The sequence below is a fragment of the Zymomonas mobilis genome (assembly GCF_006715975.1).
GTDB classification, from domain to species: Bacteria; Pseudomonadota; Alphaproteobacteria; order Sphingomonadales; family Sphingomonadaceae; genus Zymomonas; species Zymomonas mobilis_B.
Genome location: NZ_VFOF01000001.1, coordinates 1,163,431 through 1,394,116 on the forward strand (window position 1 = coordinate 1,163,431; position 230,686 = coordinate 1,394,116).

Below are 230,686 nucleotides of genomic sequence, written 5' to 3' on the forward strand. Positions count from 1 at the left end.
TTGCCCAGAATTTTGCCCTTCGTTACCCGTTGGTGGACGGGCAGGGTAACTTCGGTAATATCGATGGCGATAATGCTGCTGCCATGCGTTACACAGAAGCTCGCTTGACCACAGCAGCCTATGATCTGATGGAAGGCATGGACGAAGGGGCAGTTGATTTTCGCCCAACCTACAACAGTGAAGAAGAAGAACCTGAATTCTTTTCCGGTCTTTTCCCTAATCTTCTGGCAAATGGTTCAAGCGGTATCGCAGTTGGTATGGCGACCTCTATTCCGCCGCATAATGTCGCCGAATTGATCGATGCCATCTGCTACATGATAGATCATCCTCAAGCGGTGACGGAAGACTTGCTGCGTTTTGTCAAAGGCCCAGATTTTCCGACCGGTGGACAGATTGTTGATCCCGTTGAAACCATCCGCCATGCCTACACAACGGGACGTGGGTCTTTTCGGGTAAGAGCGCGCTATGATGTTGAAGATATCGGCCGTGGTGCGTGGATTATTGTTATTCGTGAGATTCCTTGGCAGGTACCAAAATCTCGCTTAATTGAAGAAATCGCTGCTTTAATTAACGACAAAAAACTGCCTATTCTTAGCGATATACGCGATGAATCTGACGAAAATATTCGTATCGTTCTGGAACCCAGAAGCCGGACGGTTGATCCCCAGCTATTGATGGATGGTTTATTCCATCTGACCAGCCTCGAAACCCGTATTTCGCTTAATATGAATGTGCTGGATTGCCAGCATACGCCAGCCGTGTTGCCCCTTCATGTGGTATTGAAAGAATGGCTGACACATCAGTTTTCAATGCTTCAGCGCCGTTGCCGTCACCGTTTACAACGTATTGATGATCGGGTTGAGCTGCTGGAAGGCTATCTGACGGCGTATCTCAATCTTGATCGGGTGATCGAGATTATCAGAAATGAGGACGACGCCAAATCAGTGATGATTGCCGAGTTCAAACTGACAGATCGTCAAGCTGAAGCAATCCTTAACATGCGGCTGCGCGCTTTAAGACGGTTGGAAGAAACCGAAATCACAGCCGAACGAGATGCCTTAAAAGAGGAAAGAGAAGGCCTTCAAGCGTTAGTCGACAGCAATGCCTTGCAAAATAAAAAGCTAAAATCAGACCTATCGGCTTTACGTAAGCGTTACAGTCCGAAAAACAAATTGGGCGCACGCCAGACCTTAATCGAAGAACAAACGCCCGCAAAAGCTATTCCGTTAGATGCGATGATTGAACGCGAGCCGATGACCGTTGTTTTATCAAAACGCGGCTGGATTCGCGGATTAAAAGGGCATGTTGATCTCAAATCAACCGAAGCCATGCGCTTTAAAGAAGGCGATGAAGCAGATTTCCTTTGCCATGCCTATACGACCGACCGCCTTTTGATCGCGACAGAAGATGGCCGTTTTTATACATTACTGGCTGACCGTTTGCCCGGTGGGCGCGGCTATGGCGAGCCTGTCCGGTTAATGCTGGATATCAGCAACGAGACCAAAATAATGGCGCTTCTACCTTCTAATGCAGAAGGTAAATTGCTGGCAGTGTGTTCTGATGGGCGCGGCTTTATTACCCAAATGGCTAATTTGGTAGCAGAAACCCGTAAAGGCAAACAAATCGTTAGGGTTAGAAAAGGCGAATATTTGATGGCTTTGAAAGTCATTGAAGAAGGCCATGATTATATTGCGCTTATAGGTGAAAATCGGAAATTGTTGGTTTTCCCGCTATCTGAAATCCCCGAATTAGCCAAAGGAAGCGGTGTCCAGTTACAGCGTTATCGCGGCGGCCACCTGTCAGATGTGACGACCTTTATCTTTGAACAAGGCTTAAGCTGGCCAATGGGTGGCGAGTCTGGCCGTGTAAGAACAGAAACCGATATGAAGCCTTGGGTCGTTGCCCGTGGTGCTAGTGGACGCTTGCCACCGGTTGGTTTTCCAAAAAATAATCGGTTTTCATAACGATTAGAGGCTGTTTTTTAATTAAAAATTTATATTTGTCCGTTATGGCTCTTTTTATAAGTTTTTCACATAACAGTATAATATTTTTTTCTTTGTTTTGGGATGCTTTCACTTATAATATTAATATAGCGTAATAATAATGGCGCATAGAGTATTAAGATAAATTAACATTCTTATTTGCGGCCTTCACTTTTTATTTATTATTATTGCTTAACGGGTGGATTAGGGGCCGCTGGAAAATCAATTATGCCAGATCATATATTACAAACGACCGGTGTAATGAATGGCAGTGCCCGTCATTTTGATGAAGCTCTCGACAATTGGCAGCAGAGCTATCTTAGTGCCATGCCTTTTCCAGCGGCGCTTATTACCTTCAATAATAAAAAACCGATTGTACTTTTCTGTAATCAACTTTTTACGGATATCGCTAGCGAACCCAAGGCTGCTAATCTGTCGCCTTGGGAAGGCGATACCAGCGTCAATCTGCATCCTGAATTGGTGGCTGCGCTTAAATATGCGCCGGTCTCCCAAGACAAGCCTTATCAATTTGACTGGATGCCCCCTGGCAGCCAGAAAAGACGCTGTTACAAAATAACCGTCACCATGATGCCATGCCAAACACATGGTATGACCTGTTATTTGATGGTACCGGTCGATAATACGCAGGCGGCAGAGCTCCGTTCGACAATGCGGATGAAAATTCTGCGGGATAGTTTGACCGGCCTTCCTAATCGCATTGGTTTTTCACGTCTGTTGGATGATGTCATTGCCCTTGAAAAAGGGACCAAAGGCACAGCGGCAGTTGCTGTTATTGCAATCGATCTTATCCGTTTTAGTCGAATTAACGAAAGTATGGGGTCCGTTGTCGGCGATGAACTACTGGTTTCCGTTGCCAGACGCTTAGCTTCTGTTTTAAGGCCGGGGGATCGGCTGGGACGGATCGGCGGCGATCAATTTGGTATTTTGCTCTCGCTTAACCTCGGAACATCTGATGTTTGGCATGCGGCACGGCGTATCAAAGCGTTGATGTCGACACCTTTTAATCTTGCCAATCTGAAGGTGAAGGTTAACTGCGCCATCGGCTTTTCCCTGATGGATGAACGGATTGAGGTCTCTGAAGATTTACTCAGAGACGCTCAGATCGCGCTAAAACACGCAAAAGAAACCGATCATGTCGAAGTGTATAATGTTGGCGAAGCTAGCGTTTTACAAAAAAGATTCAGCCTTGAAACGGATCTTAGACGGGCAATCGAAAACGGCGACCTTCATCTGGTCTACCAACCGATATTGTCGCCTTATAATAAAAGAGTTGTCGGCTTCGAAGCTTTAGCACGTTGGAATCATGAGCAGCTAGGGCCTGTGTCTCCTGTCGAATTTATTCCAGTCGCCGAAGAATCTGGCCTTATTGTGCCGTTAGGTCGATGGGCATTAGAAAGTTCGGTACGCACTCAGCAACAATGGGACAAGCAAGTCGGATATACCCTGCCGATGAGGGTTGCGGTCAATGTTTCGGCATTACAGCTGATGCGTGATAATTTGATGCAGGTCATTACCGATATTAAAAATCAGACGGGAATGAATGGCGAGCGTCTGACATTGGAGCTAACAGAAAGTGCTTTGATGCGCTATCCTGAACAGAGTGTCAGCGTCATCAATACCATGCATGAATTGGGCATCAAAATTTCGATGGATGATTTTGGCACCGGTTATTCATCCTTGTCTTATCTCAAGACTTTCCCGATTGACCATCTAAAAATAGACCGCAGCTTTGTTGCCAATTTAGCCGAAGACAAAACTGCGGTCGCCATTACGCGTGCCATTATCAGCATGGCTTCAACGCTTTCGATCAAAACCATTGTCGAAGGCATTGAAACCTTGGAACAGAGAAAAATTATCATGGATTTGGGCTGTGATTATGCCCAAGGATTCTATTTTTCTCGTCCGCTACCCGCTGATGAAGCTATCGCTTTTTATCTGGCATCCAATAAAAACTAACGATTATTGGGCTTTTGCTTCGGCTATTGCGCTGTCGGCTTTTTCCTGCACCCAATCGCTGTTAGGGAATTCAGCATCGACCCATTGTTTTTGGACATTTTGAAGAACGGCCGCCACGACAGGCCCTGCGATTAAGCCTTTAGCGATCAGATCACCGCCTTTTAACGGAAAGACAGGGCGTTCCCACGCTTTCAAAGCGGCTATAGCAGTCTTGACCGTATCTTCATTTCTATCAGAGAGTAGGATACGCGCCATAGTAGCCTGTTTTCCAATAGCCCATGCCAGAACAAGCGGCTTCTCATCTTCTTGAGTGAGAAGGGCAATCAGATATTTTTTCTGTTCTTTTGAAAAGCGGAGCCTTTGCGCCAAAGAACGCGCAAGATCGGCTTCTTCAGGAAGCAATGCCGCCAATCGCATCAAGGCATCGCCGCCTGACACATCATAGGCTTTTTCTCGTTCCAGCAGGCGCTGCAAATGGTTGGCACCCTCGATCGTGATTTCTGGCAGGATTGGTTTAAAAATGCCGGATTCTATCATCAGGGTGATGACTGCCAAGGGATTAGGCAAAGCCAGAATTTTTAAAACTTCGCTGGCTATCCGTTCGCGGGATAATGCCATCAGATCATTGGCTCTTTTGATGCATGCCGCCAAGGCGGTGGCATCAGGCGTAGCCTGACCAAAGCGCGCATAAAAGCGGAAATAGCGGAGGATACGGAGATGATCTTCCGCAATACGCGTTTCAGGATTGCCAATAAAACGAACAGAATGCTTTTCCAGATCGGCTAATCCACCAAAATAGTCATGGATGCGACTGCTTTCTGCTTCGGCGTAAAGGGCATTAATCGTGAAATCGCGCCTTTTAGCGTCATCTTCCCAATTATCGCTATAGGCAATCGTTGCATGGCGACCATCGGTTGAGACATCCTGCCGTAGACTGGTAATCTCAACTGCACAGGAGGGGAGTAGCGCCGTGATGGTGCCATGCTCAATCCCCGTTGGAATCGCTTTAAAACCAGCTGATTTGATAAGATCGATTGTTTTTTCCGGATGATGACGGGTTGCGCAATCAATGTCATTGACTGGCAAGTTCAATAATGTGTCGCGCACGCAACCGCCAACAAAGCGGATCATCTCATCGCCACCCAACGATTTGATTAAATCGCTTAGACCATCCTGATGCCGCCATGCTTGATCGGGTAAAGAAACAGACATAACGATCAAACCTCTTTCGCGGTAACGGGCAGTATATCCGCTTCAACCATACCCGCCCGATCATGCAATCGCGAAGAGGTTAAGCGAGCAAGTAAACGCCGTCTTTCAACTGGGCCAGGCAGACGCCAATCAGCCGTTTCTTCATTAGAAAAGCCGAAAAAGCGATTATAATATTCAGGGTCTCCAATCAGCATAAACGCATCATGGCCTCTGATTTCGCTGTTATCGGCGACATCCAGACTATGTTGCACCAAAGTTTGACCGATACCATAGCCTTGGTAATCAGGATGCACCGCCACAGGCCCCAATAGAATCATCGGTAACTTTTTACCATTCAAGCAGGAAAGCCGGATAGGCCAGCATTGAATAACGCCTTGTAAGGCCTCCCCATCAACAGCCGCAAAAGAGAGATCAGGAATAGCGCTTACCCCTTCTCGTAAACGATAGGCGGTTCGGGTGTGGCGATTTTTACCAAAGCCGATATCCAATAAATCTTCTATCGTTTGTGAATCTATCTTGTTTAATGGGATAAGCGTTGTCACTCTTTCATATGCCTCGATTATAGGGAAAGAAAATAAATTTCTTTTTCAAAGACCTGCGCTTTTAAGATGCTTTTTTTTATTTCGGAATGATTCTCTGACTCTTTGTAAAAAAAAGATATGCAATGACGGTGTAATCAGAGATATTTATCCCCAAAGCAGAGGATCAACCTGTGGATAAAATTGGGGAAAAGCCCAAAAACATCATATTTTTAGGGCGTTTTCTTGACATGCCTAAATTTTAGGCAACTCTCTATAACTGACAATGAAATAGATAACTGCCAATCGAATGGCTCTCTTATGAAAGGGAAATATAAGATTCTTTATGGTCTGTTGGCTGCTATAACAATGCAACAATCAGTCTAGTGATAAGACAATTTCTGTATTTCGAGGTTATTATGAGTGATACTATATTCAGGCCTGAAACTGCCCGCGGGCTCATTCCCGATTATTTACAGCCCAAAAGCTATTCGCTTCATGTTGAAGATTTGTCGTTGATGGCCGCTATCGGATTTCACCATCATGAGCTGAATAAACGCCAGCGTATTTTGGTCAATCTGGATATTGAACTTGATAAAGCTGTGCTGCCTGTCAGCGATGATATCAATTCAGATTTTTGGAATTATGATTATATTCATCAGGCACTATCTGGCTTGGTTGAAGATCGGCATTTTAACCTGCAAGAAACCTTGGCGCAGGAAATCTATGACTTGATCGCAGCCCGCGCTCATGTGCGCCATATCCGGGTCTTTATCCGTAAGCCCGATGCTTATTCAGATTGCCAGTCTGTCGGGATCAGTCTTTCTAACTTCCCGAATTAAGTCATAAAAAATGCCGGCCTGTAAAACAGACCGGCATCTGGCATTTTTTGAACTGAAATTAGGCCTGTTTCAGATCCGCACGGCTGACACCTTCGCCGTCGAGATTCTTTGCCACAAATTCCCAGTTAATGATGTTGGACAGCACGTCTTTTGCATATTTCGGACGAGCGTTCCGATAATCGATGTAATAGGCATGTTCCCAAACATCGAGTGTCAGAAGGGGCTTCACATCCTTATGTGCGACGGGCGTATCGCCATCGTGATAAGAAGTAATAGCCAGCTTGCCATCTTTTAAAACAAGCCATGCCCAACCACTACCAAAATGGCCAACGGCTTCTGCTGCCAATTTTTCAAGCAACGCTTCGGTAGAACCAAAGCTTTCTTCGATCAAAGAAGCCAGCTTGCCACTTGGCTTCTGCCCTGCTTTGGCCAATCCAAGCCAAAAGAAGTTATGATTCCAAGCCTGTGCCGCATTGTTGAACAGACCTTTGTCTTTGGTCTCGACGGCTTTGTTGATCACTTCAACGAGGCTTAAGCCGGCAAGCTTCTTTTCATCAATCCAGCTATTCGTCTTATCGATATAAGATTTATGATGCTTGCCATGATGATATTCGAGCGTTTCTGCTGAGGTGAAGGGTTCCAGATCTTTTACGCCAAAGGGAAGGGCTGGTAATGCGAAAGCCATGATGTAATCTCCTAATTCCGTCAATATGGTCAAACCTATAATGAGAGAACGCAGCAACTATCAAAAAGTTACCATTTTAGCGAAATCGACCTTGGCATAGCCGATCCACCATAAAATCATTATATTTCAATATATTAAGCAACAAACAGCCTTATGATAATGAAAAGAAAAGAATGTTTTGTTTTTCAATAACAGTAATTAAATTATTTAAATTCTGAGATTTTTGCCGTTTTCTCGGTATCATCGCCACCAGAAAACAGGCCATGCCGCCGCAAAATATGCCGCAATTGATCATAGCTTAAATGTAAGGCTTTGGCGGTAGCTCGCTGATTATAGCGATGACGCTTCAAGGCCTGTTCAACACAATAACATTCATATTTCTGGCAAAGCGCCTTTAAGTCACCATCCTGTGCCGCTTTTATAGAGAAATCATCTGATAGCTTTGGCGTTTCCGCACTGACTATGTCGTTTTCAGGTTCCTTTTTCGTCATAGGACGCCATGGAGAGGCAAAGGGATTAAGAATAATTTCTTCGACCGCACGGTCGGGATCTCCCCAACGATAAAGGCTGCGTTCGATTACGTTGCGTAATTCTCTGATATTACCTGGCCATAGGTGATTTTCCAGAATATTCAGTGCGTTAGGTGCAAAACCGAGCCACTGTGTCCAGCCCAATTCTAAAGCCATATGCTGTCCAAAATATTCCGCTAATAAGCGAACATCTTCCAGCCGATAGCGTAACGGGGGCAGGGTAATCACCTCAAAGGAAAGACGATCCAATAAGTCAGACCTGAAGCGGCCATTTTTAGCGAGAGAAGGCAAATCTTCATTGGTTGCAGCGACAATACGGACATCGACTTTGATCGGGCGGGTCGCGCCGATGCGATTGACTTCTCCATATTCTACGGCGCGTAACAGCCTTTCTTGTGCTGATAAGGAAAGCGTTGCCAATTCATCAAGAAAAAGTGTGCCGCCTTCCGCCTGTTCGAAGCGGCCTGTTTTTGCCCGCGTTGCCCCAGTGAAAGCACCGACTTCATAGCCAAATAGTTCTGATTCTATAAGGTTTTCCGGTAAAGTGGCACAATTCAGTGTTACCAAAGGCGCTGACCAACGAGATGAGAGATGGTGCAATCTTTCCGCGATCAATTCTTTTCCGGTGCCGCGCTCTCCAATAACCAGCACGGGTCTATCCAAGCTAGCGGCCCGACTGGCTAATTCTACCGCATCCAAAAAAGCACTAGATTGCCCGATAACAAAAGATTTTTTATGCATTGCTAATTGTTAGGAAAATACACCACTATTTAGCAATAAATATATTGCACATTTTCCCTATAAAATTACATTATTTCTATAAGATATTGTTTTTAAATGAAAAAATAAAATTGGCACGGAGGGTGCTTAGATAAAGATCATCAAAGACACTCTATGATTAAAAGGTTATGCGAAAATGATTACTGTCCATAAAAACCGTCCTCTTCTGGTCAAAAGCGGCTGTGCAGCGGCGGCTTTATTATGGATGACCGCCGCACCGGCCTTTGCGATGACAGTTGATCATGATCTTGAAAAATGGACATCGACCGTCAACCATAATTTAAATCAGGCCATTCACGAAGATATCAATGATCAGGCCAACGACGGTGTACAGGTAAGCGTTCTTGGCCTGACTATTGATAAAGAAGGGCACCCACATGATATCCATATGGTTCATCCCACGGGTAATATGATTTTGGATCAGGAAGCCCTGCGGGTCGCAAAAGATGTTTATTATCCCCCATTGCCAAACAGCCTTCATAGCAAGGCGCAAAATATTCAAGTAAAATTACTTTTTGATTCAAATTTGCAAGAATTGGCGGATGTTAATCGGCAGGTCACTCGACAACTCAGAGAACAGAATAAGGATGTTGCAATCGAACTCGCCCAAGAACAGCTTGCCTTTAACGAAAACAAACCGGAGGTCTAAAATGGGTATATTTTCAAGAACCCGCGATATTATCGCTGCTAATGTTGTCGATATCCTCAATAAATCGGAAGATCCGGAAAAAATGATCCGGATGATTATTTTGGAGATGGAAGAAACCCTGATCGAAGTTCGGGCTTCTGCCGCCAAAACGATTGCCGATCAAAAAGAAATAGAACGCCAGATTGGACGTTTAAAAAAGATCGAAGCTAATTGGCTCGACAAGGCCGAATTAGCCTTGAGCAAAGGCCGCGAGGATTTGGCAAAAGCCGCCTTGGTCGAAAGACATAAAGCGAGCAGCCTCATCGAGGATTTGTCAGCAGAAGCTGAAAGCATGAATGAAGCCTTGAAAGCGTCAGAAGGCGACATCATCAAGCTTCAAAACAAGCTGAATGAAGCCCGCAGCCGTCAATCGATATTAGCCACCCGTTATGCAGGGGCAAAACAGCGTCTGAAAATGCGTGACCTGTATCAGGGTTCCCAGACCGAAGAGGCTTTTGCCCGTTTTGAAACCTTGGAACGTCGGGTGGATATCGCCGAAGGGCAAGCTGATGCCGCCGGCATTCGGGGCATGTCTTTGGAAGAAGAAATCGACAATCTTGGAAGTGACGACAAGATTGAACAGGAACTGGCCGAATTACGGAATCAGCTTCGTCATAAACAGGGGTAAATAATGGATTCGATTGCACCTATTGCGGTATGCTTCATTCTTTTCATCGGCGTGCCTTGGATATTTTTGCACTATATTACCCAGTGGAAAAAATCATCGGGCATCAGCGCAGCAGACGAGCATTTAATAGAAGAACTCTACGAAAGTGCTTGTAAGCTTGAAGAACGCTTGCAGACGATAGAGCGGATTATCGCGGCGGAAAAAGACTCCTCGGATAACAATATCAACCTTTCCAAATAAATTTTTTTATTCTTTCAGGAGGGTAAATTGGATTTTCGCCGCACCAAATTTTATCGTGATAAAGCCAATGGCAAGTTGCTTGGGGTTTGTTCTGGCCTTGCTGATTATCTCGGGATTGATGTCTCCCTTATAAGAGTTTTGATCATCGTCATGACCTTAATCGGGGGCTTTCCATGGACGATCATTGCCTATTTTGTGACTGTATGGCTGACCGAGGATAAGCCGCGGCAATTACAGGAAATGGATGGCGACGAAACCCGTTTTTGGCAAGGGGTTCGAACAAAGCCCAGCGTCAGTCTTCGTAATGTCAAAAGCCGCTTTCGTGACATTAATGTCCGCTTGGCAAAGGTAGAGACCTACATCACCAGCCAAGATCGACGGCTGTCGAAAGAAATAGACAATTTGCGTTAAGGCAAATTGCCCGATTGGGCATGAAGGGAGATAAAATGCACGGCATTCAATGGACAGCGGTTATCATCGTCGCTCTGGTCTTTGTAAGTGGTATTATAAAAACCATTTACCGGCATAAAGAAAAAACGGCCGTGAATAAGTTAAACGATATATCTTCTCAAAAAATGGAAGAAGAAATTCTTTCGATGAAAGACCGTATCGCCGTATTAGAACATATCGTGACCGACAATTATCAGAATTTCGCGCTTAATCAGGCTATTGAAGCTCTTGATCAGCCCGTTCCAAAATCAAAAAAGGAAAATATCAGTCCATTAGTTTAAATCAAGGCATTCCCTTTTTGATGTGTAAAATGTCACTATAGGGATAATTCTTGCTTTAAATCTGATTTATATTGCTATCCCCTCTGGCTCTTTGCCATAGATAGTGAACCGTTCCTCTGCTAATAAATGTTCTATTATGACGACACTCGCTGATATCGAAGAAGAATATGATTTCCTTGAAAGTGATGACCGCTACCGTTTGCTGATTGATCTCGGGCGGCATCTGGAAGAAATGCCGGACGCATTGAAAACAGATGCTACCAAGGTCAAAGGCTGCTCGGCTTCGGTCTGGGTCTATCCGACCACGAAAGAGGACGGTACGCTGCACTTTCTGGCCGATTCCAATGCTGCCATTACAAAAGGGATTATCTCCCTCGTTTTGCTGACAGTGCAGAATAAGAAACCAGAAGATATCATTAATACCGATATCGAAGCCTTGCTTGCGCCTTTTGATTTGAAAAACCAGCTTAGTTCCAATCGGACACAGGGAATTCCTAATATGATCGCCCTTATTCGAAGCACTGCGGAGCGCTATAAGTGATTTTATCTGCCCTTTTACTGGCATCTGCACCGGTTACCGTCACGAAAGTCGAACCGATACCGCTTGATAAAGAGACGGATAGAAGGAATGGCAAGGGGCAGGGTAAAGATAAAAACGGCTTTTTTATCGGTGATCAGCTAATTGCACCGGCAGATATTATTGATGCCCGTGCGTTACCCCAATTAAAAGGCAATCCTATCATCATGTTAACCTTGACCGGAGACGGCACAGAAAGGCTAACAGAGGCAACCGCTGGAAATGGTTTCAGCCAGATGATAGAAATCCGGTTTAAAGGGGCGGTTTTAAGCCAATTGGTATTAGGCAGCCCTATTCGGGATAATGTCCTGACTTTTTCGGTGCCGGTAACCTATCAAAAAGCACAGAGCATTGCCGCCGAGATATCGCAAAAACAGCCGTTACCAGAATCCACAGAATAGCCGTTTTTTACTGGATAGGATGAATAAGGATAATTTTGACGGGGCAGAATTAAAAACTGCCACGTTCTTCCCGATTGCGTAAAAGGTCAAAGGCCGCCTGAATGGCATGGAAATGCTTAACGGCTTTTTCATCATCCTGATTAAGGTCAGGATGCCATTTTTTGGCTAATTGCCGCCATTGAAGTTTTACCATCTCGAAATCGGCATCCGCATCCAGTTCCAGAACCCTAAGCGCCTCAAGAACTTCGTTAGAACGGCCATTTTCTGAACCTTCCCAACTATAATTAGTCGATGAATATCCGGCGGATTGTCTTTTTTCTTCAGCCTGACGTTTGGCGGCTTCTTCTTTTGATAGACCTGCAAAATAGTCCCAGCCGCGATTATATTCTACAATATGCTCTTCGCAAAAATACCAGCGATCAGGATTGTTTGGAGATTTTGGTGCGGGGAAATTACCTGGTTTATCGCAACCTTCGCGGTCACATATCCTTACTTTCTGGGCGGCGTGGTTAGCATCGCTGTAACCTCGCCAACGCGGAAAGCCCCAAGAGCTGGATTTTGTATATCGAGCCATAATTTATATATGCTGCCTAGTATGTAACATTACCCTCAACCGAAAAACCAGCCAAAGTCCAAAGGGCAAGAATATACTTTCTTTAGAAAAAAGAGGCAAATAACAAAGAAAACCAAGGTTTGTTATTTACCAGAAGGTCTATAAGCCGGGTTCTGTCCACCAGCAAAGCTGGATAGGCGACCATTCATCTAAAACCAGAATTACTTCTGGTCTTCAGCAACCAACCCGGATGACGGGGCGGAGCCAGCCCATATGCCATCCCTATTCGGTTTTGCTCCCGGTGGGGTTTACCTTGCCATCGCCGTTACCGGAAATGCGGTGCGCTCTTACCGCACCTTTTCACCCTTACTTTATTACCGAAGTAAAAAGCGGTTTGTTTTCTGTGGCACTTTCCCTGAGGTCACCCTCGCCGGATGTTATCCGGCACCGTTACTCCTTGGAGCCCGGACTTTCCTCCCGTATGTTATAAAAACATACCGGCGGCCGCCCGACCTTCTGGTGAAAAGCGTGATAACAAAAATCGCCCTAATGTCGAGGACTATTATACAATAACAGCCTTTAATTTAAAAACCGGCGTTTACTTATGAGGCAAACCAACAATCGCTCGGGCAACGGCTTCGGGATCAAAAGGACGTAAATCATCCATGCTTTCACCTACCCCGATGGCATGAATAGGCAGGCCATATTTTTCAGCCGCCGCTACCATGATACCACCTCGTGCGGTGCCATCAAGCTTGGTCATAATAATACCGGAAACGCCGGCAATTTCTTTAAAGACTTCAATCTGGGAAAGCGCATTCTGGCCATTGGTGGCATCTAGAACCAGAATAACATTATGGGGTGCTGCTGGATTAAGCCGTCCCAAAACCTTTCTGATTTTGGCTAATTCATCCATCAAGCCGCTTTTATTCTGAAGACGGCCAGCCGTATCGACAATCAAGGTATCCGTACCTTGCGCTGTGCCTTCTTTTACGCCTTGGAATACCAAGCTAGCCGCATCTGCCCCTTCGGCACCACTGATGATCGGGATTTCCAGTCTGTCTGCCCAAACTTTTAATTGTCCGATCGCGGCGGCTCTGAAAGTATCACCGGCAACCAGCATTACCTCGTAATCGAGTTCTTGGAACCAATGGGCAAGTTTGGCGATGGTGGTCGTTTTACCAGATCCATTGACACCAATGACCAAAACAACCTGCGGTCTGGGAAAAGCATCAATCTCAATGGGTTTGGCAACTGGTTCTAAAATTTTGGTTATTTCCTGTGCGACGACTTCTCGCACTTCCAATTCAGTCACGCCTTGCGGAAAACGTTCGGTAGCCAGCCGTTCTCTGATGCGTCCAGCCGTTCCGGGGCCAAGATCGCAAGCAATCAGCGTTTCTTCAATTTCGTCCAGTGTTTCGTCATCCAAGGCTGCTTTTAATGCAATGGAAGACAGATTTTCAGTTAACCGTTCAGATGTCCGTTTCAGACCAAAACCGATTTTTTTATACCAAGGTGTATCGCTCATAATTTTTTTCCGATCAGGCCATCTTTATCCGCAGCAGTAACCATCATTTCAACAATGCCGCTTTCCGCCACCGCTTCGTTTAAGCGAATAGGGGCAAATTGCGGTGTATGTCCACGGCCACCATCACCTTCCAAAAGCACAGACTGCCGACTACCGACCAGCGTTTTTAACCAAGCTTCTTGGCGGCTTTTGGCAGCTTCTCTTAACTTTTGGGCGCGTTCTTTGATTAAAGGCGTGTGCACCTGAGGCATCTTTGCCGCAGGTGTGCCTTGGCGCGGTGAGTAGGGGAAGATATGTCCAAAGACAATATCACAATCATCTATCATTCGCAGGGTATTGGCTGCCATCTCTTCATCTTCAGTCGGGAAACCCGCAATAATATCGGCACCGATGGCAATTTCTGGCCGCCGTTTCTTTAACCGTGAAACCAGCTCAACCGCTTGTTCCCGACTATGACGCCGCCGCATCCGCTTTAAAATAAGATTATCGCCCGCCTGTAAGGACAGATGGATATGCGGCATAATCCGTTCATCTTCGGTGATGAGTTCCATCAAAAGGGAATCAATCCCGTTAGGATCAAGCGAGGATAGGCGAAGCCTTTTTAGATTTCTCAGCTTTTTCAGCAGAAAAGCGACCAATTCCCCAAGATTGCTGGGTTTATCCAAATCATAACCATAAGAGGTCAGATCGACACCGGTTAAAACCAGTTCTTGATGCCCATCAGCAATAAGTTTGCGGGCGCAATCCAGAATATTATCAAAAGAGGCCGAACGATTGCGCCCCCGTCCTTGCGGGATAATGCAAAAGCTGCATTGATGATTACAGCCATTCTGAATTTCAAGGAAAGCGCGGCTATGCTCGCTGAAGGCCGCAATCAGATGAGGCGTCGTTTCTTTCAGGCTGTTGATATCGGTTACCTGTATCCGTGCATCATCGCCATTTTTAGAAAAATCAAAGGCCTCGACCTGATGTTTTTCAACATTGCCGATAACGCGCGAAACTTCGGGCATATCTGCAAAAATTTTCGGGTCAATTTGGGCGGCACATCCGGTAACAACAATACGGGCATCGGGTCTTTCACGGCTTGCCCGCCGGATAGCCTGACGCGTCTGTGCCACTGCGCGTGAGGTGACAGCACAGCTATTGATAACGATAAGATCCTGACTGCCGTCTTTATCCGTCAAGGCCTGCTTGATCGCTTCGCTTTCAGCAATGTTTAGACGACAACCTAAAGTAATAATATCCGGTGAACTCATGAGAAACTTGCCCAATCCGCTTCGCCTTTAAAAACATAGGTCGCAGGCCCCCGCATAATAACGTGACCATCGCTATTATCATCTAAAGTGAGCTGCCCTCCTGGAAGGTCGATTTTGGTTTTCCCAGAGACTAGTCGCCGTCTTTTGGCTGCAACAAAGGTCGCACAAGCACCGGTGCCACAGGCGCGCGTTAAACCTGCACCACGTTCCCATGTCCTCATCTTTAAATGGTTCTCGCCTATGACCATAACGATATTGACGTTGATCCGTTCGGGAAACAGGGGATCATGCTCAATAATATTGCCTAATCTTCCAAAATCGATTGCATCAACATCCTCGACCACAAAAACAACATGAGGGTTACCCATATTAACCGCAGAAGGTTCTTTTAAACCTTCCCATGCAACAGGCATTTTCAGCGTATCCATCGCATAGGCGAGGGGGATCTCATCCCATGCAAGTCGCGGCTTTCCCATATCAACACAAGCGCCTTCATCGGAAAGACGGGCATCGAGCAAACCGGCGGCGGTGCTGATGATAACATCTCGTTTCAAGAAAACAGGCACACAGCGCGTGGCATTACCACAGGCTTCTACTTCGGAACCGTCCGCATTCCATATTTCCATAGAAACATCGGCTTGATTTTGACCATTGCCTATAATGATAAGCTGGTCACAGCCTATGCCGGTATGACGATTGCTTAATGCTTGCGCTAACGCCGGATTCATCTGGACAGGGTTCTTACGGGCATCAAGAACAATAAAATCGTTACCAAGCCCATGCATTTTATGGAAAGAGAAAGTCATGTCGTCCCTCTAGCGGATTTTTCTTTTCGGGGGAATTCACTGACCGTTTTTTTCAATCAATTCACCCAATTTTTGTTTTAGCAAGGCGATTGTCGGCTTGTCATCGGGGCGCCTTTTTACTTTCGACCTTGCAGTGAACCATCTTTTACCAGAATTCTTTCATTATATCCTTGCCAAGAGAAGGTGTTCTGCATAGAAGGAAAAAAATTTTATATCAGGTCTTTACGCCGCACGCTGGTCAGCGAGTTTTCGCCCACCGGCGTATTTTGCGTTTTTAGATCAGAATAGATTTTGGTGTTTTGGCTTTAATATCAGGAAGGGATGGCGATGTTCGGCAGTCTTAGCGAGCGTTTAAGCGGTGTCTTTGATCGGCTGCGTGGCCGTGGCGCCCTGACCGAGGATGATGTCCGGCAAGCGATGCGCGAAGTCCGCATTGCCCTTTTGGAAGCGGATGTTGCCTTACCTGTTGTTCGGGATTTTGTGAATAAAATCACCGAAAAAGCTATCGGCCAAAATGTTTTAAAATCGGTAACGCCGGGTCAGCAAGTCGTTAAAATTGTTTATGATGCGCTGGTTGAAATGCTGGGTGCTGAAACCAGTGACCTTAATCTGGCGGTAAACCCACCAGCAGTGATCTTAATGGTCGGGTTACAGGGTTCGGGTAAAACAACCACTTCAGCCAAATTGGGTAAACAGCTTAAAGAAAAAGACCATAAAAAGGTTTTGATGGCATCTTTGGATGTCCATCGTCCGGCGGCGCAAGAGCAGCTGGCTACTTTAGGTACTCAGGCGGACGTTCCGACCTTGCCGATTATTGCGGGTCAACAGCCCGTCGAAATTGCGCAACGCGCTCTGACTTCTGCCCGTTTACAAGGCTATGATGTCGTCATTTTGGATACAGCCGGTCGTCTTCATATTGACCAGTTGTTGATGGATGAAATGAAGGCCGTTGCCGACAGCAGCAATCCAGCAGAAACACTGTTGGTTGTGGATGCGCTGGCTGGGCAAGATGCAGTCAATATCGCCAAAAGCTTTTCTGAACAGGTTGATCTGACAGGTGTCATTTTAACCCGTATGGATGGTGATGCCCGTGGTGGTGCCGCACTTTCGATGAGAGCGGTGACGGGTAAGCCGATTAAATTCGTCGGTACCAGTGAAAAGCTGGACGGGATTTCGCCTTTCCATCCTGATCGTGTTGCTAACCGCATTTTGGGCATGGGGGATATTATCTCTCTCGTCGAAAAAGCCAGCGAGACGATCGAGAAAGAAGACGCGGAAGCTTTGGCTGCCAAAATGGCCAAAGGGCGTTTCGATTTTAATGACCTGAAAAAACAATTCGGCCAAATGCGGCGTATGGGCGGTATGGGAGCTTTGGCTTCGATGCTTCCTGGGGTGAAACAAATCAAAAATGCTATGGCAAATGGTCAGGTCGATGATCGCATCCTGATCAAAATGGAAGCCATGATTGATTCCATGACCCCGAAAGAACGTATTCGGCCAGAATTGATCAATGCCAAGCGGAAAATCCGGATCGCCAAAGGTTCAGGCACAACGGTTCAGGAAATAAACCGTTTGCTGAAAATGCATCAGGAAATGTCCTCGGCAATGAAACGCCTTAAAAAGATGGGCGGTATCAAAGGTTTAATGAAGATGCTGGGCGGGGGGGCTGATGGTGGAGTACCACCGATGATGCCTCCCAGTGGTGGTATACCGGGGCTTCCCCCGGGTTTCGGCGGCTTCGGTCGTAAGTAAGTTATTTTAATTCTGTTTTGGTGAAAGGAAAATTAAATGTCAGTTTCTATTCGTCTTTCTCGTGGTGGTGCAAAACGCCGTCCGTTTTATCGTATCGTTATTGCGAACTCCCGCAGCCCGCGTGATGGTTCCTTTATCGAAAAAATCGGTAGCTATAACCCACAGCTGTCCAAAGATGACGAAAACCGCGTGATCGTTGATCTCGATCGTGCCCGTCATTGGTTGTCCGTTGGCGCACAGCCGACCGATCGCGTTGCTCGCTTCTTCGATGCTGCTGGCCTTCTGGAACGCAAAACCCGCAACAACCCGAACAAAGCTGTTCCGGGTGAAAAAGCTAAAGAACGCGCTGAAGAACGTGCTCAGAAAGCCGCTGAAGCTGCTGAAGCCGCCAAGGCTGCTACAGAAGTTGAAGCTGCTCCTGCTGCTGAAGAACCAGCGGTTGCAGACGACGCTTCCAAAACCGAAGAAGCTTAAGTCATGGTTGCCGCACCAGATCGCTTAATTACTCTCGCCGTTGTTACAGGGGCGCATGGTATAACAGGAGAGGTGCGGCTTAAGCCTTTCACCGAAGATGCGGCACAATTCAAAGCTTACGGCATTTTTAGTGCAAATGGCACATCTTTGACTCTGAAAAAACTGCGACCTGACCCAAAAGGCTGGGTCGCTCGTTTTTCAGAAATAACCGACCGAAATCAGGCGGAAGCTTTGCGCGGCACCAGCTTAACAGTGCCTCGTAAAGCTCTGCCAGATTTACCGGCCGATGAATATTATCATGTTGATTTAATCGGTCTGCCTTGCATTGACTCTTCAGGAAAGCCTGTTGGCATTTCTGTTGCAGTCGAAAATTATGGCGCAGGCGATATCATCGAAATTGAAAAAGCTGATCAAAAGCGTTTCATGGTGCCGGTTGTTCCAGCCGTAGACGTTCATGATGATCATCTTGTTATTGCGGCCGATTTCATCGAATGACCAAGCCTTTCTCTGCTTCTGTCTTAACGCTTTATCCAGAAATGTTTCCCGGGCCTTTGGGGCATAGCCTTGCAGGTCGCGCTTTGGAAAACGGTCTCTGGTCACTTGATACAGTTCCTATTCGCGATTTTGCCACTGATCGTCACCATACGGTTGATGATACGCCTGCGGGTGGTGGTGCCGGTATGGTTATGCGTCCTGACATTTTGGCGCGGGCGCTAGATCATAGCTGTGAAAAACATCCTGATCTTCCGATTTTGGCGATGACGCCGCGCGGTTATCCGCTAACACAGTCAAAAGTCAGATCGTTGTCCCAAGGGGCGGGCGCTATTATTATTTGTGGCCGTTTCGAAGGTATGGATGAACGTTTGTTTGAAGCCAGAGCTATAGAACCCGTTTCTGTGGGTGATTATATCCTTTCAGGCGGAGAAATGGCGGCTTTAACCCTGTTAGATGCTTGCATCCGGCTTATACCTGGCGTAATGGGCAAAATCACAAGTGGGGAAGACGAAAGCTTTGAAACAGGCTTGCTGGAATACCCACAATATACCCGTCCGGTTGAATGGGAAGGGTTATCGATTCCCGAAGTGTTACGATCTGGGAATCACGCGCATATCAAGGCATGGCGGCAAGCTATGTCTGAACGCGATACAAGGCTAAGGCGGCCGGACCTTTGGGAACGCTACAGGAGCGTTCAGGCTAGTCGCCCTCTGGCGCGTAACAAAAAAGACAGGAATGAAAAATGAATCTTATTCAGACTCTTGAAGCCGAACAGATCGCCAAATTACAAGAAAATAAGTCTATTCCTGATTTTCGCGCTGGTGATACTTTAAAAGTCGGTGTGCGCGTTGTTGAAGGCGAACGCATTCGTATTCAGTTCTACGAAGGTGTCTGCATCGCTCGCTCCAACAAAGCTATCGGTTCTTCTTTCACGGTGCGGAAAATTTCCTTCGGTGAAGGTGTGGAACGTGTATTCCCGATTTACTCACCGAATGTAGATTCAATCGAAGTTGTTCGTCGTGGTGTGGTTCGTCGCGCTAAACTTTACTATCTGCGTGGCCGTAGAGGTAAAGCTGCTCGTATCGCAGAACGTCGTGATACCCGCGCAAATAAAAAATAAGACCAAAAAACTTTTAAAGTTTTTTTTACAAAATAAGGGCATCGTTCTTCGGTGCCCTTATTTTTTTATTAACTTATATTTTACTTTTCTTATCTAAATATATTATAAAACATGAAGCGGTAATTTTTTAAGGAAGACTTTATGTCTAAAAAAAATATTCTACCGCAGGACGTTAACAATCTTCTAAAAGATATCAGCCAGCCTGATTTTTCTTATCGTGTATACGATAACCGCAACCCTGTAGAATGGCATAATTGGCCTCTTTTAGAAAAAGCTGCGGACTATATTGCTTGGAAGCACAAGCAAAACGTCAATATTTGAAGTAAATATTATTAAGTTGGTCTTAAAAAACCACGTTTTTTTTAAGAAAGTTTTTCTATGTTGGTGTTGTTTCATTCTTTCAAAGGGGGAGTGGGGGTCTCCACTGTTGCGGCCAATATCGCACTCTCACTTGCCCGCTTTCACCAGAAGGTGGCGATTGCAGATTTGACACGCCAACAATCCCTGAATTTTCATATCGGTATTCAAGAAGAAGATATTCCTTTCTTGTCCAGCGATAATATCGAAGAATTATATAATGCTTCGAAAGAGTTCGAAGAAGATGGTGGTATTGTGATTGCCGATATCGGAACAGAGATCGCTCATCATACCATACCGGAAGAGAATATCCTGAATATCTCTATTATCTCTCCGAATGCCGGATGTATGGCTCTTTTTCCCGAAGCTTTCGATAAAAAGCATTATTACATTATCAATAATGAGAATGAGCGCTATAATTTCTCACGGGCAGCATCACAGTTCGTGCAAGATATGGTTCAGGATAATTTGATTGGGATTATCCGTCAGGATGAAGCGGTCAATGAAGCTTTGGGCAAACTTCAGCCTTTAAATCTTTACCAACCTGAAAGCGCTGCTCTAAAAGATTTTAACCACTGCGCGCATCAACTTTTAAGAATGATCGGGATTAACACTTCGCTTCATGTGGGGGAGGTAGCCGATGCTTCGTAAAAGTCGCATAAAAATTAATAAGCTGCTTTCCGAAGCTAAATATATTTTGGAGCATGTGTGGGATTCATTCCTGCAATGGCCATTGGTTTTCCTGATTGCCGCTGCTGCAATTATGGTTATTTCGGTACCTTTGCCGTTATATTACCAGTGGGTCTATGGCGTGTTTTTCATGGGCTTGACGCTGCTTATTGATCGCAACCCAAGCCACTACGCTTCCATTGTTATCTGTCTTTCTTCTATTTTAACTTCGACCCGATACATCTTCTGGCGCATTACACAGACATTGCGTTTTGACCATATCATGGATGCAATTTTCGGTAGCATCCTGTTTATGGCTGAACTCTATGCCTGGGCGATCCTGATCTTGGGATTATTTCAAATTTTATGGCCGATGCAGCGTCCCGTTATCCCGCTGTCGGGGAAGGATGAAGATTTACCCACCATTGACGTTTTTATTCCGACTTTTAACGAAAGTATGGAAATCGTCAGGAATACCGTCTTTGCGGCAATGGGGATGGATTACCCAAAAGATCGCTTTAAAGTCTATCTTCTCGATGATGGTAATCGGGAAGAATTTCGTATTTTTGCCGAGCAAGCTGGCTGTAATTACCTAACCCGAACCGACAATTTGAATGCAAAGGCCGGTAACCTCAATGCCGCTTTGAAAAAGACATCGGGTGAGTTGGTCTGTATTTTTGACTGTGACCATGTGCCGACAAGGGCTTTTCTACAGCTAACCGTTGGATGGTTACAAAAAGAACCCAATCTGGCTTTGGTGCAGACTCCCCATTTCTTCTATTCTCCTGATCCTATCCAAAAAAATGTTCCGGGTGGTAGCGAATTGCCGGGGGATAATGAATTGTTCTACGGCACGGTGCAGCGCGGGAATGATTTATGGGATGCCACCTTCTTCTGTGGATCTTGCGCCATTCTTCGTCGCGCAGCCTTAGAAGAAAATGATGGATTTTCAGGCGAAACCGTGACCGAAGATGCTCATACCGCCTTAAGAATCCAACGACGTGGATGGGATACGGCCTATATCAATATCCGCCTTTCTGCCGGCCTCGCGACAGACACCTTACTTGCCCATATCAAGCAGCGTGCCCGCTGGGCGCGTGGTATGACCCAGATTTTGCGGGTTGATAATCCGCTATGGGGTAAAGGGCTGACGATTGCGCAACGGCTTTGCTATATGAATGCTTTGCTTCATTATCAATTTGCCTTGCCACGGGTCATCTTCCTGATCTCGCCCTTGGCGTTTATTCTATTCAATTCCAGTATTATTCACTCCTCGGCCGTCATGGTTTTTGCCTATGCCATTCCGCATCTTTTTATGTCGCTCTGGGCGCATGAAAGATTGAGTAGTGGGCGGAGACAACCTTTCTGGGGTGAAATCAACGAAACCCTGTTGGCGTTTCATCTGATCAAACCAACGCTCATCACTATTTTTAACCCGAAAAAAGGGAAGTTTAACGTCACGGATAAGGGCGAAAGAAGTGAAGATGATTATTTCGATCTTCGTTCCGTCCGTCCTCATCTGATAACGACCGCTTTCTTATTTCTGGGCTTGGTCGTCGGTACGATTAAGCTGATTTATGCCGATTATTTCCATATCCAGAGTTCAGTTCTGGTGCTCAACATCCTTTGGGCAAGCTTTAACTTCATTATTTTACTCGCATCCGTCGCTGTTGCGAATGAAAGCCGACAAGTCAGGAATACAGTCCGTTTTCCTTTCCAGATTCCTTTCTCAGCCTATTTCGATGACGGTCATGTTATTGATTCTGTAACAGATAACATCTCGTTAGGTGGGTTGGCATTTTCGTTACCCAAAAATTATGAACTGGCAGACAGGGACATTACCGAAATTTCTATGAAGGTAGATAATCGGTCTTTTGCTTTGCCTGTTAAAATCGTCAGCAGAAGCGGTGCTCTTGTCCGCCTGCAATTTGAAACGGCATCCATGTCAGAACAGAAAAAACTGGTCGCGGCATTGATGGGGCAGGCCGATGCATGGCAGCATTATGGCCCTGAGGAAAAACCCGTTTCCACCATCGCATCCATGAAACACATTCTTAAAATTATCTTTGGTCTGCTGCGTTACCGTCCCCAAAAACGGATCAACAAAAAAGCGGCGATTAAGAATGAGAAGGGGGCAGTACAGAAATGAAAAACGCAAAAAAAGCAACAGTAGCCAGCTTAATGCTTCTGACGCTATCGGGTGCTTCTTATAGCCAGATTGCTGGAGCAGCATCTGTCAAACGGACAGCGCGTGCTTCTGCCGATGTAACAGCTGCTGCTGTTGATACGCTTCCCGTACCAGCCACCGCCCATCAAGGCCGCCTGTCTTTTGAAAGTATTGGCGTAGGCCAGACTATTCATCTGGTCGGTGTAAACGGCGAAATGGGTATTCCTTTCGGTCTTAGAAATGACGAAACTGTCGCTAAGGCTAGCCTCAGACTAAGTGTCAGCTATTCTCCGGCTTTATTAAGTGACCTGAGCCATCTGATTATTCTGGTGAATAACGAAATTATCCGTTCCGTGCCGCTTTTGCGTGAGAATGCGAATGGTTTGGAAATCGTTATTCCTGTTGATCCCGCGATATTTCTGCCTGGTGAAAATCGGATCAATCTTCGTTTTATCGGCCATTATACCCGAGATTGTGAAGATCCTGTCCATAGCTCGTTATGGATGAATATCTCTAACAAGCGGTCATTCCTTGATCTCGAAATGGTTAAGACACCTCTTCAGGCTGATCTTGAACGTTTGCCTGCACCGTTTTTTGATCGTTTCGAAACGGGGCGGTTAAACTTACCCTTTATCTTCCGCGCTAATCCCAGTGAAGATATGCTGGAAGCAGCAGGCTATGTCGCTTCATGGATTGGTAGCTCTCGTGGTTTCAGAGGCGCTTCTTTCCAGCCTGTTACAGATGGTATTCCGGCTGGTAACGGCATTGTCTTTACAACAGGACGTAATCCAATCGCCGGATTAGGTGATGATCACATCACGGGCCCCACCATTGCGATTGTCAAAAACCCGAATGACGCAAGCAGCCAATTGCTTGTCGTTATGGGACGTAACGGAGAAGAGTTAAAACAAGCTGCCGCCGTATTGGCAACAAGAAGCGCGACTTTGGAAGGGCAACGGGTTGTTGTCGACGATGTTAAAATCCCTACCTACAAACCCTATGAAGCGCCTAAATGGATCAGAACCGATCGGCCGGTTAAATTATCCGAATTAATCCAGTCGCCACAGGATTTAATCGGTAACAGCATTATGCCAGGTCCCTTAGAAGTGAACTTCAAGTCGGCGCCTGACCTTTTCTTCTGGCCTTATTCAGGTCCAAGAATGGATGTCAAATATCGCTATCCTTATGGAAGCTGGCTTGATCGCAAACGATCACGATTGGATATCTCGCTTAACCAGCAATATGTTTCTACTTTGCCAATCGGTGAAAAAACATGGATCGATAGATTACTGGGACGTGACGGCGCGGTCGGCATCCGGAATCGTGGTAAACGCTCCATTCCGTCCTACACGCTTGCCCCAAGCAACTATCTCAGCTTCTTTTATGATTTACAGCTGGCTGATAAAGGGCGTTGTCAGGCTGTTTTACCGAATAATGTTCGCTCTTCAATTGACCCCGACAGTAGTATCAATCTGATGCATGCTCATCATTTGGCACGCTTGCCTGATTTGGGTCTATTTGCAGGGGCGGGTTATCCCTTCACTAGAATTGCCGATCTCGGCAACAGCACCATTCTAATGGAAGAGCATCCGACAGCAGGCGCTATTCAGGCCTATCTTGGTTTGATGGCACGCTTTAGTAGCTTTACTGGTGCGGCTGTGACGCGTGTTACGGTGCAAGAAGGCATTAACCCTGACCGCCTTAAAGGTCGGGATCTCCTGATCATTGGCGGCCCATCCTTGTCAGAAAACAACCTTCTGGAAAATGCGCCGGTGCGTTGGAATGGTCAGCATATGACCTTGAAAGAAAGGCCACTGGTCAGCCGCCTTTATAATTTCCTGCATATGACCAGCCCTGACGTTCCGACCTATCCTGATCAAGATGTCGCTGCGACGATTTCGTCTCCTGAATTTGAAGGCTTGATGGCATGGCGTTCACCTTTTGATAGAAGTCATGATGCGGTTGCTTTGCTTGCTGTAGATCAGAATAAATTACCTAATTTTGTCCAAGCTTTTGATAAAAAACAAAATGATGGGCAAATAAAAGGTGATCTCGCGCTTAATACTATAAACGGAATACGAAGCTTTCAGGTCGGATCATTATACTGGCGTGGTTCTGTTCCATTTTGGTTATGGATTGGTTACTGGATTAGTAACCATCCGTTAGTAATGATTGTGGTAACGTTATGCGTCGCGCTTCTGCTGGCTGTTCCAATCGGGACCCTTCTTAGAATTCAGCAAAAACGCCGGCTTAAGCATTCCTCCACAGCGGAGGTTTCAGAAAACGATGAGTCCGAAGAATGAAACGTATAACAGGCATTACCCTCGCTTCGTCCTTGGCTGGCGCCATGATGCTGGGTTCGCTTGCTGTTGACCCACTACCAGCAAGCGTAAGCAAGAACCCCACGACGGGTAAAAATGCAGGAGCTTCCAAAACCGGTGCAACCACCGGTAGCGGTAGCGCTATCCAGTTATTGCGTAATCAGGCTGTTTTCTGGAAAAATAGAGGCCGGAATGATCTCGCTGCCAATGCATGGCAGCGATTGCTGGAGATCGATCCTAACAATAAAATGGCTAAACAGGCCTTGCAGGAAACAACTTTTGTTCCGGCAGCACCTGAAAACGATAATTCTGCATCACTGCCGTCTTCATCGGCCAAAAGCAAAAACATTGTTACCGGTCAAGGTGGGCGTTCATTTCCAACAGGCTTAACGCCTTCTGCACGCGCAGGCAGAATACGTTTGGAAGGTTTTAATGCCTTTCAAAATAACCAGCTTGATCTTGCCGAACAGAGATTTAGACGCGCTTTAGCGCTTTATGCCCATGATAAAGACGCCTTGGGTGGTCTGGGTATTATCCGTTTAAAACAGCATCGTTATCCGGACGCGATCCGTTTTCTGGAAGAAGCCTCTTCGGATAAAGAAGGCTGGCGCTGGGCAAATGCGTTATCCTCTGCTCGTTTTTATGGTCGATTCGATGAAGCACAGGCGGCCAGTCGGTCAAACCAGCTTGACAAAGCTCAGTCCATTTTGGAGCAGTTACAAGGGCAACAAGGCGGCGACCAAACGGTTTCCAACGCTCTTTTGGCTGATATCTATGCGCGTCAGGGACAATACGACAAGGCAATGGCGCTTTATGACAAATTAGGTAGCTCCGCCGATGCTGTCACCGTAGCCCGCCTACGGAGTCAGGAAAACGGGATTAAAGCCAGAAAAGCGTTATCCCAAGGCGACTATGCCCATGCAGAGCAGTATTTCAGAACCGCTATTGTCAATGATATTGCCAATCCGTGGTTACGGCTCGATTATGCGCGTTTGTTATTAAAAGAAGGGCATCGCCCCGAAGCGGTCAGCTTGATCCGTCCGTTAGAAGATCAGGCTTCTTCGGAAGAAGCGATCTATGCGGCCAGTCTTTTTTGGCAGGAAATGGGCGATAACAGCCATGTTATCAATCTTGTCAATCGTATCCCTGATGATGCCCGCACGCCTCTGATGAATAAAATTGCAGAAGATGCGGATATCAACATTGCTTTGTCACGGGCAAAGCGGATGAGCCTGTATGGGCGGCGCGGGGATGCCATTGGCCTATTACGTTCTTTAGCCAATGATCCGAACCGTAATATTTCACAGCTTGGTTTGATTTCCGATAGCTTATTACAGCTTGGCGATGTCGAAGATGCGGCCTTTTTGGCAGAACACAGCCTGTCTTTGCCTTTGGGGGCGGCTAGTGACTATCAAGCCAGCCTGTCGGTTCTGATCCGCACGGGACATTATGACACGGCCAGCGATTTCATTAATCAGATCGCGCCTGAAATGTCTCGCCATGATCAAAATGGCTATAAAATGCTTAACCGCACTTTGGCGATTGCCCGCGCCGATATGATGCGACAGAAAAAGCTTTATATGCCTGCTTTTGATGTGCTGCATCAGGCATGGGAAGAAACCGATGGTGGGGATAATATTTTACCGGTTCTTGCCAGAATTTATCAGGATGCTGGCCTGAATGATAAGGCGCAGTCCCTTTATCATTACATGCTTTCAAACCATCCGCGGGATGCTTCTGCGCTTTTGAACAGCCTAACCATTGCCCAGCAACAGGGCAATGACGATCGGGCAGAGCAGGCTTTGCGTCGCCTGAAAAAAGTAGCCCCCGGTAACCCTTATGTTTATCTGGCATCTGCCCGTTTTGAAAAAAACAAAAGCGATGATGAACAGGCGTTAAAAGACCTCAAAAAAGCTCATCGCGTCTATCAAAGAATGTTACGTCAGGGACGGTCTGCTGATTTACCCTCTGATAATGCCGCGAGCGATGACAACACCGCGATTATTGTGGACGCACCGAACAAGCCACGTGGAGATTATAATCCTTTCGCGCTCAATGAAGAGGATTTTCGGCGGCTACAGACCCGTAGTGAAGTCGAAATGGCATCATCTGATAATGATGCCGAAATGAATCACGACGACTATCATTATAATCATGATGATTATGACGATGGTTTTGGGCAGTCTTCTTTCCGCTCATCCCGCTATAACAATAATAGCGGTAGCAATTCAGCCTATCAGAAGAAAGTAACAGCACCTGTTACGCAACAGGCCGCCGGCTTCTCCTCTCATCCTTTGTTCGCATCATCCGATGAAGATGATAACCGCAGTAACCGGATAGTAGAGAATACATCCAGCCGCCGCGTGTCTCATGCTGGGAAACAGGCTTCAGCCAATGCAGGTCGCAGCTATGGCGAGGAAACAGCACCTCGCTCCAATAGTAAGACACAGCCCGCGCAACCTTTATTGGTCAATAATTTTACCTCGACCCAAAATGCCTTACCTTTCCCGAACCAAACAACGGGCAGCCGTTCTTCTGGTAACGGGTTAGACAATCTCAATACCCGCGTATTTCCTGATCATAACCTTTCAAATGATTATGATGATGAAGATGACCGTCAGGAAAAAATCAAAAAAGATCTGGCTGAACAGAAGAAATTTGACAGCTGGAATATTTTTGCACCGGGTAGTGCGTTTGGTTCCAGCACCATGCTGGAAGCGCCTTCTTATACCAGTATAGCGGTTGCTGATCCGATCAATTATCCGGCGGCTGCGCGGTTACATGGTGGCAGCCATGATCCGTTATTGCGTGATATCAATGACGGTATTGATCATCTGTCTTTGAATACGGGCACTGTGTTAGAAGGCACGCCAGAATTTAGAGAACATTCCGGTCAGCAAGGCCTTAGCCGATTAAACGAATATGGCTTTAATGCCAAAGCATCAACCAATTTGGGCAGTCGCGTCAGAGGCTTTTTCTCTGTCACGCCTCTTTATCTGACCGCAGGCCAGCCTGATCAATATGGTGCACCTTATTTCGGTGGGAATCCGTTAAAATCAAATTCTAGCATTGCTGCTGGTGGAAAGGCTATGTTTGTTCCGATTAAAGATCAGTCAGCTTCAGGTGTAGCATTGGATGCGGGTATCAAAATCAAAGATATTCGCCTTGATATTGGTACCACGCCCATTGGCTTTAGAAAAACCAATATTCAGGGTGGTATCAGCTGGTCACCTTCTATTACCGACCATTTAAGCGGCCATATCTTCATGGAACGGCGTCCTGTTATGGACAGTCTGGTGGCTTATGCCGGAACACTCGATCCAGTAACTGGTCAGACATGGGGTTCTGTCATGAAAACCGGCGGCGGTGGCGGTTTATCCTATGATGTCAATGGCAGTGGCCTTTACGCCCAAGGAAATTATCGGGTTTATGATGGGACGAGAGTTCAGAAGAACCATGCTGTCGAAGCCAATGTGGGTGGTTATTATTCCCTCTTGAATAGCCAATCCGCCAATTTCAGCATTGGTGTTAACGTCAATTACCAACATTATTTGAATAACCAATATTTCTTTAGCTTTGGTCAAGGTGGTTATTTTAGTCCCAACCACTTTATCAGCGTAGCCTTCCCGCTTCGCTACACAGGAACCCTTGATCGTTGGAAGTTAAATGCGGAAATCGCCCCCGGTTATCAGGACTTCTATGAAAGAAGAAACTATATATTCGGGAATAGACATGACCAACAAAATCAGATGAACACATTTTATATGTTAAATAATGATCTGTCGAATATTTTTCCAGGACAGCATCATAGCGGGGCAGGGTATGAAGGCCGATTATCTGTTAGCTACAGATTAAGCCGTGCGGCCGTGTTGGGTGGCGAAATTCGGGCAACCACCTTTGGTCCTTACAGCGAATATCGCGAATTACTGTCGCTTCATTATTCACTGGATGCTGAAAAAAAGTGATCAAACCTAAATAAATCTATATTTTCTTCATTTATGAATGAATTTTTATTATAGATTATAGAATAGTTCATTTTATTCAGCTGCCTCAAAGGTAGCCGTCTTTAAAACCGGTCGGTATGAATGATCATTATTCCGGCCGGTTACATTATAAAAGGCTTCGAGAAAGAGGGGGATGCTCAGCCATGACCTATAGTCGTCGTTTTATCCTTTCTACGTTGGTAAGCGTCCCTTTGCTGGTGGCCTGTAGAAAAGGGAAGGCTCTGGAGCCAGATAACTGGACATTATTCCGTAACCGTTTTTTCCAAGATGGTCGTATTACCGATACTGGAAATGGTAATATCAGCCATAGTGAAGGACAGGGCTATGGCATGTTGCAGGCCGAAGCCGCCCATGACAAAGCCAGCTTTGATGCATTATGGAAATGGACAAAAACGCATTTGATGCGTGCCGACATGGCACTTTTTGCATGGCGTTATGATCCGTCGCAATCCAATCCAGTTTCAGACCAAAATAATGCAACGGATGGTGATATCCTGATTGCATGGGCCTTGCTGAGAGCAGAAAAACGCTGGCCGAAAAATGGTTATGGAGAGGATTCAGAAGCCATTAGAAAATCTATCGGAAAGAAACTGGTTCTTTCGGGTGGCGGTGAAACGATTCTTCTTCCTGGATTACAGGGCTTTACCGGAACAGATTTTGTTCTCCTTAATTTTTCCTATTACATATGGCCTGCGTTAAAAGCTTTTGATGAAGCCGATAAAGGCGCATGGCATAACGTTATTGAAAGCGGGAAAAAATTACTGGGACGGGCAAAGTTCGGCCTACCTCAACTGCCAACTGACTGGGTCGCTTTCAAGAATAACGGAAATCTGGAGCCCGCCGCTGACAAACAGCCTTATTTTGGCTTTGATGCCGTCAGAATACCGCTTTATCTGATATGGGGCGGCGAAGACGAACTAGCTGCGCCTTTTGCGATTTATTGGAATAGCTATCTTTCTCATAATCAACCGGTCCCGGCATGGGTCGATGTGAATACCCAATCGGTCGCCCCTTATCCTTTATCAAAAGGCGGTATGGCCATTCTTGATCTTGCGATGAATAAACCCGTTACGGCTAAAATCGCCGATCAGGATGACTATTATTCTTCGGCATTATTGGCACTTTCGGAAATTGCCTCCAAAGAAAGACCGCATAACCGCTAAATCTTTTATTGCCATCATCCCAATTCCTGAAAAATAGTATAGAATACTGTATCATTTTTTCACGAGGATTGGGCAAGGATGCGTTTATACCCCTTGATAGCGGCTATTTTTATAAGCGGGATGACGTTTCCGGCATTATCACAACTATCATCTGAACAAGCTGTGCCAACACAGGAGAAAACAGCAGCAGATTTGAATAGTCAGGAAGCCAATAGAGATTTCAAAAACTTTTTGGCTTCTATCCGTCCTCAAGCTTTGTCCAGCGGCGTCAATGCTCAGACATTTGACAGCATCGCTTCTGATTTAACGCCTAATCCACGGGTCATCCAATTAGATCGCAGCCAACCGGAATCCCCGACGGCCAATGCGACCATACCGCCTTTTGCGCCATATGCCGCCAGCCATGTGGATGCCATAAGAATTGCTAATGGTCGCAAGAAATATCAGGCATTACAAAATAGTCTTGCCTCTATCTCAAGAGAGACAGGCGTTCCGGCTGGAATAATGCTGTCTATTTATGGTCATGAAAGTGGATATGGCCAATTTTCAGGCAATTTTGATCTGTTAAGATCGCTTGCGACTTTGGCCTATGATGGCCGGCGGCGGGATCTATTTGTCCAAGAATATATTGCAGCCTTGAAAATCATTGATTCTGGCATTGATCGCAGCCTGTTAAAAGGGAGCTGGGCTGGTGCAACCGGCTCACCCCAATTTTTGCCCAGCGTTTATTTACGGGTCGCGGTCGATGGTGATCATGATGGTAAAAAAGACATCTGGTCAAATGAGGTTGATGCTTTGGCCTCAATCGGTAACTATTTAAAAACAGCGGGTTGGCAGCCCAATGTTCCATGGGGCATGGCGGTTAAAGTGCCCGATAGCCTTGATCGCGATATGATAAGATCAGTAACGCCTGCGCAAAAATGTCCGCGCGTTTATGCAAGGTTAAGTCGATGGCAGCCAATATCCGAATGGCGCAAATTAGGTCTTGTTTTCATGGGCAGCCATATGCCTGCTGAAAATGAATCCATGGCGTTGATAGAACCGGACGGGGCGGGGGCAACCGCATGGCTGGTCTCTGCCAACTACCGCGCTATTCTTGATTATAATTGTTCCAATTTTTATGCTTTATCTGTGGGATTACTGGCCGATGCGATCACAGACTAATTTTCGCTTTTCTCTTCGTTCGTGGAGTGTTCTTTTACCCCTGTTTGTGGCAGCCTGCGCGGGGCCTCAAACTCATCACTATAGCCATAACAGTCATACCGCTCGTACTCCGGCAACCAACCGGCCTTATAATGTTGGCGGCGTGACTTATTTTCCAAAGGATGATCCTTCTTATAACGAAGTCGGTTATGCCTCTTGGTATGGTGACGATTTCGCTGGACATCCGACCGCAATCGGGGAAAAATTTTCACCTAATGCTATCAGCGCCGCTCATAAGACATTGCCGCTGCCCTGTTACGTTGAAGTAACCAATCTTGAAACCGGTCGTAGACTGGTTGTCAGGGTGAATGATCGGGGGCCTTTTGTTCAAGGCCGAATTATCGATCTTTCAAGGGGCGCTGCCCGTGCTTTGGGGATTGAAAAGAAAGGCACAGCTAGGGTTCGTGTCAAGCGTCTCTAGTTTTGTATTGTTATTAACGGCTACAAGTTTATCAAGATAACTAATCTTAGTGACCATGCCTTTTTATATTGGTGATTCAATGAAGCCAGTTTTACTCTTTTCCGCATCTGTTGCCGTGTGGTTTACGACGGCTGCCGCTCATGCAGCAGCACCGCCTTTTGAAACGATTGCACCTATCGCCTATATGAAAGACCTTTCTTCGGGTGCGGTGCTTTATTCCAAAGATGCCGATCGTCGGATGCCGCCAGCCTCAATGGCTAAAATGATGACTGTCTATGTGGCCTTTGATCTCATCAAAAAAGGGCAACTTAAATTAGATCAGCCGATCACGGTGCAACCGGAAACTTGGAAAAAATGGCACGGCCCTTCCGCTGGGTCGACGATGTTTCTGTCTCCCAACGAACAGGTCAGTGCGGCCAATCTTTTGCATGGCATTGTAACGCTTTCCGGTAATGATGCCTGTGTGGTTCTGTCCGAAGGTATTGCCGGAACAGAGCAGGCCTTTGTTGCTTTGATGAATGAAAAAGCCCAGAAAATTGGTCTAAGTAATTCCCATTTCGGCACGGCTAATGGTTGGCCGGACGGCGGCGCGACCTATGTCACAGCGCATGATCTCGAAACACTGGCGGAAGCCACTATTCACGACTTTCCTGATTTCTATCGCCAATTTTATGGTCAGCGCGAATTCACATGGGGTAAGACCATGGGGGCTGGTAAAGATATTACCCAGTCCAATCGTGATCCGTTATTAGGTGTTGTTGAAGGCGCAGACGGGTTGAAAACTGGACATACTGATGAAGCAGGTTTTGGCTTCACCGGATCCGCTGAACAAAAGGGGCGGCGGCTGGTTATGGTCATGGCTGGCTTGCCTTCTAATGGTGCCCGCCGTGAACAGTCTATTGCCTTTATGAATTGGGGTTTTAGAGCTTGGAAATCGAAACCCGTTGTTAGAAAAGGTGTTCGTGTCCAAACCGCAGAAGTGCAGGGCGGTAGCTCTTCTTCTGTTGGTTTAGTTGCACCACGCGATCTGGCGGTTACTTTGCCGATTACGGCTTCTGACCAGATGAAAGTAAAAGTTATTTATCAAGGCCCCATCAAGGCCCCTATTGCCGAAGGTCAGCATATTGCCGATCTGGTTGTAATTACGTCTGATACACCACCACAGGTAACGCCTTTAGTCGCCGAGAAAACGGTAGAAAAAGCCGGATTCTTTGGTCGCATCGGTGAAGGTGTAAGGTGGCTCCTGGGGCGATTGTGATACAAAAAACGGGATATTTCATCAGTCTAGAAGGCGGAGAAGGGGTCGGAAAATCCACTCAACTGCGCCTTTTAGCAGCCGCGATCGAAGAAAAGCTTCAAAAACCTGTTATCGAAACCAGAGAACCCGGTGGCTGTCCGGGTGGGAACGCGATCCGTCATCTTTTACTGGAAGGCGACGTTCATCGTTGGACGAATGCGACCGAAGCGCTCTTATTCGCCGCAGCGCGGGCTGAACATGTTGCGCGTGTGATTAAACCGGCCTTGGAAACAGGGACATGGGTCGTTTGCGACCGTTTTATTGATAGTTCACTCGCCTATCAGGGTGATGCTGGCGGCCTTAGCCAAAAGGATATCCGTTGCCTTCACCAGATTGGCAGCCAATCTTTGTTCCCTGACCGGACATTTTTGTTAACGTTACCACGGGGTGAAGGCATTAAGCGTGCCCAAGAACGTGACAAGAATAAAGGCAACCGTTTTGAACAACGGACGGCTGACTATCATCAAAAGGTAAATGAAACCTTCTTGCAATTAGCGGCCAATGAACCGGAACGCTTTCGGGTTATTGATGCAAGCGGCAAACCAGAAGAAGTGCATCAGCGCCTTTTATCGGCTTTGGACGACCTTTTACCTTGATGTCTAAATTACTGGGTCACGATACAGCGATAAAGATTTTTCGTCATGCGGAAGAAAGCGGACGATTACATCATGCTTGGCTTCTAACGGGAGCAAAGGGCGTTGGGAAACGCTTCTTTGCAGACCAAGCGGCGGCTTGGTTGCTCGCCAATGCCGTTAATCCAGACGTCAAAAAAAATGTTGAGCCGCTCTCCCTTGATATTACAGGACATAACCCAACCCTGTCTTTGATAAAAGCAGGCAGCCATCCTGATTTATTGCGTCTGGAACGGTTATTCCGAGATTCCAAGGAGCAGGAACGCGCTCGCAATATTACGGTTGATCAAGTCAGAAGTATTCAAAAGCTGTTTTCAACGACACCGGCCTTATCCTTTCGGCGGGTTGTGATTATTGATTCCATTGATGATCTGGAACGGTCGGCGGCCAATGCGCTACTGAAAAATCTGGAAGAGCCACCGGCTGGCACGATCTTTTTTCTGATCAGCCATGCGGCCGGGCGGCTTTTACCCACCATTCGCTCCCGTTGTCACCTTTTACCTTTCCATTTATTGGAAGATAACCTTGTCGAACATATTCTAAAGCATAATCTTCCCGATATAAGCGATGAAGAATGCGCAAGTCTGGTAAAAATTAGTCAGGGTTCTCCTGGCTATGGTCTCAAATTTGCCGGTCTTGATATGGCTGAGTTAGATAATGCGATAGAAAATCTTGTCAAAACAGGCGATAGGGATTTTCTATTACGCAGCAAGCTGGCACAGAGTCTGTCTCTAAAGTCAGCACAAAGCCGTTACGAAGCTTTTCTGGAACGGGCTCCGACCCGCATCGCAGCCGAGGCTCATCACCTAAGGGGAGAAAAACTGGCACAAGCCATTCATTTATGGGAAAAAGCCCGCCAGCTTGGCAATGAAGCTGTGTCATTTTCTCTTGATCCACAGGCAACTGTTTTTACTCTGGCTGGATTTCTTGCCAGATTAGCCCCAACACACAAATAGATTTGGTAAATTTCGAGATGTCTCAACCTTTTTATATTACGACGGCTATCAGCTATCCCAACGGAAAGCCTCATATCGGCCACGCTTATGAAGCGATCGCTTCCGATGCGTTGGCGCGTTATCATCGCCTTGCCGGAGATGACGTCTATTTCCAGACTGGAACCGACGAACATGGCCTCAAAATGGCACAGGCTGCACGTAATCGTGATATAGAACCGATCACTCTAGCCGATGAAATGTCTTCACATTTCAAAGCGATGGATGATCTTTATAACATTTCCTATGATCGCTTCATCCGAACAACAGAAGCTGAACATCATAAAGCCAGCCAAGCTTTGTGGAAAACGTTGGCTGATGCCGGTCATATCTATCTGGGACGTTATGAAGGCTGGTATTCTGTCCGAGATGAAGCCTTCTATAAAGAAGAAGAGCTTATAACTGATTCAAACGGCCAGAAAGTTTCCCCTCAAGGAACGCCGGTTGAATGGAATGTCGAAGAAAGCTGGTTTTTCAAGCTTTCCGCCTTTCAAGATAAATTGCTGGCTTATTACGAAGAACATCCCGAATTTATCCAGCCAGAAGCCCGCCGTAACGAAGTCGTCAGCTTTGTTAAATCGGGTTTAGCCGATCTTTCTATCTCCAGAACTAGTTTTGATTGGGGTATTCCGGTTCCAGATTCCCCCGGTCACGTTATGTATGTCTGGATTGATGCGTTAACCAATTATCTGACTGGCGCGGGTTATCCCGATAACAAAGAACGTTTCGACCGTTATTGGCCAGCGGATATCCATATTATCGGTAAAGATATTATCCGTTTCCACGCGGTTTACTGGCCGGCTTTCTTGATGGCTGCCAATATTGCTTTACCAAAAACCGTCTTTGGACATGGTTTTCTTCTGAATAAGGGAGAAAAGATGTCTAAATCGGTTGGCAATGTCGTCGATCCCATCGACATGGCTGAGATTTATGGCGTTGATCAGCTCCGTTATTTTCTGTTGAGAGAAGTGACCTTTGGTCAGGATGGCAGCTATAGCCACGAAGCCATTGTGAACCGTGTGAATGCTGACCTTGCCAATGACTTTGGTAATTTAGCACAGCGCTCATTATCAATCATTGCCAAAAACGGTGCCAAGGTTCCCAGCCCAGAAACGACCCAAGCGGAAGATCAGGTGTTGATGGAAAAAATCGCCGGTATTCCGCATCAGGTAGCAACCGCAATGAACAACATTGCACCTAATCAGGCTTTGGAAGCTATCTGGCGCGGTGTAGCAGAAGCCAATCTTTATATTTCTGAACAAGCCCCTTGGACCGTCAGAAAAACAGATCCGGTTCGTGCCGATACCATTTTATATTGGACGATCGAAGCCGTACGCCAACTGGCTATTTTAAGCCATTGGGCAATGCCGACCAGCTGTGATGCTTTGCTTGATTTATTAGGGCAGGGGTCTGATCAACGCGACTTCCGCGCATTATCTGCACCGCTGGTACCGGGATTACCGCTTCCGAAACCGGCTGGCGTTTTTCCTCGTCTGGTTGATGAAGATAAGAACAAACCCGTAAAGGACAAAGCTTGATGCTGATTGATAGCCATTGCCATCTCAATTACCCCGGAATGCTGGAAAAACAGCCTGAAATTTTGCAGCGCGCCCGATCAGCAGGGGTAACCGGTATGGTCAATGTCGCGACCAAGGCGTCTGAATGGACTCCAATTATCGCTACAGCTGAGCGTGAAAAAGATGTCTGGGCAAGTGTCGGGATTCATCCCAATGAAGCCGCTTCCCATGAAAATATTACCAGTCAAAAGCTCATCGAAGCGGCAGCCCATCCTCGGGTTGTCGCTATCGGTGAAAGCGGGTTGGATTATTTTTATGGTGAAAATGACTTTGATCAACAGAAAGCCAGTTTTCGCGAACATATTATAGCTGCGCGTGAGACTGGATTGCCACTGATTGTTCATACCAGAGATGCCGAAGAAGATACCGCGAATATCATTGAAGAAGAAATGGCAAAAGCGCCATTTAAAGGTCTGATTCATTGTTTCACAGCCAGCCGTTCTTTGGCAGAACGGATGCTGAAGGTCGGATTTTATATTTCTATCTCTGGTATTATCACTTTCAGAAATGCCGAGGATCTGCGCGTCACTGTCAAAGATTTGCCGTTAGATCGATTGATGGTTGAAACAGATTCGCCTTTTCTGGCACCGGTGCCGCATCGTGGTAAAAAAGGTGAACCCGCTTTTGTTGCAGATACCGCGCATTTCTTAAGTGAAATGTTTGGTATGAACTACGAAGCTTTCACCGACATGACGAGCCGTAACTTCTTGAAATTATTTAATAAGGTGAAATTATGAGACTCCGTCTTCTCGGTTCTGGCACATCTTCAGGTGTGCCGATAATCGGGAATAACTGGGGAACATGCGACCCAAGCGAAGCTAAGAATAACAGAACGAGAGCTTCTTTGTATCTTGAGACAGATCAGATTAAAATTCTGATTGATACCTCTCCGGATATGAGGGCACAGCTTTTGAAAGCTGATATTTCGATGTTGAATGCGGTATTCTGGACGCATGATCATGCCGATCATTGTCACGGTATTGATGATTTACGCCCGATTTTTCACCGTCGTGGTGAACCTATTCCGGGCTTTGCTCGTTCAGAAACCTTATCTGGCCTTAAACAACGTTTTTCTTATGTTTTTGATGGATATGGTGACTACCGACCAACGGTCGATGCACATGTTTTGCCCGATCATCTGAAGCTTGGCGATATCGAAATATCCGTGGTTGATCAGCCTCATGCACGGGTATCCAGCGCAGGATTTTGTTTTAAACATAAAAATATACGCGTTGGATATGCGACTGATTTCAATGACATAACAGATGAAATGGCCAAGTTTTATCAAGGTGTTGACCTTTGGATTGTGGATACTTTGCGGGAAAGACCGCATCCATCACATCCGCATCTTGCCATGATTTTGGAATGGGCTGAAAAACTAAAGGTCAAAAGGGCGCTTACATGCCATATGGATAATTCAATGGATTATGCGACCTTATCCAAAAGTCTGCCTGACTATATGGACGTCGGATATGATGGTTGGACGATAGAGATCTAAGACAATTCAATAATCGGGCAGGGGGGTAACAACCCCTGTTCTTTTTTTGGAAAAGCCCCTTTCCAACTATCTTGTTATTTGAAGACAGCCTTCGGATAAAAGCAGCGGATAAAATTTCAGTTTTCCTTTTTTATTCACTCCATCGTTAAAAAAATTGGACGATAAAAGACAAGAAGAAATACAAGAAGAAATACAAAGGGAAGGCGTACAATTTATAGAGAAAAGGCAAAAACGGATTTTTTCCAAAAATATGATTTTTGAGCGTGTTTTTTAATAAAATCCGATCTTATTTAACATAATATATATTATCAGACTTATGGAAAGAGGCCTCCCTCATGGATAAAGACGCTTCAAAACAGAATTTCTCCTCTATTGATAAGCTGCGTCAAATCATGGCTCGCTTGCGTGATCCCGTTCACGGTTGCGAATGGGACGTTGCACAAAATTTTTCAAGCATTGCGCCTTTTGCTGTTGAAGAAGCCTATGAAGTTGTCGACGCTATCGAACAACAGGATATGGAAGAATTAAAAAACGAATTGGGTGATTTGCTGCTTCAGGTTGTTTTCCATTCTCAAATGGCTTCTGAAGAAAATTTGTTTACTTTTGATGATGTCGCTGATGCGATTTGTGAAAAGATGATCCGCCGTCATCCTCATGTCTTCAAGGATAATGATGCCGATACCACTTCGGCATATATCGCGGATAATTGGGAAAGAATTAAAGCCACAGAGCGTTCTAAGAAAAAATCGAATGATTCCGGCACTTTGGCTGGAATTGCTAAATCTTTGCCCGCATTGACGCGTGCCAGAAAAATTCAAGAGCGCGCCGCTAGAACCGGATTTGATTGGTCAGATACAGCTGGCCCAAGAGCTAAAATTGATGAAGAATTAGCCGAAGTTGATAATGCAACTGATCGCGAAAACCTGATTGAGGAAATTGGCGATGTTCTCTTTACGGTAACGACCTTTGCTAGACATCATGGGATTGATGCCGAGCAAGCCCTTAAAATATCCAATGAAAAATTCGAAAGTCGTTTCAAAACTATGGAGAATATAGCTGGTGGCGACATAAGCCCCCTATCTTTACCTGAAAAAGAAGATTTATGGATAGCTGCAAAAAAACATGAAAAATCAATGAAATCAGATAAATAAAGCTTTATTTTATTAAAAAATATCAAATATGCACATGATCTAGCTTTTTTTTTGAAAAAACTATCTGGTATTCAATATCCGTCTCAATACCCAATCTTTAATTGAGACGGATATAAACAGAAAAAATTATCTTTTGCCTAATTTTTAAGATTTCAAATAAGATGATTAGGCTTCCCTGCCCTTTATTTATCTAGGAAGGATGTCTTTGCTTTCTTTTGATTGGGGCGTTTTAGAAATGATTCCAATAAGAATTTCTATCACTTCTAAAACTGAGAAAAATGGCTGATTAATCTATTCAGCAAGATATGCTTTATCGTTTTCTTTTTACGGTCAATAAACAATATCCGCCTTCATAAACGATAAACAAAGTCATATATTGATATCCGCTCTTCTATTGGCTCTGCCAACCTCAAAATTGACAGAGCCTTTGCTGCGTTAAAAATAACAAATCATTATTTTAAAATTTTCGAAGCGACTTAACAGCTCATAATTTTTATTAAAAACAACTCATATCATATTGATAATAAATATTATTGTATCAAAGCGTAGGCATTGCCCTACCCTTGTTTCAATATGCTTCCTTATCTAACGGTGGCGAGTATTAGCAGGCCGTCCCCGCTTTTTTATCAATCGAGGATCAATGCCGCTGCGGCCTCGCCCACGACGCGACATTTTAACCGGCGGATCAGCCTCAGGCAGTTCAAACCTTAATGAACCGCCAATCGGATCGGCTTCTACCAAGCGTAAATCTATTCTTTGACCGATCTCATATCGGGTGCCACTATCCTGCCCTTCAAGGCTTTGAGTAGTCTCATCGTAACGGAAATATTCATGACCCAATGTTGAAACAGGCACCAGCCCGTCCCCACCCAATTCAGGCACAGTCGCAAAAAATCCGAATTCTCGAACGCCCGTAATTCTGGTGGGCATTATTTCCCCAATATATTGCGAAAAATAAGCCGCAATATAACGATCAACGGTTTCCCGTTCTGCTTCCATTGCCCGTCTTTCGGCATGGCTAATTTTTTCACCGATGACAGACATATTCTCGGCATCTTGCACCGGTAAAGCGCTAACCGCTGGAATATCATGGTTATCATGGGATGATTTAAGTTTGGGCTTGCCGCTTTCCAAATGATAGGCACTAACCAAAGCTCGATGCACTAATAAATCGGCATAACGTCTGATCGGGCTCGTGAAATGAGCATAGCTTCCCAAAGCTAGACCAAAATGCCCCATATTAGACGGTGAGTAATAAGCCTGCGTCTGGCTCCGTAAAATCTGTTCCATGATACGAGCGCGAGATTCTTCATCAACTTCTAAGCGCTCAATCAGATGATTGAAAACCTGCGGCTTAATCACCTGCCCTAACGCAAAAGCGATTGAAAAAGTCTTGAGATAATCTCTTAACGCAACCAGTTTTTCACGGCTAGGTGGTTCATGCACCCGATACATGACAGGCGCTTTTTTCGCCTCCAAGGCTTTTGCTGCCGCAATATTAGCTGCAATCATAAAATCTTCGATGAGCTGATGGGCATCCAATCTTTCACGCGTGGCGACAGATAGGATTTCACCTTTTCCACCCAAAATAACACGCCTTTCGGGTAAATCCAGACCTAAAGGCTGTCTGTTTTTACGGGCGTGATTCAACGATTCCCAGCAAGTCCATAGCGGCTTTAAGACTTTTTCAGTTAAAGAACTTTCTAGCTTGCCATCAATAGCAGCCTGCGCATCTTCATAGGAAATATTAGCGGCCAAGCGCACCTTTGCCCGCGTAAAGCGCCATGACTTTAATTTACCATCGGTGCCTATCACCAAATGACAAGCCAAGGCGGCCCTATCTACATTTTCTTTTAATGAGCAAACATCACCGGATAACCGTTCCGGTAACATTGGGATGACCTGATCAGGAAAATAAACACTATTGCCCCGTTTACGCGCCTCACGATCGAGAGAAGTTCCCGGACGGACGTAAAATGACACATCCGCAATAGCGACAACAGCCTGATATCCACCCTTATTATCGGGATTATCATCAGGAGCCGCCCAGACCGCATCATCGTGATCTCGGGCATCGGCAGGATCAATCGCAATAATCGGCAAATGAGTTAAATCTTCGCGATTACCTAAATCAAGATCAGCCGCAATTTCAGCGTCTTCTAAGACTTCCTGTGAGAAGTGATCCGGAATATTATATTTATGAATGGCAATCAGGCTAAAGCTTTTCGGTTGGAACGGATCGCCTAACCTTTTTGTTACCCGTGCCGTTATTCGTGGCTGGCGGCCTGCTTTTTCAGCTAGAACCAATTCACCTAATTCGGCATTACCCGCATCGGAAACAGGCCATGTTTTTTTCATTTTTTTATCAACAGGTTTCAGCCAAAGCTTGTCATCTTCGCGGCACAAAATCCCCAAAATGCCCGTTTCAGCAGGCTCAAGCGTTCTTAGAACAAAGGCGTGCCATTCGCCCTCGACCTGCTCTGTCCTGACAAGAACTCTATCACCTTCAGCAAGCGTTTTTTTCTTTTTCCGCTCGATAATTTTTACTTTGGGAACCGGTAGATGTTCAGCTTCCCATTTTTCGGGTTGGGCAAGCGTGAAACCGGTGCCATCACTATCAATGACTTTTAGGATAGTTACTTTTGGTAACCCACCCATCAAATGGAAAGCACGACCCGGTGAAGAGTCAATCAACCCTTCATCAGCCATATCCTTTAGCACAGCTTTCAAGGCAATTTTAGTTTGCCCTTTCAAGCCAAAGGCGCGCGCAATTTCCCGCTTGCCGACCGGCTGTGAAGACGATGAGATAAATTCAATAATCTGCTTCGTCGTCGGCAGGTCATTTTGGGGTTTTTGTTTTGATGAACGGGTCATAAGGGGGACTGTCAGGCCTTTTGCAAAAGAAAATTTTTAAGTTCAGACATCTTCATGGTAATCGAATGTCTATAAGGCTTCATCCCCCTTATGATAAAGGAGTTTAAAGTGAACTTTCAATCCATGATTTTAACTGGCTCTTGGGAGCGCCGCCTGTGCGGGTTGCCGCCACTTCACCATTTTTAAAAAGCAGCAAGGTCGGAATATTGCGAATGCCATAACGGCTGGCGGTTTCGATGTTGCTATCAACGTCGAGTTTGGCCAAGGTCATTTTACCGTCTAATTCGCCAGCAATTTCGGTCAAAGCCGGTGCAATCTGGCGGCAAGGTCCGCACCATTCAGCCCAGAAATCGACCACAACAGGAACATCTGATTTCAATACATCGGCTTCAAAGCTGGCATCGGTGACGTTGATAACACTCATTATAGTCGCTCCTGATGAGGATGTTAGTTTCTATATAGGTATGATCTAATAGGAATAACATTTCTTGCAATGGCGAAAATCCGATTACAATGTCAGATAATCTGATTGAATGTCAGCTTCGTCGATCTTTGAAAAATATTCATGAAGAAAGCTTTGCTCGAAAGAAACCAATTTAGGCCCGCTTGTATAAAGCAAAGATGCTTCGATGATGTAATCAGGAAAAATCTTTTCCAAGGCGACAACATAGGCCGCCATCTGTCTAAGATAGGCATCGCTGACCTGTTTTTCACTAGCTGGAACGCGTCGCCCTGTTTTAAAATCGACGATGTGAACCCGTTTTTGTTCTTTATCGATCCAGAGACGGTCAACGGTTCCCGAAATAACGTGGTCGCCGACTTGGGCTGCGATGGGCGCTTCGGCTAAAGATTTTTCGGAAAAGATATTCACAAAATCAGGATTGTTCATAACCGCGCAGGCATCTTTGGCGAGATTGTTCCGCAATAGGGGATCAGTAATGCCTGCCGTTTTAAGCCATCTTAGACCAGCGACTTCTCTTTGTTCCGGTGGTAGCATGGGTAAGCGTTCAAACAGAGCGTGTAATAAGGTTCCGCGCTTGGCTGCATTAAGAGATGCGCCATCAGGCGGTGGATTGGAAGTATTATCCCTGACTAAGTCCGAAGGCCTCAAGGGATAAACAGGTTTAGGCTCTTCCGGTATTTTGTTTTTAATCCATGCGGGCATCGCTTCTGAAGAAGCGGGCGGCTGATTGTCCGGCCTTTTTTGATCCAGCGTTTTTTGACCGGACACATGATAGACCGCTTTTTGTTGCCAAGTTGAATCTTCCTGCCACGCGATGCCTGTCATGCTCATGGCGCGGACAGCACAGGCATACCAGCTCTTTTCTGGCGGTTTGTTTTTGCTTTTGCTGCCCAGATGACCCGTGATGACAAGATATTCTTCGGCGCGGGTGGCGGCGACATAAAGCAGCCGCCAATGTTCCTGCAAATCTTTGGTCTTTTTCTTTGTGATGATGTCCGCAAAAGGAAGATAATTATCAGTGTCATTGGGCATCGGGATGGGAACAGAGGGGCTATTCTCATCCAGAGGCCATTCTATGATTTCTTTTTTGAAGCCGTTTGATTGCGTCGGATCGCGGGTGGCATCGGCAAGGATAACGACCGGCGCTTGTAGGCCTTTTGCACCATGCACAGTCATGATGCGGACGGTATTTTGTCGTACCGATGGGTCGCGTTTTATTTCGACATCGCCGCTGTCGAACCAATCCAAAAAACGCTGAAAAGACGGGGTAGTTTCGCTTTCCAACAGCAAAGCGGCGTTCAGCAATTCGTTAATGGGGTCGCGCGCCTCTTCACCGAGCCTTTCCAACAATTTTTGGCGGCCTTGTTCTTTGCCGCTGAGTAGCATTTCGAGGAAGCGATAAGGGGTAATAAAATCGGCTTTCGAGAGCCAATCGCGAATAACATCCCAAGTTTCTTTTTCGGCTTCACTTTTCCTTAAACGATCAAAAAGCGTTTCCTTAGGCGCTCTGTGGGCGGCGAGTTTATAAAGCCTGTCCTGATCCCAGCCGATCAAAGGCGAGACCAAAAGACAGGCCAAGGTTAAATCATCATCCGGCTGCAAAACAAAACGGATAGCGGATAACAGATCACAGACCGCCAAAGGGGTTGTCAATGTCAGACGGTCAAGGCCAGCTACCGGAATTTTTTGGGCATGAAGACAGCCAACGATCAGAGACGCTAAGCGCCCACGGTTCCGAACCAGAATGAGGATGTCGCGTGGTTGGACAGGCCGACCCAAAGCTTCGAGATAAAGAGGTTTTTTAGGATCGAGCCATGCTTCTATCTGGCGTGCCAGCCTGATAGCCAATTCCAATTCACCATTTTCAAGCTGATCTTCCCCCTCCCCGTTATTATCGGTCGAAGAGCTGTTATCGTCTTCCTCCTGATAATCGGAGATAGGTTGCAACAAGACGACAGCGCCGCCGAGGTGAGCCTTGGCCGATTGATGCGGTTGTAAGGCCTCTCGATCAATGCCGATGCCGCCGCAATGGGTTTCGATATCAGCGAGCATGTTATCAACCACCGTCAGAATAGGCGGTGTTGACCGGAAAGAGCGATTTAAAGACAGATCGAGGATTTCCCGCCCGCTGCCCTGTGATTTGTCCGAAAATTCGTCATGCGCCTGTATAAAGGCTTGGGGATCGGTGCCTTGGAAACCATAAATGGCCTGTTTAAAGTCACCAACCGCAAAAATACTGCGAGAGGATTCAACTGATTTTGCGCTATCACCCGAAAAGAAGTCTTCTGCCAAAGCTTTAATAATCGCCCACTGAAAACGATTCGTATCTTGAGCTTCATCAACCAGAATATGATCGGTTCTTCGGTCGAGTTTATAACGCACCCAATCCCCAATCCCTGGAATGAGGAGCAAGGTGATACTGGATTCGATCATATCGTTAAAATCGACCAAGCCTGCTTCTTTTTTAGATTCTTGCCATGCCTGACTATAGGCTTGTCCGGTGCGAAGAGCGGCTATAGCAAATTGCGCGAAATGAGAGCGTTCTTTCAAAGAAAGGATTCCATCAATGGAATCCTTAAGCGAGGTCATCCACTCTTTGTAACTAGGCGCTACTTTGAACAGACCTGCCTGTTTTTCTCTAATTTTTCCTGCTTTTGTGCAAGGCACAAGTTTAAGATTTTGAAGTAAAGAAACTCTCTCATGTGGAGAAGCGGCAACGAAAGACTGGATAATGGCCAGATTATCATCGGCTGTTTTTGTCCCCCATTTTTCATTGGCTTCTGCCATGTGGCGAAGAAGCTCAAAATCAAAATGATCGTCGTCGCAGGCCTCTTCAAGAATGTCTTGGATATTCGCAGAAGGTAAATCAAGCGCGTGTTTTACCTTGCTTTCAATGGCTTCACCCAAGCTATTCAGGGCAAGATGATGAAAGCGACATTGATAGATATAATCTTCTGCCCCCGGCTCTCCCAGCTTTTCAGCGAGCAAGATAATATCTTCTTCTTTAATCCGGCGGCTGGCGGGCGTGCTGTTATCCAATAATCCGGTTAGGGTTTTCTTGGCCTGAACCGCTTCTTCCCGTCCTTCAATTAGATGAAATCCCGGTATCAATCCGGCTTCGACAGGAAAAGCCGTTAGCAAAGATTGGCAAAAGCTATGAATAGTTTGTATCCGCAAGCCCCCCGGCGCATCCAGCACACGCGCAAAAAGGGTTCTGGCCAAGGCCAGCGTTTCGCGGTCATAGTGCGCCCCTAGCGCCTGTAATTCTTCCCTTAATTCATCATCGTTAAGTTGGATAACCCATCTTGCCAGACGTTGATTGATACGTTCCGACATTTCTGCCGCGCCTGCTTTGGTAAAAGTCAGGCAAAGAATACTTTCAGGCGCAGCCCTGTTTAAAAGAAGACGCAATACCCGTGCGGTCAGAACATGGGTTTTCCCCGTTCCGGCAGAAGCAGAGAGCCAGATATTGCCTTTGGGATCGGATGCCTGAAGCTGTTCTGCTTCTAACGGCATTAACCGCTGTGGATGAGCCATGGAACTGCCTTAATTCTGCGTCAATTTGGGTTGGGGATTACTGCGCCATTCATCGAAACGCATAAGCTGCGCATAATCGTCATACAGCTTTTTGCCCCGATGCGGGCGGGCTGTGAAAGGCGTGTTATGAAGCAAATAATGATCGGTTACAGCGATGAAGCGCTCTTCAGCCATATGGAGAATATCTTCTGGTAAAAGCGCCCTGCTGCCTTTCCCTAAGATAGAAACCGAATAACCCGCCTTTTTATTTTTGGGTTTTAGAGCCGTTGACCAATATTCGAATTCTTTCACTGCCCCTTTGATATCAGGGATACCGTTACGTTCGATCAGCAAGCCTAAGAGACCAAGCTGTAAGTTATCGCCACTTTTGACAGAAGCCGCCGTGGGGGGTGCACCCGTTTTATAGTCAACAATGGCAAAGGCACCGTCGCTAAGCTGGTCAATCCGGTCAACATAGCCATATAATTCGATACCGTTAATCAGGCAGCTTGCCTTTCGTTCGACATCGAGAATATGACGGCCTTCTTCTGCCATTTGACGGACTTCATTTTCAATCCAGTCTATGGCCTGCAATAACCGAGGGAGCCATAGAGTTTTCTGGATAAGATGAGCATTGATGCTTTCCAAAAAGGCCAATGTTCGGGGTCTTAAACGCCCGATGCGATGGTTATCGTCCTTTGCCCAGCTTTCAAGAATGCTGTGGATTAAGCTGCCCCGCCAAGCCGCCGTTGGTTCTGCATCGACGGGATCAAGTTTTCTCAATCTCAAGATATTGCTGGCATAATAGCTATAAGGGTCGGATTGCAGGCTATCAAAACGCGTAACAGCGATTTTTTGGGGTCGTTCATCAACCGGAGGATTGGGCATCGGCCTTTCTGCAGGCTTAAAGGCTTGCGGTTCGTCCAGCATTTTTGCCCAATAAGGAAGATAATCCGCCTTTTTGAGACCAGAGGCCATAGCTTCTAACCGTAACCAGAAACGGGAAGCCATAGTAGGCGCTCTGGCATCGCGTCTGGCGCGCGTAAGCAGGACTTTTTTAGCCCCTAAAACAGAAGAAAAGTCATGAGCTGCAATACCGATCCGCAATTCCAGCCCCGGCAAACCCAGTTCTGAACGGATTCGGGGCGCAAGCCAAGGATCGGCTTCTTTGATAGGAGGCCAGACCGTTTCATTAAGACCAGCCGCGATCATAAGATCAGCATGTTGCAAGCGGGCTTCGATCAAACCCCAGATAAAAATACGGGGATGGCCGTTTTTCATCGGTCTGACCGCTTGTTTATCCATTAATTGCCGCAAGACATGAGCAAAATCGGAAAAACGCATCGTTTCATTATGATCGACAGCCAGAGCTTCGATTTCAGCAACAAGATCAGCAGCGAGACGACCGGCGGCCTCTGCCCAGATTTCATCACCGGCAATAGCGTTCGCCGTTTCCCGTAAAATTCGGATAATATCGGTTAACGGCAAAACCGCCTGATATTGTTGATCCAAGGGGATAAAAGGCTGTTTGGTTTTTTCCCACCATTCGAGCAATTCGGGATTAGCCCGTCCTTTGGAAACGGCTTCGGTGATTTTTTCTGTAATGCCGGTCAGGCCATTTCTTAACAGGGGCCCTCGTAAGAGCTTATCCAGATCACGAATATGACCACGCCATAATTCACGTTCTTCACCAAAAGCCACCAAGGGATGTTTGGCGACAGCCAAAAAGCTGACTGCCGAGAAATGATCGGCGGCCAAAGAAACCAGATCGAGCAAGAGCAAACCCGGTGGAGTAAGCGATAAAGGCCGCCCTGCACTATCATCCGCATCAATACCGAAACGTTTTAATAAAGCGGAAACCCTGACGGCCAAAGCACGATCAGGCGTGACCAAGGCCGCCGTCTGACCTTTTTCTTCTACGGCTTGCCGTAAAGCCAAGGCGATGACCTGCGCTTCTTCTTCGGGATGTGCCGTTTCAATAACCGACAAATTGGGAAAAACGCGTTCTTTTTCGGGTAAGGATTGCCAGCGATTGGTATATCTGGCCGGAGCCATAAGATGATGAATGGCGAGATTGGCCGCCTGCCGAGAAGGGGCGTTCAGCGTATCAGGTTTATTGAGCGCGTCCCATTCAATCACTTCTTTCCGGTCAATGCCCATACGATCCAGCAATAATTTTAACTGGAATTGCGGATGACTTTCTAAAGAAGGTTGTTTGATACCCGTATCAGGGTTGCGTTCATGGGGCCCCAATAATTGCCATTCTTCGTCGGGCATGGTGGTATCAAGACCGGGGAAGACAATAAGCCCGTCATCCATTTCCGAAATAACCCGCAATAAGCGCGCCGAAACCGGTGATCCGGTAATAGCCCCAGCGGCAATAATCGGTTTTTCAACGGGAGGTTGTTGTTTCCATCTTTCGGTGAGGCGATCGAGCAGTTTGTTGCGACGATCCTGAATTTCGATCTGCCCCGTCTTTTTCAGTTCTTCCGGCCAATCTGTCAGAATAGATTCGAGCAGTTTTAGAGAGGCTTGCCAATGGCGTGCCAGTTCCTGTTCTGCCAAAGGATCAATTAACTGGGTTAGTCTGGCCGGATCAATTTCCGCCGCCATAAGCTGATCTAGCGTTAAGGCTAATTCTTCTGCCAGACGATGGGCTTCGGAAACGGAAATTGCCCGTCCCTGTTTTTTCATCGTTTTTTTGACAAGGCGCGTTAACCGGAAATGCCGTTCTAAAGGCGAAATAGCCGGAGGTAACGGATTTGTCAGGTCAACCGGATCAAGAAAAGCTCCCAAACGGTCATCCAACAAAGGATCACCGACCGGCACCATTCGGGGTAATAACAGGCCGGAAGATGACCGACGCACAAAGGCTTCTGTTATTGCCCGAATGGAACGGTTATTCGGAAGCAGGATCAATCCCTGTGCCAATGTCATGGGATCATAACGGCGGATGAGGCCGTCAACCAACGCATCGGCAAAAGACAGATGAAACGGAATCGTAAAGAGACGGGATTTTTCCGGCATAATAAATTAACCGCGTCTTAGAATGGTATCGGTTACCTTGACGGCTTTCGGTGTGCTGACATCGAACCAGATACCATCATGCACCAATCCGTAGAGACGGCCTTTTTTTATCGCCTGATCGCGGATGTATTTGCTGGGGAATGCCCCGTCTGGCGTGTTTTCCAAGAAGCGTTTGGAGATGATCTGGATGCCGCTAAAGACAAAAGGTGCCACCTTGCCTGGGATTTTGGGCTGGATTTGTCCGATGGCGTTCATATGGAAATCACCCTGCCCGTTATAGCAATCGGCATGGGATAATGGCACCAATAACAACAGTGCATCCATCTTTTCATCATCCCAATGACGGGTCAGAAGTTCGATAGAATTGGCAGTGCCGTCCAACCAGAAATTGTCGCTGCTGATAACCAGAAAAAGATCATCTTGAATAAGCGGTAAAGCTTTTTTAATGCCGCCGCCGGTTTCAAGAAGCGCATCTTCTTCACGGGAAATCTGAAGATCGAAGTCTTTGGCCGTATGACGCAAATGCGCTTCCAAAGGTTCGTTCATATAATGGGTGTTGACGACGATGCGGGTAATGCCGCTTTCTTTCAAATGATCAAGCGCATGATCAATCAAAGGCTTGCCACCCACTTCAACCAAAGGTTTTGGACGGGTTGCCGTCAGGGGGCGCATCCGCTTACCGAAACCGGCAGCCAGAATCATGGCGGTCTTGATCAAGCTTTGCGGCTTTTTGTTTTTGAAAGTTATCGTCTTACTCAAGCTTTTCATTCTGTTCTCCTGCCCCCTACCTATAAATGAAGATGTGCGGCTTCTAGCAAAGTAGAGACTATCGTAAAATCATTTCATCAATATTCGAGGGGTGGCCAACGATTTTCCCAATGGGAAGGTGCCTGCCATGTCAAACGGCGGCGATTATCTTCCAAAATATCAAGATGTAAGGCCAATCTGTCCGGCCATATCCTGTCTATGGATGTTCCCATCCTTTCTGGCCATTCAACCAACAAAGCACCATAGAAAACAAATTCGTCCAATCCCAATTCCTGAATGTCATCAGCATTGTCCAAACGGTATAAATCGACATGCGCAACCGGCACACTGACTTCGGGTGGTTCATAGGCAATCATCAAGGCAAAGCTGGGAGATGGGACTTCGTCTTGAAAGCCAAATTCCGTCAATAATCCCCGCGCCAGACTGGTTTTACCCGCGCCCAGATCGCCAGACAGCGTAATAATATCGCCTATTCCAAGAGATCGAGCCAGATAACGGCCTATCTCTTCCGTGGCGGCGGCATCTGCCAGAATTATTTCCTGTCTTATCATCTTTTTACTATCGGCTAAGAAGGCTACATATTTCTTACAAAGCGGGCACATGGCGCGGCAAGGTAATAATGAAATGCGTCTTCTGGTTATGGTTTGAATCAATATGGATTGATCCGCCATGCAAAGCAATGAAACGACGAATAAGGGGAATAGCGATGCTGCTACTTCCCTTTCCATCATGCACGGACTGGCCATATTCTGAAAAATGGTCGAATATCTGATTGGGCAATGCAGAATCACTCATGCCTTGCTGTGATGAAGGGATAATATCCCCATCATCAACAATCACAATCGCTATATGATCGGCCTCACCCGATGCTTTTAACAAAACGGTGCCGCCGCGTGGATTACGCGCCAAAGCAATCAACAACATATGGTTTATTGCCCGCGACAAGCGCTGCGGATCACTTTCAATGATGCCGAGATTGTCATCCAGCATCAATTCAAAATGAATGCCGAGTTCTTCTGCCCTTTTGGTCAGTGTTTTAGCCAGATTTTCAAGAAGCGGTTTAATTTCAACATTCTGTTGATCAAGCTCAAGATTACCGGATTCCAGTAAGGTCAAATCCAGAATATCATCAATCAGGGCGCTTAATCGGGAAACAGCGTCCAAAATAGCGGCGACATAGTCATTCGCCATTTGAGAAAGATCACCACAATAGCCCTGTGCCAGCATTTCGGCAAAACCGCTGATTGAGGTAAGTGGCGTCCGGAGTTCGTAGCTCATATTGGCAACGAAATCGGTTTTGAGGCGATCGGCGGCTTCTAAGGCTTCGTTCCGATCTCGAAGTGCACGCTCCATTCGCCAACTATCGGTGACATCCAACATTGTCAGAAGAATATTACCATCGGGCAATGGAATAGTTGAAAAATTGAAATGCTGCTGATCTGCAAAGGCGATGTGGCCGTGCTTGGGTTGCCGTTCAAGGGTCGTCGCACGAATGGCATCGCTAATATTGCTACTTTGTTTTTTATTTTCCAAACGGGAACGGGTTTGTTGTGCCAGTTCATCGGCACGCGGATGGGTGGATAAAAACTTTTCTTCCACCTGCCAGACATCGGTAAAACGGGTATTCCATAAATTGAGACGACCATCAGAAGCAAAAACCCCGATAGCTTCGAATAATTTGTCAAAGCTGGCTGTTCGAACGCGCAGCATAATGTCATGCGCCGAGGTTAATCGAACCTGTTCCGTTCTGTCTTCGAAGATAAGCAACAAACCACCATCAGGCGTCGGTTGCGTAATTACACGGAGATGAGAGCCATCCATCAACAGCCAATTTTCTTCGAGCGCATTGTTATGGGATAGAAACCATTGCCGCCTTTCGGCTTTCCATGCCGGAAAATCATGCGCCGCTGGTAATCGTCCGGCTTCCCGCATTCTTTCAAGAACCCGATCAAATTCGGGATGGTCAGTTAGCCATTCAGCCTTAAGTGCAAAAAGATGCTGGAAAGGCTGGTTCGCAAAGACAAGATTTTGTTCTGCGTTAAACTGTGCCACACCCGCAGAAAGCTGATCTAAGATATGGCGCTGTGCCTGCAAGAAGCGCCCCATTTCGGCTTTTGCTTCTTCTAAGGCTTCGACATCCAACGCATATCCGGCAACAGCGCCTGTCGGTAAAGCTATATCCGTCAACCGCATCATTCGCCGCATCCCTGAAAGGATTACCGGAGAAAGACGGCTTTGCATTTGGCCGGATTGTAGCGCTTTCTTTGCAAAAGAAATTGGGTTGTTTGAACCCTTCCCTTCGATCAATTCGATATTACGGGTAATGACATCACGCGCAGACGGACTTTCAACTGCGGTCACATAGGCTTGGTTCACCATCAACAGCTGTAATGCTGGATTTCGATACCATATAGGGAAAGGCATCACTTCAAAAAGCGAAGATAGCGCTTGTAAGGCTTGTCCTGATTGCGCCGCCTGATGTTCCAAAGCTGTTTTACTGTCTTCCTCTTGGGTAATGTCACTTATCCAGAGAATAATATTCCGAGCAGATTGCGGTAGAATTTGTCCGGATACATTGAAAATACGTTGGTCAGCGTTGTTGTGAACATGGCAAGAAAAAGCCCGTCCCGTACGTACCAATGTCAAAAGATTATCATCCAGAATTTTAGCCGAATCTGGAATGAGCCATGTTTTTAAAAAAGCATCCGGTGATTGCGGTATATCTTCTATGCCAAGATAAGCGGCAGTTTTGGGATTAAGAACGGCGATTTTATGCTGGCGGATGACAATGCCGTGCACCGACGCTGTATCGTAAATATTTTTTAAAGGATAATGGCGGCGGATAATCGCCTGCGCTTCTTTTGTTTTTTGTAACGCCACAATGAAAAGATAAAAAGCAATACCCCACAGAATAGCGAAAAAGAGTATCATCAACGCTATCGACATTCCGGAAAGATACAGGCTTTTTTCCATTGGTAACGATTTCTGCCATTTCAAAAAAATAATTGGAGGCAGACTATATCAGATATTCGGAAAGATTGCTTCTCGTGACAGAATACAAAAACAAGCCGCCTGTTATGGTTATCAGGATGCGGTTATAAAATTTTTGGGAATGGGCGCACGTTCAGGATAAAAATAAGCGCGATGTGATGGTGGGCCCGGCAGGAATCGAACCCGCAACCAAGCCGTTATGAGCGGCCGGCTCTACCGTTGAGCTACAGGCCCCACCTTCTAGGCAGCTCGATAGCCGAGCTTACCCCCTCCTGACAAGATAGTATCCATAATTTTTTTATTTTTTTCTAGGATACTTTTGTTTGAATAGCCTCGATCGGAAGCAAAATAACAAAGGCATCTGGCTTAATTTCAAGCTGTCCATTGATCGCCGAAGCCAGATTTCTGACCAAGCGCAGCGTAAAGCCTAGCCCTAAAACGGGGCTGTTTGGCCATTCACCCTGCAAATTGAAACCAGGATCAAGAAGTGCTTGTTCTTCATAGCCTTTTAAGGCGGATGGCCGTTTCACAATGAAACGAACGGCATTATCTTTCTGGTCAAGGCTGACTTCAATCTGTTCTTGCGATTCCATCAAGCCAACAACCGCTGCCAACAGGCGCGAGAAAATACGTTCAACTGCTACCGGATTGACGTTCAATAAGGGCAAACCCGTCGCAACTCGGAACAGAATATCACCATTATATTTATGAACGGCTTCTTGGTAATGGCTATGCAGAGCTGAAACAATCTTTGTTAAATGGGTTGCGCCTTCTGGCTCAGAAGGTTGATGAGACGCACTGTCATCGGCAGCCAGATTGAGATCATCAACCGCCTGCAATAAACGCTGTCCCTGACGAGTGATATCGGAAGCATAATAACGATACGCTTTTCCGACGGGCCCTAACATCTGATGCTCGATCATTTCCGCAAAGCCGACAATCGCATTCAGCGGGTTCCGTAATTCATGCATAAGTTGGCGCAGTGAATCGCGGTCGATTTCGAGAACGCTCGGCTGAGGCAGCGCTGCAGTAATGAAAGGCTGAGCGGTTTCTTCAATTCTTGGACGGCGAGCAATGCCCCGATAACCTGAAAAATGTCCGGTTTCGGGATCAAAATAAGCAGCTGCCGAAATGCGCCATTCCCCAGCCGCCGATCCGTTCCCCGGAATGGTCAGTCTGGCATGACGGATAGGCGCACGCCGTCCAAAGGCACCGACGGCTTGGCCATCTACTCCATAGCCATTCTGCAAAGCCGGGGTCGCAAGTGAAACACCAGCAAGAATATGGGAGGCGATACCTTTGACATAGATAACCACGCCATTTTTATCGGTTTCAAAATTGAATTGCTCTGCCCTTGCCTCCAAACTGCGGCGGAAAGCATCAATTCTGGCTAGCAGATGGCGAATCTGGGTTTCATCGCTTTCGTTGGTCTTGCCTTTTTTCTGCGACACAGCCGTTTTTGTCGGACTAGCCGCCGCTGCACGACGGGCTTTACCCATGGCAAACCATGCAAAATCTTTGTTGCGGTCGGCCGTGTCGTCATTCACCGGTGCAGAAGATCGTTCGCTTAATTTCTGCTCAAATTCAAAAATTTGCGCGGTATCCTCTTCGACTTTTGCTTCTTCAATTGGTGTTACCTGCGACTGCCAACGGTCAGAAAAAGGTGAGAAGCGCGGAATTTTGGTTTTCTTGGGTGCGTCTGATGAAATTTTCTCTTCAACGGCCACGGTGTCTGCCGTTTTCTCTGGCGAAGGAGCGATTGCATCAGTTGTCAGCGATTCAAGCGAAGTCGTAAATGGCTTGAAATAAGTCGGCGTTCTATATGCTTTATGGAGGACACCAGAACTAATGGTGTCAGCAAAAGACATATCTTTTTTCGAGACATTGTCGTTTCCAACAACGTCTTCCGAAAGCGGCTCATCGACAGTTTCGACTGATTCTTTTGATAAGGAAATAGGCGTCGATTTTTTCTCGAAAAGGCTCTTTCGATAATCCAAAGTTGTTTCTTCCTCTGGAATATCTGACTTTTCTTCCTGATTCGGGATGGCATCCGTTTTTCCGGTCAGGATAGCAGCGGCTGTGGATTTTTCTTCTTGCGTCACGGCGATCACGACCGCGTCTTTTGGCATATCCAAGACCGGACGATCATCGCCAAGGCTATCCAAAGCGCGTAAAACCAACGGATCAAGGTCATTCCGTTGGCGAAGAATATTTCTGACCGGCTGGCGCAATGCTGGTAAAATATCGATCCATTCCGAGACATTAAGCCGAACCGAACTGATAACAGGCATCGCGATAAGTGCGATATCACAAGCGAAATATTGCACCAATAAAGGCGGGATATGCCGTCCAGCCAAAGTTTCCGCCGTATCAATTCGGATATTGGTCGGCACTTCGCGCGTCAGATCCATTAAACGCTGATAGGCATTTTTTAATAGCCGAGGGTCATGTTGCCCCTTATCTTGAGCGATACAATCCACTAATTGCCGCCAGACAGCGATTTTTTCTGCTGCCGTATTGATGGGCTGATCCATGATTGTTTGGAGCATATCGTCGAAACGCACGCCTGATTCCCGATTTTTAATGAATACCTTGTTCATTATCGGTAAAGGCAAGTGGTTAACATATCGCTGACATTTGCCACATTCGGGAGATAAAACAGGAAAATATTAAAAAATATTTTTACATGGGGTAATTTGTTCTTTTTTTTCTAAGAACTGTTTTTTTTATCAGATTTTACCCCATTTAATTATCAATTCATCGAATTGAGGCTTTTTTTTACATAATCGTGCATAAGTGAAGTTGTATTTTTCGGCAATTTTATTATCTAGCCGGAAGATTAAATAGAAGGACTAAGTCCGTGACGGCTAATTACCCACTTGATTCAATCGATCGTCTTATTCTTGAGAATCTTCAAGATGATGGACGCATCACGAATGTTGACTTGGCGCGCAAAGCAGGATTGACAGCCCCCCCCTGTCTCCGTCGTGTACGCGCGCTCGAAGAAGCTGGCATTATTGAAGGTTACCATGCACAGCTTAATGCCAATGCCCTCGGCTATGGTATTATGGTTTTTGCTATGGTCAGCCTGAAAAGTCAGGCCGAAGATGACCTGCGCCAATTTGAAGAACATGTTGCTACTCTGCCGGAAGTGCGGGAATGCCACATGCTGAACGGAGAAATCGACTTCGTTCTGAAAATTGTCGCACATGATTTGCAGGCTTTCCAGCATTTGCTGACTTCTCAGCTGACATCTGCCCCCAATGTCACCAGCGTCAAAACCTCTCTGATCATTCGGACATCTAAAGATTTACCAGGTGTTCCGGTTGATACCAAAGAGTAATCCCCCACTCTTCCAGTTGGTTTGACCAAACAGAAGGGTGTATGCTCTTCTGTATACCCCCAAAGGCACTGGCGATCATGATCTATTCTGAAAATATTCAGCGGACGATCGGTTGCCGGTGTGCCTTCTTGGAAGTTACGACAGAATATCCGAACAGCGATTTCGCTGTTTTTTTTGTCACAAAAAAACGGGCTGAAAAACTTCAGCCCGTTTTTCTTTTCTCTTAATAAGGCAAAAAGCCATTAAGCCGCCGGAGTAGCAGCCGGTGCATCTGCATAGATTGCCCAGAATTGTGCAATCGGAGCACGGCTACCCTGAACTGTCGCAAGGGTGGCTTTCGCTGCATCCTTTTGTCCAGCTAAGGCCTGAGCCATACCCAAACGCAAGGTGGTCAGATCAGCATCAACGCCTGATTTTTCTTTGGCGATGTTAAAGAGGCTGATCGCCAAAGCGTAATCCCCAGCGCCCAAAGCCAAAGTGCCGTCGGTAAAGGCATCTTTACCCGTGGCAGCTTTGCTGTCACGAGCGAGCGCCTTTGCAAGATCAGCCTTTTCAGCAGCGACCTTCAAACGAGCCGTTGCCAGCCATTTGCTGACCGTTGTATCGGTTGCGCTAAGAACTTTCTTCTGGATACCTTCTTTCAGAACGCTTTCAGCCTCTGCCGGATAGCCGATATAAAGCGGCTGGGCGTAGGTCAGATATTCGCTTTCAGCACTCAAGGCACCAACAGCGCGCATTAACCGCAGAACATCAAGCGTGCCATCGCCATCCAATGTCCGGTTAAAGTCACGATAAATCTGTAAAGACGTGCGCCATGAATCATTGGAAGGATATGCCGAGACCCATTGCTGGCATAATTTGATCGTTTCAGGCTGAAGCTTGGCATTATAAGCCAAGGCAACACCGCGTTTTATCCATGTTTCAGGAATAGCCTGATTAGAGGCCTGCATTTTCTGAATGCCGGCTTCAAGGGCAGCAATAGCTTCAGCCGGTTTACCGAGCTTGACCTTGGCTTCGACCAGCATCGGATAAAGCTGAACATTGTTGGCATTTTCAATTTTGAAAGCCTGTTCAATGTCGAATTCAGTTTTCTTGAACTGATTGGCATCATAGGCCAGCTGGGACTGGTTGACGTAAAGCTGCCAAATCGTGTCCTGTGACATCCGCTGGCTGACTTTGCCACTGCCCAACATCAGATCGATGGACTGGTTTTGTAAGCTCTTGTCCTGCTTGGTGATCGACAGGTCATAACCCAAAGAACCGACAACATATTTATCATCATCGGTTGCGATGGCAGCTTTAGCAGCATCAAGCTTGGTCATCGCAGTGGCGATGTCATTGGCCTTGATTGCGACTTGGGCTTCACCTGCGGCAGTTCTGACGGCAGGCGTTAAGACATAGTCCTGACCGGGTTTTGCTGCCGGCTGAGCAGCCGCTTCGGCTTCATGTTTCTTGGCTGTAGCGGGCTGAATAGCTACAAGCGAGACTCCACCAAGGGCAAGCGTAAGCGTCATAGCTATTTTGGAAGCAAATTTCATTCGTTCAATCTCCCGGTAAATATTAACAGACCGATCGGATTTAAGGTTACCCTGTCAGAAACCAACCTGTAAATAACTATTGAGTTAGAGTATTCCGAAGAGCGTTATCCGCTCTGTCCAGATATATTTCTATTAATTGTTTTTACTAACCTATAATGACAGACATTGCAGATAGTTTATCGTTTTTTATACCCCGTTCGGCTGGTATCTTTTATACCCGTTTGCCAAGAATATTCTAACATATTGAAATTTTGTTAAAAATCATCATTTTTTTTACAATAAAAGATTCATACTGGAAAAATATGTCTATTGCCTTAAGGCATTCGCAAAACCGGCTGTGATCATAGCCGGTTGAAACGGATATCATGATGAATAAACGACCTCTTTTTTCCAAAAACGCTTTTACTATCTGGTTGATGATTGCTCTTATTGCCTTGGCTTTTAACCTTAGAAGCCCATTAACCGCCATTCCACCGATAGTGAATGAAATCAGGTCAGCTCTTCATATTAATGCGACGACAGCTGGATTATTAACAAGCATTCCCATTTTATGTTTCGGCATTCTGACGCCGCTCGCATCCTTTATTATTAATCGGACATCGTTAAAATTTTCTATTCTGATGACTCTTGGCGGATGCATTCTCGGCACGCTGATACGGGCATCAGGTAGTTTTGGTGGCTTGATAAGTGGCACGATTATTATCGGCATGGCATTGACGATCGGTAATATCGTTAGCTTGCTGATCATCGCCAAGGATTTTCCCCATAAATCCCATATTGTTACCGGACTTTATACATCGGCATTAAATATTGGCACGATGCTTAGTTCGGCTTTAACCGCACCGATGGCGCATTATTGGGGATGGCAAACGGCGCTGGCCTCTTGGGTTGATCTCGCTCTTTTGGCGTTAGTGTTATGGGTAGTCATCTTCTACGCAGAGAAGTCGATTGCCAGCCCTAGTAACGATACCCTGCCAAGCGACCAAGAAACCGCCAAAGCGACCGCCGATATTTTAAAAGGTGATAATAAAACCCATAATTTTTTCCATCGGCAACTTGTTCAAATATTGGTTATCTCTTTTGCCGCCCATTTATGCGTTTATTACGGGTTAACCGCATGGATCCCCAGCTTCCTTAGACAATCCAACCATATGACCTCCTCGCAAGCAGGTGCTGCCGCCGCCTTTTTTCAAATTTTGGCTTTATTGGGTTCATTCGGCATTCCTGTCTTAAGTCAGCGTTTTTCCTCTGCCTTTTTGCTCAGGGTGATCGGGCTTTGCTGGTTGGTAACGCCGGTCGGGTTATTATGGATGCCGTCTTTATGGCTATTTTGGCTGGTTCTGGGCGGCTTTGCCGCTGGTGGCGGATTCACAGTTATTTTTTCGACTGTTATCCAGTTTTCTCGTAATTTAGATGATAACCGCCGCATTTCCTCTGCGGTGCAGGGGGTCGGCTATATCTTTGCATCGGCTAGCCCCCTTCTCATCGGTTTTTTGCATCAATCATATGGGGACTGGCAATGGGCATTCTATTTTCTGTCGCTGGCTTCCCTGCCCTTATTCTGGACAGGGTTTCGGCTTAAAAAAGTAGAAAAATTTTATTCAAAAAAAGCCTGACGCGTTTAATCTTTGTCGATACCTGTTTTTAATCCGTTTTTGATAAGAACAGGCATATTGGCAAAACCGAAAAGCGCCGACAAAATCATAGCACCCCAAATTTTCAAAGACAGCCATGAATCAAAGCTGAAATGGGTTCTGATATATTCGTTCAGCAAGGCCATGACGAGGAAGAAGCCGCCCCAGTTAAGGGTTAAGATTAGCCATCCTTTTTCAGTTACACCCTCAAAAGCGTCTTCCATGATATATTTAAGCATAGGTTTTTTGAACAGGCGGCCACCCAACAACATGACGGCAAAAAAGCTGTAGATGATGGTCGGTTTAAGCTGAATAAAATGTGGATCATGGAACCAGATTGTCAGGCCGCCGAAAAACATAATCAGGACAAATGAAATCCATAAAGTCGGCGAAACCCGCCCCAGCTTATAGCGAGAAACCGCAATAGCCGCGACCATCGAAACCATAAAAACGATGGTTCCGATCAAGAATCCGGTCAGCTTATAAGCCAGAAAAAAGACAATAAGCGGTGCGTAATCAATCGCCATTTTCACAAAGGAAGGCGAAGCTGGACGCAGCTTTTTAGGGGAAGAAGGGTCGGTTTGTTTTTCCATATCGTTATATTGACGGGAAAAAAGGACAAAGGTCAATCGGGGAAAAGGCCGTTAAAAGAAAGCATTTTGAGATATTTTGATTCAAACTGCGAAGATAGTTTCACAGTAAGCAATAAAAACTTTCACTCTGACTTATAATTTATGTGAAACAGATTTGAATGTTCTTCGTTAGTTAAAGCAAAATGTAATTTTTGGCGGATCGCATAGCACCACGCCAAGGGGCTGCGTCGCTTGGAACATGATAGAGGTTTCTAATGTCTAATAATGGTAGACCTGATCGTATTATCGTCGTTGGTGGTGGTGCTGGTGGATTGCAGTTGGTGCGTTCTTTGGGTGAACGTTTCGGTAAAGAAGCCGAAGTCATCCTTGTTGACCGCAGCCCGACCCATGTCTGGAAGCCTTTGTTTCATGAAGTCGCAACCGGTGCGCTGGATGCCGATCTTGATGAAGTCAGCTATCGTTATCATGGAAAGCATTGGGGATATCATTATGTCCGTGGGACATTGGAAGATATCGACCGGAAAAACCATGAGATCATTCTCGAACCTTTGGTAGATGAAGAAGGCCATAAAATCAGCGATCAAGAGCGCTTGCGTTATGATTATCTGGTTTTGGCACTGGGTTCGGTTGCCAATGACTTTAATACCCCAGGTGTCAAAGAAAACTGCCTTTTCCTTGACAGCCGCGCTCAGGCTGACCGTTTCCGTGAGCATTTGTTTGATGCCTGCGCCAGTGCGTCCAGAACGATGATTGCACAGCCTGGTATGGAAAAGCCGGTCAGAGTGACCGTGATTGGTGCAGGCGCAACCGGCGTCGAATTATCAGCCGAATTATATAATACCGCCACGGAATTGGGCAATTTCGGTTTAGAAAAATTTGGTGCCAACTGCATGAAAGTGACGTTGGTTGAAGCTGCCCCCCGTATCCTGCCGCCGTTACCGGAATTCATGGCTGAAGATGCGCATACCGTTTTACAGCGGCTGGGTGTTGACATCAAAACCAACACGATGGTGGTTGAAGCTGGTGAAGGCTTTATCAAAACCAAAGATGGCCAAAAAATCGAAAGCGATATCCAGCTTTGGGCGGCTGGTGTGAAAGCACCTGACTTCTTGTCCAAGGTCGAAGGTCTTGAAGTGGCACGCAATAACCAGATTATTGTCAAACCAACCCTGCAAAGCACGACTGACGAACGTATTTTCGCCATGGGCGATTGCTGTTCTTGCAAATTGCCAGAAGCAGAACGTCCGGTGCCGCCGCGCGCACAGGCTGCGCATCAGATGGCCGATACCGTTTTGGAAAACGTTACCCGTCTCCGGAAGGGTGAGCCGCTTAAAGATTTTGTTTACCGCGATTATGGCACGCTGCTTTCTCTCAGCCGCTTTGCTGCCATTGGTGATTTAAGCCTGAGTGGTAAGAAGAATGTCGGTAAACGGGTCGTGAAAGGCCGTATCGCCCGCTTCTTCTATAACTCGCTTTATCGCTTGCACCTCTTGGCTATTCACGGATGGGTCAAAGGTTCAGCTATTCTGGCGGCGGCTATGGCGCACAGCATGTTACGTCCGAAGGTCAAACTCTACTAATCTTTGATTATTGATTTTTACTACTGCACCTTATTTCGGATGGGTTTTTTCTTTCGGAATAAGGTGTTTTTTTATTTTCTATTCCGGTAATTTGCCGCAGGCCTTTTGAAACGCCCCATCAGTTAAGGACAATCCGGCATGTCGGACAGCAGCCCCGCCCCTTCATGGGAGCAAATCACAGACTCTCTGCATCATTGCACCCGTTGTTCACTTTATAAGAATGCAACACAGGTTGTGTGCGGTGAAGGCTCTCATCATAGCCCTGTTATATTTGTCGGAGAGCAACCCGGCGATCAGGAAGATTTAGCGGGACGGCCTTTTGTAGGCCCTGCAGGGAAAGTTTTTGATGAGGTTATGGCCTCAATTGGCTGGCCAAGAGAAGAAATTTATCTCACCAATGCAGTTAAGCATTTCAAATTCTACCTACAGGGACAACGTCGTATTCATCAAACCCCAGCACCGGAAGAAGTTGAATGCTGCCGTATTTGGTTGCGGCATGAATGGCGTTTGTTAAAACCGCGTTTAACGGTCGCCTTGGGCGCGACTGCCGTTTTGGCTTTAACGGGAAAAAAACAGACTTTAGGCGCCTTGCGGGGGCGTATCCATAAATTAAAGGAAACGGCGCCTTTCGTTGCGACTTATCATCCTTCTTATATTTTGCGGCAACCTAACGAAGAAGGCCGCCAAAAAGCCTATCAGGCGATGCAGCAGGATTTAACCATGGCACGGGAATTCCTAAAGGCCGCGTCATAGAAGGCAGTTTTTGTTTTTTTAGAGGGTGTCGATATCTATCGCGCAAAAAAAAGAGCCTCAAAACGGCTCATCATACAATAGAATTATAAGGGATATTCTCTAAGAAGAGATGGTGCCCAGGAGAAGACTCGAACTTCCACGGCCTTAACGGCCACTGGCACCTGAAGCCAGCGCGTCTACCAATTCCACCACCTGGGCATTTGGGGTGTGGCGCGTCTTTAGTAGACATCTCTGGTATCTGTCAATCATTTATGTGAAAGCAGCATAAATTTTTTTATTTTTCTGGTCTCATCTTCAATATGGACAGCCTCATTTATGCATGACTCTTTGTTGACTATTATCCTGCTAGGTATTCTTGAGGGCGTAACCGAATTTATTCCGGTTTCCTCAACCGGACATCTTATTCTGGCAGAAAGGCTTTTGGGCGCGCATGGCGCAAATTCCGCCAGTTTTGATATTATTATCCAGCTAGGCGCTATTCTGGCCGTTATCGTTTTTTATTGGGAACGCTTCCTTGATATTGCCAAGGGCCTTTTTAACCAATCCGCCTCTTCATGGCATTTTGTCCGAAATATAATCTGCGGTTTTATTCCGACGGTTATTGTCGGGGCAATTGCCTATCATGCCGTTAAAGCCTTGCTTGAAAAACCCATGGTCGTCGCCGTTTCTTTATTCCTTGGCGGTATCGCGATGTTGATTATCGACCGAGAATCATCCCATCCTGAAAATACCTCGGTGCAATCTATTCCGGTTCACAAAGCGTTCTTGGTTGGTTTGGCACAATGTCTGGCCATGATTCCCGGTGTCAGCCGTTCTGGTGCGACAATCATGGGGGCTTTATGTCTTGGTATTGATCGAAAAACAGCGACTGAATACAGCTTTTTTCTTGCTATCCCTGTTATGCTGGCTGCCACCGCTAAAGAATTATGGGAACAACGCCATAACCTTCATATGGCAGATTTGGGCGAGATCAGTCTCGGTTTTGTCATATCTTTCGTGGTAGCCTTAATCGTCATTAAATTATTTTTGAAAATTGTTACTTGTCGCGGCTTTGCCCCCTTTGCATGGTATCGCATCATCATTGGTTTGGTGGCCTTCTTTTTCCTTTTGTTTAGTTAGTTCCGTTTCGGAACTAATATTCATTCTCAAAAAGCAAAAATAAAATATTCCGTCATTTTTTGAAAAAATAAGGACAGCATTGCTTTCCTATATGCATTTTTGTGCGTGACTTGCTGGGAAAAAATAATTATGTCGCTTGTCATGAAGGAAATTGATTATGGCGCAAAATAAAATGCTGTCCTTTGACCATCTGCAACAGGCTTATCCTGAGAAACGATCAGCACAGGAAAGAGACAAAGACTTTAAAGAAATTTATCAGTCTTTTTCAGACGAACAGGCTAGTTGTCAGGCCTCTCGTTGTTCTCAATGCGGTGTGCCTTATTGTTCAGCTTATTGTCCGCTACATAATAATATTCCCGACTGGCTGAAAATGACGGCAGAAGGCCGCTTGCGGGATGCCTATGCGCTTTCCAGCGCGACTTCGACCATGCCTGAAATTTGTGGCCGGATTTGTCCGCAAGATCGTCTTTGCGAAGGCAATTGCGTGATTGAAAATGCCGGACATGGTTCTGTTACCATCGGTTCGGTCGAAAAATATATTACGGATACCGCTTGGAAAGAAGGATGGGTCGAGGCGTTAAAGCCAGAAGCCGATCTTGGTCTTTCTATCGGCATCATTGGTTCAGGCCCTGCGGGTTTGACGGCTGCTGAAAAATTACGGCGGCAAGGCTATCAGGTACATGTTTATGATCGCCATGATCGCGCTGGTGGCCTTTTAACCTATGGTATCCCCGGATTTAAGCTGGAAAAAGAAATTGTCGCCCGCCGTGTCAAAAGACTGGCTGATGGTGGTGTTGTTTTCCACACTAATTTTCATGTTGGTAAAGATGCCAGCCTTGCAGAATTGCGCGAACAGCATGGTGCCATTTTAATCGCGACCGGCGTTTATAAAGCCCGTGAGCTGGCAACCCCCGGTAAAGAATTAAACGGTATTGTTGATGCGCTTGATTTCCTGATCAGCTCCAACCGCAAATCTTTTGGCGATAAAGTCGAAGCTTTCGATAATGGCACGCTTGACGCCCAGAATAAAAACGTCGTTGTGATCGGTGGTGGTGATACCGCGATGGATTGCGTCAGAACGGCTATCCGTCAGGGTGCTAAATCTGTCCGCTGTCTTTATCGGCGCGATCGGGTCAACATGCCGGGTTCTGCCCGTGAAGTGAAAAATGCAGAAGATGAAGGTGCAGAATTTGTCTGGTTATCGGCACCGGAATCCTTCATCGGGAAAGATCGTGTTGAAACCGTAAAAGTGCGCGGCATGCGCTTGGGGGCACCCGATTCATCCGGCCGCCGTTCGCCGGAACCTGACCCTGCCCGTCTGTTCGAGATGGATGCTGATCTTGTCATTTGCGCCTTGGGCTTCTCTCCAGAAGACCTGCCTACCCTATTCAACGCACCGGAATTGTCGGTCACGCCATGGGGAACGGTCGAAGCTGATCCTGAAACTTTACAGACCAGCATCGAAGGCGTCTTTGCCGCCGGTGATATCGTTCGCGGTGCCAGCCTTGTTGTCTGGGCTATTCGCGACGGTCTGGTCGCAAGCGAACAGATGCATGAATGGCTTTCAACCCGCCATCAGGAAAAACTGGCTCCTGTCGCCAAAACTAAGAAGAAAGCTGTTCCGGCCTAAGATACTGTTTTTTTGCGTCTCGATAGTCTTTTTCGGGGCGCAAATGAACTACACCGGATATAAAATGAACTTTAATAAGCGGCAGGTTAAGTCGCTTGGGAAAAGTAAGCCATGACCATAAAATCTTCTGCCGATTCTTTTGATGTCTTTGCCGAGCGCGAACGCCTCGCCAAAGAAGGTATGTATCGTCCTGAATTTGAAACGGATGCCTGTGGCGTCGGTTTGGTTGCTGCGACGGATGGTAAGGCTTCACGTCGGGTGGTCACGGCGGCGATTGATGCTTTAAAGGCAGTCTGGCATCGCGGCGCAGTCGATGCAGATGGCAAAACCGGTGATGGCGCCGGTATCCATGTCGATTTACCAGCCAGCTTCTTTGATGATGCGATTGCCCATGCGGGTCATGCACCTCTTCCAAACCGCTTGGCCGTCGGCATGGTCTTTTTGCCAAGAACCGATCTTTCAGCACAGGAAAACTGCCGCACGATCGTTGAATCAGAAATCATTGATTTCGGCTATAAGATCTATGGCTGGCGTCAAGTGCCGGTCGATATCTCGGTCATCGGCGAAAAAGCGATGCGGACGCGCCCTGAAATCGAACAGATCATGATTGCAGGCCCTCATCCAGATGAGATGAGTGCTGCTGAATTTGAAAAGAATCTCTATCTCATCCGCCGCCGGATCGAGAAAAAAGTTATCGCTGCCCAAATTAACGATTTTTACATCTGTTCGCTCTCATGTCGTTCGATCGTTTATAAAGGCCTGTTTTTGGCTGAGGCTCTGTCGATCTTCTATCCCGATCTTCAGGATGAACGCTTTGTCAGTCGCGTTGCGGTCTTCCATCAACGCTATTCAACCAATACTTTCCCGCAATGGTGGTTGGCACAGCCTTTCCGGATGTTGGCACATAACGGCGAAATCAATACCATTCGCGGTAACCGCAATTGGATGAAAAGCCATGAAATCAAAATGGCTAGCCTCGCCTTTGGTGAACATTCAGAAGACATTAAACCGCTTATCCCGGCAGGTGCATCGGATACCGCGGCATTAGATGCCGTTTTCGAAACGATTTGTCGCGCCGGTCGTAATGCACCTGCCGCAAAATTGATGCTGATCCCTGAAGCATGGCAGCAAAATCCTGATATGCCGGACACGCATCGGAATATGTATAGCTATCTGGCTTCGGTGATGGAGCCTTGGGATGGGCCTGCAGCTTTGGCCATTACCGATGGCTCATGGGCTGTCGCTGGTGTTGACCGCAATGCCCTTCGCCCGCTTCGCACCATCCGCACCAAAGACAATCTTCTGATCGTCGGCTCCGAAGCCGGTATGGTCGTTGTGCCAGAAAATAATGTCATCGCCAAAGGTCAGCTTGGCCCTGGGCAGATGATTGCGGTTAATCTGGATGAAGGACGTTTTTATGAAGATCGCCCGTTAAAAGATTTAATCGCCAACGAACGGCCTTATGGCGAATGGATTAAAGATTTCAAAAAGTTAAACGATCTTAATCTGAAAGCCTATGATCCGGTTATTCAGTATGATAGCGATGAACTGATTAAACGGCAGGTTTCTGCTGGTCTTACTTTGGAAGATATGGACCTTGTCCTCTCTCCGCAGGCTGAAACCGGTAAAGAAGCAATGGGGTCGATGGGTGATGATGCGCCTCTAGCGGTTCTGACTGAAAAGCCCCGCTTAACCAGCCATTTCTTCCGCCAGAATTTCAGTCAGGTAACGAACCCGCCAATCGATTCACTGCGTGAAACGCAGGTTATGGCGTTAACGACGCGTTTTGGTAACCTTGGCAACATCCTTGATACCGAAAGCAAACAAAAACAGATTTTAACGCTGGATACGCCTTATCTGAAAACCTCGGAATGGTGCCAGTTAAAAGACTATTTCGGCGAACATGCGGTTGAAATTGACTGCACCTTCTCCCCTGAAGATGGCGCTGATGCACTCAGGAATGCTATCAACAGCTTACGGGTGCAGGCTGAAAATGCTGTCCGCTCCGGTCACAGCGAATTATTCTTAACGGATGAACATATCAGTTCTGACCGTGTGGCTGTAGCAATGATCTTGGCAACCGCGGCTGTCCATACCCATTTGATACGAAAAGGGCTGCGTTCTTATGCGTCGATCAATGTTCGGGCTTCCGAATGTATTGATCCGCATTATGTTGCTGTTTTGGTCGGTGTCGGTGCAACGACTGTTAACGCCTATCTGGCTGAAGCTGCGATTGCCAGCCGTCATAGCCAAGGCCTGTTCGGCAAAATGACGCTTGAGCAATGCCTTGAAAATCATCATCACGCCATCTGCAATGGTCTGTTAAAGATCATGGCAAAGATGGGTATCGCTGTCGTTTCAAGTTATCGCGGCGCCTATAATTTCGAAGCCGTTGGCCTGTCACGCGCTTTAGTCAATGATCTGTTCCCCGGTATGACCGCCAAGATTTCCGGTGAAGGCTATGCCTCATTGCAGCGCTCGGCTATTTTGCGGCATCAGAATGCATTTGCGTCCAATAAGAAGACCTTGGATGTCGGTGGATTTTATCGCCAGCGCGCAAGCGGTGACAGCCATGCTTACACGGCAGAGCTGATGCGCAAATTGCAAAAAGCCGTGGCAAGCGACAGCTACACGACCTATCTCGAATTTTCGAAGGAAGTGCATCAGTTGCCGCCGGTCTATCTGCGCGATTTGCTTGGCTTTAACTGGTCGAAAAAACCGATTCCGATCGAAGAAGTCGAACCGATCACAGAAATTCGTCGTCGTTTTATCACGCCAGGGATGTCTTTAGGGGCACTTTCGCCAGAAGCCCATGAAACGCTTTCAATCGCAATGAATCGCATCGGTGCGAAATCGGTTTCCGGCGAAGGCGGGGAATCGCCAGAACGTTTCCATCCGTATGAAAATGGCGACAATGCCAATTCCCCGATTAAACAGGTGGCTTCCGGTCGATTTGGTGTGACCGCTGCTTATCTTGGCGCTTGTGAAGAAATCGAGATCAAGGTTGCCCAAGGTGCAAAACCGGGTGAAGGTGGTCAGCTTCCAGGCTTTAAAGTCACCGATATGATTGCCAAATTGCGGCATTCAACCCCGGGTGTGACCCTGATTTCGCCGCCGCCGCATCACGATATTTATTCTATCGAAGATTTGGCGCAGCTTATCTACGATTTAAAACAGATCAATCCCCGTGCCCGTGTTGGTGTTAAACTGGTCTCTTCTGCTGGTATCGGCACGATTGCAGCCGGTGTGGCGAAAGCTCATGCAGATTCTATCCTGATTTCTGGTAACGTTGGCGGAACGGGGGCATCCCCCCTCACCTCGATCAAATATGCCGGAACGCCTTGGGAAATGGGCTTGTCCGAAGCCAATCAGGTACTGACTTTGAATGGCCTCCGTCATCGGGTGAAGTTAAGAACCGATGGTGGTCTAAAAACCGGTCGTGATATTGTTATCGCTGCTATTTTAGGCGCAGAAGAATTCGGTATTGGTACCCTTTCCTTGATTGCCATGGGTTGTTTGATGGTGCGCCAGTGCCATTCGAATAAATGTCCAGTGGGTATCTGCACGCAGGATAAAGCCATGCGTCAGAAATTCATCGGAACGCCGGAAAGAGTTATCAATCTGATGACTTTCATCGCCGAAGAAGTTCGTGAAATTCTGGCAAAATTGGGGGTTCGTTCCTTAACTGAAATTATCGGTCAAACCGATCTTCTTAGTCAGGTTAACCGTGGTGCCGACCATTTGGATGATCTCGATCTTAATCCGGTTCTGGCCAAAGTTGATGCAACCAACGAAGCCCGTTTCTTCCAGATTGACACTTTCCGCAATCCGGTACCAGACAGCCTTGATGCGCAGATGTTACAGGATGCGAAAGCAGTCTTTACGCGTCGTGAAAAAACGCAGCTCACCTATTCAGTCAGAAATACCCAGCGTGCCATCGGCACCCGTTTTTCTGCCGAAATTACCCAGAATTTCGGTATGGATAGCTTAGCAGATGGTCACGTCCATGTGCGTTTACGCGGTTCTGCTGGGCAGTCTTTAGGTGCTTTCAGCGTCAAAGGGCTCACCTTGGAAGTCTTTGGTGATGCCAATGACTATGTTGGTAAGGGTCTGTCAGGGGCAACGATCATCGTTCGACCGACCGTATCTTCTCCGATCGATGGTCATACCAATACCATTATCGGAAACACCGTCCTTTACGGTGCAACCGCAGGAAAACTGTTTGCTGCCGGTAAAGCCGGCGAACGATTTGCGGTTCGGAATTCCGGTGCAGAGGCCGTTATCGAAGGCTGTGGTGCTAATGGCTGCGAATATATGACCGGTGGTGTGGCGGTTATTCTGGGGCATGTCGGACTGAATTTTGGTGCAGGTATGACAGGCGGTATGGCCTTCGTTTTGGATGAAGATAGCAGCTTCGAACGGCACGCCAATCCCGATAACATTGTCTGGCAACGGCTGGAATCTTCCCATTGGGAAAGAGTCCTGCGTTCAATGATTGCCGATCATGCCGTTAAGACCGACAGTCCTTGGGCGCATCGGATCTTGGATGAATGGGATTTATGGTCGCAGAAATTCTGGCAGATTTGTCCAAAAGAAATGCTGGAAAGACTGGACTATCCGTTAAAGGAACAAAAAATAGCGGGTGAGCGTCAGGAAAAAGAAGCCGCCGGCAATCCTGAGCTAAAAGAGCAGGAAAGCGCGCTATAATTGTTTCAATCAAAGTGAAAGATAAAGCGGCCTTATTGGCCGCTTTTCTTTCCTGAAGTATTTATCTATAGTTCCCCTAATGTGGCAGCTTTATCAGTTTCCTCTTTGCCCTTTTTCCCGAAAGGTGCGTTTTCTCCTTGGTGAAAAAGGGATCGGCTATGAGTTGATCCGTGAATCGCCATGGCTAAAAAGAGATGAATTCGTCGACATGAATCCAGCCGGTCAAACGCCGGTTATGGTAGATAGTTCTGCGCCTGTTATTCTGGTGGATTCTCAGGTTATCTGTGAATTTCTTGAAGAAACAGTCGATCGAACCCCGTTAATCAGTGGCACCGCTGTTCATCGGGCAGAGATCCGGCGTTTGGTCTCTCTCTTTGATAACAAGCTCTATTTTGAAGTAACCGCACCTTTAATGAATGAGCGGATGCTCAAAAGACTTGTCTATCGTCAGGCACCTGATGCCGGTATCCTGCGTGGGGCGATGAAAAATGCCAATAGCCATCTGGATTATATAGATTGGTTGCTTGACCATCGTCGTTGGTTGGCGGGGCCTGTTTTAAGCTTGGCCGATTTTGCCGCAGCAGCACAGATTTCTGTTTCCGATTATTTGGGTGGTGTTGACTGGCGCGGTCATGAGAATAGCCGCGAATGGTATGCAGCGATGAAATCACGGCCTTCTTTCCAGCCTATTCTGGCTGAAAGGATGGAAGTCATTTTACCACCAGAACATTACGATCAGCCCGACTTTTAATTATTGCATTATATCGTCAGAGCTTCGGACAGCATATTGCTGATTGACCGGAGTTCATTTATCCATTGCCGACATATTTCTGCATCGGCAGAGCTTCCCTGCTCTGTCGATAGGTCTGGGCTCTCTTTTTGTCCCTCAGTCGAAAGATATTTGACCGCGCCTTTGACCGTATAGCCTTCATTTTTGAGCAGATGATTAATCCGATGTGCCAAGGCAACATCATCAGGCCGGTAATAGCGGCGGTTCCCAGCGCGCTGTAATGGCCGTAAGGCTGGGAAATGGCTTTCCCAATAGCGCAGGATATGAGAACCCACGCCTAATTCCTGCGCCAGCTCACTGATAGTCAGCAAGGCCTGATCACTTTTATTGTGAATTTTGTTCCGTGAAGAAACAGACACAGTTTCATTCTGACGACGATGCAGTTTTTTTTCAGGCGTCTTTGGCCTGCTATCCTTTTTCGCAGGAAGTGCATCGCGATCAGACAAATTAGGCTCCCTTGATAATCCGCTGACGCATTAATTGGCTGGCGCGAAAGGTCAGAACCCGTCTGGGCGCAATAGGTACCTCTACCCCTGTTTTGGGATTACGGCCAATGCGTTCATTCTTATCACGAAGAATAAAGCTGCCAAAACCTGATATTTTGACGTTTTCACCTTTTCTCAGGGCTTCGGTAATGTGACCTAACATTTGTTCGATCATTTTTGCGGAGTCAGCACGCGACAAACCTACTTCATGGTAAAGCATGTCGGTAATATCGGCGCGGGTTAAAGTTGGGATATCAGCTTGCATGCTCTGTCCGTTTGTCCGGTTATCATAGCGTTATTCAGAAAGAGAATATCCTCTCTTAAGCTATCAAAGCAAGTAGGTCATTCCAATTATTTGCGTTTTGAACAACTTATGGCAAAGAATGGCCTTTCAAAAGCACATCCTTCTCTTTTTTTAAAAGGCTAAATTTCGACGGATCGATGCCTGATTTTTGTCCAATTTGGGGAAAAAAGATAAAAAAACACAAAAAATAGAGATAAATAGCGTAAAATGGTTGCAAGGCTTAAAAAGCCCTGCTAAAGGCGTGCTCCTACCAACATGGAAGAGCAAATGCTCTGAAGTGGCTTACATAGAGTGCGGTCGTGGCGGAACTGGTAGACGCGCAACGTTGAGGTCGTTGTGGCCGAAAGGCCGTGGAAGTTCGAGTCTTCTCGACCGCACCAATTTTCTAAAAAGCTTCTTATTCTTAGAAGCTTTTATGCCCCTTAAAGTTAAATTACTTTAATGCCCATCCTTGAGATAGAGGCATCTTTTGCTGTCTTCGCGCGCATTCCAAAATGCAGCCAGCCTCTTTCAATATCAAATCATCAATAAATTCAGCCATATATAGCCGCTTGATGCATGCTTTTGCGATGTCATCAAATAGGACATTAAAGTTTAGGTTGTCTGTGTCTTTTTAAGATGACCTAGCGTTTGCGGCGCAGATATGAAAAAGCCCTCGCCTTTTTTGGGCAAGGGCTGTTCAACGATAGAGCTGGGAGAAACCTAGCTCTCATTACTTTCATTATTATCGTTGGTGCTTGTCGCAGGCGTGGCATTCCGCGGTTCTGCAAGGCCAAGGCTTTTCAGCTTACGGTGCAAAGCAGAGCGTTCCATACCGATGAAAGATGCCGTTCTCGAAATATTGCCCGAGAAACGACGGATCTGCACCCGAAGATATTCACGTTCAAATGTTTCGCGGGCTTCTCTTAGGGGCGTGCCGATGATTGAACGGGTGGATTGTCCATCTGCAGTTAAACTATTTTGGTCGCCAAGGACTTCTGATGGCAGCATATCGACATCAATCCGGCTTAAACGGTCACCCGGTGCCAAAATGATTGTCCGTTCTACGACGTTACGAAGCTGTCTGACGTTACCCGGCCAATCATAGGCCTGTAGAGCAGCCAATGCCTCTTCGGACACCTGAGGCGTGGCTACACGCCGTTCTGTGGCATAATGGGCAACAAAATAATCAATTAAGACCGGAATATCTTCTCGACGATCAGCTAATGCCGGTAAATGCACCGGAACAACATTCAGGCGATAATAGAGGTCTTCGCGGAAGCGGCCTTCTGCTATTTCCCGCGCGAGATCACGCGCGGTTGCTGAAACAACCCGAACATCCACCTTGACCGTCCGTTCTCCGCCAACCCGCATAAAGCTTTGGTCGGTCAGAACCCGTAAAATCTTGGCTTGGGTCGGAATAGGCATATCGGCAATTTCATCCAGAAAAAGCGTTCCGCCATGGGCTTTTTCTAACAGTCCAGGACGAACAACGCCCTGACTGTCTTCCATTCCGAATAATTCTTCTTCGACCCGTTCCGGCTCCATCCATGCCGCCGAGACGACAATGAAGGGTGCTGAAGCTCTTGGGCTCCACATATGAAGTAATCGAGCGGCCACTTCTTTACCGACACCCGCAGGCCCCGTAATCAGAACGCGACTGCCCGTTCCGGCAACCCGTTTCAGGGTGGCGCGCACATGGTTGATCGCGCTGGAATTGCCGGTCAATTCTTCAGTATGGCCAATCTTGGCTTTTAGTGAAGCATTTTCCTGCCGCAACCGTTCGGTTTCGGTCGCTCTTTCAACCAGCAATAATAACCGTTCGGCTTCAAAGGGTTTTTCGATAAAATCTACAGCCCCCTGACGAATGGCAGTTACGGCCGTATCAATATTACCGTGACCAGAAATAACCAGGACGGGCAAAGTTGGATCACGCCGTTTAATTTCATCCAGTAGCTCAAGCCCATCGAGCTTTGAGCCTTTCAGCCAGACATCGAGAAGAACGAGTGATGGTCGCCTTTCTGCCAAAGCCTGTAAAGTCGCATCACTGTCCGCAGCCGTTCTTGTGGCATAGCCTTCATCATCAAGAACCCCCGCTACCAGTTCACGAATGTCCATTTCATCATCAACGACCAGAATTTCTAGCGCCATTATTCGCTCCTTGATCGGGTAAGTCCAGGAATAGCGGGTTCCTGATTTCGTATTCCCTTGTCTGCTACACTTTCGATTGTTACCGGCGCAAGCGCTACCAGATCAAAAGAAAGACGCACGATTGTTCCGCCACCTTCGCGGTCTGAAAAAGTTAACGTTCCGGCATGTTCCTCAACAATCTTTTTAACAATAGCCAAGCCTAATCCAGTTCCTCGGACACGGGTTGTCATATAGGGTTCTGTCAGTCTTTCCCGCTCCTTTGGCAGACCAATGCCATCATCGGCAACCTCTATAATCAGATGGCTGTCTTCGCGCTGTAAAGTCATCCAGACATGGCCTGAACCACTGCGATCATTTTCTTCGATCGCTTCGACAGCATTTTTGACTAGGTTGGTCAAAGCCCGCCCCAACTGCCGCCGGTCGCAAACCATAAAAGGTAAATCTTCCTGTGTTTCAAAAACGAACCCGATTTGCGGATGGGCAACCTCATGCAAAAACAAAGCATGACGGCCGATATCGTTTATGGATTCCTTCCTGAATACAGGCTTGGGCATTCGGGCAAAGGATGAAAATTCATCCACCATCCGCCGTAAATCGCCCACTTGTCTGACAATAGTACTGGTCAAACGGCTAAAAGTTTCTTCATCCGATGTAATCTGTTTACCATAGCGCCGTTGCAAACGCTCGGCAGCAAGCTGGATCGGGGTAAGCGGGTTCTTGATTTCATGCGCAATCCGACGCGCAACATCGGCCCATGCGGCGGAACGCTGATCGGCTAATTGCTGGGTAATATCATCAAAAGTTAAAACATGATTGTCGGCGGCTCTGACCACTCTGACCGCAAATATGCGGGGTTCATTATCCACCAGAATATGAACGATGCTGTCTCCGGCCTGTTGTTCCAGAAGGCTATCCAGTTCCGGTGCGATATTACCAAGCGCTTCGCCGATTAATGTCTTTTCATCCGCTTTTAATAGACGTTGCGCTGACAGATTAACGAGTTGAATGATATGTTGGCTATTGACCGATAACACACCCGCAGAAACGCCAGACAACACCGCTTCCGTGAAAGCACGGCGGCTATTTAAAAGGTAATTGGCGGACATCAAAGCGCTAGTTTGTTCTTCCAGCTTATTCGCCATACGGTTAAAGGCAGAGCCCAATGTTCCGATTTCATCGCGATTATGTTTAAGATGGGTACGCGCCCCTAGATCGCCGGAACCAATCCGTCGAACCGCTTCCACCATATGGGAAATCGGTCGAACAATACGGTCAGCGACCACAAAGGCGATGTAAATCGCAATAGCTACAATCAAAAGTGAAACGACCAGCAAAGCCCCGTTAAAGCGAATTTGTAAAACACGGGAGCTTTCAACCAAACGGTTATAGTCGCCCAAAGCTGTTTTTGCGCGTGATGCTTGTAGTAGCACGACAGGATCCAGTTGCCGCGAAATGTAAATATACAGTCTGGATTTGGCATCTAAAAGAATAATAGCCTCAATCCGATCCCCAGAGGCAATCGATGTGTGCGGTTGTCTATCCCGTAAAGTGGACACAAGTTTGGCTGGAAGACGATTTTCTAAAGGACGGGTATCTGTCAGGGCACCCGCCAACATAATGGGAGCACCCGTGTCGGATGGCGGCATCTGTAATAATGCGACTTCATTCAAACCCCGATTGATAAGCTGCATAAAAATAAAGCGGCTCCAACGTGGATCTTCAATCGGCGCTTGGGACAAAGCCGCCTTGAAATCGTTAGGCATGGCGTTCAAATCGCCAATAATCCGGTCTGTATTCTCTTTCACATAGGATTGCGCCACCCGATCAGCATTAGCCAAAATGGTGCGCGCGCTGTCCGAAAACCAAAAAGAAACGCCATATTGAAATAAGAGAGAGGCAAAGATAACCACCAGCAAAGTCGGCACCGCCGCGACGATAGAGAAGATAGCCACCAATCGGACATGAAGCCGCCCTCGCCCCCCTAAAGGCGATTTCGCGGCACGTCTTAACGCCAGTTTTCGGGCGAGCAACACCATCAGCATCATAGCAGGCACCAGATTGGCTACCAATAAAGACGCGATGATCAATGGGCTGAGCGGTTTTGCTGGCATGCCATGATACATGGCCAATCTGTAGCTGAAAAAAGAGATAATCAGGCAAGCCGCAAAGGTAAGTGTCTCCGCCCATGCAGGAAAGCGGCGATAGATAAAATAACAAAGCTTTCTTTTTGAAAAAGGCCATATACGGATTTTTGTCCGCTGTGCCTTCGTCGTTAAGTCGGGGCTTTCTATAGGTCTATCCTCCATCATCGTTGCAACGATACTACAAAGACGATGCAATCAAAACACAATCAGATTTAATTTGATATATTTTTTGCCTAAAATCACAATGTTAAAAAAGATGATTTACTCTTTTAGAAAGAATAACCCCGCGTTTTTCTAAAAGTTATTGGGGTCAATCTGGCGATTAAGGCATTTTTGGCGAAGCGTATTTCGGTTAATGCCGAGTAATTTTGCGGCTTTTATCCGGTTGCCGCCAACAGCGCGCAAGGCAACTTTTAACAAAGGCTTTTCGACTTCGGAAAGAATTTGCTCCCACAAACCATCTGGCGGCAAACTTTCCCCGAAAACGGCAAAGTAATAGAGCAAATGCGCTTCCATGGCATCGGCCAAGCCTTGTTCTGGGACAGCAACCTTCCCGCCACCCAAATGAAGCGGCAAGGTTATTTCGGGTGTTTTTCTGGCATTATCCATGAAAATAAATCCGTCAGGCTGCAATCTGGCTTAACCAAGGCCGATAAAATTCAGCCAGCATTTTTTTGACCATTTCAGGATTTTCTTCACGGTTAACGTTATTACGGAATTCCGCCGAAGCCGGTAATCCCTTGGTATACCAACCGATATGTTTACGAGCGAGATTAACGCCGGTAACGGAGCCATAACAGCTTAACATATGGTCGTAATGCTCGGTAATGGTGCGATATTGTTCGTCAATAGAAGGCGCATCAGCCACCTCACCTGTGGTCAGCCCTTGCATCAACTGGGATAACAGCCAAGGTTTTCCATAACTGCCACGCCCGACCATGATGCCATCCGCCTTTGATTGTTCAAGTGCAGTTTTGGCATCTTCCAGATTATTGATATCGCCATTCACGATTACGGGTATCGATACCGCCTCTTTGACTTTTTGAACAAAAGCCCAATCGGCATGCCCTTTATAAAGCTGATTACGGGTGCGACCATGCACGGTTACCATCTGAACCCCGATATCTTCGGCAATTCGAGCCAGTTCGGGTGCATTAAGGCTGTTCAAATCCCAACCCATCCGCATTTTTAAAGTGACAGGCAAAGTCACAGCCTTCACCGTGGCTTCGATAATGGTCGCCGCCAGCTTTAAATCACGCATCAAGGCTGAACCGGCATCGCCGCTAACGATTTTTCTGACCGGACAGCCCATATTGATATCAATAATAGCCGCACCACGATCCTGATTGAGTTTGGCTGATTCGGCCATATCGTCTGGCGTGCAGCCCACTAACTGAACAGAGATCGGTTCTTCTTCGGGATCCCATGTGGATTTTTGCAAGGATTGGCGCGTTTCCCGAATCATGGCCTGACTGGCGATCATTTCGGTCACATTAAGGCCAGAGCCGTAACGACGAACAATCCGACGGAAAGGCAAATCAGTAACGCCCGTCATCGGCGCCAAAATAACGGGATTATCAATCCGGACAGAACCTATTTGAATAGGCGAAATCAAATTATCTGTGGGCTGGTTTTCACGGCTGGTCATGCGGCTATGGTTAGCTTGCTTTAAAAATAGAGACAAGCTTTCCTTGCCAAAAATGGCTTTATAAAAGGCAAACTATTGCATAAAAACGGCAATTCAAAGAACCGATAACTATATTGCAAGCATCAAAAAAAAGCTTAAGGCTCGGCAGGTAATGATGAAAAAAACAGAAAATATTGCGCTTATTGTGGCCGCCGGTCAGGGCAAACGTGCCGGTGAAGGTTTACCGAAACAATATCGAAAAATCGCAGGCAAAGCGATTTTGGCACATGCTATTGATAACCTGCTAGCTCATCCTGAGATTGATACTGTGCAGGTCGTTATCGCAGACGGGCATCAAGATTTATATAAAGAAGCCATTGGTGCAAGATCCCTGCCCGCGCCCGTTATAGGCGGTGTTTTTAGGCGCGATTCCGTGATTAATGGCTTAAAAGCAGCACATGATAGCCATTACAAACAGGTGTTCATTCACGATGCTGCGCGTCCTTTCCTGCCCAAAGCAGTAATAGATCGCTTATTGGATGCTTTAAAAACTGAGAAAGCCGCTATTCCAGTTTTACCTGTTGTCGATACCTTGATCGATCAGGAAGCTAAAGCCGTTGACCGCAGTCTGTTTCATCGCGTTCAAACCCCACAGGCCTTTGACCTTGAAACCGTTATTGCGGCCCATCAAGCTTGGACAGGCAGCGAAGAGCCAACCGATGATGCACAAGTCGTTCGAGCCTTTGGCAAAAAAATTGCCTTGGTAACGGGCGACAGGATGCTAGAGAAACTGACTTACCCTGCTGATTTTGCTGTAGCCGAGGCTCAAATGACTGAAAAAATGGTTTCTGTTTGTGGTTCCGGTTTCGATGTCCATTGTTTCGAACCCGGCGATCATATCATGTTGGGCGGCATTAAAATCCCGCATGATCATGGTCTGGCTGGTCATTCCGATGCGGATGTTGCCCTTCATGCTTTAACGGATGCCTTGCTGGGCGCCATTGGTGATGGTGATATCGGCACCCATTTCCCGCCCAGTGATCCCCAATGGAAAGGCGCAAATTCGACCCAATTCCTGCAACATGCGGTAAATCTTGCCAAAAAAGCGGGTGCCATTATCGATCACGCTGATGTTACGGTTATCTGTGAAGCGCCAAAGGTAGGTCCTTATAGACCCGCAATGAGAGCACATATCGCCCAAATTTTGGGATTACACGAACAGCGGGTCAGCATAAAAGCGACCACTACCGAAAAATTGGGTTTCACAGGGCGCAAGGAAGGTATTGCGGCGCAGGCCGTAACCAGTATTCGCTTACCTGCTATTTTGTGCTAATTAGTCTTTCCATGAATCCTGTTATTCGTCACTCGATAGCGCTTGTCGCCTGCTTTGTCGGGACAGGGGCTATGTCTGCCGCAGCTCAAGCGGCAGAGAGTCAATGTATGACCCATGCCGAGGCTCAGGCCTTAATGGAAACGGCGTTACCTGGCTTGCTGCAAGGTGCAAAGCAGCAATGCGCTTCGGTATTGGGTAGTGATGCCTATTTGCTAAAACAGGAACCTGCCCTCAGCAAGCGTTTCCGTAAGGAAAGCGAAGCTGATTGGCCAACGGCTAAGGCGGCCTTTGACCGTCTTGGTGGGTCGGCAGTTTCTGATATGGGGGATGCGGGCAAAAGGACGGCGATAGAAACCATGGTTTCCGGAATCGTCAGCCAAAAAATGAAGCCGCAATCCTGTGGAATAGTGAACAGTTTTCTGCCCGCTTTGGCAGAGCAGCCTGCCAACAAAATCGGGGATGTTTCTATTTCCACATTCACCTTGATAAAAAAATTCGGCAAGGTCGGGCGAATTTTGCCTTTTGATATTTGTTCGGGAGATTAAACCGATGACTATGGACAACAACCAGACGGATGGCATGTCCTCTCAGCCTTCTGATACAGAAAATGAAGCGTTGCAGTCCCAAAAGGCAGACCAACAGGATATTTCTGCCCAAGATAGTGAAAATATAGAAAAGACTATCCAGAATATGGAAGCAAAACAGCCGCAGGAAAGCATCCATTACAATCTGCCGAATGAACTGGTTACCCGCGCTAGTCTGGTCATAGATGCCAACCGCGCCGCCGGTCAGCGAATTGCCGTTGCAGAAAGCTGCACGGGCGGTCTTGTTATGGCTGCCTTGACCGAAGTACCGGGGGCTTCCGATGTTTTTGACGCCGGTTTCGTCACCTATGCCAATCAGGCCAAAATTGATTTATTGAATATCAGTCAGGATGTCATCGAAACTTTCGGGTCGGTGTCTTTGGCGGTGGCTTGGGCCATGGCACGCAACGCCGTTGAAAAGAGCGATGCTGATATTGCGGTTGCGATTACTGGTATTGCGGGGCCGACCGGCGGCGATGAAAGAAAGCCTGTAGGCACGGTTGTTTTCGCACGAGCAAGACGGGATGCTGATCCCAACGAAGTCGTCGCCGAGCAGAAATCTTTTGGTGATATTGGCCGTTCAGGTATCCGTTTACAGGCAGCCTTAAGCGCTCTTAGCCTGTTGATGCCGGATGCGTCGATTTCTCAAGGGTAATATCGTCTATTTAATAAAGCCATAAAGCACGTTGCTCGCTTTATGGCTTTATTTTTAAAAGATACTCTGGCCTTATTTTTAAAAGATACTCTGGCCTTTATTCGGGCGAGCTTCCCAATATAAAGGCTAGATCCCTAATCTTCTAAAATTCAGGCCTTTGAAGCGCCATAAAGGCTATTGGCTCGATCTTCAAAAGCTTGAGCCATCTTCTGAACTGCCCGATCAAAAAACTGTCCGGCAAGCGCTTCAAAAATTTTCGATTTAAAAGAAAAATCGACCATAAAATCTAGTCGGGTTTTTCCCTCGCCTTCCTCGGTGAAATGCCATTCATTATGCAAATGCGATAAGGGGCCGTCGATATATTCCACGGATACCAAATGCGGTGAATCAAGCGTCACTTGAGAGGTAAAGCTTTCGCGAAAAGCTTTAAAACCAACGATTAGATCGGCCGTCATTTTATTTTCTTCACGCGAACGGATTCTGACCGCGATCACCCATGGCAAAAATTCAGGATAGCGTGTGACATCCGCGACCAGATCAAAAAGCTGTTGTGCCGTATATGGCAGTATTTTTGATTCTGTATAATGCGGCATCAGGCATCCTTTCCGCGATTTTTAGCCGCGATCTTTTCCAGTTTTTTCTGGCGGGCTTCTTTTAAACGGGCAAAATCAGCCCCTGCATAATAACTGGAACGGGTTAATGGAGACGAGGCCACCATTGAGAACCCTTTGGCACGGGCGGTGGACGCATAGGCGTTAAATTGGTCTGGGGTCACAAATTCTTCGACCCGAACATGACGCGGAGTTGGTTGCAGATATTGCCCCAAGGTCAGAAAATCGACATCGGCTTGCCGCATATCGTCCATCACCTGATTTACTTCTATCCGGTCTTCACCCAATCCCAGCATTAAACCTGATTTGGTAAAAATGGATGGATCACGTTCCCGCACTTTTTCCAAAAGACGTAACGAAGTGAAATAACGCGCCCCCGGGCGGATGGTCGGGTAAAGCCGCGGCACGGTTTCAAGATTGTGATTGAACACATCAGGCCGCGCTTTGACAATTATATCCAAAGCATGATCGGGCTTGCCACGAAAATCAGGAGTCAAAATTTCGATGGTTGTGTTTGGGGTTCTTGCCCTAACCGCTTCGATCACTTTCACAAATTGCGAAGCGCCGCCGTCTTCGAGATCATCACGATCTACCGATGTAATAACAATATGTTCCAAATGCATTTCGGCGGCGACATCGGCAACATGGCCGGGTTCCAAAGGATTAACTTTGTCAGGATGGCCAGTCTTTACGTTGCAAAAAGCACAGGCACGCGTGCAGACTTCGCCCAAAATCATCACCGTTGCCTGCTTTTTCTTCCAACATTCTCCAATATTGGGGCAAGCGGCCTCTTCACACACAGTCGCCAATCCTAGTTTCCGGATTAGGCCATGCGTTTCATTAAAGGCAGCGCCACCGGGAGAACGGACACGAAGCCAGTCCGGTTTACGCAGTATCGAGGAACCAGAATCGGATACGCTGGTTCTTTCATCGGGTGCGGGGTTTTTACTCATGCCCTATATTTAACGACACCTTTCGTTACTTGCCAGTCCGACAAGACACAGGCACAAGATAATTATAAATTTTTCATTCTATGAAGAAAGATTTTTTCTATGATAGACTTTCAGAAACTGATTATGGGATATCAGCGTTTCCGTAGCGGTGACTGGACAGACCAACATGACCGTTGGGAACAGTTGTCCAAAGGCCAAAGCCCGAAAGTGTTGGTCATCGCCTGTTCTGACAGTCGTGTTGACCCAGCCCAGATATTTGACACCAACCCCGGTGAAATTTTCGTTGTTCGGATTGTTGGCGCTTTGGTGCCCCCCTATGAAAGAGAATTAGGCCATCATGGTGTGTCAGCCGCCATTGAATACGCCATAACCAAACTGGAAGTCAGCGATGTCCTGATCATGGGACATGGTGCCTGTGGTGGTATTAAGGCTTCTTTGGAAGGTACCGGCAGCGAAGATGAAGCTGATGACTTTTTCATCAAAAGCTGGATATCCTTGTTGGATGAAGCGCGTGATAAAGTTGTTGCCGAACATGGTCATGAACCCGATGTTGCCTGCCGCCTTGAACATGAAGGCGTTAGAACCAGCATCAAGAATTTGCGCAGCTTCCCCTTCGTTCAGGATCGCGAAGCCGCCGGTACGCTTAACTTGCATGGTGGGTGGTTTGCGATCGAAAATGGCTCTTTGCATCTTCTTGATCCGAAAACTAACGAATTCGCGAAACTTTAGGCCTATCCTATCCCGATGAATCAGCTTGCTTATTTCGGGATAGCCCTTTTGGCTATGCTCCTTAACACCAGTGTTTCTTTGGTTATGGGGCAAGCCTTTTCTCATACCGCTTTTGCTTCGGTGATGGCGATTGGTTATGGCTTAGCCACTTGTTTGCTTATTATTCTGCAAGGCCATCCTCCGGCTATTTCGGGTAAAAAATGGCTTTGTGGTTTTGCAATTGGGTCTTTGCAATCGGCCTCTTTCTATCTTGAAATGGCCGGATTGCTAAAAATAGGCGCCCATCAAACAGCCGCCATCATGGCGTTTGTGGTCGTTATTGCCTTTTTATTCCAATATCAAAAATCCGCTTTTTCATGGCGCAATAGCGCGATCGCGATAGCTGCCTTCTGTGCTTTGGGGGCGTTATCTGTAATGGCGCATCCGGTTTGGCCAAAAAGCTGGAATAGTGGTTATGGTTTGGTTTTGATGGCTGCTGTGGCTCTTGCAGCTTTCTTTTACGGCAATCATTATGTCTTGAAGAAGCATATTATTGATCCGGTTTCTTTGGCCATTATCAGCCTGTTAACCCAAACGATATGGATAACCCCTGCGGCGCTATTTTTGACCCGTCCGTTACCGCTTGATTTTCATTCAGGGGTATTTTTCGGTTTATTGATATTGGCCGTTTTAATGGCGGCGGCGCAATTTTGCTTAAATAAAGCGCAACAGGCGATTGCAGCTTTCCCAATGACGCTTATTTTTGCGATAGAGCCTTTTGTCAGTAGTCTTTTTCTATGGATAAAAGGTCGCTCGTTACCGCCTTTTATCGGTATCGCCGCCGGATTATTATTGATCGCGTTATGCTTGGCGCGTCCTTGGGTCATTCGGGGTAGAAAACCCGCTATTCTTCCTCTTATTCCGCGAAAATAAAAAAGGCATAGCCGCCTTTTAAAGACAGCTATGCCTTAGGCATAAAGAATTATTGGCCAGCGACCATCAATCCATCAACCCGCAAGGTCGGGACTTCTGTGCCACGACGAAAACGCAGATCATTGGCAGGAGTCATCTGCATAAAGATATCTTTTAAATTACCAGCAACTGTGATTTCAGCCACAGGTTCCGCAATCTGACCATCGCGAATAACAAAACCAGATGCACCACGGCTGTAATCGCCTGTAATCATATTGACACCACTGCCAATCATTTCAGTCACGTAAATGCCCTGCTTGATATCCGACATCAGTGCTTCTGGCGTAATTTTGCCAGCATCAAGATAAAGATTAGCCGTACCTGTTGAAGGCGGGCCACCGACACCCCGTCTAGCATTTCCAGTCGGTTGCATTCCTAACTGACGGGCAGCCGCAGAATCAAGCAACCAACCTGTCAGGCGGCCTTGTTCGATGATATCACGTGGCTTGGTCGGTAAACCTTCACCATCAAAAAGACGGGAAGCAATGCCCCTCTTCTTCCAAGGATCTTCTTTAATGGTGATCCCTTCATTGAAAACCGATTGACCAAGGCTATCCAATAAAAAGCTGGTTTTACGAGTAATCGCGCTGCCACTAATGGCCTGAATAAGATAGGATAAAAAGCTGCTGCCTACCCGTGGATCAAAAATAATCGGCATTTGATCACTATCAATCCGTGTCGGATTTAAGCGCGCAATCGTCCGCTCAGCGGCTCTTTTACCAATGATCTCGGCCGGATCAAGATCTTCAAAATAACGCGTGGTGTGAAAATCATAATCACGCTGCATATGAACATCCTGTCCTGCGATCACACAGGCAGAACAACCATAGCTTGAAGAACTGGAACCGCGTGTAAAACCATCACTGGTGGCAAGGGCGAAAATAGTCCTTCCGGCGCTGGCGGAAGCCCCTTCACTATTGGTAATACCCTCAACAGAACGCGCTGCATCTTCGGCTTTTAAAGCCATTTCGCGCAAAACAGGCGGGGCTATTTCTTTACCGTCATCGCTTTCGATCTCTGGCCCTATGCCTTGCATCAGCAATTCTTTGGGTGCCAGTCCTTCCCATTTATCTTCTGGAGCTTCGCGCGCCATGGCGACCGCTCTTTCCACCAAAGCGTCCAAAGCTTCCTGTGAGAAATCAGAAGAAGAAACGCTGGCTGACCGATGACCAACAAACAGTCTTAATCCGATTTCGGCGCCTTCGGAACGGCCAACATCTTCAAGTTGTCCCAAACGAATGGAAACATCTTGAGACTGACCTTCGACGAAAACAACATCTGCCGCATCAGCTCCGGCTCGACATGCAGCAGCCACCAAACGGGCTGCCTGTTCTTCTGCTTGCGATATAGTTAACATAGTATTGGAATAAGCGAATAGGTTAAGAGATAACAGCTAATTTTTAAAAAAATGCCCCTCTTTCATAAGGATTTTGTCCGTCTGAAAGAGAGGCATTATTCTTTAATAAAAAGACCGAAATAAGGATCAAACCTTATTTAGAAGGCTGTATACCCGCTTCTGCTTCGGTAATCGTTGCCAGATTATGGCCGCGATAGGTACCGGTCTGGGCTTTCAAAAAGGCGACAATATCCTGAACGTCTTTTTCAGGAATTTGACCTTTTGACGTCTGATAACGCACCATCTGACGAACGGCATCTTCCAAAGTCTTGGCGCTGCCATCATGGAAGTAAGGTGCCGTCAGCTCAACGTTACGCAATGTCGGCACATTGAAACGATGCTGATCCAATGGGTTATGAGTTTGTGCAAAACGGCCTTCATCTGCATCAGTCGGATGTCCGCGCTTGGCGAAATAGTCGCTTTCCAGACCCATGACTTCAAAGCTTTGACCACCCATGGCCTTACCGACATGGCAAGATGCACAATTCAGATCTTTGAATAACGCATAACCGCGTTTTTCCTGATCATTGATGGCGGTTTCGTTGCCCTTCAAATATTGATCAAAACGGCTGTCAGGCGTCACCAAAGTGGCTTCATAAGCCCCAATAGCATTGGTAATGCGTTCTTGATTGGCTTCCCCACCATAAACACGCATGAAGGCTTCTTTATATCCGGGGTGTGCCATGACACGGGCGCTGACTTCTTTCCAGTCATGCGAACCCATTTCTAAAGGATTCATCACAGGACCAGCGGCCTGATCCGGTAAATCCTTTGCACGACCATCCCAGAATTGCAGCTTTTTATAAACCGCATTGTAAACCGTCGGTACGTTAATGGGTCCCTGTTGTCCCTTGATACCGGTTGCTGTCACCAGATTATCGACACCGCCCTTATTCAGGCCGTGGCAACTGGCACAGTTCAACGTGCCATCACCCGAAAGCTGTTTATCAAAGAACAGGCGTTCCCCAAGGGCGATTTTGTCTTTATTCGAAAAATCAGCCGCCGGAATAGGTTGAATGGGTTCACCTTGGAACTGGGGAGCGACCCCTGCCGTATCATAATTTTTGATACGGGTTTCCTTGATCCAGTCCAGCATAGCTTTTTTGCCCTTTTCACCAAGGGCAGCATGCCAATGCATCATCAGATACATTTTCGGTGGCATCATATCATGTTCAACAACGAACTGCATCCGTGCCAAAGATTCTTCATCAACTGGCTCGCCTTTTTCCAAGGCATTTAAAACCGGCTGAATCTGGAAATGCTGTAGCCCCTTTTTAATATCGCGCTGCATAAGCTGTTTGGCGACTGGCAGGCTGGCATAAAAAGGCAATTTGGTATCTTTGGTATGACAATAATCGCAGCGTGCTTCTGCAATCGTATCAAAAGCAGCCATGGCCTTTGGATTGTTATTCGTCGGTGACAAAGATGAAAGTTTCGGCGCCGTTTCATGGTCGTAATGAACAAGATATGAGGTCGCCGCCCCGTAGGCAACTACCGCCAACACGACAGCAGAACCCAATAAAGCCTTAATATTCATAAAATCTTGCTTCACCCCTCGTTATCTTGTTCAATGCTAGGGATAATTGAATCTCGGCTACAAAATTATAGTATCCGATTTCCTTGCGAAGAAAATTGACCCCTTATTCTGTCACAAGTTAACAAAAATAGACTATTATTCCAAGATATAAACCTTGTCCCTTTTAGAGTAATAGACATAATTGTTATTTCAATTTTTAATAATTCTTGCCTGTTTTGATGATGCCAATAGTTATCATTAAGCCTTTAGCAGAATACTGGCTCTTTACGCCCATTTAAACGGATAATTCATTGGAAATATTAGCTATATTTACAAAAATTTCCAATCATTAAGGCAAGGCAATTCGGTAAGAGAAACATAAATCAAAAGGTGGCCTTAACAGAAATAAAGCCACCTCTAAATTTTTTAGAATATAAAAAAGACGATTGTTTTTATTTTACCCATTGGTCAGGCGTATAGCCTTGGGCAAAAAGGATCGCCGTCATATCGCCATAGCTGATATGCGCATCGGAATGTGAAACCGTGCGTGGTTTTGCATGATAAGCCACACCAAGACCCGCCGCTTCAATCATCGGAATGTCATTGGCACCATCACCCAAGGTAATAGTTTCTTCAAGCTTGATGCCGAAGCGATTGCATTCTTCCTGCAAAATTTCTTTTTTGGTTTCAGGGCCTAAAATCGGATCAAGAACCTGACCTGTCAGGGTGTCACCTTCAAATTCCAAGGTATTAGCAAAGGCTTTTTCAAAACCGATTTCTTTGGCAACCGGTACCGCGAAATCAAGAAAACCACCGGAAACCAAGAAGCAATGTGCGCCATTGGCATTCATTGTCTGGATCAGGGTTTTCACCCCTGGCGTCAGATGGATGCGGTCGCGAACACATTCTTCAATAATTGATGTTTTCAAACCAGCCAGCAGCTTGGTTCTGGCTTTCAGAGATTCATCAAAGTTCAACTCCCCACGCATGGCGCGGATCGTGATTTCTTCGGACTCTTTTCTGAAACCGGCATAATCAGCCAGTTCATCCATGCATTCATCAGCAATAGCCGTTGAATCCATGTCGGATATCAGCAGTTTTTTGCGACGATGTTCGTCATTTTGGACAAAAACATCTACGCCCGCCATAAAATCGGCAAAAACAACCCGTGCATCAGCCAGAGTGATACCGTCCAAAGACAGATCAACTGCTTTTTCTGGTGCCAGCCATTTTTGATCCCCGATTTTAGCCCCTTTTGCGGCCAGAATTGATTGGGCATGATCAAGAGCATCTACGGGCAAGGATTTTGCTGCTATCAATGTAGCAATGAGCATATCCGAATCTCCTAAAAAACATTCAGTTCTCCTCATCGCAGGCCCAACAGCAAGCGGCAAGTCGCAATTAGCTATTGCAATGGGGATGAAAGCAAACGGCATCATTATCAATGCCGATGCTTCGCAATTATATACTGATCTAAAAATCTTAACAGCCCGTCCAAGCGATGAGGACGAAAAAATATTACCCCATCGCTTATTTGGAATTCAGGATGGTAGTGAACCCGCTTCGGCTGTTTTTTGGGCAGAACTCGCAAAAAAAGAAATAAAACAAGCCCATGAAAAGGGAAAACTGCCTATTCTGGTCGGTGGTACTGGTCTTTATATCCGAACCTTGCTGGAAGGAATTGCGCCGATACCAGATATTGACCCAGAAATTCGTTCTGAAGTTCGGTCTATGACCGTAGAACAGGCCTATAATACATTACAGTTAGAGGACGAAAACGCCGCAAAAAGACTTCGTCCAACCGATAAAACGCGGATTATGCGCGCCTTGGAAGTGAAGCGTTCAACGGGTCACCCTTTGCATTATTGGCAGCAGAAAAAAACGGGCGGCATTGCTGATGAAATAAAATTGCAATCTTTCATCATTATACCCCCGTCAGATATCTTAAGGTCTCGGTGTGACAAAAGATTTGATCAAATGTTGGAACAAGGTGCCGAGAAAGAAGTTATTCGACTAGTAGGTCGTCAATTGTCAGCAGAATTACCGATTATGCGAGCTATTGGCGTAAGAGAAATCGTGTCTTATATAAGAGGGGAAATTGATCGATTAACAATGATCGAAAAAGCTAAGGCAGCAACCCGTCAATATGCCAAAAGGCAGAGAACGTGGTTCCGTCATCAGACGCCTGAAGGTTGGATAAAAATTTTCGATGACATCAATTTTAAAAAAATTGACGATTCCGCAATAAAATTATTATCAATATAGTTGACGTGAATAGTTTTATTCTTTTAAGGCCGTCCTCTACCTTTGCTGTTTTAAGCTTCACTTCATTTTAGCCTTTCCATTATCAAGGCTACAAACTGGACCATGACAGTCATCGCGATTTGGTCATGGGGTTTCGAAAAGGAAATAAAGCATGTGTCGCCAACTCAGCGGCGCCGCCATTGTTCTTGAAACACTCAAGGATATGGGTGTCGATCTGATCTTCGGCTATCCCGGCGGAGCAGTACTCCCCATTTATGATGCCCTTTATCAGGATGAAGGCATCCGGCATATTCTGGCTCGTCAAGAAGGCGGGGCTGTCCATGCAGCAGAAGGCTATGCACGGTCGACCGGAAAACCCGGTGTTGTTATTGTGACCTCAGGTCCTGGGGCCACCAATGCTGTAACCGGCATTGCCGATGCCATGCTTGATTCCATTCCGTTGGTTGTCTTTTCTGGACAGGTAGCGACGAATTTAATCGGAACAGATGCTTTTCAGGAAGCGGATACAATCGGCATTACCCGCCATTGTACCAAGCATAATTATTTGGTTCGTGATCCCAAAGATTTGGCTCAAACGATTGTCGAAGCTTTCCATCTGGCGACATCCGGTCGTCCAGGTCCGGTGGTTATCGACCTTCCGAAAAACGTTCAAACGGCTATTATCGACTATATCAAGCCCGATCCGAATAAGCGGATGCATAAGGGTTATCGCCCACGGGTAAAAGCCGATCCGGTCGAAATCACCCAAGCCTTGGATATGATTGCTAAAGCCAAGCGCCCGGTTTTCTATACTGGTGGCGGTGTGATCAATTCAGGCCCGAATGCCAGCAAAGCATTACGTGAGTTAGCCGATTTGACGGGTGTTCCAGTGACCTCGACCCTGATGGGCTTGGGCGCTTTTCCGGCCTCTTCCCAGCAATGGTTGGGTATGCTTGGTATGCACGGCACCTATGAAGCCAACTTTGCCATGCATGATGCTGATTTAGTCGTAGCGCTTGGTAGTCGCTTTGACGATCGCGTCACCTGTAAGGTTGAAAGCTTCTCGCCGAACGCCAAGAAGATTCACGTCGATATTGACCGTTCTTCTATCAACCGCATTATTCATGTTGATTTGCCGATTGTCGGTGATGTTGGCTCTGTCATGCAGGATATGGTGACGCTTTGGAAAGAAAAGCATTACCAGATGCAGGATATCTCGGCATGGTGGGTGCAGATTGATGAATGGCGCGCCAAACAATGCTTGAACTTTACCAAGCAGGGCAATGAAATCATGCCACAGCAGGCTATTCGTAGCCTGTGGGAAGCGACAAAAGGTAAAAACCCGATTGTTTCTACCGAAGTCGGCCAGCATCAGATGTGGACAGCCCAATATTTCGGTTTTGATGATCCTAACCATTTCCTGACTTCAGGTGGTTTGGGCACGATGGGCTATGGTTTCCCGTCTATCATCGGGGCGCAGGTTGGTAATCCAGATAGCTTGTGCATGACGATTGCTGGTGAAGCATCTTTCCAGATGAATGTTCAGGAAATGGCGACCGTTGCGCAATATCGTTTGCCGGTCAAAATTTTCATTTTGAATAACCGATTCATGGGCATGGTGCGTCAGTGGCAGGATCTGCTTTATGATCATCGCCGCTCACAGAGCTATTCTGAAGCGCTGCCTGATTTTGTGGCTTTGGCCAAAGCTTATGGCTGGAACGCGTTAAAGATTGAAAAGCCTTCACAGCTTGAAGATGGCATTAAGACTATGCTGGAAACGCCAGGGCCAGTATTGGTCGACTGCCAGGTTGCCCAGTTAGCGAATTGTTTACCGATGGTGCCGCCAGGGTCGGGGCAGACAGAAATGATTTTGGAATCGGATATCACCGATAACCATGTCAAGAAGCAGGAATATACCCCTTCCGCTTCCTCGTCATCTGCAGCCACAATTCGCGGTTAATCATTAAGGAATTTACCCATCATGGATAGCGGAGAAGTGATAGAGCGTCATACGCTTTCTGTCACTGTTGATAACGTGGCCGGTATTCTTGCCCGCATTGCAGGCATGTTTTCGACCAGAGGCTACAATATCGAAAGTTTGACGGTTGCGGATGTCACGAAAGATAACGCGATAAGCCGGTTAAGCATTGTGACCAGCGGCCTTCCCCATGTCATCGATCAGATGGTTCATCAATTGGATCGTCTGCCACCGGTGCATCGGGTTGTCGATTTGACGGCGGTTGGCCCCCATGTCGAACGGGAATTAGCGCTTATCAAAGTGGTTGGTGTCGGTGATAACCGCATCGAAGCTTTACGCTTGGCTGAAGTCTATCATGCTCGGGTAGTTGATGCGACCATCGCCAGTTTTATCTTTGAAGTAACCGGCACAACTGAAAAAGTTGAAAAATTTCTCGAGCTAATGGGTGAATTAGGCTTGGTTGAAGTCGCGCGCACAGGTATTGCCGCTATGGCGCGCGGTCGGGATGCTTTTTAGATTCCCCGAGCATATAAGCGTTTAGAATAAGAATAGGACTTAAAAATGAAAGTTTATTACGACAGTGATGCTGATCTTGGACTGATCAAGTCCAAGAAGATTGCTATCCTCGGTTATGGTAGCCAGGGTCATGCCCATGCACAGAATTTGCGGGATTCCGGTGTCGCCGAAGTAGCTATTACTCTGCGTGCCGATTCTGCTTCTGTTAAAAAAGCACAGGATGCTGGTTTCAAAGTTTTCACCAACGCCGAAGCTGCCAAATGGGCTGACATTCTGATGATCTTGGCACCTGACGAACATCAGGCTGCTATTTATGCAGAAGATCTGAAAGACAATCTGCGCCCCGGTAGCGCCATTGCCTTTGCTCATGGTCTGAATATCCATTTCGGCCTGATCGAACCCCGCAAAGACATCGACGTTTTCATGATCGCACCAAAGGGCCCAGGCCACACGGTTCGTTCTGAATATACCCGTGGTGGTGGTGTTCCTTGCTTGGTCGCCGTTGATCAGGATGCCAGCGGTAACGCTCATGACATCGCTCTTGCTTATGCTTCTGGCATTGGTGGCGGTCGTTCAGGCGTTATTGAAACCACTTTCCGTGAAGAAGTTGAAACCGATCTGTTCGGTGAGCAGGCTGTTCTTTGTGGTGGTTTGACCGCTCTTATCACGGCTGGTTTTGAAACCCTGACCGAAGCTGGTTATGCTCCTGAAATGGCATTCTTCGAATGCATGCATGAAATGAAACTGATCGTGGATCTTATCTACGAAGCCGGTATCGCCAACATGCGTTATTCGATCTCCAACACGGCTGAATATGGTGACATCGTATCCGGTCCGCGGGTTATCAATGAAGAATCCAAAAAGGCAATGAAAGCAATTCTGGACGATATCCAGAGTGGCCGCTTTGTCAGCAAATTCGTCCTTGATAACCGTGCTGGTCAGCCGGAACTCAAAGCCGCTCGCAAGCGTATGGCTGCTCACCCGATCGAACAGGTTGGTGAACGTCTGCGTAAAATGATGCCATGGATTGCCAGCAACAAGCTGGTCGACAAGGCTCGCAACTAATTTTTCATTAAATTAGATTGTTTCAAAAAAGCCGGAAACGATGTTTCCGGCTTTTTTGTTGAGTTATTTGCCAAAATAAAGCGCCAACTAGCGCTCAAAAGCTAAAATTTTGATTTTTAAATCCGTCATTCTTAAAATCAGACTTGGGTCACAAGACTTAAGAGACGGTAATTTTATCTTGCCAGCGTTTATGCCCTGCCCCGCACCAAAATATCGGCTCATCAGGGCAGGATAGAAATCTCAAATTGACTTTAATCTTCTTTGAAATCGATTTCGCCCAAAAAGCGTTCTACATCCAAAGCGGCCATACAACCAGTTCCTGCCGCTGTGACAGCTTGGCGGTAATGTTTATCCATTACATCGCCACAAGCAAAAACGCCTTCAATACTGGTTTGGGTGGTTCCAGGAGTGACCTCGATATAGCCTTCATCATCTAATTTCAGATGTCCCTGAAACAGTTCCGTCGCGGGTTTATGGCCAATAGCAATAAAAGCACCTTCTGTTTCCAAAAGGGATTCTTCACCCGTCTGGGTATCTTTTATTTTGACAGCGGATAAAGCGCTATCTTCTCCAGCGATAAATTCAGAAACAACGCTATTCCACTGCAATTTAATTGCCGGATTAGCGAGAAGCCGCCGTTGCAGAATTTTTTCAGCCCGTAAGCTATCGCGACGATGAATCAGCGTTACTTCAGGGCTATGATTGGTGAGATAGAGCGCCTCTTCCACCGCGGTATTACCACCGCCAATGACAACAACTTTTTTCCCACGGAAGAAAAAACCGTCACAGGTCGCACAGGCAGAGATGCCTTTTCCCCGCAGTGCGGTTTCGCTTTCCAAGCCTAACCAGCGAGCTTGCGCACCCGTTGAGATAATCAAGCTATCGGCGAGATAAACCTGACCATCATCACCCGTTAAACGGTAAGGGCGTTGAGAAAAATCAACCGAAGCAATGATATCCCAAACCAGCTTGGCACCAACATTTTCAGCCTGTGCCTGCATTTCTTCCATCAACCAAGGACCTTGGACAGGTTCGCGAAAACCTGGGAAGTTTTCAACTTCGGTTGTAATCGTCAGCTGGCCACCGGGCTGCAAACCTTGGGCTACGATAGGATTTAATCCGGCGCGGGCAGCATAAATAGCCGCCGTTAGCCCAGCAGGCCCGCTACCAAGAATAAAAACACGGGTCGAGATCGGATCAGCACTCATGGACAGCGCTCCTTAAAAAAGCAAAGGATAGATGAAATGGCCGCTATTCTATTGCAGAATAAACGCGGGATGATGAAAGAAATATTTTAAAGAAGGATATAACTGAAAAGGCGTCCTTTTTATGGCCGACATAACCGCCATCTATACAGGTCAGGCAATCCCTCGGTAAAAAATGTCATTATAATCAAGATATAATGACCTGATTTTTCTGCAATCAATTTTTGCTAACAAGAGGGTAAGTTTAAATATGGGGAAAGGCTGCATTAAAGCTTACCCCCGCCCCTTATATCATTTTTTCCTCAACGGGATGCTCTATCCATAAAGAATCTGGATCGGCGAAGAGCGTTTCAAGCTGTATAAAAAAATGACTGGCATGAAGGCCATCAACAAAAGCATGATTAAATTTGCATGAGACCGGAATTTTGCCGTCTTTCAGTTTTCCCCATGTCAGTGTTGGCACCGAAGCTCCAAAAGAAAACTCAGCATGTGTGATTGCACTGAAATATACCCAAGGAAGACAGCTTGCGCAGAAAAAATTCTCTTGCTGCACAATAAGGGGGGCGGCTGCAGTCGTTTTCGCTATTTCAATTTTTTCGGTAACAGCTTTTGTAAAAGAGATAAAATCAGCCGTATTTTCGCACCATATCTGCCGGAATCCTTCGTTATCCGTCATAATCGGTGTCATCACTTCGATATTTGCATATTCAATAATCTTCTCGCCTAAAATGCGCTGTTTTAACTGGGGCACTGAATTAGCCGCGCGAAGGATCGCATATAAAGCAAGTTGGAAGAAGGATACCCTATTGTCTTTCGCCGATTCATATAAGCGTTGCGCTTCTATCGGAACGCAAAGATTAAAACAGGGATTGGCGAATTTACGATAAAAATCAAAATGCGCTTTTCTAGGCCAAATTTGAGTGTCGATAATTTTATACGCAGTCATAAATCCAGCCTGTTTTTAGGCATTATTTTGATGTCAGATTTATAGAAAGCAATATCTGATTTTAATGCCGAGTCTTCATTGCACCATAAAACGTTTTATCGCATTTCTGACCAGCAGAACAAATAAAACGGCGCTGATATCAGCGAGCCAATCGGCTAATTCGGCATCACGATGGATAAAGGGAATCGCTTGGGTTAATTCAATAAGAGCGCCAAATAGACCAAGCCCAACAGCAATTTTGAAAGATCGCGTTTTCTGCCAGCCTAAACAGGCGAGAATCGTCAAGGTAACAAAAGCAATAATATGATCTATTTTATCGCTAGGTGCCAAATGGATAGTATCGGCAGCGGGCATAATCGCCAGACCATAAGCGGCTAAAAGAGTCAGCCAAAAGATTACTTTGATAAAGGATTGTAGCGGTAAGGAGATCAAGGGTTATTTCTTAATAACAAAAAGACGAGGTGGCCGAAGCCACCCCGATATGACTCATTTGCCTTTGAGAGACAGGCCACCAAAGCGCTTGTTAAAGCGAGCAACCATACCACCAGCATCAACGAGCTGTGAACGGCCACCAGTCCATGCCGGATGAACGCGCGGATCGATATCCAGCTTCATGGTATCGCCTTCTTTACCCCATGTAGAACGGGTTTCGAATACGGTACCGTCCGTCAACTGGACTTTGATGAAATGATAATCAGGATGAATATTCTGCTTCATGATACACTCCGTTAAATAGCTGGTTACCGACCAGCCGGATAGAGAAGCTGCATCTAGCCTGCTCTTGTCCAAGAAACAAGAGCGGCCAGAATACAAATGATAATAAAAAGCCGTCCGACAGAATTATAATTAGTTCTTCGGATCCGCAATCATCGCGGTGAACTCTGTTTCGGCAGCGACTTTGTCTTCAATCAAAGCCCGTGCTTTGAACTTGCAGATTTTTGCCCGCTTTTGCAAAAATTCGACTTCCAAGCGTAACAGAATACCCGGTTCAACCGGCATCCGGAATTTCGTCTCGTTAATGGCCATGAAGTAAACGAGCTTGCCCGTTCCAGCCAGACCCAGCGTTTCGATTGCCAAAACACCGGCAGCCTGTGCCAAAGCTTCTACAATCAGAACACCCGGCATAATAGGATTGCCAGGAAAATGGCCTGCAAAGAAAGGCTCGTTAATCGTAACCGCTTTGATTGCGACGATTTTTTCACCCGGGATCAGGCTTTCGACCCGATCGACCAATAACATTGGGAAACGATGGGGCAAAGCCGCCATAACCCGCTTGACATCAAGCGGGCCAGTTGATGCCGTTTTAGTTGTTTCTGTCATTTTTGATTACCGGCTGGTCGGGCGACGAGCGGCCGGAGGAACAGAAGCATTAGAAGCAGGTGTAGCAGAACGAGCAGCCGGTGCGGCTGCATCATTCTGAGCGTTCTGACGTTCGGAAGCCGGAACCCAGTTGGCGGGCGGCGTGATAGAAACGGTCGTGATACGACGGTTCAGATCAGCGGCCACGTCTGACGTAATATCAGCAGACGGATCGGCCAGAATAGCACTCTGCGGGTTAAGAACCAGATTGACCTTACGCAGAGTCATCACGCTACGCACAGATTCTTCCATATGGTCAGTAACCTGTTCTTCGGCATAGGTATTCGGACGAATGAACGGCATACCAAGCGTCATTAATTCACGCTGTGCGGCCTGCTGTTTTGCCTGAAAAGCGTTAACTTTCGGCTGCATAAGCGCCATTGAAGTGCCGCTTTTTTGTAGCTTCATGAGCTCATCACGCATCTGTGATAATTCGGTTTCCAGCGCAACACGACGATTATTATAAGCGTCAATCTGCGTACGATAGGTTGCCTGAATTTGGGTCTGAGCCTGTTTCAGAGCCGATGACTGCGTCAGAACACCCTGAAGATCTACAACAGCAGCGGATTGCGCCAAGACCGGGGTGGCTGTTACGGCAGCGATAAGGGCTGCACCGGCAAATAATTTCTTCATTAAAATGCTGTCCCTACGTTGAAGGTTACAAGTTTTTTATCATCACCAGGCTGACTGACAATAGCTTTAGCAATATCAATCCGGAAAGGACCAAATGGCGAATTCCAGTTCACACCAAAACCAACCGAAATACGAGGTTTCCAAGTATCCCCTAAGAAATATTCTTTGATGGGTGAAACAGAAGTCGTAACTGGGGTATTTCCTGTAGCACTAGTTGTATAGTTACCGCTGCTATCTGTATAGAGGGCTTGTCCCTTGGAATTGGTCACCTGACGTGCCGTTACAGCACATTGACCTTGGGCTTTCCCTGATGAACCGCAACTATCAATCAAAGCCGGTTTCGGCACGCCCCAGACAGAACCGATATCAGCAAAAATGGACGGTCTCAGCCCCATTTCACGGGCGCCTGCACCCATTGGGATTTCCAATTCGGCATGACCCAAATATTCTTTGGTACCACCGAGTGAGTCATCGGAAGATTCACCACCAAGGCTGGCATTGCCGCTATCATCAAAAGAATAATAATGACGGGTCACACGAGGCCCGACACCACGGAAGTTAAACCCGCGGAACTGTGGTTGCCCCAAGAAGAAACGGTCAATCAAACGGACATTGCCATCATAGCCCCAGATATATCCGGCTTCACCACGCAGTGAGAAGACGAACCCTCTGGTCAAATTCCAGTATTTAGCCGCTTCGATCCGAGTTTTCAGATAATGCACCGTTCCACCAAGACCAGCAAAATCCTGACTGAAAGTGAACCGGGCACCGGAGGTCGGATGCATAATATTGTTCAGGCTGTTATAGGCGATAGAATAGCCCAAGGTCGAGTTAACCCATGACCCCAAAGCTTCGCACAAATAACGTCCAGCCAATAACGGGTCGCATTGGCCGTTTGTATAATAACTGCTTTTGCTGATCTTCACCGTTTCATAGCTGATACTGTAGCGCAAAAGCAGGTTTAAATATTCGGTAATAGGAATACCGGCGCGCAACTGAAGACCGGTAGAAGCCTGTCGATAGGTCGTATTACGATCCGTACCGTTCATGTAGTTAAAGGCGTTATAATCGTTCCGGAAAATATCGCCACCAAAGGCGATCGCATGATCAAACAGATAAGGTTCTGTAAAACCAAGATCGACTGATTTGGAATAATAAGACCAGTTAGCCGAAGCGCGGACGCTCTGGCCTTTACCCATGAAGTTGTTCTGTTGGATAGAAATATCCAGAAGAATACGTTCAAGGCTGGAGTAACCAGCGGAAACAGAGAGCTGCCCTGTCGATTTTTCTTGAAGATTGGTATCAAGAATCAAGCGATCTGGCGTTGATCCCGGCCGCTGGGTGATTTCAAGCTTATCCTGAAAGAAGCCCAAAGACTGCACGCGATCGCGAGAGCGTTTAACCCGCAACAGGTTGAACACGTCACCTTCGGCCAAACGGAATTCACGACGGATCACTTTATCGCGGGTCGTGGTGTTACCGCTGATATCAACCCGTTCGATATATTGGCGTGGGGCTTCTGCGATGCGGAATTCGATACCCATCGTCAGATTGTCTTTATCCGGTGTGAAATTCGGATTCACATCCGGCGTATAGCCCATAAGACCAGCCGCCTCGGTCAAGGTATCAATCGTATCTTCAACCTGTTTGGCGTTATACCACTGGCCTTTTTTGATTTTCACCAAGGATTTGAAGTTGTCGGCCTTCACATCACGAATTTGGGAATCCAGCGAAACATCACCAAATTTGTAACGGTCACCTTCTTCAACGACATAGGTAATGATGAAGTCGCGGCGATCAGGCGTTAATTCTGCGATAGCGGAAACAACGCGGAAATCGGCATAACCATTAACCAGATAGAATTGCCGTAATTTCTGTTGGTCATAGGCCAATTTATCGGGATCGTAGCTGGCGCCAGAACTCATAAAGCGCCAGAGACGGGACTGTTTCGTCGCCATAACTTTTCTAAGCTGGGCATCAGAAAACTGTTTATTCCCGATCACGTTGATCTGGCGGACTTTTGATTTTGGCCCTTCTGTGATTTCGAACACGATATCGACGCGATTTTGTTCCAGCCGAACCATCTTCGGTTCAACGGTAGCGGCAAAGCGCCCTTGCCGTCGATAGAGTTCGATGATGCGGGAGACATCAGCACGTACCGCATCACGGGTAAAAATCTGTCTTGGGGATAATTTGATTTCAGGCCGAATTTTATCTTCTTTAAGGCGCTTATTACCTTCAAGAACAATACGGTTGATAATCGGGTTTTCGTGGATTTGAAGGGTCAGACTACCCGGGTTATTCGGATTGTCTTCGATAACAACATCAGAAAACAGCTGCGTCGCATATAAATCCTGAATAGCGGTATCCAACACTTCAGAATTATAACGCAGCCCGGCCTTCAGCTTGGTATAGGAGAGCACCGTATCCGGTTCGAGACGTTCTGTCCCGACAACCGCAAGCGATTTAATCGTGCCTTCAAAGGGCTTCGCAACAACCGGCGTGGCCGCTGGTTCAGGCGTTTCCGGTTCCGCTTCTGCGGCGGCTTGAGCTGCGCTATCCTGCTGGGTTGACTGCGCCGCTGCCGTATTGGCAGCGGGTGCATCAGCAGGTGTTTTAGATTCTGCACCACCGGTATCGGCAGTTGCCGCGGCGTTATTAGCATCTGTTGTCGTTGCGGCTGGCGTTTCCGGATTAGCCGCGCCAGAAGCATCGCCTGCCGGTGCATCAGTATTTGTCTTGGAAACGGCTTTTTCAGCATCCGAAGCTGCATTATTTGCAGTCGATGCGGCGCTGTTGCCGGTAGCTTCGGTGATTACCGTTTTGCTGTTTTTCTTTTGATCCTTAAGCGCTTTTTTAGCCGCTTTAGAAAGTTTCGCCTCAGCTTTTTTTACCGCTTCTGTCGCATCCGTTGCCGGATTGGAAACCGTAGTAGCAGCGTCGCTAACAGTCGATTGTGCTGATGTCGTTGCATCAACGGCTGGTGCCGTTTCATTATTGGTAAGATTGTTATTACTGGCCTGTTCCGTTTGGGAAGGTGCCAGATCAGAAACTGTCTGAGCCTTTAGTGGGATCGCGGTCGTTCCCATTAAAGTGCTTAAAATGACAAAGGAAGCCAAAGGCATATTCTGCCGGCTACGCCGATTATTATGATCAGAATTACCCAAATTGCGCGCCGTCACCCGATTATTGCCCTCTTTCCAGAAATGACACCCGTTTTTCGGTTGTCTTCTTTTTGTGATGGAACTGCCATCACCCCACCCCCTAAACAAACACTGATGATATTCGATTTATAAATCGATTTTATTTCACCCAAGTATCTGCTTTAGCCAGACGAATACTCCAAGATCATTCAAGGTTGCAAAGAACGTCAAGCTCAAAAGCAAAAATAAGCCAAAGCGAAAAGCCCATGTCTGAATTACAGGCGTAAGTGGCCGTCTTAATATGATTTCCATTGCGTAGAACAGGAGATGCCCTCCGTCCAACATTGGAACTGGCAATAAATTGATGAACCCAAGATTAACCGAAATAGCCGCCATAAAAAGAACAAAAGGAAGAAAACCGAGTTCAGTTATCTGTCCCGACATTTTGGCTATACGAATTGGGCCACCTAATTCATCCATGGATCGACGGCCTGTAATAATTTGACCAATACCATCAATCTGCTCATGGAGCATCGTGCCTACGGCAGAAGTAGCGGCCATAGGAATCTCGGTCAAGGGGAGACGGACAATTACCGGAGCCCCACCCAAAATTCCTAACAGACCTATACGACTACTATTACCAAAACGGTCTTGAAAATGCTCCGCTTTCAGATGGACTTTGACATCTATTGGTCGTCCGTCTCTGACTAATTTTATGCGCACATCTTCATCAGGATGCATCTGAATAACGGGCTGTAGGTCGTTGAAATAATTAACTTTATAGCTGTTTACAGCTGTAATTTTATCCCCTGCCTTCAATCCAGCCATATCGGCTGAAGAATGGGGCATAACGGCGGAGACAACGGCAGGGCTTCTGGCGATACCATGCACAGAAAAAATAGCGGCAAAAAGTAAGATAGCGACAAAAATATTTGTCAGTGGACCTGCCAAAACAATCAAAAAGCGATGCCATGCTTTTTTTGCTTGAAAAGTCTTGGCTCTGTCTTCCGGAGATAAAGCCAACCATTCGCTAGAGGGTCTGCCCGAACTGGCAGGATCCATATCACCGGCAAATCGGACATAACCACCAAAAGGCAAGCAGGCGATACGCCATCTTGTCCCTTGGCGGTCTTTCCATCCAAAAATTTCTAGCCCGAAACCAATAGAAAAGACTTCTGCTTTAACCCCGAAAAAACGAGCGACAGCATAATGTCCTAACTCATGGACAAAAACCAACGGGCCAATAACCGCGATGAAACTAACGATCGAAAACATTATCCCCGAATAAACATTCACGCGGGCAAACTCTCCATTAAAGCAGCGGCCTGAATCCGTGCTTCGTTGTCGATCGCAAAAACATCTTCCAAAGAAGAAGGCGTTGCAGGCGTATAGCGATCCAGTGTTTTTTCAACAATTTTAGCGATATCAAGGAATCCGATCTTCTTATCCAGAAAAGCGGCCACGGCTATTTCATTGGCTGCATTCATAACAGCAGGACGGGGACCGCCCTCCTTGATAGCATGCATTGCCAAGGAAAGCGCTGGGAAACGCTCGTAATCGGGCGCTTCGAAATCCATCTGGCGCAGCTTGGTGAAATCCAATGATTCGGAAGGTGTTTCCATCCGCTTTGGCCAAGCCAAAGTATGACCAATCGGCGTTCTCATATCAGGGCTACCAATCTGGGCAAGAATGGAGCCATCAAGATATTCCACCATCGAATGGATAACCGATTGCGGATGCACCAATATTTCAAATTTTTCTAAAGGAATCCGGAACAGATGATAGGCCTCTATCAGCTCCAGACCTTTATTCATCATCGTCGCAGAATCGATCGAGATCTTGGCACCCATTGACCAGTTAGGATGCTGGACGGCGCGTTCTGGCGTTACTGTCGCCATTTCTGCAAGGGACGTCTTCCGGAAAGGTCCACCGCTGGCCGTGATGATAATCCGGCGCACATATTCACGGTTTTCGTGAGGAAAACACTGGAAGATCGCGTTATGTTCGGAATCTACCGGAAGAAGCGTGGTGCCATGCTTCTTAACCGCATCGATCATCAAGCTACCAGCCGAGACCAAGGATTCTTTGTTCGCCAACGCGACCGTTTTACCTTGGCGGATAGCCGCAAGATTGGCTTTCAGACCAGCACAACCGATAATCGCAGCCATCGTCCAGTCTGCACCCATCATAGCGGCTTCGACCAAAGCATCCGCACCGGCAGAAGCTTCAATCGAACTGCCCGCCAAGGCGTCTTTCAAGTCGTTATAAAGAGAGGGATCGGCAATAACAGCCCGTTTGGCATTGGTTCTTTTCGCCGCATCAGCCAAATCTTTGACATTGCGGTTAGCCGTCAAGGCGACGACCTGATACTTATCCAAATTCCGCTCGATTAAATCCAGCGTCGAATGACCAATGGATCCGGTCGCCCCTAAAACAGTGACTGTTCTTGGCTGACTCATAACAGAAAAGCTCCAATTTTTATTAAAATAGCCGTCAGTAAAGCAACCGGCAGCAATCCATCGACACGGTCCATAATACCGCCATGTCCAGGTAAAAGATTTCCGGAATCTTTGACATTTGCTCGTCTTTTTAACCAGCTTTCAAAGAAATCACCGGCCTGTGCCACAACCGCCATCGGAGCGCCAATAACCTTCATCACAAAAGGCAGATGACCGAAATCAGCAATAAAATAGGCAGTTACAGCGGCAGCTATCATACCACCAATAAGGCCACTCCATGTTTTTTTCGGGCTTAATGCCGGACACAATTTAGGGCCACCGATTAAACGGCCTGAAAAGAAAGCCCCGATATCCGTCGCTGCGGTAACCGCCACAATCCAAGTTACCAACCACAGACCGTTCGGTTGCAAGCGCAGTAAAGTCAAAGCCAATACAGGCAAAAGGGCATAAAAAAACCGGCAGTCATCCATTTGAGGGATGCTCCGGTAAGATGACGCCATTCGCGAAATATCAAGGCCGCCATAATGGCTGCAGACAACGCGAAAACATAGCCGCCTGCCCCGATAAGGCAAATGGCCACAGCCGCCAGTATAATTCCGACAATAATACGAAGTTTCAGCTCACTCACAAGCCACCATAACGCCTTTCACGGCGTGCATATTCTTCTACCGCTGCTTTCAGAGCTTCACTGCCGAAGTCAGGCCATAAAGTATCTATGAACAGTAATTCGGCATAAGCGGCTTGCCATAACAGGAAGTTAGACAAACGTTTTTCACCGGATGTTCTGATAACCAAATCAAGAGGCGGTAAATCATGTGTATATAATAAGGATTCGATCGTTCCAACGTCGATATCCTCGGGATCGAGATCCCCTTTTCTCGCCTGCTCTGCAATCCGTTTGGTTACGTGAACCAGCTCATCTTGAGCGCCGTAATTCAAAGCAAAGACCAAAGTCAGACGGGTATTATTGGCTGTAATTTCTATTGCCTGATTCAGCAAAGAAACCAGATCTTGATCAAGGCGCGTATAATCGCCGATCACTTTCAAGCAGATGCCGCGCTCTTTGATATTGTGCATTTCCTGCCGAAGACAAAGGCGCAGTAATCCCATGAGATCAGCGACTTCGCTGGCTGGCCTGCGCCAATTTTCGGAAGAAAATGCATATAAGGTCAGAACCTCGATACCCATTTCTGCGGCGGCTCGCACAGTTGTCTTGACCGCATCAGCGCCTTTTTTATGTCCCGCAATTCTGGGTAAATGGCGTGCGGAAGCCCAGCGCCCATTACCATCCATGATGATGGCAACGTGGCGAGGAACAAAGGATGCGGATTTATGGGATTTTGCCGCAGAATTGGCCAGCGGGGCTATCACTTGCCGAGGATTTCCTTTTCTTTATGCGCAGCCAGCGCATCGACATCAGCGATCGTCTTGTCAGTCAGTTTTTGCACTTCATTTTCAAAGCGCTTTTTCTCATCTTCGCTGATTTCGTTTTTCTTTTCATCCTGTTTGATCTGGTCATTACCATCACGACGGACATTACGGACAGCAATACGTGCCTTTTCGGCATATTGTCCGACCAATTTTGCCAGTTCTTTACGGCGTTCTTCAGTCAAATCAGGAATAGGCAGACGAAGCATCTGGCCATCGACAATAGGATTAAGACCTAATCCAGCCGAGCGGATAGCCTTATCTACCGAGGTGACGTTGCTTTTATCCCAGACCTGAACCGTGATCATACGAGGTTCGGGAACAGAAACGGTTGCGACCTGATTGAGCGGCATGTTCGCGCCGTAAACATCGACGGTAACCGGATCAAGTAAACTGGTCGAAGCGCGTCCAGTTCTGAGACCGGAGAAATCACTCCTTAATGATTCCAGTGCGCCTTTCATACGCCGTTCTAAATCGGCTTTATTATAGGCTGCCATTATTCTTCCTCGTTACATACTATCGTTGAAACACCTTCACCATCAAGAACACGGCTGAAATTGCCCTGTTCCCGAATGTTGAAGACAACGATCGGGATATTATTATCGCGACATAAAGCCGTTGCACTGGCATCCATGACTTTCAAGTCATCGGCCAGAACACGGTTGAAAGAAACGCTGTCGTAACGTTTGGCATTGTTGACCTTTTTAGGGTCAGCATCATAGACACCATCAACCGACGTGCCTTTGAACAAGGCATCGCATTTCATTTCAGCTGCACGCAAAGCGGCACCACTATCAGTCGTAAAAAAAGGATTGCCTGTTCCGGCGGCAAAAATAACGACCCGTCCTTTTTCCATATGCCGTTCTGCACGTCTGCGAATAAAAGGTTCACATACGGTGGGCATTGGAATAGCTGACTGCACTCGGGTATCGACACCGATACATTCAAGGGCGTTTTGAACAGCAAGAGCGTTCATAACGGTAGCTAACATGCCCATATAATCGGCACTGCTCCGCTCGATGCCGCGGGCGGTCGCAGCCAATCCCCGAAAGATATTGCCACCACCGACAACAATACAAAGCTGATATCCGGCTTCGCGGGCGGCTCGAATTTCATCGGCAACACGGGCGACAGTCGCCGGATCGATCCCAAACTGGCTGGGACCCATCAGCACTTCTCCCGACAATTTAAGCAGAACTCGGTTGAAGCGCAGGCGTTTATACACCGTCAATACCTCTCGTGACTATCGAAACAAGGTAAGCTCTACTTCTATCAGTAAATATCGCTATGCCAAGTAAAGGATTATAAAAAAGGCCAACTCCCCCGATTTTTAGAGAAGTTGACCTTGATTACGGATAAAATTAGACGCCAGCAGCAGCGGCGACTTCAGCAGCGAAGTCAGTTTCCTGCTTTTCGATGCCTTCACCCAGCTGGAAGCGAACAAACTGTTTCAGCGTGATCGGCTTACCGGCTTCTTTGGCTGCCTTTTTGACAACATCGGAAACGCGGGTTTTGCCATCAACGACAAAGATCTGGCTGAGAAGAGCGTTTTCTTTGCGGTATTTTGCAACGGCACCGTCAACCATACGGGTCACGATTTCCGCAGGCTTACCTGATTCAGCTGCTTTTTCCTGAGCAATAGCGCGTTCGCGTTCGACAGCGGCATCATCCAAGGAATCTTCGTCCAGTGCCAACGGGGTAGCCGCAGCAACATGCATGGCAATCTGTTTGCCCAAGGATTCCAAGAAATCGGTCGGCGCTTCACTTTCGAGAGCAACCAAAACACCGATCTTACCAACACCAGGTGCAACCTGATTATGGATATAGGAAACGACAACACCGTTTTCGACTTCTGCGAGCGCTGCGCGACGTAAAGCCTGATTTTCACCGATCGTTGCGATATTGGCGGTCAAAACGTCATTGACGGAACCACCGGCGGGATGCGAAACCTTGGAAAGGTTTTCGATATCGCTGCCATGTTCGAGAACAAGCGCGGTAACACCCTTAACAAAATCTTGGAACTTTTCGTTCTTGGCAACGAAATCGGTTTCACTGTTGACTTCGAGAACGGCACCTTTGGTTCCGTCAACGATAACACCAACGAGACCTTCGGCAGCCTGACGGCCTGATTTTTTAGCAGCGGCAGCTAAACCTTTGGCGCGCAGCCAATCAACGGCAGCTTCCATTTCGCCATTGGCTTCATTGAGAGCTTTTTTACAATCCATCATACCTGCGCCGGTACGCTCACGGAGCGATTTTACGGCTGCAGCGGTAATCTCCGCCATAGTTCTACCTCTTTATGTTACGGATGAGGCAGGGAAAGTCTTCCCTGCCTCTGAATTATCAGTGTTTCATATCGTCGATTTTAAAGAACGCCGAATATGAAACAGAAATATTAAGCTAAAGCTTCTTCAGCCGCCGGTTCTACAGCCGCGCCGAGGTCTTCGCCCAGTTCCTGACGGTTCTGCTGATCGCCACGGGTAGCGGCTTCAGCGATCGCGTCGCAATAATAACGGACAGCGCGAGCTGCATCATCATTGGCAGGAATCGGGAATGCGATACCGTCGGGGCTGACATTGGAATCGAGGATAGCAACAACCGGAATACCCAGCGTGTTGGCTTCTTTGATAGCCAGCTCTTCTTTGTTAGCATCAACAACAAACATGATGTCAGGGATGGTGCCCATATCGCGGATACCGCCCAAAGAAAGTTCCAGCTTGTCGCGTTCGCGGGTCAGCTGAAGGATTTCTTTCTTGGTGAAACCTGCGGTTTCGCCGGAAAGCTTTTCTTCGAGGGTCTTCAAACGCTTGATAGAACCAGAAATCGTGCGCCAGTTGGTCAACATACCACCCAACCAACGATGATTCACAAAGAACTGGCCAGAGCGACGTGCTGCGTCAGCAATCGGCTCTTGAGCCTGACGCTTGGTGCCGACGAACAAAACTTTACCGCCATGAGCAACCGTCTGAGCGATGAAATCAAGGGCGCGGGTAAACAAAGGCACAGTCTGGGACAGATCCATGATATGGATGCCATTGCGATCGCCGAAAATATACGGTTTCATTTTCGGGTTCCAGCGATGGGTCTGGTGACCAAAGTGAGCACCAACGTCCAACAAAGACTGCATCGTAACGGTAGGTACCGCCATAATTATTCTCCTTCCGGTTAAACCTCTTCGGGGAAGTGACCTTCCGGATCGACGAAAGGCACCGGTCGTTCAATAACCCCGAGTGTGAGATATGGGGCGCAGTAACTATAATGCGCCGAAAAATCAAGAGCAGGATAACGTTGCTGTTATCATTTTACATGAATCATAAAGATTTGAACAGTTTTTAGTTCCCGCTTGACATGGGAACATTTAGAGAACAAAAAAGCAAATAAGAGACGAAGCGGCAAAAGAGTCGCTCAAAAAAATGAGCCAAACTACCAAAATATGGATAAAAACGTCTCTTTATTGAAGAGAAAATGGCTATTTTTTAGAACAAAACAAGAACTTTAAAATCTAGTGACTAAAAATCTGTCTTTAAGAAAGGAAAGACAATGATAGCTTTTTGTTTTTGGGGGATATTATCCGTTGCCGCGTTATGCAGCGTGATAAGTTTGGCCAAAGATGTCCACTATATCTGGCGCTGGATATCTTCTTTCTATTTTAGACCGGCTTATAAAGCGATCACTATCAATATCAAATTGGCGCCCCCCTCGCCTTCTTTCTTGGATCACGGCGCTTTTCTGCCTTTGCTTTTGATTCCAGAAAATATGACAAACAAAAACAAAAAAATAACTTTATGACTGGCTTTTTGTAACCCATCTGATGAGCCTTTCAAAAGTCAGTCCTTACAGAGTGATCAGCAAGAGATAGGCAGTTTAATAAGGGGCAATAGCGAGATAAAAACCGCGAGGCTGCGAATATGTGGCTATTAAAAAGCATTCTATATTTAGGCAGGAAGATAGGATGGGATTATCCGCCCTTCCCTGTTCCGGTTATCTTTTTATTATTGAATAAGGCCGGGCAAGCATAGAACAGGGTCAAGCAAACGCTATTCAGAACGAATTTTAGGCTTCTTCGGGAGTAGTTTTTTCTTCTCCCCGCATAACTTTAGCATAGCTCAAAATACCGAATGGCAGCAGAACTGTATAAACAACACTAAACACGGATAAAACTGCCCAAGGTGCACTGATAAATGCCGCCGCACCAATCGCGACCATCACCAATAGACCTAAACGTAATTTAGGACGAACGCGAAGCACCGACCATCCAAAGGTCGGAATGTCGGCAATCATCAAGAACGCTGACAAGCTAATCCATAACCCGACCAATAAAGGCATACGGAACAAGTCATACCCTGAGACAAACCATGCATATAAAGGCATCAAGGAAAAATTAGCACCGGCCGGTGCTGGAACACCGGTAAGGAAACCGGCTGATTTATGGGGTTGATCGAGATAGTCTATATTGACGTTAAATCTTGCCAAACGAAGCGCACAACAAACCGCATGAGACAAGGCGAATAACCATCCCCAACGTGGCCAGCTTTGCAATGTCCAAAGATAGATTAGAATCGCAGGCGCTACACCAAAAGCGATAACATCGGATAAAGAATCTAGCTCTGCCCCGAAACGGGTTGCACCTTTTAAAAGACGGGCAATGCGGCCATCCAAAGTATCCAGAACCGCCGCAATCAGAATGGCATAAACGGCATTTTCCCATTCACCGGAAACGGCATAACGGATAGCCGTTAATCCGCTGCATAAAGCCAAGGTTGTAATCGCATTGGGCATCAACGCCCGAATGGGAATGCTCCGTCGCTCATTCTGATATCGCTTTCTTGACCGCGTCTTCTGGAAGGTCATAACCGTCTCCCTGTCAGCGGTTTTTCTTGCGAGCCGATGCATCCCAGAATGGTTTCGCCAGCCAAGCAACGTTGTCCCAAAGCGACCTGAGGCGTTACGCCTGCCGGTAAATAGACATCCAGACGGCTACCGAAACGGATCAAACCAATGCGTTCACCGCGTTCGACATAATCTTCGACTTTCGTCAGCGGCACAATCCGGCGAGCAATCAGACCCGCAATTTGCGTCAAGCCGATATTCACGCCCTCTTTTGTTTCGATCATAAAATGCTGGCGTTCGTTTTTTTCGCTGGCCTTGTCGAGGTCGGCGTTCAAAAAAGCACCGGGTATATAAACGATACGCGCAATGCGTCCCGGAATCGGAGCGCGGTTGATATGAACGTCAAAGACACTCATAAAGATTGAAACGCGCGTCAAAGTGGCATCGCCCAAGCCATCAGCCCCCGCCAATTCCGGCGGTGGTGGCACATCGGCAATAAGGCAGACCATACCATCCGCCGGAGAAACGATCAGCCCTTCTCCTTCTGGAACGCTTCTTATTGGATCGCGGAAAAAAGCGGCGACACAAAAACAGAGAACGCCCAGCGGCCATGCCATCCATAACCAGCTAAAATATGAAATTATAGCGGAAAGAATAACCGCAATAACAAAGAATTTCCGGCCTTCTGGATGGATAGAAGGAAAATGCCAACGGATAGATTGTGCTGCGCTGTTTTCGCGCTGTTCCTCTTTATTCATGCTTGCCTTTTAAAGGCCTCCTACTCTTCTGACAATGGCTACAATCAGTTATCCGCCGGATAGGACAGAGACTTGATTTATAAAAGGAATTTCAAAATATCGGTAGTTATCGGAACAAAAAATATTTTCGGCAACAGAAAAGATATCTTTTTTAGAAAATCCGATACTATCATAAAATTGTAATAAAAATATCATTTATACTGATTTTCCCCCTCTTTGGCGAGAAAGGACTGCGTTATTAAATCTGTTCCTGTTTACCTGTCCGGATTATCTCTTCTGGCTCTGTTCATTATCGCTGTCAGCCATGTGTCTGTCGGCTGGCCTATCCTGTCGGTTTTAATGCTTATTATTGTCTGGGGTTGGTGGTTTAAAAATATCTCTGAAGCCACAGCGCCTTTTTCCGACACCAATAACGGAAGCGGCTTTTCAGATCAGCCTTACCCCTATTTTCCAGCTACGGCGGCTGATGTCATTATGGCGATGGATGAACCTGTATTGCTGGTCAATGATGGGCAGGTTGAAGTCGCCAACAGAGCCGCCGAGAATTTATTAGGCATGCATATTGAGGGCGGTGATGTCAGAATGGCTATCCGCCATCCGGCGGCTATTCGCCTTTTAACAGAGCCCTTGGATAATATGTCTCCAGTCTTACTGGCTGGATTAGGTGGTCTCAATCGCCGTTGGGAATTATATGCCTATGCCTTGAATGAAGAGCAGCGACTTATTCTGTTACGGGATCAAAGCACGGCTCATTTAACGGAACAGGTCAGAATAGATTTTGTCGCCAATACCAGCCATGAATTGCGGACACCACTTGCGACTTTAAGCGGTTTTATCGAAACATTAGAAGATGACGACGTCATCAAAGATCGGGATACCCGTCACCATTTTCTCGGCATTATGGCGCGTGAAGCCAAACGGATGCAAAATCTGGTTGATGACCTGATGTCTCTTTCACGGATTGAAGCAGGAAAATTTTCTCTACCCAATGAAATCGTTGTTTTATCGCCTTTGGTAGCAGAAATTGTGTCCAATATTCAGGCATCGGGTCAGGCAAAGCCGTCCCAAATCACCCTAAAAAATCAATTATCGAGCGATAACATCCAAGGCGATCGCACCGAAGTGACGCAGCTTCTTTACAACATCATCGGAAATGCCTTGAAATATGGTCGGAAGGATGGCCAGATTATGGTTAATCTCGAAAATACCGACGACCATCGGATAAAGCTGTCTATTAAAGACGAAGGCGACGGCATTCCTTTTCATCATATTCCGCGTCTGACAGAGCGTTTTTATCGGGTGGATAACAGTCGCAGCCGTGCTTTGGGTGGCACAGGATTGGGATTGGCGATCGTTAAACAAATTGTTGAGCATCATCGCGGTGAATTGGTCATCGATAGTATCGCCGGAAAAGGCACTACGGTGACAGTATTCTTGCCAACAACGGACTTTTTCCCCGATTAACAGTCCGTAATGTCACAAAAATATAATAATTTTGTCACCACCCTGTCATTGACAGAGATTAAAAACTTTTAGTCATCAAAAGACAAAATAAGATGTATAATATTGATCATAAGGACGAATTTTGATCGCCAATGTGCTTTCCCTGCGGAAAAAAAAGAAAAACGCTGTTATCATCCAGATACAGCGTTTTAATGCCTTGAGGATAATATGAAAAAAGCATCGGAAATCGGTCATACTGTAAAAGCTTTTGATGAAGACCTTGGCGGGCTGCGCGCTCTGATTTGCGAAATGGGGGGCATGACAGAAATCGCGCTGACTTCGACATTGGAAGCCCTGATTCACAGCAACAAAGAGCTGGCTGCCAAGATCGTCGAAAATGACAAGGAAATCGACGCGCTGGAAATGGAAGCCGAGCGTGTCGCGATGCGCATTATCTCTCTTCGGGCACCTTTGGCCGATGATTTGCGTGATGTGATCGCCGCAATGAAAATTTCGGGTATTCTGGAACGTATGGCGGATTATGCAAAGAATATCGCCAAGCGTGTTCCGATATTGCAAAATATGGTCTCGATTCATCCGGTGCCGGTTTTGCCCGTCATGGGCGAAATGGTTTCTGAAATGGTGCGCAATGTGCTTGATGCCTATGCAGCCAGAGACCCGAAAAAAGCTTTTCATGTCGCGGAATATGACATGGAAGTAGATGGATTATATAACAATCTGTTCCGTATTCTTCTGACTTATATGATGGAAGATTCTGGCAGGATCAGCACTTGTATCCATTTAATGTTTATCGCCAAAAATCTGGAACGCATTGGGGATCATGCCACAAATATTGCGGAAATGGTGTATTTTGCGGCTACCGGCAAGCAAATGCCGGAAAGAACGCGTGGTAAAGATTTGCTGGCATCGGAGGATAACTAATGGCCGCTTTACGGCTGCTCCTCGTTGAAGATGACGATGCTCTTGCTGAATTACTGAAATGGCATTTTAGTAAACAAAATTTTGAAGTTGTTCACACGCGCGACGGAGATGAAGCTCTCTTATTGGCAAGGGAAAATCCACCTGACATCATGCTGCTTGATTGGATGGTAGAAGGTACATCCGGTATCGAAGTTTGTCGGCAATTACGGCGCTATCCTGAAACCGCCAATCTGCCGATTATCATGCTGACGGCACGTGGTGAAGAAGATGACCGGATCAGGGGGCTTGAAACGGGTGCGGATGATTATGTCACCAAACCCTTTTCGCCTCGTGAATTGGTGGCGAGAGCGCTGGCGGTATTACGGCGCATTCGCCCAGCTCTCAGCAAAGAGCAGCTCACCTATAACGATATCGAAATGGATTTGGTCAGCCATCGGGTCAAGCGTGCCGGAACGACGGTATCCATAGGCCCAACAGAATTTCGCCTTTTGCGACATTTGATGGAATATCCAAGACGGGTTTTCTCACGCGAGAAGCTGTTGGATTATATTTGGGGTCAGGATAGCGATATCGAATTACGAACCGTCGATGTTCATATTCGTCGCCTTCGGAAAGCCTTGAACCGCGAAGGTTTGCCAGATCTTATCCGTACTGTCCGCTCGGCAGGCTATGCGTTAGATACGGACGAAGAATAGCACTCAAAGGCTAACTCTATCTATTTGTCATTCCTGACATTTATACCTATCTAAATAGAAAATTTATCCAGCGATCATCCTGCAACGGACAGAGAAGATAACCACGCTTATGGGATCAGTGTATCTTGCCCAAATGGGTAAGAATAAACCTCGTTTTCGAAAGAAAGTGCATAACGGCTGCCTTTATAAGACTATTCAAGCCTTCATTCTGGCCTAATCGGTGCTTTGCTTAAAAACGAGACAACGCCCGAGGCCAGAAAGGCTGAATCTCTTTATAATCTCGTTTTGATTTAGGCTTGATTATAAAGCGCTATCTTTCGGGATAACTCTTGCCCAGCATAAAACATGCACCGATCGAACACCTGCCTTCTTTAATAATTTGGCACAGCTTTCAGTGGTGGCTCCGCTGGTAAAGACGTCATCCACTAAAATGACATCTCGCCCGACAAGATGGTTTTCTTGATTTTTCCTTGTCCTTATCGCGAAAGCTTTTCTAACCGTTTCTTGCCGCTGCTTTGGTGTCAGATGCCCCAACGGCTTAGTTGAGTGGGAACGATAAAGGCTATCGCAGTCATAATCATATCCACTTGCCTTGGCTAAATATTGCCCGATCAATCCAGCCTGATTAAATCCACGTTGCCATAATCGCCAGCGATGAAGCGGCACAGGTATGATTAAAGGAGGCTTAGAAACAACATCTACGGCATCCGATAAATCTGTTTTTTCTGTTGTAATAGGCGGCGATAGCTGGATGTCTTCTTTTGCTGGCAAGAAACGCATCATTAACTTTGCCATATCGCGTGCCAACATGGTTTGCCTGCCATATTTGCAGCGCAAGATAAGTGTTCTTGAAATTTCGTCATAGGCAACCGCTGCATTCATCCGATCAAATGCAGGCGGGTGTTGTAAGCAACGTCCACAGCGCAATTCATATTGCTGATCGCGAGGTAGCGGAAAGCCGCATTGGATACAGGCGGGCTCGACCAGAAAATGAAGTGACTGCCAACATTCGACACAAAAGCTATGATCAGCCAGAATAACGGCACCGCAATTCGGACAACGCGGTGGCAAGGCATAATCAATAACAGCCCTCAATCCAGAATAAGCTGTCCCTAATAACTTCTTTAGAATGTCCACCGCTTTCATATTTCGAGTATAATACCGCTAATATAGACGAAAAAAGGCCAGATAAATCTGACCTCTTTCCAGTATTTTTCGATAATGAAGGCTTTAATCCTCTGGAATAGAAGCGTCCAACAATTCATCAGCGATTTCCGCTGTATTATGCCGGATAAGCTTTTCAATTTTTTCGGCCATTTCAGGATGCTCTCTCAGGAAGTTTTTAGCATTTTCCCGACCCTGACCAATCCGAACAGAATCATGGCTGAACCACGAACCTGACTTGTCAACAATACCCGCTTTGACCCCAAGATCGAGGATTTCACCCATCTTAGAGACGCCTTCCCCATACATGATGTCGAATTCGACCTGTTTAAAAGGCGGAGCCAGCTTGTTTTTGACGACTTTCACCCGAGTTGCGTTACCGACGATTTCGTCACGATCTTTGATCTGCCCGATGCGACGGATATCAAGGCGCACACTGGCGTAAAACTTCAAGGCATTACCACCGGTCGTTGTTTCCGGGTTACCATACATAACCCCGATTTTCATACGCACCTGATTGATAAAGATAACCAAAGTTTGAGAGCGGTTAATTGAGCCCGTAATTTTTCTTAAGGCCTGACTCATCAGACGTGCCTGCAAACCGACATGGCTGTCGCCCATTTCGCCTTCGATTTCTGCCCGTGGCGTCAAAGCCGCAACAGAATCGATAACCAAAATATCGACAGCATTAGAACGGATCAGCGTGTCCGTAATTTCCAAAGCCTGTTCACCGGTATCCGGCTGAGACACAATCAGGTCAGTGGTGTTAACGCCTAGCTTTTTGGCATAAACTGGATCAAGCGCATGTTCGGCATCGATAAAAGCCGCCGTCCCGCCTGCTTTTTGTGCTTCTGCGATCGCATGAAGCGCCAAAGTCGTTTTACCAGAACTTTCAGGGCCATAAATTTCGACGACACGGCCACGCGGTAAACCGCCAATGCCCAGTGCAATATCAAGGCCAAGTGATCCGCTGGAAATAGTATCGATTTCGATTTTTTCACGAGATCCCAGACGCATAACCGAGCCTTTACCAAAAGCACGGTCGATCTGAGCCAAAGCCGCTTCGAGAGCTTTTTGCTTGTCCATATTATTATCCTTACCGGAAGTCGTAACCTTGTTTTGCGAAGCCATCGCTACCCCTCTTGTCCTATAACGTCTGTCTTAAGGCATCAACCGGCATAATGTCAGAGCCTCGCCCATACACCGGAACCGCATGAAGAACATAAGGAGAACATAGAGTCGAAAGGCGGAATAGCAAGCTTTAAGTGACAGAATTTAAAACTTCTTTTCTATTGCCGGAAAGCCTGAAAATAGGCCTTCCGGTAAGCATAGAATACTAGATTTTAAGGAATAATCGGCAATTCAACCGAACTTGCTTCATCCGGCGTATGCATCACCTTTTCCAAGGAAGAAACATAATCGGATGGCTTGGCAAACATAATGTTGGGAACATATGTTTGAGGGTTCCGATCATAAAGCGGGAACTGGCTCGATTGGATTTGAACCATAATGCGATGTCCCGGCTGGAACACATGATCGACGACCGGCAAACGGAAACGATATTGCTGCACGGTATTAGTTGGCACGGGTGATGGTTTTTCAAAGCTGTTACGATAACGGCCACGAAAAATATCCATACTAATAGCCAGCTGATAGCCACCCATTTTGGGATCAGACGGCACTTCATCAGGATAAACATCAATCAGCTTGACGACCCAATCGACATCACTGCCTGACGTTGCCGCAAACAGATTGGCAAAAGGTGCCCCCCGTAATTTCACCGGATGATCGAGCACTGGCGTTTCATAGGTCAGCACATCCGTACGACTATCCGCAAAACGCTGATCTTCGACTAGCCATTGTTTCCAACGGATCGTATCTGCAAAGGTAATCGGATTAGAGAGATAAGGGACTGGTTTTTTAGGATCAGAAATATATTGATCGAAAGCCGTATTATCTGTCGTCGGCTTGCTAAAGGCTAGACCAGATTTCTCCTGTAAATAAAGCGGGGTCAGAGATTTTTCTTTGTCGGTTTGCCAGTTATCCAGCTTATCCCAATGATTTTCGCCCGTATTGTAAATAAAGGCTTTCGGGGTAGCCTCTTTGGGCTGCTGATCTTTCAAATAGCGGTTAAAGAAAGGCAACAACACATCGCGCCGGAATTGGAGCGCCGTATCACCATTCCAATGCAATGCTCCCAATGAAGAGCCATTATAGTTAACCTGACTATGACGCCACGGCCCCATAACCAGATAGTTATTATCGCCGTATCCGACTTCTTTCAGCGATTCAAAACTGTGAATTGCACCCCACATATCTTCCTGATCCCAAAGACCCTGAATCCACATAGTCGGGACATGAGAAGGATGAGCAGCGACCAGTTTATCCAAAGCCTGACCTTGCCAGAATTTATCATAAGCTGGATGCGCGCTTAACCGTTGCCACCAAGGTATCTGGTCAATGCCTTCTTTCTTTGCCCAGTCGCCCGCTGATCCGGTTTGGAGGAAGGCTTTATAATCGTCATAGGCACCATGAACAGGCGGAGCTCCCGTTCCTTTGGCAGTCATTTGTCTTAAGAAATAATCGAAAGAGGCTTGACGGAAAGCGCCATAATGAAACCAGTCATCGCCCATCCAACCGTCAACCATCGGGCTTTCAGGGGCAGCCACTTTCAAAGCCGGATGCGGATTAAGCAAAGCAGCTACAACGGTAAAGCCTTCATAAGAAGACCCAATCATACCGACCCGACCATTGGTTTCAGGAATATGTTTGGTCAGCCATTCGATGGTATCCCAAGCATCGGTCGTGTGATCAACCTTGGTTGGATTCAATGCGCCAACAGGCGGACGGGTAACGACATATTCCCCTTCGGAACCATATTTACCCCGGATATCCTGAAAAACACGGATATAGCCATCTTTCACAAAAACCTCGTCACCTTCAGGCAAGGTTGCCAGCATCGAAGGACTATCGCTGCGGCTTGTCCGACCAGAGGCGTCATAGGGCGTTCGGGTCAAAAGAATGGGTAAATTATGGCCATTTTTAGGAACGACGATGACGGTATGTAATTTGACGCCATCCCGCATAGGAATCATGACATCGCGTTTTACATAGTCATATTGGTCGGTGGGCGCCGAAAAATGAAGCGCGATATCGCCGTTTTCTGGCCAGATCGCTTTATCTGGGGCGGCGGCAAAAGCAGGCATAGCCAACATTGAAAGTAATGAGAAAGCGACATGGCTGCGCATTAGATATTTTCTGAAATTGAATAGATTTTTTTGGGTCTTTGACCGAGACATAACCCCTCCCTGTGATAGCTAGCCCGTCAGCTTAGAAGTGAAAAATAAAAAGGAAATACCTAATCCAAAAATAATGGCTTCAAAAGAGAACAGGGGAAATACCAAAAAATTTGGAAATTTTTGGACAGAAACAGGTGATATCTTAATGTATTCCGATATCATCCTTATCAGGCGTATCGGCTTTATCTGTAGAATATAAGAAAACGGAATTCGGGAATGGTCTATTTTTTGGGTGTGGATGCCGGAGGCAGTCATTGCCGATCACGTTTAACCGATCAAAACGGGCGTATTCTGGGTAGCGGGCAAGCTGGGGCAGCCAATGCCCGTATCGGTATCAGCAATTTATGGCCTTTGTTGATGGATGTATCGGCGAAAGCCTGTCAACAGGCTGGATTAGATCAGAATGATTGGGCATCCATTCAGGCAGCCTTTGGTATAGCCGGTCTTTCTCGTCCGGGTTTACAACAGGAATTGGAAGCTATGCCCTCGCCTTTTGCATCCTTGCGTTATACCGGCGATGACGAAATTGCCAATATCGGTGCGCATCAAGGGCAAGATGGCGCTATTTTGATTGTAGGCACAGGCAGTATCGCGCATATCCGCATAGAAGGCAAAAGCGAGACCTTAGGCGGCTATGGATTTCCTGTTTCAGACGAAGCCAGTGGCGCATGGTTGGGATTAGAATTAATCCGCTACAGTCTTCGTTCCTTTGATGGTCGTATTAAAAAAAGCCTTTTAACAGAAAAACTTATCCGTCATTTCTCTGACAATATATCAGGGTTAATTGCATGGATGGACGGGGCAAATGCTACTGATTATGCAGCTTTTGCACCTTGGGTTATGCAAGCGGGAGAAAAAGGCGATCCAGTGGCCTGCTCCATTATCCAGCGAGCCGTTACCTATATTGAAAATTTCGTTGATGTTATCTTTGAAAAGGGTGCGCCACGCTGTTGTTTGATGGGCGGATTGGCCGAACCCTTTATGCCATGGCTTTCAGACAGAATTTCCGATAAATTAAGCCCATCTCAAGGCGATGCCTTGCAAGGGGCGTTAATCCTTTCAGGTCTTTCCGTTTAAAAAGATGATATTACAATCAGATAAACAGATTATTTTAGATGGAATATGAATATGTCGACAGAGCTTGATATTACCACCATTCTGACCGTCCAGCCCGAACAACAAGAAGAGCTGCAAAAAGCTTTGCTGCATTATGCCGATCAATTGAAAACACAAGAAGGCTATCTGGCTTTCCATATTGGATATGACAAAAGCCAGCCGCCCCGTTTTATTTTGAATGAACGCTGGCAAGATCACGCAGCGTTTTTACAACATGAAAAAAGTGATGTTTTTCAGGACTTTGCTAGCCTTTTTAAAAAATTATTGGATAAGCCATTGTTATCCGTTTTTTCTGTCCCTTTGATTGACGGTTAAATTTTAAACCGCCAACAAACTATCCCGTTTGGTTATCAATGCATCGAACAGGGCTTTATCCTCTGCCTTATCAAGGTCAAAATCAGAAGTAGAAGTGAATCCTTCTTTAATTTTTTCCAAAGCGGTCAGGCTTTCCGGTTTGATGTCGCCAACGCTTTTCAGAATAGCTTCCATTTCCTCGAATTTGCCTGAACAATGCAGCGCAATGTCGCAACCCGCCTCAAGAACACGTAAAGCGCGGGTTACAGGATCACCATCCAAGGCATTCATCCCGATATCATCGGACATCAAAAGACCATTAAAACCTATTTTTTCACGAATAATATTGCGAATAATGGACGGCGAATAGCTAGCGCAATTTTCTTTATCCCATTCCAGATAGGTGACATGGGCGGTCATTGCCATTTTCGCATTATGTAACCGTTGGAAAGGTTTAATGTCCCGTTCCAATATATCGAGAGGGCTATCAACAATCGGCAAGGCTTTGTGGCTATCTACTTTTGCCTGTCCGTGTCCTGGAATATGTTTGATAACGCCACAGACACCGCCATTTTCCAATCCATCCAAAGCAGCCTGCCCCAAAGCTGCCACTTGTTCTGGATTATTTCCGAAAGAACGGTCTCCGATGATGTTATTGCCTTCAGGATCACGGATATCGAGTAAAGGCATACAATCAACATTGATACCGACATCCTGTAATAGGCAGGCCAAGGCATGACTATTGGCACGCACAGCTTCAATCGCGCTGGCTGGCGCTTTTTGATATAAAATATCAAAGCATTCTGCTGTGGGAAAAGCAGGCCAAACCGGAGGCTTCATTCTGGCGACCCGTCCGCCTTCCTGATCGATCAAAATTGGAACATTCTTGCTCGAATTTTGCTTTAAATCATCAGTCAATTTTTTTAATTGTAGACGATCTGTAATATTCCTTTGAAAAAGAATATAACCCGCGGGGGAATATTGCTGAAAAAGCTTTTTTTCCTGATCTGATAATTGGGGACTGGCTATACCAATAAAAACAGGTTTCATTATATATCCTATTAACATTAAAACCGGCGATGATTAAAATTCAGGTCGGGATTTTTTTCGCCAAGCCTTGCTAGACAGAATCTACTTAATGCTTTGTCATTAATAGACCAAAAAGGAAAAAACATGATTGTTTCTGAAGCGAATTTTGATGGTTTGATCGGCCCGACCCACAATTATGCGGGGTTATCTTTAGGGAATGTCGCCAGCGCCCTTCATGCCGGTCAAGCGTCTTATCCGCGCCAAGCGGCACTTCAGGGACTGCAAAAAATGAAAAGCCTGATGGATATGGGCTTAACCCAAGGAGTGTTTTTGCCGCCGTTACGACCTGTAACCGGTTTACTTCATCATATTGGCTACAAAGGTGATGATAAAACCATCCTGACGCAGGCCGCCAAAGATGATCGGCAATTGTTCAACAATCTTTGCTCGGCTTCTTCTATGTGGGCAGCCAATGCCGCAACCGTTATTGCGGCGCCCGATAGTGATGATGGCCGTGTTCATTTTATAGCGGCTAATCTTGCAACGATGCTGCATCGCCATCTGGAAGCGAAAACCACCTATAATCAACTGAACCAGATTTTTTCGAATAGCTGCTTTTTCGCTATTCACCATCCCCTACCTTGTGGCCAGCATTTCAGTGATGAAGGTGCCGCCAATCATATGCGGATTACCTCGGCACATTCTAACACCGGCTTGAATATTTTTGTTTATGGCGAAAAAAATGACGTTTTTCCGGCAAGACAAAAATTACGCGCAAGTCAGGCTGTTGCCCGATTGGGTGAAGTAAAGTCAGATCAGACATGGTTTATTCCACAGAATAAAGAAGCCATTGCCAAAGGCGCTTTTCATAATGACGTGGTCGCGGTTGCGAATGAATATGTCTTGTTGGCACATGCCGAGGCTTTTGAGAATCAAGGCGAGTGGATCGACCGCATTTCTCAAAAAATTGATGGCTTCATCCCTGTTATTATTGATGACATCACGCTCGAACAGGCCGTTAAAAGCTATTTATTCAACAGCCAGCTCGTCACTTTAAAAGACCGCACAATGGCACTTATTCTGCCTCGGGAAGTAAAAAATGATCCGGCTGTCTGGGAAACCGTAAACCGCATTATCGGTGGCAACAATCCAATCAATAAAGCAGTCGTGGTTGATGTGCGTGAAAGCATGTCCAATGGCGGCGGCCCAGCTTGTTTGCGATTGCGCGTGCCTTTATCAAAAAGCGCATTGGCTGCTGTTGACCAGCGTTACATCCTTAATAATGAAAGATGGGAAAAGCTTTGCGAGCTGGTCGAAAACTTCTGGCCTGAAAAAATTACACCTGATGATCTCGTTGCGCCTGAATTATGGAAAAGCGCGGTCAGAGCACATTGGGCTCTGACCAGCTGGTTGGGCTAATAATCCTTGGAATAACGCAGGCTGACATTGGATGACCCGAAACTGCTCGCTTCACTCAGGAGCGACAGGGTTCGGGTCAAAGATATTCTAATCTGGGTCGCCGTAAAGCCATGCGTATCGGTGATGACTTCCATATAAACATTTTTGAAAAGATATTTCCCAGCGGCCAAGGATGTTCCTTGGCCAGTCGAACTATTCGCCCCAACCACTCGTAAACGATCAATGCCGATCACCGAACGAAGCTTATCGAGTGGATCAAAGCCTTTGCCTCCTGTGCGAAGCGTATTCAACGCTGCCGCCAATTGTACTGCCTGCACTGCAGACAAGCTCGTCACCGAAGAACCGAAAAGCAAGCGTGACAGGATTTCATCCTGTGCCAAAGAGGGCGACGAAGAAAAGGTGATTTCCGGTCTATTCGCAAAGCCGCCGATTTTCACCGTAGCTGTGATATCGTCAACCGTGGCTTCGGCAGTAATATCCAATGCCGGATTGGGAGGATTCCCGCCGGTAAACTGAATTTCACCATGATCTATATCGAAACGCCGTCCGGCAAAGGTATAGGTTCCCCGAATGACCCGCATGTCACCCGTAATATTGGGGGATGTTGCCGTGCCTCTGACCCGCAAATCGGCTTGCCATTCGGATTCCAGCCCCATACCAGCAACAAATAACTGTTCAGGGGCGCTGATGCGAATATCCAGCTTCCATGCAGAGGCCAACATCGGCGGTGAATTGGTCGCCTCATTAGAAGCCGCGGTTTCAACCGCGCCTTTCCGCTTCACACCAGATAAATCATGAACGCTTTCTTTGTTATCAAGGATAAAGCGATAACGGGTTTCAGGCAGATTTAATTTCCCCTTGATAGAGCCACCTTCTTTGGCATTACTCTTAATATCAAGGTTACCCGAAACTGTTGACTTCATCTGATCCGCACGGGCAAGTGTGGCTTTATCCAAGGTGATATTCAAAGTTGAATCATAATCACTGGCCGCATCAAGGCTGGCATAGCCTTTGGCTGAAACAGTACCTTTTCCGGCCTTCCCTGTCATTTTATCAAGGAAGAATTTTGACTGATCGAAATGGCCGTCAATATCAATAGAGGATACCAAGGTATCGTAGGCGCTGTTTTCATAACGAAGCGAACGACCACGGATTAACCCTGTTAAAACAGGTGCATCGAGTTCACCGGTAATATCGGCGGCAACGGCCAAAGGCCCTCTTATCGATTGACCACTGACACCACTCATCGACCATAAAATATCGGCATCAGCGTTATAACGGATACCGCCGCTTAAACGCCCCTTCAAAAGGGCATCTATCCAATCGGGTTTGTGCTGTTTTTCTGGAGCATAATTCGGCGTTATACCTAAACGCATTTGCCCGATCATGGCTTGATTTTGGCGAATAACGGCTTCTGAAACTAAACCGTTTTTGTCATGGGTTGCCACCATCATCAAATCAACCGGTTGAGACAATCCGGTAATCGAAGCCCGTGTAAAATGGTTCAAGGCTAAACGCGCAGAAATCAACGGCACATTACCCGTTAAATCAGCATTGGCAATCGCTGACAGCTGACCACTTAAATTAGTCTCAGGCCATAAAAGATTGGCTTCCGATAAATCAATATCGGCGATCTGCATCGCGGCATAACTATTTTGACCACCATAATGGCCGGATAAATCAATATGGCCTTTGGGAAGCTGGATAACCACTTTCGATATATCATAGCCGTTTTTATCCGAGCGAATTTCGACGGGCGCTGCCATATGCCAATTTAAATGGGCGACGTTACCTTGGGCATTCGCCCGCACCAGATTTTCATCAAAACTGCTATGCAAAGCAACATTAAATGGAATGGGTGTCGTACCACCCACCGGTAAATTGCCTTGCAGGGTAAGGCCGGCTTCACCTTGATTTTTTTGATAAAGAACGCGACCAGCGGTTTGCTTCAATAAAAAATTATTATAGCGAATATTGTTGAGTAAAGCTTCGCCTTGGAAAACTGGATTGGCAGAAAAGACCGCCTTTCCTCTTAACCGACCGCTTTCGATATCAATGGCTTGACCATAGGTAAAACGGGCTTTCTCTAGGGTAATGTCGGCATTGACCGCCTGATTGGCCTGATCTTCTGTTAAGCGGATAACACCGTCTAATCCGCGACCATTCAGCTCGAATTGCCCCATATATAGGCTATTCTTCGTCTGAGCCAGATTACCGTTAATCGTCACGCCCAAAAGATTGGCCTTGATTAACGGATGGGTAAGGATACCTCCGACATCAAGGGTCATAGCACCATAGGTTTTTGAATTACCCCGAACAAACAGGCTAATATTGCCCTTTGGTTGATAGGCACCATTTCCATCCAGATGAAATTCCGGTGAAACAAGGCTAAATCTTGGCATTCTTATGCCACCAACGGCATTGGCAATGACATCTGCCCGTAAAACGGCTTCGCCACCAAAGGCTTTCTTTAATGCTGGTTTCTGCCAGTCACGCCCCGTCAAAGTCATTTGACCGGCCATGCCAAATTCACCGTTTTTCTCCGGTTGAAGGTGGCTGTCTATCGCCAAACTCAAGCGACCAACGCCATCTACTTTATAGGAATCAATGCCGCCTTTAATTGCCGCCCGCCATTTTTTGCTAACAAAGTCAGTAATGACTGTCGTATTCGCATGGATATAACGGCTGCTGATATTGCTATGGTCGATCCGTAAAATATGGTCGCCATAATTGATGGCACCTTCGACTTTTAAATTTTCCAGCAGATTGACCAGACGGGGGTCAAGGCCGGTGATTTTTCCGACGGACAAGCCCATAGGCATCGATAAACGGCTATCGTCTATCAACATTTTGCCTCTGGCTTGAATATTTTCTACCATTTTACCTTGCCAGCCAATCTGGCCAGCATTTAAGCGCCAATCAATAGTCGGAGATCGGATAAGGCCTGAAAGAACCGAAGAAAAAGCGAATTTTTTTAAGGATAAATCATCCAAAAAGAAATTCCGACCATTCGGGATATCCAGATTGACGCTCATATTATTGAAGCGGCTCGTTTTCCAATCAATACCGCCCAAAGCCGTAAACTGGAACATCTCTCCAGAAACCGCACTACGAATATCTACAATATTTTTGTTGCTATGAGTGGTCAGATCAACCTGTAAGCCTTTTTTGAAAAAGGCTTGTATCGAAGCCGGCTGATCAGCCAATAATTCGGCGGGATAAACCGCACCAGCAAGATGAACAGCACCATTTCTGTTATGAAGTTGCCAGTCTAACAGTTTTTTATCGCCTGATTGTGCCTGAATATAACCGCGCCAATCCTGCCAATTTCCTTTTCCGGCGGCATCCATAATCAGCGGCTTACCCAAATGGGTCAGCCCATCAACAACCCCTCCAACGGGCGCATTTAAATGCGCATCTACAACCAAAAGATTGGCAGCAGGCTTGGCATCAAATTGTAAAGATAGGGTATCTCCACCACTAATGCCCTGCCCTTTATCCGCGCCAGCATTGGCTTTGACCGTAATTTGCCCCCGTATCAAAGCCAGCCGTCCATGCATGTGCAAACGGTGGTTTTGCCCATCCAGATTTTTTGAAATATCAATTCGGTCTAAATCAATCCGGTCGATATCCAGATGGATATTCGGCAAAAGAGGTGCGTTCGGATCTGATTTTGTCGGCTTCATTTCCGGATTACGGAGCAATCCGACCATCGGCGCATGAAGCGTCTTTATCGTAATAATGCCGTAGCGATAATCCAGCGGATGCCATTCTACGAAAAGCGATGGCATATCAAGAAAACGGCCATGCTGGTCATAGGCTTTAACATCAATCAAGCGGAATGCCTGATAAATAGACCCATCAATCCGTTTTAATTTAACTTTTAGACCAGACTCTGTTGTATATTTATTGATATAATGAACAATGATCCGATGCCCGACGGCCGTATCCAAAAATACGACTAAAGACGCTACCACCAGCGCCAATCCCGCAAGGCAAACGCTGCCCCACCCCAAAATAGATTTCAAATTCCGAAGGGGTGAAAGTGAATTATCAGAAAGGGCGGACTCTTCGGCCTCTTCAATATTAGCCTTAGTTTCCGTTTCTTGTAACTGTGCGGCGGCATCCGGATTCTGTACATTATTAGAATCCGAATTCGGTTTTTCTGAATTGTTATCCTGATCAGCCATCAAAAAGCCTGACCAATAGAAATATAGACCGAAATACGCGATTCTCCGGATTGCCGAGCGATAGGTGTTGCAAGATCAAGGCGGAAAGGGCCAAATGCGGTATAGTAACGCGCGCCTAAACCTGTGCCAAATCTTAAATTATGGAAGGTTGGAAGCGAATCTTGATAGACTTGCCCAGCATCAATAAAAGGCACCAACCCAAAATTACCGAAACGATACCGCACTTCAAAAGCCAGTTCTTCTTCCGACAGGCCTCCAACGGCATCTTTATAGGGATCCTTTGGCCCTAATTGCTGATAGCCATACCCACGAACAGAGCCGCCGCCACCGGCATAAATCCGGCGAGAAGGCGCCAATTGCTGAACCGAAGCCCCTTCGATTGAGGCTACCCTAACACGACCAGCTACAACCACATTATCCGCAACCGGATAATAGCCACTCGCGTCAAAAAGCATTCTGACATAGCCGCGCAGCCCAGAACCAATTGAAGTTTCAGGACTGATACGCATATTCAAGCGGTAACCTTTGGTTGGATTCATCAGATTATTTGAACGGTCATACCCCACTTGCCCTGGCAAGGCCGCGATCAAATAGGAACGCGTTAGCCTTTCAGCACGGGAAAAGTCATAGCTCCGTTCGTTGGTCTGCGTTAATTCCGCTCCAATAGAATAAGTCCAGCGCTTTTGCCATAACTGGGTGGATTGCCGCGACAAGCTCCCCCCCAAAGAAAAACTGTAACCATTATAGGCATCATATCTTTCACGGCCAGCCGTCAATCCAATTTGGATAACGCGATCTCGTTGTCCAGCATTATTGCGATTAAATAAAGCCGAAACCTGTTGTTGACGCGTTCCAATAATACCAGAGAAAGTCAAAGAACCTTCTGGCGGGAACCGATTACGACTAATCCAGCTTCCCTGCGCTTTGAAACCTTCGCCCGTACCATAGCCGCCGGTAACTGAAATACTATGCTTTTTTCCCTGACCTTGACGGACATTAAGATCAACAATTTCGCTACCATCCTCCCGTTTTCGCCCCGTAGCGACAGGTTCAACTGACACATGAGAAAAAAGGCTTGTTGCAGCTAAAGCCTCGCGCAGATCATCAACCATCCGGCTGTCATAGCGCTGGCCTTCTTTGAAGCGCGCGATATGCGAGATGTGTTCAGCACCAAGGATAATATGCTTATTATTGCTGACGATAATTGAACCGTAAGAACCAATGGGGCCGGCATCAACGGGCAATGTATAATCGCCAGTATGCGTTTCATCATCCAACAGAATATTGCGATCATCAATTTTGGCAAAGGGATAGCCATAATGCGGCAAAGTTGTCAGAATATTATTCTCGGCCTGTTCTATGTTGAGAGCAATAATCGGCTGACCTGAATGTAAATTTAAAGCGACTTTTGCTATATTGAGAGGAATTTCGCTACTACCCGTCAGATTTATCTGACCAAGGCAATATATTGTCCCCGCATTGACATCATAGCGGACATTATACTGCCCTTTTTCTATGGGCGTAATAGAAAGCGCGGCTTTCCCATCATAATAGCCTTGAGACCGTAGAATACGGCCAATCAATTCCTGATCATTAGTCGCTCTGGCACCAATAACGGACAAACTATCGGCTTTATTTTTGCTCGATAGTAACACAGAATAATTTTTGAAAGCTTGATCGACATCAATGTCATTAAGCCCTTTGACATCGACTTTATAGCGAAGATCATCCTTTTCTTTTGCAAGGACGACATGCTCATTCATATCCGGCATAAAATGGGTAAGATCAGGCAAGGGTTCGGATAATACCGGATCAAGAGGCACAGATGTAATCGGTACCTGTTCTTTTACAGGATTTCCTGCCTTTTTATTATCAGTCGGAATGTCTTTCCGAGCCGGAGCGGGCTGCCCTGCAATATCCGTTTTTTCAGATGGTGTTACGCTATCCTTAGCCACCGTCTTTTCTGTATCGGGCGCTACGGGTTGTTCTATTTTATCTAAACGAACAGCCGTATTTCCAGCTTTAGCTGCGTTCAGATTATTCTGAATTTCTGCTTTAGGCGCTTCTATGGCGGGTTGTGACAAAGTGGGTAATTTGTCAAAAAAAGACGGATCAAAAGGGTCATTAAGATTATTCGGCGCAGCCGGTTTAATATCTGGATCTTTACTGGTTGCAGATAATTCTTCAGCGCAGGCTGAAAAGGATATCAACCCGACAGAGATTAAACATATTCGATGTATCGACCGACACAGATTGCTTTTAGAGGGCATTATTTTGGCCGACGAAGCAGTTCCAATCCTTTGCGTGCTGAAAAATAATAACCTTTTCCCCCATCATTTTTTGCATTTTTACTTTGCGTTGCTGGCAAAAATATTTCTGCCCGTAAACCACCTTCTGGACGATTGGTCAGAAAAAGATTGCCCCCTTCTCTTTTTACCGTCCGTTCAACAGTCGCCAACCCCAACCCTAGACCCGCAGTATTGCGTTGGCGGGCTGTATCCAACCGTCGGAAAGGTTGCAAGACATGTTCTATCTGATCTTCTGGAATACCGGGGCCCATATCGTCAACACGGATATAGACACCCTTTTCGTCATGATGGAAGCTTACAATCGCCGTTTCCCCATAATGAAGAGCATTTTCGATCAGATTGCTGATGGCACGCTTCATTAACAACGGGCGGGTCATAACATCATAGTGAGATGGCCCTTTATAAGAAATATTTTTACCGGCATCTTTAGCCGCATTCACCAAAGTTTCGATAATAGCGACAATATCCGTCAAGCGCGTTACTTCAGGGTCTTGATCACCACGCAAAAACTGAAGAACAGATTTGATCATCATCGCCATCTCTTGAAGATCCGCCTCCAATGGCTCGCGGATTTCGTCTTCCTCAATGAAACTGGCTCTTAACTGTAAACGGGCAAGCGGCGTTCTTAAATCATGGCTAACAGCCGCTAACATCTCTGTTCTTTCGCGCAGCATATGGTCAATGCGCATCTGCATCTGGTTAAAGGCCTGCGCGACATGCCGTAATTCTTTTGGGCCCGTTTCATTGAACAGATGCTGTTTACCATCTCCAACCTTGGCAACGGCCTTCGACAAGGAACGTAACGGCGTTACAAATGCCTGTATAATCAAGCTACCAACCAACCCTGCCCCAATCATAAGAATAAGGGCAGTTGTCAGACGATTAGTTAACCAGGGCATTGCCGGATTAGGCACTAATGTCTGGAAAATTAACCAGCTTCCATCCGATAATTTTAACTGCCCCAATAAATGATCCCGTCCCAATTTAGGCGCGAGATCTATATGAATGTCAGACGGGGATATCTCTGGATCATGGCTTAATATTTGCCCTTGGATCAGGTCAATCAGATGGCTGTCACTGTTAACATGGACATGTTTTACCTGACTGGGCGCCCAGAAAAACCGAATATCTCGATTGGAAAAATTATTGGCCACCATCCGGCGGCGCGCTGGTTTATCTTGATTGATTACTTGTCTCGCAACAAGAACGCGCTCGGTAATCGATTGGGTTGCATCCGCAACATAGGTGAGCTGGCTTGCCTCTTCTGAAAAGACAAGGCTAAGCACCAGCTCCAACAACATTGTTGCCAGAAGAACAATCGCAATCCTTCCGGCTAAGCCCGGGGAAAGCTGCCTGAAGAGATTATGAGACCACTTCAATCCTGTGAAACCGGCACCGTAAACATATACCCCACCCCACGGATAGTGCGGATCATGTCACCGGCTCCCGTCTGACTGGATAATTTTCGGCGTAATCGGCTGACCAGAACATCAATACTTCGATCCGATGCCTCGCTTAACCGACTACGTGATAATTCCAGCAATCTTTCACGCCCGATGACGCGTTGGGCATGTTGCGAAAAGGATAAAAGTAAATCAAATTCAGCGCCGGATAATTCAACCCCCGCGCCGGTAGGCGAATGGAGTTCGCGCCGATCAGGGTCAATAATCCAGCCTTCAAAATGAATCAGATGGCTTTGGGGGCTTTCTTCTGCACCTTTGATGGCCTGACTGCGCCTTAAAACAGCGCGAACCCTCGCGACCAATTCTTTCTTACCAAAGGGTTTCGGGATGTAATCATCCCCGCCCAATTCCAATCCAACGACACGATCCGTTTCGTCATCACGGGCGCTTAGAAAGATGACAGGCGTTGCCATATAATGGCTATTGCTGCGCAATTCACGGGTTAAATCCAACCCGTTTTTGCCCGGCAGCATGACATCCATCAAAATAAGATCGACTGTCCTGCCTTGCAGCTCTTCCCACATCTCTTCACCGCAACCAACCGGACAAGGTATGTAGCCATTCTCTTTCAGCACGCGAGCAATTAATGCCCGTAAAGAAGCATCGTCTTCGACGATCATAATCGTCTGGCTTGCCATGCTATTTCCCCTATATCCTATTATTTTTATAATTGATCTTTTGATACAGGCACCAAATGGTCACCTTCGACCAATCGGTAAAAACAGCTTTGGGCACCGGTATGGCAGGCAGGGCCCATGGGATTCACCTTTAACCAGACAGTGTCTTGGTCACAATCAATCCGCATTTCCTGTATTTTCATAACGTGACCAGATTCTTCACCCTTGCGCCACAGTTTTTTACGGGAACGAGACCAAAAATGGGCTTCTTTAGTTGCAATGCTCAGCTCGAAAGATTCTTTGTTCATATGGGCAACCATTAACAAAAGACCGGTTTTAGCATCGCTCAAAACCGCGTTAATAAGTCCTTTTTCGTCCCATGCAGGATTTAATATATTCCCGCGATCCCGATCACCATGCATTGCCGTTGTGCCTTTTATTTTTGTTGCAAGAGAAAGTAGAAGAATTGAGATAAAATTATAAGATAGATTTTACTTTTTTGTAAAAAGACCAACCATCTCGACATGTAAAGACCATGGGAATTGCCCAATTGGCTTCACCCAATCCAAACTCCATCCAGCATCCATCAGATTTTTAGCATCGCGGGCAAAGGTTGCCGGATTACAAGAAACATAGACAATTCGCCCATGCGGTAACGGTGCCAGATTGACTATCTGTTCTTTGGCACCGGCACGCGGCGGATCAAGAATGATGCAGTCAAAGCGTGCCAGTTCGTTTTTCTGTAAAGGACGCCGAAACAAGTCACGATGTTCAACAAAAATGGCTTTTCCAGCTTGACCAGCAGCCTGTTTCAAAGCCAACACTGCATCGCGCATCCCTTCGGCGGCATACACACGGCTGTTTTTATCTAAGGAAAGGGCAAAAGTCCCTAAGCCAGAAAAAAGATCGGCGACAAGGCGACTATCGCCGACGGCCTCTCTGACAGTCTGGACTAGCGCTTGCTCACCATCTTTGGTTGCCTGTAAAAACGCATGCGAAGGCAATGCAACCGGAACATCGCCTAATGTGACAGTAACCCGTTCTGATTCCCAACGGGTTTCGGCACCATAACCCTGATCTATTGAAAGACGAGCAAAAGCTTTCTCAGAGGCAAAAGCTGTAACCGCCTCGGTTGCCTCCAAATTTTCTGGAAACGGCATCACCAATAAACAGTCAATGCCTTGATCTGCCAAGGTCATTTCAATTTGCGCTAACGAACGCGGTGCCAGCCATTTTTGCAAAAAGCTGCGTAAATCTTTAACCGCTTTAAACAGACTTTCTTCCAACAAAGGACATTCCGCAATATCCACTAATTGATGACTGGATGTCTTGTTATAGCCCAAAGTCAACTTTTTGCCGGCTTTGAAAGCTCGCAAAGCCACACGGCGGCGGCTATGCGGCGGAGAAAGATGCGCCTCTTTTAAATCAGGGGCGGATAACCCTTGCTGGTGAAAGGCTTCTGCGATCCGATCCGTCATAAATTTTTTGTAAACGACTTCATCAGCATATTGTAACTGACAGCCACCACAGATTGAAAAATGGCGACAAACGGGATCAATATGGTGAGCACCAAATTTGATCGCACCTTCATCCGTAACAGAATCCCCAGGCACAGAATTGGGCACAAATTGCCCTTCTGCCGTTACCCCGTCACCTTTAGCGGCTAATCTCACAATTTCATTCATGCTGTAACTGTCACTTCTACAAAAGCGGAACGCAGATGACCAATCAGATCATCGGCAATCATTCCAGGGCCCGCCAAACGGGCGGCTTCACCATGCAACCACACGGCCGCACAAGCGGCATCGAAAGGATCCATGCCACGTGCCAACATCGCACCACAGATACCAGAAAGAACATCTCCCGTTCCGGCATTGGCTAACCACGATACCGCCGGTTGAGAAATGGCTGCACGTCCATCTGGTGTGGCAATAACGGTATCGGCACCCTTCAAAACAACCACCAGACCAGACAATTCGGCGGCCTTGGTCACACGGGTCAGTTTGTCACCACTAATACCGTCAAACAGACGCTTAAATTCGCCTTCATGCGGGGTAATAATCGTTGGCTGGCGAATATTGCGCAGGCAATCGAGACCTTCTCTTTTTAACAAAAAGAGCGCATCTGCATCCAAGACTAACGGATGGGATGTGTCCAATGCCATCGAAAGACGTTGCACACCTAATTCATCACGTCCCAATCCGGGGCCAATCACAAGGGCATTGATACGTTCATCAGCCAAAGCCTCACGGCTCCATGACCGGTGAACAAGCGCCATCGGACCTGAAACCGCTTCGCCGCCTAGCAAGGCAACATAACCGGCCCCTGCCCTCTGTGCTGCAACCGCAGAAAGGAGCGAAGCACCGGCCATTGCACCGGCTGTAATGGCGACATAACCACGGCTATATTTATAATCAGCAGGCGTTGGCGCTGCCAAACGTGGTTTTGGAATTTCGATCAGATCAGGCTTTTGGATGGTCAACCCAATGTCGCCAACAGCAACTCGACCGCAAAGCGTTGATGCGGGTTCTAATCGATGCGCAGGCTTTAAGGCACCAATGGCAATGGTTAGATCAAATGCCGGAATATCCGACAACAAACTGCCTTTATCGGTATCAACACCACTTGGAACATCAATCGCTACCCGTAAAGAAGCGGCCTTTGAAAAGGCTTTCAGTTTTGACAGCAAATCTTCATCCAGTGATCGGGACATGCCGACCCCGAATAAGGCATCAATCAATAAAGGTGCCGCTTGAGCTTCATCAAGAGAGGTAACCTTACCCGAAAAAAGAGAACGCGCTTTTTTCGCAGCATCCGTTTTTGGCTCGCTATAGGCCGCGACCGAAACAGGAATACCCCATTCTTCTAAATAACGCGCAATGACATATCCATCACCACCATTATTACCGGGGCCACAAAGGATTAATGCAGGCATGTTACCGGCAAAAGAACGCGTTATGGACGCCGCAACTTTTCCGGCTTTTTCCATCAGGTCATCGACAGAGCTGCCGCGCTTCATCGCCGCCATTTCCGCAGATCTCATCGCCTGCAATCGCAAAATCGGGCGAGGTTCAGGGGACAATGACCGTATTATTTTATCATGCTGTGGTAGTGTTTCTAATTTGGATATCGTCATAGCTATGGCGCTCACTTCTAGCACCGGGATGCGTGACAGCCTCACATAACAGACAGACGTAAATACCCTGCCCCCGTGATGGATGATAAAGGGCGTAAACCCTGATTTTCTTGGGCAGGATAGGTGTTACAGCGTTCTGCTAGCACATCTTCCGGTATATCGAGATCAATAATACCTTAATTTAGCGCCTATATGGAGGATATCCGCCCCATCAACAAGGGTAATAAAAATTATTCCTTCCACCCGACTGGCAAAAGAAATGTTCACGAAGCAGCCTCATCGGAAATTTAATATATTATCCTAAAATATTGTCTAAAAAGCGCCAGCATATGACCGCCTATATCTATTTTCTATTCTTCAATGAAAGCACCGTTTCCTTGATGACGTTTTCCAAAATTTGACACCATCTTCCGATTTCTTTTGGCTCGGTCAGCATATCCTGCCTTATTTCCAAAAGCAGATAAGGAATCCGGTTTTTTTCTGCGTGGCGGTTCATCGTCGTGTTCAGGATGCGCCCCGAATAAGGCTCATTTTCACCGACAACCAATTGGGCTTGCTTCAATAACGGTATTGCAATCTGTGTTGCCCGATCATCGTTATTATAAAGCAGGCCGACCTGCCACGGGCGATAACAGTGCAGATCACTTTTTAGGCAGGGGGTAAAGCTGTGCAGAGAAACAATCAACGTTGGTCGCTGACGTTTAATGACTTCGGCAATATGCTGATGATAAGGATAATAAAAACGCGCCAAACGGGCTTCTTTTTCTTCTGCTTTCAACCCTGTATTACCCGCTATGACATAGCCATCTGAAACAGCAGGCATCAATCCCAAAAAATCATCTTCATCACGATTAAGGTCGACCACCAATCTTGATTGGGCGGCAAAAACAGCGCGACAGCTTAATGTCTGGCAAAGCTGCTCTCCTAATGTCTCAACCCCCTTATCAAGGGCGACATGCTCATCATATAAATTTCTATCAATCCCCAGATCAATATCTTCAGGTACAAAAGCCGAAGCATGATCCGCAATCAATAAAATAGAAGGATCAGCGCCTTCTATATCATGCCAAGCTTGATGAGACATGAGTCATCCTTTTATTGAAAGCTATTCTCGAAAAAAGAGGCATTATAGGCGCGATATCGCTTCCTATAATCTCTTTCTTTTAATCAGCTTTAATCAATTTCCCTAAATTCTTAGGTTCTTTGGATGACTTCACGTTCCAATCTTGGCCGAATAGAACCGCATGATTATTTATAATTATAACAGCAAATGGTCACCGCAAAACGGATGATAACGCCCACCATTGGGGATGCTCGTCTTTCAGTTTTTCGCGTGCTATATCACGATCTGCAATATTATCGAAAAGCGCAAAACAGGTCGCTCCTGATCCTGACATGCGAGAAAAACTGACGCCTTTTTGCTGCTGTAACCATTCGACGACATCACCAATAATCGGTAATATTTTTCTTGCAGGCGGCTCCAGATCATTTCGTCCTGACCGTGATGCATCCAATATATGGCTGTCCGTCGCTAAAGGCCCCCGATCGATGCCATCCCAATTCTTAAAAATCATCGGGGTCGAGCAAGATACTCTGGGGTTGACCAATAATAATGGCTTGTTTTCAAGAGAGTAATCCGCAATCTGGGTCAGCTTTTCGCCCACCCCTTCTCCACGCACTAGACAAGAATCCACACAGGCCGGAACATCTGCGCCCAAATGAGCCGCAAGTGTCAAAAGCGCTTCATGTGGTACGCCATAATGCTGACCTATCATCCGCAAAATAGCCGCCGCATCAGCAGAACCACCGCCAATTCCGGCGGCGATAGGCAGACGTTTATCAAGAATAATCGAAAAGCCTGCTGGTATTTTATCAGGATAGGCTTCCCGTAACGCCGCTACCGCACGCAAGACAAGGTTGTCCTTACCTGCATCCAAACCTTCAGCGAAAGGGCCCGTAATCGTCAAATGATCTTCTGCACGATCAGCTACCGCTTGCAGAATGTCGCCATCTTCAGCAAAGGCAAAAATAGTCTCTAATGCATGATACCCGTTGGGCATCTTTCCTCGCACATGAAGTGCCAGATTGATCTTGGCATAGGCTATTTCTGTCAGCTTAGACACCACACACACTTTCCTGATAATAACGTAAAATTTCTGAAAACAGGGCTATAACGAATTAGGAAAACTCTGCATCCCTTTTTATAAAAAACTTTAATAGAAAGAACGCTCCAACCAGCGGTCGCATTAAAAGCACATAACGCCTTAAAGGGATATAAACGGCGTGGCGTCATAACAATAACGCCCAAAAATCGATAAAAAAACACTAGATTTATTTCAGCATAGGTTGCTTTTGGAAGCTTATCCAAAAACTTTGTGCGTGATGAAAGCCTTAAGAGTTTAAGACCTCTTTAAGATGAAACTTCTTGGCTCACTTTTCATAAGAAACCATATCTAACGACTTCATCAAAAAACAATTTTTTAAAATGGCAGCAAGCATTCGTTCGAACACCGCGCAAAAATATACAAAAGAAATTAAATTTAATTACAAAAAATTTTAAATTTACAACAAAAAATCAATTAAAAATTATTATTCTTAAGAAATATAGGGACTCAAAAGCCTTTATATTGCAGAGCAATTGTAAAAATATAATTAAAACAATCGCCCCACAATACAACGACAAGGAACTGCATCAAAATTGCATCCTAGGGAGCGGCTAAAGCAGGTGTCAGCCCTAAATCTATTTTACCTTTTATGCGCGCCGTAGCTTTGTCTTCTGCTGTAACCAAAGAGGCTTGCCATGCATAACGGGCATCAAAATGTCGGCCTGCAGTCCAATAAGCATCGCCCAAATGCTCGTAAATCGTAGATTCTTTAGGTGCCAGTTCTGCCGCATTTTCCAACAGAAAAACGGCATCATCCACGCGCCCCGAAAGATATTGGCTCCATCCACAAGAGTCGATAATCGCTGGATCAATCGGCATCGCCCCTAACGCCTTCATGAGAAGAATACTAGCACTCTGAATATTTTCGCGTTTTTCTAACTGTGAATATCCCAATGTATTCAACGTAATCGGATTATTGGGGGCGATAGCTACCGCTTGTTCATAGGCGGCTTTTGCTTCTGGCCAATGCCCTGCGGCATCTAATAGATTACCCTTCAATATCCACATCTGCCAGTCTTTAGACATGGTTTTGTCAACATGGCTCAATGCTGCCAAAGCGGCATCAAAATTGCCGCTATCACCCTCTATTTCTGCAAGGTTATACCAGTCTTCAACGGTGGCATCCGGCTGACGGACAACATTTTGTGCCAGATTAAGCGCCATATCCTTCCGCTTTTCACGCAGATAGAAAGATATCTGCATCGAAGTCGCCATATTATAGAAAGGATCTTCGGGCGTAATATGATTAAGCGCAATTCTTGCATCGGATAGCTGCCCAAAAGAAGACAATATCTCTGCAATAATGAGCCAATTCTCCGCATTGTTGGGTGTCATCCATGAAGATGCCCGCCCCAAGCCTAAACCAACCGGCTTGGTCAAGCTCTGTTTGCTACCCATCAAAGCCGCCATGCGCAAAAATAATTCGGACATACCGACTTCGACCGTCAGTTTCGACGGCAAAGATTTTGGGTTCTTTGCAAACATCTGTCTGGCCTTTGCCAAAGATGCGCTGGAACCTTCCAACAAAGCCCTAGATTTGGCGCCGTCACGGTGCGACATTATCCCCGCAGCAAGGATACGCAACCGGTTCGCCCGACCCGTTCCACCACCCATAGATGGCTCAAGAAGAGGTAATGCCTCGTCATATTCTCCTGTCGCCAAAAGAAGCAAGCCGCGCACTTCTGGAACAAAAACTTTAATCGATTCATCCGCTTTATCTAATTCGCTTAAAGGATTGTCTTCCCCTGCCCCGAATTTGACCCATGCCCGTAATAAGGGGGCGAAAGGAAAAAGAGCATAATGATTTTGCTCCATCCGATCGATTAACTGATGCGCTTCTTTCCACCTATGCTGCTGAACAGCCTTAGCCAGAATAAGGAATGGCCCGTCTCCTGTTCTGAAGCCGTCTTTCTCCATATGGGATAACGTCGCCAGCGTTATTTTCGTATTGTCCGCAACCTGCGCTTCTCGATAGGCTTTTAAAGCAAGCCGCTTATCGTCAGGATGTTCGTTGAATACGGAAAAGAAATCACGGGCGGCAAGATCAGGATTACCGGAAAATGATGCCACTTGCCCTTCCATATAACGCTGAAGAGAGGATAGCCCTGCTTTATGCGCAGACACAGAAGCAAACGGAACGGTTAGCAATACCGTTAGCGGAATAATACGGATAAATGGAATCATAACTGATAAAAACAGGCTAGGCCTCGCCATTGCAATAGATTTTCTATAAAACTTATCTATTAGATAGCAGAGCTTGCCTAGCCTGGCCTTTGTGTTCTGGTGTTTTTACATATTAGGGTAATTGGGACCATCTCCGCCCTGAGGTGTTACCCATTCGATATTACCCGTCGGGTCCTTGATGTCGCATGTTTTGCAATGCAGACAATTCTGGGCATTTATCTGAAGACGTGGGTTATTTTCTTCTTTCCCGATAATTTCATAAACACCAGCTGGACAATAGCAGCGTTCTGGAGAGTCGTATTTGGCCAAATTGATATTTATGGCAACCGATGGATCTTTTAATTTTAAATGACAGGGTTCGTTTTCATCATGCTGGGTATTTGAAAGATAAACAGAAGATAGACGATCAAAACTTACCTTGCCATCGGGCTTAGGATAATGCTGTTTTTTGCCTTTTTCTTTGATGACGAGTGTGGAGTTATCAGGACGATGCCCTAATGTGAAAGGCAATTTGATACCTAAGCTTCTCATCCAAAGGTCTGTTCCAGCAACGGCCGAACCAATTAAAGGCCCGAAATGAGCAATCGCAGGTTCCGCATTACGCGCATTTTTTAACTCAGTTGCTAACCAGCTTTTCTCAAAATTATCTGGATAATCTGTCAGCAGCAAAGATGATTTGTCTTTCAACAGAGATTCAAAGGCAGCTTCAGCCGCTAACATGGCTGATTTCATTGCACCATGCGTGCCTTTAATCCGAGGAACATTCACAAACCCAGCTGAGCATCCGATTAAAGCGCCACCTAGGAAGATAAGCTTAGGGATAGCTTGATAGCCGCCTTCATTAATGACACGCGCACCATAAGCAATCCGGCGTCCACCTTCCAATAAAGGTCGGATAGATGGATGCTCCTTCCAACGCTGGAATTCTTTAAAGGGGGAAAGATAAGGGTTGCTATAACCAAGGCCAACGACAAAGCCGATTGAAACCTGATTATTTTCCTGATGATAGATAAAACCGCCGCCAACTTCACTCTTTAAGGGCCAGCCTTGGGTATGGATAACCCGCCCAGGAACGTGTTTTTGGGGCTCTATTTCCCAGAGTTCTTTAATGCCTAATCCATAGACCTGAGGCTGACTATCTGCATCTAGCCCAAATTTACGAATAACTCTTTTCGTTAAATGGCCACGAGCGCCTTCTGCAAAAAAGGTGTAACGGCCACGTAATTCCATGCCAGGTTGGAAATCAGGACGTGGTTTCCCATCTTTCCCGACGCCCATGTCGCCTGTAATAATGCCTTTTACCTGATCATCTTCGTCATATAAAATATCGGCAGCGGCAAATCCTGGGAAAATGTCGACGCCCAAAGCCTCTGCTTCGGTTGCAAGCCAGCGGCACAAAGCTCCCAGAGAGCCTGTATAAAAACCTTTATTATGCATAAAGGGTGGCAAAAAGATTGAAGGCAATGTCAGATGTTTTTTTGGAGTCAAAACCCAGTGAGGCGATTCCGTCACTTGCACAGTAAGCGGTGCACCTCGTTCACGCCAATCGGGCATTAATTCATTAAGAGCAATGGGGTCAATAATCGCTCCAGAAAGAATATGCGCGCCGACTTCTGCCCCTTTTTCTAAGACACAGACTGTAATTTCTTGATTATTTTTTTGTGCCAGCTGTTTTAGACGAATTGCAGCAGAAAGGCCGGCGGGCCCTGCCCCTACAATAACGACATCATATTCCATGGATTCGCGTTCTGACATTTCCCCCATAATCCTTATGGTTGTATAGCAATCGCCTGATCTTTTAATGAAGATTGCTATAACTGGTTATTAATAATAGGATGTTTTGACCGAGATACGTTTAAGATCAGCTGATTGGATATTTTGAATGAAGCCCTGATCAGGTATCTTTGATAAAATCTCCAAAAAGAGAGATTAGAATAATAGAAAATTTCACTATTTTCAAAAAGGTTTTATAAATAATTTTTATCGACAGTTTTATAACTAATCCAAACTAGTCAATTAATCAGAATTTTATAGCGAGGAATCGGATCGTCCAATCATGGCGTTTAAAAGTCTTCTGGAATGGTGGCAAACAGCAGGTGTTGATGTTTTAACCCAAGACATGCCCCAAAATTGGTTTTTGGAAAGTCATCCCATAACCCCCAAAGCCGAAATAGAAGAATCAAACGCCCTTAATATTCCAGAAAAATTATCAATATTAACAGATAACAACACATCAGATATTAAAAATAACAGTGCGACGATATCCCCGATAATCAAAAATATTGCCAAAGATATACCCGAATTTTTCTTGTGGATGGAAGAGGTATTCAGGGAAAATATTATCTTACCAAAAGTAGTAAATTCTCCCGATTTAATGGTTCTTGGGGCTTCTCCTGAAGTTGAAGATGCAAAACATAATCAACTTTTTTCAGGAAAGATCGGTAGATTGCTGTCGTCTATGCTCGATACTTTATCGATTAGAAAGCAAGATATTTATTTTGCGACGATGTCTCCTGTTGTCACCAATATTGATTATATCAATACAGACAGCAGGGATGAAAATGCGTTAAACTTTATCGACTACACATTTATTGCAACACAGCATGTCTCGCTTATAAAACCTCGGTATTTACTTTTACTAGGCGACGCGCCAAATCGTGCGTTTTTACAGATGAATGCGACAGATGCGCGCAGAAAAATGCACGCAATAACAGTGAATAATGATATTATTAGTACCTTCGCATTGCTGCATCCTAAACTACTGTTAGGAACACCTTCCTTAAAAGCGGCAGCATGGAAAGACTTAAGAATATTAAAAAGGAAGATAAATGGAAACACAAATGCGGCCAACCAAATGTAAGGTCAATTATCGGCAGCGCTTTTCAAAAGTGAAGCAGTGTTTGCAAGCCGCTTGTGTTTTTTCTACCGGTTTTATTATTGCCTGCTCTCAGCTGATATCTCCGATATTAGCAGCCGCTCCTATGACTAATAAGGAGCTATCCATAATTGAGCCTGGTTTCTTATCGGATAGTGATATCGTTTTAGACGCTGTAGGTACGACTACGCCTCCAGAATTCTCGCCTATAAATGTAAATGCTTCAGAAAATGTGAAAGACGTCCTATCTTCGTCTGAGATACAAGGGTATCGGGCATGTTTTTCTGCTATACATCACGGCAACTGGCAGGTAGCCCAACAGTGGATATCGGCTAATCCGAATGGTCTTTTAACAAATTATGCGAAAGCCGAACTCTATCTCGCAAAAGCTTCTCCAAAAGTAAATTCTGACGATATTCTCGATTTAATTCAAAAATCACCTTATTTGCCACAGAATGAGGCCTTAGAGCGTTTAGCCCATAGCAATGGGATAAAAAACCTTCCTCACTTACCAGAAAAGAATAACTTGATCTTTTTAACGGGGTCACCTCAGAGACCTGTTAATCATCATAATAGCAACAACCACTCGGCTATGCTGTTTGAAAGCAAGGCTTTACCTTTAATAAAGGCAGATGATGCGGATCGCGCTGAAAATTTATTCCAAGATTCTCAGCAAAATTTACCAGATGATATTAAAACGGAATGGGCTCAACGCATTGCATGGAGTTATTACCTGAATGGTAATGACGACGCCGCCCGCCGCTTAGCGATCCAAGCTGAGAATGGAACCGGAACATGGAGAACTGATGCGAGCTGGGTTGAAGCTTTAGCCGATTGGCAGAAAGAAGACTTTACTGCAGCTATGCAGGCATTCTCTCGTGTCGCATCCTATAGTGATAATAGAGAGATGAAAGCTGCAGGCTTGTTTTGGGAAGCTCGAGCTGCAATGGCTTCAGGACATCCAGAATACACGCAAAATTTATTAAGATCTGCTAGCCATATGCCAGAAACTTTTTATGGCATTTTGGCAGAAAAAGCCTTGGGGAAAACGATAAACACTTCAATTCGTCCCGTAGCGCTGTCCGCTGATGAATTGAAGCGTTTAACAACACAGCCGAACATTCCTATTGCTATAGCACTTAACCAGATTGGTGAATATCAACTAGCCAGTGAAACTTTAAAACATCAGGCTCGCGTGGGAGAATTCAAGGATCATAATAGCTTGATCCACTTAGCTTCCTACCTCCATTTACCAGAAGCACAACTATGGCTAGCGCATCATGGGCCAGCTGGTTTCGCAGCTGATGTCGAAGCGCGCTATCCCTCCCCCAATTGGGCACCAGCCAGTGGATGGCATGTTGACCCTTATTTGGTCTATGCTCATGCATTGCAGGAATCCCAGTTCCGCAGCCGAGCTGTAAGCAACAAGGGAGCAAGAGGTGTTATGCAAATCACACCTGCAACAGCCCGTTTAGTTGCAAAACAGCATGCAACAAATATTGATATAGAGGATCTAGATAAGCCGACAGTAAGCTTTGAATATGGCCAAGCCTATATAGAATGGTTGCGTGATACCAGCTATACAGGCGGTTTACTGCCTAAGGTAATTGCGGCTTATAATGCGGGACCAGCAGCATTACCGCGTTGGAAAGATCGCGATCATGGTGATCCTTTATTGTTTATTGAATCGATTCCTTATGCCGAGACCAGAGCTTATGTAGCGACGGTACTACGCAACTATTGGATATATCAGCAAAAAACAGCAACATCATCCCAAAGCCTTAATGCAATGGCGCAAGGAATGTGGCCTAAATTTCCAGGCATGCCAGGTCAAAATGCAATCAGACTAAATAATAAGACAAAAGAAGGGGCACGTGTGGTGGCATCAAACAATACAGCCAAACAAGTTATGTAAAATTAGCCAGACTATTTTTGGCAAGAACTGCAAAAAAAAGTAGATCGCCCGCCCATCACCGATCGTTCGATCGTAGCTCCACATTCACACAAAGCGTCTTCTTTACCATAAACTTTGAATTGAGCTGAGAAATAACCCAGCTCTCCACTAGGGCGGGCATAATCTTTTAAAGTGGAACCACCTTCAGCTATCGCTTTTTGTAGAATTTCTTTAATAGCCTCAATAATTGAGGCTATCTCTTGTTTATTTAAGCTATTACCAGATCGTTCAGGATGGACACCTGCTTGGTACAAAGCTTCGCAGGCATAAATATTGCCGACACCAGCAACAACCTGCTGGTTTAACAATAGTTTCTTTATCGATGTTGCTGAACGAGCCAGTCGGCTTTTCAGGTATTCTAGGTTAAAGTCACCAGTTAAAGGTTCTGGTCCTAATTTTTTAAAATAAGGCCAGATCAGAAGATCTTTCGTTTTAATCAAGTCAAGAGAGCCAAAACGACGCGGATCATACAGAGAAACACAGCGATTATTTTCTGTTTTTAGTATGAAATGATCATGCTTTTCGATCGTTTCCGGATTTATTTTCCATCGCCCAGACATCCCCAAATGAAAGATAAGCGCATCTTCACGGTCATTGAAAATGATCCCATATTTCGCTCGCCGATCGAAAGAAATGATAGTTGATCCGATTAAACGTTCTTGAATATCATAAGGGATAGGTCGTCTAAGATTAGAACGGCATACTTTTACTTCTATAATTTTTTCACCTGTCAGGACTTGTGATAGTCCTCGAACAGTGGTCTCGACCTCTGGCAATTCAGGCAATATTAGGCATTCCGTTTTGAATGAATAATTATATAGCGAAGTGGTTAGCCAATAAAATTATTCAAGTATTTCTATATTAGAAAAACATAACATTGACCATCGGATACCGAGTGTGGCAAAGAAGCCTTGCTTTCAACAGCCAAAGCATTTTGCGGGTGTAGCTCAATGGTAGAGCAGGAGCTTCCCAAGCTTAAGACGAGGGTTCGATTCCCTTCATCCGCTCCATCTTTAATGCCATAACTTCAGAAAATATTAAAAACTGGCAGAATAAAGCTTTTTAAGCTTCAATGTTGTTTTAATTGGCATTAAAACTTTTCCATATGGAAAAAGTGTCTTTCGGTTTCACCGACGTTTCGCCTCAAGAAAAAACACATCTAGTTGGAGATGTCTTCCGTCGAGTAGCATCTCGCTATGATTTGATGAATGATGCCATGTCGGGTGGGCTTCATCGCTTATGGAAAGACGATTTTGTTCGCCTTGTCCAACCAAAGACAGGCGAACATATTCTTGATATGGCTGGGGGTACTGGCGATATTGCCTTCAGATTAGCAAAATACGGCGCAGATGTTACAGTTGCAGATATTAACCCTGCGATGCTGGAGGTTGGAAAAAAAAGAGCCATTGCACGGTCAATTCATAACCTTGTGTGGCAGGAGGAAGATGCCGAAACATTGTCTTTTGACGACAATGTTTTTGATGCTTACACAATAGCCTTTGGCATAAGAAACGTTACTCATATCCAAAAAGCCTTAGATGAAGCATTGCGTGTTTTAAAAGTTGGCGGCCGTTTTTTTTGCATGGAATTTTCCCAGACAAAATGGTCAGGTTTTTCTGATCTTTATAAGATATACTCCACCCATATTGTGCCCAAAATTGGTCAAATATTAGCGAATGATGAAGGTAGTTACCGCTATTTGGTTGAATCTATCGAGCGTTTTCCCAATATCGAAAAATTTGCTGATATGATTAAAACAGCGGGTTTTGTTCAAGTTCGTGCACGGCCTATTTTAGGTGGTTTAGTTGCTATACACAGCGGTTGGAAAGTGTAGCCAATGACATTGGCCGCTGTTCATCTTTACCGCCTATTTAGTTGGAGCCGAATTCTATCAAAGCATGGTGTGCTGAAACCGGCAGAAAAAGCTACAATTATTCCGGCATCATTGCGTTTTGCAATGCGACTAACCCGTTTAGGGAGCAAAGTGCCGACTCCTCCGGATTATGCGAGTGCTTTCGTCGCATTGGGGCCAGCCGCCATTAAATTTGGTCAGACTTTGGCAACAAGGCCAGACCTCATTGGTGAGGACACCGCCAATAGATTATCTTGCTTGCAAGATTCAGTCCTGCCAGTTCCGTTTGAGGATATTCGAAAAGTCATAGAAGATTCTCTGGGCTGTTCGATTGAAACATCATTTCGCTTTTTTAATGAGATTCCGATCGGCTCGGCATCTATCGCCCAAGTATATCAAGCAGAAACACATGAAGGCACGACTGTTGCGGTAAAAGTACTTCGTCCTGGAATAAAACAAGCCTTCCAGAAAGCGACAGAAACTTATGAATGGGCCGCTGACAAGATAGAATCCTTGAACGACGAATTTACAAGACTACGTCCCAAATTAGTAGTTAAGACTTTTCGTCAATGGACAGTACGTGAGCTAGATTTGAGACGAGAGGCGGCTTCAGCTTCTGAGCTAGCCGAAAATATGGCGGCGGAACCCAATTTTAAAGTGCCCGAAATAGATTGGAGCCGAACTTCCCAATCTATTATGACCATGCAATGGATTGATGGGATTAAGCTTTCAGACCGTCAAAAATTGATTGATGCAGGCTATGATCTCAAATCTTTGGCGCAATGCCTTGTTCATAGTTTTTTAAGACAGGCTATTGCGGATGGTTTTTTCCATGCAGATCTCCATCATGGCAATTTGTTTGTTTTAAAGGATGGTTCACTTGCCGTAGTCGATTTTGGCATTATGGGGAGAATTGACAGAAAAGCTAGGCGTTGGCTGGCTGAAATACTATACGGTCTTATTACCGGCAATTATGCCCGAATAGCTGAAATTCATTTTGAAGCCGGCTATGTCCCTCAGCATCATAGTATGGCAGAATTTACCACTGCATTACGTGCTATTGGTGAGCCGATCAGAGGCCTGTCAGTCAGCGATATTTCTATAAGCCATATGTTGGATGGGTTATTCGCAATAACGCGCGAATTTGATATGCCGACACAACCGCATCTTTTGCTTTTACAAAAAACAATGGTGGTCGTTGAAGGTGTCGCAACTTCTTTACACCCTGAAATTAACTTATGGGACACGGCCGAACCTTTTGTTAAAGAGTGGTTACGGGCAGAGCTAGGGCCAGAAGCGCATATTGCTGAACAATTTCATAAAACGATGCGCAGCATAAAGCGCATACCAGAGCTTATCGATCGGATTGATCAATATTATCCTCCCATGACTGTGGAAGACACACTCTATCCATCATCAGAAAAAATCGTGGTTAAGCCCAATTTAGATCGTTACGTTTTTAGCCTTATTTTGATTGCTTTCATCGTTGGGTTAATTATTGGCCATTACCAGTTTTTTAATCCTCACTTTTGAATCGGGATAATCTATGTCTTCTTTTTTGAACGGAAAGCGCATTCTGCTAATTGTTTCTGGCAGTATAGCGGCGGTTAAAGTACCAGACATGCTCCGTTTATTCCGAAAAGAAGACGCAGACATCCATTGTCTTGTCACAAAAGGCGGATCCCATTTTGTAACGCCTATGGCTCTTGCTAGCTTATCTGGTCATCCTGTGGCTCAGGATATATGGGACGAAAGTGAAGAAGCTTCTATCCGTCATATCCGCTTAGCAAGAGAAGCCGATATCATTATTGTTGCCCCCGCTTCGGCTGATTTTATTGCAAAAATGGCGAATGGTTTGGCGAATGATTTAGCATCGACTGTAGTTCTCGCAGCTGATAGCCCTGTGTTGGTAGCGCCTGCTATGAACCATCGAATGTGGCATCATCCAGCGACACAACGCAATATTGAACTACTAAAATCCGATGGAATACGTTTCATTGAGCCAGAAGAAGGTCCCATGGCTTGTGGTGAAACTGGGGTTGGGCGGCTGGCCGACCCATTAAAAATTGTATCATCGGCTAAATCAGCGTTATCATGCCAGTCTGCAAACAAAAACTTGGTAAATAAGCATTTTATTGTCACGGCAGGCCCGACACATGAACCCATTGACCCTGTCCGTTATTTAGCTAATCGCTCTTCGGGAAAACAAGGTTTTGCTATTGCTGCTGCACTACAGATGCTGGGTGCAAAAGTTACCTTAGTTACGGGCCCTGTTCATGAGGCCACTCCTGTGGGCGTTTATAGAGTCAAGGTTGAAACTGCAGTTCAGATGAAGGATGCGGTTGAGGCCGCATTACCTGCTGATGGCGCTATTTTTACAGCAGCTGTAGCAGATTGGAGATTACCTTTATCGGCATCAAAATATAAAAAAGACCAAGATCCGCCAGAATTGATGCTTATTGAAAATCCCGATATTTTATCAGAAGTGGCTCATAAAAAAGTAAATCGACCTACTTTAGTCATTGGTTTTGCAGCAGAATCAGAAAATTTATTAGAAAATGCGAGAAGCAAACTGCAGAAAAAAGGCTGTGACTGGATAATTGCAAATTCAGTTATTGAAACCAAAAATGCGCCATCCGCTATGGGTGGAGACTATAATCAAATTCATATCGTTACAGATGCAGGCGTTGAAAGCTGGGAAACCATGTCAAAAAAAGACATTGCATTAAAACTGACGGCAAAAATTGCGGATTACTTTAAGGCAGCCAACTGATATCGCCTCGCCTGTAACTTGGAATTAAACATCTGCGTGGCATAGAGGGATTTAATTTAATGAAAATAAAACTTGAGATAAAACGTTTACCTCATGGTGAAGAACTGCCGTTCCCTTCTTATGCAAGCGATGGTGCCGCTGGAATGGATGTTGTTTCAGCAGAGGATATTATCTTACAGCCGATGCAGCGTTATCCTGTCAAAACCGGTTTTACCGTTGCTATTCCAAAAGGCTATGAAATTCAGGTGCGGGCTAGATCTGGGCTTGCGTTAAAGCATGGCATTGCTTGCCCGAATGCGCCGGGAACGATTGATTCTGATTACCGCGGAGAAATTAAAATTCTTCTAGTTAATTTAGGAGTCGAAGCATTCGCAATTAAAAGAGGCGACCGGATTGCCCAGCTAATATTGGCACCAGTTACACAGGCTGAATTCTGTGAAGTCGCAGAGTTAGACAGTACCGAGCGTGGCCATAATGGATTTGGATCAACCGGAATATGACACTCACTGATAGCCAGCTTGATCGCTATGCCCGTCATATTGTTTTGCCTGAGATAGGCGGCAAAGGACAGAAACAATTATTATCTGCCCATGTTGCGATTGTCGGAGCAGGTGGAATTGGTTCTCCTGTTATCCAATATTTGGCAGCAGCAGGTGTTGGGCGCCTTACCATTATTGATAATGATGAGGTCTCATTATCGAACTTACAGCGGCAAACTTTATTCGCGACCCGTGATATCGGGGCGCATAAAGTCGCGATGGCGGCCAATGTTGTTCAACGCTTAAACCCAGACGTTAAAGTATTACCGTATGATCAAAAGCTGAATGCAGAAAATGCGGAAAAGCTGCTGGGACAGGCTGATGTTATTGTCGATGGCAGTGACAATTTCGGAACCCGTTTGGTTGTTAGTGATGTTGCAACTGAATTAAAGACCCCTTTGGTTTCTGCAGCGGTTATCCGATTTGAAGCGCAACTGGCTACTTTCAAAGGTTATGAAGCCGATAAGCCTTGCTATCGTTGTTTTGTCGGTGATGATCCCGGAGAGCCTGAAATGACCTGCTCGGCTCAAGGTGTATTGGGCGCATTGACTGGCGCGATCGGAAGCTTGGCTGCGATTGAGACCATCCGTTTAATTACGGGCTTTGGTTCTGAAAGTGGCGATAAATTATTATTGATCAATGCAAAGGATTTCCGGTTCAGAACTGTGTCTTTGAGCAAAGATCCAAATTGCCGTTGCAACCACGCCAAAAAATAAGAATGTTTTGATCTATCAGGATTGAGACTGTACTGATTACACCATTAGTAATGGCGGTAGCGCCGTTGTTGATGCGGGGTGTGATCGATAGAATTGGCATAGTGATAAACGGGGATAAGAAAAACGGGATAGCAAAACGCTATCCCGTTTTTGTTTTTATTCTGCCGGTTCGTTTTTTGCGGCAGGTATTTTGGACGCCGCCGCCTTTTTGGTGGTGGTCTTCTTGGTTGTGGTTGCCTTTTTAGCAGCAGGCTTCTTCGCGGCGGGTTTCTTGGCGGGGCTAGTTGAAGCCTCGCTCGCTTCCGACGCATCGGCATCGGAAGTTGCCGCTTTTTTAGTTGCTGTCTTTTTAGGGGCAGCTTTTTTGACCGTAGTCTTTTTGGCTGCAGTTTTCTTGGGGGCGGCCTTTTTGGTTTTTTTCTTTTTAGGCATCTTGGCGCGGGCTTCTAGCAGTGCCAAGGCTTCTTCAAAGGTGATGCTTTCGACCGTGCTGTCTTTGGGTAAAGAGGCATTAGTTTCGCCATCGGTGACATAGGGACCATAGCGACCGTCCATGAGTTGAACCGGCTTTTCTGTGACCGGACTGTCACCCAAAACCTTCAAAGGTTCGCGCGATGATGTCGCACCGGTACGACCCTTATTTTTCGCCGCTTCGGCCAGTTTTACAACAGCCTTGCTGATGTCGATGTCCAACAGCTCTTCAGTTGAGGACAAACGCGCATATTTGCCGTCACAATTCAGATAAGGGCCATAACGTCCGGTACCAGCGATAATCATTTTACCGCTTTCGGGATGGAGGCCGATCTCTCTTGGTAAGGACAGCAAGCGGGTAGCCAAAGAGAAATCAACTTCCCGTGGATTGACATCGCGGGGAACGGAAACGCGTTTAGCCTCTTTCCCTTCGCCAAGCTGGATATAGGGCCCAAAACGTCCTGTCCGGCGGGTGACTGCCCTTTCCTTGCGGGCTTCGTCTTCCTGCTTGGCCTGAGCCTCTTGGCGGCTATTTTCTCTCTGTTCGGCTGTGGCCGTTTTGTCTTCGCTATCAGCGTTGGGGACAGAGATCTTTTTCGTGGCAGGATCAGGATCAAAAGGTAGGTCTGTGGCTAAGGCCGCATTACCGGCAGAAGCGCTTTCCTTTTGATCTACCTTATCCGAGCCGCCGTTATTGTCGGCGTTTTCGTCTTCGGCATTTTCAGGGAGATAACCGAGAACGACCGGTTCGTTATCGTCAACGCCGTCTTCACCCTGTCCAAAGCCGCGCGTATATTTACATTCGGGATAATTGGAACAGGCGATAAAGGCTCCGAAGCGGCCGCCTTTCAGCGCAAGGCGGCCTGTATGACAGGACGGACATTCGCGCGGGTCGTGGCCGTCCCCTTTATCAGGGAATAACCAAGGTTCGAGGAATTTATCCAGCTCTGCCGTGATCGCAGAAGGCTGTTGTTCCATGACTTCGGCGGTTTTAGGTTTGAAGTCATGCCAGAAAGCGTCGAGCACTTTTTGCCAATCAGCCCGACCGCCGGAAATGTCATCAAGGCTATCTTCCAAGCCCGCCGTGAAGTCATAGCTGACATAGCGTTCAAAGAAGCGTTCGAGGAAAGCGGTCAGTAACCGTCCGGCTTCGCTCGGAATAAAGCGGTTCCGTTCAACCGTGACGTAAGAGCGGTCTTTTAGAACCTGAAGCACAGAAGCATAGGTCGAAGGGCGACCGATGCCCAAATCTTCCATTTTTTTGACCAAGCTTGCTTCTGAATAACGGGGCGGCGGTTGGGTAAAATGTTGATCGGCTTTGACTTCTTTTTTCAAAGGCGCATCGCCTGCCCGCAATAAAGGTAAACGGGCGCGGCCTTCTTTACCGTCACGATCATTGCCAGAAGCGTTGTCGTCGGCGCTTTCTTCGTAAAGAGTCAGGAAACCCGGGAAGAGAACGACCTGTCCCGTGACGCGGAGAACATTTTGTCCCGTGCCGTCCGTCAGATCAACCGTCGTCCGTTCCAGCCGAGCCGAGGACATCTGACTGGCAAGAGCGCGTTTCCAGATCAGTTGATAAAGACGGGCGTGATCGCCGCTGGCAGCTTTATCACGAGAGAAATCGGTCGGACGAATGGCCTCATGCGCCTCTTGGGCGTTTTTGGCTTTGACCTGATATTGTCTAGGTTTTTCAGGAATGAAGCCGCCGTCATACCGTTCGGTAATGGTTTTTCGGGCAGCGGCAATCGCGCCTTCATCCATCTGCACCCCGTCCGTCCGCATATAGGTAATCAGCCCTTCTTCATAAAGGCTTTGCGCGAGACGCATCGTATGACTGGCAGCGAAGCCAAGCTTGCGGGCGGCTTCCTGTTGCAGGGTTGAGGTCGTGAAGGGTGGCTGCGGATTACGGGAAACCGGTTTGGTTTCGACCTGCGAAACCGTGAACTGTCCGGCCTCGACATCGGATTTGGCGGCTTCCGCTTGCGCTTTATCGGCAATCGACAGCTTTTCAAGTTTGTTACCGCGCCATTGGATAAGCCGCGAAGTGAAGCTGATGCTGTCCGCTTCCATATCGGCTTCAACCGACCAATATTCTTGCGGTTTGAAGCCTTCTATTTCCTGTTCACGGTCAACGACCAGACGCAAAGCGACTGATTGCACCCGTCCGGCGGATTTGGCGCTGGGTAATTTCCGCCATAAAATCGGGGATAAGGTAAAACCGACCAGATAATCCAAGGCGCGGCGGGCAAGATAGGCATTAATCAAGTCGTTATCGAGTTGACGTGGATGCGCCATGGCATCGGTAACGGCGGGTTTGGTAATGGCGTTAAAGGTCACCCGTTCGACATGATCGGGTAATAATTTCCGCGTCTTTAACAATTCCATGACATGCCAACTGATCGCTTCCCCTTCGCGGTCAGGGTCAGTGGCGAGGATCAGACTGTCAGATTCTTTGACGGCATCTTCAATGGCCTTCAGGCGGTGCGCCTTGTCAGGATAATTTTGCCATACCATGGAAAAGCCATTGTCGGGATCGACGGAGCCGTCTTTGGAAGGTAAATCCCGGATGTGACCATAGGAGGCCAGCACCTGATAGCCAGGTCCGAGATATTTTTCGATAGTTTTGGCCTTGGCCGGTGATTCGACAACAACGAGTTTCATGATACTCCTGACCATTCCGCGCAATTTACGTCGGAGAGTGAGCCTTTTTTTCCATTATCAAAGGAAAAAAACCTTTGAAAAAATTATTAAGAAACAATGTTTGATCTATTCTCTATTCGCGGGGCGGAGTTGAAAGCAACAAAAAATCATTCAAAAAAGCAGACTTACCCGTCCGCCTGCATGACTTTCCAGCCGTCCCGCCAATTCCATTTCTAATAAGATGGTTTGGATTATGGCATTTTCCAGACCCGACTGTCGGATAAGTTCGTTAATACCAATAGGCGCTGCCCCAATCAGATTGTGAATTTTTTCACGATCTTTGGAAGAGACATCCGTGATAGAGGTAGAAGGCCGATAATTTATGGTGCCATTTTCGAGAGCAGAGAAGCGAGGTGAATCCAGCCTTCCTTCGGATGGCTTGTCGAAAATTTCGGCCAGAATGGAAACCGATTCTATAATCTGGTCACTATTTTGGATGAGGGTTGCCCCTTCCCTGATAAGCTGGTTACAGCCTTGGCTGCGCGCATCCATAGGGAAACCCGGAACAGCCATTACCTCTCGTCCGATCTCGGTTGCCAATTTAGCCGTAATAAGAGAGCCAGATTTTGGAGAGGCTTCCACCACCAAGACACCAAGCGCGATACCAGCAATAATCCGGTTTCTGGCTGGGAAATGGCGCGCTTTGGGTTCGGTTCCCGGCGGCATTTCGCTGACCACCAGTCCTTTTTCCGAAATATCATGCTGTAATTGTTGATTTTCAGGCGGGTAAAAGCTGTCGAGGCCGCCGCCAATGACGGCGATGGTTTTATTCACCCCAGCGCCATTATGCGCTGCCGTATCAATGCCCCGCGCCAGACCGGAAATAACCGGATAGCCTTTGGCAACCAGTTCGGAGGCGAGATCATGGGCGAAGCGACAGGCAGCAGCAGAGGCATTCCGCGCCCCCACCATCGCTATTGCCGGTTTTTGGAATAAACGCGGATTGCCCTTTACCAAGAGAACCGGCGGTGCATTATCCAATTGATCGAGAAGTGGCGGATAATAGGGCGTATGTCGGAAAATATAGCGCGCGCCCAAGGCCTTTACCTGCGCGATTTCTGCATCGATGCTTTTTTCAGATATTATTTTAGGGGCTTGTCCCCCGCCCCGTTTTGCCAGAAGCGGCACGGCCTTTAACGCCTCTTGTGGGGAGCGGTAACGCGTAATGAGGCGGTTATAGGTCACCGCCCCGATGCGGGGCGTGCGGATAAGTCGGAGCGAGGCGCGATAATCTTCTTCTGTATAGGCAGCGGAATGGGAGCGGGTCATAGCCTTGGCCTGTTTTGTTGAAGGAGGCTTCCCGTATATTTAAGAAAAGCCTTATTTTTTTTCGCCGATACGGCTTTCCTGTCCTGATAACAGCCGTTTGATATTATCGCGATGCCGCCATAATAATAAAACCGTCATGCAGCCAAATAGCGAAAGATAGGATTGTCGAATATCAGGTAAGGCACTGATAAAATAGATTGAAATGGTTGCCGCAATCGCGCCAGCCATACCGCCAACCGATGAATAACGGCTGATTTTTGCGGATAAAAGCCATGCAACCGCAAAGACAACACCGGATATCCACCATGTCGCAAAGGCAACCCCCAACATGGTTGCGACGCCCTTTCCGCCTCGAAATTTGAGCCAGACTGGATAGCAGTGACCGATAAAGGCTGCGCCCCCTGCGATAGCAGTAAAATCAGGAATACCGCCCGTGTGGCTGTAAAGATAATGGGCGATGCAGCGAGCCAGAAGCACTGCGACTGCCCCTTTTCCGATATCGAAGAATAGCGTTAAGGCCGCCAAGTCTTTCCGGCCTGTCCTCAGCACATTAGTCGCACCGATATTACCAGATCCGACTTGGCGGACATCGACGGAGCCGAGAAGACGGGCAAAGATCAGGCCGAAAGGCACCGATCCCAACAGATAGCCCATCAGAAAAATCAGTAATGTAGTGACCCCGATCGACATGGTTACGCCTTTATCATCCAAAATATGGTTCAAAATGGAAGCGTTAAAGCCGAATGAAAAAGGGAAAGCAAGGTCAATGATTTTTAGGCATGGCAACAAGCCTAATAAAAAAATCAAAAAAGCCCTTGATGTAAGACATGTATTTTAGATACCAATTAATTATCAAGATATTTTGATGATTTTTAAATTTACAACAAAGGATATTATTAATGATTAATTATATAAATGAAGAATCATTGCCAAATGAAGTAGAAGATTTTTCGTATTTAAATAAATTATCCCCAGAAATAGCAGAAGTAATTCTTCGAATCTCAACAAAATTTTGCCCGAATTGGTATCCGAATGTTGATAAAATAGCTATGTCGCCGGATTTATATGCAAATAAAATTATTCCAGCAGCATGGCGTATTGTTGATAGAAACGACAGGGAGGTTGAATTTCTCTTTTGGGGAGACAAAAAATTTTATCGTTAAGACTCTTAAAGTCGAATAGGCATTGGCCGGTATGGTAAGCCAACATAGGGAAATATTTGTGGCAAAAGATTTGAAGGCATAGATAATCTGATAAAAATATACGTCCTGTTCTATCTCTAATTTGGAGCGGCTTATGTCGAGCCTTGATGAGTATTTATGATGCCTGACAATACGAAAAGCACAAGCGTTCTTCTCCCGTCGGGATCATAACGGCTTATCAAATGTTATAGCTGCAACGCTACACTTTTGCAGCCTAGCTCCTCGGTTATTTTGCCTTTCACCTCATTTTCGATCTGCTCTTTGGCAAGGTATTTATCCTCTCCGAAGCTGAGGAAAGAAGACATTCATCAAAAATTTAATATTTGGCGCCCTGCGATTTTGTTTATTTTGGTTATTATTATCTGTTTTTAGACATTTTAGAATGTTATTATGTAATTATAGACAATATAAGAAAAAATAAGAACCTTTTTAAGGGATTCCTCTTTAGCCAAATGACAAAGGAGTCAGGACATGCCATCGATTGCAACCGATTTATTCCGCAGCAAAATTTTTACCTTATCGGTGGCGACTGCCTTTCTGGCTTTTATGGCAGCAGGTTTGATCTTTGCAGGGCTCCCCCTTCTTCTTTATGAAAAACTGGTATCCCATAGCGCTGCATTGTTTTTTATCCCTTGGTCTGTCGCGGCCTTTTTGATGGCATTCTTTGCAGGAGATCTTCGTCGCTACTGTTCTGCCGCTATGCTGGAAAGCATCGGATTGGTTTGTTTGGGATGTGGTATAAGCCTTATTGCCTTTATCCCTACCCATGCGCAGCCGATTTATATTATTGTAGCCATGGCCATAGCAGGCGGTGGCTTTGGTCTTGCCCAGTATTCTAACCAACATATTTTGATAGAAAGCACGCCTGCTACGCGGAGTCAGGAAGCGCGCAGGATTTTAAAAATATCTCATCTTTTGGGGATGATTATAGGCGGTCTGTTGGTTTTTGCTTTTTATCTTTATATACCGACTAAGAATGGTGCCGAAATTGTCTTGTCTTTGGGTGCTTTGATGGCCTTTTTGGCCAGTGTTATGAGTTTTTCAAGATTGTTGAAACTTGCCCATTCTTGAGGATAGAAGACCTTCATTTCAGGGATATAATTGGAAATTATGGCTACATCTCACCCTGTATTGGTTTTCGATTCCGGTATTGGCGGGTTGTCGGTTCTTTCTGCTTTGAGAAAAAGCTTGCCGGAAGCGCCTATCCTCTATGTGGCGGATAATGGTGGATTTCCCTATGGCACCAAAAGTGAAGCCGAAATTGCGACCCGCGTCCCTGCTTTATTGGGGCGGTTGGTGGAGCGCTACGACCCTGCCCTGTTAGTGATTGCCTGTAATACCGCCTCGACGATAGCTTTGCCCTTTGTGCGGTCGGCTTTGCAATTACCGGTGGTTGGCACGGTGCCTGCGATTAAACCGGCGGCAAAATTGTCAAAAAGCCATGTCATCGGAGTGTTGGGGACAGAGGCGACCATTCGTCAGCCCTATGTCGATCATTTATCGGAAGAATTTGCCAGCGATTGTAAGGTTATTCGGCAGGGTTCGGCCAATTTAGTGACCTTGGCAGAAGCCAAATTACGGGGCGAAAAGAGCAATCTGGCGCTTTATCAGCAGGAGCTGAACCGTCTATTGGAACAGCCGGAGGGCGGCCAGATTGATGTGGTTGTTTTGGCCTGCACCCATTTTCCTTTGGTCAAAGAAGAGTTGGAGGCGGTTGCGCCCCGCCCTCTTTTATTCATTGATGGCAGCGAAGGCATTGCGCGAAGAGCTCGATATCTGGCTGATGATTTGGCGAGTAAATGCGAATTAAAATCATTATGGCCGTTAAATGAGAATGAAAAAAACCAGCCAAACAATAAATTGCTTTACACCGCACCGACTGAAATTCTTGGTTGTTTTAAAGAGAATATTAAAAAGCAGGGATTAAACGAAATTGTCTTTCTCTGAAATCGACCAGATTATTTTGTTTTTTTCGTTTTTTCCCTAGTCTGATCTTTTATAGAGCGCTAAAAGCTTTTTTATATTCCTTCTTATAGTCGGGCTGTTGTCCAAGCCTCTTTCGTCAAAAGGAGCTATCCTTTGGATTATAAACATATTTTCAGCCAAGCGATTGAGCGCCTGCATAAAGAAGGCCGCTATCGTGTGTTTATCGATATTTTGCGGAATAAAGGCCATTTTCCAAATGCCCGTTGTTTTGCCGGTCATAATGGCCCAACCCCGATAACGGTTTGGTGTTCCAATGACTATTTGTCGATGGGACAGAATCCCGAAGTTATTTCGGCGATGGAAGAGGCCTTGAATAACGTCGGTGCTGGTTCCGGTGGCACCCGCAATATCAGCGGCACGACCCATTATCATAGTGAGTTGGAAGCTGAATTAGCCGAATGGCACGGCAAAGAAGCGGCGTTGACCTTTACATCTGGTTTCGTTTCCAATGAAGCGACACTATCTACGATTGCCAAGGTTTTACCCGGTTGCGTTATCTTTTCCGACGAATTGAACCATGCGTCTATGATCGCTGGTATCCGCAATTCACGCTGTGAAAAACGGATATATCGTCATAACGATCTGGCACATTTGGAAGAATTGCTGGCCGCAGAAAGCCCCGACGTTCCGAAATTGATCGCTTTTGAAAGCGTCTATTCAATGGAAGGTGACGTGGCACCGATCGAGGCCATTTGTGACCTTGCCGATAAATATAATGCCCTCACCTATTTGGATGAAGTCCATGCGGTTGGCATGTATGGCCCAAGAGGTGCTGGTATTGCTGATCGCGATGGCTTGGCCGACCGTTTGACCATTATCGAAGGCACTTTGGCAAAGGCCATTGGTGTTATGGGGGGATATATCGCCGCCGATCAGTTGATCGTCGATGTTATCCGTTCCTATGCACCGGGCTTTATTTTCTCGACATCATTGGCACCTGTTTTGGCCGCCGGTGCTTTGGCGAGTATTCGCCATTTGAAAATTTCTTCAGCCGAGCGTGATAGCCAGCAAAAGCATGCTGCCTTGTTAAAGCAGTTGTTTAAGGATGCCGGATTGCCGGTTATGTCGACGACGACCCATATCGTCCCGTTATTTGTTGGTGACGCGGTTAAGACCAAGCGGATTTCCGATATTCTGTTGAATGAATATGGTGCCTATGTTCAGCCGATCAATTTCCCGACGGTTCCGCGTGGCACTGAACGGCTGCGTTTCACGCCTGGCCCGACCCATAGCGAGGCGATGTTGCGTGAATTAACACAATCTTTAGTCGCAATTTGGCATCGTCTTGATATGCGTTTTGCCGCATAATTTATTATTTTATTCTAATTTTTGTTAAAAATTATAAAAAACCGGCCTGTTTTTTGCATTCAGGTCGGTTTTTTATGCTTTCGACTACGGCAAATGGTTTTCATTCTTGATTGAAGCGCTTAGAAAGAACGCGCTTGACTGCCTGAAAGGGCTTGCTTTCTGGAATTTTATCTTGCTGGATAAAAGAACAGACAAGGTTTGACTTGGGGAAAATTAGGTGACCTCTGCTGTGCCTTCAAATACGAAAAAAAAGCTGGTGATCGCGTCTGATCACGCAGCATTCGAATTCAAATCAACTTTGATCACCTGGCTGAAAGAGCTTGGTCATGAGGTCGAAGATTTGGGCCCTCATGAAAATCATTCAGTCGATTATCCCGATTACGGTTATAAGTTGGCTCAGGCTATTGCGGATAAAAAAGGCGATTTTGGTATTGCCTTATGTGGTTCCGGCATTGGTATTTCGATCGCCGTTAACCGTCATCCTGCCGCCCGTTGTGCTTTGATTACCGATAACCTTTCGGCGCGTTTGTCGAGAGAGCATAATAATGCCAATGTTATCGCTATGGGTGCCAGATTGACCGGTATTGAAACCGCTAAAGATTGTATTTTGGCCTTCCTTGCGACGCCGTTTGGTGGTGAACGCCATGTTCGCCGCATCGACAAACTTTCGAATCCTCAGTTCAATATCTAGTTTAAGGTTTTATCCTCTATGACTAAAGAAACGGCATCTTTCTTCACGGATCGTTTGGCTGCGGCTGATCCGGATGTTTCAACCGCCATTGGGCATGAGCTGAACCGTCAGCGCAAGCAGATCGAATTGATCGCTTCTGAAAATATTGTCAGCCGCGCAGTTCTGGAAGCACAGGGTTCGGTTTTCACCAATAAATATGCTGAAGGCTATCCCGGCAAGCGTTACTATCAGGGCTGTGCGCCTTCTGATGAAATTGAATCGCTGGCGATTGATCGCGCCAAGAAATTATTCGGTAGCGAATTCGTCAATGTTCAGCCGCATTCCGGTGCGCAGGCTAATGGTGCTGTCCTTTTGGCCGTTGCCAAGCCCGGTGATACCATTATGGGTCTGTCTTTGGATGCCGGTGGACATTTGACCCATGGTGCCAAGGCTGCAATGTCTGGCAAGTGGTTCAATGCGGTTCAGTATGCGGTCGATCCTGAAACCCAGTTGATTGATTACGATCAGGTGCGTGATCTGGCTCTGAAAAACAAACCGCGCGTTATTATCGCCGGTGGTTCTGCCTACCCCCGTCACATTGATTTTGCGTTCTTCCGTAAGGTGGCTGATGAAGTCGGCGCAACCTTTATGGTGGATATGGCGCATTTTGCCGGTTTGGTTGCCGGTGGCATGCATCCGTCACCTGTGCCGCATGCGCATATCACGACGACAACCACGCATAAGACCTTGCGTGGCCCGCGCGGTGGTATGATTTTGACCGATGATCCGGCCTTGGCAAAGAAGATCAACTCTGCGGTATTTCCCGGAATGCAGGGTGGCCCTCTGATGCATGTTATCGCAGCAAAAGCAGTTGCTTTTGGTGAAGCTTTGCAGCCTTCTTTCAAAGAATATGCAAAAGCCGTCGTAGAAAATGCTCAGGCATTGGCAGCTCGTTTGAAAGAACGGGGTAGCGATCTGGTTACAGGCGGCACCGATACGCATTTGGCTCTGGTTGATCTGCGTCCGTTGAACATTACTGGCCGCGATGCCGATTGTGCTTTGGAACGGGCAGGCATTACCTGCAATAAGAATGGTATTCCTTTTGATCCGTTACCGCCGGTTAAAACCTCTGGTATCCGTTTGGGTTCACCGGCCGCCACAACCCGTGGTTTCCGTAAAGCTGAATTCCTTCAGGTTGCCGATATGATCGCTGATGTGCTTGATGCTTTGAGCAGCAAGGGCGAAAATGGCGATCAGGCTGTCGAAGCCGCTGTCCGTCAGCGCGTCGAAGCTCTGTGCGATCGTTTCCCTCTTTATCCGGAACTTTAATCTCTTGCGTTGTCCTTTTTGCTCTTGTGATAATAGCCAAGTAAAAGATAGTCGCCCTACTGAAGATGGGGCGGCTATCCGGCGGCGGCGTCAATGCGACCGTTGTGGTGCGCGTTTCACGACGTTTGAACGCATCCATATGCGGGATATTGTGGTTATTAAAAAAGATAACCACCGTCAGCCTTTCGATCGCAATAAGTTGATCCGATCGGTTTCGATTGCTTGTCGTAAACGGCCTATTTCGCCGGATCAGATTGAACTTTTGGTCAATACGATCCAGCACCAGATTGAGACATCTGGCGAGGGTGAAATTACCGCTGTTCGCTTGGGTGAAATGACGATGGAAGGATTGAGAACGCTTGATAGCGTTGCCTATATCCGCTTTGCCAGCGTCTATAAGGACTTTACCGAAGCGCGAGATTTTGAAGATTTTTCCCGATCTGTCCAATCCGTCATCAAAGCGGTGAAAGAATGAGCCAATCTGTGCCTGCTATTATCCTTGTCCGCCCTCAGCTTGGCGAAAATATAGGCAAAGCGGCAAGAGCGATGCTCAATTTCGGGTTGGATGATCTGCGGCTGGTTGCGCCTCGCGATGGATGGCCTAATCCGTCGGCGGGGCCTGCTGCAAGTGGCGCAGATCGAGTGTTGCAACAGGCGCGGGTTTTCTCGACGGTTGCAGAAGCGGTCGCGGATTGCGCTCATGTCTATGCAACGACGGTTCGTAAGCGTGGCGTGACCAAGCCGGTTATGACGCCAGAAGTAGCAGCGCAGACTATCCATGGTCAAGAAGGCGGTGTTGGCATTCTATTTGGTCCCGAAAGAGCGGGTCTTGAAACCGACGATGTTGCCTTGGCGCGGACAATTATTACAGTTCCGGTTAATCCTGAATTTTCAAGTTTGAATTTGGCGCAGGCTGTTATTTTGGTCGCTTATGAGTGGTCAAAAGGCAAAACTTTGGCGCAACCGACCAAAGTTGAAATGGAGCCCCCTGCCCCGCAGGAAGAATTAGAAGGCATGATCGAGCATCTTGAAATGTTGCTCGACAGAAATGGCTATTTTTTCCCGACGCCTCGTATTCCGACGATCAAGAGGACGTTGCGCACGCTTTTGACTAAGCCATCTTGGAATAGCATGGAAATACGGACTTTGAGAGGCGTGTTATCGACTTTGGATAAGCCAAGACATAACGCTCATGTTGAAGAAGTTGAAAGCGAAAGTTAGATTTTCTTGTAAGGTTGGGCTTTAACTTTAAGGTTATTTCTTTAGTCTTTTGAAAACAAAGTTAAAGGTGACGATACCTAAGGCCAAAAAGAACAATACGACAGAAGAGGTAGAAATATCTCGATGGGGCGCCGGATCAAAGGGATCTGGCTGTTCGGTCATATTGGTTTGATTTGATTGCGCAGGCATAGAGTTATCGGCCAATTTCGATTTTCCTGATTGTCAAAAATGACCTGCCTTTACCATTTTTAGTAGAGAGAAGCTAATCCGGTGTTGGAAGATTATTCCTCTACCGGAAGATTGTCAACGCGTTGAATCGCAAGACGGTAAGTCTCGTAGAAATATTCGCTGGTTTGGGTAATATCTTGGTAAAGGCGCACGGCTCTATCTTCTGCGCGGAAGAATTCTTCTTCTGTCAGAAGGCCTTTTTCCCATGCTTCTTCGAGAAGCGCAAAATTCTGCATCAAGGCAGGTGGAAAATCAGAACTGTAGCAGTTCACGTCATGCGGAATAACCGGCTGATTGAGAGGTGGTCTTTCCACAATATGTTTTTTCGTTTTCACACCTAAAAAATATAAAAGCTTCTGTATTAAATTCATATTTCCACCCTTTTTTAAAAAATGATTTAAGGGATGATTAGTTGCTCTATATCCGAAATGGGTTACAGAAAAATGGCGATTATGGAGGTAAATGCAATTAAACTTTTAACGGCATTTATCACCAAGATGTGATGATAAATTATTTTTAGAACATTGTTTAAAAAATATCTCTCGCTGGCGGATTTATTCTTTTAGGAAAAAATCTAGCTAGAAGCATTTTTCAGAAATAGATTATTTTAAAATTTTATAATTAACAATGCATAAAAAATGGAATACTATTACCAATTATGGGAGTGGTAACATATCCGTTGTAAAATTCAGTTATCAAAGATGGCTTTATAGAGGTTAATACGGTGATGACTTCTCAAGTAATATCGCTGAAATTTGATGTTGTGGTAGCCTTTCTTGCGATTATACAAAATATATTTTTACTTTTTTAGATATAATCTAAATAAAATTGTCATAAAAATATAATTAATTAGGATATTATTAATATAATACTATTCAGTGTAAATATAAGGGTGGGGGATATTTTCATGAACAATTTTTTCATGAGTAGAATGAAAGAAAGGTTAAGTTTTTCCAGAGACTCTGTTCAGAAAATAGCGACCATTCTGCCCTATTTTATTTTTTTATTGTCGCTATACGTAACGGCTGCCGTGATATTAGATATCAACCCTAAAATGAGATATCCTTTATTGGGATCGAGACTATATATCGGTATTTTCGGTATCGCCGCAGACCTAACGGCTATTATTTTATTAGCAATGATATCAATATTTTTTTCGATATTCCAGTTTACCGGGAAAAATGTCTTAGATAATAGTGGTAATAATATGCAAAAATCTATTTTGCATATGCCTGCTTTTATGTTCTTTGGAATCGGTCAAATTTGTTTAGTTTTTCTTACATTCAAGTAAAATGATATTTTCATTTTTGAGTGAAAATACATTGTATAAAGACATGTAACGTCTGATGGCTTTTCGACATAAGCGCAAAGTTATTCGAGATAACGGCTTTCGATCATTAGAAAGTGGATTTTTAAGCCTGTCTGCTTTTGAAAATTTTGGCAGAGAGGGTGTCTTTCTAAAGTCATATTTTTTTCAGGCTGATTTTTTGGTTGTGATAGCGCGACTGTATGCTGCTTTGCTTCCCGACATTGAGAGGCCAATAGTCTTAAAAATAAGGTGATTTTCAGTTATTTTTTAAGACCATCTCTACGACTATTTCATTTTTTTGAGAAAGAAGGCAGGAAGAGTGTTTTTCTGCCGTTTTGATGGGCTGTTTAAATGTGGGTTGTCTTGATGTTGCAGAGCGCAACCCAGCTTTCCCTAAAGAGAATTAGGGATTTTCAGGTTGCGAGGAAAGCAATATGTTTTTTTGAATCGCAACAGCATTCTTTATAATTTGCAGAAGCCATAAAAGCGCGGCATCACTTTTTGAAGTATGGCGCATGGTGGCGATGATCGGGTAGTTTCCTAGATCTAATGGGGCTTCGAATAATTTTAAGCCCGTATATCGAGCAATGCTGATCGCGGCATGGCTTGGAATAGTGGTTATTGTTTTTGCGCCCAACAAGAAAGGCGGCAAGGCGGCAAAATGGGTCAAGGCGGTCTGAACCTGTCGGGATAAGCCCAGAATTGACAGCGCTTCATCTACGAGGCCGTCACGCCCCGAATAAGAAACCAAAACATGCGGGAGTGAGAGATAGTCATCCAAACTGGGCTGTGTCGTAAAACCGCAAATTTCGGCATCACACAAGCAGGCATAGCCCCCTTCCCCGATGATTTCTTGTGATAGCCCACGATGAGCAAGGGGTGCGGTGACAATAGCAAGGTCGATATCGCCATTTTCAAGCATCTGGCGGGCGATGTAACGGTTGGTTTGCCGATAAAGGATAGAGGCATTGGGCGCTATTTCGCGCATTTTTTTAGAGATTTCCGCCCCAAGCGCTAATTGGAAATCATCAGACATACCGATAGAAAAATGGCGATTACATTGAGGCGGGTCGAAATGCTTTCCCGACGTAAAGGCTTGGTGAATGAGGGCAGCGCCATCCGATAGCGATTCAACCATATCTATCGCGCGTTGGGTGGGTTCCATCCCCTGCCTTGTTCGAACGAAGAGAACGTCACCGGCAGCTTGCCTTAAGCGGCTGAGAGCGGCGCTTACAGCGGATTGACTTAAAGAAAGACGTGTAGCCGCCTTGGTGACGCTTCTTTCATGCCACAGCGCCAAAAAGGTAATGATCAGATTAAAATCAAAGCGGGTAATATCAGTCATATCGATTTTACGCATCATATCATTCAATTTGAATGATATCATTACCAAGCGCAATATTTTCGACAGCTTATATCAAGGAGATAAAGACAATGAGCTGTCATCGCGTGGCGGTTATTCAAGCCGGAACAAGTCTGTTTGATACCGAGAAAACGTTAGATCGGATGGAGGCTTTGTGTGACCAAGCCGCTGAACAAAAGGTTGAGTTAGCGGTTTTTCCCGAAGCCTATATTGGCGGCTATCCCAAAGGATTGGATTTTGGTGCCAGAATGGGCACTCGAACCGAGGCAGGACGGATTGATTTTTTGCGTTATTGGCAATCCGCAATTGATGTCCCAGGAAAAGAGACCGCCCGTATTGGTAGTTTCGCCGCCAAGATGAAAGCCTATTTGGTTGTTGGAGTTATCGAGCGCTCTGGAGCGACGCTTTATTGCACGGCCTTATTTTTTGCACCGGATGGATGTTTGATCGGGAAGCATCGGAAATTGATGCCAACGGCAACCGAACGCCTTGTTTGGGGACAAGGGGATGGTTCAACCATACCTGTTATTGATACCGAAGTCGGTAAGCTGGGCGCGGCAATTTGTTGGGAAAACTATATGCCTGCCCTGCGTCAGGTGATGTATGCGGGCGGTGTTAATATTTGGTGCGCTCCGACCGTCGATCAGCGGGAAATATGGCAAATATCAATGCGGCATATCGCCTATGAAGGCAGATTATTCGTTTTGAGTGCTTGCCAATATATGACGCGGGCAGATGCGCCAGCGGACTATGATTGCATACAGGGCAATAATCCCGAAACCGAGCTGATTGGTGGCGGTAGCGTTATTATCGATCCGATGGGTAATATTGTGGCGGGCCCGTTATATGGGCAAGAAGGTGTATTGGTCGCGGATATTGATTTATCGGATATTATTAAGGCGCGTTATGATTTGGATGTATCCGGTCATTATGCCCGTCCCGATATTTTTGAAATCAAGGTAGATCGGCATTTTAAGCAAGCCATAAGCGATCAGACATCCGATGATCGCGCCGTTAATCATTGTTCAAATGAAGAAGTTTTTAAATCCGATAAAAACTAGATTATTTTTATCAGATAATTGGCGGTTTATTTTTCTGTCTTTATTTCGGTTTTTTATAGCGGAGATAAGGGCAGAAAAAGGCCAAAATAATTCTCTATTGAGAGAATAAATACGATTTTAATTTTCAAGGAAATTTGAAGGCCGATGAGAGGAAAAGATCGGCTTTTTTAATGGTAGCGGAGGAGGGACTTGAACCCCCGACACGCGGATTATGATTCCGCTGCTCTAACCAGCTGAGCTACTCCGCCATTATTTTGCGTCGCAAAAATAATTAGCTGACGAGGCGTGCGTATAAGAGGAAGCAGGCTATTTGGTCAACTGTTTTTTTTGCGATTTTGTGGTTTCTGTCTGTTTTTTCTGAAAAATTTATCATCTTAAGTGCTGAAAGCAGATTGAGGCCGGATAATCCCCTGTCATGCAGCCTACATTGGATGCCAAAAGAAGCAATTTTCAGCTCTTTTTGATTAGGCCAATTTAGGAAGAAGATATTCAATTTTAAAAAGAATTTGGGATTAAGAACAGGAAGGTTCTCACTTTGATGGGCGCTAGATAGAGAAAGCTGCAAAAAGCAGAAAAATTCGAGCGCAGATAAAGGAAAAACGCTGTCCCAGAAAGACTGGAACAGCGTTTTTTTAAACAACAATATAGCCATAAACCGATTGAAAATCGGAAAAGATTATTTGTTGCCGACCAATTCTATTTGGCTACCCAATTCAACCACGCGGTTGCTAGGTAATTTAAAGAATTCGGTCGCACTTTCAGAGTTACGCAGCATCCATGCAAAGAGCTTTTCACGCCAGATGGCCATACCCGTATGGGTGGAGGGTATCAGTGTCTGGCGAGAGATGAAGAAGCTGGTATCGTCCATCCGCAGCATAGGCCCTGACTGGTCGATTTTCTTCATTGCCAAAGGCACATCAGGTTCTTCCATAAAGCCATAGCGGACAATTAAGCGATAGAAGCCGTCTTCAAGGCTGCTCATACTGGCGCGGTAATGCGGGTCCACATAAGGCACATCTTCGATTTTCACGGTTAGGAGAATAACCCGTTCGTGAAGAATCTTGTTATGCTTTAAATTGTGAAGCAAGGCATGCGGCACGCCGTCATCTTCCGGTGTCAGGAAGATAGCCGTTCCCGGAATACGAACCGCCGAAGCCGCCGCAGAGCGGATGAAGAGCTGAATCGGCATAGCGACCTGCCGCATTCTTTCCGCCATAAGATGGCGACCCCGCGACCAAGTCATCAACATCGTGAAAACGACGAAGCCAACCAGAAGCGGGAACCAGCCCCCTTCGGGAATTTTCGTGACGTTGGACAGAAAGAAGGCCGCATCAATGAGCAGAAAGAAGGAAACCAGAGGAATGGCTTGCCATGCTTTCCAATGCCAGACCCGATGCACCAAAACACCCATCATACAAGAGGTGATGAACATCGTGCCGGTAACGGCGATACCATACGCATTGGCGAGATTGGTCGAGGTTTTAAACATGGCGATCAAGACCATGACCATGACCATAAACATCAAGACCCAGTTGACCGAAGGGATATAAATCTGACCGACGGTGCTGGCGCTGGTATGATTGACGCGCAGACGTGGGATATAGCCGAGCTGGATCGCTTGTTGGGTTACCGAGAAAGCGCCGGTGATGACGGCCTGACTGGCGATAACAGAAGCAAAAGTAGCCAGAATAATCAGCGGTATCCGCAAAAAGTCAGGCGCGAGGAAATAGAATGGATTGGCGATAGCCTCGTGATCGGCGCTTAGCAACGCACATTGACCGAGGTAATTTAGGGTTAAGGCCGGAAAAACGACCCAATACCAACCCAGAGAAATAGGTTGCCGTCCGAAATGTCCCATATCGGCATAGAGCGCCTCGGCACCGGTGACCGAAAGGACAACCGAACCCAATGCCCAAAAACCTTGCATCGGATCCGATACGAAGAAATGGATAGCATAATAGGGATTGAGAGCGAGAAGGATGGCCGGACTGCGGGTGAAAATATTGAATACGCCCAAAATCGCCAATGTCGCAAAATAGAGCATCATGACGGGCCCGAACAGCCGTCCGACGGATTCGGTACCCCTTGCCTGAATACAGAATAGTCCGATCAGGATAACGACCGAGACCGGAGGCACCCAACTATCGAAGGAGGGTTCGATAACGGTTAGACCTTCTACCGCAGAAAGCACCGAAATAGCGGGTGTAATCATGCTGTCGCCGTAGAAAAGCGCCGTAGCAAAAACACCCAGCACAATCAGCCATCGGCTGAGTTTCGGGCTGGCTCCACGGATAATAAGAGATAAAAGCGACATACTGCCGCCCTCGCCCTTATTATCGGCCTTCATAATAAACATGACATATTTAACGGTAACCACCAGCCCCATTGTCCAGAATATGAGACTGACTAGCCCGTATATATGGAAATCATCGACGGGTAGTTGATGATGACCTTTAAAACATTCTTTGAGTGCATAGAGGGGACTGGTACCGATATCACCGAAAACAATACCGATTGCCCCAAGCGACAATTTCCAGAGGTCTTTGTCGCTGTGACTATGTCCGGGAACCCCATAAGAGGGATCTGAAGATTTTGCATCTACGGATATGGTCCCCGGGGAAGTATCGTTACTCATAACGATCTCCGTTTTGCCGATAAAAAAAAGGGTTTTTTGCGAAAAAGAGCTAAAAAACAATATTTTCCGCAAATGAACCGAAAGCAGAAAAAAGGATTATGACCTTCTGCTATACTTGCAACAATCACGATATGAGCCATTCTGCAAGTAAAATTATAATATTGCAGAATAAATTACATATAATCTGGCTCATTAAGGGATATTTTTTAAAGAAGAATGGGGCGATCGACGGGAATTGAACCCGCAACCTCCGGTACCACAAACCGGCGCTCTAACCAATTGAGCTACGATCGCCATAATATCGAGCCGGACAGCGGAATAAATCGCAAAGCATGTCCGTGAATGTCCGGCTCAATTAAATTGTGTTTTCACTTTGGTCAAGAGAATTCAAAAGAAAGATGCATAAAAAAGATTATTTTTCCGGATTATAGCCGGTTTTAGGATAACTTTTGATCAGGAAGCCTGAAAAAACATTATCGTAACAACACAAGCTCTTCCGCGCTGCTGGGATGAAGGGCGACCGTATCGTTAAACGCCTGTTTTGTCAGACCAGCTTTGATTGCGACCGCAGCAAGCTGCACAATTTCAGGGGAATCCTGTCCAATCAGATGGATGCCCAAGACTTTATCGCTGTCACCATCAACAATCATTTTATAAAGCGCACGATCAGGACTATCGATCAGAGCGTTCCGCATCGGTCGGAAATTCGATTTATAGACTTTGATATTTTTATACTGTTTTTTGGCTTCTTCCTCGGTCAGGCCTGCGCTGGCAACCGGAGGATGAGAGAAGACCGCTGTTGGAATGGTGTCGTAATCGACCGAGGCGGCTTTGTGGCCAAAGACCCGATCAGCAAAGGCCTGCCCTTCCCGAATAGCAACCGGCGTTAACTGCACCCGATCTGTGACGTCACCAACGGCATAGATGGAAGGACAACTGCTCCGGTTCTCATGATCGACAAGGATGGCACCGCGATCATTGGTTTTGACATTGGCGGTTTCCAGACCGAGATTTCGGCTGTGGGCGACCCGTCCGATAGCAAATAAAACAAGATCGGTTTTTATTTCGCTGCCGTCTTTCAATTGGGCGGTCAGGCTGCCGTCTTTTTCTTTGTCGATGCGGGCGAGATTCGCATTAAAGCGGTAGTCGATGCCATGCCCCTGCCCTATTTCGACCAGCCTTTCGGCGATTTCATCGTCATAACCGCGTAAGATCCGGTCGCCATGGGTGACAATCGTAGTTTCGACATCGAAGCTATTCAAAATACCGGCAAATTCATTAGCGATATAGCCGCCGCCCACAACCAAAGCCCGTTTGGGTAAGGCTGGCAGCAAGAACATTTCATTGGAGGTAACCGCCAATTCGGCACCCGGAATATCGAGCCGTGCAGGTTCTGCCCCGACAGCGACCAGAATATGACGTGCCGTAATAATTTTACCGCTAGCTAATTTAATTTGATTCGCGCCTTCGATAACGGCGCGTTCTTTGTAATGGGTGATGTGGTTATTATCGAGCGTCTGGGTGTAGAGGCCTTCGAGCCGCGTAACGTCAGATAACACAACGTCGCGAAGCGTTGCCCAGTCGAATTTTTTATCAGGTAACGTCCAGCCGAAGCGCTGGGCTTTTTTCAGATCAGCCGCAAAATCAGCAGCGTAATAAAGCATTTTTTTGGGAACGCAGCCGCGAATAACGCAGGTGCCGCCGATACGATATTCTTCGGCGATGGCAACGGATGCCCCATAAGAGGCGGCAATACGAGAGGCTCTGACACCACCCGAACCGGCACCGATCACAAAAAGATCGAAATCATAATCTGTCATATTCCAGTCTTTCCCTATCCAATCAGGCGCGGTTGGATACCGTCCCTGTTCAACCGATATCCGCAAAAAGCGAATATCGGTCGATGATAGGGGAAAGAATGGACATTTTAGATCGTAAAATCCAGCTAAGGATCACGATCAGAGCGATTGAATAAACCGGAAGGCTTATTTTAATGCAGCGGCAATCAAAGCCTTGGTTGACGGATCAAAGTCGGCATTTTCAGGATGATCAGCAATGGCATGTGCCATTTCTTTTCCGAGTTCGACGCCGAATTGGTCAAAGCTATTGATGCCCAAAAGAACACCGTTCGTGAAAGTGCGATGTTCGTAGAATGCGATCAAGGCACCTAACTGAGCTGGTCGTAACTCATCCATAAGGATGGTGGTTGACGGACGGTCACCCGGATAAGAACGAGCTGGATCTTTGTTGTCGCGGCCACTCATCAGGGCAGCACCCTGTGCAAAGGCGTTGGTCAACAAGGTCTGGTGATGGACGGGATCCAAAGTATCGTCTGCTTTAATGGCAGCGATAAATTCGATCGGCACCAAACGCGTTCCCTGATGCAAAAGCTGGAACACAGCATGCTGTGCGTCGGTTCCGACACCGCCCCAAGTGATGAAAGCGCTGGGATGGGTAATCAGATTACCATCGAGGTCAACGCGTTTACCGTTGGATTCCATTTCCAGCTGCTGGAGATAGAAAGGCAGAAGCTGCAGACGTTCGTCATAAGCAAAGATGCCATGCGTCTGAGCGCCGCGCACTGCGCTGTAATACTGGTCAGCAAAAGCAGCCAGAACAGGCGCATTCTTTTCAGGAGCGGCTTCGATGAAATGGCGATCCATAGCGGCGCCACCGTCGAGAAGCTGTTGAAAGCCGTCCCAACCGAGAGCAAGTGCTGCTGGGAAACCAATGGAAGACCAAAGAGAATAACGACCGCCGATGCTTTCAGCGAAAGGCAGGATGCGCGTGTCATCAATGCCCATTTCGGAAGCTTTGGCCGGATTAGCGGTCAAGGCGATCATACGACCCTGTGGGTCTTCGACGCCATGCTTTTTCATCCATGTCATCGCTGATTCGGCGTTGAGCATGGTTTCTGCGGTGGTGAAGGTCTTGGAAGCAACCGCAACCAGCGTTTTATGCGGGTTGAATTTCTTGAAGACCTCTTCGAGTGCCTGACCGTCCACATTCGAGACGACCGCGACATCATAACGACCGCTTTCACGAGTCAGAGCATCAATCAGCAATTTCGGTCCAAGAGCAGAACCACCGATGCCGATATGCAATAAATGTTTTACTTCACCGAAGACGCCTGCATCAATCGCTTCGATAAGCGTTTTCATGCGGGCGTGATATTCTTTGGCACGGGCGACAGTGGCGGGAGCTCCCTGTCCACGTTCGGCCATATGCTCAACTGCGCGGTCTTCTGTTATATTGATTTTTTCACCGGCAAAGAGCGCTTTTCTTCTGGCGTCAAAGTCGCAGCTTTCCAACAGCGTTTTGAAGGCAGTCAGTTTTTGATTATCGAGGTGATTCTTGGAAAAGTCGAAACGCAGTTTCGCCGTATCCACAACCAGACTCGAAAGACGGTTACTGTCTTCTTCAAAAAGCTGTTTTAAAGTCTTCTCTGGGCAAGCACTAACTTGCTTCCATGCAGCATCTATGGCTGCTTTATTTGCGATTCTTGCCATAACAACGCTCTCCTAAATGAATATGGCTTTTAACTTTCTTTGCAAAGCGAGCTACTAGGTCTCGCTTTTGTCAAAGCGAAGATGATAGTAGGACGAATGATAAGAACTGAAAAGAATAATTAAATAGAAACGGCTATTTCTATCTTGATAGATTTTATGGATTGAGCTCAATCAGATTCATCGGAAATTCATACTTTCTTTGCCATGCTTTCAGAGGAGATAAGGAGAGATTTGCGGTCTTATGCCAAAATTATGTCATTTATAAAAAAGGGATGCGCATTTTTGCTTCTCCCCGTTGTCGGGGAATGTCTGTTTTTTTCCTTACCTTCGCTAGCGCCCGCTATGCCGCCCCGCCATTTTCCGCATTCCACCGTGATGGAAATCCATCTGAATGTGAGAAGTATCAATGGCCGCAATCAAAGACCGTTACCGCCTCCCCCTCCGCCACCGGATGCGCCTTTTAATACGCAGCCGCCGGAAGCTATTTGGCATGAGAAAAAAGGCCCGAGATGTATCTCCCCCGAATCTATCGGAGCGGCGGCTGTTTCGGAAAAGGATAGTGTCGATTTGATGCTGAAGGGCGGAAGCCGCATAAGAGCGCATCTTGAAAATTGCCCTGCGCTTGATTTTTATTCTGGATTTTACGTCCATGCAGGCCCTGATGGACAGATATGCGCCAAGCGTGACCCTGTTTATGCAAGATGGGGTGGAGAATGTCTCATTAACCGTTTCCGCGTGGTCGAAGGCGTCTTGAAACACTGACCTATAATTAAAATTCACTTTAATTTGCGGGGTTGGATATCCGTTGCTATAGCAGAAATTCGCCTGACTGGGTGCGACTACCGCGCCTTCTTTAATTTCATCCGCGATATTCTATAGGGATATCGCCAGTTTCTGGTCAGATATTTCATGAGCTTTGCCGATCTTGGCCTTTCAAAAGAACTACTGCAAGCTGTTACCGAATTGGGGTATGAAGAGCCAACCCCCGTTCAGGCAGCAGCCATTCCGTCTGTTTTGATGATGCGTGACTTGATCGCGGTTGCCCAAACCGGCACCGGTAAGACAGCCAGCTTTGTTCTGCCGATGATTGATATTTTGGCGCATGGGCGTTGTCGTGCGCGGATGCCCCGTTCCTTAATTCTTGAACCTACGCGTGAATTGGCGGCGCAGGTTGCCGAAAATTTTGAAAAATATGGAAAATACCACAAATTATCGATGTCTTTGCTGATCGGCGGCGTGCCGATGGCAGAACAACAGGCTGCCCTTGAAAAAGGCGTTGATGTTCTGATTGCGACCCCAGGGCGGTTGTTAGACCTATTTGAGCGGGGGAAAATCCTGCTTTCTAGCTGTGAAATGCTGGTGATTGATGAAGCGGATCGGATGCTGGATATGGGATTTATTCCCGATATCGAAACGATTTGCACAAAATTGCCGACCAGTCGCCAGACTTTGCTTTTTTCAGCGACGATGCCGCCTGCCATTAAAAAGCTGGCTGATCGCTTCTTATCTAACCCGAAACAAATTGAAATTAGCCGTCCGGCTACTGCCAATATCTTGATCGACCAGCAGTTGATCGAAGTATCGCCACGCTCGAAGAAAAAGAAGCTATGCGATATGTTGCAGGCTGAGCAAGATCATACAGCGATTATCTTTTGTAACCGGAAAACGACCGTCCGGCAGTTGGCGAAAACCTTGCAGCAGCAGGGTTTCTCTGTTGGCCAGATTCATGGCGATATGAACCAGCCAGAGCGAATCAGCGAGCTTGACCGTTTTAAAAGCGGGCAAATTAGCGTTTTGGTCGCGTCTGATATCGCTGCAAGAGGGCTAGATGTTAAAGGCATTAGCCATGTATTTAACTTTGATGTCCCGACTCATCCGGATGATTATATTCATCGGATTGGTAGAACTGGTCGTGGTGGCGCAAGCGGCAAGGCCGTGACCTTTGTCTCGCCTGCCGATGAAGATGCCATAACGGCGATTGAAAAGCTGATGGGCGTCGAGATACCTCGATTCAATAAAGGCAAGAAAGCTGAACCGGAAGCAAAAGCGCCGGAAGCTAGCCCCAAAGCCAAAAGCGAGCAGCCTGTTGCAGCCTCTGCGCCAAGAAGAGCAAGAAGAGTTAGAAAAGCCCCCGTTGAAGAGGTGCAGCAAGCACAGGAAGCTGTATCAGAGCCAGTAAGAGAAGAGCCGATTAGAGAAACGCCACCGGCGACAAGACCGGTTGGAAGAGCCAAAAGTCAGGAACAGGCGCTGCGTCCTGAAAATCTGCGTCGGGTTAAGCCCGTTGAAGGTTTGGAAACGGCCATTGATTGGAATGGACCAATCCCGCCCTTCTTAAGATATTCAGTGCCTAAAACGACGGCAAGGACAGTCAAAAAATAGAAATCTCGGTTAGCTTTTCCGTTTTTGAAGTAGCGATTTAATCGTTAAATTTTGAGAAAAAGAAAGGAAATGAGGGGTTTCTGCGACTAGCTACAGGAACAAACCCTATAATATTTTGTTTCTTTTATGAAGTCTGGCGTTTTCTAGAACGAAGCATCAGTCAAAAATTTGCAAAACGGATAAAAGGGAAAAGCTTTTCAGAGGTAAACCGCATTACAAAATTCTTATCAATTTCGCCATTTTATGGTGGAAATTTTATAATGATTCTGGACAGTGTGGATAGATCTTATAATAAGAAAAATGAAATACCTCGGTGAAACTAAACCATATCCGACCCATTATAAAATAACTAAGATGAATGGCAGCATGACAGCACATAACCATAAAAGGCCAGTATCCCAAGAATTACCGGCTTCTTCCGGAAATGCCGCACATGCTGGTGAAACGGCAAAGCCAGCGGAAGACCGGAAGAACGCTATCGGTTTTGCTTTGCGAAATGTCTATCAGCAGACGGTCGAGGAGGCCGTGCCTGATGATATTCTCGCCCTTCTTGCAAAACTAAACTAATTGGTCGCGAGACGGATCGGCGCTTTATGAAGGCATTTTACCCAAAGAAGCCTTCAAAGACCTTCCATAAAAAGCAGCTTTTAACCCGACGGTTATTTCTGCTCTTTGTGACTATGCCTACCTGGTTCAGGATGCTGGTCGTTTTAAGTCTGGCGCAGCTTCCTCCCAGTTTCATTGCCCTTGGCGCTTTTATCGCGTCGTCACATCAATATCGGCTCAATCATCAGAAAGAAGCGCAGCTTGTCGCTACGGAAAGCGCGCGCACGCTCGATGATTCGGTCGATATTTTGGCTTATGACGTCAGAAATATTCTTGATGAAGAAGGCAGCTATGATTTTTCCGATATCGGGGAATGTTCGCTGTTGATTAACCATATGCAAAGCCTTGGCTTTGTACCGGTTGATTATGCCTTGATGGATGTATCCGGCCATTTGCTTTGTAAGAGCGCCAATTTCAAAGTGACGACGGCTTTGGCCTTGCCTTTTAAACCAGTGAGCGAGAATAATTTTTATAATGTCGATCTTTTGGGCAATGAAGGTCAGCTACAATTTTCTTTTCTGGGCGGGCATTATCCGCTCTCAAAATATATCGTTCTTGGACAGATAGGTCGGGAATCCTTGCTCAAAATTATTGAGCGTAAGGTTGTTTCCGATGGTTCAGCCTTGTTTTTGGCGCAGAAGACGCGCTTTTTGCCGCTTATTTCGCCCAAGAAGCCTTTGTTAAAGCAAAGTCACCCTGTCGTTGTACCAACCTTCGATAATGCCGTTAACCTGATTTACGATAACAACCTGCCGCCTTTTCGGAAAGTTGACCTGTTATTTGTTCTATTGCCGGTATTGATCTGGTTTATGACAGCAACGATCGGATGGATCGTTGTGCATTATATGCTGTTGCGCCCATTACGGCGCACCCAGCGCGCTATCGTCGATTATGGTAAAACGGGCGATATCCAAATGGTAAAGCCCGCCTCGATTGGAGCGGCCAGAGAAATCAGACAGGTAAGTAAGGCATTTTATCATGTGGCGGTTCGGTTGGCGGCGCATGAACAGGCTTTGCGGAAAGCATTGCAGCATCAAAAAATGTTGACCCGAGAAGTGCATCATCGGGTTAAAAATAACCTTCAGGTGGTTTCTAGCCTGTTGAGCATCCATAGCCGGAGAGCCGAAACTGCCAAAGAAAAATCTGCCTATGCGACTATCCAAAGGCGGGTCAATGCTTTGGCGATTGTTCAGCGCCAATATTATAACGAGCTGGATAAAGGCCAAGGGCTGGACTTGTCTCTATTAATCAAAGAATTGGTCAATGGGTTGCAAACAAGCTTGCAGTCTTTCGAAAAAAATTTCCAGATCGAGACAGAAATAGATCAGGTTTTTGTTCCACTCGAAAAAGCAATGCCGATTGCCTTTATTCTGGTTGAGATTGTCGATTTTTCTTTGGCGGTTGATCCGCTGTTACCGATTGTCATCATATTGCGCCGCCATAGAGCCGAGCTAGAAAATACGCCCGATCATGCTGGGTTGGAAATTAGAGCGGAAGCGTTGACACAGCTTTCTTCTCGTAAGGGTAATGAAGTTATCCGGCGGATTATTAGCGCCTTTGGCCGACAATTAGGCGGCAAATCGGTAGAGAGAGAAGATGAAGGATATTATTATTACGATATAGATGTCTTGTCGGATCAAGGCTGAATAAGTAGGGTTTTACGCTTTTAGCGTGGCCGCAAATAGAGGCTTTTTACGCAAGAACAAAGCGGTTTCAGAATGTTTCCAAGCGTTAAATTTCATTTTTAAAAATAAATGAAAAAAATTCAGAAGGTTGGAACTTTCTTTCAGACGGTCGGTTTTATTGGACAAGATGGTCTGTAGGCTTATCCCCCTTAGCCTGACTATTCTTACATTTTATGATCCGGAATGTTTCCCTCCTCCCCCCTCACTAACATTCCGGGTCATTTTTTTATGTCTCTTTATTCTTCTGTGGTTCATATAAATTCGGTAAAAGCATTTTGCGATGAAGGCGATTTCTTCATGTACTAAAAAGCTCTAAAACAAGGTGCGGATGATACACCGGATGGGGGAACAATGCGTATTTTGAAAAACTTTTTAATGGCTTCGGCTGTTTTGGCATTAGCGGCTTGCAACACGATGCAAGGATTTGGGCAGGATCTTTCCTCTGCCGGACAATCGATGTCGAATAGTGCAGAAAGAAACAAATAACAGAAAAGGTCGCTATCCCGATGGAAGCGGCCTTTTTTTATGACCTTTTAGGGTTGAGTTGCGATTGCACGAGCAAGCGCCGTTATTTCAGGTTTCAAAGGCGGTTTTAATCCGTCATGAGGAAGCCTCACAAAGAATTAGCCTTAACTTTGTAAAAGCTCGGCATAAGCGGCAATCGCTGTTTCAGTTATATAATGCGTTTTCTGACACAAAGCCGAGTGTGTTCGTTCAGCGTTCAGATTCTTTAGAGCTACACGGCCTTACTTCTTCGCCCCGATACACGATCACATAAAAATAACAGCATCCAATGAGTTGCATTTGAATCGGCTATGCAGAGCGTAAGCGTGACATTGCGAGCGATTGAGATTGTTTTGAGAGTATTGCCTCTTATACAATAATAGCCCCATAGAGGCTGTCTATAGGGCTATTGAATAGAGGTTATCTCAAAATATCATGAGGCCTGTCGCCCTATTTTAGGGGATGTGCCGATATTTTGAAATTCAGATGATTATTCTTCGGTTAAGGCGAGTTCTTTACTTTTTTGTCGCCGTTTTTCGCCAACGAGCATCGCGAGCAGTGCCATTTCATAAAGCAGGATAAGCGGAACGCCGAGCAACAGCTGAGAAACGATATCTGGCGGTGTTAAAACCGCTGCAACCGCAACAGCGGCTACGATAGCATAACGCCTGCCCGCGACAAGTTGTTTGCGGGTGACGAAACCAGAGCGTTCCAAAAGCAGCAGGAAGAGCGGTAACAGGAAAGCGACACCAAAGCCGAAGATGAATTTTGTAACAAAATTCAGATAATTGCCGACAGCGGGTAAAGCCGTTTGTTGCACGCCGCCGATATTGCCTTGATATCCCAACAGGAAATGAAGCGCGATAGGCATGGCAACATAATAAGCCATAGACGCCCCAAGCAAAAACAAAAGCGGCGTCATAATCAGAAAAGGCAGGAATGCTTTTTTCTCATTAGCGTAAAGCCCCGGGGCAATGAAGCGCCAGATCTGCATCGCGACAATAGGGAAAGCGAGCATGATAGCCGCGAAAAAAGCGACTTTAATATCGACGAAAAAGGCTTCGAAAATATCAGTATAGATCAAGCGGCCTTGCCCTGCCCGAAGCAAAGGTTGCACCAGAAAAGCAAAGATAGAACGGGAAAAATGGAGGCAAAGCAGGAAGGCTATTCCCAAGGCAACCAAGCTGATCAGTAGTCTTTTACGTAATTCAAGCAGATGATCGAGCAGCGGGGCTGCGCTTTCATCGACTTCGTTGGGGGTATCATCCGTCTCGCTCATGATTGTTTTTCCTGCTGATCCGGTTGTTTAGGCGTTGCCGGAGTCGAGGAGGCTGCCGCTTCGGTTATTTCATGGGAAGAGGACGACGTGGCCGTATCCGTAGAAGCGGTGACCGAAGCCGGTTCTATATCCGTATCGGGCTGCTTTACTTCTAGATCAGCGGGCGTTGTAAAAACGATATTCTGTTCCGCTGGATCATCAGAAAATTGGGCAGGTTGTGGAGAAGCCGAGGCTGAGGCCGTCTGGTTTTCTCCACCCTGATTTTCAGCGAGCAGCTTGGCATTTTCTTCCGCCCAGCGTTTTTCCATTTCTTCCATTTCGGATTGACGAATCATTTCGTCAATACCGGAACGGAAATGGCGGCTGAGGGTACGGGCTTTACCAAGCCATTTACCAACGACCCGCATTGCGCGAGGCAAATCTTTGGGGCCGATAACCACCAAGGCGACGACAGCAACAAGCAAAAGTTCTGAAGGGGCGACATCAAACATTTAAAAATCCGCACGACCAGTCAAAAAGATAGAAAGCTGAAAACTTTCTGATCGTTTCAGACAATTAGTATCTGTTAAAACAATCGATTATTGATTGTTTTTGATGTCATGTGCCACATTTTGCGTGGTGTTTTCTGGTGGAAGTGGCTGGTTTTCCAAACGTGGTGCCGGAGCCGGTGGGGCTGCCGGTGGCGGGGTATCGTCTTCAGTCATGCCTTTTTTAAAGCTTTTGATCCCTTTGGCGACGTCGCCCATCATATCGGAAAAGCGTCCTTTACCGAAAAAGATCATAACCACGACCGCAACGACGATCCAATGTGTAATACTCATGCCGCCCATATCGAAATCTCCCTAAACCCCGAAAAATGAAGGTCTATATTTCTATAATGACCAAAGTTGCGCTTCTCTACCAGAAGATAGCGCTTTTATCTGCCTAATTTTTTATTCTGGTCTCTTTAGACTAAAATTTCAGCCAATTTTTCTAAAATAATGTTACCGCGTGGCATTATAAGCCAGTTGGGGTTCTGTTAGCTGGAAACCGACCAACATTTCAAAGCTGGCTTCTTTCATCGCAGCCCTGACTTTCGGGTCACTGGTCGGATCAACAGACGCATCAACATCGGTAACAAGCCGTGTCCGATTAAGCTGTTTGATGATATCCCGTGGCAAGGTTGCAGAATCATGGTCGATCGCAGAGGTTGCAGTAACCTCGGTATCCGTCGACATCTGCCCCGGTTCAAAATGAATTCGGACGCTGCCCATTTCTTTTGAAAGAAGGCGCGTTCCTGCCCGCATCACCGTTACAAAATAGGGCAAGGTGACATCTCTGGCACCGCCGACATGGCGTCTTCTGGCCTGAACGGTGAAGGTGAGATGGGTCACGACGGGCCCTGCACTGCTGTCATCGCATTGTGGTCTGAGCCGTGTAATGACGGCTTCAATATCGATAGCGGCCGCCGTTTGTTTATCCGGTGGGTTAAAAAGTGTCATGTCGCCGGTATAATCAGGCACAGCGACAGCCGGACAACTGCTGCGCCGAACCGTCATTGACCCCATTTCGTCAAATTGGCCATGATGAACGACACAACCGCCGAGCAGAAGTGAAGCGAGCGACAGGGTAATGGCAGACGCATATCCGGACTTTAAAAGTGACAAGTGACCCCCTGAAAATAACGGGATGAAAAAAGAGCGCCATAAACGGGCATGATATAAAAATCTGGAACAGGATATTATTATATCCTGTCCCTGACAACGCATTATAAAACCGGTCAATAAAATACCGTGTTTTATAGATTAAAGCATAGCCATGCCGCCATTGACGCTGAGCGTTTGGCCGGTCATGTAGCCGGATTCTTTGGAAGCGAGATAAACGGCAGCCGCCGCGATATCCTGAATGTCACCGAAGCGACCTGCTGGAATCTGGCTTTTTGCGGCGTCTTTCTGTTGTTCGGAAAGAATGTCGGTCATTTTGGTTGCGATGAAACCCGGCGCAATGCAGTTAACGGTGATGCCACGGCTGGCAACTTCGCGTGCCAATGATTTTGACATGCCGATCATACCGGCTTTGGCAGCGGCATAGTTAGCCTGTCCAGCATTACCAGTTTGGCCGACGACCGAGCTGATATTGATGATACGACCGAAGCGGGTTTTCATCATCGGTCTGATAACGGCGCGGCTGAGACGGAAAATTGATTCAAGATTAAGGGCAATAACGTCAGCCCAATCATCATCTTTCATCCGCATCATTAAGCCATCACGGGTAATGCCGGCGTTGTTAATCAAAATATCAATTTTACCGAGCTTTTCTAAAGCGCGCGGAACGAGTTGTTCCACCTCTTCTTTATTGCCAAGATTGGCGGGCAGAATAATCGGATCATTCGGTAAGGTGGCTGCGACCTCGGCCAAAGCCGCTTCACGGGTGCCAGATAAGGCGACCTGTGCGCCCTGCTCTGCCAGACTTTTGGCGATAGCAGAACCGATTCCGCCAGAGGCACCGGTAACAACGGCAGTTAGCCCTTGAAGATCGAACATTGATTTTCTCCTGCCCCTGTCTGACCAGATTATACGGTTAGAACAGGGGATTATAAAGTCTATATGATGGCCGGATTATAAGCTGGCGGCAAATTTTTCGATATCAGCCGGAGCGATCAGGCTAGTGGCTTTGGCTTCTGGTGCAATCCGTTTAATCATCGGGGTTAAGACCTTGCCGCCAAACTCAACGAATTCTTCCACACCGGCAGCAGCCATTGCGGCGATAGATTCGCGCCAGCGCACCCGTCCTGTAACCTGTTCAACCAATAAAGTGGCAATCTGCTGCGGATCTGTTTCAGGCTTGGCTGAAACATTCGCATAAAGCGGAACGATCGGCTGGCGAGGCTGATTTTCCTGTAAGGCGACGGCCATGACATCGGCGGCTGGTTGCATCAGGCTACAATGGAAAGGTGCCGAAACATCGAGCATGACAGCGCGTCTGGCGCCTTTTCCTTTCGCAAGCGCCACGGCGCGTTCAATCGCGGCCAATGTGCCTGAAATAACAACCTGCCCCGGGGCATTATCATTAGCAGCCTGACAGATGTCATTTTGTGCGGCTTCTTTGGCGATAGCTTCGACGGTTTCAAAATCGAGACCCAAGATAGCCGCCATGCCACCTTCACCGACCGGAACAGCGGCCTGCATCGCTTGTCCGCGTTTTTTCAGCAAAAGAGCGGTGATTTTAAGGTCGAAAGCATCGGCTGCGGCCAAAGCGCTATATTCGCCCAAGCTGTGACCAGCGACAAAAGAAGCCGCATCGGTCAGCCGAACACCGCCTTCTTTTTCCAGCATCGCGAGAACCGCCATGGAATGCGCCATGATAGCCGGTTGGGCATTTTCGGTTAACCGTAATTCTTCTTCGGGGCCTTGCGACATAAGGCGGAATAGATTTTGTTTGAGCGCCTCATCTACTTCTTCAAAAACATGGCGGGCGGCCAAGCTGGCATCAGAGAGCGCCTGCCCCATGCCAACAGACTGGCTTCCTTGTCCGGGAAAGATAAAGGCACGCATGGATCAGATTCCTTTATAATATAATTTTTCTTTGAAACAGGTTGGCCGAATATCAGCCAAAAAAACAGTCGGTGACAAGAGCCGATATCCGATAAAAGGCAAAACTATCTGTCTTGATCGAACAAGGCTATTTTACCAGAATTTTGGAAGTAAGCTTTTATATCAGGCTTTCGGGACTGACAATATCGCTTTATTTTAATACGAAAAAGCTTTTTCAGAGGAAGAAAACGCCTTTTCGTCGGGATTGTGTTCGGTTTGGCTGTTTTTGAAAAGCGGGTAATGACCGTTATCTTTTTATGATAAACATCTTGCAAAAACAGACAAAATGCGGCATTGCCCCGAGCTATCAGACCTTATAACGTCTGGGCGTTTTTGGATGAAAGTTTTTATAGTGCTTTCTCCAATGATCTTTTAGTGATCGTCTTAGTTTGAGGCGGTTATTTTTTAATGGCCCGAATTAAGTAAACGACAGCCGGAGGGGCGTTGGCATGGTGCCACGTCAGCGATCGGCCAAAATATTTAAGGACAGACGATGTCTCTTTACGAGCATGTGTTTCTTGCCCGTCAGGATCTGGCACAGACCCAGGTCGATGGGCTTGCCGCTACGGCAACCTCTATTATCGAAGAAAAAGCGGGTAAGGTTGTAAAGACCGAAATCTGGGGTTTGCGTAACCTTGCTTATCGCATCCAGAAAAACCGCAAAGCTTATTACATCATGCTGGAAATTGATGCTCCGGCTGATGCTATCCAAGAGCTGGAACGCCAGATGGCGTTGAATGAAGATGTCATCCGTTACATGACTGTCCGTGTCGATGCCCATGAACAGGGTCCTTCGGCTATGATGCGTCGGGGTGATCGCGACCGTTCCAATCGCAGCGATCGTCGCCGCGATCGTGACGCAGCATAAGCCTGAAAGGAAAAAATACTATGGCACGTCCTTTCTTCCGTCGTCGCAAGAGCTGCCCTTTCGCTGCTAAAGATGCGCCGAAGATCGACTACAAAGATGTTCGTTTGCTTCAGGGCTTTGTCTCTGAACGCGGCAAAATTGTTCCAAGTCGTATCACTGCTGTTTCTGCAAAAAAACAGCGCGAACTGGCTCGCGCAATCAAACGCGCCCGTCACATCGGGCTTCTGCCCTTCATCGTTAAGTAAGGAGCGCCCGATCCATGGATGTTATCCTGCTCGAACGTATCGAGAAACTTGGTCATATCGGTGACGTTGTTGCCGTGAAAAACGGTTATGCCCGTAACTTCCTTCTTCCGCGGAAGAAAGCATTACGCGCTAACGAAGCTAACCGTAAGATCTTCGAAGCTAACCGCGCCCAGATCGAAGCCGATAATGCGGCTCGTCGTACGGATGCAGAAAAAGAAGCCGAAACCATTAACGGTCTGACCGTTACTTTGATTCGTCAGGCTTCTAACACCGGCCATCTTTATGGTTCCGTGTCTGCCCGTGATTTGGCCGAAGCTATTGTCGAAACCAAACCGGAAGCCAAAGTGGCTAGAAATCATGTTGTTCTTGATCGCCCGATCAAGTCCATCGGTATTTCTGAAGTCCGCGTTGCTTTGCATCCGGAAGTTTCCGTCAAGATCAAAGTCAATGTTGCCCGTTCACCTGAAGAAGCTGAACTTCAGGCTGAAGGTGTTGACGTTATGAATCAAATGTTCGAACGTGATGGCGCAAGCTTCACCGAAGAATATGATGCAAACGCTGAACCGGGTCTGGCAACGGAAGCTGAAGAAGCTGTTGCTGATTCCGAAGAAACTGCAGAAACCAACAGCGAAGAATCTCTCTGATTTTTTGCCATTGTTTTTGTAAAAAAAGCCGCCTGTTTTCAGGCGGCTTTTTTATTGGGTTAAAGGTTTTTATAGACTAGGGACCACCCCAAAAAGTCGGCGACGGTGGATGAAGAATCCCGTTATCGATTAGCATACCGTCATTCCGGTCATGTAGTAGCCAATCCGGCCCGTCGAGATCAACAAAATCAGCTTGTGCCGCCAGATGGAAAGCCGGTGCGATTGATAATGACGAACAAACCATACAACCGACCATCACACTGAGATTAAGGCTACGCGCCTGTTTCATAATGTCGATAGCAGCAGTCAGGCCGCCGGTTTTGTCGAGCTTGATATTGATGACCTGATAGCGGTCAGCGATATGATCAAGATCATCAGCGGAATGGAACACTTCGTCAGCGCAAATCGGAACAGAGGGCGAAAAGCCTTTCAATGCCTGATCGGCACCAGCGGCCAAAGGTTGTTCCAGCAAAGCAACACGCGCATCAGCCAGAAAATTTTGCATTTTTTCCAGCAATTCGAATGACCAACTTTCGTTAGGGTCAACGATCAATCGGGCTTTCGGTGCCTGATCCCGCACAGCTTTGATGCAGTCTTGCGGATTATTAGCATCCACCTTGACTTTGATCACCGGACAATAGGCCAGCTTTGCCGCTGATTTTGCCATAATTTCGGGATCATCAAGGCTGACCGTCATCGCCGTTGCCAAAGGTTCCAGCTTCGGGATTCCCATCATGCTGGCAACACTTTGACCTGAAATGCGTGCCTCGATATCCCATAAGGCACAATCAAGCGAATTACGGGCAGGACCTGGGGGGAGCATGGTCAGCAACGCTTCTCGACCGTAATGTTCGGTGATTTTGCGTGTGACCGAGTTGGCCTCTATCAATGTGCTTTCGATCGTTTGGCCGTAATGCGGGTAAGGAATCCCCTCACCTCGACCAGTGACGCCGCCTTCGCTGATATTAGCGACTATCGTATCGATGGTGCTTTTGACGCCCCGCGAGATCCTGAAAGGGGCTTTCAGGGGCAAGCTCTCACCCATGATAGTAAGGCTACGGGTCGCGGTCATACTCTGTTCCAGATAACTATTTTATGTTCTATCATAACACTATTTCGACTGGAGGATGGTAAATTTTACCATTAACGTTCATCCGGATTAGTCTTTCAGACTATACGCCCATCAAATTGAGAATCATTTTAGCCTGTTCGGGATCATCGCGATAAATGCCCCGCATGGTCTTGGTTACGGTCAGGACATTCGCGGTTTCAACGCCCCGTGCAGCCATGCAGCTGTGGGTTGCGGAAATAACAACGGCGACGCCACGCGGATTGAGATTGTTCCAGATACAATCTGCGACCTGAGCTGTTAGTCTTTCCTGTATTTGCAGTCGGTTTGCGTAGCCTTTCAGCACGCGCGCCAGTTTTGACAAACCGACAACCTTTTTATCAGGCAAATAGGCGATATGCGCATGCCCCATGATTGGCGCCATGTGATGTTCGCAATGGGAATAAAAAGGAATGCCTTTCAGCAAAACGACGTCTTCATAGCCGCCGACCTCTTCAAATACTGTCTTCAGATGAATCTCAGGATTTTCCTGATAACCCCGACAGTAATATTTCCATGCCTTGGCTACCCGTTTAGGCGAGTCAATCAGGCCTTCCCGATCAGGATCATCGCCTGCCCAACGGATCAGGCTACGAATGGCTTCCTGTATTTCTTCCGGCACATTGATCTGATCCGAGTGCATGACAGCCAGATCTCGTATTTCTTCCATTGTAATATTTTGTCCTGTTTCGGGGTTATGGTCTAATAATGTCTGTTGCGCTATCATGTCAGGGATAGTGGAGCAATGATGGTTCTTTTGTTCTTTGTCTCTTCATTTCAAGCGAATTCTTTTTCTATTATGCGAATTTGGGATATTTATGGCAAATCTTGTCTGTGGCGTTTCTTCTTCGGCTTTAGGTCAGTCATGGCAATGGCGTGGCCAAAATTCGGGATTTAGTGGAGAAAATCCGCTGGAAGATTTGGTTGACCGTATTCTGATTACCCGCGGCTGTCCTCGTGAGAACTTGTCTCTTTATCGTGATCCTAAAATCAAGCATTTTATGCCTGACCCATCGTTATTATGCGATATGGATCGGGCGGCCGAGCGTTTAGCGAAGGCTATCTATAACAAAGAATCTATCGTTATTTTCGGTGACTATGATGTGGATGGTGCAACGTCATCCGCTTTGATGATTGATCTTCTGCGTCAATTGGGGGTGAATGCCGGTTATTATATTCCTGATCGTTTGGCAGAGGGCTATGGGCCAGCGGTTCAATCTATGCAGAAATTGGCCGAGGACGGTACTAATTTAGTCGTTACGGTTGATTGTGGCGCGCAAGCTTATGACGCGTTGGAGGCAGCGAAGGCCACAGGTTTGGACGTGGTAGTCGTTGATCATCATCAATGCCAACCGGAATTGCCACAAGCCTATGCGGTCGTAAATCCCAACCGTCTCGATGAAAATGAAGGCGCGCAATATGGTCATCTGGCAGCGGTCGGTGTCGCTTTTCTGTTGGGGGCGGCTCTGTTGCGGCATTTGCGGAAAGATAACTATTTTTCAGATAAGCCCGAACCTAAGCTGATGGCGATGCTGGATTTGGTCGCATTAGGCACGGTTGCCGATGTTGCTGCATTGCATGGCCTGAATAGAGCTTTTGTTGCCCAAGGGTTAAAGATTATGGCGACGCGGCATCGTCCTGGCATTGCGGCTTTGTTAGATATAGCCAGTGTATCCCGCCCTCCGACAACCTATGATCTTGGTTTTGTGTTGGGCCCGCGTATCAATGCCGGTGGACGAGTTGGGAAATCTGATCTTGGTGTTCGATTATTGACCAGCCTTGATAAGAATGAATGCGATAAATTGGCGCAGCAATTAAATCAGCTTAATCAAGAGCGGCGCGCGATCGAACAAGCCGTGACCGAAGCGGCTGAAGCTTTATGCGAAGAGCAGGTCGAGCAGCCTGTTATGGTGGTGTCTGGTGGAGGGTGGCATCCCGGTGTGATCGGGATTGTGGCCGGTAGATTAAAACAAAAATATGGTTGTCCGGTTATCGTCATAGGGATCGACGGAGAGGGGAATGGCAAAGGTTCTGGTCGTTCTTTGACTGGTGTTGATTTAGGAGCCGCTGTTTTATCGGCCAAGCAAGCGGGGCTTCTTGTGAATGGTGGTGGCCATGCAATGGCAGCCGGTCTGAGCATCAAGAAAGAGCAGATAGAAGATTTCACCTCTTTCTTGTCAGAAAAGCTGCGCAAGGATGTGGAAAAAGCGCGTGCCAATAAAGCCTTGCTTGTTGATGATGTTTTAAGCGCAGGTGGCGTTAATTTGGCCGTGATCGAAGCGTTGGAAGCTGGAGGCCCCTATGGTGCAGGATGGCCCTCGCCTCATATCGTCACGGGGCCTGTTCACGCTATCAAATGCAGTATTTTAAAAGAGAAGCATCTTTCTGTTATTTTTAAAGGGCAAGATGGTCAGAGCTTTAAGGCCATCGCCTTTAATGCGGTTGAGACGCCTGTTGCCCAAACTGTGATGGCGGCTGGTCGAGATCGTGGCTTATGGGTGGCTGGAAAAATCCAATTAAATGAGTGGAATGGCCGAAAAGATGCCCAGCTTCATATCGAGGATCTGGCTTGGGCCTAGAGAAATGGGCTTTTTTCGGGAGGAATGCGAAGTTTTTGAAAAAAGTAGAAAAAATTTTAAAAAATCGCTTGACCTTATCGTGAAAAGTCCATATCTACCGCCTCACACCGCGAGCGACCCCATCGTCTAGCGGTCTAGGACATCGCCCTTTCACGGCGAAAACACGGGTTCGATTCCCGTTGGGGTCGCCAATAAATTTAGCTTCGGTGTAAAATTTATTGGATGTTTTAAGCTGGCTTAGGCCGGCTTTTTTATTGCCTGTTTGGGAATCAAATATTTCGATATATTGTTGAAAATTATTTACATAAATATGCAGAATTAAAGGCAGTGATATTTGATGAAAAATATCACTGCCTTTAATTATTAATTATTAATTATATTTCTATAAATAGAAATCAATTCTTCACTTTGTTCATCTGATTTTTTTATTTGTTTTATTTCTTTTGGATGAGAAATATATTTTAGATGATTACAATCCACCTCTCTCAATATTTCAGAAAGACTTACTGAGTCATTAACATCTATTATATATCCATTTTCTCCATTTGTAATGTTATCTGAAATTGCTCCCCTATCAGAAGCAATGACCCAGCATTTATTAATTAAAGCTTCTCGAGTAACCAAACCAAAGCTTTCGGGCCATATCGAAGGGGCTATAACGATATCTATATTTTGATATAATTTCGCTATATCTTTCTGTTCTACTTTTCCTATAACAGAAACTGGCGTTGTTCCCCATATCTCTTCATGGGAATACTCACTCGATTTAGAATGATCGACTACTACAATGCGTATATTTTTGTATGTATGAGTTGAAACAGCACGTTTTAGAAGATCGAAGCCCTTATGCTTTACCATCCCACCAATGTGAGCGATTCTCACTAATCCATCCGATGATGGTATTTTTTCTAGCGAAATAATATTCGAAACGCCATTCTCCACATCTTCAACATTTGGTATTCCGCACTGGCGATATAAATCACCGAATTTTTTTGATACCGGTAAAAGCTTTCTTGCAGCAAAAAGGGCAGGACGCAAAGCTTGCATTCGAGAAAAACTCTCACGCCCTAATCTATTTAGAGTACCAATAGGATCAGAGAAATTATATAAAACTTCGTTTCCAAATTCATCAATTATGAATTGATTATCAGATATCCACCACCCATCATGAGCGGTTATAATATAGGGTATTTTTGCTTTAATCGTTTCATTTACAACGGATAGGGACAGACGTTGTATGCAATGGAAATGGATTAAATCCGGTTTAAATCTTTTAACATGTTCACGAAAAATGTTGCCGATTACCTTATCTTCATAAGGTGTCATTTTTTCACCAGCGACTGAGCGAGAAACGCCTTTTACTAATATTCCATCTTGGCAATATATTTTAATTTTATAATCTTTATTATCTTCATCAACACAAGTGAAAACTTGTATATCAAACTCATCTTTATAATTACCTAAAATATAATTTACATTGTCATAAACTACTCTAGTCGCCCCCCCTATAGTCTGCGGTGCATAATACACATTTACAATCAAAATTTTCTTTTTAGCGCTAACATCGTTAGCAGGAATAGGGATATCGTTAAAAATATTTTTTAAATTATTTCCCATTTTTTTTATTGTATAATTTTTGCGGACATCTAATTGGGCATTTTTACCTATATAGTGTCTTAAAGCTTTATCTTTCACTAAAGAATCTAGTGTATTTTTCCAGTCATTTACAGTGTCGCATAGAAAACCGTTGATGCCATGGTTAATCACTTCTTCATAAGTAGCAGTTCTACTTAAAACTGATGGAATGCCGAACATCGCAGCTTCCATCCATTTTATTTCGCTTTTGCAATCAACATTAAGTGATGACTTTAAAACAGCGATATTGATATCGGATTCTCTTAAAATTGACCAATATTCATGAACATCCCATACGGGCTCAATAACGGTTAAATTCTCTCCTGCTGCTTTTTTGAGAGCATCCGTAATAGGTAGCCACCCCATTAAAACGAACTTTACCTTGTCTGGATATTTTTCAGCAATATAAATTAATGCCGGTTCTAAAAGCTCTAAATAATCCTTTTTATGAGCCAGCGTCCCAGATCCATAAAATATTGTTATGTAAGGTTTTTCGTTAGTATCTTGTTGATACTGAAGATATCTTTCATGATCGCTTCCCATTCCGTTTCTATGTACATAAACCTTACCTTTTTTTACAAAAGGCTCCATTTGTCGAGCTAGAGACGGAGTTGATGCAATACCATAATCGCACATACTCATAGCATGCGCAAAGAGAGGCACTCCCATAGCTAGCATATTATATGTTTCGCGGTTTATTTGACCAGCATACCCGTCAAAAGGGCCAGGATATTCTTCTGGTAGAAACAAGAGGTCATCAATTTCATAGAATGTGGTAAGCCCCGCCCTTTTAGCTGCTTCGATAGCTAATATCACCGAAGGTAAAGGAGCTAGCCTATAAAATATAACTGCTTCAAAATGATCTGTAGACGCAGAAAATTTTTCTAAATCTGCATCAGGATTAAATAAAGTAACTTTAAATCCTGCTTTTTTTAACTGCTCAATTTTTTGGTCTATTCTGTAAAATTTACACTGCTTCAATTCCAAGAGACCATACAAAGCAATAGATTTAATTTTTTTATTATTTTTATAACTTTCGTAGAATGGTTTCGTTACCAGTTGGCAATATTTACTTATCTCTTTTTGGCCCTCAGTTATTTTCCCAACTTTAGCCAGAAGTTCATAATTTTTAACGCTTTGATGAAAAAATTTCTCCATTATAGAATAACGTGTATTTTCCATCATGGGATATTGTGAATAACGCTGTACTGCTTCGGTTATAGTTTCATAAGATTTTTCATAGCAGCGCATTTGCATGTAACATTCGACTAAATTTTTAAAGGTCCATCGATTGTCTTTTTTTAATTCTATAACTTTTAAATAACACCAGATTGCATTTAAATATTTTTTTTCTTTGAAATAGCAATCTCCCAGCCCCTGGAGGGATTCACTATCATCAGGTAGCCAAGATAATATATATTCAAATATTTTAATTCCTAAATTATTATCGCCTTTTAACGTAGCTCTATGAGCAGTAGCTTTAAATATTCTTGAATTGTAATAATCTGGTGATATTATTGATTCGCAATTCAGAAACCCACCACCTAAAAAATCATTAATTATTTGAAATTTATTATCTTTAGGTAAAACGCTTCCTCTCGCTTCTTTATAAAAATTATAATCAAACTTACTTAAAAATTCTTTACAGTATATATTATTATCATAAATTAAACCCGCCGTAGCATTAGGCGCATGATTATTTTTAATGCCGTAGTTTAGCCAATAGCGATAAAGATCTGATGCATTAATATTATATTTGTAATCATAATTTTGTTCATAAAAACTAGGATCAAACTCCATTTCAGAATTCAAAGGGGAAATGTTATCAATACCGTTGATAATGAAATGTAGTATACATAAATATCTTAAATCATCTTGATAAACCTCACCCATGTTATTTAAATAAAAGTAGAATTTACTATCAAAATATGACAAAAACTCTGAGGACAAATGATTTTTAAAAAGCAAATCTTCTATATTTTCATAGTCATATTTCTCTAAATTTTCTTTAATTTTTGGACCAAAAAAACTATAATATTCTTCATTATAAATATTTTTTCGAAAGAAACTGTCTTTTTTTGTATCGCTTATGGCTACTTTGGCTATGTTCTCATAGCCTAACTGACGAAATTCTGCTTTTGCTTCCGAATTTTCAGGAGAAATTTCTTTTGCACGTGCATATGATATGGCAGCCCGCTCGTTCAGACCAAGAAGTTTCAAACCATGGCCCAATTGAAGATAGACATCATAAGTTTGATTTAAACTTTCTGCGTATTCGTAAGCTTCAACTGCTTTTTTGATAAAGCCAGATTCTTTTAAAGCATGGCCATATTGAATCCAAATGTCTGGCAAGTTCTTATTGATTTTTAAAGCTTTTTTATACAAGCTAGATGCTTGTTCCCATTTTTTTTCATCTCGGTATCGATCTGCCGATCGGATTAGAAACTTTACTTGTTTTGAAAAGATGGTACCTAAATTTATATTGAATGCCATATTAAAGTAATCCTAATATTTTAATTATTACAATAATAAATACTTTGGTATAATTAAATATACTAAATTAAATTTTTACTGTATTTTCAACCAAAGAGTAATAATAATGTTTTTTTTAGAAGAAAAAAAATAAAACTTTCAGTAAAAATTCCTAAAAAAAATAAAAATACTAACTTTTTTCAAAACGAAATTTTTTTTTCTAAAGCTATTGAAGCCTGTCTTTCCGAAGATTGGGCATCTATTCCTGGGATAAAAAAAGGCGAACTTAATAAGAATTTATGGAAAAGCAATCCAAAAGTTGCACTAAATTGGTTAGTAGCAATTTGCAATCAAGCAGATGCCGAAAGGGATAACCAAAATTGGGTGGTTGCATCATCGCTTTATGAAGCGGCTTACAAATTAGCCCCATGGAGAATTGATCTAAAAATACAAATGGGCAACATGACAAAAGACAGCGGTTTTTTAGAAAAAGCTGAAAAAATTTATCGCTCTATTATAACAGATTTCCCAGAAGAGCCTGAATCATACGTACAACTAGGACATGTTTATAAAATTTCAGGTCGTAGACAAGCGGCAATAAACTGCTATCAAAAAGCATTAAAATTAGACGAAAAATGCGAAGCTGCTTATAAAGAACTTTATCTAGCGGGTGAAACCGCCATCCAACAGACTACATTTACGCAAAAAAATATTTTTCTTGGCCTAGAAAAAACTTTAGAAATATCCAACCAAATTGACGCTTTAAAACAATCGGTTAAAAAATAGCTCAAAACATACCAGATATAAAAACTTTTAATGCTATACCAAAAGATAATTACGACATTTTTAGAAAATTATTCCTTATTCCTTCCCCTAATACCCAGAGACACGTTTCTGTAACTTTTATTATAAAACAAGATAATATTTCTCCAGAAACATTGTATCGGCAAATAGCAGCATTCTCTAAGTTGGATTTTAATTTTTTTATCGTCACAGTCGATGCATCTGATCAAATAAGAGAAAATTGGAACAGATCACCTAATCTTTTAAATCGTATTGTACATGTGAGTAATATATACGATTTTTCTAAAATACCTAAGGCTGATGTCGTCGTATTGCTTGATAGTAAATGTGTGCCTCATCCTTTATTTATACCCTGGATATCGATGGCATTTTGCCAAAAGGTAGATATTGTTTATTGTGATCAAGAAATAATAAACGATAACGGACAAAAAATTGTCACTCGCCCCAATATAGATAGAATATGGATCGAACAAGTAAATATTATAGGAAATTCATTATTTATTTCTTGGGACAAGTGGCGAAATAGTCCTCAAATAGAGGTAGATAAATTTATTAGTCATTTGTTAAAAATAGATGGAGATATACATATATCTCATATTCCTTATCCTTTATTGTCGACTACAAAAGATTTTTTAGATCTTAAAATTAATTTTCAAACAAAAATCCCCCAATTTTTTGAAAAGAATTCAAAGAGCAATAGTTTTAGCATTATAATATGTACTAAAAATAATTCTCAAGATTGTTTAAGAATGGTTAATAGTATTAATTGCAAGTCATCATCTAAAAATGAAATAGAAATTCTAGTCATAAGCAATAATACTGATAACAATGAGGATATCGAAAATTTAAAAAAATTGAATAATATTAAAAATGTAAGATTATACCATGATAATGGTATTTTTAACTGGTCATATTTAAATAATAAATTTGCAAAAATGGCAAAAAATAAAATTTTACTATTTTGTAATGATGATATGGAAATACTAACTGAAAATTGGGACGAAATAATATCTCAAATAATAAATTCATCTGACACTGGAATTATAGGTACCAAGTTAATTTATAAAAATAATACTATTCAGCATGGAGGAATACTATTCGGATGGCAAAATTCAGTAATTCATGACGGTCTGTTTGAGGATAAAAATAGTACCGAACAGTTTGCTCGATGGCAATGTACCAGAAAAGTATCTGCCGTAACTGGAGCATTTCTTGCAATAAGAAAAGATATATTTTTTGAAGTAGGTGGTTTTGACGATAAAGAAATGCCTATTTCTTATAGTGACGTAGATTTATGTCTAAAAGTAAAAGAGAAAGGTCTTTCTGTTATTTGGACCCCTCTTATTGAGGTTCGGCACGATGAATCTGTCTCACGAGGATTAGATCATCTAAATAATTTCAAAGCTGAACGATGCAATACTGAACGTCTAGCATTAGAAGCAAAATGGGGAAAAGATACTTTTTCTTCTGATTTCTCGGTTCATCCTATGTGGTTAGATGCCACATTGCCATTTAGATTACTACAACCCGTTTCTTTAGAAAAAGCATTAAATTATATAAAAAGTTACAAATTATAACTTAATAGTTTACTTTCAGTAAAGTTTACTGAAAGTAAACTGCTCCACTAATTTAGAGTAATATGGTGACGTACTATTCTTAAATATAAAAGACCAATCAGTGTTAAAATAGAGCAAACAAGGGAAAGATATCCAAAGCTGAAATAGTGGTTACTAGCAGCTTCAAATTGGCCATATCTGACTATTTCTGTGCATTGTGCCATGGGGACCCACTCCAGCCATGTTCTATATGGATTCGGAACCCATTCTAGCATAAAGAACATAGCTGATATTGGAATTGCAAAGTATGTCATTGGATGAACAAGGCGCTCAGCGGTGGCATTTTCATATGTTCCTGCACAGACAATTGCCGATACAGCAAAAGAGACCCAAGTCATATACAATTGCCCTAATATGACATAAATAGGCCTAGCAGGTAGATTCCCAATTCCAAGGCAATACGATAAAAAAATTAATATATCGACGCTACACATAATACCTACAGCTTCGAGAATTGTCCGAGCAAATAGCATATCAAACAGGCTTACCATGCGGTGGTAAAGCAAAGGTGCATTGGCTTCTATGGTACCGCCAGATCTATTAACAATGTTCCGAAATATAATATAAGTCCCGTATCCAACAATCGCAAAAGGGACTGGCTTTATATCAGTCATAGCGAACTCAGAAGTGCCCGCACCAGCATGAAGAATACCAATTCCTGTAGCAAACAACATAGGCTCAAGAATTATCCATAGATATCCTACGTTCTCGCGACCATAACGTGTATGCAGCTCCCTTAGAATTAAGGCTCCAATTACACGTAACTGGATCCGAAAACCGTGAAGAAACTCATGCATTTTATGCTTCTTTTTATTTTCGTTATATATAGTAATATTAATATTTTTCATAAGACCTATTACTATGTCTAAAAATTTTATACATTTATTTAATTAGGGATAGATTTTTTATCCGACAAAACATAATCCATGGTTAATTCATATACATTATAAAATAAAGAAATTAATAGGATTTGTAATGAAAATACTACTAACTGGTGGATGTGGTTTTATAGGATCTGCAGTTGTACGACACTTGATAGAACACACAGATCACAATGTAGTTAATATTGATTGTATGACCTATGCTGCGTCACAAGCGTCAACCGCAAAGGTTGCAAAAAGCAATCGATATAAACATATAAATACTAATATTAATAATACTGCAGAACTAAGTAAAATTTTTTTAGAATATCAACCTGATGCAGTAATGCATTTGGCTGCAGAAAGTCATGTTGATAGATCAATTGATGACTCTGGCATATTTATTCAAACAAATATATTAGGAACTTATAATCTTCTTGAAATTTCGCGGCGATATTGGAATCAGCTAAAATCTGATAAAAAAGATAGTTTTAGATTTCACCACATCTCAACAGATGAAGTTTTTGGGCATCTAGAATTAAATGATCCACCTTTTACAGAAAAAACAGCATATGATCCGCGAAGTCCATACTCGGCATCAAAAGCTTCATCAGATCATCTTGTTAGAGCATGGTACCAGACGTATGGGATGCCTACATTTGTTACCAATACAACAAATAACTACGGGTTCTGGCATTTCCCCGAAAAGCTAATTCCTTTAATGATTATTAATGCCATTCGTGGTCAAAGACTTCCTATATATGGTAACGGCAAAAACATTCGAGATTGGCTGTTTGTTGAAGACCATGCAGAAGCGTTAGTTAAAGCTGTACAATTCGGAGTTCCTGGGGAGACTTATGCTATTGGTGCAAGTCAGCCACGATCAAACTTACACGTAGTCGAAACTATCTGTGATGTATTAGATGTATTGCGTCCAAATTCATCAGGATCACATAAAAAATTAATATATTATGTAACGGATCGGCCTGGACATGATTTCCGTTATCAAATTGATCCAAGTAATGCTGAAAAAAAACTAAACTGGAAAGCAAAACATAATTTTGAATTGGGTATCAAAAAAACAATAGAATGGTACTTAAATAATAGCCAATGGTGGGAAAATATTTTAAGAATTCGATATTCTGGAAAACGTTTAGGAACAAACATTTAATGTCAAAAGATAATATAGAAACATCAAAAGGTATCATTTTAGCTGGCGGTTCGGGTACGAGACTCAATCCGATTACGTTTGCTTCATGCAAACAATTACTACCAGTTTACGATAAGCCAATGATATATTACCCTATTTCGACACTAATGCTTGCCGGAATACGTGAAATCATGATTATTACGACCCCCCATGATATGGAGCAATTTCAACGTCTTCTAGGAGATGGTTCTCAATTCGGGGTACATTTTGAATATCGCCAACAGCCGTCACCAGATGGATTAGCACAGGCATTTTTGATAGCAGAGGACTGGATAGATGATTCTTCTTGTGCCTTAGCACTTGGCGATAATCTGATATTTTCAGACCAACTTGGTGGACTTTTACGTAAAGCGGCTAAGCAGCACGAAGGAGCGACTGTTTTTGCTTATCAGGTAAGAGATCCAGAAAGATACGGCGTTGTTTCTTTTAACGATTCTGGACGAGCTTTAGAAATTGTTGAAAAGCCGCAAGATCCTAAATCTAACTGGGCAGTAACAGGGTTATATTTTTATGATAAAAATGTAACTAAATTGGCAAAAAAAGTAAAACCTAGCGCGCGCGGAGAGCTTGAAATTACGGATCTTAACCAGATGTATCTGGACTCAGAATTATTACATGTTGAACGCCTGGGTGCTGGCTGTGCCTGGTTAGATGCAGGAACACCAGATAGTTTGATGCAAGCCGGTAATTTTGTTCAAACAATTCAATCTCGCCAAGGCATGCTTGTTGGATCCCCAGAAGAAGTAGCTTTTCGGATGGGATACATCAATGAAACTCAACTTCTAAAACAAGTGAATAAAGTCAAAAAGACAGAATTAGGTCGTATGTTATCTTCTTTAGTGAAACATCAATAGGATTTTAAGATAGTTAAGGTGATATATGCATATAAAACAGCTTGAGATCCCTGAAGTATTTGTAATTACGCCGCCTCGATATCAAGACAATCGTGGTTTTTTTTCAGAAACTTACAATCAACAAACATTCAAAAAATTGGCATAGATCTACCTTTTGTTCAAGACAACCAAAGTCTCTCAAAGAAGAAGGGTATAGTTAGAGGTCTACATTGCCAGATTGCACCTTTCGTACAAGGAAAGTTAGTCCGCTGCACAAAGGGTGCAATCTGGGATGTTGCTGTTGATGCCCGTAAGGGTTCCTCTACTTATGGGAAATGGGCAGCAGCTGAAATCTCTGAAGAAAACTGGTCTCAAATATGGGTGCCGCCTGGTTTTTTGCATGGCTTTGTGACGCTGACAGACAATACAGAAGTTCAATATAAATGCACAAATGTCTATAATAAGGACAGTGAACGTTCTGTTATTTGGGATTGTGAATTTTTGGATATTTTATGGCCAATCAAAAAGAAGAAATTATACTTTCTGAAAAAGATATACTTGCTCCATCCTTTATTGACGCAGCAGAAGAGCTCATATTCTGATGAATAGTAAATTACAAAAACGCATTCTTGTTACCGGGGGATCTGGTCAATTAGCTACATCCCTTACTAAATTAGGTGGTGGAATTATATGTGTTGGACGGCCAGAGTTCGATTTAGATAAAGATGAAACAATACATAACTCGATAAACATCTATAATCCAGATATTGTTATAAATGCAGCAGCATGGACGGCCGTAGACCTCGCTGAAAAAAATATTATCGAGGCAAGAACTGCTAATGCTGTTGGCCCGGCAACATTAGCGAGCATTTGCGAAAAAAAAAACATAGCCCTCATTCATATATCAACGGATTATGTATATTCTGGAGATAAGGGGGTACCATATAAAGAAACTGATTTAGTAGATCCTAAGACTGTGTATGGGCATACAAAAGTAGAAGGTGAAAAAGCCATTATAGCGAAAAATCCAGATGCTATAATATTGCGAACTTCATGGGTATATGCTCCGCATGGCAAAAATTTTGTAAAAACTATCATTAATGCGGGTGCTAAAAATTCAAAACTTAAAGTTGTAAATGACCAATATGGCAACCCAACCAATGCAGACGATTTAGCTATTGCAATAAAATCACTAGTTGACCAATTAAATATACAGAAAAATGCTGCAGGAATTTATCATGTTACGGGTAAAGGTAGTACAAGTTGGTATAAATTTGCTACTTTTATCTTAAAAGAAGCTCAAAAATACGGACAACCTATGCCTAACATCGTTCCTATTCAAACTGATGAATGGCCAACGGCAGCTAAGCGCCCTAAAGATTCTCGATTAGATTGCGTTAAAATCAAGCAATCATTTGGAATAGAGTTGCCGACTTGGCAATCGAGTGTTGCTCGCACAGTGCAACAGATTTTTCAGCAAAAGACTGTTTGATAGTTATTCTTCTAACATAACTATTATGAAAGATTTTCACTAGATGCATTATAAAATTTTTGTCGATGGGCTTAACCTCGCATTACCTTACGGCACAGGAATAGCTACATATGCTCGTTCCCTAGTTAACGCTTGTAAGGGTATGAGCTACGAATCTGGTGTTGTTTATGGGCGGAATGTAGGCAATTCAGACAATCCGGCATTGAAAGAAGTATTGTTTTTTTGTGAGGAAACGAATCCGCCTAGAGTAAAAAAAATATTTTTCACAATTAATAAATTAATCTCGCAGTATAAAAAAAATAATTTAGCGCCATATAAAATAAAAAACAATAATTTTATTGATAAAGGTAATTTAAAAAAATTAACTGACAATATAGATTATATATACAATTATCCAAATATTTTTAATTTTTCAAAAACTTATTATAAATCTTGTAACAGTTTTTTAAATATTGACATTAAAGACAAGCCAGAAATTATGCATTGGACACATCTAATTCCGATTAGATCTGTTGGAAGTGTTAATTTCTATACTATTCATGATCTGGTACCTTTTACGCATCCCTATGCGGATAAAAGCGACAAAGTCATGAATTGGAATATGATTTTAAAAATAATAGAAAATGGAGATCATATTCTAACAGTTTCAGAGGCATCTAAGCGGGATATTATCCGCCTGTTTAATGCACCAGAGAGTCAGGTTACCAATTTATATCAAGCTGTTGATTTCGAGGAATCTTTAAAAAATCGCCCGAAACATCTGGTTGAACGGGATGTAAATGGCTTATTTGGTTTGGAATATGGGCATTATTTCCTGTTTTATGGTGCGATAGAGCCTAAGAAAAACGTAAAGCGTTTAATTGAAGCCTATATGGCGGCTGATTGCCCCGATTATCCTTTGGTTATTGTCAGCAGCAGAAGTTGGAGCGCGGAACAAGACCACGCCTTGCTAGAGCAATTAAAAGGGCGGGATTTACCGGGGAAAAAGAAAATCATCCAATTGGATTATATGTCCCGTTCCCAGCTTGTCAGTGCAGTAAAGGGTGCGCGGGCTTTGGTATTTCCTTCTATCGCAGAAGGCTTTGGCTTACCTGTTGCAGAAGCTATGTGTTTGGGCACGGCGGTTATCAGTTCGACACATCCAGCTATTCAGGAAATCGCTGGGGATGCGGCTGTTTTGGTAGATCCCTATGATGTTGATGCCTTGTCAGAAGCGATCAGCGCCATGGCCGAAGATGATAATCTTGTGAAAACGCTGCAGGAACGCGGCCCTATTCAAGCAGAGAAATTCTCGATGAAGAATTACCAAGCGCGATTAAAAGCGTTTTATCAAAAATTTGGTTTTTAAGAGACAAAGATTAAAAAAGAGGCTTCCGGGAAAAGGAAGCCTCTTTTTTTTATAGGTTATAATTCGCGTTTGTAATCGTCTTCAAGGCGGACAATGTCATCTTCGCCCAGATAACAGCCCGTCTGAATTTCGATAAGCAACAAATCGACTTTACCCGGATTATCGAGGCGATGAACTTCGCCCATCGGAATATAGATGGATTCATTTTCACGGATAAGATCGACGTGATCACCGACAGTGACCCGTGCGGTGCCTTGAGTAACCACCCAATGTTCGGCACGATTGAAATGTTTTTGTAAGGAAAGCCTGTGCCCCGGCTTCACCATGATTTGTTTGACCTGAAAACGGGGCCCTGTGGCAATAGATTCATACCAACCCCACGGGCGGGCAACTTGTCTTGGATTTAATGGTTCTAAACGCCCTTCCCTGATCATTTTTTTGACCAAGTTACCGACTTCTTGGGATTGATCTTGTTTAACGACTAAAGTGACGTCCGAGGTATTGATAATCGTTAGATCTTTAACGCCCAGAGTAGCGACAAGTCCGTTTTCAGAACGGATAAGGCAGTTAGAAGAATCTTCGGCGACGACATCGCCCATTAGAACATTACCGTTATCGTCATGGTCACTGATTTCCCAGAGGGATGACCAAGAACCAACATCGCTCCAACCGATATCAACCGGCACAACAGCCCGATTATGTGCGGGTTCCATAATGGCATAGTCAATAGAAATAGAGGGGGCGGTCCCAAAAGATTCTGCATCCAGACGCATAAAATCAAGATCGGTCTGGCTTTTAGTCAAAGAAATTTTGACCGCATTAAGAATGTCAGGCTGGTAGGCAGCAAAGTCTTCTAAAATACGCGCTACCGGAAAAAGGAACATACCGCTGTTCCATAGGAAGCGACCACTTGCGAGATATTCTTTGGCTGTTTTAATATCCGGTTTTTCTCGGAAACGATCAATATGATAGCCGCCCCCGATGGGAAGCGCTTCACCTAGCTCTATATATCCATAGCCTGTTTCAGGAGAAGTCGGACGAATTCCGAAAGTAACCAGAGCATTTTCTTTGCGGGCAATAATTTCTGCTTCTTTGATAGCTTCATGGAAAGCAGTGACATTACGGATAACATGATCAGATGGCAAAACGAGGATACAACCATCGGGATCTTTTTCCGCGATAATGGCGGCCGCTAATGCGATTGCGGGTGCAGTATTTCGACCTTCGGGTTCCAAGACAATATCTTGTGCTTTGATACCCATATTTTGAAGCTGTTCCGCAATGGTGAAACGATATTCATCGTTACAGATCACAAGCGGATTAGAGAACATCGCCGGATCGGTTACACGGGCAACAGCATCCTGAAATAGGCTATTTTCACCGATCAAACTTAACAGTTGTTTGGGATGGCTCCGGCGGGATAACGGGAAAAGGCGCGTTCCTGAACCACCACACAAAACAACCGGATGCAGCATTATATAATTATCTCTTTACTATTATTGGGAGCGAGGCCCCCTAATAGCAAATTAAGCGCGAGCGATGCTACCCATATTCGCCATTTCAACGACTTCTACGGGTTTAGAATTGCGGTGCAAAGCAGAGATAACCGTGGCAACAATACCATCAGCATCCAGACCGGCTTCGGCATATTGCCGTTCGGGCTTGTCCTGTGGCTGGAAACGGTCGGGCAGACGCAATGTCCGGATCTTCAAGCCGTCATCCATCAAGCCTTCATCCGAAGCCATGGTAAGAACTTGGGTTGCAAAACCACCCAAAGCGCCTTCTTCAATCGTGATAATAACCTGATGACTTTTCAGAAGCTGACGCGTCAGATTTTCATCCAAAGGTTTGGCAAAACGCATATCAGCCACCGAAGTGGATAGGCCTTGCGCATCCAGACGATCAGCCGCTTTCAGTGACTCTTCCAAACGGGTGCCGAGAGAAAGAATAGCAACCTTTTTACCGCGACGAACCAGACGACCTTTACCGATCGGCAAAATTTCTTTTTCGCCTTCCAAAGAAACGCCAACACCATTGCCACGGGGATAGCGCACCGAGATTGGCCCTTGGTCATAATGCACCATCGTGTGCACCATATTGGCCAATTCCTTTTCATCGGAAGGCGCCATAACGACCATATTAGGAAGATTGACCATGAAAGCGACGTCAAAGCTGCCCGCATGGGTGGCACCATCAGAACCAACTAAACCGGCGCGGTCGACTGCGAAGCGCACCGGCAAATTCTGAATGGCGACATCATGCACTAATTGGTCATAACCACGTTGCAAGAAGGTCGAATAGAGACAACAGAAAGGTTTGTAACCGGCGGCAGCCATACCGGCCGCAAAGGTTACCGCATGCTGTTCGGCAATACCGACATCAAACATTCTTTCGGGAAAATATTGCTGGAAGCGGTCAAGGCCCGTGCCGGTTGGCATCGCGGCCGTGATCGTGACGATCTTGTCGTCTTTTTTTGCTTCCTTGATCAGCTGTTCCGAGAAAACTGACGTATAGCTGGGGGGACCTGGGGGCGCTTTTGCCTGCTTGCCGGAGACAACATCCAACCGCTGAACCGCATGATATTTATCTTTGGCTGCTTCTGCTGGTGCGTAACCTTGGCCCTTACGGGTGACGACATGCACCAGAATAGGCCCGTCTTTGGCATCGCGGACATTTTCAAGAACCGGAATTAACTGGTCAAGATTGTGACCATCAACAGGCCCGACATAATAAAAACCAAGTTCTTCGAAGAAGGTGCCGCCCGTTGCCATGCCGCGCGCATATTCATCGGCTTTGCGGGCTGCGGTTGCCAAACTTTTGGGCATCCGGTTGACAACACCGCGCATCATATCGCGCAAATTCATGAAAGGACGGGATGAAATAAGGCGACTTAAATAAGAAGATAGCGCCCCGACCGGAGGCGAGATAGACATTTCATTATCGTTCAGAATGACGATCAGCCGCTCTCCAGCGGCTTTGGCATTATTCATGGCTTCGTAGGCCATACCTGCCGTCATTGAACCATCACCAATAATGGCGACGGCTTTTTCTTTTTTACCTGATAATTTGCTGGCCATAGCAAACCCGAGTGCTGCCGATATCGAAGTCGAACTATGTGCCGCACCAAAGGCATCATATTCGCTTTCAGCGCGCTGCGTGAAGCCAGACAAGCCGTCCCGTTGCCGCAAAGTACGGATACGGTCACGGCGACCAGTTAAAATTTTATGGGGGTAGGTTTGATGGCCAACATCCCAGATCAAAGCATCATTGGGCGTATCAAAAACGTAATGGAGTGCTACCGTTAATTCGATAACGCCGAGACCGGAACCGAGATGGCCGCCAGTCACCCCCACCGCCGAGATGGTTTCTTTCCGTAATTCATCCGCCAATTGCCGGAGGCTGTTGCGATCTAATTGACGCAATTCTGCCGGTGTCTTTATTTTGTCTAACAACGGCGTCTTTTCATTCGGAAACATAAGCTTAAGGCCTTAAATCAAACCGAAATTTAAGCCTGTTTAGTAAATCAATTTACCCAAAAGGTGAACAGGGCGATCCTAAATTGGCCAAGATAGCCCCTGACTGCGACATAAAAGTTACAAAATCATGGCAGGTAATAGAGTCATTGCAACAGGTTAATCTGAGGTACATTTAGGTTAACTTGCGAGACAATGAGAACATTTCCCGCGTATTTCAAGAACAGATCTTTCGACAGCGAAATCGTTTTTCTGTGCAGATTCTTTAAGAAAATTACTGATCTTGTCATCATCTATATGAATGACATCGCCGCATTGATCGCACACAAGAAAAAGGCAGTCATGTCGGCATTCTGGGTGGGCATTAACGATATAAGCATTAGCGCTTTCGACCCGATGAGCGAGGTTGCTGCTGACGAAAATATCAAGAATACGATACACGCTATTGGCGGCGACCCTGCGTCCTTCTGACTGAGAAACCAGATCCGCAATATCATAAGCCGAAGTCGGTTTATTGGTTTGAGCTAAGGCCTTGTAAACGGAAGCCCGCATGGCCGTCCATTGCTCACCAGACTTCAGTAAAGCGGCTTTGGCGGCCTCCAGTAGATCGGAACCGCTATGCTGGACATGGGCGTGTAAAGCTTGCTGGAGGGGTTTATCACCCAAGACGAGGTTTCCTTATGAGTATTTTAGACGTGTATTTTTATATAGGAGTGCATTCCCTATAAAAACAGTTTTAAATTACGATCACAAAAAGAGATGTTTCCTGAGCGCGGACAACAAGGAAAGCCAAAAAAGAGAGTAAAAGATTGGGATTGCCATTTTTTAGGTAGCCATCACGCTGCGCCTATTTTTTATAAAATTTTTATTAAGAGAAAACAAAAAAGCCTCCCTCGTGAGAGAAAGGCTTTTCTGGTTGCAAGAGTTAATCGAACTTAGTGGTGCGTAAAATCGACGACCATGCGGCCAGTGAATTTACCATGTTCCATTTCGTCGAAAATTTCGTTGATTTCTTCGACTTTCCGTTTGGTAACTTTCGGTTTGACCTTGCCTTCGGCTGCGAACTGGAAGGATTCTTTCAAATCTTCCCGCGTTCCGACCAAGGAACCGAGTACTTCGATACCATCAAGAACTAAGCGAGGGATGCTCAAATCCATATTTTCAGGAGGCAAACCAACGGCAACAACACGGCCGCCAGCGCGAACGGCTTCAACAGCGGAGTTAAAGGCTGATTTGGCAACAGCGGTCACTACGGTTGCGTGAGCGCCGCCGACTTTTTCCTGAATAACCTTGGCAGCATCTTCGTTTTTCGGATTGATAATGAGGTCAGCGCCTAATTCTTTTGCAAAGGCAAGCTGTTCGTCATTGACGTCAATCGCGATCACTTTGGCATTGAAGACATTCTTGGCATATTGCAGTGCCAAATTGCCTAAGCCGCCCAAGCCGTAAATCGCCAGCCATTGTCCCGGTTCGATTTTGGAAACTTTGACTGCTTTATAGGTTGTGACACCAGCGCAAGTAATGCTGCTTGCAATAGCGGGATCAAGGCCGTCAGGTACTTTGACGGAGTAATCGGCAACAACAATACATTGTTCGGCCATAGCGCCGTCCACTGTATAGCCGGCATTTTCAACATTACGGCACAGGGTTTCATTGCCGCTTACGCAATATTCGCAATGACCGCAGCCTTTAAAGAACCATGCGACGCTGGCACGATCACCGACTTTTAGAGAAGTAACCCCTTCCCCGATTTCTTTGACAATACCGATACCTTCATGACCGGTAATTCTGCCCGTTTCATCCCCGAAGTCGCCGTTTTTAACATGGAGATCGGTGTGGCAAACACCGCAATATTCCATTTCCAACAGGGCTTCGCCATATTTCAGGGGACGTAGTTTTGTGTCTTTAACTTCGATCTTATGATCTTTTGTTATGACAGCTGCCTTCATGATGACCACCTTCTTGTTAGCGTATCTCGGAGAGATAGAGGTCAGTCGGCTGATATTCGGCTGACATGCATTTTTTTAACAAGAGAAAAACGATTGAAGGCGGGTTGTGATCCCAAAAGGCATAAAAACATTTATAGATATGGGTTATATCAATAAATAAATCTAAAATAATTAAAGTGCGATTATTTAAATTTTCTTTACAAAAAGAATGACAGAAAAATATTAAAATTAGAATTTTTAACAGTAGCGATCACCTGTGAACGGGGTTGCGAAAGCCCTGCCCTCTGATCAGTTTAAAAAGCCAAAAAATAGAAAAAATATCGGGAACGAAATGTTATCACCGCCGGAGCTAGGAGCTGCAACGCACGGCCTTGCTTTGAAGAAGGCAAAAGCAAATGGCAGGCGGTAAAAAGACATAGCCGGAACCCTGTCCGGCTATGTTTGATTTCAGCCTTTAGACTAAGGCGTCAGGTATTTCTTTTCCGGCCTCCGCATCGCTAATATCCTGTAAAATACTATGGGCGATGTTGGAGAGTGCTTCTTTCGTTAAAAAGGCCTGATGACCCGTGAAAATGACATTCGGGAAAGCAATCAGTCTTTCCAAGATATCATCATCAATAATATCATCCGCATGGTTTTCGAAGAATAAGGGACCTTCTTCTTCATATACATCAGCTGCATAGCCGCCAAGATGTTTGGCCTTCAGGGATTTGATGACCGCCTTGGTATCCACCAATCCGCCGCGACTGGTATTGATGAGGTAGAATCCCTTTTTTGCCCGTGCGAGCGTTTCTTCATTGATCATGTGATGATTTTCATGGGTCAATGGGCAATGAAGCGAAATGATGTCGCTGGTTTCGATAACTTCATCGAGAGAAGTAAAACGGAAACCAACCTTTTTCGCCAGTTCAGGATCTGGATGGGGTTTATAGGCAATCACATTGGCACCAAAGCCATGGGTCATAATATGAGCAAAGACGCTACCGATATGGCCGACCCCGATAATGCCCACTGTTTTTTTATGGACATCATGGCCGATGAGGCCTTCGAGAGAGAAGTTATTTTCCCGAACCCGCTTTAAGCCGCGCGAAATCTGGCGGTTAAGCGTGAGAAGCATCCCAACCGCATATTCTGCCACAGAATAAGGCGAATAGGCAGGGACGCGTACAACCTTGATATTAAGCTTTTTAGCGACATCAAGATCGACGTTATTATAACCAGCACAGCGGAGAGCAACGAGTTTGATGCCTAATCCGGCCAGAATTTCCAGCACTTCCGCATCAGCTTCGTCATTCACAAAAATACAGACAGCTTCTGCGCCTTTGGCTTTTTCTGCTGTTTCTTTTGTGAGCCGTTCATTCAGAAAAACAAGATCATGCCCATAATGCTCATTTTCTTTTTCAATAGAATGATGGTCATAATTTTTGGAACTGAATATTGCGACGCGCATAGACATCCTCTCGAAAAGCTTTTTTAAGAAAAACGATTAAAATTTCCGTTTAAAAACAACGGTATTATTCTTTGTGAAATCGTAGAGTGAACTTTTATAAAACGGATGGCGTCTTTATTTGTTCCAACGGCAAGGTAATATATTACCCAAATAAGGTAATTTGTTGTTTTTTGTAGATAGAAAGAAAAATGGGATGCTTTTTCTTTATGACCAGTCAAGCGAAGAAGGCATCAGAAACATAAAGGCTGTTTCTGGGTCAGAAATCGGCAGAATAATGGCTACCGGAATAGCGGATCGGCATAGAGGCATCGATCAAGAATAGAGATCAGAGTTAGGAAAAGTAGGACAAAGAAGAAAAGCTTAAAGGAAAAGAAAGAAGAGAAAAATAAAGAAGAAGATTGCACATACATTTTCGGCCAGAGAAAACCCTGGCCGAAAAAAAGCTGTTAAAAACAGAACTGTTATTAACGCTCGTTAAGGAAGTAACGATCTTTCGGAGTCAGATCATCATTCAATTCGTAGACCAACGGCTGACCGGTGGGCAATTCGAATTTAACAATTTCTTCGTCAGAAAGCTTCGACAGATGCTTAACGAGGGCACGCAGTGAGTTACCATGCGCACCGATCAGGACGCGCTTGCCGGCTTTCAGTTCAGGCGCAATGCGTTCTTCCCAGTAAGGCAGCACGCGAGCGACGGTGTCTTTCAGGCTTTCCGTTTCAGGAATTTTAACGCCTGCATAACGACGATCGCCGGAAAGGTCGAACTTGTCGCCTTTTTCCATCGGGGGCGGCGGAACGTCATAAGAACGACGCCAAATATGAACCTGTTCTTCACCATGCTTGGCAGCAGTTTCGGCTTTGTTAAGGCCGGTCAGACCACCATAATGACGTTCGTTCAAACGCCAGTCTTTTTCAGTCGGAACCCAAAGGGTTTTTCCGGCTTCAAGAATAAGATTGGTGGTTTTGATTGCGCGGGTCAAAACGCTGGTGAAAGCGATATCGAATTCAAAACCCTTTTCAGCCAGTGCTTTACCGCCAGCTGTAGCTTCCTGAACACCCTGTTCAGTCAGGTTAACGTCCCACCAACCGGTGAAACGGTTTTCAAGGTTCCATTCGGACTGTCCGTGACGGGACAAAACGAGCGTTGGCATATTCCACTCCTTTTCAATATCTCTTCGTTTATTGTTCATTCGGTAAACCGTTAGATTTCCCGAATCAACAAAAGAAGTCATGCATAATTAACGCTGACAATCTTTTCGGTCAGCAAAAATAGCTGTCCGTCTTTCAGGAAAATTATTCCCCGCGAGATTATGCAGACCTACGATGTTTAGCAATAGCGGTTATAGCCTTTATGAAAAAGGCTATCAGGCGCAAAATTACGATTGCGCCTGATAGTTTTATTAGCCGAGTTCTTTTCCAGATACCGGCAGCTGATCAATCATTTCAGCCAAGATCGCCAGACAATCATGGGCGAGATGTTTTGATCTTTCCGGTGACCAAGCCCGTTTAAAATCAGGCATATCGTCATGATCTTTGAATGGCATTTCAAGCGTCATTGAAACCGCTTTGTAGCGATAGGCCAACTGATTGGTGGCTAGAGCCAGATTGGCCTGCCCCGGTTCGTCATTTTCATAACCCTCGCTCCGTTGGAAGTCGGGTGAATATTTGGCGAGTTTGTTTCTGAAACGACGGAAGAGTTTATCCTGTGCCTTATCGAGGTCTGGGATACCTTCAAATCCGGCAAGGAAAACATGCGGGATAGCTTCATCACCATGCACATCCATGACGAAATCAACGCCGATTTTGTCCATATGGTTACGAACGGCAAGCACTTCGGGGCTGCGGCTGGCCGTGGGTTCAGCCCATTCGCGGTTGAGATTGGCACCACAGGCATTTGTCCGCAGATGGCCGCGGCAAGAACCGTCAGGATTCATATTCGGCACAATATGGAAACGAGCCTTTTGACGGAGGAGACGCGCGACCGAGTCATTTTCATCGGTCAGTCTTTCCAAGGCACCTTCCATCCACCATTCGGCCATGGTTTCGCCCGGATGTTGTCTGGCGATCAGCCAGATAGAGCGTTTACCTTCCCCCATCGTCAGGCAATCCATCGTCTGACCATCAAGGGTTTTGCCCAATTCTTCGTAGCCAACGCCTTCTTTGCCAGAGATACGCGCGATCAGATCGTGATGCCGTTCCATAGAATATGGGGCGAAATAAGCGAAATAGGCGATATTGCTGCGCGGCTGATAACGGATCGTCAGCATGCCATCGCGGTAATCGGTTTCGGTTACCTGCCAGTCTTTACGGTCTTCTGATACGCGTGCCTGATAATCAGGCCAGCCAGCCGGAAAAGCGGAATCGCTGGCATTGGTGATGACGATTTCCAAAGCTTGGTCTTTGGCACCCGTTACCTTGAAATAGAACCATTGGAAAAAATCGGACTGATTATCTTTGATTATTTCAAGATAAAGCCGGTTTCCGTCCTGTTCAACGACGTGGATATTTCCGCCATCAAAGGCGGCATTGATTTGAATGGTCATTTTACTTTTTCCGTTTCGCCTGATTCACCGGGGAAATTGCCGAACATGGCAGTCGCTAATCTTTCTACAGCGACGTCGGGAGTGCTTTCTGGTTTATTGCTTTTCGCTTCGGTTCGGGCGCGCCCTTCCCAAATGGCCTGATGCGTATCTCTTCGGCTGAGTTGTGCCGTCAGGATCGTTTCGACTTTGTTGCTGGTGCGATAGTTACCGACAGGAAGAGAAACACCTGCGCTGATACCACCACCGCCGCCTCCAAAGCCACGGCCTCCGCTTCCGCCACCGCCGTAGCCCATACCGCCGCCCCCGAAGCCGTAACCACCACCGCCGCCATAGCCGCCGCCCAGACTGATGCCGCCATGGGGTCGATTATCTCCGGGATTGCTTTGGACATTATCGCGATAATGGGTTCCCCGCATGACATCATACATCATCGTGTATTCAGCCTGTTGCGGGTTATCGGTCACCTGAAAACCAATCCGCGTCAGATTGCGGGCGATGCTGGCTGTATAACGTTGATATTCCAGCGTATTTCGTAAGGTTGGATCATGAGGCATGATGTTGACTATGCCGGTTGTCGCCATATCGCTTTTATGAAAGCGGGTGATTTCGACTGGTTGGCTGGCAAAGGATGGACAAGCCGAGAAGAAAAATCCGCTGGATATCGCCAAGGCCTTCCCAAGCTTTTGTATTTTTTTGCGGTAAGAGCCGCGTTTTTCCTCTGGTATGCCTCGGTCAGCCGCGCTTTGTGGTGCCGGTTGCCGGAATATCGTGATGAGATGCCTCAAAATAGTCTCCGTTAAGCCATCCGGTTATAGGGAGGCGGTTGTTATGGCTAAGATATTTAACGGATATCATAATATTTCAAAAAAGAATTATCGCGTTTTTTTGATATATTGAAAAAAGACACGGAGAAAGGGTCAGATAGCGGTTATTTGGCGATTTTGATGAAGACATATCGGATTTTTCTTTCAACTATCTGTGCGATATATCGGAATTTTCCTTGACTTATAATAATTCAGCGCATAGGCAGGTGCCTCATTTTCTTTCCCAATTTTTAAGATGAAGGCAGGTAGTCCGGCCATGAAAATCCGCAACTCGCTCAAATCCTTAAAGGGGCGCCATCGCGACAATCGGGTGATTCGCCGGCGTGGCCGCACTTATATCATCAATAAAACGGTTCGCCGCTTTAAAGCCCGTCAGGGTTAATAAGTGTATCCGGTTTTAACTGGATCCTTTACCTGAGATACATAAAAAAGGCCTAATGGTTTTCCATTGGCCTTTTTTAGTATGTCCCTATGCCCATGATGATGAGGCATAGGGAAAAGAACGCCTATCCGACGAGATAGGAAGCCGGTGTGCTTTTGGCGGCAGGAGACGATTGTCTTTTTTCTGGCAGGGCATGCATGGCAAACATTTTGACAGAATAGAGTTCTGTCACGAGATCTGCGAAGATAAGCGCAGAAAAACCCGTTGACCTTCTTACGTAAGGTTAAGGCAAATTTTATTAAAATTTAGAGAATATTAGGCCAGCTTTTGAAAAGGAAGCTTGGCATTGTTGCGCCTATGATCAGGGATTTAGGGGCTGAAGGATGGGTTTAGGCCGTCTTTTTCAAGATTGAATTTTGTTTTCTATAGCTAGCCACAGATATGGCAGGCGAGATTCCGATAAGTTTGTAATAGAAGTTGGTTAAAGACAGCCTTTCCGGCTGTTCAGGCTGTGATTAACCAACAAAAATTCGCTAATTTTTCTTATGATCGAGTGTGATGTCACCGGAATTGCTGTCTTTGCCAGGGCATAGACCGACATAATGACCGTCCATATGACCGCGAATTTCCAGCTTTTGGCCGTTTTCATTACTCTGCATGACATATGCCATCGAATAATCACGTAAGTGATAGCTTCCCCGTGCTTGGATGGTGGTTAAATGCGTGCCGTTTTTCTGACAAACACCAGACATTGTCACCTGCCCTTTGCCTGCATTCAGAGACAAGGTCTGACATTCAGGATCTTCTGAATAAGCAAAGAAGGCCATTGGCTTGTTTTCAGTATTTTTAACGCAGCGTGGCTGCTGCAAAACGGGTCGTTCCACCACCGGGAGTGCTTTCCCGTCAACGCTGGCCGCTTCAATATGAATAGACGACTGCCACTGGCCAGCGGCGAGGTAATCGGTATCGGCCGATGGTGCCGCCGCCAATAGCAAAGGGCATGAGAGCAGCCAAAGTCTTTTCACGTGATATGTCCTTTACCGTTTTTCACCTGCCCCGTTTAAAGGACAGCCGGATAATATCATAAAATATAGAATATTTTGGATAGGAATCCTGCCCTAATAGACGGGGCTTTTTTTAGCAAGTTTGCGGGTTTGGTCTGTGGCGTGAAAGGGTGGGCGCTATTTCTGTTTGATAGAGACTTTAGAATATATCAAAAGTATTGCATTCGCCTTTATAATCGCCGGTAATATGGCCTTTGACGGCGACTTTGCTGTCATGCATCGAAAAAGCCAGAGAATAATGATGCTGATCGTAGCGCCCTTTGGCTTCAATGATGGAAGGCGGAACATCGGACGGAGTGCATAGGACAGATAGGGTGACCTTCCCCTTTTTGGCTTTCAATGAATCGACCTTGCATTCTCGATCAGCAGAATAAGAGAAAAAGGTCATTGGGGCGGAGTCTGCCTCTTTGACACAGCGGGTCTGATAGACAGGTTTCGATTTATCATGGTGTTTTTTGATGTCGGTAGAAGAAGACTCTATCTGAAAAATCGATTGCCATCGCCCTGCTGCTAGATAATCCGTGTTTGCAGGTTTGGCCGCGATTAAGAAAGGCGCAAAAAGTAGAAGTCTTTTCATGCGAGATGTCCCGTGAATATAGCTAGATTATATTTTGAAGATTTTAGGCATGTTGCCGCCTGCCTAGAGGCATAAGTTAGCCATCAATGACGCGGTAGCTATCAGGCGGGTAAATGTGGAATGGGCGCGGTTCACATGAGGATTGTGAACGGATTTACAGGCGCGGCGTATAGACTTTTGAGATCCCGCCATTGCTCCCATTTATTGTCGGTATCGACAGACAAGAAGAGCAATGGCTGCAAGGATCAATTTTAGGTGTCAGGCCGCCAGAATATGACGGCCTTTTCGGCTTTGTTATTACAAAGACCCAATCAAGAAATGTGTTTTATTTAGGGGATTGCGGGGTAGCCGACGGCGTTGCATCGGGGGATTCAGTTGGAACCGGGCAAGCACCGACATAATGAGCCGTGGTGTCGGCTGAAATCGTCATCGGATGTTCGGCAGGCCCAGCCATGATGCTATAGGACATTTTATAGTTTGTCGGGGTATAGCTGCCTTTGACGGTCATTTGATGGAAAGGCACTTTGGCTTCGGGGGAGCATTCCTGCTTGACGGTGAAGTTGCCACCTTTGATCTCAAGCTGGGAATTTTTGCAATGATCTGGCGTCTTAGCAAAAACGACCCGTGGATCATTGTCTTCTTCCGTCACGCAATGCAAAACGCTTTTCGTTTTGCTGTCAGTTGGCGTGTTTTTGCCATCTATTTGCATGACCATATTCTGGACAGTTTCTTCCCACTGACCGGTTTTCAGTTTGTCCGATGATGGTGCAGCAGCGACCAGAAGCGGCAGGCAGCAGATAAGATATTTTTTCATGTAATCCCCCTCAAAAAAAACAAGATAGTTCATATTATTATTTAATGACTTTCATCGGACAGGCTGTTTTTCAGCCCTTCGAGAATGGCCATTCTTTCTTCTATATTATGACGCCAAGCCGCTTTTTCTGGCGCTTGCGTCAGAAGACGCCGCCAGATAGCCAGCGTTTCGTCCAGATGGCCTTCTCCTAGTAAGGCAACGGCGTGAAAATAAGCAGGGCCTGCGGCTTGAGGTGCCAGTTTTTCGCCCTGCTCGAAGGATAGTTGCGCTGCTGGAACTAGATGTCCGTCAGAAGCCTGAACAAGGGCATCCCCGAGAGCAGTCCAGAGCATAGCGCTATCCGGTCGGTGGCTGAGTTCACTTTTCAACCAGCCAACCGCATAGGCATATTCACCCTGTTTAATGAAGGCATCGGAAGTAATCAAGGCGCGGGCATCGTCCCCATAGCGGGAAAAGAACATTCCACGGTCAGTAATGAACGGGTCGTCTTTTTGTCCGCTTTGTTCAGGGGCTTCTGCTGGGTGGCCTTTTAAGAAGGGCTGCCCCTGCCATGCGTAACCGGCGAGGCCAAAACATAAGGCGGCGGCGATAGCCTGTAACGCCATTGAAGAGAAACGGCCTATTTTCCAGCAGAGAAGAAAAACCAGAGCCGAGAGAGAAAAGGCAATGATCCAGCCATTCATGGTTTTTCTTCCCTTTTAAATAAACGCGTGATGAGGAAAATACCGCCGGACAGGATAACAAGGGGCAATATCCACAATGGCCAGCTTCGTTTTGACCATGTGGGTTTATAGCTGACCCAATCACCATAGCGATCGATAAACCAACGGCGGACTTGTTCGGGTGACCAGCCTTTTTCGATGTCATGGCGAACGATTGCCCGCATATCGGCCGCCATAGCCGCGTTGGAATCGGCAATCGATTGGCCTTGGCAAACAAGGCAACGCAGCGTGTGCATTAAATCCTGTGCCTGATTTTCCTGTGCTGGGTTTTTGAGCGGTTGTTCCGCATAGGGGTCATAGGGCTGCTCGGCGACACCATAGGAAATCAGCTGAAAAGAAAAGACGGCAAAGGCCAGCAAGGCCAAGCCTGTTTTGAGCCATGTCATGCCGTTATTTGCCTCCAGATAGTCATCAACTGTGGCAGGTCGCTTTCAGTAACCGCGCCGATATGTTGGTAGCGAATGACCCCCTGCCCGTCGATCAGGAAGCTTTCTGGCACGCCAGAGGAACCGATCGCGAGTTGCACCTGACTGCCTTGATCGACGCCGATCGCCTGATAAGGATTGCCATAGCGGTTTAGAAAACGGGTGATATCCGCAGGTTTATCACGGATCGCAATCGCCATAATCGGAATACCGGCATCATGCATAGCCATTAAAGCCCCGCTTTCCTGTGCGCAGGGCACGCACCAACTGGCAAAGATATTAAGGAAATGAGGCTTGCCGTCTTTCATCTGGCGCGTTTCAACGCCTGCCATATCAGGCAAGGCCGCAGGAAGATGAAATTCGGGTAGCGGTTTACCTATCTGTTTTGAAGGCACGACCGGATTTTCAGGATGCGACAGCGCCAAGCGAAAGAGCACAAAGCATAGTGCAAAGGCGACCAAAGGCAGCCATTTTAGCCATGGTTTCATAAGAACAGCCTCTGTCTTTCATCGGGGCGGCTTTTGCGGCGGCGTTTTTGGAGATGTTCCCATAATCGGTCGAGCAAGATCAGAATGCCACCGAATGCCGTCAGGAAGCCACCACCCCAGATGAAGGTAACCAAAGGTTTCCACCAACCGCGAATTTGCCAGCGCCCATCATCGGCCTGTTGTCCCAAGACCAGATAGAGTTGCCCCGCTTCTGTTGTTTTGAGTGCCGTTTCGCTGGTATCCGTTACAGGATTAGTGAAATGGCGAAGAGCTGGATGCAATGTGAAGGAATGTCCCCATCTTTCGACGCGGATATCGGAGACAATCGCTGTCCAATCAGAACCCATATCAGGCATCACCCTGTCAAAATGCACACGCCAAGACCCCATATTGGCCTGTTGCCCCGGTTTAAGTGCGGTGAGCAGCTCTTTTGAGAAAAGTTCAGTCGAGGCAATGCCGCATAAGGTCACCGCAATTCCGAGATGTGCCAAGACCATACCCCAGACATTCAGCCGGATACGCCACAATTTCTTCTTCTGTAGAAAAAGCGGCCAGATACAAAGGACAGCGACCGCAACGGCTACCCCGAAGGCAAGGGAAGCCATCGGTGCGGTTGCCCATTTTCCTTTAAGATAGAGAGCATATTCTATGATGATGAAGAAATAAGCGCTTATCTGAATTGGCCATTTGAGGGTCATCCAATTATCTTGTTTCCAGCGGAGTAATGCCCCCAAAGGCATCAGCACGCAGAGCAACAAGGCCAAAGGCGTGATAATCAGATTAAAATAAGGTGCGCCTACCGATAATTTTTCACCACTGATGAGTTCGGCCAACAAAGGATAAAGCGTACCGATCAAGACAATCGCCAAGATAACGCCAAGGAAAAGATTATTGAGCACCAATCCGGCTTCACGGCTGGGAAGAACGAAGTGATTACCTTGGTGAATTTTGCCAATTTTGAGGGCGAAAAGAGCCAGAGCTCCGCCGATATAGAGACCAAGCAAGCCTAGAATGAAGCTGCCCCGCCAAGGATCAACCGCAAAAGCATGAACGCTGACTAAGATACCGGAACGCACCAGAAATGTGCCGATCATGCTCATTGAAAAGGCGGTAACCGCCAAGACCAGCGTCCAAACGCGAAGCGCATCCCTTTTGGCGAGCACCGATACGGAATGAAAAAGTGCGGTTGCAGCCAGCCAAGGCATTAAAGCGGCATTTTCGACGGGGTCCCAGAACCAAAACCCGCCCCAGCCGAGTTCATAATATGCCCAATAGCTGCCCGCGGTGATGCCGATTGTCAAGAAAACCCACGCCCCCAGCACCCAGACCCGCATGGATTTGGCAAAATCGCGATCTGCTTTGCCTGTCAGCAGAGCTGCCACCGCGAAGGAAAAGGCCACCGATAACCCGACATATCCGAGATAAAGCGTTGGTGGATGGAAGGCCAAACCCGGGTCTTGTAATAAGGGATTAAGGCCAAGACCTTCGGAAGCCGGTGGATTTAAGCGGGTAAAAGGATTGGATACAAAAAGCAAAAAGGCGAAGAAGCCCAAAGCCAGAAAGGCTTGAGAACCCAAGGCCAACGACAATAACTTTTGGTCTGATTTACCGCTAAAAAGCGCGAGCAAGGCACCGCAGAAGCTGAGAATAGTGACCCAGAGCAGCATCGAGCCTTCGTGATTACCCCAGCTCGCTGCCAAGCGGTAAAGCATCGGTTTTGCCCAATGGTCATTTTCAGCGACCAGCATGACCGATAAATCGACCCGCATAAACAGCCATAGCAACATGGCGAAAGCCGCCAAGGCCAAGGCCGCCTGTATGATGGCAGTGATTTTGACAGCCCCTGAAAAGAGATTTTCAAGGCGGTTATTTAAAACCGATATGCCAAAAAGGCTTTGCAACAAGGCCATCATAGCGGCCAGCCACAAGAAGATAAGACCGGATTCGGCAATCACATTATTTTTCCTGTAATGTCGTCTGGGTAGCTGCGGCCTGTTGTTGTGTCATGGGCGGCATATAGCGTTCGTCATGTTTGGCGAGAATGGTTTCAGCCATGAACGAACCGGAGGGTTCAAAATGGCCATCGGCAACCACGCCAGAGCCTTCCCGAAAAAGGTCTGGCACAATACCGCGATAGGCAACCGGAATTTTTTGATAATTATCGGTTACCAAAAAATGGATGGTCACCCCGTCTTTTTCACGGGTTAAGGAGCCGCGTTCAACCATGCCGCCTAAACGGATATTCCGGTTTAAAGGCAGATGGGCTTTAACCGCGTCTGTTGGGGTATAGAAATAGGCGGCCTGCTTTTTGAAGGCGATAAGTGCCAAAAAACCGGCGGCGATCACCGCGACAAGGGCAATAATCCCCAGAATAAGCCGTTGATGTTTGGCTTGCAATTTTTTCTCCGTCAATCCGGTTCGGGTTAGGAAATACGGGGTGAATCTTTTTTTGTCCGGCTGAGCTTATTCAGGCGTTTTTCTGCCCGCCGCATTTGATACCAACTGCCCAGCAAGGCGATGATGGTCGCTGTGATAACGATGCTGTAGGCGGCAATAACAAAAGGCCATTGATGGGAAGCATTGCTCATAAGGCAGCCATCCGCCGGAGACGCGCTTCATATTGGGCATGGGCAAGCAAATAACGCATCCTGAAAAGAGTAATGACTGCGAAGAGACAGGAAAAGCCGATCAAAGTCAAAGGCAGCGGCCATAAAAGTGACGGATCAATCGAGGAATGGGTCAGATTTATGCTTTGGCCTTGGTGAAGGGTGCGCCACCATAAGACCGAATAATGAATGATCGGCAGATTGATCGCACCGAGCAAGGCATAAAGAGCGGGTAAACGGGAGGTCGTGCTGTAATTGCTGACGGATCGAGAGAGCGCAATATAACCGAGATATAGGAAGAAAAGCACGAGCACCGAAGTTAACCGCCCGTCCCATTCCCACCATGTACCCCAAGTCGGTCTGCCCCAGATCGAACCTGTCAGAAGACACAATCCGGTGAATAGAGCCCCCGGTAAAGCCATGGCTTTGGCAGCGATACCCGCCAAGGGATGCCGCCAGATAAATTGAACCAAGGAAGCCAAGGCAATACTGCTCCACCCGCCCATAGCCAGCCAAGCGGTCGGCACATGGATATAAAGGATGCGCACGGTTTCGCCTTGGAGGTAATCAGGGGGTGTCAGAAATAAACCGCCCAAAATGCCGGAAAGGCTGAAAAGGATACCGGCTATCGCAAGCCATGGTGTCAATTTTCGGCTTAGAGATAGAAAATAATGGGGATTGGCAAGTCTTATCATGCTATTACCCGTATCAAGATCATTGCCTTTTAAAAAGAATAGAAGTGATATCTTTGGACGCTATTCCGATTTTTGCTGGATTTCTGTCCAGATAAAGATTTTAGAGATAAAAAGGCCGTTTATCCGGTCAATATTGCTTTCTTTATTGAATAGCCGCCCGAATAGATGCCTTTGCACCTCTAGAAAATACCGATTTTGGATAAAAAAGCCCCTCGTTCGTTTTTCTTCATAGGGGAAAGGCGACAAGAAAGCCCATCTTTGTTTTTTATCTGTGTTATCAAGAAAACCGCTTTTGATGCTTTGGCTTCTATGATCTTGCGGGAAGTGGCAGGATCGTTAAAAAACTACAAAAGAAGTTTAAAATTTTAATACGCCGTCAAAAAAATGCCTTTGAATATGGCTTGTAGGTGGTCTTCTGAAAAGAAGCATCTGGACAGGACGCCTTCCCCCCCTTATCGAAAGCGCTATGTCCGTTTCTTCGATCGCCGATAAAATTGTTTCTGAATCGATTCTCATTGTCGATTTTGGAAGCCAAGTAACGCAGCTTATCGCTCGCCGTGTCCGTGAAGCCGGTGTCTATAGCGAAATCGTCCCCTTTAACCGTGCTGAAGAAGCCTTTAAGCGGTTGCAGCCGAAAGGTATTATCCTTTCGGGCAGTCCGGCTTCGGTCGTAGCAGAAGGTAGCCCGAGAGCGCCGGAATCCTTTTTTAAGGCTGGCATCCCGATTTTCGGCATCTGCTATGGTCAACAGGTCATGTGTCAGCAGCTGGGCGGGAAAGTTACCGCCAATGATGTTGATGGAGAATTTGGCCGTGCCTTTATTGATGTGATAGCGCCCTCGCCCCTGTTTGAAAATTTGTGGCAGGTGGGTGAAAAGCATCAAGTCTGGATGAGCCATGCCGATCGGGTTGAGGCTTTGCCAGAAGGATTTAAGCCGATTGCGGTTTCCGATGGTGCGCCTTTTGCTTTGATTGCTGATGAAAAGCGCCATTTCTATGGAATGCAGTTTCATCCTGAAGTGGTGCATACGCCGGATGGTGGCAAGCTGATCGCGCATTTTGTTCATGAAATCTGCGGCTTGGCCGGTGATTGGACGATGGCGGAATTCCGTCAGACCAAAATTGCTGAAATCAGAAAGCAAGTTGGCAAAGGCCGCGTCATTTGCGGTTTATCCGGTGGTGTTGATTCTTCTGTGACGGCTGTTTTGGTGCATGAAGCCATTGGCGACCAGTTAACCTGTGTCTTCGTCGATCATGGTTTGATGCGTCAGGGTGAGGCCGAACAGGTTGTTTCTCTGTTCCGTGAACATTACGGCATCAAGCTGGTTCATGTGAATGCCGAAGACCGTTTCTTGGCTGGGTTAAAAGGGGTAACCGACCCTGAAACCAAGCGGAAATTTATCGGTAAAGCTTTCATCGAAATCTTTGAAGAAGAAGCCAACAAAATCGGTGGAGCTGATTTCCTTGCTCAAGGCACGCTTTACCCCGATGTGATTGAAAGCGTCAGTTTTCTGGGCGGCCCTTCTGTAACGATCAAAAGCCATCACAATGTCGGTGGTTTGCCAGAACGCATGAATATGCAGCTGGTCGAGCCGCTTCGTGAGTTGTTCAAGGATGAAGTCCGCGATCTGGGTCGTGAATTGGGTATGCCGGATGTCTTCGTTGATCGGCATCCTTTCCCAGGCCCTGGCCTCGCCATCCGTATTCCGGGTGAAGTGACCAAGGAACGCTGCGATATCTTGCGTAAGGCGGATGCGGTTTATCTTGAAGAAATCCGTAATGCCGGTTTGTATAATGCGATTTGGCAGGCTTTTGCGGTGTTGTTGCCGGTCAGAACCGTTGGTGTGATGGGTGACGGCAGAACGTACGATTCTGTTTGTGCCTTGCGGGCGGTGACTTCGACCGATGGGATGACCGCTGAAATTTATCCTTTCCAGCCGGAATTTCTAGCCAATGTCGCAACCCGTATTGTGAATGAGGTCAGAGGTATTAACCGTGTGACCTATGATTTCACCTCTAAACCACCTGGAACGATTGAATGGGAATGATCCTGTGTTTGGCATAGGGTGACAGTACCCAGTGTAAAAATGCATAAAAGCCCGCAGGAATGCGGGCTTTTTTTTAGTCCAGCATTGGTCTGGCCACAAACGGGATTACTTCTTGCCTCATATCATAATCACCGGCACGATCTGAATTGATGCCAATGCTGTTATTCTCTTTTATCCTTAAGATGTTCGTTGAATCGGCTTTAAGGATTTTCATCACCGACTGATATTATCCATGAGATAGGTCGAGATAACCAGTAAGGATAACAGGGGGCCTTCGCGAGCGAAGCTTTCGCGCCTTATCCCCTCCCTATCGTCACAAAATCATTTTTTCAGAATATGCCGGAATGATATTCCTATCGAGCCGATGCCTATACCGCCCAGCAGGGAAAACTCGCTATTGCCTTCGGCTTTGTCCTAATCCCATCTTTCGGCGTTACCCCCACCTGAACAGGCTGTAATCTATTGAGCAAGTTAAAAAGGATCCCAGTTTGCTGCATCCATTTCGAACCTGACATCATGCTGCGCATGAAGGATAAGGCGTTAGAGATAATAACTGTAAATAATAAGGGCAATTCCGCCGATGACTGCCATGACAGACCATCCCGTCATCCCAACCCCTAGAAAGCTATGTTCTGTTTTAGACCAAATTTTTTTAAAGAGTCTTGCCATAAACAGATTTAAAACCGCACCGAATAGTAGCCCTATACCGTCGGCCATATAAGCGGCCTGATGCAAGGTCATGCTCTGCAAAAAAATCGGCCGAAGAAGAAATGTTGCACCCAGCATAGCAGCGATCAATAGGAAGGCAGAAACCATACCGAACCCTGACCAACGGACAATCATAAACATTTTAAAGTTCCTTACGAATTTAGCTGTAATAAGAGCGCGCATAGTCGCGTAAAATCTTTTTTCTTGCAAATATGCATCGAGTAATTTTTTGAAAGAAGAATCGTTTTTTTGGGTGGCTTCTCGATGGACTTTTTACTGAAGAGAGGATGTCTTCTGCCAAAAACAAGGAAAGCAAAGCGATTAAATTCTATGGCGGACTTCATATGAGTGTAGGCAGTCTTGGAGAGAAGAGAATTACCGCCTCGAATAGGATTGCAACAAGCGTCTATTGTGCCTGAGGTATCTCTTCTGACAGAGGCCATCCTTTTTTTAACCACATCGTCTAGTGAATTACTTTTTAAAAAGCATTTTGTCCTTGTCTAATATTTCTTGAAGGATCGGTGTCAGGCTTATTTTCTATAGAAGGCCTCCTCAATGGCTCATACCAATATCGTCATGGTTCTTGGAATCTTGGTTGACCATGCTTAATAACAATATTCCTGTCGACGTTTTAAAGTTATGAATGTCTTTATTAAAGCAAAAAGCCCGATCTTAGGATCGGGCTTTTTGGTGTTGTTTAGAATATTAGAGTGGCTCTCTATTAAGAGAGCCTGTGCTTGCTTTTAGAGGGCGCGCATGACGAGGCTGATTGAGGCAGCGAGATAAGGAATCATCGCGTCCATGGCCATATCGGAAAGCTGGATAAAAACACGACGGCCATCACGAGGATCAGCAATGCGGACGAAGATTTTTTCTTCGGTGAGCGATTTAATCCAGCGCAAGGCGGTAGTCGGTGGCACAGCAGAGGCGATGCACAAGCTGGAAACCGAGACCTGTCGCCCTTCAAGTTTGGCTGCGGTTAAATCGAGCAACATATCCCAAGCAGGATCAGCAAAAAGGTCTGCCGAGAAATATTGATCCCGCAGACGGCGTGAACGGATAATCGCCCGAACCACAGCCGCATTGATGCTGATTTTCTTCTGTTCTGGTTTGGCTTCTGTTGTCGTGATTTCATTCCGGTGCGCTTCACCCGTAAAAGAAGACGGCAGCGCGTAATTCAGCTTGGTGCTTTCTTCGCTGGACAAAGATTCCAGCATTTTTGCAATGCGGCTGACTTCTTCGCTGATCGTTTTTAGAGGTGGCCGTCTGGTATCGGAGACGACATCATGCAAAGTCAGAGCGGGCATTTGAACGGCCTTTTCCAAGGCGGGATGCCAGCTTTCTTCGCTGCTATCGACCAACAACTGTACATCGCTTTCGAAAAAGCGGTCATAGGCGTTATCGACAAGCGTCAAGGGGATGTTGATAACGACCCCGATGACGTCATAGGACAAACGGGATAAGACCGCATCCATTAAGGCGTCAGCCAGCTTGTCATCTTTGATCGATGTCATATCCAGCAAAATGGCATCCCCCGCCATGCCATTTCGCAGCATATCCACCGCGTCGCCAATCGGGAACACACGAGGCGTAAGCCCCATACGAATAACAGAATCCTCCAATTCTTGTTGTCGTGTTGTATCCGATGCGACTACTAAAATCTGAGAGGCCGTTTTATACAGAACGGAACCTGCACTCTTTTGCAAACTACCAAGATTGTCAAAAGAATGGCCGTTGATTACTGACCTTTCATGTCCCACCATCGAAATATACTCCCTGTTTAGACATGCTCTCGCTATTACTCGTGATGTCGATGTCTGTAGGCTATCTTCTCTATCAAAGCGGAGCATTCCTAGGTTAACCACCTCCATAACGGAGACATATTTTTGCCCATGTTCGCGCCTTATATGTGGAGCATACCCATGGGGGTGCTGTTTTTTTCCGAATAAAGACGGGAAAAAAAAATATTTTCGTTTAATACCTCTTAATTACGTAACAAATGCGCTTTTGTTGAATGAAGGGATATCAATTATGACTGAAAATAAGGCTATTTGGCAGCAGACTGTCGCACTTATCGAACCGTTCAACAAAAAAGAAGTTCCGTTGACCGAAGATACGAGCTTTGCCACCGGTCTTGAATGGGACAGCTTGACGGTTATGGATTTTGTAGCGGCTGTCGAAGATGAATTCGATATTTCGATTTCGATGAATTTGCAGGCTGAAATCGAAACTGTCGGTCAGCTTGTTGCTGTGATTGAAAAGCTGGTAAACGAAAAATAACCGATATTCCCGATAGATGGCCTGTTAATGCCGTCTGATAAACCGTTACGAACTGAAAGTATTGCAGGTGACTGATCTTTTTTCAAAATTTGACCCGCTGATTGCTATCCGCAAAGAAATGTTAAGTCATGGTGGGCGCGACCCTTTTTCTGTGGTGATGGAGAAGGTGTTATCACCGACAAAAGCCATCATTAAAGGCAAGCCGGTTACCCTGCTTGGCACCTATAATTATATGGGGATGACATTTGACCCCGACGTTATTGCCGCCGGTGAGAAAGCGTTAAAGGAATTCGGTGCAGGCACAACCGGATCGCGCGTTCTGAACGGGACTTATCAGGGGCATAAAGCCTGTGAAGACGCGTTGAAAGACTATTATGGCATGGAACATGCCATGGTATTTTCGACTGGATATCAGGCAAATTTGGGCATGATTTCGACTTTGGCTGGTAAAGGCGAATATGTCATTATTGATGCCGATAGCCATGCGTCGATTTATGATGGATGCCGACTCGGCAATGCCGAAATCATCCGTTTTCGTCACAACTCTCCCGAAGATCTCGATCGTCGCCTTGCCCGTTTGCCGAAAGAGGCGGGTAAGCTGGTCGTTTTGGAAGGCGTTTATTCAATGCTGGGCGATATTGCGCCTTTGGCAGAGATGGTCGCCATCGCCAAAAAGCATGATGCACTGATTCTCGATGATGAAGCGCATGGCATGGGATTCTTTGGTAAGAATGGCCGTGGCGTTTTTGAAGAATTGGGTCTGGAAGGTCAGATTGACTTTATTGTCGGCACCTTTTCAAAATCAGTCGGCACGGTCGGCGGCTTCTGTGTTTCCAATCATCCGCAATTCGAAATCTTGCGTTTGGTATGCCGTCCTTATGTCTTCACCGCATCTTTGCCGCCGAGTGTTATCGCTACCGCAGAAGCTTCCATCCGCAAGCTTCAAAAAGCGCACGACAAGCGGGAACATCTGTGGAAAAATTCTCGCCGTTTGCATGGCGGTCTGACAGAAATGGGATTCACGTTGGGAACCAAGACTGCCCAGTCGGCGATTATTGCTGTTATCCTACCCGATCAGGAACAGGCTGTTGCGATGTGGCAAGCGCTGCTTGAGCTGGGTCTTTATGTCAATTTGGCACGCCCACCAGCGACCCCTGCCGGTATGTTCTTGCTGCGTTGTTCGCTTTGTGCCGAGCATAGCGATGAAGAAGTGACCGAAATTTTGGCTATGTTCAAAAAAGCGGGTCAGATAACGGGCGTTTTAGCCGCCTAAATTGTATTTGATGTAAAAAAATCTTCCGGTCATTTTGCTTGGCCGGAAGATTTTTTATGGGGTTAATCTGTTCGGCCTTGGATTTCGACATTATCTGTCATTCGTGAAGATGAGAAATAGGCAAGAGAAGCCATTGAGGTCGTAAAAGAAGATAAGACAGAAAAAGACAGGCTGCTTTTTCTGCTTCATAGAGAGAAAATACCGGTTTTAATCGGCCATTGCATCCATCACTTCGCAATCCTGATGCAGGGTATTTTTGGGTTTAGCCAATAACGCGACATCCCCGACAACCAGAATAGCGGGGCCGTTAACCTTTTCATTCTGAATGGTGTTTTCAAGATTGATAAGGGAAGAACGAATGACCCGACTGTCTTTGCAAGTTCCCCGTTCGATAATCACCACGGGTATATGGCTGTCGACGCCTTCATGGATGAGGCATTGCGTGATGAATTGCGCTTTTTTGACGTCCATATAGACGACCAAAGTATGACCTGAACCCGCAAGCCCTTTCCAGTTGACCGAAGAAGCGGTGTCCTGTTCTGGTGTCGAGACAAAGCTGACCACGTCAGACAGGCCACGATGGGTCAAAGGTAACATCGCGTCAGCAGCACAGCCCAAAGCCGCAGAGACGCCCGGCACCACTTCGACGGGCATACCGGCAGCGCGAACCGCCTCGACCTCTTCCCCGCCCCGACCGAAGACAAATGGATCACCGCCTTTCAGGCGCACCACAATTGATCCCGTCCTGACATGGGCAATCACCAAGGCGTTGATTTCACCCTGTGTTAAAAGCTGGCGTTTGTTTTTTTGGCCGTTGCTTTCAGAACAGACAGCGATAGCCTGTGCCGTTTTAGGAATATAGGAGAGAATTTCAGCGTCGATTTCGGCATCATAGACCACGACATCAGCCTGTCGCAGGACATCCACCGCACGCAAGGTCAGCAGTTCTGGATTACCGGGACCGGCACCCACAAGAATAACCCGTCCACGGGCTTCAGGATCGAGCAAACTAGTCATAATAATATCTTTTGTCCGTTTTCGCGACCTTAGGGCAAATCATCTTTGCTTTCCTTGCACTTAGGGAAACTTTAGTCCTTGGGACAGGCAAGGTGAATGATGGGGAGGCAGGTCGGGAAAAACAATCATCCTTCCTAAATTTATTCGCGTTGTTTGCTCCGGAATAAATCCAAAGTATTATAATTGTCTGACTTTTTTGTTTGCGATAGCCTGAACAAAAGCTTTTCGCATTATTCTTTTCAAAGGTAAGACAAGCAATAGAAAAGCCAAAGCTTTTATGAAATGATGAGGGATAGGGGAGTTAAAACAATATGACACAGATTATCACCTCAACCGAACCTGCGACGGGTCAGTTATTATGGCAAGGATCGGTGGGCGACGTTGATCAAGCTGTCAACAAAGCACGCGCAGCCTTAACGCCATGGGCAAAGACCCCATTAGAAAAGCGTATTGCAATATTGGAACGTTTTGCCGGACTTGTTCGGGAAAAGGCTGATTTGTTCGGAGAGGTTATTGCCAAAGAAACCGGTAAGCCTTTTTGGGAAGCCCGCACCGAAGCCCAGATTGTTGCCAATAAAGTCGATATATCGGTTCTGGCCTATAAAGATCGCACCTATCAGACGGCTTTGCCGGATATCGCCCCAGACGTAAAAAGCGGCATTAGCTATAAACCGCATGGGGTTTTGGCGGTTTTAGGCCCCTTCAATTTTCCGGCGCATCTGCCCAATGGTCATATTGTTCCGGCCTTGATTGCCGGTAATGTTATCATCTTTAAGCCTTCTGAAAAAACGCCCGCTTCCGGTGAATTTTTGGTAAAATGCTATCATGAAGCCGGTGTGCCAGAAGATGCAGTACAGCTGGTTATCGGTGGACGGCCTGAAGGGGAAGCTTTGAGCCGCCATAGCGGAATTGATGGCCTGTTATTTACGGGATCATCACAAGGCGGCATTGCGCTTAGCCGGATTTTTGCGGAAACACCCGGGCGGATTTTGGCATTGGAAATGGGCGGTAACAATCCGCTAGTTATTTGGAACAGCCAAGATATTGAATCAGCCGCCGCGATTGCAGTCCAATCAGCTTATTTATCCGCAGGTCAGCGCTGCACCTGTGCGCGTCGTTTAATTATTCAGGACGGGCAGCATCAGCCTTTATTACAGGCGATTGATCGCTTGGCCGACCAGTTGATTATTGACCAACCCTTTGCTGATCCTCAGCCTTTCATGGGTTGTGTCATTGATAATGATTCCGCTGATTATATCGAAAAATCTTTCAAGGCACTGGTCGAAAAAGGCGCAAAAGTTTTGCGGCCTTTGCAGCGTCCAGATCGTGAAAAGCCTTTCTTGACCCCTGCTCTTCTGGATATGACGGATTGCGCCGATAAGGTGGATGACGAAATTTTCGGCCCTGTTTTGAAGGTTATTCGGGTACCCGATTTTGAAGCCGCCATCAAAGAAGCGAACAACACCCGCTTTGGTTTGTCAGCTGCTTTGGTTGATGATTCCGAAGAAGATTTTGTCCGTTTTCGGGATGAAGTCCGTGCCGGTATCATTAACTGGAACCGCCCGACCAATGGCGCACCGTCAACGGCACCTTTTGGTGGCGTAGGTTTGTCAGGCAACCATAGACCCGGTGCCTATTTTGCCGCAGATTATTGCGCTTATCCGGTGACTTCCACTGAATCGATCACAGCGGATACCCGCATCACTGTCGGTTTGAAGAAGTAATTTTGAGAAAAAAGGCTGCCTATTTTCAATGAATAGGCAGCCTTTTTAAAAATAGGTTTAATTATGTGACCATGCCTGTCGGCCGCCGACCCAGCTTTCCAAGATTTTAGTCTGGCGCAAGGCGTTGTTATCAACGGTCAGAGGGTCGCGATCCAGAAAGAGAAAATCGGCATAATAACCCGGCATGAGCCGACCAATTTGCTTTTCAGCAAAAGCGGCATAGGCGGGTTGGATCATATAATAAGAAAAGACATTTTCTCGATTGAGCTTTTTATCTTTTTTATCGAGGCTGTCCTGACGATCGAGAATATCGGCGATCGTTTCAAAAGGTGAAGCCGATATACCCCCGAAAGTCACCTGAACCGAATGATCGAGAAGATCATCCCATGCTTCTATTTCAGGAAGGCGGTTTGCGCCGATGCGCTGTTCAATGACAGCTTTATCCGTGAAATAAGAGGCAGGCTGCATGGATACGACCAGATCATATTGAGAAAGTCGTTTAAGATCACCGTTGTCGATCAGGCTGGCATTTTCAATCCGCCAACGACGGTCGCCTTTATAGCTTTGCGATAATTCATCTATGGCATTTAAAAGCTGGTTGCTGGCAGCGTCACCGCTAGCCTGAACGGCAACTTGGAAACCATCCATCGCAGCGCGGCTCATCAAATTCCGTAATTTAGTATCGTTGAGAGTATCGCTGCCCTGTTGGCTGCTGTTGTCGGAATAGGCTTGTTTCAGCCATGCGTGACGAGAGACGATATTGCCATCAATCGTGAAGGTAACGCCGCTCATTGACAGATGACCATCATATAAAAGCGAAGTCGGGTATTTGCCCGCAATAGAGAGCAGCGGTTCAATGCCTTGGGCATAGGATTTTATTCTAAGGCGCAAGCGGCCGAGATCCCCCATGCGACGCATGACATTCCAGTCATCAACCGAGGTGCCCATATCGGTTGCAGATGTAATGCCCCGACTAAGCAATATCTTTTGAATAGTAAGAAAAGCAGCATCTCGTTCGATCGGTTGTAGTGGAGGAATGGCTTGTTTGAGGCGGTCGATCGCCTCCCCTGTGATAATGCCAATAGAGGCAGTTTTGTCAGGGTTTTGCGCGGGTTTTATCTGTGCTTTTTCGAGTGCGAGACTATTCGCTAATCCGATATAGCCATCTGAACGCAACAGCCAGACAGGGCGATCATTGACGATTTTATCAATATCGCTTGCCTGTGGCATGGTCGCGCTATGCCATCTTTGTTCATTCCAGCCACTGCCCAAAATCCAGCGTGCAGTGGGGTGATCGCTGGCAAATTGCTTGAGCTTTTCTTGTGCTTCGGCAAGGGAATGGGTGTCAGAAAGATCAAGCTGCAACGCATCTTCACCAGAAGCCATGATATGGCTGTGAGCGTCTACGAAACCCGGAATAAGGGTTTTATTTTGACCATTCAGATAAAAATCGGGTGAAGCAGGTCTTTTGTCATTTTTGTTAAGAAGTTTGGTTACCTTACCATCCCGCCCAATAAGCAAAGCATTAAAGCGGTAAGGATGACCTTTATTATCAAATGTGATGCCGTTAACCTGATCGATCAGACCGTCGGCATAAGCAGGTAAAGCTGTGAACGCGGTAAGGCCTGCTATGAATGCCAGCGTTTTTACTATTTTCAACGCAGATTTCTCCTGAATATGTCGGGTGAGCGGCTCTTTTTGACTAAGAGTATTCTTCTATTTTCCGCGCGATAAAAAGCCGTAAAAAGGAATAAAGTTTAGCTGTGGTATTTCGATGATAGCGCCCAGAAGTCTTTTATCCGATTAGATAAAATTTCCGATCAGCTTAGTCAGACAAGATTGTTTCGGTAAGCAGACAGCCTTCTGTTATGTGATAATCTACCCTATTTTTTTAAAAGTTAGGGGTATAGAGATAGAGCGATACTATCTGTTTTAGATTAAAAGTAATAACGCTGGAAAAACGTTATTGCCCAGACGCAGGATAAAGCATGGTAAGCTTGGATAATCCAGAGACCCTTCCCGTTTCACTTGATGATATCAAATGTGCGCATCAGCGTATTAAAAATGCTATTATTAGAACCCCTACCCTTTACAGCCGGACTTTGTCCGACCTGATTGGTGCGGGTGTCTGGCTAAAATTTGAAAATTTCCAGTTTACAGCCGCCTATAAAGAACGTGGTGCGTTAAATAAATTATTGTCGCTGGACAAGGTTGCCCGTGAAAGAGGGGTTATTGCCGCTTCTGCTGGTAATCATGCCCAAGGTTTGGCTTATCATGGTAATCGTCTGGATATTCCGGTGACGATCGTGATGCCTGTCCATACCCCGACCGTCAAAGTGGAACAGACCCGTGGGCATGGTGCCAAGATTGTTCTTTACGGCGAGCAGTTTGATGAATCCCTTGCTCATGCTTTAGAACTGGCTGAAAAAGATCAGCTGACCTTTGTGCATCCTTTCAATGATCCAGCAATTATTGCCGGTCAGGGCACGGTTGCCCTTGAAATGTTGGAAGATGCGCCAGCGATTGATACCTTGGTTGTTCCGGTTGGTGGCGGCGGCCTGATTTCAGGCTGTTCCGTTGTTGCCAAAAATTCGGATCGGCCTTTGGACGTTATCGGTGCGGAAGCCGAGCTTTATCCTTCGATGTATAATTATATCAAAGGAAAAGATCTGCCTTGCGGCGGTGATACGCTGGCAGAAGGTATTGCGGTGCAGACACCGGGTATCTTGACGCGGCGTTTTGTCGAAGCTTTGGTCGATGATATTTTGTTGGTCAGTGAAACTAATATTGAACATGCGTTGTCTTTGATTGTTCAGATTGAAAAAACGATTGTCGAAGGGGCTGGTGCGGCCGGTCTTGGTGCGTTGTTGTCTCATCCTGAGCGTTTCCAAGGTAGACAGGTCGGCATTATTTTTTCTGGTGGTAATATTGATACCCGCCTGTTAGCCAATGTGATGTTGCGTGATTTGGCGCGTTCTGGTCGTTTAGCTCGTTTACGGGTGAGAATGAAAGACCAAGCCGGACAGCTTTACAAAGTGGCACGGGTTTTCCACGATCAGCAGGCCAATATTGTCGAGATTTCTTATCAGCGAATCTTTACGACGTTACCGGCCAAAGGACTGTGCGCGGATATCGAATGTGAAACCAGAGATCAGACGCATTTGACGCATTTAATCAATGCTCTGCGTGAAGCGGGTTATGGTGTGACTTTGATTGAACCAGCCTAAGTCACGGGCTGCTTTTGGAACAAGGATAAGATTTATGGGTAAAATGCTTCTTTTGGGCAGTGCCGCATCTTTCGTTGCTCATCGTGTCGCGAAAAAGCAGCGGCGCGGTTTGGCTTCGGCGATTGTATCAACGACATTAGTGCCAGGGCTGGCCGCAGCTGGAGGCATCATGTTGGGTGCAGCATCAGCCGGTGTTGTGGCGCAGCTGAAAAAAGGAGCGGAAACCCGCCCAATTACCAGCCGTTTGGCTCGGTTAAGAAATCTTAGAAAACCGTCCTAAAAGACTACAATAAATTTGATGAAAAAGGCGCTGTTTCGATGGCGTCTTTTTTTGTGCATTTCGTTCGATTTGAAGAATTATGCGTAGCCTTAGGACGCTGTGCTTGCGGTTTTTAAAGAGCCACATTGTTAGACGCGTTTTTTAGAATTTTAATTTGGGATAGGAAAAGTCAGTTTTTCTTTGAAGCGTAATAATCGCGAACATGGCGATTTTGTTCTTCCAAGCTATTGGAAAAAATATGGCCACCCTTGCCATTAGCAACAAAATAGAGCGCTTCAGTTTTTGCCGGATGTAAAACCGCCTCAATAGATTGACGACCCGGATTGGTAATTGCCCCCTTTGGAAGGCCAAGCATTTGATAGGTGTTATAGTCGTTTTGCGCCTGTAATTCCGAACGAAGAATAGGATGTCCCAAAGGATAGCCATGCGTAATCGGATAAATAATCGTGGGATCAGCCTGTAACCGCATATTTTTGGCAAGGCGGTTATAATAGACGCCGGCCACGATAGGTCGTTCTTCGGGAAGAGCGGTTTCTTTTTCCACGATAGAAGCAAGAATAATCGCTTCTTCGGGAGTTTTGACCTGTGCTTGAGGTGATTTATCAGCCCATAATTTATGGAGCATTTTTTGCATTGCCGATTGCATACGGGCAATGACAAGAGAACGTTTTTCACCGGGGGTAAAAGAATAGCCGTCTGGTAACAGACTGCCTTCATCAGGAACGGTGATATCACCTGTTAAAAGTGGTTCAGCCATCAGACGATCATGCACTTCGAGAGAAGGCATGCCTTCCGGCACCACGAAGATATGCCGGACATTGGGGCCATGGGAAAGAAGGGTAATAACCTGATTAAGGGAGCTTGATGCCCCGATACGGTAATCGCCTGCCCTGAGCATAAAAGAGGGTTTGCTGTGTAACAGCCACAAGAAAACATTTTCGGAACGAATAACGTCCGCCTCTTTTAAGAGATGGGCTGTCCGGCCAAAAGAGCTGCCTTCCGGGATAGTGACAACCAATTCTTTGTTATTGGGGGTCACCATTGCCCGATGAAAAGCAATGCCGCCCAAGAAAACCAGCGCAAGCACCAGAAAAAGGAGCAGGCGGCCAAGCCAGCGGCTTGGCGGTTTTTGCCCGCTCATTCTGTCTTGCCGGTTAAAAAGGCGGCACATAATAGCTTAGTCGACAGCTTTGAAGATCAAGCTGGCATTCGTTCCACCGAAACCGAAGCTGTTATTCAGCACGGCTTTGATAGAGCGTTTTTTCGGAACATTCGGCACCAGATCAAAGCCAGCCAGTCCATCGCTCGGATTTTCGAGGTTGATGGTCGGAGGCGCAATCTGATCCCGCATGGCCAACAGACAGAAGATCGTTTCAACAGCACCGGCACCACCCAATAAATGGCCGATGGCGGATTTTGTCGAGCTCATTGACATATTTTGAATGTCATCACCAAATAACCGACGAACGGCATTGGCTTCGATTTCGTCACCCATAGGGGTCGAAGTACCGTGAGCATTGACATAATCAATATCAGCGGTGCTGAGTTTGGCCTGTTCGAGTGCCATTTTCATGGAACGATAAGCGCCATCACCATCCGGCTGAGGTGCCGTCACGTGATAGGCATCGCCGGTCATACCGTAACCGATGATTTCACCGTAAATTTTGGCTCCGCGTGCCTTGGCATGTTCATATTCTTCGAGAATAATAATACCGGCACCATCACCCATAACAAAGCCGTCACGGCCTTTGTCATATGGGCGGGATGCTTTTTCAGGCGTATCGTTATGTCCGGTGGACAGGGCATGTGCCTGAGAAAATCCAGCAATGCCCAAGGGGCAAATAGCGGATTCCGAACCACCGGCGACCATGACATCCGCATACCCCATGCGAATCATCCAACTGGCATCACCAATAGAATGGCAGCCGGAAGAACAAGCCGTCACAACAGCGTGGTTGGGGCCTTTCAGACCGTAGCGGATAGAAACCTGTCCGGCGGTCAGATTGATAAGGCTGGCATGGACGAAATGGGGCGAAACGCGGCGAGGCCCTTTTTCATGGCAGATGATGGCTTCTCGTTCGATGCGGGGTAACCCACCGATACCAGCACCGATAGAAAGGCCGGTTCTCAGCTTTTCTTCTTCGCTCATATCCATGAGGCCAGCATCTTCCAAGGCCTGTCCAGCAGCATCAATGCCATAAACAATAAAAGGCTCAACCTGTCTTACAGTCTTGCTGTCAACGCGTTTGGACGGGTCGAAACCGTATTCATGGTCAGCCGGTTTGACTTCACAGGCAACGGTACAGGCAAAACCTTCCGGATCGAAACGCGTGATACGGCCAGCGCCTGACTTTGAAGCCAGAATATTGGACCATGTTGTCTCGACATCGCCACCAAGCGAAGTCACCATTCCCAAGCCGGTAGCGACTACACGACGCATGTTACTTTTCTCCCCTTGACAGAATGCCTTCAGCATTATGCCGCATGACACCCCTCCTTCGATTTCTTAAGACAAGACGTGAATATAGACTATTTTATTCTTAATTGAAGGTAGAGGCAAAAGATAATAGAATATAACAGAGATAAAAACAGGATCGGGGATTCTGTTTTCGCCGATCCTGTTTTTAGTTCAATTAGGCTTTGTGCTCGTCAATGTAGCTGACAGCGTCTTTGACCGTACCGATTTTTTCTACGGCATCATCAGGAATTTCGACACCGAATTCTTCTTCAAAGGCCATAACCAGCTCAATGATGTCGAGGCTGTCGGCACCGAGATCGTCGAGGAAGCTTGCATTTTCGACGACTTTGTCGGGTTCAACACCCAGATGTTCGACAACAATCTTTTTGATACGCTCTGCAGTATCGCTCATTTTTTAACCTTTCACTTCACTAAGAACCGGAGTCTTGCATTTTCCTGAAAATTAAGACAATCCGAAAAAAATCTAAACACAAGCAAAACCGTCTGCTGTTTCTTTTGTCCTTGCTAGAGGGACGAAAAAAATGAAGGCGGGCTTATTATATAAATAACATTCATGCCCCTAGCGGGGCATAGGCGCGCTTGGCAAGAGGGGAGATCGCCTTTATACTGTTTTTGAAAATCATGAAGGGCTATATTAGGCTTTCTCTATTCAGACAAGATGTCATAGATAACGAATATTTTTGTCTAAACGCCAGCACCAGAATGATATTAAAAAACATGTACCAATAGTGTTATTTTTTTTCTATTGATTTTCTCTCTCGCCAAAAGCTAAAAATTAAATATAAATGCTATAACCGATTAGCACATAAAATGAAAATAACGGGATAATTCTTGGAATCTAGCTTTTACAACTGCATCATCCAGATTTTTCTTAAAAGTTTTGCTCTTTTTTGTCAAAATATCCCCTTTGAAACCGAAAAGATGATG

The 230,686-nt window shown here is 46.0% G+C and carries 199 protein-coding genes, 7 tRNA genes, 1 other RNA gene and 1 pseudogene (1 of these 208 cut by a window edge); 97 read left to right on the forward strand and 111 right to left on the reverse strand.

The window, feature by feature from the left end:
• Both parC and FBY58_RS05105 read left to right on the forward strand, forming a co-directional pair.
• On the forward strand, positions 1-1,964 hold the 3' portion of the coding sequence (gene parC, locus FBY58_RS05100) for a DNA topoisomerase IV subunit A (protein ID WP_141919786.1). The gene continues 283 nt to the left of window position 1, outside the view; only the last 1,964 of its 2,247 coding nucleotides appear in the window; the start codon falls outside the window, past its left edge; its stop codon occupies positions 1,962-1,964.
• A 246-nt stretch (positions 1,965-2,210) separates the two neighbouring features.
• Entirely contained in the window at positions 2,211-3,959 is a 1,749-nt protein-coding gene (locus FBY58_RS05105; RefSeq protein ID WP_141919787.1) for a bifunctional diguanylate cyclase/phosphodiesterase, read from the forward strand.
• Between the two features lie 3 nt (positions 3,960-3,962).
• On the opposite strand, the gene FBY58_RS05110 is transcribed toward FBY58_RS05105, so the two are convergent.
• Complete coding sequence (locus tag FBY58_RS05110) at positions 3,963-5,171, reverse strand: CCA tRNA nucleotidyltransferase (RefSeq protein ID WP_141919788.1); 1,209 nt, start codon at positions 5,169-5,171, stop codon at positions 3,963-3,965.
• A 5-nt stretch (positions 5,172-5,176) separates the two neighbouring features.
• Positions 5,177-5,713, reverse strand: coding sequence for a GNAT family N-acetyltransferase (locus FBY58_RS05115; protein WP_141919789.1), 537 nt, complete (start codon positions 5,711-5,713; stop codon positions 5,177-5,179).
• Positions 5,714-6,108: 395 nt separating this feature from the next.
• Here FBY58_RS05115 and FBY58_RS05120 point away from each other — a divergent pair, with 395 nt between their 5' ends.
• Entirely contained in the window at positions 6,109-6,531 is a 423-nt protein-coding gene (locus FBY58_RS05120) for a dihydroneopterin aldolase (RefSeq protein WP_141919790.1), read from the forward strand.
• Positions 6,532-6,589: 58 nt separating this feature from the next.
• On the opposite strand, the gene FBY58_RS05125 is transcribed toward FBY58_RS05120, so the two are convergent.
• Together FBY58_RS05125 and pspF are read right to left on the reverse strand one after the other, a co-directional pair.
• The gene (locus FBY58_RS05125; protein ID WP_141919791.1) at positions 6,590-7,216 is read right to left on the reverse strand and encodes a superoxide dismutase; all 627 of its coding nucleotides are present in this window, start codon (positions 7,214-7,216) and stop codon (positions 6,590-6,592) included.
• Positions 7,217-7,419: 203 nt separating this feature from the next.
• Positions 7,420-8,487: a phage shock protein operon transcriptional activator gene (pspF, locus tag FBY58_RS05130; RefSeq protein ID WP_141919792.1), complete on the reverse strand. Its 1,068-nt coding sequence runs from the start codon at positions 8,485-8,487 to the stop codon at positions 7,420-7,422.
• Between the two features lie 175 nt (positions 8,488-8,662).
• Here pspF and FBY58_RS05135 point away from each other — a divergent pair, with 175 nt between their 5' ends.
• The 7 genes from FBY58_RS05135 (at position 8,663) to FBY58_RS05165 (ending at position 11,791) form a co-directional block, all read left to right on the forward strand.
• The gene (locus tag FBY58_RS05135) at positions 8,663-9,175 is read left to right on the forward strand and encodes an energy transducer TonB (RefSeq protein WP_141919793.1); all 513 of its coding nucleotides are present in this window, start codon (positions 8,663-8,665) and stop codon (positions 9,173-9,175) included.
• Position 9,176: 1 nt separating this feature from the next.
• The gene (gene pspA, locus FBY58_RS05140; RefSeq protein ID WP_141919794.1) at positions 9,177-9,842 is read left to right on the forward strand and encodes a phage shock protein PspA; all 666 of its coding nucleotides are present in this window, start codon (positions 9,177-9,179) and stop codon (positions 9,840-9,842) included.
• Between the two features lie 3 nt (positions 9,843-9,845).
• Positions 9,846-10,082 carry an envelope stress response membrane protein PspB gene (pspB, locus tag FBY58_RS05145; RefSeq protein WP_141919795.1) on the forward strand — a complete coding sequence of 79 codons (237 nt, stop codon included), beginning with the start codon at positions 9,846-9,848 and terminating at the stop codon, positions 10,080-10,082.
• Positions 10,083-10,109: 27 nt separating this feature from the next.
• Positions 10,110-10,493 carry an envelope stress response membrane protein PspC gene (pspC, locus tag FBY58_RS05150; RefSeq protein WP_141919796.1) on the forward strand — a complete coding sequence of 128 codons (384 nt, stop codon included), beginning with the start codon at positions 10,110-10,112 and terminating at the stop codon, positions 10,491-10,493.
• 35 nt (positions 10,494-10,528) lie between these two features.
• Positions 10,529-10,813, forward strand: coding sequence for a hypothetical protein (locus FBY58_RS05155; protein WP_141919797.1), 285 nt, complete (start codon positions 10,529-10,531; stop codon positions 10,811-10,813).
• Positions 10,814-10,949: 136 nt separating this feature from the next.
• Entirely contained in the window at positions 10,950-11,354 is a 405-nt protein-coding gene (locus FBY58_RS05160; RefSeq protein ID WP_141919798.1) for a SufE family protein, read from the forward strand.
• Complete coding sequence (locus tag FBY58_RS05165) at positions 11,351-11,791, forward strand: hypothetical protein (RefSeq protein WP_141919799.1); 441 nt, start codon at positions 11,351-11,353, stop codon at positions 11,789-11,791. The genes FBY58_RS05160 and FBY58_RS05165 overlap by 4 nt, the downstream gene beginning before the upstream one ends.
• Before the next feature lie 49 nt (positions 11,792-11,840).
• Here FBY58_RS05165 and FBY58_RS05170 read toward each other — a convergent pair whose 3' ends face one another.
• The 5 genes from FBY58_RS05170 to dapF all read right to left on the reverse strand — a co-directional run bounded on the left by FBY58_RS05170 (position 11,841) and on the right by dapF (position 15,934).
• Complete coding sequence (locus tag FBY58_RS05170; RefSeq protein WP_141919800.1) at positions 11,841-12,365, reverse strand: J domain-containing protein; 525 nt, start codon at positions 12,363-12,365, stop codon at positions 11,841-11,843.
• A gap of 125 nt (positions 12,366-12,490) precedes the next feature.
• Positions 12,491-12,864, reverse strand: an RNA gene (rnpB, locus tag FBY58_RS05175) — RNase P RNA component class A.
• Between the two features lie 78 nt (positions 12,865-12,942).
• Positions 12,943-13,872 (reverse strand): signal recognition particle-docking protein FtsY, encoded by a 930-nt coding sequence (gene ftsY / locus FBY58_RS05180; RefSeq protein ID WP_141919801.1) that lies wholly within the window; start codon positions 13,870-13,872, stop codon positions 12,943-12,945.
• On the reverse strand, positions 13,869-15,128 hold the full coding sequence (gene mtaB / locus FBY58_RS05185; RefSeq protein ID WP_141919802.1) for a tRNA (N(6)-L-threonylcarbamoyladenosine(37)-C(2))-methylthiotransferase MtaB: 1,260 nt from the start codon (positions 15,126-15,128) through the stop codon (positions 13,869-13,871). Before mtaB ends, ftsY begins: the two co-directional genes overlap by 4 nt.
• A complete protein-coding gene (gene dapF, locus FBY58_RS05190; RefSeq protein ID WP_141919803.1) occupies positions 15,125-15,934 on the reverse strand; it encodes a diaminopimelate epimerase in 810 nt (269 codons plus the stop codon). Before dapF ends, mtaB begins: the two co-directional genes overlap by 4 nt.
• 327 nt (positions 15,935-16,261) lie before the next feature.
• On the opposite strand from dapF, the gene ffh reads away from it, so the two are divergent.
• The 20 genes from ffh (at position 16,262) to mazG (ending at position 39,227) form a co-directional block, all read left to right on the forward strand.
• Entirely contained in the window at positions 16,262-17,686 is a 1,425-nt protein-coding gene (gene ffh, locus FBY58_RS05195; RefSeq protein WP_141919804.1) for a signal recognition particle protein, read from the forward strand.
• A gap of 36 nt (positions 17,687-17,722) precedes the next feature.
• Positions 17,723-18,160 carry a 30S ribosomal protein S16 gene (rpsP, locus tag FBY58_RS05200; protein ID WP_141919805.1) on the forward strand — a complete coding sequence of 146 codons (438 nt, stop codon included), beginning with the start codon at positions 17,723-17,725 and terminating at the stop codon, positions 18,158-18,160.
• Between the two features lie 3 nt (positions 18,161-18,163).
• A complete protein-coding gene (rimM, locus tag FBY58_RS05205; RefSeq protein ID WP_141919806.1) occupies positions 18,164-18,655 on the forward strand; it encodes a ribosome maturation factor RimM in 492 nt (163 codons plus the stop codon).
• Complete coding sequence (gene trmD / locus FBY58_RS05210) at positions 18,652-19,401, forward strand: tRNA (guanosine(37)-N1)-methyltransferase TrmD (protein ID WP_141919807.1); 750 nt, start codon at positions 18,652-18,654, stop codon at positions 19,399-19,401. Before rimM ends, trmD begins: the two co-directional genes overlap by 4 nt.
• Positions 19,398-19,775, forward strand: a complete 378-nt coding sequence (rplS, locus tag FBY58_RS05215; RefSeq protein WP_141919808.1) for a 50S ribosomal protein L19 — start codon at positions 19,398-19,400, stop codon at positions 19,773-19,775. Before trmD ends, rplS begins: the two co-directional genes overlap by 4 nt.
• A 141-nt stretch (positions 19,776-19,916) precedes the next feature.
• Complete coding sequence (locus FBY58_RS05220) at positions 19,917-20,096, forward strand: hypothetical protein (protein ID WP_141919809.1); 180 nt, start codon at positions 19,917-19,919, stop codon at positions 20,094-20,096.
• A 57-nt stretch (positions 20,097-20,153) separates the two neighbouring features.
• Positions 20,154-20,783 (forward strand): cellulose synthase operon protein YhjQ/BcsQ, encoded by a 630-nt coding sequence (locus FBY58_RS05225; RefSeq protein ID WP_141919810.1) that lies wholly within the window; start codon positions 20,154-20,156, stop codon positions 20,781-20,783.
• Entirely contained in the window at positions 20,773-22,950 is a 2,178-nt protein-coding gene (gene bcsA, locus FBY58_RS05230; RefSeq protein WP_141919811.1) for a UDP-forming cellulose synthase catalytic subunit, read from the forward strand. The genes FBY58_RS05225 and bcsA overlap by 11 nt, the downstream gene beginning before the upstream one ends.
• Complete coding sequence (gene bcsB, locus FBY58_RS05235; protein WP_260432118.1) at positions 22,947-25,271, forward strand: cellulose biosynthesis cyclic di-GMP-binding regulatory protein BcsB; 2,325 nt, start codon at positions 22,947-22,949, stop codon at positions 25,269-25,271. The genes bcsA and bcsB overlap by 4 nt, the downstream gene beginning before the upstream one ends.
• A complete protein-coding gene (locus FBY58_RS05240; RefSeq protein ID WP_141919812.1) occupies positions 25,268-29,254 on the forward strand; it encodes a cellulose synthase subunit BcsC-related outer membrane protein in 3,987 nt (1,328 codons plus the stop codon). Before bcsB ends, FBY58_RS05240 begins: the two co-directional genes overlap by 4 nt.
• Positions 29,255-29,436: 182 nt before the next feature.
• On the forward strand, positions 29,437-30,456 hold the full coding sequence (locus FBY58_RS05245; RefSeq protein WP_141919813.1) for a glycosyl hydrolase family 8: 1,020 nt from the start codon (positions 29,437-29,439) through the stop codon (positions 30,454-30,456).
• A 78-nt stretch (positions 30,457-30,534) separates the two neighbouring features.
• Entirely contained in the window at positions 30,535-31,620 is a 1,086-nt protein-coding gene (locus FBY58_RS05250; protein ID WP_141919814.1) for a lytic transglycosylase domain-containing protein, read from the forward strand.
• A complete protein-coding gene (locus FBY58_RS05255; RefSeq protein WP_141919815.1) occupies positions 31,604-32,080 on the forward strand; it encodes a septal ring lytic transglycosylase RlpA family protein in 477 nt (158 codons plus the stop codon). The genes FBY58_RS05250 and FBY58_RS05255 overlap by 17 nt, the downstream gene beginning before the upstream one ends.
• A gap of 55 nt (positions 32,081-32,135) precedes the next feature.
• Positions 32,136-33,338: a D-alanyl-D-alanine carboxypeptidase family protein gene (locus tag FBY58_RS05260; RefSeq protein WP_141920622.1), complete on the forward strand. Its 1,203-nt coding sequence runs from the start codon at positions 32,136-32,138 to the stop codon at positions 33,336-33,338.
• Complete coding sequence (gene tmk / locus FBY58_RS05265; protein ID WP_141919816.1) at positions 33,317-33,973, forward strand: dTMP kinase; 657 nt, start codon at positions 33,317-33,319, stop codon at positions 33,971-33,973. Before FBY58_RS05260 ends, tmk begins: the two co-directional genes overlap by 22 nt.
• Positions 33,973-34,965: a DNA polymerase III subunit delta' gene (locus FBY58_RS05270; protein ID WP_141919817.1), complete on the forward strand. Its 993-nt coding sequence runs from the start codon at positions 33,973-33,975 to the stop codon at positions 34,963-34,965. Before tmk ends, FBY58_RS05270 begins: the two co-directional genes overlap by 1 nt.
• A 17-nt stretch (positions 34,966-34,982) precedes the next feature.
• Entirely contained in the window at positions 34,983-36,539 is a 1,557-nt protein-coding gene (metG, locus tag FBY58_RS05275) for a methionine--tRNA ligase (protein WP_141919818.1), read from the forward strand.
• Positions 36,539-37,315: a TatD family hydrolase gene (locus tag FBY58_RS05280; protein WP_141919819.1), complete on the forward strand. Its 777-nt coding sequence runs from the start codon at positions 36,539-36,541 to the stop codon at positions 37,313-37,315. Before metG ends, FBY58_RS05280 begins: the two co-directional genes overlap by 1 nt.
• Complete coding sequence (locus tag FBY58_RS05285; protein ID WP_141919820.1) at positions 37,312-38,076, forward strand: MBL fold metallo-hydrolase; 765 nt, start codon at positions 37,312-37,314, stop codon at positions 38,074-38,076. The genes FBY58_RS05280 and FBY58_RS05285 overlap by 4 nt, the downstream gene beginning before the upstream one ends.
• Before the next feature lie 335 nt (positions 38,077-38,411).
• Positions 38,412-39,227: a nucleoside triphosphate pyrophosphohydrolase gene (gene mazG, locus FBY58_RS05290; protein ID WP_141919821.1), complete on the forward strand. Its 816-nt coding sequence runs from the start codon at positions 38,412-38,414 to the stop codon at positions 39,225-39,227.
• Between the two features lie 585 nt (positions 39,228-39,812).
• Here the strand turns inward: mazG and rnr are convergent.
• The 9 genes from rnr to FBY58_RS05335 all read right to left on the reverse strand — a co-directional run bounded on the left by rnr (position 39,813) and on the right by FBY58_RS05335 (position 55,430).
• On the reverse strand, positions 39,813-42,101 hold the full coding sequence (gene rnr, locus FBY58_RS05295; RefSeq protein ID WP_141919822.1) for a ribonuclease R: 2,289 nt from the start codon (positions 42,099-42,101) through the stop codon (positions 39,813-39,815).
• A 103-nt stretch (positions 42,102-42,204) separates the two neighbouring features.
• Positions 42,205-42,525: a thioredoxin TrxA gene (trxA, locus tag FBY58_RS05300; protein WP_141919823.1), complete on the reverse strand. Its 321-nt coding sequence runs from the start codon at positions 42,523-42,525 to the stop codon at positions 42,205-42,207.
• 84 nt (positions 42,526-42,609) lie between these two features.
• Positions 42,610-46,101, reverse strand: coding sequence for a double-strand break repair helicase AddA (gene addA / locus FBY58_RS05305; protein WP_141919824.1), 3,492 nt, complete (start codon positions 46,099-46,101; stop codon positions 42,610-42,612).
• 9 nt (positions 46,102-46,110) lie between these two features.
• Positions 46,111-49,107 (reverse strand): double-strand break repair protein AddB, encoded by a 2,997-nt coding sequence (gene addB / locus FBY58_RS05310; RefSeq protein WP_141919825.1) that lies wholly within the window; start codon positions 49,105-49,107, stop codon positions 46,111-46,113.
• Positions 49,108-49,113: 6 nt separating this feature from the next.
• On the reverse strand, positions 49,114-49,875 hold the full coding sequence (locus tag FBY58_RS05315) for a nucleotidyltransferase family protein (RefSeq protein ID WP_141919826.1): 762 nt from the start codon (positions 49,873-49,875) through the stop codon (positions 49,114-49,116).
• Positions 49,876-49,952: 77 nt separating this feature from the next.
• Entirely contained in the window at positions 49,953-50,477 is a 525-nt protein-coding gene (tsaE, locus tag FBY58_RS05320) for a tRNA (adenosine(37)-N6)-threonylcarbamoyltransferase complex ATPase subunit type 1 TsaE (RefSeq protein ID WP_141920623.1), read from the reverse strand.
• The gene (locus tag FBY58_RS05325) at positions 50,461-52,806 is read right to left on the reverse strand and encodes a PAS domain-containing sensor histidine kinase (protein WP_260432119.1); all 2,346 of its coding nucleotides are present in this window, start codon (positions 52,804-52,806) and stop codon (positions 50,461-50,463) included. Before FBY58_RS05325 ends, tsaE begins: the two co-directional genes overlap by 17 nt.
• Before the next feature lie 219 nt (positions 52,807-53,025).
• A tRNA-Ile gene (locus FBY58_RS05330) sits at positions 53,026-53,100 on the reverse strand.
• A gap of 74 nt (positions 53,101-53,174) precedes the next feature.
• Complete coding sequence (locus FBY58_RS05335; protein ID WP_141919828.1) at positions 53,175-55,430, reverse strand: HAMP domain-containing sensor histidine kinase; 2,256 nt, start codon at positions 55,428-55,430, stop codon at positions 53,175-53,177.
• Positions 55,431-55,726: 296 nt separating this feature from the next.
• Here FBY58_RS05335 and FBY58_RS05340 point away from each other — a divergent pair, with 296 nt between their 5' ends.
• A complete protein-coding gene (locus FBY58_RS05340; RefSeq protein WP_011240939.1) occupies positions 55,727-56,209 on the forward strand; it encodes an Lrp/AsnC family transcriptional regulator in 483 nt (160 codons plus the stop codon).
• Positions 56,210-56,286: 77 nt separating this feature from the next.
• Entirely contained in the window at positions 56,287-56,436 is a 150-nt protein-coding gene (locus tag FBY58_RS09325) for a hypothetical protein (RefSeq protein WP_185738175.1), read from the forward strand.
• Between the two features lie 15 nt (positions 56,437-56,451).
• On the opposite strand, the gene FBY58_RS05345 is transcribed toward FBY58_RS09325, so the two are convergent.
• Positions 56,452-57,747, reverse strand: a complete 1,296-nt coding sequence (locus tag FBY58_RS05345; protein ID WP_141919829.1) for a hypothetical protein — start codon at positions 57,745-57,747, stop codon at positions 56,452-56,454.
• A gap of 365 nt (positions 57,748-58,112) precedes the next feature.
• On the opposite strand from FBY58_RS05345, the gene FBY58_RS05350 reads away from it, so the two are divergent.
• Entirely contained in the window at positions 58,113-59,363 is a 1,251-nt protein-coding gene (locus tag FBY58_RS05350) for a CynX/NimT family MFS transporter (RefSeq protein WP_260432120.1), read from the forward strand.
• Between the two features lie 5 nt (positions 59,364-59,368).
• On the opposite strand, the gene ispZ is transcribed toward FBY58_RS05350, so the two are convergent.
• Positions 59,369-59,974, reverse strand: coding sequence for a septation protein IspZ (gene ispZ, locus FBY58_RS05355; protein WP_141920625.1), 606 nt, complete (start codon positions 59,972-59,974; stop codon positions 59,369-59,371).
• A 254-nt stretch (positions 59,975-60,228) separates the two neighbouring features.
• Between ispZ and FBY58_RS05360 the strand changes: the two genes are divergently transcribed.
• On the forward strand, positions 60,229-61,554 hold the full coding sequence (locus FBY58_RS05360; RefSeq protein ID WP_141919830.1) for an NAD(P)/FAD-dependent oxidoreductase: 1,326 nt from the start codon (positions 60,229-60,231) through the stop codon (positions 61,552-61,554).
• Between the two features lie 138 nt (positions 61,555-61,692).
• Positions 61,693-62,307 (forward strand): UdgX family uracil-DNA binding protein, encoded by a 615-nt coding sequence (locus FBY58_RS05365; RefSeq protein ID WP_141919831.1) that lies wholly within the window; start codon positions 61,693-61,695, stop codon positions 62,305-62,307.
• Between the two features lie 110 nt (positions 62,308-62,417).
• Here FBY58_RS05365 and FBY58_RS05370 read toward each other — a convergent pair.
• Positions 62,418-62,505 (reverse strand) — tRNA-Leu (locus FBY58_RS05370).
• A 117-nt stretch (positions 62,506-62,622) separates the two neighbouring features.
• On the opposite strand from FBY58_RS05370, the gene FBY58_RS05375 reads away from it, so the two are divergent.
• The 4 genes from FBY58_RS05375 (at position 62,623) to FBY58_RS05390 (ending at position 70,514) form a co-directional block, all read left to right on the forward strand.
• Positions 62,623-63,426 carry an undecaprenyl-diphosphate phosphatase gene (locus FBY58_RS05375; RefSeq protein WP_141919832.1) on the forward strand — a complete coding sequence of 268 codons (804 nt, stop codon included), beginning with the start codon at positions 62,623-62,625 and terminating at the stop codon, positions 63,424-63,426.
• A gap of 157 nt (positions 63,427-63,583) precedes the next feature.
• Positions 63,584-65,056, forward strand: coding sequence for an NAD(P)-dependent oxidoreductase (locus tag FBY58_RS05380; RefSeq protein WP_141919833.1), 1,473 nt, complete (start codon positions 63,584-63,586; stop codon positions 65,054-65,056).
• A gap of 111 nt (positions 65,057-65,167) precedes the next feature.
• Complete coding sequence (gltB, locus tag FBY58_RS05385) at positions 65,168-69,763, forward strand: glutamate synthase large subunit (protein WP_141919834.1); 4,596 nt, start codon at positions 65,168-65,170, stop codon at positions 69,761-69,763.
• A 79-nt stretch (positions 69,764-69,842) separates the two neighbouring features.
• Positions 69,843-70,514 carry a glutathione S-transferase family protein gene (locus FBY58_RS05390; protein ID WP_141919835.1) on the forward strand — a complete coding sequence of 224 codons (672 nt, stop codon included), beginning with the start codon at positions 69,843-69,845 and terminating at the stop codon, positions 70,512-70,514.
• Positions 70,515-70,522: 8 nt separating this feature from the next.
• Here FBY58_RS05390 and FBY58_RS05395 read toward each other — a convergent pair whose 3' ends face one another.
• Positions 70,523-70,888: a MerR family transcriptional regulator gene (locus tag FBY58_RS05395; RefSeq protein WP_409373544.1), complete on the reverse strand. Its 366-nt coding sequence runs from the start codon at positions 70,886-70,888 to the stop codon at positions 70,523-70,525.
• A 112-nt stretch (positions 70,889-71,000) separates the two neighbouring features.
• On the reverse strand, positions 71,001-71,303 hold the full coding sequence (locus tag FBY58_RS05400) for an integration host factor subunit alpha (RefSeq protein WP_141919837.1): 303 nt from the start codon (positions 71,301-71,303) through the stop codon (positions 71,001-71,003).
• 332 nt (positions 71,304-71,635) lie between these two features.
• Here FBY58_RS05400 and FBY58_RS05405 point away from each other — a divergent pair.
• Positions 71,636-71,722: transfer RNA gene (locus tag FBY58_RS05405), tRNA-Leu, on the forward strand.
• Between the two features lie 322 nt (positions 71,723-72,044).
• Here the strand turns inward: FBY58_RS05405 and FBY58_RS05410 are convergent.
• The 4 genes from FBY58_RS05410 to dusB all read right to left on the reverse strand — a co-directional run bounded on the left by FBY58_RS05410 (position 72,045) and on the right by dusB (position 77,264).
• Complete coding sequence (locus FBY58_RS05410) at positions 72,045-73,472, reverse strand: sigma-54 dependent transcriptional regulator (protein WP_141919838.1); 1,428 nt, start codon at positions 73,470-73,472, stop codon at positions 72,045-72,047.
• Positions 73,472-75,781 (reverse strand): ATP-binding protein, encoded by a 2,310-nt coding sequence (locus tag FBY58_RS05415; protein ID WP_141920626.1) that lies wholly within the window; start codon positions 75,779-75,781, stop codon positions 73,472-73,474. The genes FBY58_RS05410 and FBY58_RS05415 overlap by 1 nt, the downstream gene beginning before the upstream one ends.
• A 129-nt stretch (positions 75,782-75,910) precedes the next feature.
• Complete coding sequence (locus tag FBY58_RS05420; RefSeq protein WP_141919839.1) at positions 75,911-76,225, reverse strand: helix-turn-helix domain-containing protein; 315 nt, start codon at positions 76,223-76,225, stop codon at positions 75,911-75,913.
• A gap of 13 nt (positions 76,226-76,238) precedes the next feature.
• Positions 76,239-77,264, reverse strand: a complete 1,026-nt coding sequence (gene dusB, locus FBY58_RS05425) for a tRNA dihydrouridine synthase DusB (protein ID WP_141920627.1) — start codon at positions 77,262-77,264, stop codon at positions 76,239-76,241.
• Positions 77,265-77,415: 151 nt separating this feature from the next.
• On the opposite strand from dusB, the gene FBY58_RS05430 reads away from it, so the two are divergent.
• From FBY58_RS05430 to FBY58_RS05440, 3 genes are all read left to right on the forward strand, one after another.
• Positions 77,416-78,576 (forward strand): bifunctional 2-C-methyl-D-erythritol 4-phosphate cytidylyltransferase/2-C-methyl-D-erythritol 2,4-cyclodiphosphate synthase, encoded by a 1,161-nt coding sequence (locus FBY58_RS05430; protein ID WP_141919840.1) that lies wholly within the window; start codon positions 77,416-77,418, stop codon positions 78,574-78,576.
• The gene (locus FBY58_RS05435; RefSeq protein WP_141919841.1) at positions 78,570-79,121 is read left to right on the forward strand and encodes a hypothetical protein; all 552 of its coding nucleotides are present in this window, start codon (positions 78,570-78,572) and stop codon (positions 79,119-79,121) included. The genes FBY58_RS05430 and FBY58_RS05435 overlap by 7 nt, the downstream gene beginning before the upstream one ends.
• A gap of 145 nt (positions 79,122-79,266) precedes the next feature.
• On the forward strand, positions 79,267-79,815 hold the full coding sequence (locus FBY58_RS05440) for a CinA family protein (RefSeq protein WP_260432179.1): 549 nt from the start codon (positions 79,267-79,269) through the stop codon (positions 79,813-79,815).
• 149 nt (positions 79,816-79,964) lie between these two features.
• Here FBY58_RS05440 and FBY58_RS05445 read toward each other — a convergent pair whose 3' ends face one another.
• Both FBY58_RS05445 and lipA read right to left on the reverse strand, forming a co-directional pair.
• Entirely contained in the window at positions 79,965-80,408 is a 444-nt protein-coding gene (locus FBY58_RS05445; protein WP_141919843.1) for a type II toxin-antitoxin system RatA family toxin, read from the reverse strand.
• The gene (gene lipA / locus FBY58_RS05450) at positions 80,408-81,379 is read right to left on the reverse strand and encodes a lipoyl synthase (protein ID WP_141919844.1); all 972 of its coding nucleotides are present in this window, start codon (positions 81,377-81,379) and stop codon (positions 80,408-80,410) included. The genes FBY58_RS05445 and lipA overlap by 1 nt, the downstream gene beginning before the upstream one ends.
• A 99-nt stretch (positions 81,380-81,478) precedes the next feature.
• On the opposite strand from lipA, the gene FBY58_RS05455 reads away from it, so the two are divergent.
• Positions 81,479-82,108 (forward strand): carbonic anhydrase, encoded by a 630-nt coding sequence (locus FBY58_RS05455; protein ID WP_141919845.1) that lies wholly within the window; start codon positions 81,479-81,481, stop codon positions 82,106-82,108.
• Positions 82,109-82,123: 15 nt separating this feature from the next.
• The gene (locus tag FBY58_RS05460; protein WP_141919846.1) at positions 82,124-83,020 is read left to right on the forward strand and encodes a hypothetical protein; all 897 of its coding nucleotides are present in this window, start codon (positions 82,124-82,126) and stop codon (positions 83,018-83,020) included.
• A 49-nt stretch (positions 83,021-83,069) separates the two neighbouring features.
• Here the strand turns inward: FBY58_RS05460 and FBY58_RS05465 are convergent, their stop codons facing one another.
• The 3 genes from FBY58_RS05465 to serB form a co-directional block, all read right to left on the reverse strand.
• Positions 83,070-84,416 carry a TldD/PmbA family protein gene (locus tag FBY58_RS05465; protein WP_141919847.1) on the reverse strand — a complete coding sequence of 449 codons (1,347 nt, stop codon included), beginning with the start codon at positions 84,414-84,416 and terminating at the stop codon, positions 83,070-83,072.
• A 133-nt stretch (positions 84,417-84,549) separates the two neighbouring features.
• Positions 84,550-85,992, reverse strand: coding sequence for a cytochrome-c peroxidase (locus tag FBY58_RS05470; protein ID WP_141919848.1), 1,443 nt, complete (start codon positions 85,990-85,992; stop codon positions 84,550-84,552).
• 431 nt (positions 85,993-86,423) lie between these two features.
• Positions 86,424-87,305, reverse strand: coding sequence for a phosphoserine phosphatase SerB (gene serB, locus FBY58_RS05475; RefSeq protein WP_141919849.1), 882 nt, complete (start codon positions 87,303-87,305; stop codon positions 86,424-86,426).
• Here serB and miaA point away from each other — a divergent pair.
• From miaA to ilvC, 4 genes are all read left to right on the forward strand, one after another.
• Positions 87,298-88,236, forward strand: a complete 939-nt coding sequence (gene miaA, locus FBY58_RS05480; protein ID WP_141919850.1) for a tRNA (adenosine(37)-N6)-dimethylallyltransferase MiaA — start codon at positions 87,298-87,300, stop codon at positions 88,234-88,236. The genes serB and miaA overlap by 8 nt on opposite strands.
• A gap of 151 nt (positions 88,237-88,387) precedes the next feature.
• Positions 88,388-90,175 carry a biosynthetic-type acetolactate synthase large subunit gene (ilvB, locus tag FBY58_RS05485; RefSeq protein WP_141919851.1) on the forward strand — a complete coding sequence of 596 codons (1,788 nt, stop codon included), beginning with the start codon at positions 88,388-88,390 and terminating at the stop codon, positions 90,173-90,175.
• A 21-nt stretch (positions 90,176-90,196) separates the two neighbouring features.
• A complete protein-coding gene (gene ilvN / locus FBY58_RS05490; protein ID WP_141919852.1) occupies positions 90,197-90,709 on the forward strand; it encodes an acetolactate synthase small subunit in 513 nt (170 codons plus the stop codon).
• 45 nt (positions 90,710-90,754) lie between these two features.
• Positions 90,755-91,774: a ketol-acid reductoisomerase gene (ilvC, locus tag FBY58_RS05495; RefSeq protein ID WP_141919853.1), complete on the forward strand. Its 1,020-nt coding sequence runs from the start codon at positions 90,755-90,757 to the stop codon at positions 91,772-91,774.
• A gap of 251 nt (positions 91,775-92,025) precedes the next feature.
• On the opposite strand, the gene trxB is transcribed toward ilvC, so the two are convergent.
• The 17 genes and pseudogenes from trxB to FBY58_RS05580 all read right to left on the reverse strand — a co-directional run bounded on the left by trxB (position 92,026) and on the right by FBY58_RS05580 (position 108,535).
• The gene (gene trxB / locus FBY58_RS05500) at positions 92,026-92,982 is read right to left on the reverse strand and encodes a thioredoxin-disulfide reductase (RefSeq protein ID WP_141919854.1); all 957 of its coding nucleotides are present in this window, start codon (positions 92,980-92,982) and stop codon (positions 92,026-92,028) included.
• A gap of 283 nt (positions 92,983-93,265) precedes the next feature.
• Positions 93,266-93,925 (reverse strand): CatA-like O-acetyltransferase, family 1, encoded by a 660-nt coding sequence (locus tag FBY58_RS05505; RefSeq protein WP_141919855.1) that lies wholly within the window; start codon positions 93,923-93,925, stop codon positions 93,266-93,268.
• 75 nt (positions 93,926-94,000) lie between these two features.
• On the reverse strand, positions 94,001-94,357 hold the full coding sequence (locus FBY58_RS05510; RefSeq protein ID WP_141919856.1) for a teicoplanin resistance protein VanZ: 357 nt from the start codon (positions 94,355-94,357) through the stop codon (positions 94,001-94,003).
• Positions 94,358-94,411: 54 nt separating this feature from the next.
• A complete protein-coding gene (gene rpmE, locus FBY58_RS05515) occupies positions 94,412-94,642 on the reverse strand; it encodes a 50S ribosomal protein L31 (protein WP_141919857.1) in 231 nt (76 codons plus the stop codon).
• 129 nt (positions 94,643-94,771) lie between these two features.
• Positions 94,772-95,245 (reverse strand): 3-hydroxyacyl-ACP dehydratase FabZ, encoded by a 474-nt coding sequence (fabZ, locus tag FBY58_RS05520; RefSeq protein ID WP_141919858.1) that lies wholly within the window; start codon positions 95,243-95,245, stop codon positions 94,772-94,774.
• A gap of 6 nt (positions 95,246-95,251) precedes the next feature.
• Entirely contained in the window at positions 95,252-95,917 is a 666-nt protein-coding gene (locus tag FBY58_RS05525; protein WP_141919859.1) for an OmpH family outer membrane protein, read from the reverse strand.
• Positions 95,917-99,099 (reverse strand): outer membrane protein assembly factor BamA, encoded by a 3,183-nt coding sequence (bamA, locus tag FBY58_RS05530; protein ID WP_141919860.1) that lies wholly within the window; start codon positions 99,097-99,099, stop codon positions 95,917-95,919. Before bamA ends, FBY58_RS05525 begins: the two co-directional genes overlap by 1 nt.
• 126 nt (positions 99,100-99,225) lie before the next feature.
• Entirely contained in the window at positions 99,226-100,356 is a 1,131-nt protein-coding gene (rseP, locus tag FBY58_RS05535; RefSeq protein WP_141919861.1) for an RIP metalloprotease RseP, read from the reverse strand.
• Positions 100,353-101,519 (reverse strand): 1-deoxy-D-xylulose-5-phosphate reductoisomerase, encoded by a 1,167-nt coding sequence (gene dxr / locus FBY58_RS05540; protein ID WP_141919862.1) that lies wholly within the window; start codon positions 101,517-101,519, stop codon positions 100,353-100,355. The genes rseP and dxr overlap by 4 nt, the downstream gene beginning before the upstream one ends.
• A pseudogene (locus FBY58_RS05545) lies at positions 101,516-102,147 on the reverse strand (phosphatidate cytidylyltransferase). The gene dxr and the pseudogene FBY58_RS05545 overlap by 4 nt, the downstream one beginning before the upstream one ends.
• Positions 102,144-102,890 (reverse strand): isoprenyl transferase, encoded by a 747-nt coding sequence (locus tag FBY58_RS05550; RefSeq protein WP_141919863.1) that lies wholly within the window; start codon positions 102,888-102,890, stop codon positions 102,144-102,146. The pseudogene FBY58_RS05545 and the gene FBY58_RS05550 overlap by 4 nt, the downstream one beginning before the upstream one ends.
• Positions 102,887-103,444, reverse strand: coding sequence for a ribosome recycling factor (frr, locus tag FBY58_RS05555; protein WP_141919864.1), 558 nt, complete (start codon positions 103,442-103,444; stop codon positions 102,887-102,889). Before frr ends, FBY58_RS05550 begins: the two co-directional genes overlap by 4 nt.
• The gene (pyrH, locus tag FBY58_RS05560; protein WP_141920628.1) at positions 103,444-104,172 is read right to left on the reverse strand and encodes a UMP kinase; all 729 of its coding nucleotides are present in this window, start codon (positions 104,170-104,172) and stop codon (positions 103,444-103,446) included. The genes frr and pyrH overlap by 1 nt, the downstream gene beginning before the upstream one ends.
• Positions 104,173-104,308: 136 nt before the next feature.
• Positions 104,309-105,232 carry a translation elongation factor Ts gene (tsf, locus tag FBY58_RS05565; RefSeq protein ID WP_141919865.1) on the reverse strand — a complete coding sequence of 308 codons (924 nt, stop codon included), beginning with the start codon at positions 105,230-105,232 and terminating at the stop codon, positions 104,309-104,311.
• A 110-nt stretch (positions 105,233-105,342) separates the two neighbouring features.
• On the reverse strand, positions 105,343-106,095 hold the full coding sequence (gene rpsB / locus FBY58_RS05570) for a 30S ribosomal protein S2 (RefSeq protein ID WP_141919866.1): 753 nt from the start codon (positions 106,093-106,095) through the stop codon (positions 105,343-105,345).
• Positions 106,096-107,000: 905 nt separating this feature from the next.
• A complete protein-coding gene (gene pssA, locus FBY58_RS05575) occupies positions 107,001-107,798 on the reverse strand; it encodes a CDP-diacylglycerol--serine O-phosphatidyltransferase (RefSeq protein ID WP_141919867.1) in 798 nt (265 codons plus the stop codon).
• Positions 107,795-108,535: a phosphatidylserine decarboxylase gene (locus tag FBY58_RS05580; RefSeq protein ID WP_141919868.1), complete on the reverse strand. Its 741-nt coding sequence runs from the start codon at positions 108,533-108,535 to the stop codon at positions 107,795-107,797. Before FBY58_RS05580 ends, pssA begins: the two co-directional genes overlap by 4 nt.
• Positions 108,536-108,751: 216 nt before the next feature.
• Here FBY58_RS05580 and FBY58_RS05585 point away from each other — a divergent pair, with 216 nt between their 5' ends.
• The 3 genes from FBY58_RS05585 to phoB all read left to right on the forward strand — a co-directional run bounded on the left by FBY58_RS05585 (position 108,752) and on the right by phoB (position 111,615).
• Positions 108,752-109,999 (forward strand): ATP-binding protein, encoded by a 1,248-nt coding sequence (locus FBY58_RS05585; RefSeq protein ID WP_141919869.1) that lies wholly within the window; start codon positions 108,752-108,754, stop codon positions 109,997-109,999.
• A 207-nt stretch (positions 110,000-110,206) separates the two neighbouring features.
• A complete protein-coding gene (phoU, locus tag FBY58_RS05590; protein WP_141919870.1) occupies positions 110,207-110,920 on the forward strand; it encodes a phosphate signaling complex protein PhoU in 714 nt (237 codons plus the stop codon).
• The gene (gene phoB / locus FBY58_RS05595) at positions 110,920-111,615 is read left to right on the forward strand and encodes a phosphate regulon transcriptional regulator PhoB (protein WP_141919871.1); all 696 of its coding nucleotides are present in this window, start codon (positions 110,920-110,922) and stop codon (positions 111,613-111,615) included. Before phoU ends, phoB begins: the two co-directional genes overlap by 1 nt.
• 300 nt (positions 111,616-111,915) lie before the next feature.
• Here phoB and FBY58_RS05600 read toward each other — a convergent pair whose 3' ends face one another.
• The 3 genes from FBY58_RS05600 to FBY58_RS05610 form a co-directional block, all read right to left on the reverse strand.
• Positions 111,916-112,761: a ComF family protein gene (locus FBY58_RS05600; protein WP_141919872.1), complete on the reverse strand. Its 846-nt coding sequence runs from the start codon at positions 112,759-112,761 to the stop codon at positions 111,916-111,918.
• 84 nt (positions 112,762-112,845) lie between these two features.
• Positions 112,846-113,910 carry a recombinase RecA gene (recA, locus tag FBY58_RS05605; protein ID WP_141919873.1) on the reverse strand — a complete coding sequence of 355 codons (1,065 nt, stop codon included), beginning with the start codon at positions 113,908-113,910 and terminating at the stop codon, positions 112,846-112,848.
• A gap of 212 nt (positions 113,911-114,122) precedes the next feature.
• A complete protein-coding gene (locus tag FBY58_RS05610) occupies positions 114,123-116,078 on the reverse strand; it encodes a CocE/NonD family hydrolase (RefSeq protein ID WP_141919874.1) in 1,956 nt (651 codons plus the stop codon).
• 216 nt (positions 116,079-116,294) lie between these two features.
• On the opposite strand from FBY58_RS05610, the gene FBY58_RS05615 reads away from it, so the two are divergent.
• Both FBY58_RS05615 and FBY58_RS05620 read left to right on the forward strand, forming a co-directional pair.
• The gene (locus tag FBY58_RS05615; RefSeq protein WP_141919875.1) at positions 116,295-117,155 is read left to right on the forward strand and encodes a BadF/BadG/BcrA/BcrD ATPase family protein; all 861 of its coding nucleotides are present in this window, start codon (positions 116,295-116,297) and stop codon (positions 117,153-117,155) included.
• A 51-nt stretch (positions 117,156-117,206) separates the two neighbouring features.
• Positions 117,207-117,509, forward strand: coding sequence for a putative quinol monooxygenase (locus FBY58_RS05620; protein ID WP_141919876.1), 303 nt, complete (start codon positions 117,207-117,209; stop codon positions 117,507-117,509).
• A gap of 3 nt (positions 117,510-117,512) precedes the next feature.
• Here the strand turns inward: FBY58_RS05620 and nagZ are convergent, their stop codons facing one another.
• Complete coding sequence (gene nagZ, locus FBY58_RS05625) at positions 117,513-118,538, reverse strand: beta-N-acetylhexosaminidase (protein WP_141919877.1); 1,026 nt, start codon at positions 118,536-118,538, stop codon at positions 117,513-117,515.
• A gap of 123 nt (positions 118,539-118,661) precedes the next feature.
• On the opposite strand from nagZ, the gene FBY58_RS05630 reads away from it, so the two are divergent.
• The gene (locus FBY58_RS05630; protein WP_141919878.1) at positions 118,662-119,936 is read left to right on the forward strand and encodes an N-succinylarginine dihydrolase; all 1,275 of its coding nucleotides are present in this window, start codon (positions 118,662-118,664) and stop codon (positions 119,934-119,936) included.
• Here the strand turns inward: FBY58_RS05630 and FBY58_RS05635 are convergent.
• The 11 genes from FBY58_RS05635 to FBY58_RS05685 form a co-directional block, all read right to left on the reverse strand.
• On the reverse strand, positions 119,933-124,126 hold the full coding sequence (locus FBY58_RS05635; protein ID WP_141919879.1) for a translocation/assembly module TamB domain-containing protein: 4,194 nt from the start codon (positions 124,124-124,126) through the stop codon (positions 119,933-119,935). The genes FBY58_RS05630 and FBY58_RS05635 overlap by 4 nt on opposite strands.
• The gene (locus tag FBY58_RS05640; RefSeq protein WP_141919880.1) at positions 124,126-126,396 is read right to left on the reverse strand and encodes an autotransporter assembly complex family protein; all 2,271 of its coding nucleotides are present in this window, start codon (positions 126,394-126,396) and stop codon (positions 124,126-124,128) included. Before FBY58_RS05640 ends, FBY58_RS05635 begins: the two co-directional genes overlap by 1 nt.
• On the reverse strand, positions 126,396-127,814 hold the full coding sequence (locus FBY58_RS05645; protein WP_141919881.1) for an ATP-binding protein: 1,419 nt from the start codon (positions 127,812-127,814) through the stop codon (positions 126,396-126,398). Before FBY58_RS05645 ends, FBY58_RS05640 begins: the two co-directional genes overlap by 1 nt.
• Positions 127,811-128,536, reverse strand: a complete 726-nt coding sequence (locus FBY58_RS05650; protein ID WP_141919882.1) for a response regulator transcription factor — start codon at positions 128,534-128,536, stop codon at positions 127,811-127,813. Before FBY58_RS05650 ends, FBY58_RS05645 begins: the two co-directional genes overlap by 4 nt.
• A 26-nt stretch (positions 128,537-128,562) precedes the next feature.
• The gene (gene hisI / locus FBY58_RS05655; protein ID WP_141919883.1) at positions 128,563-128,937 is read right to left on the reverse strand and encodes a phosphoribosyl-AMP cyclohydrolase; all 375 of its coding nucleotides are present in this window, start codon (positions 128,935-128,937) and stop codon (positions 128,563-128,565) included.
• Between the two features lie 69 nt (positions 128,938-129,006).
• The gene (locus tag FBY58_RS05660) at positions 129,007-130,200 is read right to left on the reverse strand and encodes a class I SAM-dependent RNA methyltransferase (protein ID WP_141919884.1); all 1,194 of its coding nucleotides are present in this window, start codon (positions 130,198-130,200) and stop codon (positions 129,007-129,009) included.
• The gene (locus tag FBY58_RS05665) at positions 130,197-131,651 is read right to left on the reverse strand and encodes an NAD(P)H-hydrate dehydratase (protein WP_141919885.1); all 1,455 of its coding nucleotides are present in this window, start codon (positions 131,649-131,651) and stop codon (positions 130,197-130,199) included. Before FBY58_RS05665 ends, FBY58_RS05660 begins: the two co-directional genes overlap by 4 nt.
• 343 nt (positions 131,652-131,994) lie before the next feature.
• Positions 131,995-132,735: an N-formylglutamate amidohydrolase gene (locus tag FBY58_RS05670; RefSeq protein WP_141919886.1), complete on the reverse strand. Its 741-nt coding sequence runs from the start codon at positions 132,733-132,735 to the stop codon at positions 131,995-131,997.
• Between the two features lie 190 nt (positions 132,736-132,925).
• Positions 132,926-133,774, reverse strand: a complete 849-nt coding sequence (locus tag FBY58_RS05675) for a 4-(cytidine 5'-diphospho)-2-C-methyl-D-erythritol kinase (RefSeq protein WP_141919887.1) — start codon at positions 133,772-133,774, stop codon at positions 132,926-132,928.
• 582 nt (positions 133,775-134,356) lie between these two features.
• The gene (locus tag FBY58_RS05680) at positions 134,357-136,030 is read right to left on the reverse strand and encodes a tetratricopeptide repeat protein (protein WP_260432123.1); all 1,674 of its coding nucleotides are present in this window, start codon (positions 136,028-136,030) and stop codon (positions 134,357-134,359) included.
• A 75-nt stretch (positions 136,031-136,105) separates the two neighbouring features.
• On the reverse strand, positions 136,106-137,755 hold the full coding sequence (locus FBY58_RS05685) for an electron transfer flavoprotein-ubiquinone oxidoreductase (RefSeq protein WP_141919888.1): 1,650 nt from the start codon (positions 137,753-137,755) through the stop codon (positions 136,106-136,108).
• A 301-nt stretch (positions 137,756-138,056) separates the two neighbouring features.
• On the opposite strand from FBY58_RS05685, the gene FBY58_RS05690 reads away from it, so the two are divergent.
• On the forward strand, positions 138,057-138,860 hold the full coding sequence (locus FBY58_RS05690) for a uracil-DNA glycosylase family protein (protein ID WP_141919889.1): 804 nt from the start codon (positions 138,057-138,059) through the stop codon (positions 138,858-138,860).
• A complete protein-coding gene (locus FBY58_RS05695) occupies positions 138,829-140,790 on the forward strand; it encodes a lytic transglycosylase domain-containing protein (protein ID WP_260432124.1) in 1,962 nt (653 codons plus the stop codon). Before FBY58_RS05690 ends, FBY58_RS05695 begins: the two co-directional genes overlap by 32 nt.
• A gap of 11 nt (positions 140,791-140,801) precedes the next feature.
• On the opposite strand, the gene mutM is transcribed toward FBY58_RS05695, so the two are convergent.
• Positions 140,802-141,614, reverse strand: a complete 813-nt coding sequence (mutM, locus tag FBY58_RS05700; protein WP_141919890.1) for a bifunctional DNA-formamidopyrimidine glycosylase/DNA-(apurinic or apyrimidinic site) lyase — start codon at positions 141,612-141,614, stop codon at positions 140,802-140,804.
• 151 nt (positions 141,615-141,765) lie between these two features.
• Between mutM and FBY58_RS05705 the strand changes: the two genes are divergently transcribed.
• From FBY58_RS05705 to FBY58_RS05730, 6 genes are all read left to right on the forward strand, one after another.
• Positions 141,766-141,839, forward strand: a tRNA-Gly gene (locus tag FBY58_RS05705).
• A gap of 95 nt (positions 141,840-141,934) precedes the next feature.
• Positions 141,935-142,663, forward strand: coding sequence for a ubiquinone/menaquinone biosynthesis methyltransferase (locus FBY58_RS05710; protein WP_141920631.1), 729 nt, complete (start codon positions 141,935-141,937; stop codon positions 142,661-142,663).
• Positions 142,664-142,666: 3 nt separating this feature from the next.
• The gene (ubiB, locus tag FBY58_RS05715; protein ID WP_141919891.1) at positions 142,667-144,214 is read left to right on the forward strand and encodes a 2-polyprenylphenol 6-hydroxylase; all 1,548 of its coding nucleotides are present in this window, start codon (positions 142,667-142,669) and stop codon (positions 144,212-144,214) included.
• 13 nt (positions 144,215-144,227) lie between these two features.
• The gene (coaBC, locus tag FBY58_RS05720) at positions 144,228-145,454 is read left to right on the forward strand and encodes a bifunctional phosphopantothenoylcysteine decarboxylase/phosphopantothenate--cysteine ligase CoaBC (protein WP_141919892.1); all 1,227 of its coding nucleotides are present in this window, start codon (positions 144,228-144,230) and stop codon (positions 145,452-145,454) included.
• A 59-nt stretch (positions 145,455-145,513) separates the two neighbouring features.
• Positions 145,514-145,954, forward strand: a complete 441-nt coding sequence (gene dut / locus FBY58_RS05725; RefSeq protein ID WP_141919893.1) for a dUTP diphosphatase — start codon at positions 145,514-145,516, stop codon at positions 145,952-145,954.
• Positions 145,951-146,709: a HesA/MoeB/ThiF family protein gene (locus FBY58_RS05730; protein ID WP_141919894.1), complete on the forward strand. Its 759-nt coding sequence runs from the start codon at positions 145,951-145,953 to the stop codon at positions 146,707-146,709. Before dut ends, FBY58_RS05730 begins: the two co-directional genes overlap by 4 nt.
• Before the next feature lie 156 nt (positions 146,710-146,865).
• On the opposite strand, the gene topA is transcribed toward FBY58_RS05730, so the two are convergent.
• From topA to plsY, 3 genes are all read right to left on the reverse strand, one after another.
• Positions 146,866-149,856: a type I DNA topoisomerase gene (topA, locus tag FBY58_RS05735; RefSeq protein ID WP_409373535.1), complete on the reverse strand. Its 2,991-nt coding sequence runs from the start codon at positions 149,854-149,856 to the stop codon at positions 146,866-146,868.
• A gap of 135 nt (positions 149,857-149,991) precedes the next feature.
• The gene (gene dprA / locus FBY58_RS05740) at positions 149,992-151,149 is read right to left on the reverse strand and encodes a DNA-processing protein DprA (RefSeq protein WP_141919896.1); all 1,158 of its coding nucleotides are present in this window, start codon (positions 151,147-151,149) and stop codon (positions 149,992-149,994) included.
• Between the two features lie 51 nt (positions 151,150-151,200).
• Positions 151,201-151,839, reverse strand: coding sequence for a glycerol-3-phosphate 1-O-acyltransferase PlsY (gene plsY / locus FBY58_RS05745; RefSeq protein ID WP_141920632.1), 639 nt, complete (start codon positions 151,837-151,839; stop codon positions 151,201-151,203).
• Positions 151,840-152,048: 209 nt separating this feature from the next.
• Between plsY and FBY58_RS05750 the strand changes: the two genes are divergently transcribed.
• The 8 genes from FBY58_RS05750 (at position 152,049) to FBY58_RS05785 (ending at position 158,865) form a co-directional block, all read left to right on the forward strand.
• Positions 152,049-152,312, forward strand: a complete 264-nt coding sequence (locus FBY58_RS05750) for a hypothetical protein (protein ID WP_141919897.1) — start codon at positions 152,049-152,051, stop codon at positions 152,310-152,312.
• A 510-nt stretch (positions 152,313-152,822) separates the two neighbouring features.
• Positions 152,823-153,422 (forward strand): MFS transporter, encoded by a 600-nt coding sequence (locus FBY58_RS05755; RefSeq protein ID WP_141919898.1) that lies wholly within the window; start codon positions 152,823-152,825, stop codon positions 153,420-153,422.
• Between the two features lie 39 nt (positions 153,423-153,461).
• The gene (murI, locus tag FBY58_RS05760; protein WP_141919899.1) at positions 153,462-154,298 is read left to right on the forward strand and encodes a glutamate racemase; all 837 of its coding nucleotides are present in this window, start codon (positions 153,462-153,464) and stop codon (positions 154,296-154,298) included.
• Between the two features lie 132 nt (positions 154,299-154,430).
• The gene (hemA, locus tag FBY58_RS05765) at positions 154,431-155,645 is read left to right on the forward strand and encodes a 5-aminolevulinate synthase (protein ID WP_141919900.1); all 1,215 of its coding nucleotides are present in this window, start codon (positions 154,431-154,433) and stop codon (positions 155,643-155,645) included.
• Positions 155,646-155,862: 217 nt separating this feature from the next.
• Entirely contained in the window at positions 155,863-156,336 is a 474-nt protein-coding gene (rpiB, locus tag FBY58_RS05770; protein WP_141919901.1) for a ribose 5-phosphate isomerase B, read from the forward strand.
• Positions 156,337-156,354: 18 nt separating this feature from the next.
• Entirely contained in the window at positions 156,355-157,644 is a 1,290-nt protein-coding gene (glyA, locus tag FBY58_RS05775; protein WP_141919902.1) for a serine hydroxymethyltransferase, read from the forward strand.
• A gap of 4 nt (positions 157,645-157,648) precedes the next feature.
• On the forward strand, positions 157,649-158,119 hold the full coding sequence (nrdR, locus tag FBY58_RS05780; RefSeq protein ID WP_141919903.1) for a transcriptional regulator NrdR: 471 nt from the start codon (positions 157,649-157,651) through the stop codon (positions 158,117-158,119).
• Positions 158,116-158,865: an RNA methyltransferase gene (locus tag FBY58_RS05785; protein WP_141919904.1), complete on the forward strand. Its 750-nt coding sequence runs from the start codon at positions 158,116-158,118 to the stop codon at positions 158,863-158,865. The genes nrdR and FBY58_RS05785 overlap by 4 nt, the downstream gene beginning before the upstream one ends.
• Before the next feature lie 33 nt (positions 158,866-158,898).
• On the opposite strand, the gene FBY58_RS09330 is transcribed toward FBY58_RS05785, so the two are convergent.
• Together FBY58_RS09330 and FBY58_RS05790 are read right to left on the reverse strand one after the other, a co-directional pair.
• A complete protein-coding gene (locus tag FBY58_RS09330; RefSeq protein ID WP_185738176.1) occupies positions 158,899-159,069 on the reverse strand; it encodes a hypothetical protein in 171 nt (56 codons plus the stop codon).
• Between the two features lie 77 nt (positions 159,070-159,146).
• On the reverse strand, positions 159,147-159,464 hold the full coding sequence (locus FBY58_RS05790) for a hypothetical protein (protein WP_141919905.1): 318 nt from the start codon (positions 159,462-159,464) through the stop codon (positions 159,147-159,149).
• Between the two features lie 551 nt (positions 159,465-160,015).
• On the opposite strand from FBY58_RS05790, the gene FBY58_RS05795 reads away from it, so the two are divergent.
• Positions 160,016-160,384: a hypothetical protein gene (locus FBY58_RS05795; RefSeq protein WP_141919906.1), complete on the forward strand. Its 369-nt coding sequence runs from the start codon at positions 160,016-160,018 to the stop codon at positions 160,382-160,384.
• 421 nt (positions 160,385-160,805) lie between these two features.
• On the opposite strand, the gene FBY58_RS05800 is transcribed toward FBY58_RS05795, so the two are convergent.
• Positions 160,806-161,765: a LysR family transcriptional regulator gene (locus tag FBY58_RS05800; RefSeq protein WP_141919907.1), complete on the reverse strand. Its 960-nt coding sequence runs from the start codon at positions 161,763-161,765 to the stop codon at positions 160,806-160,808.
• Between the two features lie 71 nt (positions 161,766-161,836).
• Here FBY58_RS05800 and FBY58_RS05805 point away from each other — a divergent pair, with 71 nt between their 5' ends.
• Complete coding sequence (locus FBY58_RS05805; protein WP_141919908.1) at positions 161,837-162,826, forward strand: carbon-nitrogen hydrolase family protein; 990 nt, start codon at positions 161,837-161,839, stop codon at positions 162,824-162,826.
• 171 nt (positions 162,827-162,997) lie between these two features.
• Here FBY58_RS05805 and FBY58_RS05810 read toward each other — a convergent pair.
• The 5 genes from FBY58_RS05810 to pgi form a co-directional block, all read right to left on the reverse strand.
• Positions 162,998-163,074: transfer RNA gene (locus FBY58_RS05810), tRNA-Met, on the reverse strand.
• A 428-nt stretch (positions 163,075-163,502) separates the two neighbouring features.
• Positions 163,503-165,461, reverse strand: a complete 1,959-nt coding sequence (locus FBY58_RS05815; protein ID WP_141919909.1) for a potassium transporter Kup — start codon at positions 165,459-165,461, stop codon at positions 163,503-163,505.
• A 217-nt stretch (positions 165,462-165,678) separates the two neighbouring features.
• Positions 165,679-165,755 (reverse strand) — tRNA-His (locus FBY58_RS05820).
• A 179-nt stretch (positions 165,756-165,934) separates the two neighbouring features.
• Positions 165,935-167,281, reverse strand: a complete 1,347-nt coding sequence (gene gorA / locus FBY58_RS05825; RefSeq protein WP_141919910.1) for a glutathione-disulfide reductase — start codon at positions 167,279-167,281, stop codon at positions 165,935-165,937.
• A 165-nt stretch (positions 167,282-167,446) separates the two neighbouring features.
• Positions 167,447-168,970 carry a glucose-6-phosphate isomerase gene (gene pgi / locus FBY58_RS05830; RefSeq protein ID WP_141919911.1) on the reverse strand — a complete coding sequence of 508 codons (1,524 nt, stop codon included), beginning with the start codon at positions 168,968-168,970 and terminating at the stop codon, positions 167,447-167,449.
• Positions 168,971-169,252: 282 nt separating this feature from the next.
• Between pgi and FBY58_RS05835 the strand changes: the two genes are divergently transcribed.
• The 5 genes from FBY58_RS05835 to FBY58_RS05855 all read left to right on the forward strand — a co-directional run bounded on the left by FBY58_RS05835 (position 169,253) and on the right by FBY58_RS05855 (position 174,129).
• Complete coding sequence (locus FBY58_RS05835; protein WP_260432125.1) at positions 169,253-169,732, forward strand: hypothetical protein; 480 nt, start codon at positions 169,253-169,255, stop codon at positions 169,730-169,732.
• Between the two features lie 147 nt (positions 169,733-169,879).
• Positions 169,880-171,352 carry a DEAD/DEAH box helicase gene (locus FBY58_RS05840; protein ID WP_141919912.1) on the forward strand — a complete coding sequence of 491 codons (1,473 nt, stop codon included), beginning with the start codon at positions 169,880-169,882 and terminating at the stop codon, positions 171,350-171,352.
• Between the two features lie 366 nt (positions 171,353-171,718).
• Entirely contained in the window at positions 171,719-171,919 is a 201-nt protein-coding gene (locus tag FBY58_RS05845) for a NepR family anti-sigma factor (protein WP_260432126.1), read from the forward strand.
• A 113-nt stretch (positions 171,920-172,032) separates the two neighbouring features.
• Positions 172,033-173,604: a sensor histidine kinase gene (locus FBY58_RS05850; protein ID WP_260432180.1), complete on the forward strand. Its 1,572-nt coding sequence runs from the start codon at positions 172,033-172,035 to the stop codon at positions 173,602-173,604.
• Between the two features lie 390 nt (positions 173,605-173,994).
• Complete coding sequence (locus FBY58_RS05855) at positions 173,995-174,129, forward strand: entericidin A/B family lipoprotein (RefSeq protein ID WP_141919914.1); 135 nt, start codon at positions 173,995-173,997, stop codon at positions 174,127-174,129.
• A 508-nt stretch (positions 174,130-174,637) separates the two neighbouring features.
• Here the strand turns inward: FBY58_RS05855 and tatC are convergent.
• From tatC to fabD, 6 genes are all read right to left on the reverse strand, one after another.
• A complete protein-coding gene (gene tatC / locus FBY58_RS05860; protein WP_141919915.1) occupies positions 174,638-175,426 on the reverse strand; it encodes a twin-arginine translocase subunit TatC in 789 nt (262 codons plus the stop codon).
• On the reverse strand, positions 175,423-175,917 hold the full coding sequence (gene tatB / locus FBY58_RS05865; RefSeq protein WP_141919916.1) for a Sec-independent protein translocase protein TatB: 495 nt from the start codon (positions 175,915-175,917) through the stop codon (positions 175,423-175,425). Before tatB ends, tatC begins: the two co-directional genes overlap by 4 nt.
• 87 nt (positions 175,918-176,004) lie before the next feature.
• Positions 176,005-176,256, reverse strand: a complete 252-nt coding sequence (locus FBY58_RS05870; RefSeq protein WP_141919917.1) for a twin-arginine translocase TatA/TatE family subunit — start codon at positions 176,254-176,256, stop codon at positions 176,005-176,007.
• Positions 176,257-176,409: 153 nt separating this feature from the next.
• A complete protein-coding gene (locus FBY58_RS05875; RefSeq protein ID WP_141919918.1) occupies positions 176,410-177,072 on the reverse strand; it encodes a hypothetical protein in 663 nt (220 codons plus the stop codon).
• A gap of 138 nt (positions 177,073-177,210) precedes the next feature.
• Positions 177,211-177,948: a 3-oxoacyl-ACP reductase FabG gene (gene fabG, locus FBY58_RS05880; RefSeq protein ID WP_141919919.1), complete on the reverse strand. Its 738-nt coding sequence runs from the start codon at positions 177,946-177,948 to the stop codon at positions 177,211-177,213.
• 75 nt (positions 177,949-178,023) lie between these two features.
• Positions 178,024-178,959, reverse strand: coding sequence for an ACP S-malonyltransferase (fabD, locus tag FBY58_RS05885; protein ID WP_141919920.1), 936 nt, complete (start codon positions 178,957-178,959; stop codon positions 178,024-178,026).
• A 532-nt stretch (positions 178,960-179,491) separates the two neighbouring features.
• On the opposite strand from fabD, the gene rpsF reads away from it, so the two are divergent.
• Genes rpsF through rplI form a run of 3 tightly spaced genes read left to right on the forward strand, consistent with a single transcriptional unit; the run spans position 179,492 to position 180,755 of the window.
• A complete protein-coding gene (gene rpsF / locus FBY58_RS05890; protein ID WP_141919921.1) occupies positions 179,492-179,866 on the forward strand; it encodes a 30S ribosomal protein S6 in 375 nt (124 codons plus the stop codon).
• Between the two features lie 20 nt (positions 179,867-179,886).
• Complete coding sequence (gene rpsR, locus FBY58_RS05895; protein ID WP_011241043.1) at positions 179,887-180,111, forward strand: 30S ribosomal protein S18; 225 nt, start codon at positions 179,887-179,889, stop codon at positions 180,109-180,111.
• Positions 180,112-180,125: 14 nt separating this feature from the next.
• Positions 180,126-180,755 (forward strand): 50S ribosomal protein L9, encoded by a 630-nt coding sequence (gene rplI / locus FBY58_RS05900; RefSeq protein ID WP_141919922.1) that lies wholly within the window; start codon positions 180,126-180,128, stop codon positions 180,753-180,755.
• Positions 180,756-180,831: 76 nt separating this feature from the next.
• Here rplI and dgcA read toward each other — a convergent pair whose 3' ends face one another.
• Both dgcA and folE read right to left on the reverse strand, forming a co-directional pair.
• Entirely contained in the window at positions 180,832-181,827 is a 996-nt protein-coding gene (dgcA, locus tag FBY58_RS05905) for an N-acetyl-D-Glu racemase DgcA (RefSeq protein ID WP_141919923.1), read from the reverse strand.
• 100 nt (positions 181,828-181,927) lie between these two features.
• Positions 181,928-182,533 (reverse strand): GTP cyclohydrolase I FolE, encoded by a 606-nt coding sequence (gene folE / locus FBY58_RS05910; RefSeq protein ID WP_141919924.1) that lies wholly within the window; start codon positions 182,531-182,533, stop codon positions 181,928-181,930.
• Between the two features lie 148 nt (positions 182,534-182,681).
• On the opposite strand from folE, the gene recJ reads away from it, so the two are divergent.
• Positions 182,682-184,442 carry a single-stranded-DNA-specific exonuclease RecJ gene (recJ, locus tag FBY58_RS05915; protein ID WP_141919925.1) on the forward strand — a complete coding sequence of 587 codons (1,761 nt, stop codon included), beginning with the start codon at positions 182,682-182,684 and terminating at the stop codon, positions 184,440-184,442.
• 115 nt (positions 184,443-184,557) lie between these two features.
• Positions 184,558-184,633: transfer RNA gene (locus tag FBY58_RS05920), tRNA-Glu, on the forward strand.
• Between the two features lie 172 nt (positions 184,634-184,805).
• On the opposite strand, the gene FBY58_RS05925 is transcribed toward FBY58_RS05920, so the two are convergent.
• Positions 184,806-188,570 (reverse strand): glycosyltransferase, encoded by a 3,765-nt coding sequence (locus FBY58_RS05925; protein ID WP_141919926.1) that lies wholly within the window; start codon positions 188,568-188,570, stop codon positions 184,806-184,808.
• 363 nt (positions 188,571-188,933) lie between these two features.
• Between FBY58_RS05925 and FBY58_RS05930 the strand changes: the two genes are divergently transcribed.
• Together FBY58_RS05930 and FBY58_RS05935 are read left to right on the forward strand one after the other, a co-directional pair.
• Positions 188,934-189,335, forward strand: a complete 402-nt coding sequence (locus FBY58_RS05930) for a tetratricopeptide repeat protein (protein ID WP_141919927.1) — start codon at positions 188,934-188,936, stop codon at positions 189,333-189,335.
• A gap of 182 nt (positions 189,336-189,517) precedes the next feature.
• Positions 189,518-190,930, forward strand: coding sequence for a glycosyltransferase family 2 protein (locus tag FBY58_RS05935; RefSeq protein WP_141919928.1), 1,413 nt, complete (start codon positions 189,518-189,520; stop codon positions 190,928-190,930).
• Between the two features lie 47 nt (positions 190,931-190,977).
• Here FBY58_RS05935 and FBY58_RS05940 read toward each other — a convergent pair whose 3' ends face one another.
• Positions 190,978-191,817 carry an ABC transporter permease gene (locus FBY58_RS05940; protein WP_409373536.1) on the reverse strand — a complete coding sequence of 280 codons (840 nt, stop codon included), beginning with the start codon at positions 191,815-191,817 and terminating at the stop codon, positions 190,978-190,980.
• A gap of 127 nt (positions 191,818-191,944) precedes the next feature.
• Here FBY58_RS05940 and rfbB point away from each other — a divergent pair, with 127 nt between their 5' ends.
• The 5 genes from rfbB (at position 191,945) to FBY58_RS05965 (ending at position 196,712) form a co-directional block, all read left to right on the forward strand.
• Positions 191,945-193,000, forward strand: coding sequence for a dTDP-glucose 4,6-dehydratase (rfbB, locus tag FBY58_RS05945; protein ID WP_141919929.1), 1,056 nt, complete (start codon positions 191,945-191,947; stop codon positions 192,998-193,000).
• A complete protein-coding gene (rfbA, locus tag FBY58_RS05950) occupies positions 193,000-193,893 on the forward strand; it encodes a glucose-1-phosphate thymidylyltransferase RfbA (RefSeq protein ID WP_141919930.1) in 894 nt (297 codons plus the stop codon). Before rfbB ends, rfbA begins: the two co-directional genes overlap by 1 nt.
• Before the next feature lie 78 nt (positions 193,894-193,971).
• The gene (gene rfbC / locus FBY58_RS05955; RefSeq protein WP_409373545.1) at positions 193,972-194,481 is read left to right on the forward strand and encodes a dTDP-4-dehydrorhamnose 3,5-epimerase; all 510 of its coding nucleotides are present in this window, start codon (positions 193,972-193,974) and stop codon (positions 194,479-194,481) included.
• Positions 194,474-195,364 (forward strand): dTDP-4-dehydrorhamnose reductase, encoded by an 891-nt coding sequence (rfbD, locus tag FBY58_RS05960; protein WP_141919931.1) that lies wholly within the window; start codon positions 194,474-194,476, stop codon positions 195,362-195,364. Before rfbC ends, rfbD begins: the two co-directional genes overlap by 8 nt.
• Positions 195,365-195,407: 43 nt before the next feature.
• Positions 195,408-196,712, forward strand: coding sequence for a glycosyltransferase family 1 protein (locus FBY58_RS05965; RefSeq protein WP_141919932.1), 1,305 nt, complete (start codon positions 195,408-195,410; stop codon positions 196,710-196,712).
• 56 nt (positions 196,713-196,768) lie between these two features.
• Here FBY58_RS05965 and FBY58_RS05970 read toward each other — a convergent pair whose 3' ends face one another.
• From FBY58_RS05970 to FBY58_RS06005, 8 genes are all read right to left on the reverse strand, one after another.
• A complete protein-coding gene (locus FBY58_RS05970; protein ID WP_141919933.1) occupies positions 196,769-198,187 on the reverse strand; it encodes a mannose-1-phosphate guanylyltransferase/mannose-6-phosphate isomerase in 1,419 nt (472 codons plus the stop codon).
• Positions 198,188-198,238: 51 nt separating this feature from the next.
• Positions 198,239-200,188, reverse strand: a complete 1,950-nt coding sequence (gene dxs / locus FBY58_RS05975) for a 1-deoxy-D-xylulose-5-phosphate synthase (protein ID WP_141919934.1) — start codon at positions 200,186-200,188, stop codon at positions 198,239-198,241.
• A gap of 177 nt (positions 200,189-200,365) precedes the next feature.
• Entirely contained in the window at positions 200,366-200,851 is a 486-nt protein-coding gene (locus FBY58_RS05980) for a Fur family transcriptional regulator (RefSeq protein WP_141919935.1), read from the reverse strand.
• A 269-nt stretch (positions 200,852-201,120) separates the two neighbouring features.
• Positions 201,121-202,134: an alcohol dehydrogenase AdhP gene (gene adhP / locus FBY58_RS05985; RefSeq protein ID WP_141919936.1), complete on the reverse strand. Its 1,014-nt coding sequence runs from the start codon at positions 202,132-202,134 to the stop codon at positions 201,121-201,123.
• A 454-nt stretch (positions 202,135-202,588) separates the two neighbouring features.
• Positions 202,589-203,584 (reverse strand): 2-hydroxyacid dehydrogenase, encoded by a 996-nt coding sequence (locus FBY58_RS05990; RefSeq protein ID WP_141919937.1) that lies wholly within the window; start codon positions 203,582-203,584, stop codon positions 202,589-202,591.
• A gap of 464 nt (positions 203,585-204,048) precedes the next feature.
• The gene (gene gpmA, locus FBY58_RS05995; RefSeq protein ID WP_141919938.1) at positions 204,049-204,735 is read right to left on the reverse strand and encodes a 2,3-diphosphoglycerate-dependent phosphoglycerate mutase; all 687 of its coding nucleotides are present in this window, start codon (positions 204,733-204,735) and stop codon (positions 204,049-204,051) included.
• Positions 204,736-204,984: 249 nt separating this feature from the next.
• Positions 204,985-206,127, reverse strand: coding sequence for a carboxypeptidase family protein (locus FBY58_RS06000; protein ID WP_141919939.1), 1,143 nt, complete (start codon positions 206,125-206,127; stop codon positions 204,985-204,987).
• A complete protein-coding gene (locus tag FBY58_RS06005) occupies positions 206,124-206,894 on the reverse strand; it encodes a DUF4136 domain-containing protein (RefSeq protein WP_409373546.1) in 771 nt (256 codons plus the stop codon). Before FBY58_RS06005 ends, FBY58_RS06000 begins: the two co-directional genes overlap by 4 nt.
• Positions 206,895-207,207: 313 nt before the next feature.
• Here FBY58_RS06005 and ykgO point away from each other — a divergent pair, with 313 nt between their 5' ends.
• A complete protein-coding gene (gene ykgO, locus FBY58_RS06010; RefSeq protein ID WP_012816891.1) occupies positions 207,208-207,333 on the forward strand; it encodes a type B 50S ribosomal protein L36 in 126 nt (41 codons plus the stop codon).
• A 533-nt stretch (positions 207,334-207,866) separates the two neighbouring features.
• Here ykgO and FBY58_RS06015 read toward each other — a convergent pair.
• The 10 genes from FBY58_RS06015 to ccmC all read right to left on the reverse strand — a co-directional run bounded on the left by FBY58_RS06015 (position 207,867) and on the right by ccmC (position 214,724).
• Positions 207,867-208,358: a DUF3617 domain-containing protein gene (locus FBY58_RS06015; RefSeq protein WP_141919940.1), complete on the reverse strand. Its 492-nt coding sequence runs from the start codon at positions 208,356-208,358 to the stop codon at positions 207,867-207,869.
• Between the two features lie 178 nt (positions 208,359-208,536).
• Complete coding sequence (locus FBY58_RS06020; protein ID WP_141919941.1) at positions 208,537-208,974, reverse strand: DUF3617 family protein; 438 nt, start codon at positions 208,972-208,974, stop codon at positions 208,537-208,539.
• A gap of 325 nt (positions 208,975-209,299) precedes the next feature.
• A complete protein-coding gene (locus FBY58_RS06025; protein WP_141919942.1) occupies positions 209,300-209,788 on the reverse strand; it encodes a DUF3617 family protein in 489 nt (162 codons plus the stop codon).
• Positions 209,789-209,829: 41 nt separating this feature from the next.
• Positions 209,830-210,471 carry a cytochrome C biosynthesis protein gene (locus FBY58_RS06030; RefSeq protein ID WP_141919943.1) on the reverse strand — a complete coding sequence of 214 codons (642 nt, stop codon included), beginning with the start codon at positions 210,469-210,471 and terminating at the stop codon, positions 209,830-209,832.
• On the reverse strand, positions 210,468-210,896 hold the full coding sequence (locus FBY58_RS06035; protein WP_141919944.1) for a cytochrome c-type biogenesis protein: 429 nt from the start codon (positions 210,894-210,896) through the stop codon (positions 210,468-210,470). The genes FBY58_RS06030 and FBY58_RS06035 overlap by 4 nt, the downstream gene beginning before the upstream one ends.
• On the reverse strand, positions 210,893-211,423 hold the full coding sequence (locus tag FBY58_RS06040) for a DsbE family thiol:disulfide interchange protein (protein WP_141919945.1): 531 nt from the start codon (positions 211,421-211,423) through the stop codon (positions 210,893-210,895). Before FBY58_RS06040 ends, FBY58_RS06035 begins: the two co-directional genes overlap by 4 nt.
• On the reverse strand, positions 211,420-213,378 hold the full coding sequence (locus FBY58_RS06045) for a heme lyase CcmF/NrfE family subunit (protein ID WP_141919946.1): 1,959 nt from the start codon (positions 213,376-213,378) through the stop codon (positions 211,420-211,422). Before FBY58_RS06045 ends, FBY58_RS06040 begins: the two co-directional genes overlap by 4 nt.
• Before the next feature lies 1 nt (position 213,379).
• Positions 213,380-213,820 carry a cytochrome c maturation protein CcmE gene (ccmE, locus tag FBY58_RS06050; protein ID WP_141919947.1) on the reverse strand — a complete coding sequence of 147 codons (441 nt, stop codon included), beginning with the start codon at positions 213,818-213,820 and terminating at the stop codon, positions 213,380-213,382.
• Positions 213,821-213,846: 26 nt separating this feature from the next.
• Positions 213,847-214,011 carry a hypothetical protein gene (locus FBY58_RS09335; protein ID WP_185738177.1) on the reverse strand — a complete coding sequence of 55 codons (165 nt, stop codon included), beginning with the start codon at positions 214,009-214,011 and terminating at the stop codon, positions 213,847-213,849.
• The gene (gene ccmC, locus FBY58_RS06055; protein WP_141919948.1) at positions 214,008-214,724 is read right to left on the reverse strand and encodes a heme ABC transporter permease CcmC; all 717 of its coding nucleotides are present in this window, start codon (positions 214,722-214,724) and stop codon (positions 214,008-214,010) included. The genes FBY58_RS09335 and ccmC overlap by 4 nt, the downstream gene beginning before the upstream one ends.
• 466 nt (positions 214,725-215,190) lie before the next feature.
• On the opposite strand from ccmC, the gene guaA reads away from it, so the two are divergent.
• Positions 215,191-216,771 (forward strand): glutamine-hydrolyzing GMP synthase, encoded by a 1,581-nt coding sequence (gene guaA / locus FBY58_RS06060; protein ID WP_141919949.1) that lies wholly within the window; start codon positions 215,191-215,193, stop codon positions 216,769-216,771.
• A 540-nt stretch (positions 216,772-217,311) separates the two neighbouring features.
• Here the strand turns inward: guaA and FBY58_RS06065 are convergent.
• Positions 217,312-217,620, reverse strand: a complete 309-nt coding sequence (locus tag FBY58_RS06065; protein ID WP_221624819.1) for a hypothetical protein — start codon at positions 217,618-217,620, stop codon at positions 217,312-217,314.
• 602 nt (positions 217,621-218,222) lie between these two features.
• Entirely contained in the window at positions 218,223-219,242 is a 1,020-nt protein-coding gene (locus FBY58_RS06070; protein WP_141919950.1) for a hypothetical protein, read from the reverse strand.
• 268 nt (positions 219,243-219,510) lie between these two features.
• Between FBY58_RS06070 and FBY58_RS06075 the strand changes: the two genes are divergently transcribed.
• Both FBY58_RS06075 and spt read left to right on the forward strand, forming a co-directional pair.
• Positions 219,511-219,759: an acyl carrier protein gene (locus FBY58_RS06075; protein ID WP_141919951.1), complete on the forward strand. Its 249-nt coding sequence runs from the start codon at positions 219,511-219,513 to the stop codon at positions 219,757-219,759.
• 61 nt (positions 219,760-219,820) lie between these two features.
• Positions 219,821-221,032 carry a serine palmitoyltransferase gene (spt, locus tag FBY58_RS06080; RefSeq protein ID WP_185738178.1) on the forward strand — a complete coding sequence of 404 codons (1,212 nt, stop codon included), beginning with the start codon at positions 219,821-219,823 and terminating at the stop codon, positions 221,030-221,032.
• 207 nt (positions 221,033-221,239) lie between these two features.
• On the opposite strand, the gene cobA is transcribed toward spt, so the two are convergent.
• Entirely contained in the window at positions 221,240-222,049 is an 810-nt protein-coding gene (gene cobA / locus FBY58_RS06085; protein WP_141919953.1) for a uroporphyrinogen-III C-methyltransferase, read from the reverse strand.
• 311 nt (positions 222,050-222,360) lie between these two features.
• On the opposite strand from cobA, the gene astD reads away from it, so the two are divergent.
• A complete protein-coding gene (gene astD, locus FBY58_RS06090; protein WP_141919954.1) occupies positions 222,361-223,773 on the forward strand; it encodes a succinylglutamate-semialdehyde dehydrogenase in 1,413 nt (470 codons plus the stop codon).
• Positions 223,774-223,830: 57 nt separating this feature from the next.
• Here astD and FBY58_RS06095 read toward each other — a convergent pair whose 3' ends face one another.
• Complete coding sequence (locus tag FBY58_RS06095) at positions 223,831-225,432, reverse strand: amidohydrolase (RefSeq protein WP_141919955.1); 1,602 nt, start codon at positions 225,430-225,432, stop codon at positions 223,831-223,833.
• Between the two features lie 329 nt (positions 225,433-225,761).
• Between FBY58_RS06095 and FBY58_RS06100 the strand changes: the two genes are divergently transcribed.
• Together FBY58_RS06100 and FBY58_RS06105 are read left to right on the forward strand one after the other, a co-directional pair.
• On the forward strand, positions 225,762-227,000 hold the full coding sequence (locus tag FBY58_RS06100) for a threonine ammonia-lyase (protein WP_141919956.1): 1,239 nt from the start codon (positions 225,762-225,764) through the stop codon (positions 226,998-227,000).
• Between the two features lie 34 nt (positions 227,001-227,034).
• The gene (locus FBY58_RS06105) at positions 227,035-227,280 is read left to right on the forward strand and encodes a hypothetical protein (RefSeq protein WP_141919957.1); all 246 of its coding nucleotides are present in this window, start codon (positions 227,035-227,037) and stop codon (positions 227,278-227,280) included.
• A gap of 169 nt (positions 227,281-227,449) precedes the next feature.
• Here the strand turns inward: FBY58_RS06105 and mltG are convergent, their stop codons facing one another.
• The 3 genes from mltG to FBY58_RS06120 all read right to left on the reverse strand — a co-directional run bounded on the left by mltG (position 227,450) and on the right by FBY58_RS06120 (position 230,150).
• Positions 227,450-228,421 carry an endolytic transglycosylase MltG gene (mltG, locus tag FBY58_RS06110; RefSeq protein ID WP_141919958.1) on the reverse strand — a complete coding sequence of 324 codons (972 nt, stop codon included), beginning with the start codon at positions 228,419-228,421 and terminating at the stop codon, positions 227,450-227,452.
• 36 nt (positions 228,422-228,457) lie between these two features.
• Entirely contained in the window at positions 228,458-229,720 is a 1,263-nt protein-coding gene (fabF, locus tag FBY58_RS06115; RefSeq protein ID WP_141919959.1) for a beta-ketoacyl-ACP synthase II, read from the reverse strand.
• A gap of 193 nt (positions 229,721-229,913) precedes the next feature.
• A complete protein-coding gene (locus FBY58_RS06120) occupies positions 229,914-230,150 on the reverse strand; it encodes an acyl carrier protein (RefSeq protein WP_141919960.1) in 237 nt (78 codons plus the stop codon).
• Positions 230,151-230,686 lie beyond the last annotated feature (536 nt).

What these genes read in the sequence shown, in the direction of transcription:
- FBY58_RS05105 (WP_141919787.1), top strand. Translation starts at nt 2,211, where the DNA reads ATGCCAGATCATATATTACAAACGACCGGTGTAATGAATGGCAGTGCC.
- FBY58_RS05110 (WP_141919788.1), bottom strand. Translation starts at nt 5,171, where the DNA reads ATGTCTGTTTCTTTACCCGATCAAGCATGGCGGCATCAGGATGGTCTA.
- FBY58_RS05120 (WP_141919790.1), top strand. Translation starts at nt 6,109, where the DNA reads ATGAGTGATACTATATTCAGGCCTGAAACTGCCCGCGGGCTCATTCCC.
- FBY58_RS05125 (WP_141919791.1), bottom strand. Translation starts at nt 7,216, where the DNA reads ATGGCTTTCGCATTACCAGCCCTTCCCTTTGGCGTAAAAGATCTGGAA.
- pspF (WP_141919792.1), bottom strand. Translation starts at nt 8,487, where the DNA reads ATGCATAAAAAATCTTTTGTTATCGGGCAATCTAGTGCTTTTTTGGAT.
- FBY58_RS05135 (WP_141919793.1), top strand. Translation starts at nt 8,663, where the DNA reads ATGATTACTGTCCATAAAAACCGTCCTCTTCTGGTCAAAAGCGGCTGT.
- pspA (WP_141919794.1), top strand. Translation starts at nt 9,177, where the DNA reads ATGGGTATATTTTCAAGAACCCGCGATATTATCGCTGCTAATGTTGTC.
- pspB (WP_141919795.1), top strand. Translation starts at nt 9,846, where the DNA reads ATGGATTCGATTGCACCTATTGCGGTATGCTTCATTCTTTTCATCGGC.
- FBY58_RS05155 (WP_141919797.1), top strand. Translation starts at nt 10,529, where the DNA reads ATGCACGGCATTCAATGGACAGCGGTTATCATCGTCGCTCTGGTCTTT.
- FBY58_RS05160 (WP_141919798.1), top strand. Translation starts at nt 10,950, where the DNA reads ATGACGACACTCGCTGATATCGAAGAAGAATATGATTTCCTTGAAAGT.
- FBY58_RS05170 (WP_141919800.1), bottom strand. Translation starts at nt 12,365, where the DNA reads ATGGCTCGATATACAAAATCCAGCTCTTGGGGCTTTCCGCGTTGGCGA.
- ftsY (WP_141919801.1), bottom strand. Translation starts at nt 13,872, where the DNA reads ATGAGCGATACACCTTGGTATAAAAAAATCGGTTTTGGTCTGAAACGG.
- mtaB (WP_141919802.1), bottom strand. Translation starts at nt 15,128, where the DNA reads ATGAGTTCACCGGATATTATTACTTTAGGTTGTCGTCTAAACATTGCT.
- dapF (WP_141919803.1), bottom strand. Translation starts at nt 15,934, where the DNA reads ATGACTTTCTCTTTCCATAAAATGCATGGGCTTGGTAACGATTTTATT.
- ffh (WP_141919804.1), top strand. Translation starts at nt 16,262, where the DNA reads ATGTTCGGCAGTCTTAGCGAGCGTTTAAGCGGTGTCTTTGATCGGCTG.
- rpsP (WP_141919805.1), top strand. Translation starts at nt 17,723, where the DNA reads ATGTCAGTTTCTATTCGTCTTTCTCGTGGTGGTGCAAAACGCCGTCCG.
- rimM (WP_141919806.1), top strand. Translation starts at nt 18,164, where the DNA reads ATGGTTGCCGCACCAGATCGCTTAATTACTCTCGCCGTTGTTACAGGG.
- trmD (WP_141919807.1), top strand. Translation starts at nt 18,652, where the DNA reads ATGACCAAGCCTTTCTCTGCTTCTGTCTTAACGCTTTATCCAGAAATG.
- rplS (WP_141919808.1), top strand. Translation starts at nt 19,398, where the DNA reads ATGAATCTTATTCAGACTCTTGAAGCCGAACAGATCGCCAAATTACAA.
- FBY58_RS05220 (WP_141919809.1), top strand. Translation starts at nt 19,917, where the DNA reads ATGTCTAAAAAAAATATTCTACCGCAGGACGTTAACAATCTTCTAAAA.
- FBY58_RS05225 (WP_141919810.1), top strand. Translation starts at nt 20,154, where the DNA reads ATGTTGGTGTTGTTTCATTCTTTCAAAGGGGGAGTGGGGGTCTCCACT.
- bcsA (WP_141919811.1), top strand. Translation starts at nt 20,773, where the DNA reads ATGCTTCGTAAAAGTCGCATAAAAATTAATAAGCTGCTTTCCGAAGCT.
- bcsB (WP_260432118.1), top strand. Translation starts at nt 22,947, where the DNA reads ATGAAAAACGCAAAAAAAGCAACAGTAGCCAGCTTAATGCTTCTGACG.
- FBY58_RS05240 (WP_141919812.1), top strand. Translation starts at nt 25,268, where the DNA reads ATGAAACGTATAACAGGCATTACCCTCGCTTCGTCCTTGGCTGGCGCC.
- FBY58_RS05245 (WP_141919813.1), top strand. Translation starts at nt 29,437, where the DNA reads ATGACCTATAGTCGTCGTTTTATCCTTTCTACGTTGGTAAGCGTCCCT.
- FBY58_RS05250 (WP_141919814.1), top strand. Translation starts at nt 30,535, where the DNA reads ATGCGTTTATACCCCTTGATAGCGGCTATTTTTATAAGCGGGATGACG.
- FBY58_RS05255 (WP_141919815.1), top strand. Translation starts at nt 31,604, where the DNA reads ATGCGATCACAGACTAATTTTCGCTTTTCTCTTCGTTCGTGGAGTGTT.
- FBY58_RS05260 (WP_141920622.1), top strand. Translation starts at nt 32,136, where the DNA reads ATGCCTTTTTATATTGGTGATTCAATGAAGCCAGTTTTACTCTTTTCC.
- FBY58_RS05270 (WP_141919817.1), top strand. Translation starts at nt 33,973, where the DNA reads ATGTCTAAATTACTGGGTCACGATACAGCGATAAAGATTTTTCGTCAT.
- metG (WP_141919818.1), top strand. Translation starts at nt 34,983, where the DNA reads ATGTCTCAACCTTTTTATATTACGACGGCTATCAGCTATCCCAACGGA.
- FBY58_RS05280 (WP_141919819.1), top strand. Translation starts at nt 36,539, where the DNA reads ATGCTGATTGATAGCCATTGCCATCTCAATTACCCCGGAATGCTGGAA.
- FBY58_RS05285 (WP_141919820.1), top strand. Translation starts at nt 37,312, where the DNA reads ATGAGACTCCGTCTTCTCGGTTCTGGCACATCTTCAGGTGTGCCGATA.
- mazG (WP_141919821.1), top strand. Translation starts at nt 38,412, where the DNA reads ATGGATAAAGACGCTTCAAAACAGAATTTCTCCTCTATTGATAAGCTG.
- rnr (WP_141919822.1), bottom strand. Translation starts at nt 42,101, where the DNA reads ATGACCCGTTCATCAAAACAAAAACCCCAAAATGACCTGCCGACGACG.
- trxA (WP_141919823.1), bottom strand. Translation starts at nt 42,525, where the DNA reads ATGAGTGTTATCAACGTCACCGATGCCAGCTTTGAAGCCGATGTATTG.
- addA (WP_141919824.1), bottom strand. Translation starts at nt 46,101, where the DNA reads ATGGCTCATCCACAGCGGTTAATGCCGTTAGAAGCAGAACAGCTTCAG.
- addB (WP_141919825.1), bottom strand. Translation starts at nt 49,107, where the DNA reads ATGCCGGAAAAATCCCGTCTCTTTACGATTCCGTTTCATCTGTCTTTT.
- FBY58_RS05315 (WP_141919826.1), bottom strand. Translation starts at nt 49,875, where the DNA reads ATGAAAAGCTTGAGTAAGACGATAACTTTCAAAAACAAAAAGCCGCAA.
- tsaE (WP_141920623.1), bottom strand. Translation starts at nt 50,477, where the DNA reads ATGTGCCCGCTTTGTAAGAAATATGTAGCCTTCTTAGCCGATAGTAAA.
- FBY58_RS05325 (WP_260432119.1), bottom strand. Translation starts at nt 52,806, where the DNA reads ATGATACTCTTTTTCGCTATTCTGTGGGGTATTGCTTTTTATCTTTTC.
- FBY58_RS09325 (WP_185738175.1), top strand. Translation starts at nt 56,287, where the DNA reads ATGATCTATTCTGAAAATATTCAGCGGACGATCGGTTGCCGGTGTGCC.
- FBY58_RS05345 (WP_141919829.1), bottom strand. Translation starts at nt 57,747, where the DNA reads ATGAAATTTGCTTCCAAAATAGCTATGACGCTTACGCTTGCCCTTGGT.
- FBY58_RS05350 (WP_260432120.1), top strand. Translation starts at nt 58,113, where the DNA reads ATGATGAATAAACGACCTCTTTTTTCCAAAAACGCTTTTACTATCTGG.
- ispZ (WP_141920625.1), bottom strand. Translation starts at nt 59,974, where the DNA reads ATGGAAAAACAAACCGACCCTTCTTCCCCTAAAAAGCTGCGTCCAGCT.
- FBY58_RS05360 (WP_141919830.1), top strand. Translation starts at nt 60,229, where the DNA reads ATGTCTAATAATGGTAGACCTGATCGTATTATCGTCGTTGGTGGTGGT.
- FBY58_RS05365 (WP_141919831.1), top strand. Translation starts at nt 61,693, where the DNA reads ATGTCGGACAGCAGCCCCGCCCCTTCATGGGAGCAAATCACAGACTCT.
- FBY58_RS05375 (WP_141919832.1), top strand. Translation starts at nt 62,623, where the DNA reads ATGCATGACTCTTTGTTGACTATTATCCTGCTAGGTATTCTTGAGGGC.
- FBY58_RS05380 (WP_141919833.1), top strand. Translation starts at nt 63,584, where the DNA reads ATGGCGCAAAATAAAATGCTGTCCTTTGACCATCTGCAACAGGCTTAT.
- gltB (WP_141919834.1), top strand. Translation starts at nt 65,168, where the DNA reads ATGACCATAAAATCTTCTGCCGATTCTTTTGATGTCTTTGCCGAGCGC.
- FBY58_RS05390 (WP_141919835.1), top strand. Translation starts at nt 69,843, where the DNA reads ATGTGGCAGCTTTATCAGTTTCCTCTTTGCCCTTTTTCCCGAAAGGTG.
- FBY58_RS05400 (WP_141919837.1), bottom strand. Translation starts at nt 71,303, where the DNA reads ATGCAAGCTGATATCCCAACTTTAACCCGCGCCGATATTACCGACATG.
- FBY58_RS05410 (WP_141919838.1), bottom strand. Translation starts at nt 73,472, where the DNA reads ATGGCGCTAGAAATTCTGGTCGTTGATGATGAAATGGACATTCGTGAA.
- FBY58_RS05415 (WP_141920626.1), bottom strand. Translation starts at nt 75,781, where the DNA reads ATGATGGAGGATAGACCTATAGAAAGCCCCGACTTAACGACGAAGGCA.
- FBY58_RS05420 (WP_141919839.1), bottom strand. Translation starts at nt 76,225, where the DNA reads ATGGATAATGCCAGAAAAACACCCGAAATAACCTTGCCGCTTCATTTG.
- dusB (WP_141920627.1), bottom strand. Translation starts at nt 77,264, where the DNA reads ATGACCAGCCGTGAAAACCAGCCCACAGATAATTTGATTTCGCCTATT.
- FBY58_RS05430 (WP_141919840.1), top strand. Translation starts at nt 77,416, where the DNA reads ATGATGAAAAAAACAGAAAATATTGCGCTTATTGTGGCCGCCGGTCAG.
- FBY58_RS05440 (WP_260432179.1), top strand. Translation starts at nt 79,267, where the DNA reads ATGGAAGCAAAACAGCCGCAGGAAAGCATCCATTACAATCTGCCGAAT.
- FBY58_RS05445 (WP_141919843.1), bottom strand. Translation starts at nt 80,408, where the DNA reads ATGCCGCATTATACAGAATCAAAAATACTGCCATATACGGCACAACAG.
- lipA (WP_141919844.1), bottom strand. Translation starts at nt 81,379, where the DNA reads ATGAGTAAAAACCCCGCACCCGATGAAAGAACCAGCGTATCCGATTCT.
- FBY58_RS05455 (WP_141919845.1), top strand. Translation starts at nt 81,479, where the DNA reads ATGATAGACTTTCAGAAACTGATTATGGGATATCAGCGTTTCCGTAGC.
- FBY58_RS05460 (WP_141919846.1), top strand. Translation starts at nt 82,124, where the DNA reads ATGAATCAGCTTGCTTATTTCGGGATAGCCCTTTTGGCTATGCTCCTT.
- FBY58_RS05465 (WP_141919847.1), bottom strand. Translation starts at nt 84,416, where the DNA reads ATGTTAACTATATCGCAAGCAGAAGAACAGGCAGCCCGTTTGGTGGCT.
- FBY58_RS05470 (WP_141919848.1), bottom strand. Translation starts at nt 85,992, where the DNA reads ATGAATATTAAGGCTTTATTGGGTTCTGCTGTCGTGTTGGCGGTAGTT.
- miaA (WP_141919850.1), top strand. Translation starts at nt 87,298, where the DNA reads ATGAGCATATCCGAATCTCCTAAAAAACATTCAGTTCTCCTCATCGCA.
- serB (WP_141919849.1), bottom strand. Translation starts at nt 87,305, where the DNA reads ATGCTCATTGCTACATTGATAGCAGCAAAATCCTTGCCCGTAGATGCT.
- ilvB (WP_141919851.1), top strand. Translation starts at nt 88,388, where the DNA reads ATGTGTCGCCAACTCAGCGGCGCCGCCATTGTTCTTGAAACACTCAAG.
- ilvN (WP_141919852.1), top strand. Translation starts at nt 90,197, where the DNA reads ATGGATAGCGGAGAAGTGATAGAGCGTCATACGCTTTCTGTCACTGTT.
- ilvC (WP_141919853.1), top strand. Translation starts at nt 90,755, where the DNA reads ATGAAAGTTTATTACGACAGTGATGCTGATCTTGGACTGATCAAGTCC.
- trxB (WP_141919854.1), bottom strand. Translation starts at nt 92,982, where the DNA reads ATGAGTGCTGATCCGATCTCGACCCGTGTTTTTATTCTTGGTAGCGGG.
- FBY58_RS05505 (WP_141919855.1), bottom strand. Translation starts at nt 93,925, where the DNA reads ATGACTGCGTATAAAATTATCGACACTCAAATTTGGCCTAGAAAAGCG.
- rpmE (WP_141919857.1), bottom strand. Translation starts at nt 94,642, where the DNA reads ATGAAGCAGAATATTCATCCTGATTATCATTTCATCAAAGTCCAGTTG.
- fabZ (WP_141919858.1), bottom strand. Translation starts at nt 95,245, where the DNA reads ATGACAGAAACAACTAAAACGGCATCAACTGGCCCGCTTGATGTCAAG.
- FBY58_RS05525 (WP_141919859.1), bottom strand. Translation starts at nt 95,917, where the DNA reads ATGAAGAAATTATTTGCCGGTGCAGCCCTTATCGCTGCCGTAACAGCC.
- dxr (WP_141919862.1), bottom strand. Translation starts at nt 101,519, where the DNA reads ATGAGTCAGCCAAGAACAGTCACTGTTTTAGGGGCGACCGGATCCATT.
- frr (WP_141919864.1), bottom strand. Translation starts at nt 103,444, where the DNA reads ATGGCAGCCTATAATAAAGCCGATTTAGAACGGCGTATGAAAGGCGCA.
- tsf (WP_141919865.1), bottom strand. Translation starts at nt 105,232, where the DNA reads ATGGCGGAGATTACCGCTGCAGCCGTAAAATCGCTCCGTGAGCGTACC.
- rpsB (WP_141919866.1), bottom strand. Translation starts at nt 106,095, where the DNA reads ATGGCGGTACCTACCGTTACGATGCAGTCTTTGTTGGACGTTGGTGCT.
- pssA (WP_141919867.1), bottom strand. Translation starts at nt 107,798, where the DNA reads ATGACCTTCCAGAAGACGCGGTCAAGAAAGCGATATCAGAATGAGCGA.
- FBY58_RS05580 (WP_141919868.1), bottom strand. Translation starts at nt 108,535, where the DNA reads ATGAATAAAGAGGAACAGCGCGAAAACAGCGCAGCACAATCTATCCGT.
- phoU (WP_141919870.1), top strand. Translation starts at nt 110,207, where the DNA reads ATGAAAAAAGCATCGGAAATCGGTCATACTGTAAAAGCTTTTGATGAA.
- phoB (WP_141919871.1), top strand. Translation starts at nt 110,920, where the DNA reads ATGGCCGCTTTACGGCTGCTCCTCGTTGAAGATGACGATGCTCTTGCT.
- FBY58_RS05600 (WP_141919872.1), bottom strand. Translation starts at nt 112,761, where the DNA reads ATGAAAGCGGTGGACATTCTAAAGAAGTTATTAGGGACAGCTTATTCT.
- recA (WP_141919873.1), bottom strand. Translation starts at nt 113,910, where the DNA reads ATGGCTTCGCAAAACAAGGTTACGACTTCCGGTAAGGATAATAATATG.
- FBY58_RS05610 (WP_141919874.1), bottom strand. Translation starts at nt 116,078, where the DNA reads ATGTCTCGGTCAAAGACCCAAAAAAATCTATTCAATTTCAGAAAATAT.
- FBY58_RS05615 (WP_141919875.1), top strand. Translation starts at nt 116,295, where the DNA reads ATGGTCTATTTTTTGGGTGTGGATGCCGGAGGCAGTCATTGCCGATCA.
- FBY58_RS05620 (WP_141919876.1), top strand. Translation starts at nt 117,207, where the DNA reads ATGTCGACAGAGCTTGATATTACCACCATTCTGACCGTCCAGCCCGAA.
- nagZ (WP_141919877.1), bottom strand. Translation starts at nt 118,538, where the DNA reads ATGAAACCTGTTTTTATTGGTATAGCCAGTCCCCAATTATCAGATCAG.
- FBY58_RS05630 (WP_141919878.1), top strand. Translation starts at nt 118,662, where the DNA reads ATGATTGTTTCTGAAGCGAATTTTGATGGTTTGATCGGCCCGACCCAC.
- FBY58_RS05635 (WP_141919879.1), bottom strand. Translation starts at nt 124,126, where the DNA reads ATGGCTGATCAGGATAACAATTCAGAAAAACCGAATTCGGATTCTAAT.
- FBY58_RS05640 (WP_141919880.1), bottom strand. Translation starts at nt 126,396, where the DNA reads ATGCCCTCTAAAAGCAATCTGTGTCGGTCGATACATCGAATATGTTTA.
- FBY58_RS05650 (WP_141919882.1), bottom strand. Translation starts at nt 128,536, where the DNA reads ATGGCAAGCCAGACGATTATGATCGTCGAAGACGATGCTTCTTTACGG.
- hisI (WP_141919883.1), bottom strand. Translation starts at nt 128,937, where the DNA reads ATGCATGGTGATCGGGATCGCGGGAATATATTAAATCCTGCATGGGAC.
- FBY58_RS05660 (WP_141919884.1), bottom strand. Translation starts at nt 130,200, where the DNA reads ATGAATGAAATTGTGAGATTAGCCGCTAAAGGTGACGGGGTAACGGCA.
- FBY58_RS05665 (WP_141919885.1), bottom strand. Translation starts at nt 131,651, where the DNA reads ATGACGATATCCAAATTAGAAACACTACCACAGCATGATAAAATAATA.
- FBY58_RS05670 (WP_141919886.1), bottom strand. Translation starts at nt 132,735, where the DNA reads ATGTCTCATCAAGCTTGGCATGATATAGAAGGCGCTGATCCTTCTATT.
- FBY58_RS05680 (WP_260432123.1), bottom strand. Translation starts at nt 136,030, where the DNA reads ATGGCGAGGCCTAGCCTGTTTTTATCAGTTATGATTCCATTTATCCGT.
- FBY58_RS05685 (WP_141919888.1), bottom strand. Translation starts at nt 137,755, where the DNA reads ATGTCAGAACGCGAATCCATGGAATATGATGTCGTTATTGTAGGGGCA.
- FBY58_RS05690 (WP_141919889.1), top strand. Translation starts at nt 138,057, where the DNA reads ATGGCGTTTAAAAGTCTTCTGGAATGGTGGCAAACAGCAGGTGTTGAT.
- FBY58_RS05695 (WP_260432124.1), top strand. Translation starts at nt 138,829, where the DNA reads ATGGAAACACAAATGCGGCCAACCAAATGTAAGGTCAATTATCGGCAG.
- FBY58_RS05710 (WP_141920631.1), top strand. Translation starts at nt 141,935, where the DNA reads ATGGAAAAAGTGTCTTTCGGTTTCACCGACGTTTCGCCTCAAGAAAAA.
- ubiB (WP_141919891.1), top strand. Translation starts at nt 142,667, where the DNA reads ATGACATTGGCCGCTGTTCATCTTTACCGCCTATTTAGTTGGAGCCGA.
- coaBC (WP_141919892.1), top strand. Translation starts at nt 144,228, where the DNA reads ATGTCTTCTTTTTTGAACGGAAAGCGCATTCTGCTAATTGTTTCTGGC.
- dut (WP_141919893.1), top strand. Translation starts at nt 145,514, where the DNA reads ATGAAAATAAAACTTGAGATAAAACGTTTACCTCATGGTGAAGAACTG.
- FBY58_RS05730 (WP_141919894.1), top strand. Translation starts at nt 145,951, where the DNA reads ATGACACTCACTGATAGCCAGCTTGATCGCTATGCCCGTCATATTGTT.
- topA (WP_409373535.1), bottom strand. Translation starts at nt 149,856, where the DNA reads ATGGTCAGGAGTATCATGAAACTCGTTGTTGTCGAATCACCGGCCAAG.
- dprA (WP_141919896.1), bottom strand. Translation starts at nt 151,149, where the DNA reads ATGACCCGCTCCCATTCCGCTGCCTATACAGAAGAAGATTATCGCGCC.
- plsY (WP_141920632.1), bottom strand. Translation starts at nt 151,839, where the DNA reads ATGTCGATCGGGGTCACTACATTACTGATTTTTCTGATGGGCTATCTG.
- FBY58_RS05750 (WP_141919897.1), top strand. Translation starts at nt 152,049, where the DNA reads ATGATTAATTATATAAATGAAGAATCATTGCCAAATGAAGTAGAAGAT.
- FBY58_RS05755 (WP_141919898.1), top strand. Translation starts at nt 152,823, where the DNA reads ATGCCATCGATTGCAACCGATTTATTCCGCAGCAAAATTTTTACCTTA.
- murI (WP_141919899.1), top strand. Translation starts at nt 153,462, where the DNA reads ATGGCTACATCTCACCCTGTATTGGTTTTCGATTCCGGTATTGGCGGG.
- glyA (WP_141919902.1), top strand. Translation starts at nt 156,355, where the DNA reads ATGACTAAAGAAACGGCATCTTTCTTCACGGATCGTTTGGCTGCGGCT.
- FBY58_RS05785 (WP_141919904.1), top strand. Translation starts at nt 158,116, where the DNA reads ATGAGCCAATCTGTGCCTGCTATTATCCTTGTCCGCCCTCAGCTTGGC.
- FBY58_RS05790 (WP_141919905.1), bottom strand. Translation starts at nt 159,464, where the DNA reads ATGAATTTAATACAGAAGCTTTTATATTTTTTAGGTGTGAAAACGAAA.
- FBY58_RS05795 (WP_141919906.1), top strand. Translation starts at nt 160,016, where the DNA reads ATGAGTAGAATGAAAGAAAGGTTAAGTTTTTCCAGAGACTCTGTTCAG.
- FBY58_RS05800 (WP_141919907.1), bottom strand. Translation starts at nt 161,765, where the DNA reads ATGATGCGTAAAATCGATATGACTGATATTACCCGCTTTGATTTTAAT.
- FBY58_RS05805 (WP_141919908.1), top strand. Translation starts at nt 161,837, where the DNA reads ATGAGCTGTCATCGCGTGGCGGTTATTCAAGCCGGAACAAGTCTGTTT.
- FBY58_RS05815 (WP_141919909.1), bottom strand. Translation starts at nt 165,461, where the DNA reads ATGAGTAACGATACTTCCCCGGGGACCATATCCGTAGATGCAAAATCT.
- gorA (WP_141919910.1), bottom strand. Translation starts at nt 167,281, where the DNA reads ATGACAGATTATGATTTCGATCTTTTTGTGATCGGTGCCGGTTCGGGT.
- pgi (WP_141919911.1), bottom strand. Translation starts at nt 168,970, where the DNA reads ATGGCAAGAATCGCAAATAAAGCAGCCATAGATGCTGCATGGAAGCAA.
- FBY58_RS05840 (WP_141919912.1), top strand. Translation starts at nt 169,880, where the DNA reads ATGAGCTTTGCCGATCTTGGCCTTTCAAAAGAACTACTGCAAGCTGTT.
- FBY58_RS05845 (WP_260432126.1), top strand. Translation starts at nt 171,719, where the DNA reads ATGACAGCACATAACCATAAAAGGCCAGTATCCCAAGAATTACCGGCT.
- FBY58_RS05850 (WP_260432180.1), top strand. Translation starts at nt 172,033, where the DNA reads ATGCCTACCTGGTTCAGGATGCTGGTCGTTTTAAGTCTGGCGCAGCTT.
- FBY58_RS05855 (WP_141919914.1), top strand. Translation starts at nt 173,995, where the DNA reads ATGCGTATTTTGAAAAACTTTTTAATGGCTTCGGCTGTTTTGGCATTA.
- tatC (WP_141919915.1), bottom strand. Translation starts at nt 175,426, where the DNA reads ATGAGCGAGACGGATGATACCCCCAACGAAGTCGATGAAAGCGCAGCC.
- tatB (WP_141919916.1), bottom strand. Translation starts at nt 175,917, where the DNA reads ATGTTTGATGTCGCCCCTTCAGAACTTTTGCTTGTTGCTGTCGTCGCC.
- FBY58_RS05870 (WP_141919917.1), bottom strand. Translation starts at nt 176,256, where the DNA reads ATGGGCGGCATGAGTATTACACATTGGATCGTCGTTGCGGTCGTGGTT.
- fabG (WP_141919919.1), bottom strand. Translation starts at nt 177,948, where the DNA reads ATGTTCGATCTTCAAGGGCTAACTGCCGTTGTTACCGGTGCCTCTGGC.
- fabD (WP_141919920.1), bottom strand. Translation starts at nt 178,959, where the DNA reads ATGCGTGCCTTTATCTTTCCCGGACAAGGAAGCCAGTCTGTTGGCATG.
- rpsF (WP_141919921.1), top strand. Translation starts at nt 179,492, where the DNA reads ATGTCTCTTTACGAGCATGTGTTTCTTGCCCGTCAGGATCTGGCACAG.
- rpsR (WP_011241043.1), top strand. Translation starts at nt 179,887, where the DNA reads ATGGCACGTCCTTTCTTCCGTCGTCGCAAGAGCTGCCCTTTCGCTGCT.
- rplI (WP_141919922.1), top strand. Translation starts at nt 180,126, where the DNA reads ATGGATGTTATCCTGCTCGAACGTATCGAGAAACTTGGTCATATCGGT.
- dgcA (WP_141919923.1), bottom strand. Translation starts at nt 181,827, where the DNA reads ATGACCGCGACCCGTAGCCTTACTATCATGGGTGAGAGCTTGCCCCTG.
- folE (WP_141919924.1), bottom strand. Translation starts at nt 182,533, where the DNA reads ATGGAAGAAATACGAGATCTGGCTGTCATGCACTCGGATCAGATCAAT.
- recJ (WP_141919925.1), top strand. Translation starts at nt 182,682, where the DNA reads ATGGCAAATCTTGTCTGTGGCGTTTCTTCTTCGGCTTTAGGTCAGTCA.
- FBY58_RS05925 (WP_141919926.1), bottom strand. Translation starts at nt 188,570, where the DNA reads ATGGCATTCAATATAAATTTAGGTACCATCTTTTCAAAACAAGTAAAG.
- FBY58_RS05940 (WP_409373536.1), bottom strand. Translation starts at nt 191,817, where the DNA reads ATGAAAAATATTAATATTACTATATATAACGAAAATAAAAAGAAGCAT.
- rfbB (WP_141919929.1), top strand. Translation starts at nt 191,945, where the DNA reads ATGAAAATACTACTAACTGGTGGATGTGGTTTTATAGGATCTGCAGTT.
- rfbA (WP_141919930.1), top strand. Translation starts at nt 193,000, where the DNA reads ATGTCAAAAGATAATATAGAAACATCAAAAGGTATCATTTTAGCTGGC.
- rfbD (WP_141919931.1), top strand. Translation starts at nt 194,474, where the DNA reads ATGAATAGTAAATTACAAAAACGCATTCTTGTTACCGGGGGATCTGGT.
- FBY58_RS05965 (WP_141919932.1), top strand. Translation starts at nt 195,408, where the DNA reads ATGCATTATAAAATTTTTGTCGATGGGCTTAACCTCGCATTACCTTAC.
- FBY58_RS05970 (WP_141919933.1), bottom strand. Translation starts at nt 198,187, where the DNA reads ATGCTGCATCCGGTTGTTTTGTGTGGTGGTTCAGGAACGCGCCTTTTC.
- dxs (WP_141919934.1), bottom strand. Translation starts at nt 200,188, where the DNA reads ATGTTTCCGAATGAAAAGACGCCGTTGTTAGACAAAATAAAGACACCG.
- adhP (WP_141919936.1), bottom strand. Translation starts at nt 202,134, where the DNA reads ATGAAGGCAGCTGTCATAACAAAAGATCATAAGATCGAAGTTAAAGAC.
- FBY58_RS05990 (WP_141919937.1), bottom strand. Translation starts at nt 203,584, where the DNA reads ATGCGCGTCGCAATATTCAGTTCCAAAAATTATGACCATCATTCTATT.
- gpmA (WP_141919938.1), bottom strand. Translation starts at nt 204,735, where the DNA reads ATGCCAACGCTCGTTTTGTCCCGTCACGGACAGTCCGAATGGAACCTT.
- FBY58_RS06000 (WP_141919939.1), bottom strand. Translation starts at nt 206,127, where the DNA reads ATGACCATTCAAATCAATGCCGCCTTTGATGGCGGAAATATCCACGTC.
- ykgO (WP_012816891.1), top strand. Translation starts at nt 207,208, where the DNA reads ATGAAAATCCGCAACTCGCTCAAATCCTTAAAGGGGCGCCATCGCGAC.
- FBY58_RS06020 (WP_141919941.1), bottom strand. Translation starts at nt 208,974, where the DNA reads ATGAAAAGACTTCTACTTTTTGCGCCTTTCTTAATCGCGGCCAAACCT.
- FBY58_RS06025 (WP_141919942.1), bottom strand. Translation starts at nt 209,788, where the DNA reads ATGAAAAAATATCTTATCTGCTGCCTGCCGCTTCTGGTCGCTGCTGCA.
- FBY58_RS06030 (WP_141919943.1), bottom strand. Translation starts at nt 210,471, where the DNA reads ATGAATGGCTGGATCATTGCCTTTTCTCTCTCGGCTCTGGTTTTTCTT.
- FBY58_RS06035 (WP_141919944.1), bottom strand. Translation starts at nt 210,896, where the DNA reads ATGACATGGCTCAAAACAGGCTTGGCCTTGCTGGCCTTTGCCGTCTTT.
- FBY58_RS06040 (WP_141919945.1), bottom strand. Translation starts at nt 211,423, where the DNA reads ATGAAACCATGGCTAAAATGGCTGCCTTTGGTCGCCTTTGCACTATGC.
- FBY58_RS09335 (WP_185738177.1), bottom strand. Translation starts at nt 214,011, where the DNA reads ATGAGCAATGCTTCCCATCAATGGCCTTTTGTTATTGCCGCCTACAGC.
- ccmC (WP_141919948.1), bottom strand. Translation starts at nt 214,724, where the DNA reads ATGATAAGACTTGCCAATCCCCATTATTTTCTATCTCTAAGCCGAAAA.
- guaA (WP_141919949.1), top strand. Translation starts at nt 215,191, where the DNA reads ATGTCCGTTTCTTCGATCGCCGATAAAATTGTTTCTGAATCGATTCTC.
- FBY58_RS06065 (WP_221624819.1), bottom strand. Translation starts at nt 217,620, where the DNA reads ATGTTTATGATTGTCCGTTGGTCAGGGTTCGGTATGGTTTCTGCCTTC.
- FBY58_RS06070 (WP_141919950.1), bottom strand. Translation starts at nt 219,242, where the DNA reads ATGGTGGGACATGAAAGGTCAGTAATCAACGGCCATTCTTTTGACAAT.
- FBY58_RS06075 (WP_141919951.1), top strand. Translation starts at nt 219,511, where the DNA reads ATGACTGAAAATAAGGCTATTTGGCAGCAGACTGTCGCACTTATCGAA.
- cobA (WP_141919953.1), bottom strand. Translation starts at nt 222,049, where the DNA reads ATGACTAGTTTGCTCGATCCTGAAGCCCGTGGACGGGTTATTCTTGTG.
- astD (WP_141919954.1), top strand. Translation starts at nt 222,361, where the DNA reads ATGACACAGATTATCACCTCAACCGAACCTGCGACGGGTCAGTTATTA.
- FBY58_RS06100 (WP_141919956.1), top strand. Translation starts at nt 225,762, where the DNA reads ATGGTAAGCTTGGATAATCCAGAGACCCTTCCCGTTTCACTTGATGAT.
- FBY58_RS06105 (WP_141919957.1), top strand. Translation starts at nt 227,035, where the DNA reads ATGGGTAAAATGCTTCTTTTGGGCAGTGCCGCATCTTTCGTTGCTCAT.
- mltG (WP_141919958.1), bottom strand. Translation starts at nt 228,421, where the DNA reads ATGAGCGGGCAAAAACCGCCAAGCCGCTGGCTTGGCCGCCTGCTCCTT.
- fabF (WP_141919959.1), bottom strand. Translation starts at nt 229,720, where the DNA reads ATGCGTCGTGTAGTCGCTACCGGCTTGGGAATGGTGACTTCGCTTGGT.
- FBY58_RS06120 (WP_141919960.1), bottom strand. Translation starts at nt 230,150, where the DNA reads ATGAGCGATACTGCAGAGCGTATCAAAAAGATTGTTGTCGAACATCTG.